The organism is Rickettsia slovaca 13-B, assembly GCF_000237845.1.
Classification (GTDB): domain Bacteria; phylum Pseudomonadota; class Alphaproteobacteria; order Rickettsiales; family Rickettsiaceae; genus Rickettsia; species Rickettsia rickettsii.
Genome location: NC_016639.1, coordinates 57672 through 288357 on the forward strand (window position 1 = coordinate 57672; position 230686 = coordinate 288357).

A 230686-nucleotide genomic window follows, 5' to 3' on the forward strand; every position below is an offset into this window, starting at 1 on the left:
TTAGATACCTTTAAGGTATTTAATTGATTATACAGCTTATAAATAGATTGTTCGGCATCAATAATTTTTTTATTAACTATTTTTAATAGTCTTTCCGAAGATTTTTCTGTTATTTGCGTTGCAGCACTTACTTGCTCCGCTAAATTTTTAAGTGATTCTTGTATTTCTACAAAAGATTTTTTAAATTGTTCTTTGATAGTAATAGATGATTCTTCAAGCTCTTTAATTTTTAAGCATAGATTTTCTAATAAATGATCTATTTTAGTTTGCATTAAAGTCAATTTTTGCTTTTGTTTTTCACTAAGATAGCTTAAAGTTTCTTGCATTTTTGCCTGTATACGTACTTTTGTAGTACGTTCAAGTTCTGAAGCTAAACCGATTTTACTCATTAAAAATATTATCCATTTGTGAACGTCCAAATGATACCATTTTGCACCGTTACGATAATCTGAAGGAAAAGCATGATGGTAATTATGCCAATTTTCACCGAGTAAGAATAATGCCATCCACCAAATATCTCCGGCAGTGCCTTTGTAATATTTTTTACTACCGGCAAAGTGGCATAAAGAATTAACGCAGAAGGTTGCTTGCTGCTGTAGGAATCTACCGAGCCCCATAAATAAAAATCCTGCATATGCCGATTGCATAGTACCACCGACTAAGTAACCGATAAATAAAGGCACGACAATATTCATAAAAGCTGCTATTTGCCAATAATATTTTAGCTGCCATTTTAATAAATTGTTTTTCCCGTGCTTAGCCCAAGTAATGCGATCAATAGACTTATAGCTACCGCTTCCGACTAGCATCCATCCTATATGAGACCACATAAAGCCTAAAAATTTATTATCAAATTTTAAAGGAGTATGCGGATCTTGGTCTTGATCCGTATATCTATGATGTTTATAATGATTCGATGCCCAAGATAAAGCTGGTCCTTGTAATGTTCCTGCAGACAGCATAATTAAGACAAACTCGGCATATTTATTTATTTTATAGGCATTATGAGACCATAACCTATGCAGACCGATCCCAACGGTAATATTATTAATATAATAACTAGCAATTATAAAAATAACTTCAGTTAGCCCTATTCCATAATCAAACGAATATTTAACTACAAGAGATATAATAAAAATAGGATAAAATATTAAAGCAAATAAAGCAGGCTTATTTAGTTTACTTAACATAAAATTTACAGTTTTTAGTTATAAAATATATAAATCGGCAACGAATAAAATCTTAATTATATTATACATCAATATTAATAGATATTAACATACTTAATGCATAAATACAAAGAAAATTTTGACAATAAAATTCTAGTTATCCTTTATTTAGACAATAACCGATAAACGAACGGTTGTAATAATTAAATTGTCTTTCCCTAAGACCTCTCTAATCCTATTTATATGAACATCTATGAGACGTTCATTAAAGGTCTCTTCACTTTCCCATAAATATTTTATTATTTCTTGACGCAAAAATACTTCATTTGGAACCTGAAAAAAAAGTTGTAAAATTTTAAACTCAGTAGGACCTAGAGGAATATTCAGTCCGTCTTTGTATACTTTTTCAGTATTTAAATCAATATTTAGATTCTTAAATTTAATAATATTATCTTGTACAACTGACTTGAAACGTCTCAATAAGCTCTTTAAAGTACCTACTATTTGCTCAGATAAGAAGGGCTTATAAAAAAATAGCACGTTATCGTCTATTTCTGTTAGTTATTTATTGTTATTAAAGGATTTTCTTGTAATTCTGCACTAATAATCATGATAACAAGCAGCTGACTAAAAAAATAAGTTAATGCTTTTTCTAGAGTTGAAGCCCTCATTATATTAAATCCTGCTCTCTCTTAATATCATTACTTAAAGAAATATTAACACTTTTTTATTTTTTTCTTCTATAATTAAAACTTCAGGTAATAGCTTATCAAACACTGAATTAATCTTCATTAATATTTAGTAAATAATTAAAAATTTTTGTAATAATTTTCTAATTTATTAGGGTCTATAGCAAACTTTTTATAAAAAGAAACAAAGAAATAATAATTTTTTAAAGATAATACTTGAATTTAATAGTTTTAGTTGCTATAAATAGCTTTATTTTAAAGTTTGTTTGTTGGAGATTCTTATATATCATGAGCTTTTATGAATCAGTTTTTATTATACGTCAAGACGTATCATTAAACGATATAGATAAAATCGTTGATGATTTTGCTAAAATTATTAAAGGTAATAATGGCACTATCATAAAAAAAGAATATTGGGGGTTAAGAACTTTAGCTTACAAAATCGGTAATAACAAAAAAGGACATTATTATTTTTTAGGTCTAGATATTACTGGTAATGTAAAAGAAGAGCTAGAAAGAAAAATGAAGCTTAACGAAAATATCATTAGATTTCTTACAATTCAAGCAGATTCAATTAGTAGTGAACCTTCACCGATATTAAAAAATCAAAGTACAGAGAATACTCCGGTAATTGACGTAACGATTAATAATTAAATTTGTAAGAATTAAGGTTAAAGAATGTTAAAAAGTAATAATGCTAGTGAAACAGCTGCTCACAAGGTAGGAGATAAAACTGCTAAAAAAGTATTTTTTAGAAGACGTAAAGGATGCCCTCTTTCTGTGCCTAATGCACCTGTTATTGATTATAAAAACCCTGAGCTTTTAATAAAATTTGTCTCTGAAGGCGGTAGAATGTTACCAAGCAGGATCACAAATGTTTGTGCAAAGAAACAAAGAAAGCTAAATAATGCTATTAAAATTGCAAGAATTTTAGCGTTATTACCTTTTGTATTTCAAGCTAAATAAAGGCATAATACATGGAAATTATATTAATAAAACCCGTAAGAAAATTAGGTAAAATTGGCGACATACTCAAAGTAGCAGACGGGTTTGGTCGTAATTATCTTTTACCGCAAAAATTAGCTATTAGAGCTACTGAGCCTAATAAAGAGCTAATAGTTAAACAAAAACACGAATTTGAAGCAAAAGATAAGCAAATAAGAGAAGAAGTAGAAAAAATTAATGCTCTTATTAAAGATCAACAATTAGTTTTTATCCGTCAAACATCAAATGACGGTAAACTTTTCGGTTCGGTTACTAATAAAGAAATAGCCGATAAATTATCTGAAAATATATCTTATAATATTTCTCATTCAAATATTATTCTTGATAAACAAATTAAATCTACCGGAATTTATACAGTTGAAATAAGACTCCATGCAGAGCTTAATGCTATAGTTACGGTTATTGTTGCAAGATCAGAATCAGAAGCACAAGATTATTTACGCGAACAAAAGACTGAAACTTCAGAAGATTTAGCTGAGTCAGCATAAATTTTTTTTATCATCTAATTGTGTAGTTTTTTGTTACCATTGCAAAAGTAGAGCATTGTTGTATGGATTGAGAAACTTGCTCGATGTCATTCCCGCGTAGGCGGGCATCCAGCATAAAGCGAGATAAATCGAGCTTTTAATTTCAAGAATTTGCTGTATTTATACTTTTTTTCTGGATTCCTGCTTTCGCAGGAATGACATAAGAGCCATGCAACAAAGTCCCGCCTACGCGGAAATGACATACTACTAAGTTTGACCACAATATCCAAACACTTTACAATACTAACATTTTTCAACCATGCTATATGAAAAATTTGAGTATAATATCAATAATCTAATAGGTAATTTTGGCTTATCTAAAATATCGATTGCAGTATCTGGTGGGAGCGATTCGGTAGCACTTCTTTATCTTGCTAATATTTGGGCAGAGAAAAATAATATAGAATTATTTGTTATATCGGTTGATCATAACTTACGGGAACAGTCGAAGCAAGAGACCCATTATATCCAAAATATCAGTAATAGTCTAAATCGCAAGCATTATAGTTTATCTTTTGACCATCAAAATAATTTTTCCAATTTACAAGAAAGAGCAAGAGAAGGACGCTATGATTTGATGACAAATCTATGTCTAGAACTCGATATATTAGTACTTTTAACTGCTCACCATGAAGATGATTACGTAGAAAATTTTTGTTTAAGATTAGAGCGTAATAGCGGTATATTTGGACTTAGTAGCAGTAATATCAATTGGTATAATAATATACACATAATTAGACCGCTATATAATATTCCAAAAAGTGAATTAGTAGAATATTTAGTCAGGCATAATATAAAATGGTTTGAAGATGAGTCAAATTCATCTGATAAATATAGACGAAATGTTATTAGGCAAAAATTAGCTAAAGGTGCAGATTATATTAGACATTTTTCCAAACCAGTTTATAGAGAGGAATTTAAAGGAGACACAGAACGCAGCACCGCAGCGTACACAAGCGTAGGTGAGGAGGCATTGTTGCGTGGACCGGTAAAACTCACTGTGTCATCCCGTGGCTTGACCACGGTAAAGACAATAAAAAGTACTAATAATTTTAGTATTTTTAACTGGATCCCGTGGTCAAGCCACGGGATGACAGAGGTAAAATTGATCCACGCAACAATGCCAAGTGAGGATGCGAGTACCGGAACGGCGTCTAAATTATCTCTAGAAGCGAAGTGTGGAAAGATGTCTAAAGCCGCAATAATCTCACAACAACTTAAAACCAACAAACTTATAGAAAACGAGTTTAAGCCTGAATTAATATCGGCGATAGCTGAAGCGGTCAAGATTTTTGAATATGGCTTTGCTTTTCTTGATTTAGTTAAATTTGATAAGTTTTCAAATGAGGTGAAAGTACAAATAATTAATTTTTTACTGATAATAATTAGTGGACAATCTAGAGCAGCTCGTTTTTATTCGGTAGAACCTATTTTGAAATTAATTACTCAAGACGTAAACTTTAAGAATACACTTCATGGCTGTATAATTAAGCGCATACAAAACGAGTTACTTATATACAGGGAATTCGGCAAAAAATTGCCTGAGAGTAAAATATTACTAGATAAATCCGTTATTTGGGATAATAGATTTTGTATCACAAAAAATCAAGAAACTCCAAATTGTTTTGTAACTCATCTATCGTTAAAAGATTATAAAATAATAAAGAAACAATTAGATTTAGAACCTTTGAAAAATCTATCCTGCAAAAACCACAATGCAGTTTTATTGACCTTACCTATCATTAAAATACTTGAAAAAGTTATAGCAATACCACATATATCATATTATGATAACGACATGTGGAACTTTGAAGTATCTTTTTCTCCAAATTTTGTATCTCGTTTCACCCATTTTTGCTAACACCGGTATTTAAGAGGTTATCTGTAAATAAATTTTAACGATAAAATTTATTTACAGACCTCTCTTATACCAATAAAAATTTTTATTAGGTTTTATATCGATGAATAATCAAGGTAGAAGTATTTTAGCTTGGGCAGCACTTTTTATTTTTGTAATATTACTTTTTAATGTGTTCCAATCTGACAGTTTACTTGGTGGAAGAAATAATATAACTTTCTCGGATTTTTTAACACGAGTTGATGAAAAGACCGTTAATTCGGTAAAAATTCAGGGTAGAGTAATTGAAGGCACTTCAAATGACGGCTCTACTTTTAATACTTATGCTCCTGATTATCCTGATTTAGTAAATCGTCTTACTAGCAATGACGTTAATATTGAAGTAGTGCCTCTTGAAACAAGAATGAATACCTTTTTAGGCTTTTTAATTTCTTGGTTTCCTATGCTTTTATTGATAGGTGTTTGGGTTTTTTTCATGCGTCAAATGCATGGAGGTGGGAAAGCCATGGGGTTTGGAAAATCTAAAGCTAGGTTGCTATCAGATAAAGGACCAAAAATTACCTTTAAAGATGTAGCAGGTATCGATGAAGCAAAAGAAGAATTAACTGAAATAGTAGATTTTTTAAGGGATCCAAGCAAGTTCCAAAAGCTTGGTGGTAAAATACCGAAAGGCTGCTTACTTATAGGTCCTCCCGGAACCGGTAAGACACTTCTTGCTAAAGCAATTGCAGGTGAGGCTAATGTTCCGTTTTTTAGCATATCCGGCTCTGATTTTGTTGAAATGTTTGTAGGTGTCGGTGCAAGTCGTGTGCGTGACATGTTTGAACAGGGTAAACGTAATGCTCCTTGTATTATCTTTATCGATGAAATTGATGCGGTAGGTCGCCATAGAGGTATCGGTATGGGTGGCGGCAATGATGAACGTGAGCAAACCTTAAACCAAATGTTAGTCGAAATGGATGGATTTGAAGCAAACGAGGGAGTTGTGATCATTGCAGCTACAAACCGTCCTGACGTTCTTGATCGTGCATTACTGCGTCCCGGTAGGTTTGATCGTCAAATTGCCGTTGCAAACCCTGATATAAACGGTCGTGAGCAAATTCTAAAAGTACATTTAAAGAAAATTAAATATAATAGTACGGTACTAGCACGAATTATTGCTCGCGGTACCCCGGGCTTTTCCGGTGCTGAACTTGCTAACTTAGTTAATGAAGCTGCTCTTATTGCTGCAAGGCTTGGTAAGAAAGAAGTAGATATGCACGACATGGAAGAGGCAAAAGATAAGGTGCTGATGGGAGTTGCACGTCGCTCCATTGCAATGTCGGAGAAAGAAAAAAGGTTGACTGCATATCATGAAGGCGGACATGCATTAGTAGGACTTTATTGTCCTGCAGCATCACCTATTCATAAGGCTACGATTATACCGCGTGGTAATGCTCTTGGGATGGTGCAAAGACTTCCTGAAACTGATGAATATTCTCAGAATCGTGAACAGATGGAATCATCTATAGCAGTTTATATGGCAGGAAGAGTAGCGGAGGAAATTATTTTCGGTAGAAATAAAGTTACCTCAGGAGCTTCGTCGGATATAAAAGGTGCAACTAATATTGCCAGAGCGATGGTTACAAAAGCAGGTTTAAGTGATTTAATAGGACCGATATTTCACGGTTCAAGTGGTGACGATATGTATGGTAGACAACCTAATAATGAAACCTCGGAAGCTACTGCAGAGTTAATTGATGCTGAAGTTAAAAGAATTATTACGCAAGGATATGAATTTGCAAAAGATATTTTAACAAAACATATAGATCAACTTCATACCTTAGCAAATGCTTTAATTGAATATGAGACATTGTCCGGTCAGCAAATTAAAAATTTACTTAGTGGTAGAGCTTTAGATTCAGAAGAGGAGAATAAATTTCCTTTTAATGATTCATCTACTATAAAAATAGATAAAGAAAAATCACCTGAGAAAACAAAAACAACTAAAGCTAAAAAAGAAAATTACGCTTCCTAAGTTTAGTAGTATAATTTATGTATAAATTTATAGATTTATTTTGTGGTATCGGTGGTTTTAGAAAAGCCTTGGAAATAAAGGGTCTTGAATGTGTTTTTTCATAGACAAAGACGTACAAGAAGCATATAAAAGAAATTTCGGTGATAAGCCATACGGTGATATTACGGAAATATCAGAAACCAAAATCCCTAAACATGATATTTTATGTGCCGGTTTTCCTTGCCAATCTTTTAGTATTTCAGGTAAGAGGCTTGGTATAGGAGATGTAGACTTTTGTATGAAATAATCAGAATAGTACAATATCACAAACCCTATATATTATTGCTTGAGAATGTTAAAAATATTCTGAATATTAATAATGGCAGCGTAATTGAAACTAAAAAATTAGATGAGATTATAAAATATATATGACTCAATAAAAGAGCAGTTTAATGGATAATGGAATATACTCGATCAACTTCAAAAATTGGCTAAGTCGTTCTACAAGTACTGCGGTACTCACGTATTAAGTATACGCTGCGTTCCTCGTCTTGTGAACTCCTGGCTCTTTTTGCAGTTGATCTTCGTATATGGATTGCTAACTATAAATATCGTCATTGTGAGTAGGCGTTGTTGCGTGGACCAGTAAATGCTCTTGATGTCATTCCCGCAGAAGCGGGAATCCAGTAAAACCTACAAAAAATTTGTTTTTTTAGGTTTATTTTGTTAGTACTAAGACTATTTTTTCTGGATTCCTGCTGCTGCGGGAATGACATCGGTATCCACGCTAGCAATACCTTGTGAGTAACTGTAAGTAGCATGGCAACCTAGAGACATTAATGTCATCCACGTAACAGGTATGAAAGATTGTGAATTAGCTAATTATTTTGTATAGTTCTAAAAACAAATTTTAAGAGAGTACTTAAAATGGCAGAGTTAAGGTTACCGCCAAATTCAGTAGTAAAAAAAGGTAGAGAGCATAAAGAACAAGAGGAAATGCTTAAACCTAGAAAGATAAAAATTTATAGGTATGACCCTGATTTTGATAAGAATCCTACTATCGATAGTTTTGAGATAGATTTAAGCAAAACCGGACCGATGGTTTTAGATGCTTTAATTAAAATCAAAAACGAAATCGATTCTACTTTAACTTTTAGGCGTTCTTGTCGGGAAGGAATTTGCGGTAGTTGTGCAATGAATATTGACGGTACAAATACTTTAGCATGCATAAAACCAATAGAAGATATATCAGGCGATATCAAAATCTATCCGCTTCCTCATATGAAAGTAGTGAAAGATTTAGTACCTGATATGTCGCATTTTTATGCACAATACGAATCTATAGAACCTTGGCTCAAAACCGATAGCCCTACCCCTTCAAACTCTGAAAGGTTACAGTCGATTAAAGACCGAGAAAAGCTTGACGGTTTATATGAGTGTATATTATGTGCTTGCTGTTCTACTTCTTGTCCTAGCTATTGGTGGAACGGTGATAAATATTTGGGTCCTGCGATTTTACTACAAGCATATAGATGGATTGCCGATTCAAGGGATGATAATACCGGTGAACGTCTTGAAGCTTTAGAAGACCCATTTAAGCTTTACCGTTGTCATACGATTATGAACTGTACTAAGACCTGCCCGAAAGGCTTAAATCCTGCTAAAGCTATCGGTAAAATAAAAAGTTTAATTGCAGAACGTCACGGTTTGTGATTCTTAATTAATTATTTTTAAAAATGATAAAATAATGAAAAAAGCAATTATTTTCTGTTGATTGTAATAATACCATGACACAAGGTGACATGAATTATTGTGTCGCTGCAGAATATAAGAAAGTTGATAAGAAACTAAATCAAATATACCAAGAAATATTAAAACATATTTCAGACAAACGAGAACAAGTTAATTTACTTAAAAAATCCCCAAATTTATGGATTAAGTACCGAGATGCTGATTGTGAATTTCGAAGTTTTGGGGTTTATGGTGGTTCCGTATATCCAATGATACTGCTTATGTGTCTTACATCTTACAGGAAAAACCGAAGAGCGTATAAAAAAGAATTTGAAGCCATGCTGAAATGTGAAGAAGGGGACTTAAGTTGTCCATTTATAATCAAGACTCAGAACCTAGGTTTTTTTGTGGACATTTCTAGTTGATTTGCTATTTTGAGGTATTTTGTAACAAAAATTAATAAGATTTTTGCGGAATAGTTAGTCATATTTCAAAAAAATCTTATAATTTGCAGCAACAAATAGCCAAAATTAAATCTTTTTAGAAATGTCCACAAAACCTAAATTAATTCATAATTTGTAATACTTTAAATAATTCTCCCATTTGTTTCGGTGATATTAGTCTTTCTACCTGTCTTTCTATTATTTGTGCCTGCTCAGACATCTTTCCAAACTCTACTTCTAGAGGTAATTTATACGTCGATCCGATACTCGCATCCTCACGTACTAAAGTGTACGCTGCGGTGCTGCGTTTCGTGTCTCCTTTAAATTCCTCTCTATAAGCGAATTTGGCAAGATGTCTATCATTAAGCTTGTCTTGCAATGTTTGTTTACGTAATAAGATTCCATTTTCTATTAAAAAATCTCGTTGCGATATTGTATCTATTACGTTTATTTTGCTGTTTTTAGCTACCGTCTTTAATGCATAAAAATCCACATGTGCCGATAAATCAGCTTCTCCAAGATTTTCAAGGATGGGGCAATATTTATGGTTTTTAACCGCTTGTAATGTTTGATTATATTGATATCTAGTTCTACCATTCGGAGCTATATCATAGCCGTAATCTATTATTAAGCCACTGCCGCTTAGTCTTTTTAGATGCTGCGCTATAAATTTTATAATTTCTATCGATTTATAAGATTCTTCAAGTACTGCCCCGTCTTTTGCTTCAATATGAGTACACAGCAGATATTCTTGTAATTGCTTATTAACGCTTATTTTATCGTATTTAATTCTTTCGTCTACCGGCTGCACTACAAATATTCTTTCATACCATAATTCCTTGACTTTAATATATTGCTTTATCGGTATAGCATCAAAGAATTCGTTAGCTATTATTATAGTAGGTTTTTTTGGTATATCTTCTACAAATGATTGATGACTAATCGGTAAATTAATATCTTGTAAATTAGCCTTTTGATAAGCAATAAAATTTTTATTAATTTCTATTAGTTCAATTGATAAGGCTTTATAAAATTCCGGTACTAATTTTGCAGTACGTAGTAAATCACGCATTAATAGACCTCGACCAGGACCAAGCTCTACTAAACTAAGACTTTTTGGGCAGCCAATTCTTTGCCACTCTCTGATACACCATAAGCCGATAATTTCACCGAATAGCTGTGAAATTTCAGGAGCCGTAACAAAGTCACCTTCATTAGCTAATGATTTTACTTGCTTATAATAGGAAGTAGGATTTAAGTTTAATACCTCCTGCATGAGGACATCGCAAGTAATATAACCGTTTTGATCAATTAATTGTCTTATTTTGGATTCGATTGACATATTAAATAACTTCCTAAAAGTAACATAGGTACAGATAAAATTTGTCCCATAGTTAAGCTATCTAAAATAAACCCGATTTGTATGTCGGGTTCTCTAAATATTTCAATAGTGATTCGGAAAAGACCGTAAAATGTGAAAAATATTCCTGAGTTTAAACCGCACTTTTTAAGAGTCTTGTGCTTAAATGTTGTATATGCTAAGATACTAAATAATACTAAACCTTCAAAAAAAGCTTCATATAATTGACTAGGATGTCTTGGCATCAAATCGCTATTCGGAAAAATCATACCAAAAGAAGAATTTGTAATACGTCCGTATAGTTCGCCGTTAATAAAATTAGCGATTCTACCTAAAAATAATCCGATAGGTACTACAGGGGCTATTATATCTGTGAGACTTAAAAAATTAATTTTATATTTTCGGCAAAACAAATAAGCAGCAATAATCCCCCCTAAAGCTCCGCCATGGAAAGACATCCCGCCTTCATAAGTTTTTAAGATATCTATTGGATTTGAAAAATATCTAGAAGGGTTATATAATAAAACAAACCCTAGTCTGCCTCCGACTATTATGCCTATAACGGCATAAGTAATGAAATCTTCTAGATTTTTTTTGGTAATTTGAGGCTTAAATTTTTCTATAATTTTATTTGCATAGAACCAGCCTAGCAAAATTCCTATTACATATGAAAGAGAATACCAAGAGATAGCAAGTGGACCTATAGAGAAAATAATTGGATTGATATTAGGAAATGTCATAGATAAATAAGTTATTTAATTCATTTAACGTCTGAGTTACGGAAAATTACGTAAGTAATTGACTAGGCAATTCAGTTTTTTATTATTTTTATGGGTTGCCGCAGCTGCTTCGTGGCTTTGCAATGACAGTATCTATATTTGCTTAGCAATACCAAATTCTTTTGAGTTAAAATTATTGATAAAAATAAAATTCTTAATAATAAAAAAGATTTATATTTATAATAATAATGATAGGTAAAATATGCAATATTTAATGGATCTATATCATACCTCAAGTACTGAGTTAGTATTATTGTTTGTTATGTTAGTATCTCTTATACCGGTGATATTTCTAATTAAAAGATTAATTTTTATTCCGGTAAAAAATTATTTAACTAGACATCATTATGATGATTATGAAAGGATAAAAAAATATCCTATATTTCGTTATTTATTACATACTTTATTAGCACTTTACTTTGTATGTTGGGGAAAGATTTTTCATCCTACTTCTTTTAAAGCACATGTATTACTGGGAATCAAAGATACTATAGTAATCTTATATACTGGTATATCTGTGACGATGTTATTATTAACGCTTATAGATGCTTTTGCAGATCTGTATCACAATAGAATCAAAGCCGTTACAAAAAATGCACCGCTTAGCTTATATTTTCAAATATTAAAAATTATTGTCATAGTTATTGCAGCAATGGTAACTATTTCATATATATTAAATATTTCGCTTAGTACATTCTTAACAAGCTTAGGTGCAGCCGCAGCTCTTTTAACATTTGTTTTCAAAGATACCGTTTTAGGATTACTTGCAAGCTTGCAACTAACTACTCAAGAAATTATTAATATTGGAGACTGGGTACGTATAGGCGCAATTGAAGGAACAGTTGAAAAAATTACTATTTCCGTAGTAACAATTAGGAATTTTGACCAATCTATTTCCACAGTTCCTACTTACAGCATTTTAAATTCTAACGTAACTAATTATAGAGGAATTAGTGAATCAGGAGCAAGAAGGGTAAAGAGAGTATTTAATATTAATATGGCAACTATTAACTTCTGTGATGCTACTATTTTAAAAGCACTAAAAAAATCTCCTTATATATCAAAGGATGTAATAGATAAAATCACTCTTGATAAAGAAGAGAAAGATTTAACCAACATTAAACTATTCAAATTATATATTCAGGAATATCTAAAAAATAATCCAGCAGTTTATACCGAAGGGTTTACTTTTCTAGTAAGACAGCTTGAACCTACGATTAATGGGTTGCCTATAGAAATATATATCTTTGTTAAAGAAGTAAATTTAGTAGGTTATGAAAATATACAGGACAATATTTCTGAACATTTCATTTCTATACTTCCTGAATTTAAATTAAAAATATTTCAGAATGTAGGAGTGGTATAATATATCCAAAGTAAAATGAAAAGTAGTAAAAATAAAAAAATAAATTAAATTTGTATCCAAGATGGAAGTTGTCTTTCAGCTTGGATATTCACTACTTTTGAAAGCAAAGAAGTATATTATACTACTTGATTATTTGCTCTAAATGCTTTAAAACTTAAAGCTTTAAAAATATTAAAATTTAAGACCTAGGAATGAATAATAATATAATTAATTTAATAGCCGCTATTATACTGTCTTTAAGTATAATTTTCGGTTGGCAGTATTTTGTTGTAAAACCTGAACAAAAAAAACAGCAACAGCAAATAGCAGTGCAGAAAGCAGAAAATTTAAAGAAACAACAGTTAAAAGCTTTAGTCGAACCTGCAACTGGTATTGTTGTGCAAGAAGAAAGTCAAGTACAGCGTATTAAAATAGAATCTGAATCACTTACCGGTTCTATTTCATTAAAAGGACTTAGATTTGATGATTTAATATTAAAGAAATATAAACAAGATTTATCTAAAAATAGTCCTGAAGTGAGATTATTTTCACCGGCTAATACAGAAAATGCATATTTTGCTGAAGTTGGTTTAGTTAGTAATTTATCTAGTGTAAAACTCCCTAACAACGATACTATATGGAATAGTGATAGTGAAATATTAAGCCCTGAAAAACCTGTGCATTTATTTTGGGTTAATGAAGACGGAGTTAAATTTTTAGTTACTATTACTGTCGATAAAAACTATTTATTTACTATAGAGCAAACCATCGTTAATAATAGTGATAAAGAACTTCCTGTGCAATCTTACGGTTTAATAAATCGTAAATATATTGCCGTAGAGAAAGCGGTGAATATATTACATCAAGGACCTATCGGGTGTATAGACGAGAATCTTAAAGAATATTCTTATGATGATATTAAAGATAAGAAAAGTGAAAAATTTGCAGCAAGTAAGGTTGACTGGATAGGAATTACCGATAAATATTGGTTATCTTCCTTGATTCCGGATAAATCAAGTAATTACAGCTCGAATTTTAATTATGCTCTTAAGCAAGGGACTGAAAGATATCAGGTAGATTTTATTTCACCGGTACAAATAATAAAGCCCGGCGAAAATTTTTCAATTAAAAGCAGAATTTTTGCTGGAGCAAAAAAAGTAGACTTGCTTGATAAATATGAAAAGCAATATGATATTAAATTATTTGATAGAGCTATTGATTTCGGCTGGTTCTATATAATTACCAAACCGGTTTTCTACGCCATGAATTTTTTCTATGGCTATGTCGGTAATTTCGGTGTTAGTATATTAATTGTTACGGTTATAATTAAGCTATTAATGTTTACTTTAGCCAATAAGTCTTATCGTTCGATGAAAAAAATGAAAAATTTACAGCCGGAAGTCGATAGGATAAAAAATTTATACAGTGATGATAAAGCACGTTTAAATCAAGAAATTATGGCTTTATATAAAAAAGAAAAAGTAAATCCGGTAGCTGGTTGTTTACCTATACTTGTTCAAATTCCGGTATTTTTCTCCATTTATAAAGTATTGTATGTAACTATTGAAATGCGGCAAGCACCGTTTTACGGCTGGATTAAAGACTTATCTGCACCTGACCCTACTACTATTTTTAATTTATTCGGCTTATTACCGTTCTCGCCGCCGTCATTTTTAATGATTGGAGCATGGCCTATTTTAATGGCTATTACTATGTTCTTACAGCAAAAAATGAGTCCTGAACCTGCGGATCCGATGCAAGCTCAAGTAATGAAATTTATGCCGCTAATTTTTTTATTTATGTTTAGTAGTTTTCCTGTGGGACTTTTAATATATTGGTCTTGGAATAATATTCTATCCATCATTCAACAATATTATATTAATAAATTTAATTAATTAATGAGAATAGATAAAAATTTACCTAATTATCTAACTATTGCTCGAATAATGGTAATTCCAGTTATTATACTGGTATTTTATATAAATAATTCATTTGCACGTACACTTGGGGCATTATTATTTGTTTTAGCTAGTATTACGGATTTTTTTGACGGTTATATTGCAAGAAAATATAATTTAGTTACAAGTTTCGGCAAGATGTTTGACCCTATAGCAGATAAGCTACTTGTAGGTTGCGTTATTATCATGCTACTAAAAAAAGATAATGTAGATGAGATACCTTGCTTATTAATTTTAGCACGAGAATTTTTAGTTAGCGGTCTTCGGGAATTTTTAGCTCTAGTAAAGGTTAGTGTGCCTGTATCGAGACTTGCTAAGGTAAAAACGTTTTTACAAATGTTTGCTTTATCGATATTGATACTAGGCTCAAAAGGTTCAGGAATTATTTATTTAGATATAGTAGGGGAAATAATTTTATGGATTGCCGCTTTTTTAACAATCATTACAGGTTATTCTTATTTTAAAGCCTGTAAGAAATATTTTTAAATAGGAGAATTTTATGATACATGTAAAATATATAATTTTAGGGTTTATTATGGTGTCTAGTTTAAATCTTTACGCTGCTAACAATGATATAATTGCCAATAAGAAAGTTGTAAAGGTAGAAGTAAGTAATGAACATTTAAAAACATTAAATGAAGCTTCTACTCTTTTAATTAGTTGTGTAGATTTTAGATTAATAGACGAAACAGATAAATTAATGAAGCAATTAGGATTAGAAGATAATTTTGATAAAGTATCACTGCCCGGTGCATCGCTTGCTCTCATTAACGACAAATATACTTATTGGGGAAAAACAATAGAAGATACTATTGAGATTTTGCAAGAATTACATAACATAAAACAAATTGTTTTTCTTGATCATAGAGAATGTGGAGCTTATAAAATACTTATAGGTCAGGAACAGCTAAATACCAAGGAAAAAGAAACGGCAGCACATGCAGCAATTTTAAACAAGGCCCGTGATATAATAAAAGAAAAATTCCCCCAATTAAAAGTTTATACTTTTTTAATGGGTCTTGATGGTGTAGTAGAGCAGATTTATGAAATACCTAGCTAAAAGCGGAGTTGTTGTATGGATAGGTTTATCCGTCATTGCGAGGACATTGCGTAGCAATTGACGAAGCAATCTCAGGAGTTTGTTATTATTTCATGAGATTGCCGCCACAGCCTACGGCTGCTCGCAATGACGATTTTTGACCCGCACAATAACGGCTAAGAAAAGTAATTTATTTTGTATCTTTGCTCTTATTATCATTAGAATCAGCAGTATTATTCTTTTGGTCATTTTCTACCGGTAGCTTAGAGATAGATAGTTTTTGTTTATATTTTTGTTGCTCTGCTAAAAAATTTTGAGCCTCTTTGGAAAGCCTGTTATATAGTTCACGTTTCTTCTTATTAATCTTGACTATTGCTACTCTATATTTTTGTATTTCCTCCCGTACTTCCGGTTTTATAGTACCGGCGTAAGCAGAAAAATCATCTATAATTTTTTGTGTTGTAATATCGTTAGTTTTTGCTGCATCTTTTTTTGAGCCGTCAGAAGTTGCACTATTGGCAAAGCAGCTTGTACTAAGTAAAATAGCTATTCCAAATATTATTTTTTTTATCATATAAACCTTAAGCCTTATTCTTGATAAGTAGACCATTTTTAAGTCTAATAGTCAATAGACTTCTTTTGGAACTCTACTTCTAGGGGTAATTTGTACGTCAATCCGGTACTCGCATCCTCACGTACTTTTTTATACGATGCGGTGCTGCGTTCCGTGTTTCCTCCAAATTCCTCCCTATAAGCGAGTTCGAAAAGAAGTCTAATATATAATAGAAATTATATGTATTTTCTATTTGTATGTTATTGTTTGGTGAGTATAAATATACTAATAGTTGGGAAAAATATACAATATTATAATAATAACGCTCAAGAGTTTTATAGCAGAACAATCAATGCAGATTTGTCTGATAACTATAAAGCATTTACTAGCTATTTACCTGAACAAGCTCATATTTTAGATGCAGGTTGCAGAGTTGGTCGTGATACAAAATATTTTTTAAGTCAAAGATATCAAGTTACTGCTTTTGACGGTTCAACCGAAATGGTTAAATGAGCTACAAAAGCAACCGGAATAGATGTACTGCACTCCACTTTTCAAGATATCGATTTTAAGGAGTCGTTTGATGGTGTTTGGGCTCAAGCAACTCTCCTTTATGTACCTTATAATGAAACAATCAATGTGTATAAAAAATTCATGCTGCATTAAAGCCGGAAGGCATTTTTTATGTTTCTTACGGATACGGTTCAGATATTATACAACGTGATGATCGCGATTTTTACAATATGCATGAAGATACAATAAAACCTTATTTTAACAGGCTTTTTGAAATAGTTAAAATATGGACGGAAAAGAGTAAGAGATTCTCTCCAAGTAAAGAGGCATTATGGTTAAATTTTATTGTTAAAAAAAGTAAAACAATATGATTAGATTAGTTTACTTATTTCTTGCTTTAATAATCAGTTTTAAAATATACGCAAAGGAATATAAAGGCTTAACATATAATCGTTATGAAAAAGATAAGCATGTGATTCATGTCTTAACTATTGATCCTAAGAATTTTGGGTTAAAACTAGTTAAAGCTCATAATCAGGTGATAAGGCAGAGAAACAGTAAACGTTATGGCATACCGCACTAATGCAGCTGCTGCTATTAATGTCGGATTCTTTGAAATCGCTGGTAGTGATGACGGCAGACCAAGTCTTACTTTAATGATAGACAGCAAGCTATTTAGCCTTAGAAAACAACTACAAAGTTTGTTAATTATAGATCAGGGCAATATTCAAATTACCAAGGCTAGTGTAAAAATTTTAGTAGCAATAGGCGATAAATCTGTTATTCCAAATCAAGTTCATTATTTTTCAAACCTAAAAGATATTACTTTTTTATTGTTACGGCAATAAGTAAGCATGGTGATAATCAAATCCCACAGAAAGGCTTTATATTGTCCTTTCCACAAGCAACAAGTTTGCCGGTAGTAAATATAAATGATTCTGTAAAGTTAATTTTGGAATTTATCGATAAAGACAGTAAGCTTATAAATTTAAGTAACACTGCTTCAATAGTAACCGGTATTCCCTTATTGGTTCAAAACGGTAAAAATGTTGTAGATAATCCAAAGCAAGATGATCCGGCTCATGCTCGTACTGCCTTAGGAGTGTGTAATGACGGTACTATAGTTATAGTTGTAGTCGAGCATATTTATAAGCAACATGTAAAAGACCTTAAGCTTGTGCAAGTAAGATCAATATTACGGCAAGAGAAAGAAATAAATGTTGATAAATTAATAATCCCTGAAGCTTTGAAAATTTTAGAAAAACACCTTGTTAATTATACTGTGATAGGATTAACTAAAACAGAACTTGCAGATTATATGTTAACTTGGATATGAATCGGCAATCAATTTAGACGGTGGCGGTTCTTCTACATTATTCATGGGCGGAAAAATTATAAATAATGTAACAGGTGATGAAGATGAAGCTTTAGGCGAACATCGCGTGCGTCCCGTATCCGATTCAATAGTATTATACCAAATAATATAAAGTAAATTTTCGCGGGAATGACATACTCAAATTTTAGCTAGAATGATATTTGAGATTTAGAGAACTCTAAGATTTTATATTTTCCTGCTCCATTGCTTTTTTACGCATTTCTAAATATTCTTCTTTAGTCATTATTTTTTTGGGAGCTACATAATCTAAAAATACTTTTCCGTTTAGATGATCGATTTCATGCTGGATAACTCTTGCTAAAAATCCTTCTGCGATACCTTGAATTTGATTGCCATTTATATCATATGCGTGATAATAAATTTTCTTGAATCTTGCTACCGGTCCTGTAGCATTTTCAACAGAAAAGCATCCCTCGTAATCTTCATGTTTATCAATACCTATCGGTTTATATGAGGGGTTAATCCAAATAGTTTTAGGCATTGTATCCTTAAGGTCAGGATGCCATTTTTTTAACTCTGCATCTTCATGTACTGCAAATATTATTATACATTTTGATATGCCTATTTGCGGTGCAGCAAGTCCTGCACAATTTTCTTCTTGATCATATTTCTTTTCTAAAATAGATATATCACGTAAATCTTCTGAAGATAACGGAAAGTTTAAAGTTTTTGCCTTTATTCTAATAGTTTTATCCTCTGAACTATTTAAGGTTTGAATGTTCAAAGTTACATATTGCGGTAATGAAATATTGTTTTCATTGTTCATATTACTTTTACAACCTGTTATAAAAATTATAGCAGTTAATAATAGAGCTGTTTTTAATTTGGACATATATTTTATTATAATAATTTATAAATAGAAAATTATAGATAGAAACTAAAATCAAGTAAATAAATTGTCATATTTCTTTTACGCATCCTATAGTTAATAATTTTATTTAATTTCTTTTGAGAAAAATCAATAGGTTTGACTTTTCTAACATATTCTAGTATAATATTTATCTTCAAAATAAATAGAAAAATTTAATTTATGAATACTCCCAAAAATGACAATTATCTCTCGGAACTAAGCAAGGTAATTTGGCCTATAGAAAGATATGAAAATAAGAAGTTTCTTCCTATGGCGTTTATGATGTTCTGTATTTTATTAAACTACTCAACGCTTCGTTCAATTAAAGACGGGTTTGTAGTAACGGATATAGGAGCAGAAGCAATAAGTTTCTTAAAAACATATATAGTACTACCTTCTGCCGTAATCGCTATGGTAATTTATGTTAAGCTCTGCGATATTTTAAAGCAAGAAAACGTGTTTTATGTTATTACTTCATTTTTCTTAGGGTATTTTGCATTATTTGCGTTTGTTCTTTACCCTTACCCTGATTTAGTTCATCCTGATCCTGAAACCATAGAATCTTGGAGTGTAGCTTATCCTAATTTCAAATGGTTTATAAGAATAGTTGGGAAATGGAGTTTTGCATCTTTTTATACTATGGCAGAGCTTTGGGGAACAATGATGCTTAGTTTATTATTTTGGCAATTTGCTAACCAAATTACTAAAACCGATGAAGCTAAACGTTTTTACTCAATGTTTGGTTTACTTGCTAATTTAGCATTGCCTGTAACATCCGTAATTATTGGATATTGCTTGCATGAAAAAACTCAAATAGTTGCAGAACATCTAAAATTTGTGCCTTTATTTGTTATAATGATAACAAGTAGCTTTTTGGTAATATTAACATATAGATGGATGAATAAAAACGTTCTAACCGATCCTAGACTTTATGATCCGGCATTAGTAAAAGAAAAGAAAGCTAAAGCTAAAATGTCATTAATAGACAGTTTTAAAATGATCTTTACTTCTAAGTATGTAGGTTATATTGCATTGTTACTTATTGCTTACGGTGTTTCAGTAAATTTAGTTGAAGGTGTTTGGAAATCCAAAGTAAAAGAATTATATCCGACGAAAGAGGCTTACACTATATATATGGGGAAGTTCCAATTTTATCAGGGTTGGGTTGCAATTGCTTTCATGCTTATAGGTAGTAATATTTTAAGAAAAGTATCATGGCTAACTGCAGCTATGATAACTCCATTAATGATGTTAATTACTGGTGCAGCGTTTTTTGCATTTATCTTTTTTGATAGTGTTATTGCTATGCATTTAACAGGTATTCTTGCTTCAGGTCCTTTAGCACTTGCTGTTATGATCGGTATGATTCAAAATGTTTTAAGTAAAGGTGTAAAATATTCTTTATTTGATGCCACTAAAAACATGGCGTATATTCCGCTTGATAAGGATTTACGAGTAAAAGGGCAAGCTGCTGTTGAAGTTATCGGAGGAAGATTTGGTAAATCAGGCGGTGCTATTATTCAATCTACATTCTTTATTTTATTTCCTGTATTTGGTTTTGTAGAGGCAACTCCTTATTTTGCTTCTATATTCTTTGTAATAGTAATATTATGGATATATGCCGTTAAAGGTTTAAATAAAGAGTATAAAGTTTTGGTAAATAAAACCGAAAAATAGAATTTGTTAAAATTTAATATTATAAAAAAACAAGCTTCTAAGAGTCTAGATTTCAGTAAATAAATTTTCATTAATAATTAAAGAGCTTTTTTGCTACAAATTATAAGATTTTTGTAGACAAAAAAGCTCTTTAATTATTAATGAAAATTTATTTACTGAAATCTAGACTCTTAAACTTGCTTTTTTTATAGTCGGAGAGTTTATAATATGACAAATACAAGATCCAAAATTAAAACTCCAAGATCGCCATATGTAAAAAAATATAATAGTTGGCGAGTAAGGATTTTGTATTCTATTATTATAGGTTACGCAACTTTTTATTTTTGTCGTCAGAATTTTAATATAGCAACTCCTGCTATAAGAGAATATTTTGGGGTTACTAAAACGCAAATTGGCTGGATATTAACTGCTTCATCTATTATGTATGGAGTTAGTAAAGCGTGTAATGGGTTTATTAGCGATAAAGTTAATGCTCGGATATTTATGGTTTTGGGTCTTTTATTTGTCGGGATCATTACTATGCTAATAGGTTTTTCAGATTCTTTATGGCTTATAGGAATTTTGTGGATAGCCAGTAACTGGTTTCAATCTATGGGCTGGCCTCCTGCAACAAAGATGCTTACTCACTGGTTCGCTTCAAAAGAACTTGGAACTAAATGGGCTATGGGTGCAACTTCTAATCAAATAGGTGGTGCCCTTGCTATGATAAGCTGCGGTTATTTAATCGATAAATTTGATTGGAGAGCTGCCTTTTTTGTTCCAGGTGTAGTTGCTTGTGTAGTATCGCTTTTTTTATATAATAGGCTTCGTAATTCTCCAAAAGAAGTAGGTTTATCTACCGTAGAGGAATATAAAGAATATCCGCTTGAAGCTATAGGAGATTATGAGAAGCTATTAACTCCACAATTACTTAAAATGGTCTTTTGTAATAAGCTAATATGGTATGTTTGTTTAGCAAACATGTTTGTTTATATAATACGTTCCGGAGTAATTTATTGGGCTCCAACATTTTTAAAAGATTTACGTAATATAAGTCTTGCAAATGCAGGCTTACAAATCGGTTTATATGAAATGATAGGTATCCCAGGGGCATTAATAGCAGGTGTTTTATCTGATAAACTATTTCAAGGTCGTCGAGGTCCTGTTGCATCCATATGTATGGTATTGCTTAGCTTATTGTTAGTCTTGTTTTGGAAACTTCCTATTCACAGTGAATTATTAAGTATAGTAATTCTTTCTTTAATAGGCTTTTTTGTTTCAGGACCTCAGCTCCTTGTAGGTATAGCAGCTGCTGATTTTAGTACCCGTCAGGCTGTCGGTACGGCTAATGGATTATCAGGGTTATTTGGTTATTTAGGAGCGGCTATTGCGGGAGTCGGCGTAGGATGGATTAGCGATAATTATGGTTGGAATGGGGTATTTATATTTTTCAGTATTTCTGCTCTTTTAGGAGGAGGATTATTTGCTTTAATATGGAATCGTTCAGCTAAAAAATACATTTAATAATTATAATAAATAGGTTACAAAATGACAATACAATATACTTTTTCAATGATTAAGCCTGATGCTATCAAAAGGAATAAAATAGGGCAAGTTAATACTTACTTAGAAAATGCCGGTTTAAAAATAGTGGCTCAGAAAATGAAATTTTTAACTAAATATGAAGCTGCATGTTTTTATGATGAGCATAGAGCAAGACCGTTTTTTAATAGCTTAGTTGAATATATTACTTCAGGAGCGGTAGTACTTCAAGTGCTTAAGGGGGAGGATGCTATAACTTTAAACCGCACCGTTATGGGTGCAACTAATCCTGCTGAAGCTGAAGCAGGCACTATTAGAAAAGATTTAGGTGAATCAATTGAGGCTAATAGTATTCATGGTTCAGATAGTGAAAATAGTGCGAAAAGAGAAATCGAATTTTTCTTTAATAAATCTGAAATTATAGAATAATTAATGCTAAAATATGACGTAATAGTTATAGGCGGTGGACATGCAGGCGTAGAAGCAGCCGCTGCTTCTGCACGTCTTGGAGTTCCTACTCTCTTAATTACGTTAAAACCGGAAAATTTAGGCGAAATGTCTTGCAATCCAGCAATCGGTGGCATTGCAAAAGGCACATTAGTTAAAGAAATCGATGCACTTGATGGGTTAATGGGTTATGTTATAGACCAAGCCGGTATACATTATAAAATGCTGAATGAGACTAGAGGACCAGCAGTTTGGGGACCTAGAGCTCAAGCTGATCGAAAGCTTTATAAAAAAGCAATGTATCAAATATTAACAAATTATCCTAATCTAGATATATTATATGGAAAAGTGGAAGATATAGAAATTAAATCTTCTAAAATTGAAGCGGTTATTTTAAATAACGGTAGCAAAATTCTTTGTCAAAAAATTATATTAACTACAGGTACTTTCCTATCAGGTCTTATTCATATTGGACAAAAAAAAATTCCTGCAGGTAGAGTAGATGAAGAGCCTTCGTATGGATTATCAAATACATTAAAACAAATAGGTTTTAAACTGGCTCGTTTAAAAACAGGTACACCGCCTCGTATTGATGGACGTACTATTGATTATAGTAAAACAATTTTACAACCCGGCGATAAAATTCCTCGTCCTTTTTCTGAATTAACAAATATTGTTAATGTTTCTCAGATAAATTGTTTTATCACAAAAACAACCTCAGAAACTCATGATATTATACGTGAGAATCTTGATAAATCCGCAATGTATTCAGGGCAAATAGAAGGAATAGGACCGCGATATTGTCCTTCTATTGAAGATAAAATAGTCAGATTTAGTACAAAATCAGAACATCGTATATTTTTAGAACCTGAAGGGTTAGATGATTATACGATTTATCCAAACGGTATTTCTACTTCTTTGCCTGAAGATGTGCAACATAAATTAATCAAAACAATACCAGGATTAGAAAATGTAAAGGTTTTACGTCCAGGTTATGCTATAGAATATGATTATGTTGATCCACGTGAAATAAGTGCTACGCTAGAGACAAAAAAAATAGCTGGATTGTATTTGGCCGGGCAAATTAACGGTACTACAGGATATGAGGAAGCCGCAGGGCAAGGTATAATAGCCGGTATAAATGCTGCTTTAGCAGTAAAAGATCAAGCACCGTTTATGTTAACAAGAGCAAACAGTTATATTGGAGTAATGATTGACGATTTAACAACATTTGGTACTATAGAACCTTATCGTATGTTTACTTCTCGCTCAGAATATAGATTATCTTTAAGAGCAGATAACTCTGATTTACGTTTAACGGAATTAGGGATGAACATTGGAGTCGTATCAGAAAAACGTAAAAAAATATTCACAAAAAAATATGAAGATATAGAAAAAATAAAATCATTATTAAATACCTTGTCTTTAACTACTAGTAAACTTGCTAAAATGGGTATACAGGTTGCACAGGATGGTACATATAAAACAGTATTAGACTTATTTAAAATACCTAATTTTAATGTTGAACAAGCTATTAAAATTTTTCCTATGCTTAAAGAAACACAAAATAATAACATTTTGCAATTACTCTATATTGAAGCAAAATATGCTTCATATTTAACTAGACAACACGCAGATATTAATTTATTTCAAAGTGAAGAGGCGCAGTTCATACCTAAAAATATTGACTATTTTAAAATACCAAGTATATCATTAGAGATACAGGAAAAACTTTCTTCCCATAAACCTACTACTATTGGTGTAGCACGTCGAATTCCAGGGATTACACCTGCAGCAATTACGGCTATTATAATTTATTTAAAAACTAAATATAGTGATGGAAGTTCCACGTGAAATAATTGAAAAGTTAGAAATTTTTCAAAAGTTAGTTAAAAAATGGAATAAATCAATCAATCTTGTATCGGATAATACTATACATAATTTTTGGCAACGTCATATATTAGACTCATTACAATTAATACAATATATTGATAATAAAGAAATACATTTGGTTGATATAGGAAGCGGTTCCGGTTTGCCTGGTATAGTATTATCTATAGCGGGGGTAGCGCAAGTAAGTTTAATAGAAGCTGATTTACGTAAATGTATATTTTTAGAAAAAGCATCAAAGATATCAAATAATAACATACAAATAATCAATCAAAGAATAGAAAAAGTAGAAATAGATTGTAGTATATTAACTTGTAGAGCTTTCTCTAACTTAAATACAATATTTAATTGCATAAAAAATATTTCAGTACGAGAAAAATTTTTGTTATTAAAAGGAAAAAATTATTTAACTGAAATAGTAGAAGCTAAAGAGAGATGGTTATTTGGTTATTTAATACATCAAAGTATTACTTGTGAAGAAGGGAAAATTCTAGAAGTTAGTAATTTAACAAAAATGATATGAAAGTAATTGCTATTGTTAATCAAAAAGGAGGGGTAGCTAAAACTACAACTACTGTGAATTTAGCTACAGCTTTTGCTGCTGTAAATAAAAAAATTTTAGTTATAGATCTTGATCCTCAAGGGAATAGTAGTACCGGTTTTGGAATTAGTCAGCAACAACGCAAAAATACTATATACCAAGTATTAACAAATTTAATAGAATTGCAAGATGCAATAATTTCTACAGATATACCAAATTTAGAAATAATTACTTCAAACACTAATCTATCTGCGGCTGAATTAGACTTAACAAAATTAAAGGACCGAGAATATATTTTAATGAAGCTATTGGCAGAAATAAAAATATTATATGATTATATAATTATTGATTGCCCTCCTTCATTAAATTTATTAACGGTAAACGCTTTAGTTGCAAGCGATGAAGTACTGATTCCAATGCAATGTGATTTTTATTCTTTAGAAGGATTAAGTCATTTGTTAAAAACAATTGAAATTGTAGAGAAAAAATTAAATCCTAAGATAAAGATTGCAGGTATATTATTTACAATGTATGATAAGCGTAATCGTTTAACTGAACAAGTAGAAGATGATGTTAGAAAATGCTTAGGAGAATTAGTATTTAAAACCGTTATTCCAAGAAATATTAAACTATCTGAAGCTCCTTCATATGGAAAACCGGCTATTATATATGATTATAAATGTTCGGGAGCAGTTGCATATATAGAACTTACAAAAGAAATCTTAGAAAGATATGGCGAAAAATAAAGGACTAGGAAGAGGATTATCTTCATTACTTGGAGAAGAAGTTATTTCTATAGAATCAGAAATAGTACAAATAATAAATATTGATAAAATAAGACCAAACGAGAATCAGCCTAGAAAAAACTTTGAATATGATAAAATAAAAGAATTAGCAGATTCTATATTGAATAATGGTTTATTACAGCCTATTATTGTTGATAATAATTTCCAAATTATAGCAGGAGAGCGACGCTGGCGTGCATGTAAATTAGCAAAAGTTTTAGAGATACCGGTAATTATAAAAAATTTAGATGCTAGAGAGAGTATGGAAATAGCATTAATTGAGAACATACAAAGAACTGATTTAACAGTGATGGAAGAAGCTCGTGGCTTTAAATATTTAATAGAAAATTTTAATTATACGGCAGAAAAATTAGCTGAAAGGCTTGGTAAAAGTCGTAGTCATATAGCTAATTTATTAAGGCTTAATAATTTGCCGCAGTCTATTCAAGATAAAGTAAATGAAAATATACTAAGTATGGGTCAAGCTCGGTGTTTAATAAATCATGAACATGCAGAAGTAATAGCCGATTATATTATAAATAATGATTTAAATGTACGTCAAACAGAAGAACTAGTAAGACAATGGTATAAAAATGAGTATACAAAATCTCCGAACAATAATAACAAAATAGGAAAGCGTTTTTTAAAGGACAACGCTACGGATAATGATCTAGAATTATTAGTAAAAGCTTTATCAGAAAAATTTGGTATAAAAATAACAATAGAAAATTATCCATTAGGCGGAAAATTAATATTTCATTATAAAGATTTGGAAGAATTAGACTTGATATTGTTTAAATTAAATTAAAATGCATATGGAAAAATTATCAATAAGCTTGAACGAAAAATTATAAGTATAACAGTATACACAATCCTCAAGCTGCTAAAATTAAAGTATATATACAGCATTTTATTTCTTAAAATAAATATCTAAACGAGAAACACAATGATAGAAATTACAATGTCTAATTTTGAATTATATGATCATAGAGCAATAAATTCATACAATACAGTAGTAAATATATATATCGGTGTAAAATAATAATATAAGGAAATAAGTAATTTATGTCATATCAATATGTTTATGAAATGGTTGGTTTAAGCAAAATTATAAATGGTAAACGAATTTTAAAAGAAACAAATTTATCATTTTTACCAAAAGCTAAAATCGGTATAATAGGTCCAAATGGAGCAGGCAAATCGACTTTATTAAAAATAATGGCAGGTATTGATAAAGAGTTTGAAGGTAAAGCAACAGCTAAAATTGGTATAAAAGTAGGATATTTACCTCAAGAACCGTATCTTGATGCTAGTAAAAATGTTTTTGATAATATCATAGAAGGTCTTCATGAAAAGAAAAAACTTATTGATGAATTTAATTATATAAGTAACAAATTTGCTGCTGAAATCGCTGATGAAGAAATGCAAAAGCTTTTTGATAAACAAGCAGAATTGCAAGAAAAAATAGACAATTGTGATGGATGGAATCTAGAACGTGAAATAGAGATCGCAATGCTTGCTTTACGTTGCCCACCAAAAGAAGCAGATATTACAAAAATTTCCGGTGGAGAAAAAAGAAGAGTGGCTTTATGTAAATTGCTTTTAGAGAAACCTGATATGTTGTTACTTGATGAACCTACAAATCATTTGGATGCAGAATCAGTTTCTTGGCTTGAGGATTATTTAAAGCATTATGAAGGTACTGTAATAGTAATTACCCATGATCGTTATTTTTTAGATAATGTTACAGAATGGATATTAGAAATAGATCGTGGAAATTGTATACCGTGGGAATCAAATTATAGTTCTTGGCTTGAGCAGAAGCAAAAAAAATTAGCTTTAGAAAGTAAAGAAGACGATGATAGAAAAAAACAATTGAATCGTGAACTTGAATGGATTCGTCAGACTCCAAAAGCTAGACAATCAAAAAATAAAGCACGTATTACAGCATATCAAGAGTTATTAAATAAACAACAAGAACAAAAAACTGATCCTACTCAAATAATTATACCTAACGGACCTCGTTTAGGTGATTTTGTTATTGAAGCAGAACATATAGCTAAAAAATTTAATAATAAAATATTATTATCAGATTTTAGTTTTAAAGTTCCACGTGGAGCTATTGTAGGAATTATTGGACCGAATGGAGCAGGTAAGTCTACTTTGTTTAATATTATTACAGGTAAAATAATGCCAGATAGTGGTTCTATTAAAATTGGTCAAACGGTAAAATTAGGTTATGTCGATCAATCACGGGATCATTTAGATGATAATAAGACTATATGGGAAGAAATTTCAGAAGGTCTAGATGAATTACAACTTGGTAATAGAATAATTAAAAGTAGAGCTTATTGTGCAGCTTTTAATTTTAGAGGCGGTGATCAACAAAAAAAAGTTGGACAACTTTCAGGTGGAGAACGTAACAGAGTACATTTGGCAAAATTACTAAAAGAAGGAGCAAATGTTATATTATTAGATGAGCCGTCTAATGATTTAGATATTGATACGTTAAGAGCACTTGAAGATGCTATTTTAGATTTTGCAGGTTGTGTATTAGTGATTAGTCATGATAGATGGTTTTTAGATAGAATAACCACTCATATTATATCATATGATAAAGAAAATAATGCTACATGGTTTGAAGGAAATTATCAAGATTATCATGAATATATGCTAAGTACTAACGGGGAAAGTATTTTAAATCCAAAATATAAACATAAGAAATTAATATAAATATGTCTTTAACGCAAATATTATTAATTTTGTTTGTAGGAATATTGGTAACAAAACCGCATGATATTTTTATAATTATTAAAGAATTAAAAAAAATAAAAGCGTATTTAATTAATATTAAGTCATCTATTGTAAAAAATATAGATGAACCGTTAGAAACAGAGCAGGTAAATTTTTATTTAAAAAAAATTATTAACCTAGAAGGTTATTATCATGGTAGTTATGATTTAACGACAATAAAAGAAAAATATTATACACTAATAATTAATAATGACTTAATAGAAAATGAATCAGTACCTGATATAACAGAGAAACACTAATCCGTGCCTCGTTCAATTGATTAAATCTAAGAATTATGCAAAAAGTAGTAAAACTTAACAATATCAAAATAGGAAATGATTTACCGTTTGTTCTAATTACAGGGCCTTGTCAGATTGAAGGAAAAGATCATGCGTTGTTTATGGCAGAAAAACTTGTTAAATTAACTAGCAAGCTTGAGATTCCATTTATTTATAAATCTTCTTTTGATAAAGCTAATAGAACTTCCGTACATGGGATTAGAGGAGTTGGTATTGAGAAAGGTTTAGAAATTTTATCAAAAGTAAAATCTGAATTCGATTGCCCTATTGTTACTGATGTTCATTCAGAGAGTCAATGTACTGAAACAGCCGAAGTAGCAGATATTTTACAAATTCCGGCATTTTTATGTAGACAAACCGACTTGCTTCAAGCTGCAGCAAAAACAGGTAAAATAGTAAAAGTAAAAAAAGGACAGTTTCTAGCTCCGTGGGATATGAAAAATGTACAAACAAAACTAGAAGCTTTTGGAGTAAAGGATATATTATTTACAGAGCGAGGAGCATGTTTTGGCTATAATAACTTGGTATCTGATATGCGTAGTCTTGCAATAATGGCAGAGTTAAATGTACCTGTAGTTTTTGATGCCACACATTCCGTTCAGCAACCGGGCGGGCTAGGAGGCAGTACCGGCGGAGAAAGAAAATATGTAGAGTTACTTGCAAAGGCAGCAACTTCTGTAGGTATTGCCGGTATGTATATGGAAGTACATCAAGACCCCGATAACGCTCCAAGCGATGGTCCATGTATGATGAAGTTGGATAATCTAGAGTCTATTCTTATCAAACTAAAAAAATATGATAAAATTACAAAAGAAAAATAACTTCAAATTTTACCTTTCAAAATATATATAAATATCCCCTATTAATTCAATTTTAAAATAGAAGTAATAATTTTTTACAATATAAAAAAATAGAACTTTCTTATCGTTAGAATTTCACAAATTCGCCTTTAAATCTTTGTTGTAAATTTGCTTATTTAGAATTTTTTTAAATAGTATTAATATTGATTTATTCAGCTTATAGATCAAAAATGTTTTTATTTGTATAAATGCAAATAATTTATAGGTATAATTATTATATGGAATCAAATAAAAGCAGTTGGCAGTACACTGCTTGGTAGTCCTAAACAGAAAAATATAAATGATTTTTTGACGGAGTAAATAATAATATAAAATTAAAACCTTATCAAGTAACCGATAATGTAGAATCTAATAAAGAACAAAAAAAATATTATAAAGAAGCATTAGAATGGCTTGATAAACTTACGGGATCGCAAGCTGAGCATATTATTATATCTATAAATGAAATAAAAGCCAATGCTCATTATTATTTAGGTATGATCTATGAAAATAGTAAATCGGAATTAGATTGGTTTAGAGCAATAAGAGAATATATTAGTACTCTGGAAATTGAGAAAGATTTTAACTTTCTCTATAACCATGATACAATTCCGTACATTTTTAGCAATATTTGTAAAAAAATAGGTGGATTATTTTAAATTTAGGGAGATTCTATAAGGACGAAAATAAAAGCGAAATAGTAATTAAATTGCTTCTTGAAGCAATAAAATATTTCAAGGTAAGTTTAAGTATAGACCCGATAGAAGAGTGTAGTTTTATTCTTAGAGAAATTTTTAACGTCCCTAAGAATAAAAAAGAAGTAGAGAAGTATCTATCTTTAAAAAAAGATCTTTATATATCTTTAGAAGAATTTTTATTTAAATTAAATTTAATACCGCTAGCTGCTTTTGAATATTTAAAGGCTGCTAAGTATAGCTAGCCCTCAGGAAGAACAAAAATTATTGTTAAAAGTTCATAAAGTTTATAGTACGGAGATGGAGGAAAATACTGCTTTTATACGCTCAATGCTTGACAAAGGTAAGATGGAAGATCTGAGTATAGTTACTAAAGAGGCTGACAGAACAAAATTTTTAAGTGATACACAGACTATAATAAATGATTTTGTTTCACTGCCGGAGCTGCAAGCCAAGGAGTGGCCAGAAGTACAACAAAATCAAAATGAGCAATTGACTAATAATCAACAAGAAGTAAACAAATGCCAATTAATACAGGACATAGGCATTGGGTAAATATGAGATAATGATACAAATAAGATAATATTTACTTATAATGATCCTTATAAGTAAATATTATCTTATGGGCAGATCGTTAAATGATCGTCCTGACTTAGTAAAACTTATTACCGAGGTTTGCTCTGATGCAGAAATAATGGATTTAAAAACTCAACAACAAGAAGAAGGAAATACTTAGGACTACGGAGTTTTGATATGCGATGATTTAATAAGACAATCTCAAGGCCTTAAAATTCTCTCTACGGAGCAATGTAAAGGACAAGGACTAAATTTAAGAAAATCTCAAGCTGAAACATTAAAACAAAGTTTAATAGCTCTCAACAAGTCCAAGAACAACATGTTTATATTAACATTAGATAGTAATGTTTCAGATAACGAAGAAGATAAAGATAATAACGTTAATAGTAATGAAGTAGAGCGTCCTCCTTATGATAATAATGACGAAGTTGAGGTAGGTGGAGCAACTATGCAACTTAATGATTAACATTAAAAGTTTGACGTTGCGATGTCATTGCTGCTGTTGCAGGAATGACATCGGCATTCTAATAACAATGCCACTCGCAATACTTGCATTTACACCGAGAAAGAATTACCGCAGCCGCATTTTGCTTTAGCTTGCGGATTACTAACGTTGAAATATGAACTGCCTAGTTCTTCTATAAAATCAAGAGTGCAATCTAGCATAAATTTTTGAGAGATAGGATCAATAATAATTGTAGCATTATCAAGTTTAGTAATGACATAATCATCTTGCTCTATATTATCTTTTGAGACTAGTTCGTAATTATACATAAGTCCTGAGCAACCGCCGCTATCAACCGAAACTCGCAGTACTAAATTCTTATCTTTTTCTAGCTTTACTAACTCGCAAACCCGTTCAAAAGCTCTATCCGTAATTGTTATCGTCACTTAAAATTACCTTGTAAAAGTCTCATAAATTATATAGTATATCTTGATATTTTTCAAGTTGGCTTTGTTGTGTGGATACCCAATCGGCATTGCGAGCAGCCGTAGGCTGCGTGGTAATCTCATGAAATAATAACAAACTCTTGAGATTGCTTCGTCAATTGCTATGCAATTTCCTCGCAATGACGAAAAAAAGTTAGAACCACAACAACGTCTTTCAAAATAAAGGATAACGATGCTTGCTTCATACGCTTCTGATCCTCTTAAAAGTAGGGGAAGATTATATAAGGAAATCCCGACCTCTTATAGAAACGAGTTTGAACGTGATCGTGATCGCATTATACATACTAATGCATTTAGGCGTTTGCAATATAAAACTCAAGTTTTTATTAATCACGAGGGAGATCATTACAGAAATAGGCTAACTCATTCTCTAGAGGTTTCGACTGTTGCACGTTCGGTCGCTAGTACTTTAAATTTATCAAATGATTTAGCTGAGACAATAGCACTTGCTCATGATCTTGGGCATACGCCTTTCGGTCATGCGGGAGAGCGGGCTTTAAATGAATGTATGAGAGAGTATAACGGCTTTTCTCATAATGCTCAATCTTTAAAGATACTAACATTACTTGAAAAAAGATATGCGGCTTATAATGGAGTAAATTTAACATGGGAAGTTTTAGAAGGAATAGTAAAACATAACGGTCCTATACTAGGCGAGATAAATGAATATATAGCAGAGTATAATAAGCAAAATGATTTAGAACTTAGTACCTATGCATCAGCAGAGGCTCAAATAGCAGCTCTTGCCGATGATATTAGCTATATTTCGCATGATTTGGAAGATAGTATCGGTGCTAAAATTATCGATTTTCATAGTCTTGCTGAACTTAAATATATTGATCAACATATTGTTGAACTCAAGTCAAAATTTAAAAATATTAGTTCCTCATGTCTGATTTATGAGGTAGTACGTAAGCTAATACATGAGTTAATTACCGATTTATTATGGCAAACAAAAGAAAATTTAAATAAAGAAAAAATTACTAACATAGATGAGATACGTAACTTAAATTATCAGATAGTGGATTTTACGGAAAAAACTAATAAAAATATTAAAGAAACTAAGAAGTTTCTTCATGAGCGAGTTTATAAAAGTAATAAAATTACGGCCATCAGCCTTAAATGTACTAAAATCGTACAAGGGCTGTTTAAGGTTTATATGGATGATATTAATTTATTGCCGGTTAATTGGAAAATGCTAATAGACTCTAATGAAACATATAGTAAAGCTAGAGTTGTTGCTGATTATATAGCAGGGATGACTGACCGTTTTGCCATTCAGGAATATAATCAGCTCTGCTCGACTTCCTACATAACTTGCTTCTAAGGGTAATTTGTGCGTCGCTCCGGTACTCGCATCCTCACGTACTAAAGTGTACGCTGCGGTGCTGCGTTCTGTGTCTCCTACAAATTCCTCCTTATTAGCAAGCGTTTGTAAGAATTCTATTCGCTGAATTTTAATAACATTTAATAATTATGAATATATTTAATCAATTGAAACAAGATATAATTGTGGCAAGCAGGCAATTATATAATAATCAAGAAATAGCAAATACTGCTACTATTGAAATACCGAAAGATAGTTTTAACGGTGATTTATCAAGTAATATTGCAATGATTATTGCAGCTAAAGAAAGTATTGCTCCTCGGGAAGTGGCTTTAAAATTTAAAGAAGTCCTTATAACATTACCTTATATTGCAAGTATAGAAATAGCAGGACCGGGCTTTATTAATTTTACTATAAAAGCTGATAGTTGGCAGGCATCAATAAAGGATATTTTACAGCATGAAGAAAAGTTTTTTGAAATTGATATAGATAAAAGCAGAAATATTAACATCGAGTATGTTTCGGCAAATCCCACCGGTCCAATGCATATAGGGCATGCTAGGGGTGCGGTATATGGTGATGTGCTAGCAAGGATTTTGCAAAAGGTAAGTTATTCCGTTACAAAAGAATATTATGTTAATGATGCAGGCTCACAAATAAATGATTTAGTTAGTACGGTATTATTACGTTATAAAGAGGCTTTAGGTGAGCAAATTACTATCCCTGCCGGGTTATATCCGGGAGAGTATTTAATTCCGCTTGGGCAAATTTTAGCGAAAGAATACGGCAATAAATTATTAACGATGAATTATGCTGAAAGGTTCAAAATAATTAAAAGTTTTGCCGTAGAAAAAATGCTTGATTTAAATAGAAAAGATTTAGCAGATTTAGGGATTAAACATGATATATTTTTCTCTGAGCAATCATTGCATGATAAAGGTGAGATAGAGGAAACAGTTAAACTACTGGAGCGTATGGGGCTAATTTATGAAGGTACGTTACCTGCCCCTAAAGGTAAAATTCACGAAGAGTGGGATAATAGAGTTCAAAAATTATTTAAATCTACTAAGTACGGTGATAGTCAAGATCGTCCTATAGAAAAAGCTGATGGAAGTTGGTCTTATTTTGCTTCTGATCTTGCATATGCTAAGGATAAAATAGAGCGGGGAGCGAATCACTTAATTTATGTACTTGGTGCCGATCATAGTGGATATGTTAAAAGAATTGAGGCAATAGTTAAAGCTTTAGGTAAGGAGCAGGTTAAAGTGGACGTTAAAATTTGTCAATTGGTCAATTTCGTTGAAAACGGTGTGCCGGTTAAAATGTCAAAACGTCTTGGGAGCTTTGCTAGTGTGCAAGACGTAAATCATGAGGTGGGGAAAGATATCATAAGATTTATGATGTTGACTAGACAAAATGATAAGCCACTTGATTTTGATTTGGTAAAAGTGAAAGAACAATCAAGAGAAAATCCTATCTTTTATGTACAATATGCACATGTGAGAACGATATCTATTTTATCAAAAGCTAGAGAATTAATGCCTGAATCTTATAATAACTTTGAATCAGGTAAGTATGATTTATCTTTATTATCCTCTGAAGAAGAAATTGAGATTATAAAGCTTTTGGCTAGCTGGACAAAAACATTAGAAGCATCTGCAAAATATTTTGAACCGCATCGCATCGCATTTTATTTAATAAATTTAGCCTCAAAATTTCATTCTATGTGGAATTTCGGTAAAGAAAATAGCGATTATAGATTTGTAATTGAGAGCAATAAAGAATTAACTCTAGCACGCCTTGCTCTTGCAAGTGCCATACAGAAAGTTATAGCTAGCGGTCTCGAAGTGATAGGTGTAGAACCAATGAACAAAATGTAGTTAGGTTTTCATCGTCATTGCAAGGAGGTATTGCTCATGTGTATACCGAGTCGTCATTGTGAGCAGCTGTAGGCTGCGTGGCAATCTCATGAAATAATACTCCTGAGAGTGCTTCGTCAAAACTTACAATTTTTCCTCGCAATGACGTTTTTCTATTATCAAATTACTAAATATGATCAATAATATTTTTATTAAAATATTTCTAGTATTTTTAGTATGTATGTCCGCTATTTATTTTGGTTATCAATATTATCAGAATAGCAAGCCGGTAATTACTATTTATCCTGATGAGCTGCCTACAAAAATAAAACCGTCTATAATAGAAAATAACCAAATAGCCGCAGTACATAGTACGATATATGAAAATCTTATTGCTAAAGATACAAATATTAAAACCGTAAAATTGCTTCCTGACCCTGAGAAACCTATGAGTATAGATTCTCGCAACCAAAGTCAAAGCGATGAATCTTTTGATGAAATATCTAACCTTATTGCATTAATAGAGCCAAATAATAACGCCAAAAATGAAACGGATTTAAATATAATAAAGCTTGAAAAAGGAAGTAAAGATAAGGTTAGTAATGCTAAAAATTGTAAAAATAATGAAAGTTATAAAGTACAACTAGGTTCGGTAAAATCTGAAGCAGAAGCAATGAAAGAAGGGGAAAGAATAAAAAAGCAATTCCCGAAAATTCTTAAAAATGTTGTTATCACAACCAAAAAAGTTAAATATGACGACGGCAAATTTTTCTATTTAATCTTAGCCGGTGATTATGGTAGTCTTAGTCAAGCTAAAGCGGTTTGTAAGAAATTAGCTTATAATAAGCAGAGTTGTGTGTTGAAGTGATATTTGTATACTCTTATGTCATTCCTGCGAAAGCAGAAATCCATCATAAAGCGAGATAAATCGAGCTTTTAATTTTAAGAATTTGCTGTGTTTATACTTTTTTTCTGGATTCCTGCTTTCGCAGGAATGACATAGAGAACCACGCAACAACGACTATAAATAAAAACTAAATAACTTATGAAAGAAGCTAAAGTAGAAAATATTGACTTTGGTCATGCATTATCAGAGCGTTATCTTGCTTATGCGTTATCAACAATTATGTCACGTTCGCTTCCTGACGTACGTGACGGACTCAAGCCTGTACATCGTAGGTTATTATATGCAATGCTACAGTTAAGGCTTGAGCCGAATTCCGGCTATAAGAAATGTGCGAGGGTGGTCGGTGACGTAATAGGTAAATACCACCCGCACGGTGATGTGGCAGTGTATGATACCTTGGTACGTCTTGCTCAGCATTTTTCGTTGCGTTATCCTTTAATTGATGGGCAGGGTAATTTCGGCTCTATCGACGGTGATAATGCAGCAGCTATGCGTTATACCGAATCACGTATGACGGACATATGTACGTTATTAATGGAGGACATCGATAAAGATACGGTAGATTTTCGCCCTACTTATGATGGTTCCGATTTAGAACCGGTAATAATGCCGGCAAGTTTTCCGAATTTACTAGCTAATGGTTCTGAAGGGATAGCAGTCGGTATGGCAACCAATATACCGCCGCATAATTTACATGAGCTTTGTGATGCTCTAATACATTTAATCAACCATCCGAAAGCTGAAATTAACGATATAATGAACTTTGTCAAAGGTCCTGATTTCCCGACCGGCGGCATAATTATTGATAAAGCTGAAGTTATTAATGCTGCATATACTACTGGACGCGGTAGTCTTAGAGTAAGAAGCAGATGGGAAAAAGAGGAGCTAAGTTACGGTACATATCAGATAGTCGTAACCGAGATACCTTATCAGGTTCAGAAATCAAAACTTATAGAACAAATAGCAATATTACTAAAGGATAAAAAAATTCCCCTTGTTAGCAATATTAGAGATGAATCAACAGACATTATAAGGTTGGTTATAGAGCCGAGAGATCGGGGATGTGATCCGCAAATAGTTATGGAATCTCTATTCAAGCTAACGAATTTAGAAAGCCGCATTCAGTTAAATATGAATGTGATCGGCAGTAATAACGTGCCGAGAGTAATGAATATTTTAGAGATTTTACAAGAGTTTTTATATCATAGACAAAATATTGTTACTCGCAGATCAACTTATCTTTTAAACAAAATCAAGCATCGTTTAGAAATTCTAAAAGGGCTTAGGATAGCTTATCTAAATCTTGATGAGATAATTAAAATTATTCGTGAAGAAGATGAGCCAAAAGCGATAATGATGGAGCGGTTTAAACTAACCGAAATACAAGTAGAAGCGATATTAAATACCCGTCTTCGCTCGCTTCGCAAGCTTGAAGAGCAGGAAATTATTAATGAGCATAGTAATTTGCAGAAGCAACAAGCTATATTAGAAGAAATTCTAAATAATCCTAAAGAACTATGGAAAATAGTTAAAAAAGAAATCAAAACAGTACAAACGAAATTTGGATTAAATACGGTAATAGGAGCAAGGCGTACAAGCTTTGAGGAAGTAACGCTTACGAATCAAGTAGTTGATATAACGGCTTTCATTACTAAAGAGCCGATTACTATTATCTGCTCAAAAATGGGGTGGGTGCGTTCGTTAAAAGGTCATAACACCGATTTATCGACTATCAAATATAAAGAAGGTGATGCAGAAAAATTTATTTTAGAAGCTTACACGACTGATAAAATATTAATAGTTAGTTCAGAAGGCAGATTTTTTACTTTGCTTGCCGATAATATTTCCAAAGGTAAAGGAACAGGGGAATCTATAAAACTACTTGTGGATATAGGTAATAACGATATTACGAATATTTTAGTCTATAAACCTGATCAGCTTTTATTACTTGCAAGTAGTGTAGGTAAGGGGTTTTTAGTTAATTCAAATGAAGTAATGGCTCAAACAAAAACAGGAAAGCAAATTATGAATGTACCGGATGGTCATGTATGTATAGCTTGTTTACCTGTAAACGGTGATAGTATTGCTTGTATCGGTGAAAGTCGTAAATTACTGGTATTTAATATAGATGAAATACCTGAAATGAAAAAAGGGCAAGGTGTAACGCTGCAAAAATTTAAGAATGCTAAGCTTCTAGATATTAAAATATTCAATAAAGAAGACGGCTTAGTTTGGAATAACAATGGAAAAGTAAAACGTGAGAAAAACATTGTTGCATTTTTAGGCAAAAGAGGTAGCACCGGTAAATTACCTCCTATGGGCTTCCCAAAAAATAATAGATTTTCATCATATTAATATAGGAGGGAAAAGATTTTCATTGTCCTCTGATGCTGGTTTTCGATGTTCTGAGTTACATATCTTTAGAGAATTATCCTGTTGCATATTAAAAAACTTCAATGCTGCCTCAAAATCCCTGTCTTTTGTATAGACTTTCTGAATATTTAAAGCATGTAATATTGTAAATATTTTTTAAGTTGGAACTAGAAACAAAAATTTAGAAGCGGTTGCATATCTTGTAACTGCTTTTAATCCATTTACAAAGAAATATCCTGAGCTTGTAAATTGAGCATGATTCATAGTGTTACTCCTGTTTTAAAATAATAAAAATCATATATCACATGATTACCATATATTGTGCTTGTGTCACAATATATGGTAATCAGAGAAAATCAATATCTAAAAATAAAAAAAGTAAAATATATAATTTTATTTAATCAAAAGGCAGTATAGCATAAATTTTTCAAGGTTTGGGCCGGTACTTGAAGTACAAAAGCTAAGCATAATTTGACAAGAATTAGAGCACTGTAAGCTAATAGAATGGTTTAAAGATTTAACAGAAGAGAAAACAAGATTATTACAACGACGGAACTATAAAGTTTATTGATAGTTCAATTAAAAAAAAATATAATAATCAAGGCATAAGATTACTCTAAGCCTTGATTATAATAGTGATGGCAATTAATTTGTAAATAATTAAAACTTAAGTTTTGTACCTATAAGACCAACAGTACCTCGTGTTGTTTTACTAGGTGCTTCAGGGTAATATACAGGTTTACCTTTAGCTTGGAAATGAGAAATTTCAGCATATGGTAATAAACCAGGCATGATCTTATATTCAGTAGCGAGGCTTACAGCATCAACGGTGTTTTTATATCTTGAAGTTTTAAGATATTCAAGACTTGTTTTTATAGGTCCTTGTCCATAAGCAACTGCTCCATTGTAATAATAGGTATCACGACCGACTTTATAATATTCCTTAGCGGTTAAGCTTTTACCTAAATTACCGTAAGAAGCACCACAAGAGAAATTACCGTAAGTAAATACAGCTCCAAGATTATATGCTTTTAAATTAGAAAGTTTATAGGTATTAAGCACTTGAATTGTAGTTCCGTCCATTTTAGCATGAATAAGACGACGAGCAGGTTTACCGTATTCTCCGGTGACAGATAGTTTTAAGTCTGCATCTTCGCTAATTTCATGTTCATAAGTTAAGCCGGCAGAAAAAGCATCCCTAATATTCTGATTAATAGTCATGGTTTCGTTATTCTCTAATTTAACCGTCTTTATTCCGGTTTTAGAAACACTAACTCCATTTCTGCCTGAGCTTGCAAGCGTTAAATTATTTATATCTCTATTACCGCCTGTATTAGCAGTATCGGGAGTATAAGAAACTCCGGCTTGGAAGCCTTTCATTTTAGGCGTGAAAAAATTCAATCTTCTAGCTCTCTCAGCTTTATCATTGATTTGATCAAAAGAATTAGAGTATGACTCAAGATAAAAGCTAGCATTAGTATCAAAATCCGATTTTAAACCATTATATCGCATATATTGACCGTCAAGTAGAGCATACCTAGACCATCCTCCGGTACCTGCAGTTACTTGACTACCGGTAATACGCAACTTAGCGCTTGCATCAGCAGGAGAGCCTAGTTCTACTTTACCGTAACTAGTTTCAATAAATATATGTGATCCATTATAACTTGTAGAGGTTTTTGCTCTTGTAGTAGGCTGAAGCACTATTTTAGCACCTGCTATTACATCATTGATAGTTTTAGCAATAATGGCCGCAAACGCTGCTTCCGTGTAAAACCCTAGCTTTTTCCTGTTATCAGTTACATTTTTATCAAATAAAATTAAATGATCCTGTTTAATATAACCGTTTTCAAATAAATAGAATCCTTCTAATTTTATTTCAGTATCAGAATTAGAAATAACAGGTGTTGGATTTTCTTCGGCAAGACCAGCTGATGCAAGGCAAATAATACTTGCAGCTAATAATAATTTTTTCACTTTAATAAAGCTCCTATAAACTTAAATAAAATTTACTATACAAAGTAAATTTTTAGTATTAATAAATATAAATCCACTATGCTATAATATAATAATACCGTTCAGAATTGACAATAAAAAACTATTTTAATTTGTAATAATTTAATTTTAAATATATAATGTTGTATTATTATCACTATCATTATTCAAGTAGTCTCAGACTTATAGTTTTAAAGAAAAATTTTGTATTGTAAATAATTATGAGTTATAATCATTAGTTTATTAATTAAATCAAGTTTTGATTATGGCTATAATGTCAGATAAGTGGATAAAAGAAGCTGTTATAAATCACAGTATGATAAGGCCCTTTGCGGAAAAGCAGGTAAGAGTGCATAATAAAGAAAAGATTATTTCTTACGGCTTATCTTCTTACGGCTATGATGCTAGAGTATCTAATGAATTTAAAATATTCACCAATATAAATTCTACTACGGTTGATCCAAAAAATTTCAGTGAATATAATTTAGTTGATAGAGAAGTAGATGTGTGTATTATCCCACCTAATAGCTTTGCCCTTGGCAGAACTATAGAATATTTTAAAATACCGCGTGATGTATTAGTTATTTGTGTCGGCAAGTCTACTTATGCAAGATGCGGTATAATAGTAAATGTGACTCCGTTAGAACCGGAGTGGGAAGGACATGTAACTTTAGAGTTTTCTAATACTACTCCATTACCTGCTAAAATATATGCAAATGAAGGAGCTTGTCAGTTTTTATTTTTAAAGAGTGATCAAATTTGTGATACTTCATATGCCGATCGCCAAGGAAAATATATGAAACAAGTAGGCGTAACTTTACCGCTAACATAACTTTTTTATGTAGAAAATTATATTAAATTTTTAATAAGGATTTTTATGAGTACAATAAACACCGATACTAATGAGACAATGCCGCATATTTCCGTTAATGCACAATATATAAAAGATTTATCTCTTGAGAACCCTTCTGCCCCGTCTTCTCTTGCGGCTTTGGATCAACGCCCTCAAATTGATTTATCTCTAGATATAAATATTACTAATTTATCGGAAGAAAATTTCTATGAAGTAGAGTTAAATATCGAGGCAATTGCAAGAAATGAGAAATATAAATTATTTCAGATAGAATTAAAATATGCTGGAGTATTTAATTTAATTAATATTGATTCTGAACAACATCCGGTTTTATTATCCGTTCATTGTCCGGCAATGATATTTCCATTTGCCAGAAAAATTATAGCTAGCTGTACTCAAGATGCAGGATTCCAGCCTTTAATGATTGATCCTATAGATTTTGGTGCCTTATATCATAAGAAAATGTCAGAGCATCAAAACTAAGAAAATCAGTTAATTATTTAATAAATAATTAACTGTAATTAAATTATAGCACAATATAAAAATTGAATTTTATGGAGAAAAATAATGAAAGTTTTGTTAATTGAAGGCGAGCCGGAAATGGCTAACTTAATTGAACTAACTTTAGCTTCAGAAGGGATAGTTTGCGATAAAGCTTCAGTTGGTGTAGAAGGTTTAAGACTTGGTAAAGTTGGTGGTTATGATCTAGTAATCTTAGACCTTATGTTACCGGATATTAATGGTTTTGAGATATTACTAAGATTGCGTGCTGCAAAAATAAAAACCCCAATCTTAATTTTATCTAGCTTAACGGATACGTATCAAAAGATTACTGGTTTCTCTTCCGGAGCCGATGATTATCTAACCAAGCCGTTTGTAAGAGAGGAATTAATTGCTAGAATTAAAGCTATAGTTAGACGTTCTAAAGGTCATGCAGCATCAGTATTTAGGTTTGATAAGGTTAGCATAAACCTAGATACTAGAAGTGTAGAAGTTGACGGCAAAAAAGTACATTTGACGAACAAAGAATATGCTATTTTAGAGCTATTAATACTCCGAAGAGGAACTATCTTAACTAAAGAAATGTTCTTAAATCACTTATATAGTAGTGTTGATGAACCAGAAATGAAAATTATTGACGTATTTATTTGTAAACTTCGTAAAAAGTTAAGTGATGCTGCCGGTGGTAGAGATTATATCGACACAGTATGGGGACGTGGTTATATGCTAAAAGAATATGATGAGTTACAACAAAAAGAAATTTTAGCACAAGGAGCATAATTAATGCCTTTATCTACTTCTTTACTTGGTAAAAAAAGTACTTATAAAGATAGTTATGATGTGACTTTATTATTTAAAATTCCACGTATAAATAATCGAAACGAACTTGGAATAAATAGTAATAATCTTCCGTTTTACGGTGTAGATGTTTGGAATACATATGAACTATCTTGTCTTAATAAGAACGGTAAGCCATGGGTTGGAGTAGGCACTTTTTATATACCGACGGATTCTGAAAATATAGTAGAATCAAAATCATTTAAATTATATCTAAATTCTTTTAATAACTTTGTTGTTGAATCAGTAAAAGAACTAGAAAGAATTATCTTGCAGGATCTAAGTAATGTTACACACGCTAAAGTAACAGGACGTATATTTCCTATAAATACAAAAGTAGAATTTGGTGTTCCAAGCGGTAAAAATATCGATGATTTAGATATAGTATGCAATAATTACGGTGCACCCGATAATAGTTTAATTGAGTATGAAGATGTTTTGGTAGAAGAAGAGATTAATTCTAATTTACTCAAATCAAATTGCCTAGTAACCGGTCAACCGGATTGGGGTACAATCGTTATAAAATATAAAGGAAAAAAGTTAAAATATGATTCTTTTCTGAAATATTTAATATCTTTTAGAAATTGTAATGAGTTTGCAGAGCAGTGTGCTGAGCGTATTTTTACAGATATTAAAAATGCTATAAGTCCTGATTTTCTTTCTATTTATATAGTATATGCTAGGCGTGGAGGAATTGATATTTGTCCCTATCGTTCTACCGATAAAAGTTATACTTTACCTAGCGATAAACGATTTATTAGGCAATAATCACTTTTCTAATCCATAAAAAAATCCGTTTGTGAGAAAAGTATTGTCAGTGTGGATTGAAAAACGCATCCGTTGTCATTCCGTGGCTTGACCACGGAATCTAGCTTAAAATACTATTAATAGTATTTTAGATTTTTTTTGGATCCCGTGGGTCAAGCCACGGGGTGACATAGTGGATTTTACCGGTCCATCCAGCAATGTTCTGACTATACAGGAATGACATAAACGAGCCACGCAATAACGCTGATCAAGGCGGGGTAACAATCAAAAATAATTCACGTAAGCAAGCTTTTCGCAGGATAGCAGTTAGTATAATTTTATGATTCTTTTGTAGGATTTTGTGGAGGCTTTAGGCTTTCTACTATTTTATTTAGGTCTATTTGACTACAGATCCCCAGTAATACGGGATCACGAGGACGAATAGAATTCATATTCCAATGGCTACGGGTTCTAATAGCATCTATAGTAATTTTAGTAGTACCTATTAATTTAATTATTTGATGGTCTTGGATGTTCGGATAATTAGACAATAACCAATATATAGCATCCGGTTTATCTTGACGTCTTGCTATAGGAGTGTATTTAGCACGTTTTTTTTTCTGATTTTTCATCAATTCATAAACAGGGCTATATGAAATTTGTAAATTAGCATTAGGATCTTTACTGCAACGCTCAATTTCCTCTAAAGTTAACTGACCGTTTGCAATTGGATTTAAACCTTTTATAGATTGTGCTACTTCACCGTCAGCCATACCTTTTATTTCAAATTCATGAATACCGCAAAAATCGGCAATTTGTTTAAAAGTTAAAGAAGTATTTTCAATTAACCATATAGCCGTGGCTTTTGGCAGAAGCGGTAATGTTTTTTGCGAATTCATGATAATTGTTTTTTGGCTTAATTTAAGAAGTTATAACAAATAGAGTTATTTAAGTCAATCTTCATTTAGAAACTTAACTATCTCCTCAACTACTTTCTTAGCATCGCCGAATAACATAAAAGTATTATCGTGATAAAATAGCGCATTTTTTATACCTGCATATCCTGATGCCATAGAACGTTTAATAAACAAAATCGTACGTGCTTTTTCGACATCGAGTACCGGCATACCGTAAATTGGACTGTTTGGATCATTTTTAGCAGCAGGATTAGTTACGTCATTTGCACCAATCACAAGCACTACGTCAGTGGTAGCGAAATCTCTATTAATTTCTTCAAGCTCAAGTACTTTCTCATAATCTATATTAGCTTCTGCAAGTAAAACATTCATATGCCCCGGCATTCTACCTGCTACCGGATGTACGGCAAAACGTACATTAATATCTGAACGTTCTAATATATCAACCATCTCTTTTATGATATGCTGAGATTGGGCTACTGCCATACCGTAACCGGGAACAATTATCACCGATGATGTATTAAGTAGTAAATGTGCCGCATCTTCAGGGCAGCTTGTTTTTGCTATTTTATCGTCGTCTATATCCTTGTTAATTCCAGTAGGTGCAGGCAAAAACGCCCCAAAAATAACCTTAATTAATGAGCGATTCATCGCTTTGCACATTATATAGCTAAGTATAGCTCCGCTACTACCGACTAATGCTCCAGTAATAATAAGTAGGCTATTGCTAAGCGTAAAGCCTATACCTGCTGCCGCAAAACCTGAATAAGAATTTAGCATTGAGACTATAACAGGCATATCTGCACCGCCTACCGGTATTATTAGTAATACTCCGATTAACAGTGATAAAAAGACTATTAGATTAAATAAAAATATATTCTCTGAACGAATAAACGATATTACTAGAATAACCAATATTATTGCCGTTAATAAGCATATATATTGCTGACCGTAGAATTTTAACGGGCTACTTTTCATTAAGCCTTGTAGTTTTAGAAAAGCTATAATCGAACCGCTAAAAGTTAAAGCACCGATAGAGACGCCTACTGATATTTCTATTAATGCATTAATCGGTAAACTTCCTGCTATTCCTATAGAAAAATTTTCAGGAGCAAGTACTGTAGCATAAGCTACAAATACCGCAGCAAGACCGACAAAAGAGTGAAATCCCGCTACTAATTGAGGCATTGCCGTCATGGAGATTTTAAGTGCGATAATTCCGCCGATTACAGCACCTAATAATATGGTTGCTATAATGGGTAATTTATGAGTAAAATCCGGTAGGAAAAAAGTAACGATGACTGCTATCGCCATCCCTAAAATACCTATGGTACTGCCTAAACGTGCTTGTTTCTGTGAGGATAAGAATTTGAGTGATAGAATAAAGCAAACAGCCGCAACTAAGTATAATAACTGGATAATTTGTAGGGACATAGGTGAATGTATGTTTATATTATTAGCTATTTAGTGTCATACCGCGGCTTGACCACGGTATCCAAAAAAAATAAAAAAACTGGATCCCGCGATATCAAGTCGCGGGATGACAAATACGCTTCAAGAACCATGCAACAAGGCTAAAAAGTAAATCCTATACCTATAGAAACTATTAAAGGATTAAGTTTAACTTTAGAGGTCATGGTTTTATTACCTACTAAATTCGGTTTATACTCAAGTTTAGGATTTAAGAAAAATTGTCTTACGTCAATATTGATTAAAGTATCGTCTTTAGCATAAAAATCTACACCTATTTGTCCTACGGCACCGTGTCCGTTTCTAATTTTAAGACCGGTAGCTTGAGTAAGCATATAAGAACCGTGATAACCTATACCTATATATGGTCTTATTCCACCGTAAGGAGCTATATGAAATTGTCCGGTAACTGTTGCAGGAATCATATAAATAGGTTTGTTTTTTCCTAGTTTAACATTATCAACGCCATAATTATGAGCAACGGCTGCAAGGGATGTATATTTAGTGCGTAAAACATTAAAGCCAAGTGATAATTCAGTAGCTAAATAATTATTAAAGAATATAGTAGTGGACGCATCACCTCCATAACCGTTTTTTGCCATTTCTCCTACTGAAACAGGTTGAGGAGAGGTAGGAGTAGGTAATCCTTTTTGCTTAGCACTTGAAACAACACCTCCTAGACGCATCTTGAAAACTAAACTGCCTTCGTTTTCGTAATACGGTGTACTATCATAGTCAGAAGCAGAGTCTACATCATCATACATGCTTTTAGCAAAACTATTAATACTTATGGTGGATACAAACAAAATTATCCCTAATTTTTTCACTATTCTTAACATATAATTATAACCTTTACTTGCTTAAAATTGATTACCGTATTATTATATAAAATTTTTGTTTATATATTTATACCATTGTCATAAAAGATAGAATTCTTTTATGCTAAAAGTCAAGACATTTAAGTAAAATTATAGAAATTATTGGAGCATATTAATGAATGATGCATTAAAAACATATTTAACCGGTATAGGTTGGTTTTTACTTAGTTTAGTAAGTAGTAGTGCCAATGATGTAATATCTAAATATCTTGGGACTCGTTTACATAGCTTTGAAGTAGCTTTTTTCCGCTTCTTTTTCAGTAGCATAGTTTTACTACCTTTTGTTGTTTATTATGGTAAAAATACTTTAAAAACAAGTCGTCCTTTTGTACATATATTAAGAGGGTTATTATTATTTTTCGGTATGACTTCTTGGACTTACGGTCTTACCATAGCTCCCGTTACTACTGCAACAGTCGTAAGTTTTTCTATTCCTTTATTTACTTTAATACTTGCCGTATTTTTTCTGAACGAAAATATTATTTGGCCAAGATGGGTAGTTACCGTAGTAGGATTTATAGGACTTGTTGTTACTCTTAAACCGCATGCCGAGGATTTTAACCCAGAAATTTTGTATTTTGTATTAGCCGCTATTTCATTTGCTATGCTTGATATTATTAATAAAAAATTCGTAATAAAAGAATCGATGATTAGCATGCTATTTTATTCGGCAATAGTAACTGCTATAGTGTCGTTACCTGTAGCATCGCAGTATTGGCTAACTCCTAGTAGTTTTGAATTAGCTTTATTGTTTGTACTCGGTAGTAGCGGAAGCTTAATATTATTCTTCCTGCTTAAAGCTTTTTCTATGGTAGATGCAACCGCTACCGCTCCTTATAGATATTTAGAGCTGGTGATTTCGGTAATAGCGGCATATTTCATATTTAACGAATTTCCTGATAAAAGCACACTTCATGGAGCAGTAATAATAATTCCTACCACCTTGTTTATAATATATTCCGAAAAAAAAGCTATGAATAGAAAACATGAATCGCAGTAAACTAGTATTTTCAAGCGGTATCGCTAACACTTTTGAATGGTATGATTATGTATTATTCGGTTATTTTGCACCCATAATAGGAACAAAATTTTTTCCAAATGATGATGCTAATACTTCTTTACTGCAAGTTTTTTTAGTATTTGCTATAGGTTATTTGGCAAGACCGTTGGGCGGCATATTTTTTGGTGTTATCGGTGATAGATTTGGACGCAAAGTAGCCTTAACTAGCGCGTTATTTTGCATGTCTGCCCCAACCGTATTAATAGGAATATTACCAACTTACTATACTATCGGTATAACAGCGACTATATTAATGATTTGTGTACGAATTCTACAAGGATTATCAATGGGGGGAGTTTTGACCGGCTCTATTTCCTTTGTTATTGAGCATACTAGCCATAAACACCAAGGCTTCACCGGTAGTATTTCAATGTCTAGTATATGCTCCGGTTTATTGCTTGGTTCTTTTGTTTCTTATATCGTTAAGAATATCCTAACAGCTTCACAATTTGATAGTTTTGGCTGGAGAATACCTTTTTTACTTGGTTTTTTTATTCTTTTTGCAGCATTTTATATTAAAAAAAATACACACGAAACACCGAATTTTAAAAATCTAAGAGAGCAGAAAAAGATTTTACAATCACCGTTAAAAAAAGTCATTACCAATTATTGGTTTGATATATTAATCTCAATTTTTATCAATGCTCCCGGTTCGATAATATTCTATCTCACTACAATTTACTTGGTATCGTTTTTAAAAATCAGCCGCAACTTTACTGAAAATGAGGTAAATAGCCTTGCTAGCGTGTGTTACGTGATTATGATAGCCGTAACTTTATTAAGCGGTTATCTATCCGATATTATAGGTCGCAGGAAAATTTTTGTAATTAATCTGATAATAATTATTGTAACAACGCCATTTTTACTTAATAATTTTGAGAATGGGGCCTTCACAAGTGTAATTATCTCACAATTGATACTTGCTATACTTGCTGCTAGCTATATCGGTCCTGAACCGGCATTACAAGCAGAATTGTATCCTACAAATATACGTAACACTGCTCTCTCTATTTCATATAACACTGCTACAAGTATTTTTGGTGGTACTACGCCTCTTGTCTTTGAATATTTAGTACACAAAACAGGGCATGTAACCTCAGCAGTTTATTATGTCATATTAAGCTGTATTTTTGCATTGATTGCCTTATCTTTTTACAAAAATAGAAGTTTAGATAAAATATGAAAAAAATTACAAAACCTGCAAACCTAGTTGAATTTAATAACAAAATTGTAGTCTTTAAACCTAAGAGTTATTACTATGGCGATGCTTGTGAACATAAAATAACTGAAAAGGGATTAGTCTTTGCCAGTATCTCTGAGGATACATCAATCATTCCAGAACTTTTAAAGAAGTAACTCGTGACGAAGCAATTTCAAGGATAGATCTAGACTTATTCGGTACATGTCATAGAGTTACTACGAGTGTAACGGCTGACCTTCTACAATAAGAAGAAAATGGTTGTTTGGCAATGAGGCTTGTTACTGCAGAAGAGATACCCAAATTACACAAGTTAGTACAAGATAATAAAATGATATTAGCATGCCAAACCAAAGAAAAAACACTAAAGATTTTAAGTGATTATTTACAGAAAGAATTTGGGATGCATGCTAATGAAACTACAGTAGCATCTTATGATGGGGTACATATAAGTGGAGCGAATGAAGAGATCGAATAAGAGCTTTTTTGTAAAGAGTAAACGAATTTCCAAAATTTTTCTTGATTTAATGACAAATATGTGGCAAAAAGGGTTTGAAATAATCTTGCTACTATAGCTCAGGGGTAGAGCACTTCATTGGTAATGAAGAGGTCGGGGGTTCGATTCCCCCTAGTAGCACCACCACACATCCTAAGCTTTGTGAGTTTTTAACCTTTCTTGAAAAACCCATATGCTGATTTTAGTCTAGTTTCTGTCAGATACTATTATAGTATTATGTTTATTTTAAAAGCTAAGTTGCAAATAATATAAAACTAATGTATGATTTACATTTAAAATACGGTAACGATTATTTTATTATATGATAGACATTCTTCTTTTTGTACATATTACTATTGCAATATTGCTAATTATAGTTATTCTGATGCAGCGTAGCGGATCGGATGGAATTAGTAGTATAAGCGGCGGTAATAATATGGGAGTAGTCAGTGCTAAAACAGTCGGTAATTTTCTTACTAAAAGCACTATAATACTTACAACATTATTTTTAATAAATGCAATAGTACTTGCTAACCTTTCCTCAAAAAAGAAATCTGATTTAGTTTCTAAGATTAATGAAATTGAAGAAAATCAAGCAGAAAATAGTTTACCTATAGCTAAATAGTTACAGCTTTATCTTAGTAATATCTCTCATACTTGTCATTGTCTACCTTTGTTGGTATTGTTGCGTGGATCGGTAAAATCCACTGTGTCACCCCGTGGCTTGACCACGGGGTGACAGATAAAAGTACTGGATTCCTGCTTTTGCGGGAATGACATAACAGGAGTCATGTAACAACACCTATGGATCAATGGCATGACATCAGAGAATTTAGTATAGTTTTCAGAACTCCCAATATATATATTATTAGAGTACAGCAATATTTTTGCACCTAAAATAATTTTAGAAATGTCTATAGAATTTAATATAAAAGAAAAAATTTATATCATTTTATGTACGTTTTTTACAGTCCTTATTATAGTAGGAAACTTAATATAGCAAAAATTTGTTTACCTTAATATTTTTAATTTTTATATTCTTGAATTATCTATAGGAGCAATTTTTTACCCGTTAACTTTTTTATTAACGGATTTAATAGCTGAGTTTTACGGTAAAGAAAGAGCCAATTTTTGTGTAAAGCTTGCTATTATTTTTAATATAATAGTAGTTTTAATAATAAGTCTCATGGATAAATTGGAAGCTACTAATATCTTTTTTAGTATCAACTTTTGCCTGTTATATAGCTCAACTTGTTGATATTAATATCTATTTATGGATCAGAAATAATTTTAGTACGGCAATTTCTTTATTTATCGATACTTTTATTGTAATTGGGATTATGAGCTTATTTAATATTTTTCCTTTTGACCAATTAGGTCATCTTGTACTTAATAGCTATTCATTAAGAAAGGATAAGCTCTTAGGAAAAGCTTATCCTTATTTAAATTTTCTATTGGTGATTTACAAATTGACTTTTAGTTTAATAAGTCCTTGATGGCTTTGATACTTTCTATGCGTATAATAATTATACTCAAGTAGAACATTGATATTTTTTCTACTCATAAGTATATTACTACCGATATTATATCCAAGCTTAGGTTGTTTTAGTGTAATAATTGTTTCTTGTAATGTTTGTCCTTTAAAAGTCGCTTTTGCATTAACTTTTGTATTTTTATTATTGAAGTGATGCTCAATATTACCATACAAACTTGGTGTTAATACTATATTGTTTGTGGTCACTATAGGCTTAAACACTATTTTACCGCCAAGGCTACTTTCAAATAATTGATTTGATTTCTTTTGAATCATGAGATTTTCTATATCTACATTATACTCTTTATAGTTGCTAGCTCTTGAATAATCATATTGAAAACTGATATTAGGAATAAAATGTAAATCGTATTTTGTACGATATTTATAATTTAATAAAGTTTGAAAACTTAAATTATTGTTTTGATATTTTCCAATTATATTATTAATATTTTTAGATCTATTCTTAATATAATTATGACCGTAAGATGTTATAGTCTGCAATGAGAAACCTTTAATTAGTTCTTTTAGACTGTAAATGCTTAAAAGATGACCGTTAACTGCTGTTTTCCCTAGTTTTTTATTATAGTTAATTTGGGATTCCAAACGGCTATAAGCTATTCCTATAACATCATGACTATTGATGAATTCAGCATCAGTCCCGATGGTTATGCCGGTTGTACGATTTTGATATTTTGGAATATTCTTCCAAATTCTTTGTTTGTTGATGCCGTATAAGCCGCTAATCCATACCCCTCTGTTTATAATAGTTTCTTCATCACCGGCCCCTATTGCAGCAACCGTTAATCTATCATTTATATTATAGTGAACAGGTTTGTGAAGAGTTGAAGTCGCCTGAACTAATATTGCTACTTTCCCACTAGTATCATCAGATACCTGTTGTCTCTGTGTCACCTCATCTTGTTCTGTAATTGCTTCAGTTTTGAATGACACATCGATAGCTTCATCTTCGCTTTCTAAAACTATATCTTTTTTTAATTCTTCGTCAGTGGTGCTATTGCTTTCTTCTAATTCTTCTTCATCAGTTGCATACCCTTTATCGTCTTCATCACTAGATCTTAATGCTAGAAGTGATTTTTTGTCATCTGATGATTTATCATTTTTGCTATCGTTAGAACTCAATAATCTCGGTGATAAAGCGGTTTTTGAATCAGATTGCTCTGACTTTTTATTGCTATCTTCAGGTTGTGTATCATCCTTTGTTGAGGATTCGTCATTTGTAGCTTCGTTTTCTTGTTTGAATAATTGTAATTTTTTCTGATCTAAACGCCCTACTTTCTTTTCATTGTTACTATTTTCTGATTGAATATCACTACCATATTTTCGTTCTAGTTCAGTAGACTCTACTAGTACTTGTTGAGCAAATAGAAACAATTCTTTATCTTTTGCTAACTCTAAAAGTTTAGAAGTATAAATATTATGTACTTCTTGCCCTATTTCAGTTCTAGGACCTATAAAATCAGGGTTAGCAGTATTAAATGCCTCTTTTACCGCTTCCTCTGGATATTTTGTCAATTGCTGTATATAAATATTATGTATTTTTTGTCCTAGTTCAGTTCTAGGACCTATAAAATCAGAGTCAGCGGAAGTAAACGCCTCCGTTAATTTTTTGCTAAGTATAATATTATCTTTAACATATTTAATAAATTCTTTATCTTTTGTTAATTCCAAAAGTTTAGAAGTATAAATATTATGTATTTTTTGTCCTATTTCAGTTCTAGGACCTATAAAGCTAGAGTGCATAGTGTCGACTGCTTCTTGGATTTGTTCAAAATACTTATTATTTTGATGAGCTTTAGATAAATTTTTTGAATGCTCAAATGCTACTGATTCCACTATAGCTTTTTTCAATAAATCGGCATCGGAGTATTTTGCTTTATATCCTGCTGATTTTTGTCCTGATAAAGTAAATTCTTTATATCTTAAAGCTATATCGGAGCTAAAGTGATAAGTTTTTGGAGTTGTTTTAAAAGTAGATGTATTTGCATTGAATTTAGTAATCCCTAAACTTGTTAGATAAGCTAATTCCAAATCTTGTGAATCAGGCAGTGGCGGTGGTGGTGGTGGCATGTTTCCGGTATGGATGTGTTTTTTAGCTTTTTCTTGCGAGCACTCTTTAAGAGCTTTTAATATTATAGGCATCTTTAATTTATTAGAAAGAATTCTTATTTGTTCATTGCTCATGTCTGTAAATGAAGGCAAAGCTAATCTTAATTGATCTAAATTATTATTACCTGTTAGTTTGAGAGTAGTAGCTTTTAAAAACTCTTTTAATAATTCGGGGTCTTTTTCCTTTACTATAGCAATAAAATCATGTTGAGGTAAATTTGCTGTAATTAATTCTTCAAATTTTATTGTGCTTAAAATAGCTGTTCTTAAATCATCAAGTTTAGCCTGTGCTTGATCAGAATTAATTGTTTTTCTTAAGTTTGTATCTTCTGTTATTAAAAAAGTAGCTTGTTGTACTAGAGTTAATATATTAGGGTTGTTAATTAACTCGTCGACTCTATTGCCAAATATATCTTGATCGAAGTTTTTTGCATTAATATAGGCAAATTCTAATTGTTCAAACGGATTTTGTTTGCCCTGTAACTCTCTAATCAATTCTGATTTATTGAATTCAAGTTTAATAGGTCTCTTTAATTCTTCAGATATTTTACATGACGATAATAAAATACGTTTTACTGCATCATCAGTGTCTTCGTTGAAAAGATTTTTAATTATCTCTTCGCTTGTTATTGTTTTCTTACCATTTACGGTTATATCTTTTATATACTGGTCTTGAGCAAGGGTGTTAAAAGCTTCTTTAGCTTTTTCTGCGATTTCAGGGGTTGAAATGCTAAATAAATTTACAAGAGTTTTCGCGTCAGCTCCTTGGTTGGCGTATGATTCTGTTAATATTTGACGTATAACATTTGTAAGATCAGCTTGTCTTTTTATAAGCTGATCTTGTAAATCATTAGCTTTTGTACCTCCTGTCTCAGTTCTATATTCTGCATATAGTTTGGCATAAGCTGTCTCTGGCGTGCTTCTGCCTGTGCTGGTTGCACTAGAAGCTGTAGGTTGAAGTGGTGCTTTTGATTGAACAGTAGTATTGTGAGTAAACTGAATATATAATGAATGTATGTGAGGATATTCTGCTTGTAATTGATTTAAATCAAAATGTTTAGAGTTGCTACTAAAGCCTTGAGAATGTAAGGGTGGTGGTATGCTTCCGTTTAGCGGTAGAGGAGGCGGATTTGGAATACCCCCATTTAGCGGTAGAGGTGGTGGATTCGGAATGCCGCTTTGTGTTTGTTCTAAATTATTTGCATTATTACCTACTGCTAACCCTAAAATTTTATTGGTTTCATTGCTGAGTATGTTACTATCAGATAATATTACTTTAATTACTGAATTTAATGTGTGGTTATTTACTTCTTTTGCTAGTTTAATCATATAGTCTTTAGTTAAACTATCTCTTATTAGCCCTTTATTTTTTAGTTCTATATTTATTTCTTTTACTATTTCTGGTGTTAAAATATAGACGCTGTTTACAATATAGGGTTGCATTCTGTTTTTTAACTCTAATTGCAGAGTTAAAAAGTTTTCTACTGAACTCTTATCTTTACTTGCTGCTAGTTTGATAAGATCTAATCGTGCCTTTTCTTTAAATTGACTATTAGATATATTTCGTGTTGCATAGTCTTGAATTCTTTCAGCAAATTTAGTTTTTTCTTCAGAAGAACTATTTTCTAATAATTCTTGTAAAATAGGTCTATTTTTAACGTCAATATTGGTATTGAAATCTAATGGTCCCTTATCATTGCTAAATAATACCCTTTGAATAGTATCATCATTAAAATCACTTAAGATAGTCGTTACTGCTTTTTGTTTATAACTACTATCTACTTGAAGAGTTAATGCTGCTATAGGATCTGTTTTAATAAGATTTTTAAATTCTTCAATATTTTCTTCTTGTTGTATTATTCTATTTATATTGTGTTGAGACTGCGTTAAATTACCCTTACTTGCTCTAGTATTAAAGTGAGTTTTAAAAGTACTTATAGGATCAAAAAAATATCGTTGTTTCTTTTCTCTACCCGTGAAAATCCGTGAAGATGTTCCTGTATTATTTATACTTTGATTTGACATATACCAATGGTCGTTTTTGCTTCCGCTCTTTTTTTGAGAGCGTCCGGTAGATGGTTTAGTAGTATCATTGTTGTTTAGAAACTGGTTTGCTTCTATTCCGGCTCTTATTTGGTTTATATAAGAAGTTGCTTTTACTGGCCCTATCTTAAATTCATTCATTAATTCGTTAGCGTTAGGGATAATATTATTATCTATATAGTACGATTTTTTACCAAGCATCATCTGAGTTGCTATTGATGCGATATAGTTTGTTGCCTCACCTTTATCAGTACCAAATTTCTGCTCTAGCTCTTTTTCTGTAGGAATATGGCTACCGGCTATATATTGTCCCTTTGCGTTTTCCATAATTTCAGTTCTTATTGAAGCAACAAAAGATTGTGCATCATCTTTATTCATGTTAAGAGCAGTCCTTACTTCTTGCATTTCAGGGATAATATCATTATCAACATAATGTTTGTATTTAATATCTCTGTTTATTGAGCTGATATATAGTTCAATTACTGCTTTTTTGTCTTTTTCTGCACGACGTACCTTTTGATCGTGTTCTACATTATTGTCTATTTTGCTAGGGTCATAACTTATTCCAAGATTTGTTTCTGCTTCTATATCTGTAGGAACTACACCTTGATTAATATATTCTTGTTTTTTTGTATCAAAATCCTGTTGTTTTACTCTTGCGATGTATAATAAAATTTCAGCTCTTGCTTGTCTTGCTTTATGTCTAGTATTATCTAAAAAACTTGATAAATCTGTTTCCTTATACTTTATTCCTAGATCATTTTGTGCTTGAGTAAAACTAGGAACTAAAGCTGCTTCTTGCCATTTTTTGATTTTTTCATTTAGAGTCAAATTTTTCCAAATCTTTTGTTGCTGTGTTGAATTGTGCTTTTCCCATGCCGGGGTTTTACTAACTAAATCTTTAAAGCTTGCCGCTCTAGCACTTGTACTTAAAAAGCTACTAGTCAACAAACATGTTGACAGGAAAAAAGTTAAAACATATTTTTTTGAGTGGGAATTTTGTAAATTCATTCAAACCTCGATTAGTTATTATTTTTTAAATACAAACGAGGCGAATTATATAATTTTTGTTAACTTATGTGAACTATTAATTACTAATTTTTGTTAACCAATAAATTTTTTAGCCAAAATGTGTTTAATATATCACAAGCTAATGTATACTCCGAATTTTAAACTTTTTGCAAAAGGAGTATGTAATAATACTTTTGAAAGAAATGTACTTCAGTTTTTGGTAAATATAAAATATGCAAATTCAATTTCACTTATATAACACTCTTAGTCGTACTAAAGAGGTTTTTAATCCTCAAGATCAAGCTAACGTAAAAATGTATGTATGTGGACCGACTGTTTATTATAATCCTCATATAGGCAATAGTAGGTCGGGAGTAGTATATGATTTACTTTATCGTATAGTTATAAAAATATTCGGTGAGAAGGCAGTAAAATATGTACGTAACATTACGGATGTTGACGATAAAATTATCGATAGAGCTGCACTACTTGGTGTTACTATTGATGAGTTGACTGATAAAGTTACGAAAGAGTTTCATAAAAATATGGCATATTTAGGTTGTATGTTACCTAGTATTGAGCCGAAAGCTACAAAGCATATTGATGTAATGATCGCAATAATAGAACGCTTAATAGCAAAAGATCATGCATATATTGCTGATAATCATGTTTATTTTGATGTTTTATCAGCGCCAAATTATACGGAATTATCTAACCGAAATTTAGAAGAAATGTTTGAGGGAGTGCATGTAGAAAATAGTAAAACCAAAAAAAATCCACAAGATTTTGTATTATGGAAACCGGCAAAGCAAAATGAATCGGCAAATATGAATTTTGAAAGCCCCTGGGGACTTGGTCGTCCTGGATGGCATATTGAATGTTCAGCCATGAGCTACAAATATTTAGGTGAGAATTTTGATATTCACGGCGGCGGAGCAGATTTAATCTTTCCGCATCATACCAATGAGATTGCTCAAAGTAGATGTGCTTTTCCAAGTTCTACCTATGCTAAATATTGGGTACATAATGGGTTTCTAACGGTTAACGGTGAGAAAATGAGTAAATCTCTTGGTAATTTTATTACTGTAAGGGATTTAATGGATAAACAAATTCAAGGAGAAGTAGTAAGGTTATTTTTATTAAGTAGTCACTATAGGCGTCCTCTTGATTATAATGATAAAGCTATAGAAGATGCTAAGAAAACTTTAGATTATTGGTATAGAGCTATAGAAAATATTAATGTGCAGAAAATAGATTTACCTCATGATTTCATGCAAAGCTTACTTGATGATATGAATACGCCGCTTGCCGTTAAAATCATTAATGACTACGCTAAAGGTGTTTTTATTTCTAAAACTGAAGAAGAAAGGCAGCTTAACGCCTCTGCTATTATTACTTGTGCTAATTTTATTGGTTTAATGAATAAGACTCCACACGAGTGGTTTAATAGCGGTGTGGATGAACTCTATATAAATGAGCTTGTAAATAAGCGTTTGGAAGCAAAAAAACAAAAAAATTGGTTATTAGCCGATCAAATTCGTAACCAGTTATTAGAGGAAAAAATAATTCTAGAAGATCGACCTGATGGTACTACTATTTGGCGAAAAGAATAAAAGCTTGTAAATTACGCAATATGCGTATATAATTTATGGGCTTGTAAGTCGTCATTGCGAGGAAATTATGTAATAATTGACGAAGCAATCTCACAGGATATTTGATGAGATTGCCACGCAGTCTACGGCTGCTCGCAATGACGATTATCCAAAACTTAAGCAAAAAATTCACACGTAAGATATATGTTAGTTCATTAGAATGGACATCTTACGGAGGTATAAACTAACAATTAGGAGAATTGAAAAATGTCAAAAATACCATCTGTTAACATTAAAGCATTATTAGATGCGGGCGTGCATTTCGGTCACAAGACCTCACGCTGGAATCCTAAAATGGCATCTTATATATATGGTGAACGTGATGATGTTCATATAATCGATTTAAGACAAAGTGTCGCTTTAATGAGCGTTGCTTTGAATGCAATATATGAAACTGTAAAAAAAGACGGTAAAATATTATTTGTAAGTACTAAAATACAGGCAAGCGATATTATAGCGGAATATGCCGAAAAATGCGGGCAGTATTATGTAAATCATAGATGGCTTGGTGGTATGCTAACTAACTGGAAAACTATTGCGGGTTCAATAGAAAAGCTAAATAAGTTAGACAAAACCTTAGAAAACGAAGAAGCACTTATGGGTTATACTAAGAAAGAGATACTCAATATGAGCCGTAAGAAAGATAAATTACTTCTATCTCTTGCCGGTATTAGAAATCTTAATTCTAAACCTGATCTTCTAGTAGTTATTGACACTAATAAAGAGCATATCGCAATTAATGAAGCGGTAAAGCTTAATGTTCCTATAGTTGCAGTAGTTGATACTAATTCTAATCCTGATAATGTAGATTATCCTATTCCGGGTAATGATGATTCTATAAGATCAATAAGACTTTATTGTAGTTTATTTGCAGATGCGGCATTACAAGGACTTGAAGAATCAATGAAAGCTTCAGGAGTTGATATGGGTGCTATGCAAGAGCATACAGATAAGGGGTTAACTTCTAAAAATGTTTCTAAATTAAAACAAGCTAAAAAATTCTCTAAAACGAAAAATATTGATGAAGAGACAAATACAGAATTTGAGCAAGCATTAAATGATGTCGATGAAAATAAAAATTCTGATAATGCATAAGTGTTGTTGCATGGATCGGATTTCCCATTGTCATCCCGCGACTTGATCGCGGGATCCAGCTTAAAATAATAATAATATTATTAGTATTTTAAATTGTTTTTATGGACCCCAGGAGCAAGCCACGGGGTGACACCGGGGTCGTTCTTCGAGCTACAACCCAAGCCAAATATAATAATTAAGGAGAAAGTAATGTATGAGTGAAATAAATATAAGTGCTGCAGCAGTTAAAGAATTAAGAGAAAAAACCGGTGCAGGTATGATGGATTGCAAAAAAGCATTAATAGAAACCAGTGGTAATTTTGAAGAAGCTATTGATTTTCTTCGTAAGAAAGGTTTAGCTGCTGCTGCAAAGAAAGCCGGACGCATTGCTTCTGAAGGTTTAACGGCTGCAAAAGTTGATGGGCTTACCGGAGTGGTCATTGAAGTAAATTCCGAAACGGATTTTGTTGCTAGAAATGAGCAGTTTCAGGATCTAGTTAAGGATATTGCAAATCTTGCAGTAATTGCAAAAACTATAGACACGCTAAAAACATTTAAAATGCAAAGCGGTAAATCAGTTGAAGAAGAAATTATAGAAAATATCGCTACAATCGGTGAAAATTTAACATTACGTCGTATGGATATATTAGAGATATCTGAAGGAGCAATCGGTTCGTACGTGCATAATGAAGTTGTATCGAATTTAGGAAAAATTTCCGTATTAGTAGGTCTTGCGTCTAACGCAAAAGATAAAGCAAAACTAGAAGCTTTAGCTAAACAAATTGCTGTTCATGTAGCAGGAAATAACCCGCAAAGTATAGATGATTCAAGCTTGGATCAAGCACTCGTAGAGCGTGAGAGAAAAGTATTTTTTGAAAAATCTAAAGAAGAAGGAAAGCCTGATAATATTATAGCAAAAATGGTAGAAGGTAGAATACGTAAATTCTTCTCGGAAGTTGTATTACTTCAGCAAAATTTCTTATTTGAACCTAAACTTACCGTTGCGGAAGTAATTAAAAATGCTGAAAAAGAACTCGGTGCAGAAATTAAAATTGCCAAATTTATTAGATACGAACTTGGTGAAGGTATAGAACACGAAGAAAAAAACTTTGCCGATGAAGTAGCTGCCATTACGCAAGGTTAATGGGCTTGTTTCATAGCTTCAATGTCATTCCCGCGTGGATACCAAATCGTCATTGCGAGCATGCGTTGTTGTGCAGATACAATTCTATCCTGTCATCCCGCGACTTGATCGCGGGATCCAGTAAAAATGTAAAAACACCTAATACTAGTTATTTTTATGAATACCGTGGTCAAACCACGGTATGACACCGAATACGTTTTTCTATCCACGCAATAATACCTTCCCGTGGTCAATTGAACTAGGTGACAGTAAAAAACTCGTGAATACTCACTCACACCTTTTCAAAGCAAACAAAGGCGAATTTAGGATAAGTGCTTATTCTAAACTCGTATTTATAATATCTCTCTAACTACAATCAACTAGCTATTAATAAATAATTTTCGGTTTTTTACTTTATAATAAAAGATTTATATTGACTTAATCATAGAAAATCTTACATTAATTGTTATTATTAGTTTAAATGAAGAGCATTTTATGTCAAGGACACAAGAGGAATATGCTGCACAAATTTATGCTGCCGAAGAGCATCGTAGGAGACAAGCTAATTATAGTGATAATGATGCCGAATTGCTTGAAGTTATTATAGTATGTGCCGGTTATGCATGTTATAAAGCAGTAGAAGGGGCAGTAAAAGTTACCGTCACAGGAAGTAAAATTATAGAAAACGCCTATAAGATAGGAAGTGGACAAATAGCAGTACTCGGTACTGATGCCGAAAGTAAAATAACTTATATAACAAAGCATCCTTCGTCTCGAGGTAATACGAGTACTCCCACTCAGTCGATGACAACTAATCGTGTAGATCCTTTAGAGCAAACTCCCCCTAATACTACTCCTACCTCTAAAAGAGAAAAGGCTAAAATATACGGAAAAAAACTGGTAGATAGTGCAAAGATTGGAGCTAAAACCCTTTCAAACGCTTATAAAGTGACAATCGGTACAATAGAAGTCGTCGGTCCAGGAAGTGATTTTTAACAGCACCGGTAAGGAAAAATTTATATTTTCTGAACCTACTAAGCTTAAAGTTGTTCAAAAAGAATTTAAAACCGAAAACGGTTATAAGTGCGGTATTGTGTTGGAAGAGACAATTGAAGCTTCCTTAACATTAAGATTAAATAACAAGCGTATAGTTAAGATTAAAGAATTTAGAAGCATGATTGTCCCTGATACTACAGAAGATACAGGAGAAACTTTTGATATTTCGCTAATTTTAAAATATTCTGATGGGGCAAACATGCCTAAAGCAGATTCTGCTTTTTTTTTAAAGATACATTACGGTAGAGACGGAAAATTAAATAAGTTATCGTTGCCAAACCCACCTATAATTTTTCATAACCAATGGTATCCGGCCTTAACCGTTTATAAAGGTGAATTATGTTCTTTGCCTATAAGTAGTGGGTATTATAGGTATTTGAATAAGAAAATACTAGAAAATAACGGAAGTATAGAAATCAGTCACGTAGATCCTGAATTTACTATAGAGCTTTTAGGAGAATAAGAGTTTTTAGTTAAATTCTATCAAAGAAACTTCGTAATTACTTTTAAATATTCATCTAGGACTTTTTGGTTGTCCTTAATAAATTTTAAAGCATTTTCGCGGTAAGCTGTAAGTTCTAGAGCATTATTAGACCTGAGTAGATATGTTAGTTTAGTTAGTAAATCTTCACCGTTTTTGATTTGGATAGCTGCTTCATTTTGCAGTACGCCTTTAGCGATATCGGTGTTTTTGCTCATATCGGGACCGAATATAATACAATTAGAGAAATATGCTGCTTCTAAAATATTATGCCCGCCTTGTTTAAAAGAACCGCCGATAAAAGAAATTGTAGCTACAGAAAAAAATAGTCCCATTTCGCCGAACCTATCAACTATATAAAGATCATCGCTTAAAACAGGTAAATCATTTTGCGACTTAGCGGTAGCGGATAAATTATGTGACTTACAATTATCGATAATTGATTTAACTCGCTCAGGATGTCTTGGAATTAAGATAATATAGCAGTCTAAAAACTGCTCTTTTAGGTTTTTGATTATAGGCAAAATCACCTCTTCATCTTCGGGGTGAGTGCTGGCAAATAGCACGACTCGCTTATTGTCTAAATGTAAGCTTAATTTTGATAACTCTTCTTGATTAACCGGAAGTTTTTCGTTGGCAAATTTAATATTGCCTAAATTCACTGCATCTGATACGCCAAGTTCATTGAATTTTTGTAAGTCACGTTCGCTTTGCACGATAATTTTACTGCAATTTTTGAGAATAAGCTGAAAAAAGCTTTTTCTTTGTAGCCAAGCTTTAAACGATTTATCGGAAATACGAGCATTAACTAGTAGTAATTTACACTGCTTTGCTCCCTCATTAATAGTACACGGCCATAATTCCGATTCTATAAAAATGCCTAAATCAGGTTGCCAATTTCTTAAAAATTTTCGAGTAAAAATAATATTATCTATCGGTAAAAATTGGTGAACTGCTATTTTAGGTAATTTGGCAGTTAATATTTTAGCGGAGCTGTTAGTCCAAGAAGTTACTAGAAAACGAACGTCAGGGTAGCGTTTACTTATATTATGTATTAATGTTAAAGCTACCATAGACTCGCCAATGCTTGCTGCATTAATCCATATCAGCCTTCGTGCATCACTTGCTTCTAAAGGTAATTTATACGTCGATCCTAACCCTTCATCCTCACGTATTAGTGTATACGCTGTGGTTCGCAGTGAAGTGTCTCCTTTAAATTCCTCTTTATTAGCGGACGTTTGCATAAAGTCTAATGAATTGTCTTGTCTGTGTTTGCCAATAGCAAAACGCTCTTGGATGCGTCTTATATCTTCTTTACCTATTAATAAACGTATAAGAATTATGATAAAATAAACAGGTAATAATATAAAGCTTAAAGCATAATATAATAACATCATTTCTTTAAACTTTCTGTTAAGCTTGCTAATTGTTTTTCAAGGCTTATATGGTTTTGTATTTTATCATTTGTGAGTTCTAAAGGCGAGCCAACTATGATTTTAATGGTACCAAACGGTAGGGGTATTATTAATTTATCCCAACTTTTTAATCTGAAACATCTAGAAGTGGAGCTGACTATAGTAATAAGTTTTGTGTTATATCTATAGGCAATTTCGGTAATACCGCTATTTACTTTATATACCGGTCCTTTAGGACCGTCCGGCGTGACTATTATATTTGCACCTTGAGATAACTTACCTATAATATTACGTAAAGCTCCAATTGGATTTTTATTAGTAGAACCTACTATCACTCTGCAACCGAATTTTCCTACTAGATCGTTTAAAATTTTTCCGTCTAAATGCGGTGATATTAAAGCATAGATATTTCTATGTCCTATAAACATAGACGGACTTAAGGCAAGCATATTATGCCAAAATGCAAAGATTACCCCTTGTTCGTTTAGGAATTTTTCCTTATTGCCGTTATCGTAAAATATAAATTTCTGCTTTGAAGTAAAGTAAACAAAACGCAAATACCAATATAGTAAAATAGTAATTATACTAAGTACGTATTTATTATTTTTTAAAAATTTTTTAAAAACTTTCCGCATTATTTTTTTGTTGGTTTAGGTGGCTTTTTAACTTTTCCGTCATTGCGAGGAAATTACGAAGTAAGTGACGAAGCAATCTCAGGATATTTGACGAGATTGTCACGCAGCCTATGGCTGTTCGCAATGACGATTTGGTATCCATGCAAAGCCTTAAGCAGGAATGACATCGATTGTTCTCTCAATTCTAATACAAGCTTTTTCTAGCTCTTCCATAGAAGTAGCATAAGAGATTCTAAAATATCCCTCTAAGCCGAAAGCGATACCAGGTACTACGGCAACTTTTGCTTCTTCAAGTAAATATTCGGCAAAATCATTACTATTTGCAATAATTGTTCCTGATTTAGTTTTATGCCCAAATATTTTATCGCATTTAACAAATAAGTAAAACGCCCCTTCCGGCTTATAGCATTCAAAATATTTTACTCTTTTCAAAATTGATAAAGCAAGATCACGCTTTTTTTGATAATTTAAAGCATTAGGCTTTATATAATCTTGAGGACCGTTTAATGCTTCAATAGCAGCCATTTGACTTATTGAACAAGGGTTTGAAGTACTTTGCGACTGAATAATAGTCATTGCTTTAATCAAAGTTTTAGAGCCTGCACCGTAGCCTATACGCCAACCCGTCATAGAATAAGCTTTAGATACTCCGTTTACGGTAAATATTCTCTTTTTTAAATCAGGTGCTATTTGGGCTAATGTATAAAATTTAAAATCATCAAAAGTAATATGCTCGTAAATATCATCGGACATTACGTTTACATGTGAATATTTTCTTAAAACTTTAGCAATATTTTCTAGTTCTTCAAAATTATAGCTTGCACCTGTTGGATTACTAGGTGAGTTAATAATAAGCCACTTAGTTTTATCCGTAATTGAACGTTCTAAAGCTTCTGCACTTAATTTAAAGTTATTTTCAATTCCGCAATTTACAAAAACAGGTGTTCCTGTGCTAAGTGCAACCATATCAGGATATGAAACCCAATAGGGTGCTGGAATAATTACCTCATCCCCTTGGTCTAAAGATGCCATAAACAAATTATATATAACTTGCTTACCGCCGGTGCTTACTATTATTTCATCAAGTTCGTAATCTATATTATTTTCACGTTTGAATTTGTCTTTTATTGCTTGCTTTAAAAGAGGCATACCCTCAACGTTAGTATATTTAGTAAAGCCGTCTTTAATCGCTTTAATCGCCGCTTCCTTAATATTGTCAGGCGTATCAAAATCAGGCTCACCGGCACCGAGTGTGATAATATCAACTCCCGCTTTTTTAAGTTCAAGAGTTTTTTTAACGACTGCAAGGGTCGGCGACGGTTTTATAGAACTTAGCCTCGTAGAAATAATTGACATAATTTGAGTCCGTATTAAATGAAAGCTATAGTAAAATCGGTAATTTCAAGAAATAAATATTAATTCTTATAATGAAATCTACAATTATATATTATAATTTGTTTAGTATTGACAGAATATAAATGTTTCTTTTGTAGATTCATATTCTTCTTCGGTTAAAAGAATAATATTCTTATGATTCTTTCTTTTAATAAGATAAGGGACATGATCGTTTTCTACGGTATTTAGTACAGAGCTTAAGTTTTTTCTAAATGAAGTGCCGCTAATTGAGTTCATGAGCTACCTACTGATGTACATATAATAACATGTACATCCTAGCTTCAATACCATTAATTCACAAGTAAAATTATTATTTTATTTAAAAATTTATCAAGATATGCTTTATTATAGTAAGTAATATTAATTTAGTAATTAAACTATGCTCGGTAAAATAAAAGACAAAATCAAACATTATTGCTTAACTATAATAAATGTACCGAATTTTATTAAGAATAAAATTTTAGAATTTAAAAATTATATAAGTGATTGTAAATATAAATTCTCTCATTTAACCGAAACTAATTATCAACTTGGACTCGATCATTTATATAGAGGTAATTTAAATGATGCATTACTTAGGTTTAAACTAGTCGATAAATTTTTTAATCCTAATGATTCTAAAGTATATTCTCAACTCGGATGGGTTTATTTTTTAAAAAATAATTACAGGCAAGCTATAGAATATTTAGAAAAATCTAATGAAAAATATAAACCTATATTTATAAATTTTTTGAAAAATTATAAGGATATTACTGAAATACCTCAAGAAATTTGTGGAAAATATCGTGATTTAACTGCACAATATTATCCTACTATTTTTAATAACGATAAAAATATCCATCTTCCGTATAGGTTTGTTAATGAAGCACTTAAGCAGATATCTGATTTACCGGATAATTACTCTATTTTGGAACTTGGAAGTAATATAGGGCTTGTAGGTTATGAAATACAAAAACGTTTTCCGGAACGTTTTACTTTAACCGGTGTAGAAGTTTCTGCTTTAATGAATAAGTTACAAGCAACATATTACCCGAACACTAAAATTTACGATCAAATATATAATATTGCTATCGATGAATTTTTAAAACAAAACTCTAATAAATTTGATATTATTTTTAGTTTTTGCGGATTATCGTTTACTAACAATTTAATAGAATATTTTAATTTAATATACTCATCTCTTAATAAACAAGGGTATTTTGCCCTTTGTTTACCGAATGCGACGAAGACACAATTTTCAGTAAAACGCAAAGAATTTATTTTTAACTTGAATGAAATAAATAATTTTTTACAAAAAAATAATTTTACTATATTAACTTCGGAAGAAATAATACTAGCGGAAAACAATAAATATAGTATTATTGTTTGTAAGAAAACAGCATAAATCAATGAGAATATTAATTATATTATCCATTATTTTATGTTCATTATCGATAAGAGCTGATCTTGAATATGTTGATAATGAAATATATAACTATAATGGTGGAAGCAATGAAAACGGTTGCGTGGAAGTTTATGATCCATATGAAAAATTTAACCGTAAAGTGTTTGTATTTAATTCTGTATTAGATTATATAATATTGCGTCCTTTAGCGATAGGTTATAAGAACATCACGAATGATTATGTAAAAGCACGCGTTAATAGTTTCGTCAGTAATGTCGATACACCGCTTACGGCGGTAAATTACGGGCTTCAGTTAAATTACGATAAAACTATGAAAAGCGTTTGGCGGTTTCTCATTAACACGACGCTTGGCATAGGCGGTTTATTTGACGTGGCAGGTAAAGTAGGTTTGCCGTCTGATCGTCAAACTTTCGGTAGTACCCTCGCACATTATGGAGTTGCCCCAGGTCCTTATTTAGTATTGCCGATAATCGGTAGTACTAACGCAAGAGATATGACGGATTCGGTAATTACTAATTATGCTCTTAATCCATTAATGTACTACACTCATAATGATTTTGACTTAGGAGTACTAGCAGTTAGTAAAATAAACGATCGATATGTTGTATTACCGTTTAGTGATTATGTGATGAAGAATTCTACCGATCCTTATGTGGCTATTAGATCAGCATTACATCGTGTTCGTGAAGCATCGGTTCAATATCCTGAAAATTTTAAATGTCCTAAACCCAAGAATTAATGAAATTAAAGAGGATTATATGCAAAAAATTATTACAGGTTTATTTTTATTAGTTATGACGTTTTACGCTTATTCTAATGAAAAAGTGCCTGCCGGTTTGAACAGTTACGTTACTAATTTAGTAAATGAAGCTTCTAGTATATTAAACGATAGTAAGTTATCTGAGCGAGTAAAAATTGCTAAAGCACGTGAGTTAATGTCTCAGAACCTAGATTTTGATTGGATGGCTAAATATACATTAGGCAGAAATGGGATAAAAACTTTATCAGGTGGGCAGGTTCAGGAATTCATCAAAGTTTACTCTAAATATGTTACTAAATCTTATACTGATTTAATAAAAGATTATAAAGGCAAACAGCCTAAAATAGTAGGAGTTCGTCCTTTAAGCTCAACCGATTTTATGGTTGCTATGAATATCATTAGTAATAAAGAGCAAGACCCTATTAAAGTAGAATATCTTGTACGTGAAATGAAAGGAAACGGAAAAGACGTTTTTAAAGTTTCTGATATAATTACGGAAGGTGTAAGTCTTATTGGAGCTCAACAAGACGAGTTTACCGATACTTTAAAAAATCAAGGCTTTAAGGCACTAATACAAAAATTAGAAAGTCGTTCTTAAGCTTATTTCACTTTCATCTTAAATCGTCATTGTGAGGAGGTATTGTTGCGTAGACACCTCGTCGTCATTGCGAGGAAATTGCGTAGCAATTGACGAAGCAATCTCAGGAGTTTGTTATTATTGCATGAGATTGCCACGCAGTCTACGACTGCTCGCAATGACGATTAGATATCCACGCAACAAAGCCCGCTCGCTAATAGCGTTAAACAACATAAATCACTCACATGAAAATCTTAGCAGGTAAGTAGTAATAAGTTACTTGCAACGCGTTTAGCTATAGCATTAAATATTAAATATATTGAGCCGAAAATTACCTATTTCAATGATTCCGAAATAAAAGTAGAAATTCAAAAATCGTTTCATAATGAAGATATAATCATAGTACAATCCACATCAAAACCCGTTAATGATCGCTTAATTGAGTTGTTTTTGCTAGTAGATGCAGCAAAAAAAGCGGGAGCACAAATCGAATAATTTTAGTAATGCCTTATTTTGGTTATGCAAGGCAAGATAATATAAATTCTCAAAATATAATTCCTGCTAAGTTAATAGCAGATTTTTTAGAGAAGCTCGGAGTAAACCATGTAATTACTATTGCTTTACACTCCGATAAAATAGAGAAATTTTTTAATATTCCTGTTTCTAATCTTGAACCTATAAATTTATATATCCCGTTTTTAAGCACTTATAGCAATTTCGTTATAGTTACACCTGATAAAGGAAGTATCAATCGAGTTCAAAAAATTAGTAATTTACTAAATATAGATTCAGCTTATATAAACAAAGAAAGGGATATAAATAATAATTGCGAGATTGATATCAATCACAAGTAGTGTAGAGGGCAAAAATTGCATATTAATTGATGATATTATAGATAGTGGAGAAACAATCGTAAAAGCAGCGAGATTTTTAAAAGAACATTCGGCTTTATCGGTTAGTGCTTTTATAACTCATGCAGTGCTTTCTGCCGGCCGGTTCTAAAAATTCGATAATAGACCTCTTGGAGAACGAAGCTAATAAAGAGGAATTTGTAGGAAACACGGAACGCAGCACCGCAGCGTACACTTTAGTACGTGAGGATGCGAGTATTGGATTGACGTACAAATTACCTTTAGAAGCAAGTTATGCAAGAGGTCTAATAGACAATATTTTTATCACGGATACTAGAAACAAGTGACTTATCTACAAAATTTCATATAATACCCGTATTGTCTATCATCGTAAAAGAGTTAATAAATATACTATGAGCTTGTGTACTGTAGAAATAAATCTATCTACAATAAAAAATAATTACCTTTTATTACAAGATATTTGCAAAACCTCATTAGTCGGTGCTGCCGTTAAAGCTAACGGTTACGGTCTTGGAGCAGTACAAATTTCTAAAGCTTTAATAGAAGAAAATTGTAGGCATTTTTTTGTGGCCTCAAGTGAAGAAGGAGTGAATTTACGCAACGCTTTAGGATTAGATGTTAATATTTTAGTTCTTAACGGCGTTTTTGAACATGATGCTTTAGAGCTGATAGAATATAATTTAACACCTGTCCTAAATAACTTAAAACAAATAGAAATTTGGCAAAAATTTAGTAATTTGAAAAACCGATTATTGCCTTGTTATTTACATTTCAATACGGGGATTAATCGTCTTGGCTTAAGCTCTGATGAGATAGAGCAGCTCATTAATGATCGTGATTTGTTAAAAGGGCTAGATTTACAATATATTATAAGCCATCTAGCTATATCCGAGGAAATAGATAATCCTTATAATCTAGAACAATTAAACAGATTTAAAGCTTATTTACAATATTTCCCAAACGTCAAAGCAAGCCTTGCTAATTCCGGCGGCATATTTTTAGGACAGGATTACCATTTTGATTTAGCAAGACCAGGGGCAGCCTTATATGGTCTTAATCCCTTAACAAAGAATCCCGTAACCTTAAAAGCTCCTATAATTCACTTACAGAATTTGACACTAGATAGCCATATCGGTTATAATATGACTTTTACAACTAAGCGTGATAGTGTCATTGCAACGTTACCGCTTGGTTATGCCGATGGGTTTAGTCGTAATTTTAGCAATCAAGGCGAAGTATTTATTAACAGTCGTAGCGTTCCTATAGTAGGGCGAGTATCGATGGATTTAATAAATATCGATGTTACCGATCTACCACCATCCGAGATTTTTCTAGGGCAGGAAGCGGAAATTATCGGAAATTATTGCACGCCCGATAAAATAGCGAGTATTATAGGTACTATCGGGTATGAGGTATTAACTAACCTTGGTAGTAGATATAAAAGAAAGTATATCGGGTAGATATCTGTGTCATACCATGGTTTGACCACGGTATCCAGAAAAAAATTAAAAAAGACTGGATCCCGCGATCAAGTCGCGGGATGACATTAGAGGTTACTGGATTCCTGCTTGCGCAGAAATGACATAGCGTACTTAAATTAAATAGAAAAAATACAAATGTTATTCAATATAGCTAATTCGGTCGGTAAACGTACTGTAAAGTTTGCACAAAGTGTAGGTAGTTTTTCTCTATTTAGCTTTGCTGCCGTTAGCAGTATCATAAGACCGCCTTTATATTTGAGTTTAATCATCAGACAATTATTATTTATCGGGTTTCACTCGCTTCCGGTTGTTGCGATGACGACTTTTTTCTCAGGGGCGGTACTTGCATTACAGAGCTATATCGGTTTTTCCCGTTTCTCAGCTGAAAGCTCTATTGCAACGGTAGTAGTATTGTCGCTGACTAGAGAGCTTGGACCTGTCTTAGCTGGACTAATGGTAGCGGGAAGAGTTGGGGCATCAATCGCCGCCGAAATAGCCACAATGAGAGTAACGGAGCAGATAGATGCTTTATATACTTTATCTACCGATCCTATTAAATATTTAGTTTTTCCAAGAGTAATAACAGCTATTATTACAATGCCTTGTCTTGTTTTAATCGGGGATATAATTGGTGTTATGGGCGGTTATTTGGTAGGGGTATATAAACTTGATTTTAATAGTGCAGCTTATTTAACCAGTACTTTTCAGTATTTAGAACCGATTGACGTAATTTCCGGTCTTGTTAAAGCAGGAGTTTTTGGGTTTATTATTTCTATAATAAGTTGCTATAGCGGCTATTATTCAGGTAAAGGGGCTAAGGGAGTTGGAAGAGCAACTACCTCGGCAGTAGTGAATTCTTCTATCCTTATCTTAATCAGTAATTATTTAATAACCGAATTATTTTTTAAAGTATAGGTATACTCGTTTAATTTGAAAAATTGGTTTTGTTGTTTTATATTTTTTGATCCTCACGTACGTTTATGTACGCTGCGGTCAAAAAATATAAAACGCCTAGCTCTTTTCCAAATTAAACGAGTATACAGTTTTTTTGTTTATTTGGAGTATGCATGAGTGTAGAAGAATTTAAAATTAAAATTCGGTCATTATATAAATCATTTGCTAATCATAAGGTGTTAGACGGAATAGATTTGGATGTAAAAAAGGGCAGTTCATTAGTGATTTTAGGTGGTTCTGGTAGTGGCAAATCAGTTCTAATTAAAAATATAGTAGGATTGATTAAACCTGATAAAGGTAAAATTTTTATTGATAATGTAGAAATCCAAGATATCTCAAGTAAACAAAAATTTGAGATTATGGATGGTATAGGTTTTTTATTCCAAGGCGGAGCATTATTTGACTCCTTAAATATACGTGATAATATTACTTTCGAGACTAAAAAATTATCTAAGAAAGAAAAAAACGACCTTGCCGGTGCAAAGCTTAATGCCGTTGGTTTATCTCCTAGAATACTCGAGCTTTACCCTGCCGAATTATCGGGAGGAATGCAAAAAAGAGTAGCACTTGCTAGGGCTATTTGTAGTACACCGTCGATTTTATTTCTTGATGAACCGACCACAGGGCTTGATCCTATCATGGCAAATGTTATCAACGAATTAATTATAAAAATCCAAGAAGAGTTAGAGGCAACTACGATTACTATAACTCATGATATGATTAGTGCCGCAAAAATAGCTAAAGAAGTAGCTATGATTTATCAAGGAAAAATTAAATGGTACGGTAGTAAAGATGAAATGCGTAATAGTGATAATCCTTATTTAAAACAATTTATAAATGGATTAACTACTGGGCCTATAGAGGTATAAAATGTTTAAGAACTTATTATGTATAATAATATTTCTAGGTATAAATCTAAATGTTTATGCTATAAATTCTAGCTCTTATACGACAGATGATATAATAAAAATAGTAATTATTCTTGGAATAGTTATTTTAATTTTTAGTCCTGCAAAATTCCGTATAATCGTTATCGGTACTATGTTAGGCTTGTCTTGTGCCTATTTCACGTATAAATACATCGTACCTATCTTTATTTCTTTACTAAATGGACCATAAAGATAAATATTGCTATTAGTGACGCCCCACATCTCAGCTATTTTCTCTTCTAATAGTATCAATTTAATATTCTACAATTAATCTAAAGCTCTAACTCCCCCGTGATAGCCATCTAATTCAAAAGAATTGGGATGTATATTTTTACATGCATCTAAACCTATTATATTAATCATATTAGTATTATTATCAATACCATTTAAAGTAGTACGAATATCTTCCAAGTATTTAGATGATTCAGGCGAATCATTACCTACAATTATTCGTACTTTTATTAAATCTTGTTCTATCAATTCATTCTGATTAAAGTCAGTAATTAATTGCTCTAACTGTTGTGAATTAATATTTCTAGCTAATGCTATTTTATTTCATTTTACGGAAAAGAAACTACAGGCAATCTCTTCATTTAAATCTTTAGTATAAATTACTAAATCATCATTTATATCAAAAATTTTATATTCTTGTGAGTTAATTTCAATTTGCATAGTTTATTTACTTTGTTGATTATTTTTGTGTAAAGCAATATTTTTATTGGGAAGAGTATAGCTAGATGCAGCTATTTTTGTCTTAGTACTTATATTTTTTTAATATCTTATCACTTGTTAAGTTTAATTTTGGTTCATTTTTTGTTTTATTACTACTAAAAATATTTATGAACAAATCTTTTATTTTTTGTACACTTTTTTGTATCCAGGATTTTTTAATATTACTATCTTGTTGGTAGGTAGAATGAGTAAGTGCTAATGTTTTATTAATTTCTGAACGTACACTTTCCAACGGATTTAAATTGTTAGATAATAAATAATCAGTTTTAGCTATTAAATTATTTACTAATTTTGGATTAGTTTTTTGAATTTCCTCTGCTACTTTAGTAAGTGGTCTTGATATTTGATTAGATTGCCATGTGTCCATAGAATTAGGATTTTGATTAGATCCTAATAAATATTGCTGAATAATATGTTTTTGTTGGATTTCATTTAAAGAGCGATTAGGTATATTTTTATTTTTAGTGAAATCAAAAGCTTTATAAAGTACAGGAGTATTACTTCCTATACTTAAATGTACTTGTCTAGCAGTGGTTGTTTTATCCTCTCTATCCGGAACAGTTACCTGTTATTGGATCAAATATAATTCCTAATGGGGCTCCCTTGTCTTCTATATCTGCAGATTTTATATTTACGTTAAAGTGGTTAGTTAATTCTTGTGTTACTTTACGAATATTACCATCGGATACCGAAATTGATACTGCAGATCTATCACGCCCTCCTACTAAATAAGCTTCTAATTGAGTATTAGGAGGAAAGTTGCTTATTACATCATGTGTTAAAGAACCAGCATCAGTAAACCTGTCAACATGGGCTAATGCAGTTTTTTTAGTTAATGGATCATGTAAAATTACAGCAACGCATTGTTGAATGTTATCAGTGCCTATCTTTTCTTTATCAGAAAAACCAACTTTATGCTGTTCCACACGAACAGCTTCATAATCAACTATACCTTGCTGTAATGAGTAAGCATATGCATACTGCGCTATTGAATTTTCTTTACGGTTTTGAGTTTTATAAGCAGCTCCTAAAGCTAATCTTGCCATTAATTCTTTAGCTTGGCTAATGTTCCTTGTGGTTGATGTGCAGTGACTAATTCTTTGTATGAATTTTCGACATTATAATATTGCTTTGCTTCAAAAGAATTCTCTATGCTATCTTGAAATTGTTGAATAGCATTATCAAACAGTCCTAGCTGTTGATAGCTACGTCCTATCATAGTATTAATATAGGAAAGTAGGAAAGAAAATTACTGTCAGTTTGACCTATAGCAATTTGTTCAGCTTGTTGTAGTTGTTTAAGAGCAACAAGATGATTATCTATATAATTTTAATCCTTCATTATACAAAAAGCTGCTTGATTATGATCAATTTGCTCCTTTGTACTTAATGGTTTTGGATTAAGATTACTAATATATTCAGGAAAACTTGAAGGCAACTCGCCTAATTTTTTAATTAGTCCGGTGATATTACCTTGAACTGGCTTCCCATTAATAAGCATAGATTTATAATAGTTTAATTAATTTATATTTTTATATACAACTCTGTTATTTAATAAAAATCAAGCATTAGCTAATACTTAGCTACAAAATAATTATCTCTTGACACTAGGGGAGTATTGCTTTATATTCTTTATCTATTGTATATACTGGATGAACTTCAAAATTGGCTACGTCGTTCTACAAGATCTGCGGTGCTCACTTATTAAGTATAAGCTCCGCTTCTCGGCGTGTGAACTCTTAGCTCTTTTTGAAGTTGATCTTCGTATATGACTCTTCATTTACTTGAAGTATATTTTATAAGTTTTAAGGTATTTAGCTTATGTCTCGTAAGTGCGAACTCACAGGTGTGGGTGTTTTATACGGCAACAATGTATCACATTCTCAGCGTAAAACTAGAAGACGTTTTGAACCTAACCTAAGATCGGTTAAGTTTACAAGTGATATAACAGCCGGGGAATATAGATTATCGGTTAATGCTAGATGTATTAGTTCAGTGGAAAAAGCCGGGGGTTTTGATGCATATATTCTAAAAGCCGATGATAATGTTTTATCAAGTAACGCTAGAGCTATTAAGAAAAAAATAATTCAGACTAAAACAGCAAAATCATTATGAAAAGCGGTATACATCCAGAATATAAAAAGTTTTTGATTAAAGTAGGAAGCGATGTTTTTGAAACAATGTCTACTCATCCTACAGGTGAAATTTTAATGGATGTTGATTTTAGAAAGCATCCGGCATGGAATAAAGATTCCAGAAATGTAGTAAATCAATCGAACAAAAGTGTTAGTGATTTTAATAAAAGATTCTCAGGTCTTTCTTTCGGTAGTAAGAAAGAAGCTAGCTAGGCTTTGTTTGTGGATAACAAATCGTCATTGCGAGGAAATTGCATAGCAATTGACGAAGCAATCCAGTAAACAATTTTGATTTATAGAATTTTTTTATTATTTTTTCTGGGTTGCCGTGCAGTCTACGACTACTCGGTATTTACGCAAGAATGACACTAACAACAAAATATAACACAGATAAATCGTCAATTCTCAATTATTGCGGGGTGGAGCAGCTTGGTAGCTCGTCAGGCTCATAACCTGAAGGTCGTTGGTTCAAATCCAGCCCCCGCTACCATATTTTTTAATGTCATGCTAGCTCACTTATAGCGTTATTGAAGTCTGCTGATGCCATTCCTAACTCAGTGTTGTTGCTTGGTATTCACGCAGGCAATGCCTTACATCCAATACGAAAGCAAATTATGACTACTCAGAAAATAGTGCCTACAAAATCAACTGATGGCAGTAAGCTTTTTCGTCATCAAGCTAAATTTGTAGCCGGTGCTATGAATATAAATCAAATCCCCAATTTTTCATTACCGGAAATTGCTTTTGTCGGTAAGTCAAATGTCGGCAAATCAAGCCTAATAAACACGATATGTAATAATAAAAATCTTGCCAAAGTTTCTAATACTCCAGGGCGTACTAGGCAAATCAATTTCTTTAACCTTGCAGATAAACTTATTATAGTTGACCTTCCCGGTTATGGTTTTGCTAATGTTCCTATATCAGTCAAAGAGCAGTGGGGAGTGTTAATTAGTTATTATTTACGAAATAGTTATAATTTAAGGTTAGTTAACTTATTGATTGATTCAAGAAGGGGTATAAAAGAAAATGATAAGAAAGTAGCTGATCTATTACTTGCAAATAAAAGAGAATTTCAAATTATTTTCACAAAATCCGATAAAGTTACGGATCATAAAAACCTTCACGATGAAGCACAGAATTTTCTTGCAACTTTAAACTACTCATGTAATGTTATGTATGTAAGCAATAGGAGTAAAGAAGGTGCAAGAGAACTTAAAGCTAGTTTGGCAAAATGCATCAAACCTCAAAAATAAAGAGGTAGATAGTATTTCTTCATTAAATAACATTGCTATAATTAAGAATATAATAAAGTGTAGTAGTGAGTTGAAGAATCAAGCAATAGTTCTAAAATTACCTGCTACTATTATTATTGACGATAAATTATTTACGGCTTTTATTGAATCTGTTAGATTGCTTGAGATATGCGGTGCTAAAATATATATAGTACATGATCATATTGATTTACGAAGTTCGTCTTTAATATCACAAATAGATGAAAATTTTAGTCAAAAAATTAGTAAAATAAGCGACTATAGTTCTCTAAATAATCCTATTATTATGGAAATTTTATCCAGTTACGTTAACAAGCTTATAGTAACAAAGTTAAGTAGTATAGGTTGTTATGCAGTTGGTATTTCAGGTAAGGATGCTAATTTACTGCAAGCAAAAAAATCAAAACTATCTTACCGAAAAATTGTAAATCATGATGTTATAAATATTGGTTTTTTAAGCGAGCCTATTATGATTAATCCAGAAATTTTATTAAATTTTGCAGATAATAATATTATACCCGTGATAGCACCGTTTGCGAGCGACGATCAGGAGAAAACGCATTTATTAAATGTTAACTTAACGTTAGCAACAATTGCTTCTGCATTAAGTGCAGAACATTTAATATTGCCATATGAGATATTACAGGTATCCGAGACGTTTCCGTATAATATAAAAATACGAGATATTAACTTGTTGAAATCAATGTTAGATGATAGTAATAATTTCATCGAAGAAGCATTAATTAAGATAGCAGTTAATGCCCTTGAAAATAATAATGGTTACGTACATTTTGTGAATAGTGAAGCACCGAATTCAATATTGTCAACTATGTTTGATATTAATATAAATTAATAGAGGTTTTTTATGGCAGGAGCATTAGCATCCGATCTTTTATTTGTAGGGTTAACTAGACCGCCGATGATATTTGGAGTAAGTATTAAGTTTGCTGCATTAAATATGATAATGACGATGATAGTATTTATTTGGAATAACGGCATTATGATTTTATTCATTGCAGCTGCTTTGCATTTAGTAGCTTATATTATATGTTTTAAAGAACCGAGATTCATAGAGCTATATTTAAATAAAATGTCAAGAACTAGCCAATGTCCTAATAAATTTTACTACGGAGCAAATTCGTATAATATTTGAGTTTTATGTCATTCCCGCGTAGGCGGGAATCCAGTAACATTTAATGTCATACCGCGCCTTGATCGCGGTATCTTAGGACACAGTCTGTGATACAAGATCCCGTGGTCGTAGCCACGGGATGACAACAAAAAATCTGGATTCCTGCCTACGCGGGAATGACATAAAAAGAGGTATAACTGACAAAATAAATCAAAATAGTTAAATCAGGTGAGGTAATGAAATTATTTAGAACTAGAGCCGCTAAAGAATTAAGGTCTAAACAAGAAAGACCCACTTCGCATTTTATTCCTTATAAATGTCATTGGGATAGTAATACTATTTTAACAAAAGATAATTCTTTATTACAAGTTATTAAAATAAATGGATTTTCTTTTGAAACTGCTGATGATGAAGATCTAGACATTAAAAAGAATATCAGAAATGCCTTACTTAAAAATATGGCTTCGGGAAATATCGTTATGTATTTCCATACTATTAGAAGACGTAAAGCAGTAATATTTGACGATACGGAATTTACTTATGATCCTACCGTAAAAGTCCCTAATGATTTTATTACTTATTTAGGTGCAGAATGGCGTAAGAAACATGCTGGGGCTAGGTCGTTTTTTAATGAATTATATGTTAGTATTTTATATAAGCCTGATACTGGCGGTGTTGCTATAGTTGAGTATTTTCTAAAGAAGCTTAGACAGAAATCTAATAAAACCGCTTGGGAAAACGACATGAAAGAGATGAAAGAAAATCTTCAAGAAATGTCAACTAGAGTGATTAATACATTCAGAAGTTACGGAGCAAGATTACTTGGAGTTCGTCAAACGCAGTCAGGTAGTTATTGTGAAATTTTAGAATTCCTTTCATCTTTAATCAATTGCGGCGATTCACCGGGGCCTATAGCATTACCGCGTGGTACTATTGACGAGTATTTACCGACTCATCGCTTATTTTTTGATTCTCGTACTATTGAAGCAAGAAGTCCGCTTGGCAAGAAATATGCTGGAATGATCAGTATACTTGAATACGGTCCTAATACTTCGGCAGGAATTTTTGACGGATTCCTGCAAATGCCTTTTGAATTTGTTATGACGCAAAGCTTTGTCTTTGTTAATAGAACAGTAGCGATCGGTAAAATGCAATTACAGCAAAATAGAATGATACAATCCGGTGATAAAGCTACTTCACAAATTGCTGAAATTAATACGGCCCTTGATATGGCCACCAGCGGTGATATCGCTTTCGGTGAGCATCATTTATCGCTTTTATGTTCCGCAAATAATATTAAAGCTTTGGAAGATATATTGTCAATGGCAGCAGTTGAGCTTTCTAATTCAGGAATTCAGCCGGTTAGAGAAAAAGTTAACATGGAACCTAGCTATTGGGGACAGTTGCCGGGAAATATGGATTATATAGTGCGTAAATCCACTATAAATACTCTTAATATGGCTAGCTTTGCCTCACAACATAATTATCCGCTCGGTAAAATTAGAGATAACCATTGGGGAGAATATGTCACAGTACTTGATACTACTTCAGGTACACCGTTTTATTTTAATTTCCATGTAAGGGATGTTGGACATACTCTCATTATCGGTCCAACCGGTGCCGGTAAAACAGTTCTTATGAATTTCTTATGTGCTGAAGCACAAAAATTCAAACCTCGTATGTTCTTTTTTGATAAAGATCGAGGAGCAGAAATATTTATACGTGCTTTAAACGGAGTTTATACAGTAATTGATCCGGGTTTAAAATGCAACTTTAACCCTTTACAGCTTGAAGATACTAGTGAGAATAGAACGTTTATTTTAGAGTGGCTTCGTGTGCTTGTAACTTCTAACGGTGAAAGTTTAACTGCACAAGATAATAAAATCTTATCTCAAGCGGTAAGCGGTAATTTTAGATTAGCAAAACAAGATAGAATGCTTAGTAATGTTATAGCATTTCTTGGTATTGATACACCAAATAGTTTGGCAAGTAGGATTGCAATGTGGGTTGGTAAAGGTTCACACGCTAAGATATTTGACAATGAAATAGATGATATTGATTTACAAAAAGCAAGAGTATTCGGTTTTGATATGACTGAATTACTTAAAGATCCTGTAAGTCTTGCACCGGTATTACTATATATTTTCCATCGTATTAATATCTCTTTAGATGGGCAGAAAACTATGATAGTACTTGATGAAGCATGGGCTTTAATCGATAATCCGGTATTTGCACCTAAGATCAAAGATTGGTTAAAAGTGTTGAGAAAATTAAATACTTTTGTTATATTTGCTACGCAGAGTGTCGAAGATGCTGCAAAAAGTAGAATTAGTGATACGTTGATTCAACAAACAGCTACGCAGATTTTTTTACCTAATTTGAAAGCTACGGATATTTATCGTAGTGCATTTATGTTAAGTCAACGAGAATATATTTTAATTAAAACTACCGACCCTACTACACGTTATTTTTTAATAAAACAAGGAATAGATGCCGTAGTGGCAAAAGTTAGCTTAGATGGTATGGATAACATAATCAGTGTTTTATCCGGTAGAGTTGAGACTGTAATATTGCTCGATCAAATTAGAGAGAAACACGGCAATGATCCGGATAAATGGTTACCTATATTTTATGCAGCAGTTAAAACATTATAAATGCCTGTCTGTCATCCCACGGCTTGACCGCGGGATCTTGTCTCACAGACTGTATTCTGAGATCCCGTGGACAAGCCACGGGATGACATTTTTACAATGTGAGGCAAGTAACTAGTTATGAAATTATTTCCTCGTAGTATACTTATAACATTAGTATTAAGCTTTGCCCTAAATTTAGGGATAGTTACTAAAACTCATGCTAAAGATACTCTTGATAGCATTGTAGATATTTTGAGTGGCTTAACTTGCGAAACCCAAGGCGTAGGCGATTTGCTGCGTACTGAATTTTCTCATACATGTATTGTTGCTCCGTTCTTTACTTTTGCGGTAATGAATCTTGTCTCTCCCGTTTTATACATGAATACGTTTTTAAAGCTTAAAATAAACGACAGTGATTTATTTAACGATAGTAACTTTGGGAATTTTCCCGGAGGTCAATGTACTCGTGAAAACAGAATTGATCCTAAAAATCCAGAATTACGCTTTGCTTTATGTAATAATGCTAAATTAATTGTATCTCGGGCAAAATCTGTTGCAGAATCGGCACTTGCTATTGCTAAAGCCGTCTTAACAGGGAGCGACCCTTGGGATGATATAAAGACAGCGTGGGCAAATAAAAAAAAGGAATATCATGTTCCATATAGTGGTAAGCCCGGTGATGACGGTTTTGCATTTGATTTAGGCTTTCCTGTAATATATTGGAAAGTTATTCAAGATAAAGATAGAATATGCGTATCGACAAAAGGATTTACAGGAGACGTTCCCGTTGGCTGTAAATATATGAAAGAGCCGTTTCCAAAATCCATGTATAATAGCTTTATGGATGTAGCAGATAAGGATTTTATTGAGGATCCAAATAAAACTCCTACCGATCCTTTAGCTTTAGTTTCCTGTAGTGCAGCGGGTGATGGATGTTATCAAAAAGCTTATAATGCTTCAAAAACTGCAGTAGTCATGACTTCTCCTCTTATAGAATGTATGAGGCAAATGATTGCTAGATTACTAATTAGTAAAGATGTTTGTAGTTTTGATAATGTAAGCCAAGTGGTTAATTTGGTTTCAAGGCAAGATAGTGCATTCTTTCAGTTTCAAGTAGGAATGTATAAAATAGTTACGGCTTTTCTAACTTTATATGTTATGTTTTTTGGCTTTAAACTATTACTTGCAGGTGAAGTGCCGCCAAAAAGTGAGTATATAAATTTTATATTGAAAATGATATTCGTAACTTATTTTTCAATAGGAATTAATATAACCCCTGGTAATGGTTCTCCGTATGACCGGTTAGACGGCATGATTCAGTGGGCGTTTCCTTTCTTACTTGACGGTATAAACGGTTTAGCAAGTTGGGTTATGAATGCTGCTCCGTCCGGTTTATGTAAATTTAACAATCTTTCTTATGACGGTACCGTTTCTTATATTGCATTATGGGATGCATTAGATTGTAGGGTAGCTCATTATTTAGGGCTTGATATATTATCTACGTTACTTGTCGAAAATGCTTATCGCAGTCATGATTTTTTAAATTTTGATTTCTTTAGTTTTAGTGCTCCACCATATATTTATTTGCTAATTCCGGCAATAATCTCCGGTAATATGATGTTGGTGTCACTCGCTCTTTCTTATCCGTTACTTGTGATTTCGGTTGCTGCCTTTATGGTTAATGCAACGATTATGTGTATGATATCTATAGTAATACTCGGTATTTTGGCTCCTCTTTTTGTACCTATGTTTTTATTCGCATATACAAGAAATTATTTTGAGAGCTGGGTTAAACTAATGATCTCGTTCTTGCTACAACCTATGGTGGTAGTTACTTTTATGATCACGATGTTTTCGGTATATGATTATGGTTTCTACGGTAAATGTCAATATAAGAGCAAGTTAATTCACAATAGTATAGAAGATAAAATTCAAGGTGGCATTACTTCTAAGAGGGATGTTTTAATATTTTACATTAATAATGATTGGGATGATACGTCACAGTATCCTGATAAAGATGCCGTAGAAAGCTGTCAAAATAGTTTAGGTTATATGTTAAATAACCCTATTACCACGGTATTTAACTTTACAAAAGATAGTGTAAGTGAAATTGTCGATAGTAAACCGGGTAATACCCCTACCGATAAATTTCTTGCTAAATTCCAGTTTTTATCAGGAGTAGTTTTAGGGCCCGGAATGTTTTTCATGTCTCCAAAAGTGCTTTTTGAGAAAATTAAAAATATTTTGCTTGCGTTAGTTATGGCATGTTTTACATTGTATTTGATGTATAATTTTAGTAGTCAGCTAGCTGAATTTGCTGCAGATATGACGGAAGGAGTAGCTCTTAATAATGTTGCTATAAAACCGCAAGCAATATTTAAGGCAGCTATGGCAGTACTTGCTACTGCGGGTGCTGCAACTAAGGGGGGCGATCAGATAGCAAGTAGAGGAGGAGTTGGTGATTTAAAAGCTGGTCAAGGTGGAGGAGCAAGTGATTTAGAGGTAGGGAAAGGCGGACTACCAAATGATAATATTGCTGCAAGCGGAGGTACGTCGGCACCTGCGGTAACAACGCCGACAGCTTCGTCTTCTGTAGCAACTTCTAGCCCAAAAACTGTAAGTAGTGAAGCAAGATCAGATGTTGTTACTCCTCCTGCTCCTACAGAAGCTGTTTCACCACCGCCTGCTAGTATTAGAACTTCTATTTCTACACCTGCACCACGTGTTGGAAAAATCATAAGAGATAATAATCAAGAAAGTAAAAAAGAGATTGATAATACTCCGCCTTCACAGGAAAAAGTTGATAATGCAGCTCCACAAGAAAAAGTTGACAGCACAAGTAAAGGTACAGGAGCAAGTGATTTAGAGGTAGGGAAAGGCGGACTACCAAATGATAATATTGCTACAAGCGGAGGTACGTCGGCACCTGCGGTAACAACGCCGACAGCTTCGTCTTCTGTAGCAACTTCTAGCCCAAAAACTGTAAGTAGTGAAGCAAGATCAGATGTTGTTACTCCTCCTGCTCCTACAGAAGCTGTTTCACCACCGCCTGCTAGTATTAGAACTTCTATTTCTACACCTGCACCACGTGTTGGAAAAATTATAAGAGATAATAATCAAGAAAGTAAAAAAGAGATTGATAATACTCCGCCTTCACAGGAAAAAGTTGATAATGCAGCTCCACAAGAAAAAGTTGACAGCACAAGTAAAGGTACAGGAGTAATTGATTATAGTTTTAACTTAAAGGAACATGATAATCCGACAGGCGTAAAACAGATACGGGAAAATGCAGAGATTCGAGATAAACGTGTAAAAGTAGAAAAAGCATGGAATGAACTAGTAGCAAGCGGAGGAGGAAGAGTAAGAGAACAAGAAGGAGGAGAAATATCAGAACGACGTGCAAATGCTGAAAAGGCATGGGATGAGTTAGTAAAAAGCGGCGTAGTAACAGAAAAAAAAGATAATAGTTCTAATGAAAACTCTTAAAACCTTAAAGATATTTATTATAGTTTGTATAGCGTCTGTAAGCTTAGCTAGCTTTGCCGGCTTTGGAGAATCATGTTCTAGTTTACCGACTACTTCAGATGGGTATTTAGAAACGGATACGGCATATGGCTATATAATTCGTAATATTGATATGAAAGATCCGAGAGGTAATTGTAACTCAGTTGCGTCTAGTATAACGTTTTGTTTTAAAAATGTAGAAGGTAGTAGTAGCCCTTGCACCATGTATACTTTAAATGAAGGTGACTCTAAAAAGATTAGTGATTTAAGTACCGATAATAATCCTGATCTTGGAGCAAATCCTGTATTAAAGAATATCGTTTTAACGGTTAAAAAATGGAATAATGATCTATGTTTAGTTATGCCTACGTCAAGGGGACCGATGCCGGTAGCATGTAAATCTTTGAGTGCTACACCGACTCCACCTTCTCCTGAGGATGAGAATTGTAATATAGGAAAAAGTTGCTATACGGGAGCAAATTATAGTCAATCGTTAATTAATTTTTCCGGTCTTGCAGTTCAGTGTTTGAGTGAAACGCTTAATAAAATATTTTTTGCTGGAAAGAGTTGTAGTGCTCAAGATCAAAATTCTAGAATAACTAATCTTGCTGCTTTTTCTACGTTTCAAGGTTATTTAAAGAGAATTATAGGTGCGGCATTAATTCTTTATACTATGTTTTTTGCCTTTAATATGGCTCTAAATACAGAATATGCAAGTACTGAAAAAATAGCTCTTTTTGTAATAAAATTCTTATTTGTTGCTTATTTTTCTATCGGTCTTGGACCTTTAGATTTTAGCGGCGGTCAGCCGACAAAAGAAAACGGTATGTTAAAATATGGATTACCTCTTTTGACAGGAGCAGCACCGGACTTTGCACAGATGATCTTTAATGCAGCAGGTTCTAGAGGATTATGTCAATTTGATAATTCAAAGTATAAGGACGGTTATAAATTTTACGGTTTATGGGACGCGATTGATTGCCGTATAGGTTATTATCTTGGCTTGGATTTACTTTATAATATAGATAAGAATGGAGTGTTAGGGAATGTGGTCGGCAATGGTCCCCGTGGTAATAATACACCTATACCTAATTTTGATCCTGAAGGCAAAAATGACAGACCGAAGGATTTAAGTAAAGCAGGAGCACTTAGATTTTTTACCGTTATGTTTGGATTCTTTATGGCCGGAAATCTTATTATACTTGCAGCAGGTTTAGTATTTTCTGTAATATTTTTATCTATACTTTTATATTTTATTACGCATTATTTAGTTTGCATGATTACTATTTACGTTATGACATATATTTCTCCTATATTCATTCCTATGGCTCTATTTACTCGTACAAAAGCTTATTTTGACGGGTGGCTAAAAGTATGTATTTCATGTGCATTGCAGCCGGCAGTAGTAGCAGGTTTTATAGCTTTATTAATAACTATGTATGATTCCGCAATATTTAAAAATTGTGAATTCCTTAGATATGATTATGAAAAAGGGGATATTAGATTTAGTACTTTTGAGTTAAGGCTTCCTGTTGGCGGGGCAGATCAATGTCAGGAAAGTTTTGGATATAAAATGTTAGAATATTATGCAGGTAAAGGTTGGGAAGAGCATTTATTGATACTTTTTCCAATAAAATCAATTGTTAGAGATGTTGTATCTATTTTAGCAGAACTTTTATGCGTATTAGTATTTTCGGTTATTTTTTATTACTTCTCTAAATCTATAGGGCGATTTGCTTCTGATTTAACTAATGGTCCTAATATGGATGCAGTAACGGCAAGTCCCACTAAAATCGTTGGTTTAGTAAAGAAAGGAGCAGCTTTCCTTAAGGATGCTGCTATGGCTTCGCAAGGTAAGCCGCTGGTAGGAGATAAGCCGGGTGTTGGAGGTAAGCGTAAAGAGGGAGAGCAGCAAGGCGGGGATTTAGCAAGCGGTTCGGGTGGAGGTAAATGATAGAATATGCAGGGTAACTTATTAAAAGTTTTAGGAGTACTTGCTATAGTAGCAACGTTAGTTTGCTTTATTTTTGCAGCACTTGGTATGATAGGAGCAGTAAAAGTCGGTGACGGCTGCTACATGAGATATGCGTCGGACGGTCAAGGAGGAGCGGATTCAATAACCGGTACTATAACCCTTAATGCTAATGCTAATTATGTAAACACTGCTAAGATGTTGTCCGACGGCACGACTCTGCTTGTTCCTGATCCTACTCGTTACGGTGAATGGCTAAATACTCAGGTGCTAGTAGAAAACAGCCAACCGGTGAATTTACAAGTGGTCGGTCAGGTTAGTTTGTGTTTAGCTTATATACCGAAAGATAATTTACAACGTACAGGGGCTGGATCTAATTTAGACGATAACGGTCAAATGATCCCGATTCCTCGTATTAACGATACAAATAATCCACCTGTCTCTCTAATAATGGATGCAAAAAATAATGAATGGCGTAATATTGCCGAATTATACGCCAATGATAGAGTTTTAGTTTCCGTATCTCCTAATTTTGCCAATACGGATGCGACAGTTAAAGATGCTTTTAAAGGTGCTGAAGTTACGCAAGATTGTTCAGAGAATAAAACTACTTATAATCCAATTTGTGGAAAATATTCTGTTTATTCAGGTGAGTATGTCAATGCTTGCGAGTTAAAAGAGAAGTATTGGAATTGTCAAGTCACATGGAGGTGCCCTAACTGGTATGAGCAACCAGGTTGCGACTGGGGAGCATTGGGCTGTATTGCGTCTTGTAATAAGATACCAGAATGTACAACGAAATGTATGGCTTGGGTTAATATAACGAGACCAGCACCAGAAAACTACCTAGATGATGAGAGTTTTACATTTTCGTGGTCTGACAACACAGGTAAATTATTTATCGACTATTCAGCCCTGCAATGTTCTTATAATGCTAATATTCCTCCAGTTGATCAATGTCCTGATAGTGTTCGCGATCGTAGTACAAAAGATAAAGATTATATTGGAGGTGTACATTGTACTTCGGGCATATGTAGCGATGGAGATTTTCAAAAGAATCGGAGATTTTGGTATACGGCGGACGGTAAAGGAGGCAAAGGACCAACTGGATTAATATATCAAATGAATGATGCGGGTTCTGTAAGTCAAGCTCTGCCTTCTAAGCTAGAATTTGCTAAATTTGTTGCAGATACAGATCAACTGCCTGACTATAAAGATAAAGACGGTAAATATTTATATAAAGTTATATATAATATACCTTTTAACAGTAATATTGCAAAAAGTTATTTACAATATAGGCTGTGGTCGCCTACCTCACAAGATAGTAGTAAGAATACGGGAGGATACGTTTTAAATATTAAACAGACTAAATGCTATAGAGAAAACGGTAATAGTTTTAACGATACTTTTGATGATCGAGGACGAGTGCAATACATCATAGTAAAGCCTTCGGAAAACCCGAATACTAGCGGTAAAACCTATTCACCTCAAGGAATTAGCGTTGATAGTGAAGGTAAATATAGCTTTAACGCAAATGAGGCGGGTTATATATGGATGAAAATTCTAAATGATCCTGGTAATAATTTAAGGGACTATAAAGATAGTGAAGGTAGCTATAAAGTACATTTCTCAACATCCTTAAAAGTAGGAAGTTTTACTATTAAAGTAATGAATCCGTTACTTCAGTTATTTAAAACTAAAGTGCAAGGGGCTGCTACTTCTATTTTTAAAAATATGGTATGTTATAAAGCTAATGATAGTTCGTCCTGTACTAACTTTTTTACCTATATTAAAGCAATTTTAATTCTGTATGTGATGACTTACGGAGCAATGTTTTTGCTTGGTTTTGCTAAGATAAACCAAAAAGAGCTAGTAATTAGAATAGCAAAAATCGGGGTAGTTAGCGGACTTATGAACGGTAATACCTTTGAATTTTTCAATAACTATCTTTTTGATGCAATTACCAATTTTTCAGACTCAATTATTGCTAATATGAGTGGATATAGTTTGTTTACTTCTACTAATACTATTTCTAATCCTTTCATGTTTTTAGATGCAGTAATGAGTAAAATATTTTTTAGTCAAACCTTTATCGCTCAATTACTTGCACTTCTTTCTCTTGGGCTTAGCGGTATTATATATTTTATAATTACTTTTATTGCGGTTGGTATAGTAATTATTACGGCGCTTAGAGCTGTTGCCGTTTATATTATGGCATTTATGGCAACTTGTATATTAATCGGTATAGCCCCTTTATTTATTAGTTTCTTATTATTTGATTTTACTAGGTATTTATTTGATAATTGGGTGAGGTTTACGATCCGCTATATGATAGAACCGGTAGTTATGATGGCAGGTATTATAGTGCTAACACAACTATTTACCATTTATCTAGATTTTGTTTTAGGTTATAGCGTGTGTTGGAAATGTGCTTTACCGATAAAAATTCCGTTTATCGGTACTATTTTACCTATTGCCTTGCTGAATGTACCTATCTTCTGTATTAATTGGTTTGCCCCTTGGGGAATGGATTATATGTCGGGTATGATGGGAGTAAATATGCAAAATATCGTAGCTCTAGTTATTATTGCTTACGGTATGTACGGTTATATCGAATTTTCAGGACGTATGGTAGTAAAATTAACTAGTGCTGTTGGGCCTTCGGCTACTGAAATTGGTGGTAAAATGTCTCATGATGCAGGACAAAAAGCATTAAGTTCAATAGGAATGGATGATAAAACAAGACAAGGTATTACCGGCAGAGCGGAAGCACGATTAAAACAACGCAATAAGACATTAGATCAGGCTGAGAAAAATAGGAAAAATACGCCAAAAGAAGGGGGCGAGAAGACAAATGAAGAACCACCTAAACCTGAAACACCGAAATAGAGGGTGAATCGAAAATCGTCATTGCGAGGAAATTATGAAATAATTGACAAAGCAATCTCAGGAGTTATTTCATGAGATTGCCGCGCAGCCATACAACTGCTCGCAATGACGGGTTTACTATTTAATACTATGGACAAGCCACGGTATGACGTGTTGGATAACAATTTAAAATTATGAAAATTCTTAAGAGTTTAGTTTTATTAGTTTTGTTTATGGCGATGCCAGCTAAAGCCGATGATGCTTTTTCATGGATGTCAACCAGTTTTGGCGGGTTAAAAAGCTTATTCGGTTGTTTAGAAGTGCCTGAATTTACAAGTTTTCAAGAGGGTAATATAGGAATTAGTTTATCTACAGCCGGAATTTGGCAATCAACAGGTAATACTGTTCAGAAAGGTAAATTGTTAAAAATAAATTGGTCTACTTCAGGTATTACTCCTGAACCTAGAAAATATCTAGTATTATATAGAATTGATCCAAGGTTTAGTATGCCGCAAGTTTTCATTAAAACTTATAATTATTCTAAATTACAATTTGAAGCTTTAGGATTTCCTCGTTTTGTTACGGACAATAACAGTGAAACACCGGGGACTATACCGCCTGATAAAGACCTTGATGCACTTTCATTTACTAAAATGTCTGATTTTGTTAAATATTTTAACTATTCTAACGGTAATTCGAGAATTGAAGTTAAGGCCGGCGATGTAGTAAATATTAGTTTAGTTGGTAAAGATAATTTTTTTAGCCCTAATACTCTAAAACTTCCTAATACCGTAGATAATATTTTAACACAGGAACTTGATAGCTCGATATTCGCTGCTTCTGCACTTTATACTCAAAGTAACCTTGGAGATTTTGATAATAGAATAATTTACTCTTCTGCAGAGCAGGTGTGTAATATGATAGATGAGGAAAGAAAAAGTGTATGTAGCGGCACGGGTACTGCTACAAAGTATAAAAATACCGATAATGGAGTAATAGTCGGTAAGCCTATGATAACGGGAGCGGTACAGTATTTCATGGGCTTAATTAAGGCTTGTCCTGCTAATGCCGGTATAAATACTAGCCCTGCTTGCTATTACGATCAAGGTAGAGGGATGATAATTAAAGTAGGCGGGCAGGTTATTAAGGGACGAGATCAGAGTTTTGTAAATTCAGGCAGTACTCAAAGTAGCTTTATATATTATCAAGCCACTAGCGGTGGTACTATGGATTTTACTAGCGATTGGCAAGTTAGTAACATGTTTAGTAATTCAGTTTTAATGAGTGATTGGAGCCGAAATTTTTCAAATTATGCTAGTTTTGTAGATTATATAAATAAGAATGATTGGTCAGCTAATTTTTTATATTTTGGTTGTTATTCGATGATTGTTGAAATAGGTAATGGGGCAAATTCAATTAATCCTGATGATCAACAAAATATAAAGTTAGAATATTTAATAACGTCTGATGGTACATTACCTGATCCATCTGTTCGTGGTACGCCGGTAGATTATAACTTTGCGACTGATGCCCCGCAAGATGGATATTTATGGTTAAGGGTGGTAAATCCTAATAGTAATATACAAGGGGTAGTTAGTGTAAATTATGCTAATTATACCGGTACAACTTGGTTTTCTGATATAATATATAACGGTGCTATTAAACCTATTACCGATCAGTTTAGAACTTTTAGTCAAAACTTTTATATTAAGTTAGTTAAAAATTCTGCAGTGCAGAATTTAGCTAAAACTGCATTAACCCTTTATGTTACTATATTTGGGCTAATGTTCGTTACAGGAGCATTAAAATTAACTGCCGTAGAAGTAATAACACGTATATGCAAAATAGCTATAGTAGCTTTTTTAATTAGAGAAGAAAGTTGGAGCTTCTTTAATACATACTTCTTTAGTGCATTTACTGACGGTATTGATTTCTTTGTAACTAACGTAGTAGGTGCTACAAGCTCTAGATCTAATATTTTTGGTTTTATTGATCCTATATTTGATAAATATACTAACGGTAGGATTTGGGGATTACTATTTATTGAATTATTACAAATACATAATGGTTTAGCATTTATCGCTATTATAACCATTTATTCACTTATTACTTATTTTAGAGCTATTTTAGAAGTTATAATAGGTTATGTTATTGCATTCATAGGAGTAACTGTTATGATTTCATTGGCACCGTTTTTTATAATATTAATGTTATTTGAAAAAACTAAAAGTTTATTTGATAATTGGATATCGACATTGCTTAGCTATGTAGTGCAGCCGACAATATTATTGATTTTCTTTTTATTGATAGATCAGGTTTTATCTGAGCAGCTTTTAAAAGTGGTAGTTAGAGCCTGTTGGGATACTCTTATACCAATAAAAATAGGGCTTGATTTAACAAATCTTGGTATTCCGATTCATTTCTCTTTTACATTACCGTTCTTACCCGGAATACCTTTCTATGTACCGGATGTTCCAGAAATTAGTAGCTCGAATATTCTAACGAACAATGCTAATACTTTCTTAGTATTATTTACTACGGCTTTATTATTTTATTCATATTGCTTGATGTCATATAGTTTAGTAACTTTTGTAAATATAGTAGTTGGAATGCTTACAAATGTTACACCGGCACGAATATCAGGAAATTATCAAGAACGTTCTGATCCTGTGGGAGCCGTTATGCAGGATATAGATTCAGTAACAAAACCGATTAAAAAGGCTGCAATGGCTCCGGCTAGAGTTTTCAAAGACAAGATAATTGATCAAAATTATAAAGCTAGAAAACCGGAAGTAGGTGGTGAATTTACAAATAAATTTCTTGCTGAGCGTAATGATGTGAAGAAAGAGGAAGGAGAGAAGAAAGAGGAAGGAGAGAAGAAAGAGGAAGGAGAGAAGAAAGAATAATTGTAAATATTTTCACCGTCATTGCGAGGAAATTGCATAGCAATTGACAAAGCAATCTCAGGAATTTAGTACTGCTTCATGAGATTGTCACGCTCCCTATGGTTGCTCGCAATGACATTGAAATTAAGACATATGGAAATAACACATAATAAATGAACAAAAATATTTTTATTACATTATTAATATCGCTATTGCTGCTTTCCGGTTGTACCGGCGATACTTGTATTGACCCTGATGATTTCGGTTTTATCAAATTCAATGTCTCTGCTAGATATGATCCGGAAGAAATTACTTCAAGACAGGAAGGTAATCAGGTAGCACCATGGCGTGATAGTGCTTATAAAGTAAACGGCTATCCTTTAACCATTATGGTAAGACCGTGGAGTTATATACTTGGCGATAAAAATACTTCAGGTCAGTTATCTGCATGGTGTCCATGGTATGGTCAAAAAAATAACACAACTACTTTGGCTGCTTTTTGCGTTAAGCTACAACCGTGTACTTTTTGGGATAATACTAGACTTGATATGTGTACTCCTAATCCCGCAAATCAAAATGATGCAATGATTAGTAATGCTCCATGTATAATGACAAACGGTGTCGGGCTTTATTTTCTTATTGCCGCTAAAAATACCGATCCTAATATTTCACCGGACTCACAGAGTAAACCGCAAGGTATAACTCAGCATTTAGGAGAGGAGCTTACTTCGGGCTATGCATTTTATAGTACTAGTAGTACAGGACAATTCTTGGAAGCCGGCGGTATAAATTATCAATATAAAGGTGAAGATAAGTCAAAATATGCTCAATCTCCTCTTTATTTTAAGATTATAGATAAATTTTATAATGATAATAGCGGGCAATATAGATTAGTAATAAAGTCCGGAGTTACTGATACTAGACCCGATCCGCTACAATTTTTAACGGATTTAATAAAAGGAGTATTATTTGGTAAGGATGGGATTATAAAGAAAACTTATCAACAAATAATTGATACGTCGGGTTATAGGATGAGTGTCTCGGCTATTTTAACTCTATACATAATGTTTACAGGCTTTTCCTTTTTAATAGGTAATATAAACCTTACTCATGTCGAACTTATAGTTAGAATATTAAAAGTTAGTATAGTCTCAATATTATTAAGTACTGATAAAGCTTGGACATTTTTTCATGATTATTTATTCGTATTTTTTATTGATGGGGTTCAGCAAATACTGCAAATAATTAATGAAGCTTCGGCTACCGGTCCCGGTTCTCAAAGCTTGCTTGGGTTACTTATTTCTCCTCAAACTTTATCTAAATTATTTTCTTTACTATTTGTTGATTGGCTTGGTTTTATATATATCATTCTATATTTAATAGCCTTATATTTTATTTTCTTTCTTATATTTAAAGCCACTATTATCTATCTAACCGCTCTTATAACTATCGGTATGATTATAATTATGGGACCGATATTTATTTGTTTCATGTTGTTTAATATAACTCGTTCGTTATTTGAGAATTGGTTAAGACAATTAATATCATATGCATTACAGCCTATAATTTTATTTACCGGTATCGCTTTTATTTCAATGATCATCAGAACCGAAATATATTCAACGCTTGGTTTTGCAGTATGTAAACATGATTTTCCTAATTTAGGTCCGATAAATGAAATATTCGGTAGCTTCCTTGAGGATATAGATCCAAGCCTGGGTCATTCAATATTTTATTGGTGGTTCCCAGTACCGATGAAAGGCGGTATAAATAATTTCCACAAAGCAAATATATTAGTTCCTAAAGATCATATAATAGTAGATGATTCTTGTAAGAATGACCCTGATAAATGTAAGCATTGTGCTGCGTATGAGTGTATAGATGAACGCTATATTGAATTACCGTTTTTAGATTTAGTTAAAGATGCAAAAAGAATTAGTAATTTTATAAATGGGAAATTTGTCCAACTTGACGGGATATTACTAATTTTTGTGTCTATTTATTTGCTAAGTAAATTTAACGATACTGCTATATCGACGGCACAATTTATTGCCGGTACTTCAGGTAATTTAACAGAAATACAAAAAGTTAATCAGCAATCTTATGAATCTGCAGCGAAACAAATGAATAGACCGCTAAATTATGTGGCTAAGACGGTAAGTGCACCTGTAACTAGCCGTGTAAGTGCAGGGAAAGAGCAAGTTCGTATGTTTTTTGCCGAGAAATTTGAAAATATGATGATGGGAAGGCTTGAAAAGCAAGCTCTCGGTTCTTCAGCAAATAAAACCGTACAAAATGAGGTTAAGAGAAAATACGGTATAGATTCTAAAGATGTAAAAATGAATGCTATTACGGATTATGAAAACGGTATTGCAGGATTATTAAAGAATTTACCTAAGGGGAATGAATTAAAAGCAAAAGAACTATCGCAAATGAAGTTTACTCAGCTTCGAGATAAAATTGCTGCAAATAAATATGGAGTGAAAGATTACGCTGCTTTAAGTAAAGAACAAAAAGCTGAGCTTGATAAGTCATTAAAAGATGCTAACTTACGTGAACTCGCTAGCGATGCAAACTTTACTAGAGATTATCAAGATGCTTATAAAAATGCTCACCAAGAAATGTCCGGGCGAGGTGTTGGTCTGTTCGGTAAGAATATAGGAGTGCTTAGAAGTTGGCAAGAGATAGAGCATCGTGTTGATACAAAACGTAAATTAAAAGAAGAAAAGCGTGTAGGTATAGGCGAAAAAATATATGCAGGTTATACAGGAATAAAAAGAGGAGCTTTAACTGCAATAGTCGGTAAAGATTTACGTGATGCTTATGAGGGTAATCTAACCAGTGCCGAATGGCATGATTTTGAATATAACGATCCAAGGCTTAGAACTTATAGCGAAAAATTAAAAGATGATGAAAAAGCACGAGAACATGAAGAGCTCCAAATGCATATTAATAAGGAGGCGCTAGCTGCTCAAGCAGATATATTATCACCGGAATATCTAGCAATACTAGAAAAAGCAGGTAGACATAGTGATGTGGAATATTATCAAGAATTAGCTCAAAGAAAGCTTATTCATGAGGTGCATGGTAGGTTATTTGAGGAAGGTGAACCGGTAATGATGGGCGACAGATTTATGCGTGAGAAAGCTACTGATTCTCAGATGCGCGATATGATAGATAACGCTCATAGAAAACATGCAGAATTTATAGATGGAGATCGATATATTCGTCGCCAAGAGCATTATGATATTATGCACGAGAAAGCCCAGGAAAATTTAGAGCAAACTTATAAAGAGCTTAAAGATCATTTCAAAAGAGATGATATCAAGATCGAAGAAATGCCGGCATTAATAGCACAAAAAGTTAACGATACCGCCGAGGGAGCTGAAATAGACCAAAAGATTACAGAAGAGCTTAATAACTTTAATGCTGATGTTAAAAATTATGAATATAGTACTGAAGTATTAAATAAAATAGAGGATAGAAAGCAAGCCATTACCGATGAAGTCAATGCTCAGATCGATAAGATTAATAAATATAGAGAAAATGCCAAAATGCAAACCTATGTAAAGCCTATAGTAAACGAGGGTAGAAAGCTAAGAAAATTAGAAGATCATTTAAGAAATATGAAGTAGAATAACTAATAATTGTTTTTTTTAACAATTACAGTATATAGAATATGTAAAAACAAACATATTGATGAACGATCAAACTAAAAATGGTTCTGAAGAACTCAAGTATTTATCATCAGATAAAAGCTTAAAACCGCAAAAAGTTGGGAAGAACTATTTACAGAACTAAGCTCAAATCCTACTAATGATTTTTTTCTGAAGGAAGAGAAGATTCTCCACCGCAAGAACGAAATTGGAAATTATTTAAATGATTGATATATAGCTCTTATGTAATTCCTGCGAAAGCAGGAATCCAGAAAAATAACTTCAATATTGATACAGAAGTTACATATTTGATAAAATAAGCATATAAAAAACAAGTTTTTTTATGCTTTACTGGATTCTCGTTTCTGCGAGAATGACATTATAAGGGTATTTTCCGAACTACGCAACAATGCCTACACGGAATTCGAATATACACTGTTGCGTTAATAGCATTTAAGAAATGCCCGCTAAAAACAATAATTAGTTTTCCCTTTATTAATTAACTTATATACTATCTAATTAAGTTAGTGATTAATTTATTAATGGGTTTATGAAGAAGCAACATATAATAAACGAGACTTTTTTAGATGCCATTCTAGCTAAGAAATTAGGTACTACTTATACTCCTCCAAAAGAAATCAATGATCCTGACTGTGATGAAGCAGCAAAGCATTTCATCGATCTATTACTTAGAGCCGACGGCTTTAAGCCTGTTAAAACTGCAGTAGTTCATCCGATCGATACAGAATCATTACTTGGTGCAGTTAGAGCGGCACAATTTAATGTAATAAAACCGGGATTGGTCTACAACATAAAATTGAATCAGTAGCAAAAGTTAATAATGTCGATCTTGAGGATTATCAAGTAATTAATGTTGAGCATAGCCACGAAGCAGCAAAAAAAGCCGTAGAGCTTGCGAAGAAAAGGGAAGTTGCGGCTATTATGCCAAAGGGGGGCGCTTCATACTGATAAGCTTATGTCTGTGGTAGTTTATAAGGAGAATGGACTCTACGTACTGAACGTCGTATAAGCCATGCTTTCTTAATGGCAGTTGCTACCTTTCCAAAACCGTTCATTATTACCGATGCTGCTATTAATATTCGTCCTACTCTAGAAGATAAGCGTGATATAGTGCAGAATGCTATTGATTTAATGCATATGATCAGAGAAGACAAGCAGGTTAGAGTTGCGGTATTATCGGTAGTTGAGACGGTAACTTCTGCAATCCCTACAACCCTTGATGCTGCTGCTTTATCGCAAATGGTAGATAGAGGGCAAATTACGAATGCTATAGTTGACGGACCGCTTGCGTTTGATAATGCTATTTCTTTATTTGCTGCAGAAGCAAAATGCATTAGCTCTTCAGTTTCAGGAAATGCTGATATATTAGTAGTACCTGATCTTGAATCAGGCAATATGCTTGCAAAGCAGCTAAAATATTTGGGTCAAGCGGTTATGGCGGGTATCGTTCTTGGAGCCCGTGTGCCTATTATTTTAACAAGTAGAGCCGATCCTATGGATATGCGTATTATTTCCTGTGTACTTGCTTCATTTATTTATAATCACACTAAGGCGAAGCTACATATCCAAGCAGGTAAATAATGAAAAATGTTATTTTAATAGCTAATGCCGGCTCATCTAGTTTGAAAATTTCTATTTTTGAAATTCAGAATGAAAAAGTTAAGGATAAAATTTATAATATTTTTTTAGAAAAAATGATAATAAAATATTATTTCATATAAATAAAACACAGGCATCTGCTACCGACATTAAAGATGATGCTATTGAAATGATTATTGATCTTTTTGAAGATTGGTGGAAAAAACAAAAAAATCTCAAGTTAATTGCAACCGGTCGCCGTATTGTCCATGGCGAGAAAATTTTTAATAAACCGGTTATTGTTAATGAAAAAGTTAGTGAAGATTTAAGAGCATTAATACCTCTAAGCCCCTTGCATCAACCTTATAATTTGCAGGTACTGGCTTTATTTCTTCAAAAATATAAAGAAATCTCACATATAGCTTGTTTTGATACGTCGTTTCATTTTACCAATCCTCCTATTACAAAAGCTTTCGGTTTACCGAAAAAATATTATGATAAAGGGATAATTCGTTACGGTTTTCATGGGTTATCATATAAATATGTTAGCAGCCATTTTAACGAAATGACAAAGGACGATTTACCTACCAAGACTATTATAGCTCATTTAGGACGTAGTAGTAGTCTATGTGCTATTAAAAACGGTCTTAGTTTAACAAGTTCCATGGGCTTTAGCGTACTTGACGGTGTTATGATGGGTACAAGGACAGGTAACCTTGATCCTGGAGTAGTGTTATATCTTATCGATCATGAGCAAATGACTACGAAAGCAGTAACCGAGTTACTATATAAGAAATCAGGATTACTCGGTATGTCCAGTGAAAGCTCCGATATGCGTACTTTGCTTGCCAGTAACTCACCTGATGCTCAATTTGCTATAGTTATTTGTGTATCGCATTGTACTTGAAATAGGTAAGCTAACTGCTGCACTTGAGGGAGTTGATTGTCTAATTTTTACTGCCGGTGTTGGACAGAATTCCGCTGTAATACGAGAAATGATTACTGAAAAACTTTTTATGGCTAGGCATTAAAATAGATGATACAAAAAACCAAAAAAATGAGCATCTAATAAGCGCTGAAAGCAGTAAGGTTAAAGTTTTCGCTGTGCCGACAAACGAAGAGCTAATCATCGCTGAGGAAGTGATGAAGTTTTTATAACACAAATTGGTTAATTTTTAATTACTTATACCTCTATTTTTCTTTATTAACTTTTTTTGAAATATATGCAACTATAGATATATTTTTAACTTAAATTTTGGGGGAAGTTATGCCAGAAGATTTTTTGATAAAAAGAAAGCAGAAAAACAAATAAAGGATATTAAAAATAATAAGATAAATCCATATAATGATGCAATGAAGAAAGATTCTAGAAAAGTGGGTTGATGCAGAGGCAAGTTATAGCTAAAAACGCAGCAGCAGGTTATAAGACAGCATTAAAAATAGAGCAGCAAGCAAAAGAAGAAGCAGGTATTAGTTTAGATAAAGATGCTATGAGACGCTTAGAGAAAATAACAAGTCCATTAATATAGAAGCTGCTAAGAAAGCAGAATTTCAAAAATTTCAAAGTGATCAAGCTCATAAAACGCATCAACAAAAAGCTGAAGCATTTAGGAGTGGTACAACAGCTGCTGCTAAAAAACAAAGAAAAGAAGATTATAGGACAGGTGGGTGGGATAAATAATTAAATTATAATTTTATTGCGTTAATTGGTACTGTCTACTATTTTAAACGTATGTCTATACTTCATGCCACAATCTTAACCGTTTTTCCTGAAATGTTTCCTGGAACTCTAGGACATTCTTTAGCAGGACAAGCACTAAATAAAAATATTTGGTCATATGACGTTATTAATATTCGAGATTTCGGTTTAACTAAGCATAAAAATATTGATGATGAGGCTTATGGCGGTGGTAACGGGCTTATAATGCGTCCTGATGTTCTAGGCAGTAGCATAGATCATGCTCTTGCTTTAAATCCTAATGCTGAAATGTACTATCCTTCACCTCGCGGTAGAGTCTTTACCCAAAGCTTTGCTAAAGAGATGTTAAAAAATAAAAACCTCATATTCTTATGTGGACGTTACGAAGGGATTGACGAACGTGTAATTGAAGAGTATAATGTTAAAGAAATTAGTGTAGGCGACTACATTTTATCCGGCGGAGAAATACCTACCCTCACCATTCTCGATTGCTTAATTAGACTACTGCCAGGTGTTTTAATGAACCAAAATACCTTATCTTCTGAGTCTTTTGAAGAAGACGGGGAATTTAAGGGCGGGCTTGAATGCAGCCTATATACAAGACCTGAAATTTGGCGTGATCGAGCTGTACCGAGTGTTTTGTTATCCGGTAACCACAGGCTAATTAATGAATGGAAAAAAGAGCAATCACATATGATTACTAAATTACGCCGTCCGGAGTTACTTAAAGATTTATAGAGTTAAGGAGTTAAAAAATGAATATTATTGACCGCTTTGAACAGGAAAATATTTCAAAGCGTACTGCAAATAAAAAAATTCCTGATTTTGAAGCCGGCGATACAGTTAAAGTAACTGTTAAAATTATTGATAGATCGATTGAGAAAGACGGTAAGGAAAAATTAACGGAAAGATTTCAAGCTTATGAAGGTGTAGTTATCGCAAAAAGAAATCGCGGTATTACTTCATCTTTCTTAGTACGTAAAATTAGCCACGGTGAAGGAGTCGAAAGACGCTTTATGACTTACTCGCCGATAGTACACTCTATTGATGTAGTAAAATACGGAGTAGTTCGTCGTGCTAAACTTTATTATTTAAGAAATAGAAGCGGTAAGTCGGCTAGAATTAAAGAGAGACATATCCCTATTGCTAAAACTAAGGCAGCAAAAGCTTAAATATATTTGTATCTCTTATGTCATTACTGCGAAAGAGTGCATTGCTACGTGAATACTAAATACGTCATTGCAAGCAGCCGTAGGCTGCATGGCAATCTCATGAAATAATAACAAACTCCTGAGATTGCTTCGTCAATTACTTCGTAATTTCCTCGCGATGACGTATGCCTCAAATCCCTAAAGTATCTCTATAAAGCTCAAGCATAGCGTCCTGCTCGGCAAGTTTATCTTTATCCAATTTCTTTAGTTTCAATATAGATTTCATAGCTTTAACATCAAATCCATGTGAAGAAGCATCTTGGAAGATATCTTTTACTTCTTGAGATAAATCAGCTTTTTCTTGTTCTAATCTTTCTATTTTGCTTATATATTGCTCTAATTGTTCTTTTACTACTACTTCTGACATAAAAAATCATTTAACCTTTTTGAATTTACTATATAATACAAATATAATCCTTATTCAACAAAATATATAATAATGCAAATTTATCCTTTAAGACTTTTACCTAATAAAATCGATTTTGATTTTATGAATTTTAAAAAAGTTAGTTACACTTTCTCAATTATTTTATCACTCATTAGCTTTATTTGGATCGGTATATATAAATTTAATTTCGGTATTGATTTTGCCGGCGGTATAGTTATTGAAGTAAGGCTTGATCAAGTTCCTGATTTGCCAAAAATGCGTGGGGTTCTAGGCAAGCTTGGAATAGGTGAGGTGGTCTTACAGAATTTCGGTAGTGAGCGTGATTTATCGATTAGATTCGGTAGTAGTAGTGAAGAAAATCTCATGAAAAATATTGAGTTAATTAAAGGATCTTTGCAAAGTAATTTTCCGTATAAGTTTGAATATCGTAAGGTAGATTTTGTCGGTCCGCAAGTCGGTAGGCAGCTAATAGAAGCGGGGGCTATGGCGATGCTATTCTCTTTCTTAGCGATTATGGTTTATATTTGGGTGCGTTTTGAGTGGTATTTTGGTCTTGGTATACTTATCGCCTTAGTGCATGACGTAATACTCGCTCTTGGGTTTATGAGTATGACAAAGCTTGATTTTAACTTAAGTACTATTGCTGCAGTGTTAACTATTATAGGTTATTCCGTTAATGATTCGGTAGTAATATATGATAGGATTAGAGAAAATTTACGTAAATATCATAAAAAAAATATCACGGAAATTATAAATTTAAGTATTAATGAGACTTTATCAAGAACTATTTTAACTGTCATTACCACGCTACTTGCCAATTTAACCCTTATTCTTTTTGGCGGTGAGGCAATCCGTAGTTTTAGCGTACTTGTATTTTTTGGGATAATAGCCGGTACTTATTCCTCAATTTTTATCTCTGCTCCGATACTTACAATGTTTGTTAATAGGAAGTTTAATAAAAAAGTAATAGAAAGGTAAAGAATCGTCATTGCGAGCAGGCATTGTTGTTTGGGCCGGCTTTATTGTCATTGCGAGTGGCCGTGACAATCTCAGGATTTTGGCACGAGGTTGCTTCGTCAAAATTTTCAATTTTTCCTCGCAATGACGTTTTTAAGCCATAACGAGGATAGTTTATGCTAAAAGAAGAAGACAAAATTTTTACTAACCTGCATGGGCAGCAAAGCCATGATTTGAAATCTAGCAAGAAGCGAGGCGATTGGGAGAATACTAAAGCTTTGCTTGATAAAGGTAGAGATTTCATCGTTGAAGAGGTTAAGAAATCAGGGCTTAGAGGGCGAGGAGGTGCCGGATTTTCTACCGGTATGAAATGGTCATTTATGCCTAAAAATTTAGAGAAGTCTTGCTATTTAGTAGTAAATGCCGACGAGTCTGAGCCTGGCACTTGTAAGGATCGTGATATATTAAGGTTTGAGCCGCACAAATTAATAGAAGGTTGCTTGCTTGCAAGCTTTGCTATAGGAGCGAATAATTGTTATATCTATATTAGAGGTGAGTTTTATAATGAAGCCTCTAATATTCAGCGTGCCTTAGATGAAGCCTATAAAGAAGGGTTAATAGGAAAGAATTCTTGCGGTTCGGGCTTTGATTGTAATATTTATTTACATCGTGGGGCGGGTGCTTATATTTGTGGCGAAGAAACGGCATTGCTTGAAAGCTTAGAGGGCAAAAAAGGTATGCCTCGTTTAAAGCCGCCTTTTCCTGCCGGCTTTGGGTTATATGGCTGTCCGACTACTATAAATAATGTTGAGTCTATCGCAGTAGTGCCAACCATTTTAAGACGAGGAGCTAGCTGGTTTGCTGGTATAGGTAAACCTAACAATACGGGAACTAAGATTTTCTGCATATCAGGGCATGTTAACAAGCCTTGTAATGTTGAGGAAGCAATGGGCATTTCGTTAAAAGAATTGATTGAGAAATATGCGGGTGGTGTTCGTGGTGGATGGGATAATCTTAAAGCCATAATCCCGGGCGGTTCTTCCGTGCCTTTACTTCCTAAGTCATTATGTGAAGTGGATATGGATTTTGATAGTTTAAGAACAGCAGGTTCTGGACTTGGTACAGGCGGTATTATAGTTATGGATCAATCTACCGATATTATTTATGCAATAGCAAGGCTTAGTAAATTTTACATGCATGAATCTTGCGGGCAATGTACTCCTTGCCGTGAGGGTACGGGCTGGATGTGGCGAGTTATGATGCGACTAGTTAAAGGTAATGTCAAAAAATCTGAGATAGACGAACTCCTTAACGTTACGAAAGAAATAGAGGGGCATACTATCTGTGCTTTAGGTGATGCGGCAGCTTGGCCGATTCAAGGGCTGATACGCCATTTTAGAAGCGAGATTGAGGCAAGGATAAAGAGTGATAGTGTGGTTTGACTTTTTATCGTCATTGCGAGGAGATATTGCCTGCGTGGATACTAAGCCGTCATTGCGAGCGACTGAAAGGAGAAAGGAGCGTGGTAATCTCATGAAATAATAACACACTCCTGAGATTGCTTCGTCAATTACTTTGTAATTTCCTCGCAATGACGATTCCAATTTATAAATAATTAAGAGATTATGCAAACAGATAATACAAAATCAAACACTAATAAAACAGCTAAGCAAGAGTGGGGGTCTTTTGCTTTTGTAATATGTATCGCTTTACTTATTAGAATACTTATTATGGAGCCGTTTACCGTTCCGACCGGGTCTATGAAAGCAACCATACTTGAGAATGATTATATATTGTCTACGAAATATAGTTATGGTTATAGTAATTATTCTTTATCTTTTTTTGATTTTATTCCTCTTTTTAAAGGGCGCATATTTGCTCGTGAACCGGATCGTGGCGATATTGTAGTTTTTCGTCCGCCTAACGATATGAGTGTTAGATATATAAAGCGTTTAATAGGGCTACCCGGTGATAAAATTCAATTGATTGATGACGTAATATATATTAACGACAAAAAAATAGAACGCACGGAAGTTGGAACTTATATAAGCGAAGAGGGAATAAAATATTTAAAGTTTAAAGAAACACTGCCAAACGGTAGAACATATTTTTCTTATAAGCTTGCTCCTATTTATGGCGTTATATATAATGATAGATACGGTAATACGGATGTTTTTTATGTACCTGAAGGGAAATATTTCTTTTTAGGGGATAATAGAGATCAGTCAAATGATAGTAGAGTAAATCTTGGATTTGTACCGTTTGAAAATTTTATTGCTAAAGCACAATTTATTTGGTTCTCAACAAAAATAACTTGGTGGGATAATGATATAGGAGTTATTAATCTAATACTAAAGTTAAAGCCATGGATTGAATCTGTTAGGTTAAATCGAATTTTCAGAAATCTTTATAACACGGATGCGTAATGGAATCATTTGAGAAGTTAGAAAAGCTACTTAGCTATAGTTTCAAAAATAAAGAGCTTTTAATAGAGGCGTTGAGTCACCCGTCTTTAAGGCAACATCACGAGTACAAGGATGATAAAGATTATGAACGATTAGAATTTCTAGGTGATGCCGTATTAAATTTAGTAATCACAGAAATTTTATTTAGAAATTTTGCAAATTATAATGAGGGGAATTTAGCTAAAATTAGATCATATTTGGTTTGCAAAGAAACAATATGCATGGTTGGAGCTAAACTTACTTTAAAAAATTATATAATTATGACTCATGGCGAAGAAGTAGCAGGCGGGCGTGATAATCTTAATAATATAGAAAATGCCACGGAAGCTTTAATTGCAGCTATATATCTTGATAGCAATATTGAAACAACCCATGATATTATCGAGAAGTTATGGGCAGAATTTATAAAAGTTCAGAATTTAACGGATTATGACCCAAAAACTGCTTTACAAGAATGGGCTCAAGCTAGTGATCATCACCTACCTATATATCGTCTGATAAAAAGAGAAGGAGCCTCCCATTCATCGACTTTTACGGTTCTTGTAAAAGTAAAAGATTATGAACAAACAGGCACTGGTCACGCAATAAAAGAAGCAGAGAAAAACGCAGCACGCAGCTTATTGCATAGACTTAAAAATGACTAATAGACATCTTGCCAAATTCGCTTATAGAGAGGAATTTAAAGGAGACACGGAAGCACTTGCCGCCGCAGTACGCGAGGATGCGAGTACTGGATCGACGTCTAAATTACCTCTAGAAGTGAAGTTTGGGAAGATGTCTAATCAGAAAACGGTATCGGTTTGTATAATCGGGCGACCTAATAGCGGAAAATCAACTTTATTAAACAGAATAATCGGTGAGAAGCTTTCAATCGTTACCCCAAAAGTTCAAACTACTAGGTCAATTATTACCGGTATTATTACCTTAAAAGATACACAGGTAATTTTATACGATACGCCCGGTATATTTGAGCCGAAAGGGAGCTTAGAGAAAGCAATGGTAAGATGTGCGTGGTCTAGTTTGCATAGTGCGGATTTAGTTCTGTTAATTATTGATAGTCTAAAGTCGTTTGATGATATAACGCATAATATTGTAGATAAGCTTCGCTCACTTAATATTGTTCCGATATTTTTATTGAACAAAATAGACATCGAATCAAAATATCTAAATGACATTAAAGCTTTTTTAACAGAAAATCATCCTGATAGCTTGCTTTTTCCTATATCTGCTTTATCAGGCAAAAATATTGATGGATTACTTGAATATATAACAAGTAAGGCCAAAATTTCTCCTTGGCTTTATGCGGAAGACGACATAACGGATTTACCTATGCGTTTTATTGCAGCAGAAATTACAAGAGAGCAGTTATTTTTAAATTTGCAGAAAGAACTCCCTTATAAATTAACCGTACAAACCGAAAAATGGGAAGATCTTAAAGACAAATCCGTAAAGATTAATCAAGTTATAGTAGTTTCAAGAGAGAGCTATAAAACTATAATACTCGGTAAAAACGGCTCTAAAATCAAAGAAATAGGAGCAAAATCCCGAATGCAAATGGAGAGGTTTTTTGGATTTCCTGTTCATTTATTTTTATTCGTTAAGGTGCGTGAGCTGTGGGAGAATAATCAAGAATTTTATCAGTATATGAAGATATAAAGCTGTCACCCTGTGGCTTGACAGGCTTTGTTGGATCGTTTTCGATGTCATTCCCCCGAAAGCGGGAATGACATAAAAGCCATATAATAATGCCAATAAAAATAACATTAAATAATCATGATAATACTTGGGATTGATCCGGCACTTGGGAGTCTTGGATGGGCAGTAGTGGCAAAGGAGACCACACAGTTGAAATATTTAGCTAGTGGTATTATTAGAACAAATAGTAAGGATGCAATTCATCATAGACTTGCTTTTATTAATAGTACATTAGAAAAAGTAATATTAGAATATCAACCAAATATGGCAGCGATTGAAGAAACATTTGTTAATACTAATAGCGTGACTTCTTTAAAGCTTGGATATGCTAGAGGGGCGATAATGTCGCTGATCGGTAGATATAATTTGGACATGCGAGAGTTTAAGCCAAATACGGTAAAAAAAACCGTAACAGGATATGGGCATGCAGAGAAAGACCAAATGTTGCATATGATAAAGCTTTTGCTGTCTGGCACTGCCTTAATTACCAATTCTGATGAAGCTGACGCCGTAGCGATTGCCTATACCTGCTTAGTTACAAAAAATTATTAAAATGAATCCAATAATAATATTAGTTGCCCCGCAAATGGGTGCGAATATCGGTGCTACTGCAAGAGCAATGAAGAATTTTGGCTTAAATGAGCTTAGAATCGTGGCTCCAAGAGACGGCTGGCCTAATGAGCAAGCACGTAGTAATGCAGTCGGAGCGGTTAATATTATAGATCATGCAAAAATTTTTGATAGCCTAGAGGATAGCATTAAAGACCTCGAATATTTATATGCTACTACTTGCATTAAAAGGGCTATGAATAAAGATTATGTATTTTCACAAAATTTACCTTTAGATTATCCAAATTCTGAAAAAGTCGGGATAATGTTCGGACGGGAAAATAATGGGCTTAGCAACGAAGAAATCGCATTTGCTAATAAGATTATCACTATTAATACAACCGAATTTAGCTCATTAAACATTGCTCAAGCGGTTATTATTATATGCTATGAGTTGTTGCGTAATTCTACGCCCAGAGAGGATGTACATAACATTCAAAAATTAGCTACTAAAGAAGAAATAGAGCATTTTTTAGTAAATTTATTCGGCAAACTCGATAAAGCCGGATTCTTCAAGGCTCCCGACAAAAAAACTGCTATGCAACAAAATATCACTAATATATTTACACGTATAAATAGTCTCTCTTCCCCTGAAGTCCAAACTCTGCAAGGTATTATTAAATCTTTAAATCAATGATATTTAGTAATTTCTTAAGTTCAGGAACATAATTTCTTATTCGGTTATATATTTCATCAGCAAGCTTTTTATCGTAAGTATAAGATATCATATTACTACGATCAGTAAGCATATAAATCCATAAACTCTCATCATTTATAATACCGGAACAAAAGCCTCCTTTATCACTTCTTTAGGATAGTGAAGAAATGTGCCTTTTTGAGAAAAATATTCTTTTAAAAACTTCCAAGCGAGTTCAAAAGTAAATTCAAATCTTTGTATAGTGGCATCAATATAAGCCCTATCTTCTGTTGTCGGTTTTAAATAAATATCTTCAAGCGTCATAAAAGCTTTACGAAATTTTTCAAGTTTAAGGTTTATTTTTGACATATATAATTTTTTTTCTTTTAATATATTTTTATAAAGCTCAGAGCTTATTTTAGTACTTTCAAACCTTACACAATCTATTTTTAAAAGCGTGTCGGCATTCTCTATAATAGAAATAACTGCTAGCCATTCTTGATCTTGGAATATTAGGGCAGATAATTGCAATATCAATATCAGAACGCTCATCGTTATCCCCTCTAGCACGAGAAGCCAAAAAGCCATATTTCGTTGACAAACGGTAAAGATTTTAGCTTATTAATGAATATATATGATTGTATATCTTTATCCATATAATTACCAGCTTTTGATTAAAGATTTAATAATTTCAGCTACTCTTTCTGCTTCATTTAAGGGTTTGTAGCTATATTCTTCTAGAGCAATAGCCGACTTATCAAAAATTCTTGCTATCTTCTGTTCTACTAACTGCTTTATAAAAATCTTATGCTTTGAAGAATTAAAGTTTGGTGGGCAGAATATATAAAGAGGCTTGCCGCTTGAAGCTGCTTCACTGCACATTGAGATTGAGTCGGCCGTAGAGATTATATATTTTGCTTTGGAGAGCATAGCTATATAAGGATTATAGCCTGCTTCTTCGTTCGGGTAATAAATAATTGTGGAGGACGGCATATTATTTTTAATAATTGATTTTACAGTGTGTGGTGTACGTCTACTAAAACTAATGAAAAAAGGTATTTTTTGATTAGTATATATTTTATTTAATAATGAAGCAAATAAAACTGCTTCATCTTCATGGAAATTAAATTTTTTATTATTCCCACCGATTATCACTGCAATAAACTGTTTAAGATTAGGATAATGTTTTTGGAGTTCCAAGTTCGCTGCGGCGAACTGTTCAGTTACGTTGTTGATAGCTCCGTTGATGGGGATGATGTTTTTAAAGTCGTCATTGCGAGGAAATACGAAGTATTGACGAAGCAATCTAGTAAAAAAGCCCTGAGATTGCTTCAGCCACTTTGTGGCTTCGCAATGACGTTGGTCATGATAAGGCAGAATAACGGCATCAAATGCATTGTAAGGAAGATTAGGCTGCATTATTTGTATTAACTTGATATCTTTAAATTTCTTTTTTAAATAAAATGCTAGTACTGCCGTTCTTCTTCCAGCGGTAATTATCATATCAGGCGGGGACTTATCCAAAAGATACTGCAATAGCTCACTTTTTATATGAATAGGATAATATTTTAGTAAAAAGTTCGGTAGCTTAGCTAAGCAATTATATTCAAGCTTAATTGTTGTATATTCTTCCATTAATTTTTCAGCAAGTGCAATAGCCTGATGGGTGTTGCCTGTTCTATCATCCTCCAATACGTGTATTTTCATTGTAAATACTTCTCTAAAGGTAATGTTAATAAGTTTGTTAGAGGTAGTGATTTATCGCAAGCCTCGGCTATTTGTGGTGTGATCGGAATTTGAGCGATTAGTGGTATATTATATTTTTGTGATAAATGTCCGCCACTATTATTTTTAAGCATATAGCTCATATTCTCAATTATTCCCAAAATAGGTAAATTTAGTTTTTGATATAAATCTATAGAACGTATTACGTCTATTTCTGATATTTTTTGTGGTGTAGTTACGATTATTACGCCGTCTAAATGATAATTTTCTAGTATACTTAAATGAATATCACCTGTTCCCGGCGGCATATCGATAATTAAATAATCTAAATTATCCCATTTTGTTACCGATAATAATTGATAAATAGTCTTACTCGCCATAGGACCACGCCAAATAATTGCCGAGTGGTCTTTAACGAAGAAGCCTATAGATATAATTTCGATGCTTTGAGCAAGTACCGGTATTATTCGTCCATCTTTCGTTTGCGGTACTTCGTTAATGCCGAATATATGCGGAATTGACGGACCGTAAATATCTGCATCTACTATCCCGACTCGGTAATTTGCTAGACTTAACTGCTGAGCGATAAGAGCCGATATTGTAGATTTTCCGACTCCGCCTTTACCTGACGCTACTAAGATAATTTTTTTTACATTTTCTACAAAATGTTTTGGTTTTTGAACTTTTTTCTCCATCGGTTTACTTTCGGTAAAAACAATTGTTATTTTATTTACTTCCGAAATCTCGTTAAGTTTATTAATTGCCTTAAGTCTAATTTCTTCGGCTTCTAACTTGTTTTTACCTGATATATCTATTGAGAAACCGATATTATTACCTTTAATTATAATATCCGATATAATTTCATTTAAAAAAGTACCGTCTTTAAAGGTAATATGCTGAATTTTATCTATAATTTGTCGTTGGTGTAAATTCGCCATAATTAAATTTCCTTTTTAAAGCTGTTTAAGCTCGTAACTTGACGTTATATACTATAATATATATAATTATCTCATCTTTAAAAATAATATAAAACAATAAAGCAAATGCTTAATAAAAAACATATCTCAATTTTAAAAAAATCCCCATGGAAAGATTTTGATTCTGATAAAGAAGATAACATATTCACAAGACCGCGTAAAAATCAATTTAATTTTGATCAATTTCAATTCCCGTTTAATTTCAATGCTAAAACAATAATTTTAGCTGTTGTTGCAGTGGTTGCTTTATGGCTCGCTTCGGGTATTTATGAAATAAAAGAAGGCGAAGAAGCAGCGGTAATAAGATTTGGGCGTTTTGTGCGTAAGGGCTACCCCGGGCTTAATTATCATTTACCGGCACCTTTTGAAAAGATAATAGTTGAGAAAGTTAAACAATCACGTCGGATTGAGATTGGTTATCGCACAAATAGCTCTCTGCGTAGCGGTGGCGATAATACTAAAAATATTGCCGGTGAAAGTATAATGCTCACCGGTGATGAAAATATCATTGCTTTAAATTGTGACGTAATGTGGCATATTAATAATCTTGAAGATTTTATTTTTAACGTACAAAGACCTGCAGAAACAGTAAAAGCAACAGTCGAGAGTGCCGTTAGGGAAGTCATAGGCAATACTCCTATTTCTTGGGTATTATCCGATCAAAAGCAGGAGATTACTTATAAAATAGAGAAATTAGCACAGAAGATATTGGATAGTTATAATGCCGGCGTTATGATTGAGAAAGTACAATTATTAAAAGCCGAGCCGCCTGCCGAAGTAATAGACGCTTATAGAGACGTGCAAACTTCAAAAGCAGATAAAGAAAAAGAAATAAATCAAGCTCAAGCCTATAATAATAAGATTTTGCCGGAAGCTAGAGGAGCGGCTGCAAAGATTATACAAGAAGCAGAAGGTTATAGAGCAGAAGTTATATCGAAAGCAGAAGGTGATAGCCAAAGATTTAATGCTATTTATAAACAATATGCTACAGGTAGGCAAGTAACTAGAGATAGATTATATTTAGAAGTAGTCGAAGAGATATTAGGCGGTTCAAATAAAACGATTATTAATAATGCACTACTGCCGCACATGGCTATTAAACCATAGGGGTGCTATATGTCATTCCCGCTTTTGCGGGAATGACATCAAGCGTGTTTTTCACGCTATACACAAATGACATCTAAACAACAAGGAATATTAAATGCAACAAAAGATTTATTATATAATTTTTACAATTGTTTTTGGGTTGATACTGATTTCTAGCTCCTTATTTTCAGTTGACCAACGCCAATCTGCAGTAGTATTCCAGTTTGGTGAGGCAGTTAGAACTATAGAAAATCCAGGACTGAATATTAAAATCCCGTTTATTCAAAATGTTGAATTTTTTGATAAGCGTCTTTTAGATGTTGAGGTTGAGGCAAAAGAATTAACGGCTGCTGACGGTAAACGAGTTATTGTTGATGCCTACGCCAAATTCCAAATTAATAATCCTGTAATGTTTTATAAAACGGTACATGATTATCAAGGTGTGAAAATTAGGCTGACTCGTAATCTTGAATCGTCAATGCGTAAGGTGATAGGTAAAATCTCGCTAAGTAGCCTTTTAAGTCAGGAACGTAGTAATGTAATGTTAAATATCTTAAATCAAGTGGACGGTGAAGCTAAAAGCTTCGGTATTGATGTTGTAGATGTTAGAATTTTAAGAGCAGACTTACCAAAAGAAAATAGTGCGGCTATTTATCGTCGTATGCAAACGGCACGTGAAAAAGAAGCAACCCAAATTAGAGCGGAAGGACAAGAAGAAAGCGTGCGTATTCGTTCAAAAGCAGATAAAGAAAGTAAAATAATACTTGCTAAAGCTTATCGAGATGCACAAATTATTAAAGGTGACGGCGATGAGAAAGCGGCAAAAATATATAATTCTGCTTATTCAGTTGATCCGGAATTTTATAAATTTTATAGATCACTTTTAGTATATAAAAATTCTTTAAAGAAAGAGAATACTAATTTTGTAATTTCACCGGATGCTGAAGTTTTAAAATATCTAAATCTCACTAAGTAGTATACTAGTCTATCTACTTTTTATTTACTTGGAGTATATGGTTAATCTGAAAATAGTTATTGTTATAATAGTTTTAATATCAAGTAACGTTGTTCTAGCAAAAGAAAATAGTAAGTCTTTAAAAGTAGCAGCTCAAGAAGAGAATGAATTTACGGAAATAAATTCTGCTCCTTTAAAAGTAAGTGAAGCCGCTCGTTATAGCTTTGCCGATATAGTTGAACCGTTAATTCCTGCAGTCGTTAATATTTCAACAATAGAATATGTTAATAGTAAATCGGAAAACGCCGAGAAAGATCCTCTGCAAGAAAAAGTTAATGATTTTTTAGAAAAGCTTAATATACCGCTGAATTTGGAAGAGGTTGATCAAACTCCGAAAAGTGTCCCGCTTGGTTCAGGATTTATTATTGAACCTAACGGCTTAATAGTGACAAACTATCATGTAATTGCAAATGTTGATAAAATTAATATAAAACTTGCAGATAATACCGAATTATCGGCTAAATTAATAGGTAACGATACTAAAACCGATTTAGCTCTCTTAAAAATAGATAGCGAGGAACCTCTACCTTTTGTTGAGTTTGGAGATTCAAATGATGCAAGAGTAGGAGATTGGGTTATTGCGATCGGTAATCCGTTCGGTAATCTAGGCGGTACGGTGACAAGTGGTATTATTTCTTCTAAAGGGCGGGATATCGATATAGATACGGACAATATAGTCGATAATTTTATTCAAACGGATGCTGCAATTAATAACGGTAATTCCGGTGGTCCTATGTTTAATTTGGATCAGAAAGTAATCGGCGTAAATACGGCAATTTTTTCACCGCTCGGTACTAATATAGGTATCGGTTTTGCAATACCGTCAAATACTGCAAAGCCTATAATCGCACGTCTTAAGAAAGATGGAAAAGTAAGTAGAGGACGCCTTGGAGTAACAATACAAGATTTAACCGAGGAAATTTCTGAAGGGCTAGGACTTAAAAATACTAGAGGGGTGTTAGTAGCTAAAGTACAAGAAGACGGTCCAGGTGATAAAGCGGGAATTAAAACAGGTGATATAATAATAGAGTTTGCAGATATACCGGTTAAAAATACTAAAAAATTACGTGTAATTATTGCAGATGCTCCTATTGATCAGGAAGTAAAAGTAAAAATACTTCGCGATAAAAAGGAGCTTGAGTTACCTATTAAAATTACTGCGGATAATGAAGAGGTTACCAAAGCTTCTACAGAAGAGACCAATAAGAAAGAAATAACAAATAAAGAAGAAAATAATTTATCTATTACTAAAAATAATATTACTTATAAGTAAGCTAGAAGAATTATATGAAAATGCTAAAAAATCAGATAAGCAAAATATTTTGCTCTTGATTGAAAGGGGGAGTAGTAATATGTTCGTACCATTGCAGGTTATGTAGTTTTCTATGTTATTTCCACGAAGGCGGGAATCCGAAAAATAATCTTAACATTGATACAAAAATTACATATTTAATAAAAGAAAGCTATAAAAATAAGTTTTTTATAGCTTTTGCTGGATTCCCGCCTTCGCGGGAATGACATAGAATGTAAAAATAATACCTAAATAATTTATGAATGAAAAAATAGCAATTTTAAGTGCATATAGTTTTGTTAATATAGAAGAACCGGCGAATTTGATACCGAAACTTTTGCTTATCGGTAAAAGAAAATATGTTAGAGGTACTATTTTATTAGCTAATGAAGGCTTTAACGGTTCTTTTTCAGGTTCATATGAAAATGTAAATCTTGTACTTGAAGAATTGATAAAGCTGACCAGTCCCAAAGATGTTAACGTTAAAATAAATTATAGTGATGTTCATCCTTTTCAGAAATTGAAAGTCAGACTGAAGAAAGAGATCGTAGCAATGAACGTTGATGATTTAAATGTTGATTTGTTTAAAGGCGAATATATAGAGCCGAAAGATTGGGATGAATTTATCACAAAACAAGATGTTATAGTAATAGATACTCGAAATGATTATGAAGTAGAGGTTGGTACATTTAAATCAGCAATTAATCCTAATACCAAAACATTTAAACAATTTCCTGCTTGGGTTCAGCAGAATCAAGAATTGCTCAAAGGTAAGAAAATTGCTATGGTTTGTACAGGTGGTATCAGGTGTGAAAAATCCACCAGCTTACTTAAAAGCATAGGTTATGATGAGGTATATCATTTAAAGGGTGGAATACTGCAATATCTAGAAGATACACAAAACAAGAACAATTTATGGCAAGGTGAATGTTTTGTCTTCGATGATAGGAGAGCAGTGACAGATGATTTATCGCCTGTAGAAAGACATTGGTTGCAGAGATAGATGTCGTTGACCGATTGAAACGTGTAGTATGTCATTCCCGCGAAAACGGGAATCCAGAAAAAAAGAGAGCTTTTAATTTTAAAAATTCAGTATATTTGTATTTTTTAATTACTGGATTCCTGCTTCCGCGGGAATGACATAACCCTTTGTTTATTTATTAGAAATATATGACTAAAACCAAACAAGAAATTTATAATAAGCGTCCAACTTCACCGCATTTAACTATATATAAGCCGCAAATAAGTTCTACATTATCAATTTTGTATCGTATGACCGGCGTAGCTTTGTTTTTTGCGGTGTCAATCTTGGTGTGGTGGTTGATTCTTAGTAAATATGACAATAATTATTTACAGCTTGCTGAATGCTGTATTATAAAAATATGCTTAGTAGCTGTTAGCTACGCTTGGTTTTATCATTTATGTAACGGCATTCGGCATTTATTTTGGGATATCGGTTACGGTTTTTCTATAAAATTGGTTAATATCACCGGTTGGTGTGTAGTGGTAGGACCTGTATTATTAACGGTATTGTTATGGGTGTAGTAATTAAAAATGTCATTGCGAGGAGATGCGTAGCATCGGCGTGGCAATCTCAGAAATAATAACAAATGCCTGAGATTGTTTCGTCAATTGCTATGCAATTTCCTCGCAATGACGAAAAGCTAAAACAAATAATAGAGAAAATTAATGGTATATGATTTTAAAGCAGAAATTGTAAAAGCAAAAAATAGCGGTTCTGCTAAAAGCGGTTCTCATCATTGGTTATTGCAAAGAGTAACAGGGATTATATTAGCTTTATGTTCTGTGTGGCTAATATATTTTACGTTAACCAACAAAAATAATGATATAAATATTATTATGTTGTGGGAACTTAAAAAGCCTTTTAATGTAGTAGCTTTGTTAATTACGGTGGTTATTTCGTTGTATCATGCGATGCTTGGTATGCGTGTAGTAATTGAAGATTATATAAGTTATCACAAATTACGTAATACATTGATTATAATAGTGCAATTATTTTGCATTGTTACTATTGTAGCTTTTGTAGTAGCGTTGTTTTATAAAGGATAAAAATTGTCATACCGCGGCTTGACCGCGGTATCCAGAAAACAATATTGTGTATTGAATTACTGGACCCCGTGGTCAAACCATGGGGTGACAGAGGTAGACAATTCACGTATCAAAATAGTAAAAAATTAATTTAATGACCAAAGCGTATAATATCATTCATCATAAATTTGACGTAGTAGTTGTAGGTGCAGGCGGAGCAGGTCTTCGTTCTGCATTCGGTATGGCTAAAGAAGGGCTAAATACCGCTTGTATAACTAAGCTGTTCCCAACCCGTAGTCATACTGTGGCTGCTCAGGGCGGAATTAGTGCGGCTCTTGGGAATATGGGCGAAGATGATTGGCGTTGGCATATGTATGATACGGTAAAAGGTTCTGATTGGTTAGGCGATCAGGATGCCATTGAGTATATGTGCAAAAATGCTCCCGATGCGATTTTAGAGCTAGAGCATTACGGCGTACCTTTCTCAAGAACTGAAGAGGGAAAAATTTATCAGCGTCCTTTTGGAGGAATGACAACAGAGTACGGCAAAGGAAAAGCAGCTCAGCGTACATGTGCTGCGGCAGATCGTACAGGGCATGCCATACTGCATACTTTATATCAACAGTCACTAAAACATAAAGTACAGTTTTTCGTTGAGTATTTTGCTATTGATTTATTGATGGAAGATGGTGAATGTAGAGGCGTAGTTGCGTGGAATTTAGATGACGGTAGTCTGCATTGTTTTAGAGCGCATAATGTAGTGCTTGCAACGGGCGGATACGGGCGTGCTTATTTTTCGGCGACGTCTGCTCATACTTGTACTGGTGATGGGGGTGGCATGGCGATTAGAGCCGGTCTTCCACTGCAAGATATGGAATTTGTACAGTTCCATCCGACAGGTATATATTCGGCCGGCTGTCTTATTACCGAGGGGGCAAGAGGCGAAGGGGGGTATCTCGTTAATGCAAACGGTGAGCGTTTTATGGAGCGTTATGCTCCTGCTGCAAAGGATTTAGCTTCAAGAGATGTAGTTTCAAGAGCAATGACTATAGAAATCAGAGAGGGGCGAGGAGTCGGCGAGCATAAAGATCATGTATTTTTACATTTAAATCATTTATCGCCTGAGATTTTACATAGTCGTTTGCCCGGTATCTCTGAGACGGCTAAAATTTTTGCCGGTGTTGACGTGACTAAAGAGCCGATACCGGTACTTCCTACGGTACATTATAATATGGGCGGGATACCGACGAATTATCACGGTCAAGTCATAATCAAAGACGGTAAAAATCATAATAGCGTAGTAAAAGGGCTTATGGCAATCGGTGAAGCGGCTTGCGTATCGGTACACGGTGCTAACCGATTAGGATCAAATTCTTTGCTTGATTTAGTAGTATTTGGTAGAAGTTCTGCATTAAAAGCAGCCGAGCTTATTAAGCCTGCGAGTCCCCACAAGTCTATAAAAGAAGAAAGTCTTGAAAAAATTATAAATAGATTTGATAAAGTCCGTCACGCTAACGGTAATATTTTAGTTGCAGAGTTAAGGCTTAAAATGCAAAGAACTATGCAAAGCCATGCTTCGGTATTTAGAACTCAAGAGGTACTAGATGAAGGGGCAGGAATGATTAGCGAAATAAGAAGCGGCTATAAAGATATAAAAATTAACGATAAATCTTTAATTTGGAATAGCGATTTGGTGGAAGCCTTAGAGCTAGATAATCTACTTGATCAAGCTTTAGTAACGGTATATTCGGCAGTTGCAAGAAAAGAAAGCAGAGGAGCTCATGCACGTGAAGATTATCCTGATCGTAATGATGAGGATTGGATGAAGCATACTCTTAGCTCTATCGATGAAGCAGGTAAAGTAGTTCTTGATTATAAACCTGTGACTTTAACTACTTTAACCGATGAAGTAACAACAGTCCCGCCGGTGAAGAGAGTGTACTGATTAATGTTCTTATGTCATTCATGCGAAAGCAGGAATCTAGAAACCTTTAATGTTATCCCGCGATTTAATCGCGGGATCCAAAAATGCTTATTTTTTAGATATCGCGGTCAAGCCGCGGTATGACAAGAAAAAAATATATATAAAATATGTTTGAGTATTTAATAAAATTCTATCCAAAAATCTTTTTTATTGTAGAGGGAACTTTGGTAACTTTAAAATATAGCGTTATTGCCGTTATATTCGGTTTAGTAATAGGGATGCTGCTCGCTATTTGTAAGGTAAATAAAAAGCGTGCTTTAAGGCTTTTTGCAAATTTCTATACTTCTATTTTCAGAGGAACGCCTTTATTAATTCAATTAAGTATTATTTATTTTGCTTCACCTTATATCATAGGCATTAAATTTAGTGTGTTTATGGCGGGAGCTATTGCTTTTTCTCTTAATTCGGGAGCATATGTTTCCGAAGTAATCAGGGCAGGGATTAATGCAGTTGATAAAGGGCAGTTTGAAGCGGCTGAAGCTCTTGCTATTCCAAAGTTTTTAATAACGAAAGATATAATTCTGCCGCAAGCAGTTAAAAATATTTTTCCGTCATTAGTAAATGAGCTTGTAAATTTGATTAAAGAATCAGCCATTATTTCTATGCTTGGAGAAATGGATTTAATGCGTAGAGCACAAATTGTATCAATTGAAACATATAATTATTTTTTTCCAATGCTTATTGCTGCGTGCTGTTACTATATTTTAGTGATGTTAATCAGCTTTATAGCAAAAATAATTGAGAAAAAAATGATTGTTAATTAAAACATACTTGCTTTTATGGAAAAAGTAATTATAATTTAAGTTTAGTGTAATTTACAAATTCTTATAATTTGTATTTAGAAATGATTGAAAATAAAGGGTGGAAGTATTTTTCACCCTTTAATTATCGTATATATAAGTTTTTTTGGAGTATTTTTTTTAATGCCGACATATAATCAATTAGTACGTTTTGGGAGAAAGTCAAAAACTCGTAAGACCAAATCTCCTGCCTTAGAATCTAATCCTTTTAAAAGCGGTGTTTGCCTAGTTGTAAAAACCGTTACCCCTAAAAAGCCTAACTCTGCACTTCGTAAGATTGCAACGGTGCGTTTAAGTAATAAAAGAACCGTAAATGCATATATTCCTGGTGAAAAGCATAGTGTAAAGGAACATGATAGGGTGTTAGTAAGAGGCGGTCAGGTTCCTGATCTTCCGGGGGTGAAATATCATATCGTACTCGGTGCTTATGATATTGCCGGAGTTAAAGGACGTAAGCAAGGTCGGTCACGTTACGGTGCTCCTCGTAAACAAGTTGCAGTTACAAAAAAATAAATTATTAGTTAGAGAGAAAAAATAAAATGTCACGTCGTCATGCCGCAGAGAAGCGAGTAATTTTACCTGATATGAAATATAACAGTATTTTACTGTCAAGATTTATCAATAATATTATGAAAGAAGGGAAGAAAGCCCTTGCAGAGAAAATTGTTTATTCAGCCTTTAATAAAATTGAAAAGAAGCATAGAGTTGATCCGTATCAAACCTTTAATAATGCTATGCATAACGTGAAGCCGCATTTAGAAGTAACTTCGGTTAGGGTTGGAGGAGCTAATTATCAAGTTCCGACGCATGTTGATGAAAGAAGAGGATATGCCCTTGCTAGCCGTTGGATTATTAATGCTGCGTCAAAACGTTCTGAAAAAATGATGATTGATAAACTTGCCGAAGAGCTGTTTGAAGCTTCTAATAATAGAGGTGTTGCCATTAAGAAGAAAGAAGATACTCATAAAATGGCCGAAGCTAATAAAGCTTTCTCTCATTTTAGCCCTAAAAAAATGAAATAAGGTAGGGTATAATGAGTAAAATAAATAAACTTGAGTATATTCGTAATATCGGTATATGTGCTCACATTGATGCCGGTAAAACCACAACTACCGAACGTATTTTATATTATACCGGTAAATCGCATAAAATAGGTGAAGTTCATGAGGGCGGTGCTACCATGGATTGGATGGAACAAGAACAAGAACGCGGTATAACCATTACCTCAGCTGCTACTACTTGTAGATGGCAAGATAAAATAATTAATATTATCGATACTCCTGGACACGTTGACTTTACTATCGAAGTAGAGCGTTCGCTTCGTGTTCTTGACGGTGCGGTTGCAGTATTTGACGGTGTAGCAGGTGTTGAACCGCAGTCAGAAACGGTTTGGAGGCAAGCAGATAAATATAATGTTCCTAGAATGTGTTTTGTCAATAAAATGGACAGAATGGGAGCAGATTTTTATAGATGCGTGGAAATGCTCAAAGATCGTTTAGGAGCAAAACCGCTTGTTATTCAGTTGCCTGTAGGGATTGAAGAAAATTTTAAAGGTATCATTGATCTTATTAAAATGAAAGCAGTGATTTGGAAAGATGAAGCACTTGGAGCTGAGTATTTTGAAGAAGATATACCTGCCGATATGAAAGATAAAGCTGAAGAATATCGTGCTAAATTACTTGATATGGTTGTTGAGTTAGATGATCATGTTATGGAAAAATATTTATCAGGTGAAGAAGTAACAGCAGAAGAGATTAAAAGATTAATCAGAAAAGGTACTATTTCAGCAGCATTTTATCCGGTTTTATGCGGTAGTGCTTTTAAAAATAAAGGGGTACAGCCTTTACTTGATGCCGTAGTAGATTTCCTACCTTCGCCTATTGATATAGGTATAGTAAAAGGTATGGAAGTAAGTACCGGTGAAGAAAAAGATTTCCCTGTTTCGGTAACTGAGCCTTTTGCAGCTTTAGCATTTAAAATTATGAATGACCCATTTGTCGGTTCATTAACTTTTATTAGAATATATTCAGGTAAAATTACTTCAGGAACAACTGTTATTAATACCGTAAAGAATAAAAGAGAAAAAATCGGTAGAATGCTATTAATGCATGCTAATAATCGTGAAGACGTAAAAGAAGCATCAGCAGGTGATATAGTAGCTTTAGCAGGTCTTAAAGATACTACCACAGGTGATACGTTATCTGATATTGATCAGCAAGTAATCTTAGAAAGAATGGAATTTCCAGAGCCGGTAATTGAGCTTGCGGTAGAACCTAAATCAACAGCCGATCAAGAAAAAATGGGCCTCGCACTTTCTCGTTTAGCAGCTGAAGATCCATCATTTAGAGTGTCAACTGATTATGAAACAGGACAAACAGTGATAAAAGGAATGGGAGAGCTCCATTTAGAAATTATCATTGATCGTATGAGAAGAGAGTTTAAGGTCGAAGCAAGTATTGGAGCTCCTCAAGTAGCATATCGTGAAACTATAACAAAAGTTTGTGAAATTGATTATACCCATAAGAAACAATCCGGCGGTGCAGGACAATTTGCTCGTGTAAAAATTATTTTTGAGCCTCTAAAAGAGGTAAAAGATCTAAAAGATGAAGATAAAAATAAAATTTTTGTCTTTGAAAGTAAAATCATCGGCGGTGCCGTGCCTAAAGAATATATACCAGGTGTTGAAAAAGGATTAAATAATATTAGAGAAACCGGTGTTATTGCCGGTTATCCTATGATTGATTTTAAAGCAACTTTAGTTGACGGTGCGTTTCATGATGTAGATTCTAGTGTACTTGCGTTTGAAATTGCTGCAAAGGCAGCATTTAGAGAAGGGATGCCGAAAGGTAATCCTAAATTACTTGAGCCGATTATGCAAGTTGAAGTTATCACTCCTGATGAATATATGGGTGATATTATAGGCGATTTAAATAGTCGTAGAGGACAAATTCAAAGCATGGATCCAAGAGGGAATGCTCAAGTAGTGACTGCGAATGTTCCTTTAGCGGAAATGTTTGGTTATGTTAATACGCTTAGGTCTTTATCTCAAGGTAGAGCTCAGTTTAGTATGATATTCTCTCATTATGATCAAGTGCCGAGTCAAGTAGCTGATATTATTAAAGCTAAAAAATAATTTAGGGGTGAGGTGTCACGTCTTACAGAAATAAATGTTGTTTTGCCGTGGCAGCTTATAAATTAACAGTACTGTTTATTATAGTAATTTTTTAATAATAACAAATATTTTTAATAACTTTTATTGATTTTTTATTAAAAATATGATAGGAGTGTAGCTCAATTGGTAGAGCGCCGGTCTCCAAAACCGGAGGTTGCGGGTTCGATACCTGTCGCTCCTGCCATTATAGGCTTAGAGCTTTTTTGCTATAAAATATAGAATTTTTACAAAATTTGCTTATAGAGAGAAATTTGAAAGAGGTACTTCACCTCGAATCGCAGCGTACATACTAGTATGTGAGAATTCCAGTGCTGGATTATCGTCTCAATTGCCTCTAGAAGTAGCATTTTGTAAGAAGTCTAATAAATTACCTAACAAAAATATGTTTAAAGAATATAAAATTTATAAGTTTTTTGAACAAGTTAAACAAGAAACTTATAAGGTAGTTTGGCCAACTAGAAAAGAGCTTGTTGCTTCAACATTAGTAGTGGTAGTAGCAGTTTTTATTTTTAGCCTAATTTGTTTGGTACTTGATTATAGTATACATAACATAATGCAGCTTTTGCTTAATATCGGCAAATAGTATAAGGAATAAATTGTGACAGCACAGAGTATAGATAATATATTGCCTTCTTCTGAAAAAAATGTAAAGCAGTGGTATGTAGTACATACGGCATCAGGAGCAGAGAAACGCATTAAAGAAGATATGCTTAGAAAAATCGCTAAACAGAACATGACGGATTTTTTTGAAGATATATTAATACCTGTTTTTGGAGTTTCTGAAGTTAAACGCGGTAAAAATGTCAAGGTAGAAAAAAAACTAATGCCGAGTTATATCTTGATAAAGATGAATATGACTGATAAATCTTGGCATTTAGTAAAAAATATATCTGGAATAACCGGCTTTTTAGGAAGCAAAACCACGCCAAAAGCTCTTACAGAAAGTGAAATACAAAATATTTTTAATAATTTGGAAGCAGAAGCTAAAGAAGCAAAGAATTCTAAATTGTATGAAGTTGGTGAAATAGTGACTGTTACAGACGGTCCTTTTGAAACTTTCATGGGTACAGTAGAAGAAATAGATCAAGAAAAAAATAGGTTAAAAGTTTCAGTTGCAATATTTGGTAAAGCAACTCCAATAGAACTAAATTTTAATCAAGTAAAGAAAAATGATTAAAAGTTGGACTAAATACGGTTTATAAATTACTTAAGCTGTATTGTACGAATGTTCAGGATGTCATTGTTGCGGGATAATGCGTCGTCATTGCAAGCAGCCGTAGGCTGTGTGGCAATCTAGGAGAAATAATAAAAAACTTCTGATTTACAGAATTTTTTTCTTCCTTGTTTTGTCAAAACTTACAGCTTTTCCTTGCAATGATGGGAAACAAGATCCATGCAATTGTTACAAAGTAATATTAATTTAAGAGGAAAATAAGGATATTTATAAATGTCTCAGAAAGCAATAAAAGGTTATATTAACTTGATAATTCCAGCTGCTGGAGCCACTCCTGCACCTCCTATAGGACCGGCCCTAGGACAAAGAAAAGTTAATATTGCAGCATTTTGTAAAGATTTTAATGATGCTACGCAAGGTATGGAAAAAGGAATACCTCTGCCAACCGTAATTACCGTTTATGAAGATAGTAGTTTTTCTTTTAAAATAAAAACTCCTCCTGCTTCTTACTTTTTAAAGAAATATGCTAAAATTACTAAAGGTTCTAGTGCTACTAAAAAAGAAGCCGTAGTAGGTAAAGTTACTATGGATGATTGTCGTGAAATTGCAAAGTTAAAAATGCCTGATTTAAATACAAAAAATATTGAAGCAGCAACAAAAATTATTTGTGGTAGTGCTGCATCTATGGGACTTGAAGTAGTAGGGAATTAATTATTATGTCAAATAAGAAAGATGTTGCTGTAAAAATTAGCGGCGGTAAAAAAATAAGAGAAGCTAGAGAAAAAGTAAAATCAGATACTTTATATAATTTAACAAATGCAGTTGAACGATTAAAATCAGCATCATATGTTAAATTTGATCCAACCTTAGAAATAGTTATGAAGCTTGGAATTGATTCTAGGCATTCCGATCAAATGGTACGTGGTGTAGTTAATTTACCTGCCGGTACAGGCAAAACCGTAAGAGTTGCCGTTATTTGTAAAGAAGAAAGAGAAGAAGAAGCTAAAAGTGCCGGAGCAGATTTAGTAGGTTCAACAAATATTATTGATGAAATTAAAGCAGGGAAAATTAATTTTGATGTATGTATAGCTACTCCCGATATGATGGCAGCTATAGGTTCAGTTGCAAGAATTTTAGGACCAAAAGGTTTAATGCCTAACCCTAAACTTGGTACCGTAACTTTAGATATTAAAAATGCTATTAAAAATGCTAAAAGCGGTCAGGTAGAATATAGAGCAGAGAAAGCAGGTATAATTCATGCAGGGCTTGGAAAATTATCTTTTTCAGACCAAGATTTATTAAAAAATTTAAATGCGTTTATTGAGGCAGTAATTAAAGCAAAACCTGCCGGATTAAAAGGAAGTTATTTAAAAGCAATGTATTTATCTTCTACTATGGGAGCATCGGTACAAATAGATTTAACTAGTATAGCATAATTTTTATAGCCGTTTAACGGTAGTATAGTAATAATAAAAAATTTTTGTTATTTTAAGCATTTGTATCAGTTTAAATATATTAAACTGTATTATAAAAGGAGAATTAAAAGGTGTTAAGATCAGAAAAACCGGTAGCAGTAGAGGATATTGTAAATATTTATAAAGAATCGCCCTCTATAATTATTACTCATTATCACGGGTTAACCGTTAGTCAAGTGAGTTCGCTTAGAGAATCACTTAAATCTAAAGAAGCAGGTTTTAAAGTAGTTAAAAATACTTTAGCAAAAATAGCTGCAAATCAAACAGGGCTTAATAGTATTGCTAATTTATTTGCGGGTCCTACTGCTATTGTTTATTCTAAAGAACCGGTTGAGATGGCAAAATTAGTAGTTAATTTTGCTAGGGCTAATGATAATCTTAAGATTATCGGTGGAATAGTAGATAATCACGTATTAGATGAACAGTCAATAAAAGAACTTTCTAAGCTACCTACACTTAATGAGCTTAGGGGTAAAATTGTTGGGTTATTACAAGCACCGGCTACTAAGGTTGTAGGTGTTTTACAAGCCCCATCTTCGAGTATGGCGAGAGTAATACAAGCACATGCTAGTAAAAATTAACTTAAAGGTTACTGCATCAGGTATTTTAATTGATAATTAAAGAGCTGTTATAGTGAAAATTAATAAGATTTTTTATAGGATATTATTCTTATTTTAAAAAAGTCTTATAATTTGAAGCACAAAAGAATTTAATTAACTTTAAAATGCCTGATGTAGTAATCTCTCAATATAAAAAAGTAAAAAGGAAAAAATTATGGCAGATTTAGCTAAAATTGAAGAACAATTATCATCATTAACGTTAATGCAAGCAGCTGAGCTTGTGAAAATGCTAGAAGAAAAATGGGGTGTATCTGCAGCAGCTCCTGTAGCTGTAGCAGCTGCCGGTGCTGCAGCTCCTGCAGCTGAAGCAGTAGCTGAAAAAACTGAGTTTGAAGTAGTTTTAACAGCTGCCGGTGATAAGAAAGTTGAAGTAATTAAAGTTGTGAAAGATATCACAGGTCTTGGTTTAATTGAAGCTAAGAAATTAGTTGATGAAGCTCCAAAGCCGATTAAAAGCAATGTGAAAAAAGCAGAAGCAGACGAAATCAAAGGTAAGTTAGAAGCTGCTGGAGCAAAAGTTGAATTAAAATAATTATTTCTGCACTAGGTTCTGTAAAGAAAAGTTGAATTATTCGTATTTTAGATAGTTTTAAGTAAAAATTAATAAGATTCTTGTTGAAACAGTTGTTTTTATTCCAAGCAAAATCTTATAATTTTCAATCAAAAACAACTAAGTATAGATTAATTTTTTTACAGGACCTAATGTTTTTGCATTACAGATGAAATATTTTATAGCTTTAAATTAACTTCTTAAAATCCAAAAAGCCTTATTAGTAATTAAATTTGAATAAGGCTTTTTGGATTTTAAGAAGTTAATTTAAAGCTAATTTAAGTTATTTTTTTGCAATAGGATAAAGCTATTACATTAAAAATCTTATTGATTAAAATAATTTTGTTAATGTACCATACGTCTAGAAGTTTAAATTATTGAAATTTTCTAGGTTCTGTGAACATTTATAATTGATTTTTAGTGAAAATTAATGAGATTTTTGAAGGAATAGCTACCTATTTTAAAAAAAATATTATAATTTGTTGCAACAAACAAATAACCAAAATCAAATCTTTTTGGAAATGTTCATAGAGCCTACACAAGATCTAAATAAGAAACTTACTAGGTTTCTTTAATTTAAGTTTTATGTGAAAAATTTTAAAACAGTATATTTTATTTTACTGCAAATTATAAGTATTTTATTGAAATAGGTATCTATTCCAATAAAAACTTTATTGTTTAAAATATAAATAATTTAAATTTTATATACAGAACCTAGGTTCTGAACACTTTTGATTAATGATTATTAATTAGGAGATATTTTTAAGCGAACATTAATAAGATTTTTGAGAGGATAGTTTTATTACTATTTCAAAAAAATCTTATGATTTACAGCTAAAAAGAGCCATAATTATGGTTATTCTATTAAAAGTGCATAGGACCTAATCACTGTAATACGGGCAGTAATTTTATCAGTCAGGAGATTATATGGTTTCATTAAGGGATAATATAGAAGCACAACCCTTGTCACATAATAGAAGAATAAGAAAAAATTTCGGTCACATAAATTTAGTAGCAGATATACCGAATTTGATTGAAATTCAAAAAAATTCATATGAGAAAAACTTTCTACAGTTAAATATTAAAGATTCTGAAAGAAAAAACAAAGGTTTACAATCTATATTAAACTCGATTTTTCCTATTTCAGATTCCTCCAATATTGCTAATATAGAATTTGTAAAATATGAATTTGATACTCCAAAATATGATGTAGAAGAGTGCAGTCAAAGAAGTTTAAGTTATGCTGCTCCTCTTAAAGTTACTTTAAGATTAAGTATTTGGGATATAGATGAGGATACCGGTACTAGAGAAATTAAAGGGATTAAAGAGCAAGAAGTATATATGGGTGATATCCCATTAATGACTAAAAACGGTACTTTTATTATCAACGGTACGGAAAGAGTAGTTGTATCACAAATGCATCGCTCACCTGGTGTATTCTTTTATCATGATGAAGGAAAAGTCCACTCTTCCGGCAAGCTTTTATATTCTGCTCGTGTTATTCCATATAGAGGGTCTTGGCTTGATTTAGAATTCGACGCTAAGGATGTTATTTATTTCAGGATTGATAGAAAAAGAAAGCTTTATACTACTACTTTGCTTAGAGCTATAGGTATGAGTACTGAAGAAATTATAAAATTTTATTATAATTCAGTAACTTATAAGCTTGTTAAAAATAAAGGTTGGGCGGTTAAATTTATACCTCAGCATATTACTGCTCATCGTTTAACAAGTGATTTAGTAGATGCAGATACCGGAAATATTCTACTGAAAGCAGGACAAAAAATTACTCCGCGTTTGGCTAAAAAATATTTTGGGGAAGGGCTTAATAATATTTTAGTAGCTCATGAAACTTTAATCGGCAAATATCTATCCGAAGATTTAAGAGATCCTGCAAGCGATGAAGTATTAGCAAAAATCGGTGAAATGATTACTGCTGATATGCTAAATGTTATTAATGATCTTAAAATTAAAAATGTTAACGTATTAGTAATCAATCCTCAATCCGGTCCATATATAAGGAACACCTTATTTGCTGATAAAAATCAGGATCGTGAGGCAGCATTATGTGATATTTTCAGAGTTCTAAGACCAGGCGAACCTGCTAATATCGAAGCGGCTGAAAGCCTGTTTTATAATTTATTCTTTGATACGGAAAGATATGATCTTTCAGAAGTCGGGCGAATAAAAATGAATTCTAGGTTAGAGCTGAATATTTCTGAAGAAGTTACGGTTTTAACAATTGATGATATTAAAAATATCGTAAGAGTTTTAGTAGAGCTTAAAGACGGTAAAGGTATCATAGACGATATTGATCATTTAGGTAATAGAAGGGTTAGATCGGTAGGTGAATTGATAGAAAATCAATTTAGAATAGGTTTAGTCCGAATGGAAAAATCTGTAATTGAAAGGATGTCGGCAGGTGATGTTGATACCGTAATGCCTCATGATTTAGTAAATTCTAAAATTTTAGTTTCAGTAGTAAAAGAATTTTTTAGTACCTCCCAATTATCCCAATTTATGGATCAAACAAATCCATTATCGGAAATAACTCATAAAAGAAGGCTGTCGGCACTCGGTCCCGGAGGTCTTAGTCGAGATCGAGCAGGTTTTGAGGTGCGTGACGTACATCCGACTCATTACGGTCGTATTTGTCCTATTGAAACACCTGAAGGTCAGAATATCGGGTTAATTAACTCTATGGCTACTTATGCTAGAATAAATAAACATGGTTTTATAGAGAGTCCGTATAGAAGAGTTAAAGATGGATGTGTAACCGATGAAGTGGTATATCTTTCTGCTATTGAAGAAGGTAAATACAAAATCGGACAAGCAAATTCTAAAATTAATAAAGACGGAAAGCTGCAAGGAGAGTTTATTAATTGCCGTGTTGAAGGCGGTAATTTTGTAATGGTAGAACCGTATGAGGTAGACTTCATTGATGTGACTCCTATGCAGGTAGTATCGGTTGCGGCTTCTCTTATACCTTTCTTAGAAAACGATGATGCTAACCGTGCTTTGATGGGTTCAAACATGCAAAGACAAGCCGTTCCTTTAATTAAAACGGATGCACCTTTTGTAGGTACCGGAGTTGAAGGGGTAGTAGCTAAAGATTCCGGAGCGTCAGTGCTTGCATTACATGACGGTATTGTTGAGCAGGTAGATTCAAATAGAATCGTGATTAGAACTCTAGAACAAAAAGTTGACGGTTCTCCTTCGGTTGATATTTATAACTTACTAAAATTCCAAAAATCCAATCATAATACTTGTATAAATCAAAAGCCTTTAGTTAAGGTCGGTCATTACGTTAAGAAAAACGATATTATAGCTGACGGTCCTAGTACGGATAACGGTGAAATTGCTTTAGGTCGAAACGTGCTTGTGGCTTTCTTACCTTGGAACGGTTATAATTTTGAAGATTCCATTTTAATATCCGAACGTATAGTAAAAGAGGATGTATTTACATCTATTCATATTGAAGAGTTTGAAGTAATAGCTAGAGATACACGTCTTGGTCCTGAAGAAATTACCCGTGATATACCGAATGTAAGTGAAGAAGCGTTGCGTCATCTTGATGAGGTCGGAATAATTTATATAGGTGCAGAAGTAAAAGCCGGTGATATTTTAGTTGGAAAAGTAACACCAAAAAGTGAATCGCCTATTACTCCTGAAGAGAAGCTACTACGTGCTATTTTCGGGGAAAAAGCTTTTGACGTAAAAGATTCATCGCTGCATGTACCTTCCGGAGTGAGCGGAACTGTAGTAGAAGTAAGGGTATTTTCTCGTAGAGGTGTAGAAAAAGACCAGCGAGCTATTGCTATTGAAAAACAACAAATTGAAAAATTCGCAAAAGACAGAGACGATGAATTAGAAATTATTGAGCATTTTGTGTTTAGTTGGCTTGAAAAGCTTTTAGTAGGGCAGGTGATTATTAACGGTCCTAAGCAAGTAAAAGTAGGACAAACTATTACTACTGAAATGCTAAAAGGCTTATCTAAAGGGCAATTTTGGCAGATTATCGTGGAAGATGCAAATGTAATGAATGAAATAGAGCAGATAAAGACTCATTATGATGAGAAAAAAGAGGCTCTTGATAAAAGATTTGCTACTAAGGTAGAGAAATTGCAAAGTGGTGATGATTTACCTCAGGGAGCTTTAAAAGTAGTAAAAGTATTTATTGCAACTAAGCATAAATTACAACCCGGGGATAAAATGGCAGGAAGACACGGAAATAAAGGTGTTATTTCACGTATCGTACCTGAAGAAGATATGCCCTTTTTAGAAGATGGAACTGTGGTAGATATCGTTCTTAACCCTCTAGGTCTTCCGTCCCGTATGAATATAGGACAGATTTTAGAAACGCATCTTGGGTGGGCATCAATAAATTTAGCAAAAAAAATATCTACCTTAGTAAAGGAATATAAAAATAAACATATAGGTATTGAGCAGATTAAGAAATTCTTAATTGAACTGTATGGAGAAAATATTAATTCTATACTTGAAAGACCGGAAGAAGAGATTATCTCTTTTTGTAAGAAAGTAAGTAAAGGCGTACATTTTGCAACTCCTGTATTTGACGGAGCAAAAGTTCAGGACGTTAAAGATATGCTAAAGCTTGCCGGTCAAGACCCTTCAGGACAAGTGAAATTAATTGACGGTAGAACCGGTGAATATTTTGACCGTCTAGTAACCGTCGGACAGAAATATTTGCTGAAATTGCATCATTTAGTCGATAATAAAATTCACTCCCGTTCTATAGGACCTTATAGCTTAGTAACGCAGCAACCGCTTGGAGGTAAGTCTCATTTCGGCGGACAGCGTTTCGGAGAAATGGAATGCTGGGCATTACAAGCTTACGGTGCAGCTTATACGTTACAGGAAATGTTAACGGTTAAGTCGGATGACGTAAACGGTAGGATCAAAACTTATGATTCTATAGTACGTGGTGAAAATAATTTTGAATCAGGCATTCCTGAATCATTTAATGTTATGATAAAAGAATTTAGATCTTTATGTCTTAACGTAAAGCTTGAAGTAACTTCAAGTTAAGAAAGACAGATCATTTAAACAGATAAAAAACAAGTTTTTTATCTGTTTTACTAGATTCCCGCTTTTGCGGGAATGACATATAGGGTGCAATAAGAACTCTGGGTAGACGAAGGTCAATTTCAAAAAGAGCTAGGAGTTCACAAGGCGAGGAGCGGAGCGTATACTTAATACGTGAGCACCGCAGAACTTGTAGAACGACAACGCCAATTTTTGAAATTCACTGAGTATATACGAGTAATTTTTAAGGAAAAGTATTTATGAGCGTAGTAAATTTTTACGGACAATTAAGTAATACTCAACAATTTGATCAGATAAGGATTAATATATAGCAAGTCCCGATCAGGTACGTTCGTGGTCTTTCGGTGAAGTAACAAAACCTGAAACAATTAACTATCGAACTTTTAAGCCTGAGAAAGATGGTTTATTTTGTGCAAGAATTTTTGGTCCGGTAAAAGATTATGAATGTCTCTGCGGTAAATATAAGCGGATGAAAAACCGTGGCATTACGTGTGAGAAATGCGGCGTTGAAGTTACGGTTTCTAGAGTAAGACGTGAAAGAATGGGGCATATTGAACTTGCAGCTCCCGTTGCCCATATTTGGTTTTTAAAGTCGCTACCTTCAAGAATTAGTACACTTCTTGATATGACAATGCGAGATGTAGAAAAGATTCTTTATTTTGAAAATTATGTAGTAGTTGACCCAGGGCTATCGATTTTACAAAAAGGCGAACTCTTAACAGAGGAAGAATTACAGAAAGCAAAAGATAAGTACGGTGAAGATGCATTTACTGCCTCTATAGGTGCAGAAGTAATACAACAAATGCTTAAAGAGCTTGATTTTTCAAAGTTAAAGCAAGAGTTATACGAGGAATTACAAACCACTTCTTCAGAAGTCAAAAAGAAAAAATTAGTAAAGCGTTTAAAATTAGTAGAGAATTTTTTAGAGTCGGAAAACAAGCCGGAATGGATGATTATGGATGTTTTACCGGTTATTCCTCCTGAAATTAGACCGCTTGTTATGCTTGACGGCGGAAGATTTGCTACTTCAGACTTAAATGAACTTTATAGAAGAGTAATTAATAGAAATAATCGTTTAAAGAAATTAATAGAGTCAAAAGCTCCTGATATAATAGTCAGAAACGAAAAAAGAATGTTACAAGAAGCGGTGGATGCGTTATTTGATAACGGTCGTCGCGGTAGAGCAGCGAAAAATGCTAATAAGCGTCCATTTAAGTCATTAAGTGATATGCTTAAAGGTAAGCAGGGGCGTTTCCGTCAGAACTTGCTAGGTAAGAGGGTTGATTACTCAGGACGTTCGGTTATCGTGGTAGGACCTGAGCTTAAACTTCACCAGTGCGGTTTACCTAAAAAAATGGCTCTGGAGTTATTTAAGCCGTTTATTTATTCTAAGCTTGAGTTGTACGGCATCGCTACAACTATTAAAGCCGCTAAAAGAATGGTGGAAGCTGAAAAATCCGAAGTGTGGGACGTGCTTGAAGAGGTAATTAGAGAGCATCCGGTTTTACTGAATAGGGCTCCGACGTTACATAGGCTTGGTATTCAAGCATTTGAACCGCTATTAATTGAAGGTAAAGCGATCCAGCTTCATCCGCTTGTGTGTGCTGCGTTCAATGCGGATTTTGATGGTGATCAGATGGCAGTACATATCCCGTTATCGATTGAAGCACAGCTTGAAGCTAGGGTATTTATGATGTCTACAAATAATATCTTAAGCCCCGCAAACGGTCGTCCTATCATTGTACCGGATAAAGATATAGTGCTTGGTTTATATTATCTAACCCTTGCATTTGATAATGAAGTAGGCGCAGGGATGATGTTCTCAGATTTAGCTGAGATGGAACATGCTTTATATAATAAATTTATAACTATTCATACAAAGATAAAATATCGCAGAAATCAGTTAAATGCCGAAGGTAAAATGGTCCCTGTTATCATTGATACTACTTACGGTAGGTTAATGGTCGGTGAGTTATTGCCTTCTAACCCTAATATAGAATTCAAGTTTATTAATAAACAACTAACTAAAAAAGACATATCATTAGTTATAGATTTAGTTTATCGTCACTGCGGTCAAAAAGCTACGGTAATTTTTGCCGATCAGCTAATGAAACTAGGTTTTAAATATGCTTGTTCTTCAGGTATTTCTTTTGGAATGGACGATATGGTAGTACCGGAATCTAAGAGTACTCATATCAACGAAACTCAGCTTGAAATAAAAGAATTTGAACAACAATATTCAAACGGTTTAATTACTTACGGAGAGAAATATAATAAAGTAGTCGATGCTTGGTCAAGATGTACCGATAGAGTAGCAAACGACATGATGCAAGAGATTGCTACGCCGCCGGTTAATGATGCTCCAAATCATCAGAAAATAAATGCTATATATATGATGGCTATTTCCGGAGCAAGAGGTTCTTTCCAGCAAATTAAGCAGCTAGGCGGTATGCGAGGTTTAATGACCAAATCAAACGGTCAAATTATACAAACTCCTATTATCTCTAACTTTAAGGAAGGATTAACTGAATTTGAGTGTTTTAATTCTGCTAACGGAATGCGTAAAGGGCAAATAGATACGGCTTTAAAAACGGCAAGCTCAGGTTACTTAACAAGAAAATTAGTAGATGTTGCACAAGATTGTATTATTACTGAAAAAGATTGTGGAACTGATAAAGGAATTGAAGTTAAGAGTGTTATTGAAGGTGGAGAAGTTATAGTACCTTTAGCTGAAAAGATTTTAGGTCGTACTGCTGCTATTGATATATTTCATCCGGTAACTAATGATCTAATTCTCAATAAAGGCGAGCTTATTAATGAAGCAAAGTTAGAGCAGATTGAGTCGGCAGGACTCGACAGAATTATGATAAAATCTGTATTAACCTGTGAAAGTACTACCGGTATATGTAGCATATGTTACGGTAGGGATCTTGCTACCGGTACATTAGTATCGGAGGGTGAAGCAATCGGGGTTATTGCTGCTCAATCTATCGGTGAACCGGGTACGCAGCTTACAATGAGAACTTTCCATATCGGAGGAGCAGCAACAAAAGGTGCTGAGGTTTCTTCCGTAGACGCTTCCTATGACGCAAAAGTGAAAATTATAAGTCGTAACGTTGTGATTAATTCTGAAGAACGCAAAATTGTTATGAGCCGAAATTGTGAATTATTATTGCTTGATAATAACGGTAATGAAAAGGCTCGTCATAAAATTCCATACGGTGCTAGATTACTTGTTGATGACGGTGATATGGTGATTAAAACTCAAAAACTAGCAGAATGGGATCCTTATACTATACCGATTATCACGGAGAAGTCAGGTAAAGTTTTATTCAAAGATATGGTTGAGGGTATTTCTATTCGTGACGTAACTGACGAAGCTACCGGAATACCGAGTAAAGTTATTATTGAATCAAAGCAATATTCACGCGGTGCAGAATTACGTCCGCGTATACAGCTTTTAGATGCTAAAGGTGAAGTTATCACCTTATCAAACGGTTTAGAAGCTAGATATTACTTGCCGGTTGGAGCAGTTTTAAGCGTAGAAGACGGAGTACAAATATCGGTAGGTGATATCATTGCACGTATACCGAAAGAATCAACCACTACTAAAGATATTACCGGTGGTTTACCAAGAGTTGCCGAGCTTGTAGAAGCAAGACGCCCTAAAGATCATGCAGTTATTGCCGAAATTGACGGTAGAGTAGAATTCGGTAAAGACTATAAATCTAAAAGACGTATTATTATACATCCGATTGATGAAACAATGTCTATTGAGTATATGGTACCAAAAGGCAAGCATGTTGTAGTTAACGAAGGTGACTTTGTTAAAAAAGGTGATTTATTGATTGACGGTAATCTGGTACTTCAAGATATTTTAAAAGTAATGGGCGTAGAGGTTCTTGCAAATTATATTGTTAATGAGGTTCAAGCCGTTTATCGTCTACAAGGTGTAAAGATTGATGATAAGCACATAGAAGTTATTATCCGTCAGATGTTACAAAAAGTAGAGGTTACGGATTCAGGCGGAACTACGTTATTAGCAGGTGAAAAAATAGATAGACATGAATTTGATGAGATAAATGAAAAAGCTATGAAAAATGGTTTAAAACCTGCTGAAGCACAATTAATATTACAAGGTATTACTAAAGCTTCTCTGCAAACTAGATCGTTTATCTCCGCGGCATCATTCCAAGAGACTACTAGAGTTTTAACTGAAGCAGCTATTGCTGGTAAAGTAGATAAGTTGCGAGGACTAAAAGAAAACGTGATAGTTGGACGATTAGTACCTGCTGGAACCGGTTACTTTATGGATAAAATGCGTAAAGCAGCCGTAAAGCTTGATGAAGAGAATGTATAAATATACTAAGATAGAACTTGAAAAATTGGCTGTGTCATCTTTGTAAGTCGTAGGATGCTGAACGTTTAATATACGCTCCGCTCCTCGATTTACAGACCCTTTGCTCTTTTCCAAGTTGATCTTCGTATGTATCGGATAGTTTATAAAAAACCCGTCATTGCGAGCCAACATTTATGCTGGCGTGGCAATCTCATGAAATAATAACAAACTCCCCTGAGCTGGCTTCGTCAATTACTTTGTAATGTCCTTGCAATGACGAGGTGGTATCCACGCAACAATGCCTTCCTAGCTAGAAGCGGGAATCCAGAAAAATAACCTTACTACGCATTATTGACAAAAAAAAGCCTATAAAAAAACAAGTTTTTTATAGGCTTTTTCTTAGAAATGACGCTTTAATAACAAGCAATCGGTGCTGTTAAATGCTCGTAGGTTTGACCTAAATAAGATACTGGTTGTTCAAAGATATACGTATTATTGTTATCATAATTACCGTATAATTGTAATTTTGCTAAAGAATCGTCATATTGGAAGTTTTCAAGTGTTTCTTGATTTTTAGATATCTGAATTTCTGCTAAACAATGTTCAACATAAGTTTTCAGTACTTCTTGACGAATTGCATCATGTAAAGCTTTTAACATGAGTAAGTTTACTAATGGGTTAATACTATTATTTGCATTAGTAGTAATCGTAGTTTCTTCGTGTTTTTGATCAATAGACATCTTTCCAAACTTCACTTCTAGAGGTAATTTAGACGTCGATCCGGTACTCGCATCCTCACGTATGTCTATATACGCTGCGGTGCTGCGTTCCGTATCTCTTTTAACTTCCTCTCTATAAGCTGGTTTAGAAAGATGTCTAACAGGCAATTCAGCAATTAAAGACTCTTCATTGCTTACTTCTACCTTCTCTGTTTCAAGATTTGCTGATGCAGCATTGACTTTTTCTTCAAAATTTATCTCTGGGAAAAGTGCTGTCACATCCGTTATTTCAAGTTTTCCTCCTTTTTTACCTACTTCATAAGCTTTAGCAATAATGTGTTTATAAATAACGTCAATTAATGCTCGTTTTGTTTGTATTTCATCAGAATAGTTAATTCCTCCTTCATTCCAAAACTTTACTATTCTAGACAAAGCAGGAATATATTTACTGGCCTTTGCTAAAAATTTTTGTATAAATGTAGGTTCAATAATAGGGGTTAATGTAGGATTTTCTTCATATTGTCTAAATACATACTCGACAATTTTAGGTATATTTTGATCTGGTTCTACTTCGTCAGGTAAGCCGTGTAGTATTTTTTTGGCTGTTGCTTGACCTATCTTCTTATGCAAAATATTAACCCCGATCCATGTCCATGACGGATTAGCCGTAAAACAAAGCTTTGTTATATAAAATGCTAGCGATATAGGTAGAGATAATAACTTTAAATAGTTAAGGCAATTATATCGTATTGGATGAGGAGTGAGACTATAAATCTTACCCATATCTTGGTTTAACTCACATGATGCTTTAATCATTGTATACTTCTGCTTAATTAAATGAGAAGTGATGTCATATACTGGCATATTATTACTTAAATTTAACTAATCCGTCAGTAAGATATAAAAAACGTTAACATTTGTCAAATGCTATTTAATGAGATTTTGTTTTAAATCAATTATAATACTTGCAAAGTTTTATCAAGATAAATAGAATGATCCAAAGTCAAAAATAATATAAGGAATAAATATGCTTAACGTAAATTTTGTGAATGAAGACTCATCTACTAATCAAGGTCTAGTAGTTTTTATTGATGAACAGTTAAAGCTTGATAGTAATTTAATAGGACTTGATCAACAACATCATGGATTAATTTCTAAAACTATTCAGAATAAACTGCAATTTACCGGTAAATATGGACAGATCAAGGTTATTCCGTCCGTCATTAAATCAGGCGAGGTTAGATATTTGATAATAGCAGGTCTTGGGAATGAAGAAAAATTAACTGAAGCAAAAATTGAAGAGTTAGGCGGCAAAATCTTACAGCATGCAACCGGTTGTAAAATTTCTACTATTGGCTTAAAACTTACAAATAGAATTAGCAGGTTTACATCTCAAACATTTGCATCTTTAGTTGCTAGCGGTGCGTTTCTTGCTTCTTACAGATTTGATAAATATAGAACTACCTTAAAAGAAGCAGAGAAGTTCGCAGTAGAGTCAATTGAAATTTTTACTGATAATAGCACTGAAACGGCAAAATTATTTGAAATCAAAAAATTAATTGCTGAAGCAGTATTTTTTACAAGAGATATAAGTAATGAACCGTCAAATATTAAAACTCCTCAAGTTTATGCCGAAAGAATAGTTGATAGAGTTGAACCGCTAGGGGTAGATGTTGATGTTATCGGTGAACGTGAGATGAAAAACCTTGGTATGGGAGCATTACTTGGTGTGGGGCAAGGTTCACAAAACGAGTCAAAGTTAGTGGTGATGGAATATAAAGGTGGCAGTAAAGATGCTCCGACTATTGCTTTGGTCGGTAAAGGAGTGATTTTTGATACAGGCGGTATTTCATTAAAACCGTCAAGTGATATGCACTTAATGCGATACGATATGGGAGGTTCTGCAGCAGTTGTGGGTACCATCATTGCGGTTGCTGGTCAAAAATTACCTATAAATATAGTCGGTGTTGTAGGGCTTGTCGAAAATATGCCGTCCGGTAATGCACAGCGTCCAGGGGATGTAGTAACTACCATGTCAGGGCAAACTGCCGAAGTTTTAAATACCGATGCAGAAGGGCGGTTAGTACTTGCTGATGCTGTTTGGTATGCACAAGAAAAATTTAAGCCTAAATGCGTGATTGACGTTGCAACTCTAACAGGAGCAATAACCATAGCACTTGGTAATACATATGCTGGTTGTTTTTCCAATAATGATGAGTTAGCTGATAAGTTAATAAAAGTAGGGGAAGAAGTTAATGAAAAACTTTGGAGAATGCCGCTGCATGATGAGTATGATGCAATGATTAACTCCGACATAGCCGATATGGCAAATATCGGGAACGTACCGAGAGCTGCCGGAAGCTGCATAGCTGCACATTTCATTAAACGTTTCATTAAAGATGGAGTAGATTGGGCTCATTTAGATATAGCAGGCGTTGCAAATAGTAATAAAGCTTCAGCACTCGGTCCTAAGGGGGCAGTAGGATACGGCGTGAGATTACTAGAGAAATTTATCAAAGAATATACTTAAATGCTATTCTTGCGTTGCATTGCCTGCATGGATACCGAGTCGTCATTGCGAGCAGCCTTAGGCTGCGTGGCAATCTCGTCAAATATCCTGAGATTGCTTCGTCAATTACTTACGTCATTTTCTTGCAATGACGGAAAAAACTATCCACATGTGTAATACTGAGCTAAGAATGACATTAAACTTCGTCTATTTACTATTCGTTTATTCTGAATATAATTATGAACACAATAAATAAACCTTATATATTTGTTATAGGTAATGAGAAAGGCGGAGCAGGTAAAACTACCTGTTCTATGCATCTAATAATCGCTCTGCTTTATCAAAATTATTCGGTAGTAAGTATAGATACCGATTCACGTCAAAGTTCGTTAACGAATTATTTAAAAAATCGAGATTTATATAATAAACACAATCCTGATAAACCTGTATTAGTACCGAAACATTTTCATATATCGGAAAGCAAAGTAGAAGAGCAAGCAAAGAGTTTTGAGCCGATACTCAAAAATAATCAGGATGTCGATTATATAGTGATTGATACCCCAGGCAGTCATACTCCTTTATCAAGGGTTGTTCATTCTTACGCCGATACAATTATTACACCGATTAATGATAGCTTTCTAGATTTAGACGTAATAGCAAAAGTCGATAGCAAGGATGAAATTATTAGCCCATCAATATATAGTCAAATGATTTGGGAGCAGAAAATGGAACGTGCTAGTCGTGATAGAATTAGTATAGATTGGGTAATACTTCGTAATCGTTTAAGTAATCTTGATGCATTAAATAAAAGACGCGTAGGAAATGTATTAGCTAAACTTGCTAAAAGAATTAACTTTAAACTCGCAGCAGGATTTAGTGAACGTGTAATATATAGGGAGTTATTTTTACAAGGTCTAACATTACTTGATCTAAAAACTGCAAAATATGATAGAGCATTTAATAGCTCACACGTGCTTGCACGTCAAGAATTACGAAATTTTTTAGACTTTCTAGGTATTAAGGCTGCGTTCAAAGGTTAATTTCTATTAAAGTTTTTCTTGTATAAAAATATATATATAATGTAAATTAATATGTTTTAACTTTATAAGAGAAGAGAAACAAATGTCAAATATTGCTGAAAATATTTCAAAACTACCGGAAGAACAAGAAAAAGTTAATAAGCTTGTTGATCAATATAAAAATTTAACTCCGGAAGAACAAAAAATTGTTGATAGAAAACTTAAGTCACATTTTACAAAAGAAGAGCTAGAACAAGATGAGCTTAAATCAAGAATGAATAGGATACGTAGTAATTTGTCTAAGCAAGACCAAGAAAAACTCCAAGCAGGTAATAATTCTATAGGTGAAATAGCAAAAGATGTATTATCGTTAGTTAAAGGAATAATAAATCTAGTCGAAAATGTTGCAGAGATAATTAAAAATCCTAAGAAAGCAATATATGAATGGATTAAAGGTGAGTTAAATCAAGTAAAACCTCAACAACAAAATTATCAGCAACGCCCATCAAAGCCAAAAGCTGCTGCAATATCAAGATAAAACTTTGGTAAGATAAATTTTTAGTTTTTATTTGCGAAAATTTGTGATTTTATGTATATAATGGGGAAATCGTATAATAAAAAAATAAAAATGCATAAATACAGAACTCATAATTGTAACGAATTACAAATATCCGATGTAGAAACAGAAGTTAAGCTATCCGGTTGGGTACATAGAAGAAGAGATCACGGGAATCTAGTTTTTATAGATTTACGTGATCATTACGGTATAACTCAAATCGTGTTTACCGATCAAAACCCTCAGCTTATGGAGGATGCAAGTCGTTTGCGTTATGAGTCGGTAATTACGGTAAGGGGTACAGTTGTAGCAAGATCAGAGGACACGATTAATAATACGCTTTCGACAGGTCATGTTGAAGTGCTAGCTGTGGAATTTAGTGTTGAGTCAGCTGCGGACACTCTACCTTTTGTTATTAATACTGAAAAAGAAGCTCCCGAAGAGTCTAGGCTTAAACATCGCTTTTTAGATCTTAGACGTGAGAAATTACATAATAATATAATACTCCGCTCACAAATTATTTCTCATATTCGTCATTTGATGACGGCAAGCGGTTTTACCGAATTTCAAACTCCGATTTTAACAGCAAGCTCACCTGAGGGGGCTAGGGATTTTTTAGTACCTAGTAGAATGCATCCGGGTAAGTTCTATGCATTACCGCAAGCACCTCAGCAATTCAAGCAGTTATTGATGGTATCAGGCTTTGATCGTTATTTCCAAATTGCTCCTTGTTTTCGGGATGAAGATGCAAGAGCCGATAGATCACCCGGCGAGTTTTATCAGCTAGATGTAGAAATGTCGTTTGTTACACAGGAAGACGTATTTAGTACTATTGAGCCTGTGATGTATGATTTATTCACTAAATTCACGGATAAGAAAGTATCAGAGACTCCTTTCGTTTGTATTCCATATAATGAATCTATGCTAAAATACGGCTCTGATAAGCCTGATTTGCGTAACCCTATTATAATTGCCGATGTAACTGAGATATTTAGAGATTCCGATTTTACAATCTTTAGAGAGAATATTAAAAAAGGTAGCATAGTGCGTGCAATTCCTGCACCTAAGGCAGCTGCACTGCCTCGTAGTTTCTTCGATAAAATGATAGAGTTTGCGATATCAGAAGGAGCAGGTGGACTTGGCTATATTCAGTTTAGTGAAACCGGTGAAGCAAAGGGACCGGTAGTAAAATTCTTAAGCCCGCAGCAATTAGAGAGTCTAAAAGCTACAGCTAGTATTAGTAACGGTGATGCTGTATTTTTCGCTAGCGATAAGAAAGAGAAAGCTGCTAAACTTGCTGGTAAGGTTAGAATAAGACTTGGTGAAGAGCTTGATTTACTTGAAAAAGATTGTTTTAAATTCTGCTGGATTACCGATTTTCCATTCTATGAGTTAAATGAAGAAACAGGAAAAATTGATTTTAGCCATAATCCGTTTTCTATGCCGCAGGGCGGAATAGATGCTTTAGAGCAAGCTAAAACCACTGAAGAGTTATTAGAACTTACCGCATACCAATATGATATTGTTTGTAACGGTATTGAACTGTCCAGCGGTGCTATTAGAAACCATAAGCCGGAAATTATGTATAAAGCATTTTCCATAGCAGGTTATAGTGAAGAGGAAGTTGATAAGAGATTTGGAGGGATGATTAGAGCATTTAAGTTTGGAGCTCCACCACATGGTGGAATAGCCCCCGGTATTGACCGAATCGTTATGCTGCTTGCGGAAGCAACAAATATAAGGGAAATAATTGCGTTTCCTTTAAACCAGCAGGCTGAAGATTTACTAATGAACGCCCCAAGCTATGTAGAGGATAAAGCTCTAAAAGAGCTAAGCATTATGCTCTCACCGTCTGCTAGAAAAAATGCAGAAAAAGAATAAGAATTTATAGTTGTTGTATGTTATTATGTCATACCGCAACTTCGCCTATAGTATGTCATTTCTAGCTAAAAGCGGAAATCCAGTACTTTTCGCTGTCATACCGTGGCTTGACCACGGTATCGAGAAAAAAATTTAAAAAAGACTAGATCCTGCGATCAAGTCGCAGGATGAGATTAATAGTTACTGGCTTTCCGCTTTTAGCTAGAAATGACATTAGGACTATGCAACGACTCTGTGACTGCTCGCAATGACGTTTAAGGCAGATACTCAACAATGCTTATCTTTGTTGATGTCTTTCCTTCCTAGCTTGTAATTGAGAGAATGCGATTTCTTTTACCGTTTCTACTCTTTTTGTTTGGAGTCTTTCTTGCTTCTTCTGTTGTAGTACATTACCAATTTTTATACTTTCTGCTATAAGTTTTTCTGTATTATGAATTTTATTTAAATTCTCAGGAGAAATTTGTTTCATAAAATAATTTGAGATACTAGGTAAACCTATCTTTTCACAAAAAATTCCTACCTTGTAATATATAGTATCTTTAGAATTTAACTTGAAAGATTTAGCATTTAATAAGTTGGTCGTGTTTTCGATGTTATCCTGATATTTTAAATGTTTCTTTATACCCTTAATATCTTGCTCGGTAAGATAATTTTCTTTTTTTAGCACTTTCATTATATTGTCGTAGAATTTTGCTACTGCTTTATCGGTTACGTTTTTAGTTGTTGCCTGCTTTGTAAAATCAACAATTAGTGATGCCAATTTTTCGCCTGTAGATTTGTCTTGTATACGCATTGATTTTGCAGGATCAGAAATTTGTACTTCTACTTTATCTGTCTTAACCTCAACTTCTTTTTCTTTCCATTTTCCGTCCAAATCTTTGCTCCATTGTTGTTCCTTGATTGTTTCTTTTTTCAAGCCTATAGAAATTTTAATTTGGTAATTATTTTCATACGCCCACTCTTTAGCATCTTTACCTTCAATTGTAATGTTATTATCTATTGCATAGAGTACCGGGTCTTTTACAGGTGAATTAGCGAAAGCCTCTAACCAACCACCATTTTTAAATTCAGGTGAAACATTACTGAATTTTGTTACTATCTCAGCTCCTTTGGCCACTTCTTGCATATTAACAAGATTTTCTTTTATACTGCTTTTATAGTGTTTTCTCAAATCATCAAAATTTTGAATATTAGTGGATAACATAATATTTTTTGGATCAAACCCAGCTTTTTTTAATGCATCAATTTTTTGATCAACTATTGCTTCCATCTGTTTCTCATCAAATTGACTTATCATTTGATTTAATGATTCGCTATATTTATCGATACTAAATGAGAAATTACCTGCTTTAATAGCAGCACTGTAGCCAACACCAGGATGTGTAAACATTTCAGCTGTTGATTGAATCATACTGCTAAAATTCTTATGAAATGCTAAAAAAGAGCGACCATGATCAATTTTGGTTATTGTTTTACCATCCTGTACCATTAAATTACCAGCATGATAATCTACTTCCCCCAGCATATGACAAGCAGCTATGGCTTTTTCAAATCCTTCCAACTTTTTTAAATTTTGATCATTATCTCTGACTCTAGTTTCACCTGATAAACCGGAAAATTCTGTTAGTGTTACAGCATTATCAAAAAATTTAGAACGTACATAAAGTGAATCAGGGTGTTGTTCATCCGCTGTTACCAGCCCTTCTTTTGGTGCGCGATCATGTAATAAAAATTGATACATGGTAGAGCCTATTAATTCTTGTACTCCGTCTCTTCGGTCAGCCATAGCCTGTCTTTGTGCATGATTACCTTGTATTTTTTTGCATGCAGCATGAGTTTTATAAAAATGTTTTAAAATAAAAGTATTACCGGCGTTATCTTTAGCAACATAACCGGCCGAGACGCCTGCTGCCTTTTTTCCTTTCTCCTCAAACTCAGCTTGCTGTGCCACCCTCTTATCACGTAGCATAGCATCAATTACTTTTTTAGGGTCATTAGGATTTCTTATTTCTTCAAGTTTTCTGTAATCTGCGTTATATCGGCTATCATCTAATCCAACCTGTCGTTCAATTGCCTCTATCATAACTAAGTGCTCTAAAAGAGGTGTATCGATTATTTCCCTTAATTTCTTGTTTTTATCTCCTGGAAACGAGTTTTTTATTATTGTTGTAACTTTAGCTAAATCCTTAGTGTTTAAATCGGCTAGGGCCATATAGCTAATATATAGGCTTTCAGCAGTAGGAGATTGGTCATTAGAAAGGTCAATAACAGATTCGGCAATGCCTTTGCAGGTTCTAGATATTTTGGCATTCAATTCTGTATCGTTAGTTTTCAGGGCTTTAAAAAGTTGCTCTTGTAATAATAATTCTTGTTGAGTTTTCTCTTTAGACATAAAAATAACCTGCTTAATATTAACTAATAGTGAAAAAGTGTTGTTGCGTGGGTCAAAATCCTCATCATTGTGAGGAAACCACGCAGCAATTGACGAAGCAATCCAGTAAACATTTTGATTTACAGAATTTTTTTATTATTTTTTCTGGATTGCCGAGTTCGCTGCGACCGTTTGCAATAATGATTCGGTATCCACACAACAATGCCACGTGGGAATGACATTGAATAAGTTTTTGAAGCCGTGCAACAAAGCCTCCGCTTTTGCGGGGATATGACATCCAGGTCTTTTTAAAAACTATTCAGTACTATAGATTTGATCGTGATATAACAATGAAAAAACGAAGCAATGAAATAAAATCATGACTTTGCAAGAATGATACCAATTAATCTCTTCTATTGCCTAAAAATCTCATTAAATATAGGAAAAGATTTATAAAATCTAAATATAAAGTAAAGGCTGCCATAATAGAAAGCTTTTGTCCTACTTCATCGTTTCCTGCCATGTAATACATAGACTTAATCTTTTGAGTATCCCAAGCAATTAATCCCATAAATATTACTATTCCAATAAGAGAAGTAGCAAAAGAAAGAGCCGAGCTTTTTAGAAACAAGTTGACTAATGAAGCAATGATAAGACCTATAAGACCCATTGCAAAAAATGAACCCATAGATGTTAAATCTCTATTTGTACTATAACCGTATAAACTCATTGCTCCAAAAACGGAAGAGCAAATAAAGAAAGTACGAGCTATTGATGCACCGGTATAAATAAGAGCTAAATATGCAAGCGACATACCGGTTAAACCGGCATAAACCCAAAATAATATTTGTGCCGTTGGCAGGTTCATTTGTCCGAAGCCCATAAAGAAATATAAAGCAATACCGAGCGGAGCAAACATTATAATAGTACCGAAACCTGTTTGAAACATTAAATTATAAATAGGCTCAACTGATATAGTCGTTATGGCTGCTACACCGGTTAGTAAAAGTGCTAAAGCCATATAATTATATACTTTAAGCATGTATTTTCTTAAGCCTTCATCAAAAGTTTTATTTTTTGAGGCGGCAGTTAAAGTTTTTGTATAATCGATCATAAGTAACCTTAGGATTATGTTATTTACATAATAAAATATAGCCTCTTAAAGGTATTTTTTCAAGCTATATTAATTATATTTTATAAATATCTTGCATTGAATATAAAGCAGAAGGTTTATCTTGTAGCCAAATAGCGGCTTTAATTGCACCAATAGAAAAAGAATTTTTATTCAGAGCTTCGTGTTTTAAGGTGATTATTTCATCGTCACCTAGGAAAGATATTTCATGTATACCGTGAACATTTCCACCACGAAGCGAGGAAATACCTATTTCTTTTTCGCTTCTTAGTCTATTACCACGATTAAATGTTATATTTAATCCTTTTTTGCTGGCAATTGTTTCAGCAAGCATAACAGCAGTTCCTGAGGGTGAATCTTTTTTATTACGGTGATGCGTTTCTAGAATTTCAACATCGTAATCATCTAGTATTTTTGTTACTTCTTTAGCTAGATAGCTAAGCAAATTAGCTCCTATACTCATATTTGCAGAATATAAAACAGGTAAAGTTTGAGCTGCTTTTTCTAAAAGCTTAAAATGTTGAGGTTGGAGACCTGTGGTTCCGATTACTAATTTTGTATTATGTTTTAATGCATAATTAATTAATTTTTCTAATATTTCAGGGGTAGAAAAATCGATGATCACATCAGAATTTTTACAAAAATTATCTAAATCATCTAAATTATTAGTACTATTAAATTTTGCTGCAATTTTGCAATCTTTAAATTTATCTATTCTCTCTAGAATGGTTTCTCCCATTTTACCGGTAGAACCACTAAGACCGATATTTAACATATTGGCAATGTATACTCCTAATAAATGAACAGTAAGTAGACGAAGTTTAATTTGGACAAGAGCAAGGCGTCTAAAGTCCTTGGATCGCAGTGTATACTTAATATAGTTTGAACCGCAGATCTTATTATACGACGCCAATTTTTCAAATTAAACTAGGTTCTGTGAATATTTCTAATTGATTGGCTATTTTGAGGTGTTTTTTAGCGAAAATTAATAAGATTTTTGCTGGAATAGTTACTTATATTTCAAAAAATCTTATAATTTGCAGCAAAAAATAACCAAAATTAAATCTTTGTATACGATTTATGAAAATATAATAGAGGCTTTAAATCATTTTTAATAGCGGTATTTATTACTTCACCGATAAATATAACATGATCACCGGCATCGTAAGAATCATATTTATTACACTCTATATGATAAGTTGCACCGTTTATTAAAGGGCACTCAGTTTTATTACCAAGCTCATAATCAATTTTTGTAAATTTATTAGATTGTGATTTAGCAAAATGTTTTGAGATATCAATTTGATTCTCTGCTAAAATACTAATTGCAAACTTATCACTTTTTTGAAAACTGTTGATACTAAAAGAGTTTTTATTAAGGCAAAATAATATTAACGGCGGTTTTAAAGATACGGAAGTAAGAGAACTAGCAGTAAAGCCAAAAAGTTCGTTATTGCAATTTGTTGTTATAATAGTCACTCCCTGAGGGAATCGGCTCATAGCATCTTTAAATTGACTTTCTGTTACTGTCCCAGCCATTTTTTCATAATTTTGTTAATGGTTCCGTCTTTTTTTAATGAATCGATTGCCTCATTAATTTCATTAATTAGTCCTGAGTTTTTAGACATGCCTATAGCAAAATCGGATGAAAATTCTTCTAAAGTACTGCTTTCTAAATTTGAATTATTTTCTTTTAATTTTTTGCCTTGAAATTCCTCAGAAATAATAGCATCTATGACTCTGGCGTTTAATTCTTCAACCAACATTAAATGATTTGCTAAAGAATGAACTTTAATATTTATCGTCTGTGATAGATCGTGTGCTTTTTTTTCTAAAACACTACCGAGCTGTACCCCTACTATTTTATTTTCTAGATCTTTGCTATTTTGTATATTATCACCTGTTCTATATATTATGGCAAATCTTGCAGTAGCATAATTATCGGAAAAGCTGATATATTCAGCACGCTCCGGTGTTACGGAAAGCTCCGCCACCGCAACATCAATATTTTCACTAACCAAAGCTGCAAGTAAACCGTTAAAGTCGAAGTTTTTTATGATAACTTTTTTATTTAGACGTTCGCTTATTGCTTTGATAATATCAATATCAATCCCAACAATCTCTCCGTCTTGGATAAATTCATAAGGAGGATTATCTGCGGCAGTACCGACTATTAAAGTTTTTTCCGTTTCTTTTTTTTCACAAGAAACTAGTAAGCAAGATAGTAAAAATATTTTCAGAAATTTCATAAAAATAATGTTTTAAGTTTGAGTATGTTCTGTGTCATCCTACGAGGCATTGCCCTTGTTGTACGGATATCAAATCGTCATTGCGAGGAAAATTACGTAGTAATTGACGAAGCAATCTCAGGATATTTGGCGAGATTGCCATGTAGCCTACGGCTGCTCGCAATGACGATGAAACCAAGCCATGCAACAAAGTCTATGGCTGCTCGCAATGACAGAAAAATCTATCCACTCGGGCAATATCTTCAAAGGAATAGCATCAAGAACTCAATTTCTCCTTTAAAAGCTGATTCACAAGCGTCGGATTAGCCTTACCGCCGGTTTTTTTCATTACCTGTCCTACAAAGAAACCGAATAATTTATCCTTACCACTTCTATAACCCTCTACTGATTCAGGATTTTCAGCTATTACCTCGTCAATTACCGTGTTTAGCACGTTATTATCCGAAACTTGTACAAGTCCTTTTTCTTCTACTATTTTATCAGGTGCTTTACCGGTTTCAAACATAATTTCAAAAACGGTTTTTGCAATTTTACCGGAAATAGTATCATTTTCTATTAATTTTACCAGTTTTGCAAAGTTACTAGGGGTAATTTTGCATTCATTTATTCCTATCGATGCTTTATTTAATTGGCCAAATAATTCACTAGTTAGCCAATTAGTAAGCATTTTAGGGTTACATTCATTTGCTGCTTTCTCAAAATACTCAGCAACCGATTCATCGGCTACTATTACTTCGGCATCATATTTACTTAAGCTAAATTCCTTCGTATATTTTTCAATCTTTTGATCAGGTAGCTCAGGTAAATTTGTTTTTAGCTCATTTATTAACTCATCAGAAATAACAAGCGGTAATAAATCGGGATCAGGAAAATATCTATAATCAAGTGCTTCTTCTTTTAAACGCATAGTTCTTGTTTCGCCGCTATCGGCATTAAATAGGCGTGTTTCTTGAATTATTTCTTCACCGCTTTCAAGCAAGTCAACTTGTCTTTTAGCTTCAAATTCTATTGCTTTAATGATGTTACGAATTGAATTAATATTTTTAATTTCGCATCTTGTGCCGAGTGGTTCGCCGCTACGTCTTACTGAAATATTAGCATCGCAACGCATCGAGCCTTTTTCCATATCACCGTCACAGCTGCCAATATAACGTAACAAATTTCTTAGCTTTTTTACAAATTCAGCTGCTTCTTCCGGTGATGATATATCAGGTTCGGTCACAATTTCCATAAGTCCAATACCGGCACGATTCAAATCGATAAAGCTGTAATGTGGTGCTTGATCATGCATAGATTTACCCGCATCTTGCTCTAAATGCAAACGGTTAATACGAATAGTTTTAAGATCGCCGGTACTAGTCGGTATTTCCATAGTGCCGTTTTGTACTATAGGATAGTAAAATTGCGAAATTTGGTAACCTTGCGGCAGATCGGCATAAAAATAATTTTTACGGTCAAATACCGAATATTTATTTATTTTAGCTTTAAGCCCAAGCCCTGTTTTAATTGCTTGGTGTACACAATGCTTATTTAATACCGGTAACATCCCGGGCATTGCTGCATCGACATAGGAAACCTGCGAATTTGGATTTGCTGCAAAAATAGTACTACTTCCTGAAAAAAGCTTAGATTTTGAGGAAATTTGAGCATGGATTTCAAGCCCTATTACATATTCCCATTTCCCCGTATTACCTTCAATATATGCCATAATTAAAAACCCTTTGGTTCAAATTTAATATGTTTTACACCTGACTCAATTGTCGATGCTACTTTCAAAACATTATATTCGTCTAATTGTTTACCTATAATCTGTATCCCAAGAGGTAAACCGCGTGCCGATAATCCAGCAGGAACCGATGCACAAGGTAAACCGGCTAAACTTGCAGGAATAGTAAATAAATCGTTTAAATACATAATAGTCGGATCATTTTGTTTTTCACCAATCTTAAAAGCTGCAGTCGGGGCAGCCGGTAATAGAATGGCATCAACTTTTGCAAAAGCATTATTAAAATCGTTTGCAACTAAACGACGTACTTTTTGAGCTTTTAGATAATATGCATCCATACCACTAGATGATAGCACATATGTTCCAATCATAATACGACGTTTTACTTCCTCCCCAAATCCAGTTGATCTAGTCATTTCATACATTTCGTCAAGCGTCATATTTTCACGTTCTACTCGAAGACCGTATCTAACGCCGTCATATCTAGATAAATTTGAAGAAGCTTCAGCCGGTGCTATTACGTAATAAACAGCAACACCGTATTTAGCATACGGCAAAGTAATATCAACTATTTCAGCACCGGCGTTTTTAAGTAGTTCTATGGTATCCTGCCACATTTTCATAATATCAGGTTCAATAATACTGCCCTCACCAAGGCTAAGAGGTACGCCTATCTTCATATTTTTCATAGAACTTCCGATAGCGGATTGTAGCTCTGGAACTTCTGCTTTAATCGAAGTAGAATCTTTTTCGTCAAACCCCATCATCGCTTCAAGCATAATGCTACTGTCTAAAACGCTTCTAGTAAATATTCCTGCTTGATCAAGGGAGCTAGCAAACGATATCATTCCGTATCTTGAGCAACGACCATATGTCGGTTTAAAACCGACTAAACCCGTAAAGCTTGCAGGTTGACGTACCGAGCCGCCCGTATCGCTACCAAGAGCAGCAGATGCCATAAATCCGCTAACTGCTGCAGCTGAACCGCCTGAAGAACCGCCTGGAACTAAATCAGCATTATCATCATTTGCTTTCCAAGGGCTAATTACATTTCCAAAACAACTAGTGATATTTGCTGAACCCATAGCAAACTCATCCATATTGGTTTTGCCGAGCATCACACCGCCCTTATCAAAAATATTTTGTGTAACACTTGATTCATAATTAGGTATAAAATTTTTCAGTATATTAGAACATGCCGTAGTTCTAATTCCTTTCGTGCAGAAAAGATCTTTAGCGGCAAACGGGATACCCTCAAGGGTTCTTGCGTTATTTTGAGCATAATTTTGATCGGCTGCTTCAGCCTGTTTTAAAGCTAAGTCAAAAGTTTCGGTAACATAAGCATTTAGGTTTCTATGCTTCTCTATTTGTTTAATATGTGCACCTATTAATTCCGTACTTGTAAAATCTTTATTTTTTAGACCTTTTATACTGTCTGCTACTGTTAGTTTGTTTAGTTCCGTCATAATTATTCAACAACCTTTGGAGTGATAAAATATTTTACTTCTTTAGCCAGCTGAGCACTATTTCCACTTACATTATCAAATAACTCACTTGATAAATCAGAACTTGTAACGGCGTCCTCTCGCATTCTAGCATTCATATTACAAACCGAAGTTAAAGGCTCTATATCTTTGCAATCTATTTCATTTAAAATATCGATCATATCCATAATAGTACTAAGCTGAGTAAAAAATTTTTCTACAGTATCTTCTTCAAATTTTAATCTAGCTAATTTTGCTATTTTCTGTGCTTCTTCTTTTGTTATCATAGTTTTATTATTTTGAGTGGTATAGTCTGATGTTATTCCTGTGAAGGCTTGCCTGTTTGTAACGGTATTTCTGTCGTCCTGCGACTTGTGAGCTAGATCCTGGATACAGCCTGTGATACAAGGTTCTATAGCCGATTTTATTGCATGACTCATTTATTTTATTAAGGCAAAAAAGCTAATTAGTTATTTTTTCTAAAATTATCTTATTATCAAAACCACTATTAACTTTCTTTTTTTGTTTTTTAATTTTTAATATATCTTTTAGTTTATAGCCATTAATATTACAGATTGTTTCAAGTATTTCTAATATATCGGCAACTTTTCCATATACTCATCTTGTAAAATTTCCTCTACTTCTTCTAGTAGTTTATTTTTTAATAATTCTTTATACTCATATGATTCAGCAATATGAGTAACTGGTATCCTGCCTGATTTTAAGATAATTTCTGGAATTAAATCTCTAACTAATTTTGTCATTTTATTTTGTCAGTATAGATTCAATGTATGTCATTCTCGCGTAGCATTGTTGCATGGATCGATTTTTCTGGATTGCCACGTCGCTTTTCTCCTCGCAAGGTATTGTTGCGTGGATCAATTCCACTGCTGTCATTCCGCGACTTGATTGCGGGATCCAGTTAAAAATAAAATTATTAGTATTTTTTATTGTTTTTATAGACCCTGTGGTCAAGCCACGGGGTGACACATTGGATTTTACCGGTCCACGCAACAATGGCCTCCTCGCAATGATGATTTAGTATCCACGCAACAAATCTAAAGCAGGAATGACATAGAAAATCAAACAGTCATTATTTCTTGTTCTTTTTGTTTTATTACCGAGTCAACTTTACTACTATAATCATCGGTTAGCTTTTGTACTTGTTCAGATAAGCTATGATGCTCATCTTTTGCGATAACGTTATCCTTTTCTAGCTTTTTAAGTGCTTCATTGCCGTCTCTTCTAATATTACGTAATGAAATTTTAGTATCTTCACCGTATTTATGAGCAAGTTTTACCAGTTCTGTACGTCTTTCTTCAGTTAAAGCCGGTATCGGCAGTCTGATTAATTGACCGTCCGTTGCAGGAGTTAAGCCAAGATTTGCTATCGTAATTCCTTTCTCTACCGATGATACCATAGATTTATCCCAAACCTGCACGTTAATTGTTCGTGCATCAGGGGTGGATAGAGAAGCAACTTGTGAAAGCGGCATTTTACTCCCGTAAGCTTCCACGGTTACGCTATCAAGTAAATTCACTGAAGCTCTACCGGTACGTAGCCCTTTTAGCTCATGATCTAAAACTTTTAGAGCTTTCTCCATCTTTTCTTGTAAGTTTTTCTTTAAATGCTCTTTATCCATCTTTATTTATCCATATATTATTAGTACACGAATTGAGACATTGTTATATGTATTAGGAAATGCCCCCGATGTAATTCCCGCGTAGATTGGTTTTTCCGTCATTGCAAGGAAAAACTATAAGTTTTGACGAAGCAATCTAGTAAAAAATTCTGATCTACAGAATTTTTTATTATTTTTTCTAGATTGCCACGCAGCCTACGGCTGCTCGCAATGACGATTTAGTCTCTACGCAACAACACCTATGCGGAAATGACATAAAAATCATACAACAATTCACACTACAATATATTATTCCTCAATTGTCGTATATTCCCCTTTATCTTGTATTACTCTAGCAAAATTTCCCTGTTCTTTTATCGAAAATACCCTTATAGGTAATTTATTTTCTCTTGCAACTGCAATAGCTGCCGTATCCATGACTTGCAGGTTATTAGTTATAACATCTTTATAGCTAATAGTGAAATATTTTTTAGCATCCGGATTTTTTTTAGGGTCGGAATCATATACACCGTCAACCTGAGTTGCTTTTAATAAAATATCGCAATTCATTTCGATTGCGCGAAGTACTGCGGCACTATCGGTTGTACAAAACGGGTTACCCGTACCGCCGGCAAAAATTACTACACGCTTTTTTTCCATATGTCTTTTAGCTTTGCGGCGAATATAAGGTTCGCACACGCTCATCATAGGAATAGCCGATAGAACTCTTGTATAGATATTGAGGCTTTCCATAACGTTTTGTAAAGTTAAAGCATTAATCACCGTTGCAAGCATACCTATATAATCCGCTGAAGCTCGGTCCATACCGACAAGTGCTGCATTAATCCCGCGGTAAATATTTCCACCGCCGACTACAATAGCGACTTCTACTCCTAAATCGCTAACTTCTTTAATATCGATGGCAATCTTTTTTATTACGTCATATTCATGCCCAAATTGCTTATCTCCCATTAAAGCTTCCCCTGACACTTTAAGTAAAACTTTTTTATACTTTAGAGCGTTTATATCTGATATCATTTTCTGCTTCAAGTTGTTTTTAATATCTGCTTAATTTTTTTAATCATTATACCTCTTTGTAGGTCGGTAATCGATGATTTATTGAGTGCATGCACTAATAACATATTATTATTTATATCAAGTGTTACTGTACCTGGAGTTAGAGTAATCGAATTACCATAAATTATTTCGCCTATTTCTTCTAGTCCTTCTGCGTCAACCCATTCAAAAACTGGCTCTATTCCTATCTTTCTTTGCCAAATTATTTTAATAACCGCGAAAGCCGATTTCCATATTTCTAATAATAACCAAGGAAAATATAATATAAATTTAATTTTAGTGAGCATTAACATTTTCGGTTAATTTGATATTTGAAGTAAAAGGTATTAGTAGCATTATAAATACAAATAACAGCCCTATCATATTAAATATATTATTTATTGCAATTACAAAAGCATCATGATTTAATTTGTTTGCTAATAACAAATATGATGCTTTTTCGGGATTTAAAACTTTTCCGCTTAATAATTCAGTATAAGAATCTAGTTGTTCTAATGCCATTATAGAAGTAGACGAGATATTTTCCGATAAATATTGCATAAAGGTTTTAGTATCATTAGTAAGTATAGTACTGATTATTGCAAGCCCTACCGCTCCTCCTAAATTACGAGTAAGATTATAAAGCCCGCTAGCGTTACCTACTCTTTCTTTCGGCATATTGCCAAGAGCTATATTATTAGTCGGTATAAAACAAAACATTAATGAAAGCCCTCTAACAAATTGAGGAAGCACAAATGCAGCAAATTGAGAATCAGGCGTTAGAAAACTATTCAAATGACATCCAAGAGCAAACCCTCCAAGCCCTATAATAAGCATCAGGCGTAAATCTACCCCTAACCCTAACATTCTACCGGCGAGTGGTGCAGATAAAAATTGTGCTCCGCCCGTCACCATCATAGTAGCCCCGATTTGTAATGTATCATATCCGGCAATAGTAAAGAGAAATAGCGGTAATATATATACTGCCCCGTATAATCCGATACCCATAACGAACGAATAAAGGCAACCAAAAGTAAAGTCTTTATAAAGAAATGTTTTTAAGTCTAAAATTGGATTAATAAAGGTTAGTTCTCTAATGATTAATAAAATAAAACCTAAAACTACTGTAATACTTAAGAATAATATTAAATTATCCTCAAGCCAACCTTTTTTGTTTCCTTCTTCTAACACATACTGTAATAAGCCAAGCGTTAAAGCCATTAATAATATACCGAGAAAATCAAAATTTTTCAGTAATTTATAATTTGGTTTATCAAAATCCCCATATAAAAAAACTACCGTGCATACGAAAATACCGGGTATGACGTTTAATAAAAACATAAAATGCCATGATAAAATCTCCGTAATATATCCACCGAGTGTAGGTCCTAAAGTAGGGGCAACAGTTACGACAAGTCCAATTAAGATAGTAACGATAGGACGTTGCGATGCAGGAAAAAGTATAAAAACGGTACTAAAGACCGTCGGTATCATAGCACCGCCAAAAAAGCCTTGTAATGCTCTAAAGATAATCATGGATTCAATATTAGTTGCAAGCGAACATAATACGCTCATAACCGTAAACCCTAAAGCTGCAATAAAATAAGAAATTCTAGTAGTAAGTAACCTTGCTAAAAAGCCGGTAATAGGAATAATGATAACTTCAGCTATTAAGTACGATGTTTGAACCCAAGAAAGTTCATCGCTTGAAGCGGCAAGACCGGCAGCTATTACGGATAATGAGCTAGCGACAATTTGAATATCAAGTACCGACATAAACATGCCGACAACCATACCAAAAAAAGCAAATAATTGCTTTTTAGAAAGAGCAGGCGGTTGTAAATTATCATTTGACATAATTAAATTATACAGTTTAAATTAAATAAAGTTAATAAGTGACATATATGTTTAAAATAAAAAATCATCGTACAACTTTTAATTTTTAATTAAACTATTTATTAGGATATAAGTAGACAAGACATAATATATGGTAATCATTTTATTTATATTTAGCAAATAATAAATATGTGATTGATTTAATAAAAATATTTACTATAATGTTAATTAACTATAATTGATTTATCAATATGCAAAACCCAGCACAAAAAGTTATATCTTTTTCAGAGCATAAATCTGATATAGAACGCATAAAGAAATCAATAGAAGAGGGGTGGGCGATAGTAAAGCTAGTACCTAATAACGACCGTTTTATCGGACTTTTAGAAAAGATTTCGCATGCTGAAGATGAAACAATCTATATTCCTCCAAGAAAAAAGATAATAGTTAATTAACACAAATAGCGAATTATTACATAATCTGCTATTCGGCTTAAGAAGTTGAATATAAAAGGTGACAATTGGCTTGCACTTTTTATATAAAGCTAAGTATATATTATTTTTTAGCAACAACTTATAATTCTTTACACAATATAATGGAATTACATAAAAAAGGTAGTTTTGTTTTACCCCATGCTTAAAAAGACCTTATTGTCATTTCCGTGTAGCATTGGTGTTGTTGCATGGATTAATTCCACCCTGTCATCCTAGCTCATTTGTAGCGAGATCCAGTTTAAAATACTCAGGTGACCTTGCGGTTAATAAAGTGCATTACCGCAGTTGCTGCAATCTGGCCTATATTTATTGGCTCAGGGAATCACGAATGGCGTCATATTCTCTTGTTACCGTCCTGCTCTAAACGACTGTAAGCACTTAGCAATATCCCGTTATTAGAATTTAAAGTTGGAGTAACGCTCCCCGCTATTTTATTCTCTATCTTCTGCCCTAAACCAGATAGTGCGTTGTTATTTACAGCATTTACTGCAAGTTCCGTTACTTTCTCTATCGCTATCATCTTTGCCAGCTGTACTCCCGATGCTTTCGCTAGCTCTATGATGGTCTTAAAAAAGTTTCCCACTTCAATCTTTCAAGCATTTTGATAGTTCAATACTCATAGGTCTTATTGGTAAAGGTTTATTTTCTGCTATAGCTTGCTGACGTTCTTTCGTGATTGCTTCCCAGCATCTGTAATCTTCATCTTGTCTTTTCATTAAATCAAATTGGGCAAGGTAGGTATTTTTAGCTTTTCTTGAGCCTTTGTCACTTCTCCATCTTTAGCGTGTAAAAATTCTCTTAAATGCGGGACATCTTCTGGAAATAGTCTTGGATTACACATTTGTATATAAGTTACTATCAATAACCAACCTAAATTACGTCTATCCTCTTTAGAATATTTAGGATAATGTATATATTTTTCATCATCCATAAAAACATAATCGAAATATTCTTCTAATATTTCTCCAGTATCATATAATTCGCCTAAATGAAAATGATATTGTTGATAATGTTTTAACATTACTTCTAAAAATTCACCTAAATTTTCTAAGGTTATATCTTCTACTGCTTTAAATTCTACAGAATCAAAGAAATATAAATCTATATATTCTTGAAGTGTTTTTCTGATATATGCATCTTCTTCATTTATTTTTGCATACCATAATTTATCTGTCATTGTTTATTTCATTTTGTTATTCTAATAATTTATACCGCTTCGAGGTTTCATTAAAGTTTTTATTACCTTATTTGCATATTTTTGTTGTGATTAGGTTATTTTTTAAAACAGCATCTCTCTCTATTTCTTGATATGTCCTTACATGAGCTACATTACCACTTGTATTATCAAATATTACAAACTGGTCATTTTTTATATCAACAGCAATAAGTTTTTCAGTATCATTACTTATTTTATAAGCATTTTTTAAAACCGCTTTAGGTTCTTTAGATGCTGGACTTTTTGACCACTTGAATTGAGAGTGATAATAAATGATTAGTATTTTAAGTTATTTTTTTGGATATCGTGGTCAAGCCACGGTATGACACGAATGCGTTTTTCTACACATTATTAGTATATCAGGTTCTACCACGCCTATCACAAATAGGGCTATAGTTTTATTTAGAAGATGGTGCCAATGTGGGGATTTGAACCCCAGACCTACGCATTACGAATGCGCCGCTCTACCAGCTGAGCTACATCGGCTGAAATATGATTATATTATGCTGAGATACGGATTCCTACGAGACATGTTTCGTCATTGCGAGCGACGACTGACAAGGAGCGTGGCAATCCAATAAAAAATTTTAAAATGCTAAAAGACTAGCATCCTTAATTGGACCCCGTGGTCAAGCCACGGGGTGACAATGAGACATCTTTATAAATGCGTCGAAAATCTTAAATGGAAATGCTGCGTATCGTCATATTTCTTCTTCTTAACCGGGAAACCCCAATCCATTCTGATTGGTGCAAAACGTGTTACCCAAATAAAGCCGAAACCAATGGAAGCTCTAAGAGATTTATCGTTATAAAAACCGTTTGGAGTTTGATATTGTTTCTTATTTAGGCCTACTCCCCAAACGCTTCCTAAATCCATAAAGACTGTACCGGTTAAATTAAATTCCTCAGGTATAGGTGTTGGGAAATTAAGCTCTGTTGAGAATGTGTAATATCGCTCACCACCAAGTCCTTCGTTAGTGACCTTTTCACGAGGTCCTACACCACCGCTTGCAAAGCCTCTTAAACTATAATCACCTAAATTAAAGCGATCGGAAATTCTAATAATTTTTCCTCCAAGGCCTGCAATATCGCCTCCGGAAGCAGATAATTTTAAAGTAAGCTTGTTATGTATGAAAGATTTATAATATTTACCGTCAACTTCATGCTTTATATATTTGTTATCACCTCCAACGCCGGCAAATTCTTGTGTGCCGCTTACTAAATAACCGTTCTTTGGAACAATTTTATTATCGGTTTGATCATAAGTAATAGTATGTCCTATAGCAGAAGTAATGAATCTTCCCATTTGCTCCTTTAAGAATATTGAGCTTGATGGAGTTGGAGCACTTAAAATATCACGTTTGATTAAATAATCTATTTCGTGACCTAAATCCTCTTTAATTTCATAACCAAGAGAAGTTTTGACTCCTATAGAGTGTAACTTATAGCTTTGATCAGTTGTATTTAATACACTAGCACCGCGTCCGGTATAATTTCTAAATGTGTTTACGCCAAGTGATAAATCACGATCTAAAAAGTGCGGTGCGGTAATACCACCGTAATAGCTTGTAGTGTTTTTACTTACTTGCACACCGGCATTAAGCAGTTTCCCGGTACCGACTAAATTACGCTCTAAGAAAGAGAAACGTCCGAATAAACCGCCGGCAGTATTATATCCTAAATCAAAACCTATAGAGGAAGTAGATTTTTCATCAACTTCAACGTTAACATCATATTTATCTTTAGCTTTAGTCGGAGCTAAGCTAATTGCTACTTTCTCAAAATAATCTAAATTTCTAAGATTACGCTCACCTTTTTCAATATATGAACGATTAATTATATCACCTTCTTCTATTTTAAATTCTCTTCTTATAACAGGGTCTTCGGTTTTAAGGTTATTAATAATATTAATTTTATTAATATAAACCTTATCGGCTTTTTCAATAATAAATTTAATATCTGCAGTATGATTAGCATTTTTCATTATATCCGGATAAACATTTACCGCAGGGTAACCGTTCGCTGTAAAATATTCTCCGATTTTTTCAGCTATATCATCAACCTTTTTCATATTGAAAACCTTGCCTTGCTTAATATTAACAATTTTATTAAGCGGTGTTATATCTATATTAGTTAATTTATTGTCTATTGTAATATTACCGAAGCTATATTTTTCTCCCTCTTCAATGGAATAGGTAAGGGTGAAATATTCTTTAGTATTATTGAGTTCTGCCGATGCCGAAATTACTCTAAAATCTGCAAAACCTACAGATTGATAAAACTCTCTCAGTAATTCTTTATCATACTCCATTCTATCAGGATCGTAAGTATCGTTACTTTCTAAAAAACGAAACCAACGAGATTCTTTAGTTAAAACAATAGATTTAAGTTCTGAATCACTATAATTTTCATTACCGCTAAAATAAATATAGTTAATACCGGTTTTTGGTCCTTCTGCTATATCAAAAATAACCTTAACTCTGTTGTTTTCTAAATTTTCGATTTTAGGTGTTACCGTAGTAGCAAAACGTCCGCTACGTTTATAAATTTCTAATATTTTCTTTACATCTAATTCAATTTTAGCTTGGCTAAGAGATTCACCCGACATTGTGTAAATTTCTTTAGCGAGCATATTAGTTTTGATTTTAGAATTACCGCTAAATACTACACTACTTATAAAAGGCGTTTCAGTAACGTTAACTATTAAATTACCATCATTTGTTATATGCATATTTATATTTCTAAAAAGTGAGGTGGCATATAAACGTTTTATTACCTCATCTTCTTTAGAATTATTATAGGTTTCTCCTACCTTAAGCTTTAAATAGCTCTCAATAGTAGAACGCTCAACCCTATGATTACCTTCGATAGTTATTTTACGAATTACAGAGTCAGCTAATGAAATATGATAATAAAAAATCGTTAATAATAAAATTGTTAACTTACTAATTGATCTGATTGTCACCTAAAACCTTCTTTAAGATTTAATTTAAATTTCTGTGTTTAAACCCAATGTCATCCCGTGGCTTGACCACGGTAAAAATAATAAATTAGATACCGCGTTCAAGTCGCGGTATGACAAAGAACTGGATTTCCGCTTTTAGCTAAGAATAATACAAAGTTCTCCTAACTAATGCATTCAAACATAATTAATGTACTCCACTATAGTAGATAATATAAACGAGAGCAAGCAAATCTATAATTTAGGAAAACAAATTTTGTATATCGTTGGAAACAGCAATTATAATAAGAAAAATTATGATTATTGCTCCTAATTGTAACAAAATATTTTTAGTCTTAGGATGCGGTAATTTACCTGTAATTGCTTCATATAATATAAATACTAAATGTCCGCCGTCAAGCACCGGTATAGGTAGTAAGTTAAGTAACCCTAAATTAACGGAAAGCATTGCTATAAATAACAGATACATTTGGGTTCCACCAGCTATAGATTTGCCTGACTCTTTAGCAATAGCTATCGGCCCTCCTATCTCATCGAATGAACGTTTTCCTACAATCATTTGCGATATTGCGTTTAGAGTTAAAGCAGACATATCTATAGTAGTATTAATAGCTTCCCATAATCCTCCTAAAATTCCTATTTTAGTATGAATAGGTTCATTTTTAGCTATAATACCGATGCGAAGAGTTTTCTTAACTTGCTTTTCTTCGGGAGGTGATATAATTATTTCTTGAGGCATTATATTAACGAGAAATTCCTCACTTTTTCTTTCTATAGTTAAAGTAGAAGAGCTAAAACCGTTAATTAATATCTCTCTTTGCACGTCCCCGAAATCTTTAACAGATTTATCGTTAACCTTAACAATTTTATCTCCTGCTCTTAAGTCTGCTCTCTCTGCCGGTGATGAAGCTACTACATTACCTATTATAGGAGGAATCTCTGTTTTTCCAAAGTAACAATAAAAACCTGCAAATATTATTATGGCAAGTAAATAATTAATTAACGGACCTGCTGCAACGATTAAAAAACGTTCTAAACAAGATTTAGCATCAAAAGCTACTTTTTCGTTAACTTCTTTAGTCTTATCCATAAGGCTGCGATCATAGCCGTAAATCTTGACATAACCGCCAAGCGGTATAAGGCAAATCTTCCACCTAACTCCTTTTTTATCGGTAATGCCTATTAGTGCTTTACCGAAACCTATCGAGAACTCCTCGACTTTTACATTAAAATATCTAGCAATACAATAATGCCCAAATTCATGGATAAATACCAAGATACTAATTGTTATAATAAATCCTATTATAGAGAGCATAAAAATTTTATAAGTTTACTAATAAATTATTTTAAGGTATACATTGTAAGGTTATAGATATCATTTCGTCGTTGTGAGTGGACGTTGCTCCTTGGTTTCCGATGTCATTCCCGCTTTCACGGGAATGACATCACGCTATATCACCTTACGCATTGACGAAAATTAAATTTTAAATTTCTTTTCTCTATGAGTTCAAATAAAATTAATAAAAAGTCGATTGCACGTATTGCAGCAGTGCAAGCTATTTATCAAAACATATTGCAAAATAACGACGATATGGATGATATCATGCAAAATGTACTTTCTTTTTATCAAAATAATAATTCTATAACAGATTTACCTGAGAATTTAAAAATATCATTAAGTATAAGTCATTTTAAAATGCTGGTAAAGTCAGTATTTGAAAATATTCATAAACTAGACGAAATTATCGACAATCATTTAACAAATGATAAAGATCCTGCACATATGCCGATCTTACTCCGAGCTTTATTGCGTGTTAGTATATGTGAGCTATTGTTTTGTCCTACTACGCCTGCTAAAGTAGTAATCAACGAATATACGGACATAGCAAATGATATGTTAAATGAGCATGAAATTGGTTTTGTTAATTCTGTATTAGATAAAATAGCAAAAGAGCATACTCGTTTAATTTGAAAAATTGGCTATAAGTACTGTGGTACTCAAGTATTATTAACGGCTTTCGTGCCTCGTCTTGTGGATTCCTTGCTCTTTTCCAGATTAAACTTCGTCTACTTATTCTTCATTTATTTATAAGTATAAAAGATTTTATGACAAATAATTTAAGCGGTTATAGAAATAAATTCGTTAGAGTTAAGACTTCTAAAAAACGCACCGTCTCTTCTAGTAATTGGCTTAGACGCCAATTAAACGATCCGTATGTTGCAAAAGCACGTATAGACGGCTTTAGGTCGAGAGCTGCATATAAACTACTTGAAATTCATGAAAAATTTAAACTTTTTACTCCTAACATGAAAATTGTTGATCTAGGAGCAGCTCCTGGGGGATGGAGTCAAGTAGCTTCCAAGCTGATTAAAGCTTCGGATAATAACCTAAATAATAAAATAATCTCTATCGATGTGTTAGAAATTGAACATGTTGCTGGAGTTGAATTTGTTCAAAAGGACTTTTTTGAAGCAGATACGGAAGAATTAATTATTCAGGCTTTAGACGGTAGAGCTGATATAGTAATGAGTGATATGGCATCAAATACCATAGGTCATAAAGCTACAGACCATATAAGAACCTTACTTTTATGTGAGCAAGCTTTTGAATTTGCTTTAAAAGTACTAAAACCCTCCGGTCATTTTATTGCTAAAATTTTTCGTGGCGGTGCAGAAAATGAATTATTACATAAAGTAAAGCGTGAATTTAAAACAGTGAAACATTTTAAACCTTCATCCAGCCGCAGTGAATCTACGGAAATCTATTTAGTTGCTCTAAATAAGAAATAATGAATATGAAAGGCGAAAGGTGATTTCTGCCTATAAATTTATTTTTTTATTTAACATATTAGAGGATATAGATGATAATTACTTATATCTCCTGTTGTTTGGACTTCCTGAGCATATTCTTGATTGCAGCTTTGAAAATTATTATACATCCCAACTAAATTAGCTCCGGTTTCAGTTTCAACTATTTGATTATATAAATTATTTTTTAAATTTAGAGTATTTTTAGCATATTTTGGTGTTGCTGCTTCCCAATCATCTATGGTTAAAGTAATATTCTGTTTCAAATCAGAAAAATTAACAAGTCCATGTTTACTGATTCCGGCTATGATTTCTTCAAAGCCTTCGACTATTCCATTAATTCCTAGATATTTTGTAACTTTTTGTTTGGCAAAATTATATAAATATGATGCCCATTCTTCTGATTGTGATAGTGTTGTTTTTTTACCAGGAAGTACCATTGTTGTTTGTCCAAAATGCTTATTAGTAATATTAATAAGATTATGTTTTGCATTATATATCTTAGAATGGGTAGCTAGCTCTTTTATTGGAGTTGTTACTTTTCCGGTAAATAAATTTTTTTCTATGCCTCTTTCAATTATCGGTTTTGAGCCAGGGCTGTCAAAAGTTGTAGATTTATTAAAATGTAGGTTGCGAGAATGTATTTCTACTAAGGTTAAATCTGCAATTATTGCTCCAAGTGAATGACCGCTAGTATTAAAACTATATTCTGTGGCTTTACTTAAGCCGCCTAATTTGTTAATTATTTCATTAACAAAATCCTGAATTGGAGTTAGTTTAGTAGGTAAGTAGTGCAGCGCGATAAGCAAGTCGTCTAATAAATCATATATATTGAATTTTGTGCCGGCACTAGCAATATGAACTTCTTTAGTTTCTTTATTTATAAATGCGACGGCTTTATAAGCATATTTAGCAGTGTTGATATTATCACATGAAGCAGTCAGTATTTCCCAGCCGCTATCTGTTAATTGTTCATTGACCTTTGATGCTTTTAGCTTATAAATATTTAAATCATCTGTTTTATATGCGAGGTCTAAACCTATATAAGCAAGCTTTTTAGTGCTAATATGTTTAGAATTTTTGTACGTAGGAATATCTACCTCTTTTTGATCAATTTTACCATAAAATATGGTTTTTTCTAAAAAATGTCAAGTCAAATATTAATCTATTAGTAAATAAAGGATTGATATTTGATTACTTTTGTTATATAGTGCATTTACAATCATGAAATATGGTGATTTAAATTAGGAGATAGACTATGTTGAAATTATTAATACAAAACTTATTCGGAAGTAATAAACCGATTACTTACTTATCTTTAATAGAAAAAGCAAAAGCAGATTATAGTTTTTATACAAAATTAGCATCAGGAAGCTTTTTTGTAGGAGTAAGTAGTTTGTTTTCATTTAGTAGTTGGTTAAGCAAAATACCTTTAATAACAGGGGGTGTTTTTGGTACTAGTTATGGGGTAAAAGGCATTATGGAGAGTAATGAACAAATAAAGCTTTTTACTCAAGCTCATGAAGCAACTAAAGTTGAAGAGTATTTGGCTACTTCGGGGTTAGGAAGTTTTGTATACGGTACTGCTATAGATAAAAACGGTATAGATAAATTTACCGGTAAATATATTGAAGGAACAAACGCTAAGATAATATCTAATGCAATAACTCGCGTACCAACCTTAAGTTTAACGGGAGACGGCGTTGGTTACAAACATAATGGTGGCTATGAAATAGTAGAATCAACAGATCGTGCGTTATATCAGGCAATACCTGGCGTGAAAGGACAATATACAAATAAATTAGTTCTAGATACTAGTATTCTTCCTTTACATGCTTGTATTATTCAGCAGCTAATACAAAATGGCTATTCAAGTGACGATATTGAAAAAGCTTTAAGTTTAGGAACTGTTGCAAAGAGAGAAAGTTACAAAAATAACCAATTAGCAGAATACAAGCCAAATTTGACAAGTAAGTTATGGCATGGTACAGAAAAAGCTATGCAAAATAAAGTAGTAGAACTTTCAAAAGAAATACAGAAATATGCTGAAATAAATGAAGCTTATGAAGAATTATTTAATTATCATACTTCCAGTACTAGTGAAGAACAAGAAGAGCAGTTTTATAGCCTTGATTATAATAATTTTAATGGTGATCAAACTCAAATCTTAGGAGATGAGGGAGATGAAGGATATATATCTGATATTGCCTAGTAACTAAATACAAAACTTTCTAAAGAGTAAGGTTATAGATCTATAACCTTACTCTTTTTTATTTAATAACCTCTTTAGCTCTCCTTTCGAAAGCTATAATCATTTTTTCGGTTGCTTTGGTAAAATAAGTGCCGATTAATTTATCCAGTATTACGGATTTCATTTTAAAATCAATAAAGAATTTTAATGCAGTTCCTGCCGTGCATGGAACAAATTGCCAAGTACTTTTTAAATATTCAAAAGGTCCTGAAATAGCTACCGTATTAATCAAATATATTCCATCATCTGTTATTTCGCTTGTAACTCGTGAGTTATATTTTTCTGAAAAGCCTTTTAACTGAATTACTAATTCAGCAATAACCTCTTGATTATTTTCTGAAATAATTCTAGAAGCAGAACACCAAGGCAAGAATTTATGATAAGATTTTACATCCCAGACCAAATCAAACAATTCTTGCGGTTTATAGGGTAAAATTTTAGTGTGTTGAAGGCAAGGCATTAGAAATCTGTGACTTTACCTTTATGCTGCCAGTCCCCGTATCTTGTCGGTTCTAGACCTTTAACACCGCCAATTTCTTTTTCTTTTGGTAAATTTTCTTTTTCTGATATATTATTAGATATCTTTACAAACTTCGCTTCTAGAGGTAATTTAGACGTCGATCCGGTACTCACATCCTCACGTATGTCCATATACGCTGTAGTGCTGCGTTCCGTGTCTCCTGTACATTCCTCTCTATAAGCTGGTTTGGAAAGATGTCTATTATCTTTTTTATCGTCCATAGTACTAAATATATGAAATATAACCGTATTTATATTAATAGTCGTTTAGCTGAAAATAGCAAGATAGAATTAGCAAGTGATCATCATGTTCATTATGTCAAAACGGTGCTACGTCTTAAAGTAAATGATGGCTTACGTCTCTTTAACGGTACGGATGGAGAATTTCTAGCACAAATTAACGATATAGGTAAAAATAACCTATCGGTTAGACTTAAAGAACAGTTAAAAAAGCCTTATACAGAATCTACGTTAACTCTTGCTGTTGCTATAATAAAGCAAGATAAATTAATGTTTGCAATAAATATGGCTACGCAACTCGGTATAACTAAAATTATTCCGTTAATTACTAGGTGGTGTCAATTTAGATCGGTAAATATCGAACGTTTAACGAAATGTGTTATTGAGGCAACAGAGCAATCAGAACGTCTTACTCCCCCGATAATTGAAAAAGCTATCACAATACAAGATTACCTAAAAAAGAATAATAATTTGATGTTATATGCTAATGAACATGAAAAAGAAGAAAATTCTATATTACGAATTTCATCATCACTTAGTAATAGTGATATAACTATTATTGTAGGACCGGAGGGAGGCTTTACTAATGATGAGCTGGAACTTCTTGCCTCATATAAGAATACAAAATCTATAAGTTTAGGAAGTAATATATTACGTGCTGAAACAGCAGCAATAACTGCTATAGCACAAGTGAGGTTGTTAGGTAGTCATTGCGAGGAAATTGCATAGCAATTGACGAAGCAATCTCAGGAGTTTGTTATGATTTCATGAGATTGCCACGCAGCCTACGGCTGCTCGCAATGACGAAAAGGTAGAGTTACTTCGCCTTTTCTATTCCGGGTTTACAAAATAGCTTACCTAAACAAAGGAAAGAATATACACCACAAAAGCCTATAATTATATAAAGTATTGTAACAATAATTGGAAATGAGCCAAATAAAAGTGTGACTAAATTAAAATTAAATAATCCGACTAAGCCCCAATTTATAGCACCTATAGAAGATAATAAATGTACAGTAGTAATAAGTGGATTATTAGAAGTATTTATTAACATATTTAATCTCCTTTTAGTTAAACGTAAAAGACCTTGTTGTGTGGCTCATACCTCTGTCATCCCACAACTTGATAGCGGGGTCCAGTTAAAATACTAAAATTACACTAGTATTATGAGTTACATTTTTGGATCCCGTGGCGAGGCCTCGGGATGACACTACATGCGTTTTCCGAGCCATGCAACAAAACTAACGTAAAATAATCATTCCTCATTTTGAGCTATATGTCTACTAAATTTTATAATTCTATAATTTATTAATCCTTCTTAAAAGTGTGATATATTACAGGTATAACAAAAATTGTAAATATAGTACCGATGCTTAATCCTCCAACTATTACAAAGCCTATAGAATTACGAGCAGCAGCACTGGCCCCGTCTGCAAAAACTAGAGGTAAAGCTCCGACTACGGTAGCAAGAGTAGTCATAAGAATTGGACGCAAGCGAAGTTTTGAGGATTCTATTATAGCTTCTTGAACCTTTACTCCTTTTGCTCTTAGCTGATTAGCAAATTCTACTATCATAATAGAATTCTTAGTAATTAATCCAATTAAAGTAATAAGTCCGATATTACTATACATATTAAGGCTATTACCGGCAAGCCAGAGAGCAAGTACACCACCGGTTATTGAGAAAGGTACGGCGAGTAATATTAATAAAGGGTCAGTAAAGCTTTCAAATTGAGCTGCAAGCACTAAATAGATAAATATAAGAGCAAACACAAATGTTATAAGCATATTACTGTCTGCCTCTCTCATTTGTTTAATTTCTCCGATATATTCAATTATAGTATTACTAGGATCAAGTAACTTAGCGGCTATTTTATTGATTTCATTAATTGCATCATCAATTTTCCTGTTAGGAGCAAGATCGGAAGAAATAGTAACGGATTTTGAATTATTATAATGACTATATGATTTTACTGATATTTTTTCCGTAATATTGGCTATCGATTCAAGCGGTAACATATTATTATTTTTTGCTCTGATTAAAATTTTACTAAAATCGCTAATATCTTTTCGATCTTTTTGATTAAATTGTAATATAACGTCATATAAATCATTACTCATTCTAAAATGCCCGATTTGTTGACCTGCAAGTAAATATTGTACCGTTTTGCCTATATTTGCCAAATCCATTCCGTATAAATAAGCCTTATCACGGTTGACTTCTATACTTATAGTCGGCATTGCCGATTGTAAATTTCTATTGACGTTTAAGAAAATAGGATTTGTTTTCATTATATCAATAAATTGTTGTGATATTTTATCTAGATCATCATATTCAAGGTTCGTTTGAATAGTAAACTCGATAGGGCTACTTGCATTCCCGCTAACCATTGAACGTGGATCCATAGCGTAAATCGACATGCCCGGTATTTCAGAAAACTGCTTATTTAACATATTCTTAATAGTTTCTTGGGAACAAGAACGCTCACCCCAATTTTTTAGAGGAATGAATCCAAAAACGTTATCGCTACCGCCTGCACCTATTACCATCAGATAACCTAATATATCTTTATAATTAGCAAGGATTTTTTCGGCTTCTTTCACTACTTTAGTAGAAGATTCTAAATTAGAACCTTCAGGACCTTTAAGAGAAACTTGTAAGAATCCATCATCTTCTTGGGGTACGAAAATTTTTTGAGTAAATTTAAAACTAATAATCAGCACTATAAATGATGATGCAATAATGATGACAAATTTCTTTTGATTGTCAAAAGTTAGCTTTAGATAGTAAATATATTTATTTTGAATAAATTGTAGAATGTCGTTAAACTTTACTAAGAATTTCGGTAAGTCCGTATTATGTTTTGTAACCATACGACTTGACATCATAGGAGTTAAAGTTAAAGCAACAAATCCTGAGAACAAAACACAAAATGCTAAAGTCCAAGCAAATTCAATAAATAATTTCCCGATAAAACCCTCTATAAAACCCACGGGTAAAAATACGGCAGCAAGCGTAATAGTCATAGCAATGATTGCAAAGCCGATTTCTTTAGAAGCAAGCATAGCCGCTTCCATGGGTTTATGCCCCATTTCATTATATCTAAAAATGTTTTCAAGCATAACTATCGCATCATCGACCACTAAACCTATAGCAAGTATCATAGCAAGGAGCGTAAATATATTAATAGAAAATCCAAAAGCATACATTACGCTAAAAGTACCGATCAACGATACCGGAATCGTTACAAACGGAATTAAGGTAATTTTAGCAGAAGCAAGAAATAAATAAGTGACTAAAACTACTAATATTAAAGCTTCAAAAATTGTTTGAAATACTGCATAAATTGATGCTTTTACAGGTGTTGCTGCATCATATGCGATACCCATGCTTATTCCTTTGGGCATGGATTCTTTAATTCTTTCTAGTGCTTTAGTTACTTCATGTGATAAATCTATGACGTTAGCTTTTGATTCTTTTATAAGACCAAGGGCAATAGAGCTTTTGCCGTTATATCTAAAAATTATGTCCTCATCGGGAGAAGTTAAAGATATTTTTGCTATATCTCGTAATTTTATGATAACTCCGTTTTGTACTTTTAGAATAATATTACCGAATTCTTCCGGTGTAGATAAAGAACCTGCAAGAGTTACTATAAAATTATTGCTTTTTGTTTTAATCGTACCTGCGGGATAATCTTTGTTTTGCTCTTTTATTGCGGATTCAATCTCCAATAAAGAAATTTTATGTTGATATAATTTTTTAGAATCGGGTTCTATTCTCATTATATATTCCCGACCGCCGTAAATTTGTGACTGTCCTACGCTTTCAAGTTTATCTAACGGTGTTTGTAGATTATCTTCGACGATCTTTGTTAATTCTAAATCGCTATATTGATCACTTTCAATGCTTATGAAGAGGCTTGGGAAACTATCGGCATCAAGTTTTGTAACTGACGGGGCTTTCATATCTTGCGGGAACATATAAGTGATATCCGATATTTTGGCGCGGACATCGTTTAGTGCTACTTCAATATCGGTAGATAATAGAAACGATAAAGTAATACTACTTTCGCCGGTAGAACTTTGAGAAGTTATATAATCTAAATTTTTAACCGTCTTTAAAGCTTTTTCTATACGTGTCGTTATTTCTTGCTCCATATATAAGGCATCGGCACCTGCATAATGAGCTTCGACATTTATAATAGGAACTGAAATATCCGGAGTACCTCTAATTTGTAGTTTGGTAAAAAAAATTGCTCCAAGAGCTACGATAACCAAATTCAAAACTGTAGCAAAGACAGGGCGTTTAATACAAATTTTAGACAATAACATTGGATTAAAAATTTTATTCTAAATTAATGTGCATAGTGAATTATTACATAATCTGCTATTCGGTTAGAAATATTCTATATAAAAGGTGAAAGACGGTTTCCACTTTTTATGTAAATTAAGTATATATTGTTTTTTATTAAAAAACTTATAATTTTTTATAGAGTAGAAAATTAGTTTTTGTAATTTACTACTGACAATAAATTAGGGTTTTAACGATAAATTTTCACTTTAATTACTTGATTAAGATAGTTTTAACAGTATAACTGATGTAAAATGGCTACATTTTTCTATAAATTAATATAATAACGTATATATTTTAAATTTTGTAAATAACTGGCATTTGCAGTATGTGGGTAGTTTGTTATAATTAACTCACATAAAAAATATATTGATGTATATTATTGCCAGTTGTATATATTGTTTTATAAAAAAACATCAATACATATTAACCTATCAAAGGAGAATTGATTTTATTATGAGTACACATAACACAAAAGAACCAAAAAAAATGAATAAAACCGAATTTATAGCATTTATGACCGACCATGGTCATAATCATAAACATGCTTCACATAAAACATTAACAAAAGCTGAAGCCGAGAAAGCACTTAATTTAGTTCTTGATAGTGTGATTAGTGCTATAAAGAGCCACCATAATATTAATATAACAGGTTTCGGTTCATTTGAAATACATCATAGAAAAGCACGTGAGGGTCGTAACCCAAAAACCGGAGCAAAAATGAAAATAGATGCTTACAATCAACCTACTTTTAGAGCCGGAAGAAAAATGAAAGAAGCTTGTAATTAAAAGAAGTAACGTATTTACAGTACTAATAATTTCCGAACCCCGTTACACGTTTGCGGGGTGACACTAGAAAAACCAGCTCATGCAATAATGCTCTGCAAAAGCCGGAATGATATAGAATACTTCTTAAGTACAATTCATAATGATATTACAACCATTGATAATTGAACGCCTAGAGTTTAACTTAAAACATAATAAGCTATACAATAGTTGGCTTATCGAAGCCGAAAATATAGAGCAAGCTTTAAAAGATTTAGAAGAGTTTATATATATTAAGCTTTTTAAGAATAGCATTCCTCTTGACAACAATCCTGATTATCATTTCATCGCTAGGGAAACTTCAGCTACATCTAATGCTAAAAATATTTCTATTGAACAAATAAGAAAATTACAAGACTTCTTAAGTAAAACTTCTGCAATTTCAGGTTATAAAGTTGCAATAATTTATTCGGCAGAGCTTATGAATTTGAATGCAGCGAATTCATGCTTAAAAATTCTTGAAGATGCACCAAAGAATAGTTACATTTTTTTAATTACTTCAAGAGCTGCAAGTATTATTTCTACAATTAGATCAAGATGTTTTAAAATTAATGTTAGATCATCTATCCATCATACTAAAAACGAATTATATTCCGAGTTTATTCAGTCGATAGCAGATAACAAAACGTTAGATTTTATTCATCGCTTTACTACTAAAGACCGAGAATTATGGCTAGATTTTATTGATAATTTATTATTATTAATGAATAGAATCCTTAAAAAATCTGCCAACGTTAATATTGAACTTCTAGATTTGGAAAATAAGATTTTTAATAAACTATCAAATAGACACCCTTCATATTTACTGCAAAAATTTACCGACATAAAAAAGTTAATATATAATACCATTGATTATGATTTGGACTTAAAAACAAGTTATATATTAGTGGTGAATGAGTTTTCTAGTAATTAACACGATATCACTACGTTCCTTTCTATGTTATCCATAAAACAACAAAATATATTGAGATACTCTTTTTTTTTTTTAAATAGTTAATAGATATTCAAGATAGAAAGCGGCTTCCCTCTAGAATATAAATTTAATTTATGTTTTATTTTGACTATTGTTCATTTACTCGTAGTATATATTAGGTTTTAGGAACTTTATAAATTAAATTATTTGCATGTTTAAAACTTTAACACAAAATTTAACGAAGATTTTTGATAAGTTAGTTAGCTCAGGCATTTTGACGGAAGCCCAAATAGATGCTGCTATGCGGGATATAAGAGTGGCTCTTTTAGAGTCAGATGTTGCATTACCGGTGATAAAAGATTTTATAGCGGAAGTTAAACAGAAAGCTTTAGGGCAGGAGGTTATTAAGTCTGTTTCACCTGGACAGATGATAATTAAAATTATCCATGAAGAGATGATCAATCTCTTAGCTTCAAGTAAAAGTGAGACAAAGCTAAATTTAAATTCAAAGCCGCCCGTAAATTTCCTAATGGTAGGGCTGCAAGGGAGTGGTAAAACTACGGCGAGTAGTAAGCTTGCTTTACGGCTTAGAAATCAAAATAAGAAAGTTTTACTTGTTTCTTTGGATACTTACAGACCGGCCGCACAAGAGCAACTCGCTATACTTGCAAACTCAGTACAGATTAATTCATTACCTATTGTGCAAGGTGAGAAACCCCTCGATATTGTTAAAAGAGCTATTGCCGAGGCTAAAATTTCTGCTTATGATGTCGTAATTTATGATACGGCAGGTCGTACACAAATTGATAAAGCGATGATGGAGGAAGCGCTTGCAATAAAAAAGATAGTGGAGCCTACAGAAACTTTGTTAGTAATCGACAGTATGACAGGGCAGGATGCAGTAGTTACGGCAAGTAGTTTTAATGAAAAGTTAGCAATTTCAGGATTAATTTTATCTAGAATTGACGGCGATTCCAAGGGTGGTGCAGCACTCAGTGTAAAATATATTACTAAAAAGCCGATTAAATTTTTAAGTAGCGGTGAAAACCTAATTGATTTAGAAGAATTCGATGCTGAACGTTTAGCTTCTCGAATACTGGATATGGGTGATATTATCTCTTTTGTTGAAAAAGCAGCTAGTATTGTTGATAGAGAAGAAGCCGAAAAAACGGCAGCTAAATTAAAAAAGGGTAAGTTTGATTTAAATGATTATCTTCAGCAAATGAGAAGTATAAAAAAAATGGGAGGTTTTGGAAGTATACTTAGTATGTTACCGGGTAGCGGTAAAATTATGGATCAAATAGATCAATCAAAATTAAATAGTAAAATAATTGAACATCAAGAAGCAATTATTTTATCTATGACGCCAAAAGAACGTAAAAATCCCGATATAATTAATGCTTCTCGTAGGAAACGTATAGCTGTTGGAGCAGGAACTACGGTACAAAAGGTAAATATTTTGCTAAAGCAATATAAACAAATAAGCGAGATAATGAAAAAAGCCAGTAAAATGAATCCTAAAAATCTATTACGTAGCGGAATTGGAAAATTGTTTTCTTGAATTTATATTATATCTACATTATGTCATTCCTGCGAAGCGGAAATCCAGTCAAGCATATAAAAACAAGTGTTTGTATGGTTATTTTATCAAGTATGTAACTTCTGTAGCAATATTGAAGTTATTTTTCTGGATGCCCGCCTACGCGGGAATGACATCGAGTAGGTTTTCCGATCCATGCAACAATGCCGACTTGATTGCGGGATCCAGTTAAAAATACTAAAATTATATGGATCCTGTGGTCAAGCCACGGGGTGACCTTTTCCTTAAGTTGACACCCATGTGTCTTCGCAGGAATGACATCGACGGTTTTTTTAAACTATCCAGTAGTATAATAAGTAACACATATTGACCTAGTATTAAATTTAATTAATTTTTAATTTCAAAGCATTTGCAAAAAATGTATAAATATTGATCAAATAATTGGCACTATCTTTTAAATCACTCCCACTACCATGCCCACTATCTACACTTCCTAGAAAGTAAGTTTTAGTATTTGGGTTTTTCTCAAGCACATACTCAAAAATTCTTCCATGTCATGGGTGTACACGCTGCTCTAATACTGAATCTGTAATTAACACAGCTTGGTATTTTTGCGTTAAAGATAAATTCTCTAGCGGTGCATATTTTTTGATATGTACTAAATCTTCTACTTTGGATCACCATATTCTGTACCCCATGAATGTCCTGCTCCGAATTCTTTATATCGTATCAAGTATCGGCACTTCACATGCTATAGCTCCAAATAAATCAGGACGCTGTGTCATTGCAACACTTACTAGCAATCCGCCGTTACTTCCTCCTTTAATTCCTAAATACTCAGGACTAGTAATATTTTGCTTTATTAAATCCTCTGCTACTGCAATAAAATCATTCAAGCCGGTTTGACGTTTTATTCCTTGAGTCGCCTTATGCCACTCAGGACCAAACTCTCCGCCACCTCTAATATTAGCAAGAACACTAACCCCGCCATGTTTAACCCATACTTCATTTTCCATGTGAGAGAAATATGGAGAGTTGATTACTTGAAAACCGCTGTATGCTTCAAGTAATGTTGGATTCTTACAATCTTTGTACCTTTTTTATAGACAATAAAATATGGTATTTTAACTCCATCCGAGCTTGTAGCTTCCTTTTGATCTACAACATAATTTTTGCTATCAAACGGATATAAAGGCTTTCTAATAACTTTTAATTCATGAGTTTTATCCCATAAATAGATAGTGGGAGGAACTATAGAATTTTCTATAGTAATTAATGCATCTTCTTCCTCATCATCAGACAACATACCAAAAATTGTATTTTCATAAGACAGTAAAGTTACCGGTTTTGTCCATTCATGATTTTCTAATGTAAATGTTACTACTTTTGAAAATAACATTCTCATAGCTAGTTAAAAATACCGTATCTTTAGTCATTCCTACAAAATACAATACTTCCCTCTCTGTTGGGGTAAATAATATTTTTAAGCTAGCTTTATCGCTATCTTCTTTTAGAAGATCAGCGTAGTGTATGGCAACAAGTGAACCTGCTCTATATTACTATCTTTAAATTGCCAATCGGAACGCAGTAGCCAAAATACATATTCTTTAAAAGAACCTTCAGGTATTGCATCTGATGGCATATTTATTTTTTGTAATTTTAAGCTCTCATCTTTAGTATCTAAAATATAATTATCGTAATTATAAAAAGCCTTATTTGCAGATATAAATATTAAAGATGAAGAAATATTATCGGTAAAAGCTTACTGGCTGATACACGTATATAATTCTTTGGTATTTCAAATAGTTTTTTGGCTTTCTCTATAGGTTCTCCTCGCTTCCATATGTAGAGCAATCTAGGATATAAAGAGTCAGTCACTTCCTCTTGATGCAAAACTGGATAAATATAATAGTATCTTGATCAACCCAAGTAGGGACAGTAAATTTACCTTCTAGTAATTTTCCGCTACTTGTTTTTGGCTCAAAACCATTTTTTACAAAATCTTTTTCTCTAAATCCCATGCTCTAAAAAACATCTCATCCTTACCGCCAAATGACATGGTAATTAAGAAACGATTAGGATTTTGAAAACAATCACTCCCACCTCGATGCATTACTTTTTTACCGAGTTTTTTGGATAATTTATCAAAATCGATTAGAACTTCCCAATTTGGTTTATCTTTCGAGTAATTCTCAACCAATGTCCTACGCCATAACCCTTGCGGGTTTTTATAATCCATCCAAAAATTATACACGTAACCTTTACGTATAGCACCAAAAGGAGTTTTTCTTTGATCATAGCAAACAGATTCTAGTTCTTTCTTAACTACCTTATAAGTAGGCATAGATTGGCAAGCCTTGGCTGTTTTATCAGTACGCTCTTTTGCCCATTTTAGAGCTTCAGTTTCTTCTAGAAATTTAGTGTCTTTTGGGTTATATATTTGTTCATTATTACTTCCCATAGCTTGAACACAAAAAATTATAAAATAGTGGGTAATTTTTTTCATTATTTTAATAATATCTATTAAATTAAAAGCTTTATTTAAAGTTTTCTTTGAATTAGAATAGTGTTTTATCATACACCTTGAATAACATCAAAGAAAATGCTAGGTTTTGTGGACATTGCTAATTGATTTGCTATTTTGAGGTCTTTTTTAGCGAAAATTAATAAGATTTTTGTAGAAATAGTTATTCATATTTCAAAAAAATCTTATAATTTGTAGCAAAAAATAACCAAAATTAAATCTTTTTAGCAATGTCCACAAAACCTAAGTTAGCACTAGCAAAAATACAAAATATGAGAGTTATGGCTAATGATTTAAGTATTTATATTCATTGGCCTTTTTGTTTGTCCAAATGTCCGTATTGTGATTTTAATTCTCATGTAGCAAGTACTATAGATCATAATCAGTGGCTTAAATCTTATGAAACTGAAATTGAATATTTTAAGGATATTATTCAAAATAAATATATAAAATCTATTTTTTTTGGGGGCGGTACTCCCTCTTTAATGAATCCTGTAATAGTTGAAGGAATAATAAATAAAATCAGTAATCTAGCAATTATTGATAATCAAACCGAGATAACTCTAGAAACTAATCCCACATCATTTGAAACTGAAAAATTTAAAGCATTCAAAGCCGCCGGAATTAATCGTGTTTCAATAGGAGTGCAATCCTTAAAAGAGGACGATTTAAAAAAATTAGGTAGAACTCATGATTGTATGCAGGCCATTAAAACAATTGAGGCGGCAAATACGATTTTTCTACGAGTGTCATTTGATTTAATATATGCACGTAGCGGTCAGACATTAAAAGACTGGCAAGAAGAATTAAAACAAGCTATGCAGCTCGCTACCTCACATATTTCTCTTTATCAATTGACTATCGAAAAAGGTACGCCGTGTTATAAATTATTTAAGGAGGGTAATCTGATTTTGCCGCATTCAGATGCGGCAGCTGAAATGTATGAATGGACGAATCATTATCTAGAATCTAAAAAGTATTTTAGATATGAAATATCCAATTATGCTATGATAGGGTATGAATGTTTGCATAATTTAACTTATTGGAATTATAATAGCTATTTAGGTATAGGCCCCGGAGCTCATAGTAGAATCATTGAATCCTCAAGTTCGGTATCGGCAATTATGATGTGGCATAAACCTGAAAAATGGTTAGATGCGGTTAAAACAAAAAATGTTGGTATTCAAACTAATACTAAGTTAACACATCAAGAGATTATTGAAGAAATGCTAATGATGGGTTTACGCCTTAGCAAAGGTATAAATATTTCTACATTAGAGCAGAAATTAAACACGAAATTAGAGAATATTTTAGATATGAATAATCTTAAGCATTATCAAGCGTTAGACTTAATTAGATTAGATGAAAATATCTATCTTACCGACAAAGGTTTAATGCTGTATAGCTACATAGTACCTAGATTGATTATATGAAAATTATTCAAGTAATTTTAAAGTTTATAATTATTTTTATTATTGCTTCTATTCATGTTATGGAATGTAAACTTGAGTTTAAAAAAGATATATGTGAATGGTGTTGAGTATGATCAAAAAGTCGAAAATCCAATTACACCGATAGCAAATGCTATTAAAGCAGATAATATTGATGAAGTAAAAAAATATTAGATGAGGGATATGGAGTAAATCAACCATACTTGGGCTGGACTCCTTTAGATTATGCTATATCGAATAATAATATAAAAATTGCCGATTTTTTATTAAAGTGTGGTGTACCTATGAATTTAATCCATATAAATATAGGATTTATGAAGCCGGAAATTGCCGAACTTTTAATTAATCAGGGAATGAGTCCTAATTTAAGATATGAAGACGGTATTACCGGAATGATGCTAGCCGCAGAAAGAAATAATCTTGATTTAATAAAACTTTTGCTTAAGTTAGGTGTTAATCCTAATGTTCAAAATTCTAAAACCGGAATGACTTCCCTTATTATGCATCATCATATCTTAATGTTGAACCTACTCGTATTTTATTAGAATATGGAGCGGATCAAAAAATTAAAGATTGCAAAGGGAAAAGAGCTTGAGATTGGATAGCGGTGGATGCTAATAGAACTTTACATGCTTCTGACGTAGAATACTATACTGCTTTATTTGTTGCTCCATTTAAAACTAAACTGAAAATTATAGAAGAAAGAAATAGCATAAAGACTCAAAACAAAGAAAAGCAATAAAAAAGCTTCTCAATTCTCACCGTTAAATTTTTGTAGCGTTTCTATTTATACTTCACAAGTTAGGATAAAAACCTATCTTAATTTTCTGCCTTATGTTCTGTCTCTGTCATTGCAAGAAAATTGCATAGCAATTGACGAAGTAAGGAAGAGAAAAAATTCTGATTTACAGAATTTTTTTATTATTTTTTGGGGAGTGCCATGCAGTCTACGAATGCGATGTTGTTAGCCCGATTAAGATATCTTGGTAGCTCAATTGATTTAATATATCTTTAAGGCTAATATATACTATAGGTAGATTCTCATGTCCTTTATGTACAATCCCCAAAATTAAGTAGTCAACTATAGGAGATAAGTTATCACTCTTCTTGGTCATTTGGACGGTATGCAGCATCTACATGCCAATCTCAATCATTATACGGCGATTGAGAGCTATGTTCATTATGCGAATTACGTCTTGGTGCTACTGCTCTAATAATATTCTTATCTTCTTTATATAATACAGGCAAACTACCAATTATCCCTATTACTCCATACATATGACAAATTAATTCTTCTATTCCGCTAATCCGTACCTCACCGTCATAGGGAGTCATTATATTATAATTTTTTTGATCGATATTTTTTATATGTATAATTTCTGCATTATTATTTACGGCATCTTTAATTTCTTTTGTATAATTTACATATTTTGTATCTACTAAATATAAATCTTTGTTTTCTTTCAACCAGCTAGTTAATCTAACGATTTTATTGTTTAAATTTTCTAATGTTGCTATACAAGTTTTTTCATCTAAAATTTTCCTCCAAACATCATAGCACGCATTATTATAGTCAATATTAGTATCTTCAAGGATGAAATAATCCCCTTCTTCAAAAATATTCTAAAATACCTATAGTATTAATATGAGTATTTTCTATTCAAAGTATAGGATGTACTATTTCAGATATTTTTTCTTTTGGGAATATTGCCTCTACTTTATTAGAATCACCTTGTAAAAATTCTATTCTATTATCTTCTTTTTGATAACTATATTTTAATTTTGCTTTTCCTTGGATTCCCGCTTTCGCGGGAATGACATAAAACGCATTTTTCAATTCAGACAACAATGCTTATAGTTGCTCGCAATGACAATGTCTGGTCTTAGTTAGCAATATCATTAAGATAAATATACTTCCTTATCTAAAGTATTTTCGCTGTTATCTATAATCATAGTAATTGTTGCATCGCCGGTAATATTGATAGTAGTACGTAGCATATCAAGTATTCGGTCAATACCAGCAATAATTGCTACTCCCTCTATAGGTAAGTGAACCGAAGAAAGAACCATAGGAAGCATTATCAAAGAGGCACCGGGAATACCGGCACCACCGATAGATCCAAGTGTTGAGGTGAGAATAATGACTAAATAGTCGTGAGGAGCAAGCGTTACTCCCATCATCTGAGCAAAAAATATGGTGGTAAGAGATAAATTTATAGCAAAGCCGTCCATATTAATTGACGCACCTATCGGAAGTACGAACGAAGTACTAGACTCTGAAATGCCAAGCTTTGCACGACAAACTTGCATAGTAGTTGCAAGAGTTGCCTTACTGCTTGAAGTAGAAAAAGCAAGTATCTGATACTCAAAACTTTTCTTATAAAAAGGTATAGGTGAAACACGACAGAATACACATATAAGTAAGCCAAAAACTAAATATTGGAATGTCATCGCCACAACTACCGCTACAACAAGTTTTGATAAACTAATCATTACCTCAACTCCCTGCATGCCTACAATCCAGCCTGTTAAAGCAAAAGCACCGTAAGGGGATAATTGAATAACAAACGATATCATTTTTAATATTAATTTTGACATTACATGAATTAAATCAGTAATAGGTTCACCGATAGATTTCATTTTGTTTAAGGTAATTCCAACAAAAATAGCAAAAAATACAACTTGTAAGACATCACCGTTTGCAAAAGCCCCAACAGCATTATCAGGGACGATATTTACAAAAAAATCAATTATATTAAATGAAGTTCTGTTTGTCGTTCCTGAAGAGGTGAAATCTATATGTACGCCTACTCCTGGCTTTAATACTAAGGCAACAGTGAGTCCAAAAACCGTGGCAAAAAAAGTAGTACCTAAAAAAGCGGCTACCGCTTTCATGCCTACTCTACCAAGGGCAGAATTATCATTCATACTAGTGATACCGGAAACCAAACTGAAGAAAATTAAAGGGGTAATGATCATTTTTATCAAACGTAAGAAAATGTCACCGATAGGTTTAATATAATTAACATATTGTGGTAAGTATATACCAAATATAATACCTAAGATTAACCCTAAGGTAACTTTTTGCCATAATTTCATAATTTACTTACTTAATTTTTAAATTTACTCAACTATAAGTTTACTTATTATTTTGGTTCATCCATTCTAAGTACTTTTGAAAGCCATAGTCAATATTTATTTTTATTATTTGTGGTAATTCATAATTATGAATTTCAAGGAGTTTATTTTCAATTTCATTATAATTAGAAGATTTTGTTTTAATTACAAGTCTATATTCAGTTTCTAAAGTTACTCTACCATTCCATCTAAAGTAACTTTTGACATCGTCAATTTGAATGCAGGCAGTAAGATTTAATTCTAACAAAACAGATGCTATTTTCTCGGCAATTTGCAAATCATTAGTAGTAGTTAAAATTAAACAGCAATCTTGCATGCCTAAACCTCAACAAAACAATTCGGTGTTTCATATAGTTTGAGGCTAGTTACGAAGAAGTTTTGACTTACGAAAAGTTTAGGAAAAATTTCATTCTTTAAATGCGTCGCTATATTTTCTGCAGTCGGGTTATTTTGCATGTAATATATTTTTTGACCGGTACAATTTTCTATTTGCTGCCCCATTTCCTTATCGTCTTGATGTAGGATTAAGCTATGATCAAAATTTTCATCAATCCATTTTTTAGCTAAATCCTTAATTAAACCAAAATCGATTACCATACCAAGTTTATCGGTTTTGTTTGCGGCTATAGCGATCTCAAGAACATAGCGATGACCGTGCAGGAATTGACATTTATTTTGATGTTCTATAATTCTATGTCCTGCATCGAACTCAATACGACGAGTACATTTTATCATTATTATATACTTCCTTTCTTTGAATGATTTTACTTTTTTTTCAAAGAGTAAAAACGGGACCACGTCATTGTGAGGAAAATTACGAAGTAATTGACGAAGCAATCTCAGGAGTTTGTTATGATTTCATGAGATTGCCACGCAGCCTACGGCTGCTCGCAATGACAATTTTTTACAAATTTAACAATAACTTTTCAGGATTCTCAATAAGCTGCTTAATTTTTACCAAGAACGATACTCCTTCTTTCCCGTCAATTATACGATGATCGTAAGATAAAGCTATATACATCATCGGACGTATTTCAATTTTACCGTCTATAACTACAGCTCTTTCCTCGGTTTTATGTAAGCCTAGAATACCTGATTGAGGAGGATTAATAATCGGTGTAGATAATAATGAGCCATATACGCCTCCGTTAGAAATCGAGAATGTCCCACCTGACAAATCAGCCATAGAAAGCTTACCCTCACGAGCTTGTTTAGCCAAAATTCCTATAGTTTTCTCCACTTCGGCAAATCCCATTTTATCGGCATCCCTAACAACCGGTACAACAAGCCCTTGCTCTGTTCCGACAGCTACACCTATATCATAGTAATTTTTATATACTAAATCATCGCCATCTATTTCAGCATTTACCGACGGAATAAGCTTTAAAGCTTCAATTGTTGCTTTAACAAAGAAAGACATAAACCCAAGTTTCACAGCGTGCTTTTTCTCAAACTCTTCTTTATATTGATTACGCAAAGTAATTACTTTTGACATATCGATTTCATTAAAAGTAGTCAAAATAGCTGCTGTATTTTGTGAATCTTTTAAACGCTGTGCAATAGTTTTACGCAAGCGTGACATACGAACACGCTGCACTCTTTCTTCATTAGATTTACTTATTGCAGGAGCAGAAGTAGTCGTAGTGTTTATTGTTGCAAGCACGTCACCTTTGGTAATTCTACCGTCTCTACCTGTTCCTTTTATATTATTGGGGTCAAGCTTATTTTCGGTAACTAATTTTTGTACAGAAGGAGCAAGAGTATTATTAGCTACGGCAGGTTTTTCTGAAGTAGGTTGTGTTACTGCTTGAGCTTTAGCAGATTCATTATTAGTACCGGCAGTATTTGCAGATGCTCCTTCATTTATTTCGCCTATTTCTTCGCCAACTGCTACATTTGCACCGTCAGTTTTCGATATTTTACCTATAGTACCATTGCAAGGAGCATTAACTTCTAAAGTCACTTTTTCGGTTTCGATTTCTAACAGTAATTCATCGGTTTTAACCGAATCGCCTTCTTTCTTATACCATTTGGCAATAGTTGCTTCCGTTATGGACTCCCCAAGCGACGGTACTATAATTTTAACTCTCATAATTTATTTTACTCCTATATTTGTATAGCATCGCCCTGTATAGTTTTATCGTCATTGCGAGAAGACGCTATAAGCGTCGACGAAGCAATCTCAGGCAAATTCCTGAGATTGCCACGCTCCTTTTAGTCGCTTGCAATGATGATTATTAGGCAATACCCTAAGAATCATATTCCCAATGCTGTCCTTAATAGCTTCTCTTGCTGTTTATTATGTGCTTGCAGCGAGCCTACTGCTGGAGAGGCTGATTCCTCTCTACCTACATATTTAAATTCATTTTTAATTCCTGCTTCTTTTAAAGCATCGTTTAAGTGAGAAACTATATAACACCAAGTTCCCATATTCTTTGGTTCTTCCTGACACCAAATAAATTCCTGCGTCCTATTATATTTTTTTAATAGCGATGCTACAAGTTTTTTTTCAAAAGGGTGTAATTGCTCAAGCCTAATAATCGCTATATTACTGTTATTGCCACGCATTTCAAATAGATTGTAATATACCTTACCGCTGCATAAAATTACTTTAGTAATATTGTTTGTATCTACTTTAGTTACTTCATCTAAAACTGGTAAGAAAGTAGTATTTTCACCTAGCTCGTCAAGTTTAGATACGGCATATTTATGACGTAATAATGATTTCGGCGACATTACGATTAACGGTTTACGGGTATCATCAAGTATTTGGCGACGTAGCAGATGGAAAATCGAAGCAGGGGTAGTAGGGTATGTAACATACATATTATTCTCAGCCGCCAGTTGTAAGAACCTCTCAAGTCTTGCCGAACTATGCTCCGGTCCTTGTCCCTCAAATGCATGAGGTAACAAAACCACAAGCCCGCTCATACGAAGCCATTTAGTTTCGCTGCTTGAAATAAACTGGTCAAAAATAATCTGAGCTCCATTAGCAAAATCACCGAATTGTGCTTCCCATAAAACTAAATTTTTTGGGTTTGCGAGTGAATAACCATACTCAAAACCAAGCACCGCATATTCAGATAAATTACTATCGGCTACCTCGTATTTTGCTTGTTCTTTAGATAAATTATTTAGAGGTATATAGGTAGTACCATCAATTTGGTTGTGCAATACTGAATGACGATGCGAGAAAGTACCGCGTCCCGAATCTTGTCCGGTTAGCCTTATATTTGTGCCTGAAGCAAGCAAGCTTGCAAAAGCTAGCTGCTCTGCCGTCGCCCAATCAATAGGTTGATCAGCTGTTAGAGTGGCTTTTCGAGCTTCAAATAGTTTTACAAGTTTTGGATTAACGGCAAAATCTTTCGGTATTTCGCATAGTTTAGTGCCTAAATCGTGTAATGTTTTTTTACTGATACCCGTTATTGTAGCTTGTGTACGAGTACGAGAAATACCTTGCCATAATCCGCCTAAGAAATGTGCTTCTTGCTTATAACTTTTTGCCTGCTCATATTCCTTATCTAGTTTTGCTTTAAATTCTTCTTTTAACTTAGCAAAATAATTATTGTCGATTACACCGCTTTTTACTAACTCATTTGCGTAAATATTTCCAGGGGTCAGTTTGTTTTTAATAATGTTATACATCTTGCCTTGAGTATACATCGGCTCATCGCCCTCATTATGCCCATATTTACGGTAACAAATAATTTCTACTACAACATCCTTACCAAATTTCTGCCTGTATTCTACCGCAATATTGGTGGCTTTTAACACTGCTTCTATATCGTCACCGTTAACGTGTAAAATCGGGGCAGCTATGATTTTAGCAAACTCCGTAGAATATCTACTAGCTCTAGTATCTGCAGCATTAGCCGTAAAACCTAACTGATTATTAATGACGAAATGCAATATCCCGCCGATATCATAAGCAGCTAAAGGTGACATTGATAGACTCTCGGCAACCACGCCCTGACCGCAAAAAGCAGCATCGCCATGCACTAAAATAGCTTTGACTTTGCTGCGTTTAGTATCTCCAAGAATATCTTGCTTTGCTCTTACTTTTCCTGCAACTATAGGATTTATCGCTTCTAAATGTGAAGGGTTATCGGCTAGCGACAAGTGTATTTTCTTATCCTCTAGAGTTCTATCGGACGAATAGCCTAAATGGTATTTTACATCGCCTGAAACATTTAGCTCATCAGGAAATACGCTGCCGCTTATGAAGTCCGCAATAACGGCTTTATATGGCTTACCTACTACTTTAGTTAGAGTGTTTAATCTCCCTCGATGTGCCATACCGATAACGATTTCTGAGACGCCCTGATGCATGGATAAATCTATAGCTTTACTCATAGCAACTATAGAAGCATCACCACCCTCAATGGAAAAACGCTTAGCTCCGGGAAATTTTGTATGTAAATACTGCTCAAACCCTTCTACTTCTACTAAATCATTTAAGATAGTTTTTTTGTCTTCAGAAGAAAACGTAACTTCGCTTTCTAGCTTATTATATAACCAGTTTTTTCCTGCTACATTTTCTATTTGCTCAAACTCTACACCTATAGAACCTGTATAAACTTTATCGAACTTGGTCACTAATTCAGATAATTTACAGTTCCAAGTACCGACAAATTCATCCGTAATATTGATATTTTCTTCTAGCTGACCGCTATCAAGACCAAAAGTTTCTATATTAAGCTTTAAATCATTTTTTGTTTTACGTAGCTCAAGACCAAGCGGATCAAGATTCGCTAAATAGTGAGCATGCTTGCGATAAGCATTGATCATTTCCTTAGCTTTTAAACTATTTAAGTCTTCAGAAGATAAATTATTATTTAACGATTCTTTTTTTATTTCATCAGGGATAATTATTTTTGCCGTACTTTTATTGAGTAAAGTATTATTATCCTTAATGCCGGCAAAAAATTCTTGCCAAGTTTGATCAACCGAGGCAGGGTTGGCTAGATATTGCTTATATAGCTCTTCAACAAAAACAGCATTCCCGCCAAATAAATAACCTGTTTTTTTAAAGTCTTCTTCCATATTATTGTTTGTATTGTTTAGTTGTTGTCATAAGCCGTCATTGCAAGCGACTGCAAGGAGCGTGGCAATTTCAGCAATTCTTCCGAGATTGCTTCGTCAATTACTGCGTAATTTGCAATAACGATTTTATTACTATAAATACTTCCCTTCTAAATATCTTATATACACCTCAGGGCTGATTTTTTCCTCACCGCTAGCACTTTTTAATAAATCGGCTGAATTTTTTAACGAACCGAGATTTCTAAAATTCTTATTTAGATAATTATTTAGATTACTAAAATCACCCTTTAATATATCATCTTTTATATTTGAATGCATCTCTTTTACTTTTTTCATCACCATTGATGCGATAATTGCACCGTTTGTATAGGCGGGAAAGTAACCGAAATTTCCGTGTGACCAATGAATATCTTGAAGACAGCCGTTACTAAAACTTACCGGTTTAACGCCTAAATATTCCTGCATCTTACTATCCCAACAGCTTGGTAATTCATCGAGATTCAAGTCGCCATTGATAAGCATTTCCTCTATCTCAAAACGTAATATTACGTGCATCGGATAAGTTACTTCATCTGCATCTACTCTTATAAAATCAGGCGTCACTCTTGTAATTTTTCTATATAAACTTGCTGCTGAATATTCTTCGCTTTTAACAGCAAATTCGTCTCTAAGTAATTTAGCTAAAAATTCGGTAAATTCTCTTGATCTACCTACTTGCATTTCCATAAATAAAGATTGGCTTTCATGGAATGCCATACCTTTAGCAAGCCCAACCGGCTGCCCTTTATACATTTCCGGTAGATTCTGCTCATATAAAGCATGTCCTGTTTCGTGAATAATTCCCATTAAACCGCTTATGAAATTATCTTTATCATACCTAGTAGTTAAACGTATATCGTTTGGAGTTCCACCGCAAAAAGGATGAGTCGATTCGTCTAATCGTCCTTTTGTTAGATCAAACTGCATAATTCCCATAATGCGTTTTCCGATACGCTTTTGCATTTCAGGAGCTAGTTTGCTGTGTTTTACTAGTTCTTTCTCGGTTTTCTGTTTTTCTAAAACTTTATTTATGAGCTGCGGGAGTTCTTTTTTAAGTACTGAAAAAACTTGTTTGATCTCGCTACTTTTTCTGCTTGGATCAAACATATCTATTAATGAGTCGTATAATCCGCAATTAAAAGCATCTGCTCGTACTTTAGCAACTTCTTTCGTATAATCTAAGACTTGTTGTAAGTGTGATTTGAATAAATTATAGTCGTTATGTTTTCTTGCTTCTCGCCAAACAAGTGCGGCTTTAGTAGTAGCTGCTACCAATTTCTTTTGTAGCTGCTCGTCAATACAATTTGCATCTGTTACTTTTCTCTCAATCTCTCTAATATTACCATTCTGCCATTCATCAAGGTTCTTTGATTCTTCTTTTGCCTTGCTAAGTAGCTCCTTTAGAATAGGAGATTTGAGCATAGAATGAACTAGCGACGTTAAAGTTACTATTTCGTTTGTCCTACTCTCACCTGAACCCATAGGCATATTTACGTCAACATCCCAGTATAATATGCTCAAGATATTATTAAAATGTGAGATGGTTGCAAATTCGTTTTCTAATTTTGTGTAGTTGTTGTTCATATGTTCCCTATTATGTCATTCCCGCTTTCGCAGGAATGACATAAAAACCGTATCGCTAGTGCCTATTACAAATGCAACAACTCCTTTGCTGCTTTTAAACTTGCTTTGGTGATTGTTTTACCTGAAATCATGCGGGCGAGTTCCTCCTGTCTTTCAGCTAAATTTAAAGCTTTTACCGTTACTTTCGTTTCTTTCTCTAGCTGTGTTTTCTCGATTTTTATATGCAAATCCGCTTTACCTGCTACTTGCGGCTGGTGCGTAATAACTATTACTTGAGTAACGCTACTAAGTTTTTTTAATCGCTCACCTACTTTATCTGCGACCTCTCCGCCAATCCCGACATCTATTTCATCAAATATAATAGATGGTTTTACCATTTTATCAAACAAAGAAGTTTTTAAAGCTAACATGAATCTTGATAATTCACCGCCGGAAGCGATTTTATTAATTGCTGCAGCTGCCGTTCCCGGGTTAGTAGACGCTTTAAACACAATATCGTCATTACCGTCGGCTGTTGGTTCTTTAGCATTTATCTCAATCTCAAAAATTGCTTTCGCCATTTTAAGCTGCTTTAGCTCCTGATGCAACGATTCTTCTAGATGTTTTGCAACAATAAGACGCTTTGCAGATAAATTACTCGCTAGTTCATAATATTTTTTCTGCAGTAGTACTTCTTGAGCTTTCAACTCATTACTATTTGCTATTTTGTTTTTTAATATACTGAGCTGCTCTAAAGATTTATCTAAAAATACACCTAACGCATCAGCAGGAACATTATATTTACGGCTAATAGCTTTTATTAAAAATAATCTTTCTTCTGTTTCTTCAAGATTATATTCCTCATAATTGAAACTATCTAACAGATTTGATAATTCTTGGCGTGCTTCTTCTAGATTATTATAGGCTTCCTCTAAACTTGTAACGATAGCTTCAAAACGCTCATTGTTGCCTTGCCTTGCTAATAATTTCTCTGCTCTATTAATCGATGTATTTATTTCAGGGTTATTAATCTGTTCTAGAATATCTTTTATTAGCTGTAAATCCTTATCTTTATTTTGCAAATCTTTTCGTAGATTTGCTAATTTTTCTTCTTCACCTGTTTGAATGTTCAGTTTAGTTAATTCTTCCGTTGCAAAGCTCAAATAATCAATTTCTTGTTCTATAGAATTTTGCTTAAGTGTTATTTCGGCCATTTCTTTCCGAGTATTTTGCCAAGCCTGATAGCATTTGGAAAGCTCCGCTCGAAAGTCCAAAAGATTTCCATAACTATCTAAAATATCACGCTGTGTATTTGCTTCTAGAAGAGAAATATTATTATTTTGTCCATGAAGCTCGAATAAATAAGTAGCTAATTGCTGCATAAGAGCTTTAGTAACCACTTGATTATTAATGAAAAAATTTTTTCGTCCTTCGGCTTTTTGCAGACACTTTACAAACAATAACTCTTCAGGTTCAATAAAATTTTGAACCAGAAAATTTTTTATTTCTTCATTTAAAGAGAATATTATATTAACAACAGCGTAATCTTTTCCACGCTTTATTATATTATTTGAAGTTTTATAACCTAAGCAAAATAAAATAGCATCAAGTAAAATAGATTTACCGGCTCCCGTTTCACCGGTAATAACACATAAACCTTTATTAAACTCAATTTCCAGCTCGTCTATCAGAATGAAGTTTTTAACTGAGAGACTGTAGAACATATGCCGCTTAGTTTTGGTGGTTCTGAACTAGCCTGTACGCATAACTATACCATTGACTATCAGGATAGTTGTAACCTAGCACTGAGGCATATTTTTTTGCTTCATCCGGAAGTCCAAGCATCATATAACTCTCGGCTAAACGGTAAAGAGCTTCTACCGAGTGAGAAGTAGTTTGATAATTATCAATTACCTCTTCAAATCTATTTATAGCTGCCATCGGATTCTTTTTCTTTAAGTAAAAGCGACCTACCATCATCTCTTTACCTGCTAAATGATCGTTTACTAGGTCAATTTTTAAAGATGAATCAATAGCATATTTAGTATTTGGGAATTTTGCTATTACGTCTTCAAAACTATCTTTAGCTAGGAAAGTTCTAGATTGATCATGATTTACGTCTGAAATTAACATATAATATGATAATGCTTTAAGGTAATATGCATAAGCAATGTCAACATTTGCAGGGTGCAACTTAATGAACATATCAAGCACATCAACCGCTTCTTCATATTGAGCGGCGAGAAATAAAGAATAAGCCTGCATCAATTCGGCTTGCGGCGTCATTTCATTACCTGGATGCTGGTACAATACTCTTCCGAATTCTTCTGCAGCGTTCTTATATTTTTTCTTTTCCAATAAGGTAATACCTTCATTATAAAGGGTAGCGATAGGGACTACTATGTCATCACTGTTTTTTTTGTTTTTGCACCCGCCTAAAACTAACCCTATAACTAAAAGGGTACTCAATAATTTTGTTAATTTCATAAGAACTTAAATTCAGTTAATAACTAAATATACATATAGGCTTACAGAATTTCAAGGATTCAATTTAAAATCTCACAAACTTATAAATTAGACCTATTCAGAAACTCGTTTATAGGGAGGAATTTGAGGGAAACACAGAATGCAGAATCGCAGCGTACTTGTACGTAAGGATTCGAGTACCGGATCGACGTACAAATTACCCCTAGAAGAATAGGTCTATATTCTTGGACTTATTTCTCTACCCAATGTCCTTTATCATTTTTATGGTATTTTTTTTGCTACGGCCGACCATGCTACTTTATGTGCAACTGTCTCTCTAGAGTCATTTCCACGTCTTTTATCGGCATCCTTATATGGTTCAAATACCATGATTAAAAGCTTCGCGATAAATATCCTTAGCATGGCTCGGAAGATGATTTTTAACTGAATCAGGTAAATCGTTATTATTCTTATAAGGCATAAAAACCTCCGGTAATATTATGCAAATAATATTTTATAATATTGGAGGTTTCATTGCTATAGGAAAGGTAAATAAAATTTACGACCACAGACTTTTCATTTTATTAAAAAAGCTGCCGTCATTTTCTTTTTCATTTATGGATTCTTTTTTGAATTCTTCTAGTAATTCACGTTGTCTTTTAGATAAATTTTTCGGTACTTCGACATGAATATGCGTAAGCATATCACCCCTAATAGTTGATCTCATTTTAGACATACCTTTGCTGCGTAGCCTTAATTGATCACCGTTTTGTGTGCCTGCAGGAATTGTTAAGTTTACTTTTCCGCCTTCAATTATCGGTACTTCTATCTCTCCTCCAAGAGCAGCATTCACAAAACTAATAGGTAGTTTACAATGTAGATTTGCTCCGTCTACTTTATAAATATCATGTGGTTTTATTGTTATATCAACGTATAAATCACCGCTATTACCGCCTCTAATACCTGCTTCCCCTTCTCCGGTATGTCTTATTCTAGTACCGTTTTCAACACCGGCAGGAATGTTGACCGATAAATTTCGTTGTTTATGGTAACGTCCCATGCCATGACATTTCTTGCAAGGATTTTTTATAATGTGTCCGTTACCTTGGCATTTATGACAAGCTTGTTCGATCGTAAAGAATCCTTGCTGCATTCTAGTCGCTCCAACACCGCTGCAAGCATCGCAAGTAGTTACGGTTTCACCTTTTTCAGAACCGCTACCGTGACAAGTATCGCATTTTACTGCGCTAGAAAAGCTAATATTTTTTTCTATACCGTGAAATGCTTCCTCTAGGTTAATTGTCAGATTATATTTTAAATCTGAGCCTCTAACTTTAGCTGAAGTTGGGCGTGATGATCTTCTGCTGCCTCCCATAAAGTCGCTAAAGAAGTCACCGAATATGTCGTTAATATCAGGGTGAAAACCGCCATGATTTCCTCCTCCCCCTCGTGATTGTTGATTTTGAAAAGCATCGTGTCCCAAACGGTCATAAGCAGCTCTTTTTTGCTCATCTTTTAGAACATCATAAGCGGCATTGATTTCTTTAAATTTCTTTTCAGCATCTTTAGCATCAGTAGTATCAGGGTGATATTGCTTGGCTAGCTTGAGGTAGGCTTTTTTAAGGTCAGCTTGGCTAGCTGTTTTACTAACCCCTAGTATTTGGTAATAATTTTGTGACATAATTTAATTTATAAAATGAGATTGTAACGTCATTACGAGGAAAATTACATAGTAATTTGACAAAGCAATCTCAGGATATTTAACGAGATTGCCACGTCGCTTCGCTCCTTGCAATGACGAAATTACTTCTACTTCTTCTCTACATCTTGAAAGTCGGCATCTACTATTTTTTCATCATTAGCGGCACTTTCTGCAGCAGGTTGGCTCTCGTTTTGTGCTTTATACATCGCTTCACCGATTTTCATGCTAGCTGCAGTTAAACTTTCGGTCTTTTCTTTAATCAAAGCAGTATCTTCCGACTCAAGCACGGCTTTTAAAGCGGCTAGTGCTTCTTCAACAGCTCCTTTATCGTCTGATGATAATTTATCGCCATATTCTGTAAGAGTTTTTTCAGTAGAATAAACTAAACTATCGGCAGCATTTTTTGCTTCAATAAGTTCCTTACGCTTTTTGTCTTCATCAGCATTTTGTTCGGCATCTTTAACCATTTGTTCAATTTCCGCATCGCTAAGACCACCGGAAGCTTGAATAGTTACTTTCTGCTCTTTACCGCTTGCTTTATCTTTAGCTGAAACATGCACTATTCCGTTAGCATCAATGTCAAACGTTACTTCTATTTGTGGCAAACCTCTTGGTGCAAGAGGTATACCTTCGAGATTAAACTGACCAAGTAATTTATTATCTTTTGCCATTTCACGTTCACCTTGGAATACTCTAATAGTTACGGCATGCTGGTTATCATCAGCAGTTGAGAATATCTGACTTTTCTTAGTAGGTATAGTAGTATTACGATCAATTAATCTTGTAAATACGCCGCCAAGAGTTTCAATGCCAAGGGATAGAGGTGTAACGTCTAATAATAATATATCCGTTACTTCTTTATTAAGTACTCCGCCTTGAATAGCAGCACCGAGAGCTACAACCTCATCGGGATTTACGCCTTTATGCGGCTCACGTCCGAAGAATTTTTTTACGGCTTCTTGTACTTTCGGCATTCTAGTCATACCGCCTACTAATACTACTTCTTGAATATCAGAAGCTTTAAAACCTGCATCCTGTAATGCTTTACGGCAAGGCTCAATTGTTTTTTCAATTAAATCATCTACTAATTTTTCTAGTTCAGCTCTAGTAAATTTAATATTTAAGTGTTTTGGACCGCTACTATCAGCCGTAATATAAGGTAAATTAATATCGGTAGTTACTGCAGAAGATAGCTCTTTCTTAGCTTTTTCCGCGGCTTCTTTCAAACGTTGAAGTGCTAAAGGATCTTTACTTAAATCTATACCATTTTCTTTTTTGAATACATCTATTAAATGGTTTAATATTCTTGTATCGAAATCTTCACCGCCAAGGAATGTATCGCCGTTTGTTGATTTCACTTCAAAAACACCGTCAGCGATCTCAAGAATTGAAACATCGAATGTTCCGCCGCCAAGATCGTATACTGCAATAGTTTTACTTGCCGATTTCTCGAAACCGTAAGCAAGAGCTGCAGCAGTCGGCTCGTTGATTATTCTAAGGACCTCAAGACCTGCTATTTTACCGGCGTCTTTCGTTGCTTGACGCTGTGCATCATTAAAATAAGCAGGTACGGTAATTACTGCTTGTGTTACTTTGTCTCCTAAATAATTCTCAGCAGTTTCTTTCATTTTTTGTAAAATGAATGCACTAATTTGACTTGGTGAATATTTATTATTATCCGCTTCGACCCATGCATCCCCGTTATCGGCTTTAACTATATTATACGGTACAATACCTTGGTCTTTCCTAACCATAGGATCGATAAAATTTCTACCGATTAATCGCTTTACCGCATATATAGTATTGCGAGGGTTAGTTACTGCTTGCCTCTTAGCAGATTGCCCGACTAATTTTTCGCCATTTGCAAAAGCTATTATTGACGGCGTAGTTCTTTCACCTTCTGCATTTTCTATTACCTTTGGTTCTTTACCTTCCATGACCGCAACACAAGAGTTGGTAGTCCCAAGGTCGATACCTATTACTTTTCCCATAAGATTCCTCGTTTTCTTTTTTTTATTTTATTATGACTTTTGATTTGATATAGTGCGGCTTAAATGATTTTACAAGAGGTGACAATGAAAAAACTACCGATTTTACTAAAACTTTTATTTATTATTAATTTAGTTTTCCTAAATAATATAGTTTTAGCATCTAGCGAAACAAGTACTATTATATTTGAAAAAGCAAAGAAAGCAATCGTAACGATCGATACTAGAATTGCCGTATCGGCATATGACGATACAAGTAGTTGGACTGGAACGGGATTTATCAACGATAAGAACAACGGTTATATAATTACTAATACTCATGTTGTCGGCGGTGCGTCTATCGGAACTTATTTTGTTACTTTTTATAACGGTGAGCAGGCAGAAGCAAAACTTATCTATTACGATATTTGGCAAGATTATGCCGTTTTAAAAGTAGAGAGTAAAGATATACCGGCATCAGCAACGCAAATATCTTTTGCAAGCGAATTTCCAAAATTAAATCAAAAGGTTTTTGTAGTCGGTAACACAGAAGCAAAAGGTTTTTCTTTCCATACCGGTTATTTGTCTGATCTTTATAATATTGAAGGTTTAATGCCGCAATGTACTTATGTTATTAATTTAAATACTACAGGAGGTGCTAGCGGTTCACCGGTATTAAACGATAAGATTGAGGCTATAGGAGTATTATATGGTGGCGGTAAAACTCATTCTCTAGCGCTGCACGGTGATTATGTAGCTCGCACTTTAGAAAGTTTAAAGAATAATAAACAACCAGGCAGAAAACATATAGGAATAATAAGCGAGTTATATTCTTTAAATAAAGCAGTGAGACATCACAATTTCCCTAAAGAAGAAATGGATAAATATATAAAGAAATTTCCTGATAGTAGAAATAGAGTGATAAGCATTAAGGCAGTTCTAGCCGGATCACCTGCCGCAAAATCTTTAAAAGCCGGTGATATTATTTGGGCAGTTAATGATCAGGAACTCGGCGGCAATCTAGCATTATTTGATAGAGAAATGGATAATTTCAAAGGAATAGCTATTAAACTTACTATATTTCGTGACGGAAAAAAGCTAGAACAAGCAGTAGATTTATATGATGTGAACAATAATAAAATCGCTAAAATGATAAATTTCGGCGGTGCAGTATTTTTTGAAGCCGATGATTATTTTAGTAATAAATCAGGTATTCCTCTTAAAGCTCTAAGTATAGCTTCCGTTCAATCCGGTAGTAGCTTTAGCTCTATACCAACGTTTTTTACTAAAGATTATAAAAATGTTTATAGATTGCAAATTTTTGAGATGAAAGATTTAGCTTTAAGTAATCTTGATGATTTGGTGAAATTCTTGCCTGCTATTACTAAAGAGAAGTTTATAACGGTTAGATTTAGAAATTATCAACCTTATTATGCTAATTTCGGTTATAATGAACTTATCTCGTCGCATGATGATATGATTGCTGATGTAACTCTAGATTCTATAGATACTAAGCCTTATATATTAAAGTATAATACTATTTCTCATGATTGGGATATGGAAAATATAAAACTTCAGTAACTAATGACATTGTGATAAATTAACAATTCTTAATCAATGAAGTAATATATAATTCAACTTGGTTTGTTGCGTTATTATTCTTAAATTTATAATCTTATATTTTAGGAGAATTGCAAATTAGCTCAGAGTAGTTCGCCAACTAGGTCATTTTTGAGTGGATTGATAAATATTCTTTATGTTATTCCTGCAAAAGTGAGACAGCATTGTTGCGTGGATACATACTAAAACCGTCATTGCGAGCAGCCGTAGGCTGCGTGACAATCTCATGAAATAATAACAAACTCTCCTGAGATTTTGCTGCGTCAATTGCTATGCAATTTCCTCGCAATGACAGAAAAAACGCCCCTTACTCACCACCTAAGAAACATAGCTAATTAACAATTTCTCCTAAAATAATTAATAAATTTAGGAGAATTAATGACTAAAGAACAAATACCTACAGTAGATAAAACAAAAAACATTTTTTTTTAAGTTTTTTACAAAAAATAGTAATAACTCTAATACTCAGGATTCACTAACATCACCACGTTCAGATGATTATATAGAGAGGGATGTTTCTAAAAAAGAAGCTTCTTAAGAAAATTCAAAGCATTAATAGACAAGAATGATGAAGCTGCACTACATTTCTATTTGATAAAAATAATAAGTATATCTTACATGATGCGGTTGAGGATAAAGAACAAACATTAGTTGAAAAAATATTAGAATTAGCTAAATACGTAACAGAGATAACCTATAACGATTCAACAGTGTTACATTCAGCAGTTACAGGAATTGCTAACAAAGAGATTATCAAAACTTTATTAGCAAAAAATCCTTATTTAGTAATGATCAAAGATGCTTCAGGTCTTACTCCATCATATTATAATACTAGTAAAGAAATATTAGAAATATTGCAAAATTGTGAACGAGATATTATAGACCGGCTTAATATAGAACCATGGCATGGTTGGGCAGAAGATAAAATATTTAGAGATGATATGTCTATAATCGGAAAAAATAAGCATACAATAATGGAGCTTGTATAAAAATTTTGTAAATTATCGGACAAGCATCTTCCTTGTAAATTTAACATAGAGTATTAGATTTGCAAGGAAGATATAGAGAGTTCTTTAATAAAAAACGGTAAGTATGTAAAACTTACCGATTAAATTTAAAGCTTAAAAGATTATAATTCGGTGATAGGGATATAATTGATATTTCCATCTTCTCCTATCAATGGGTAATACTCTGTTTTAGGGTTATAAGCATCATAACTAATTGATGTTTGTAATGATAGTTTTTGTGCTAATATTATCAATTTGTCTTCATATAACTCAAAAGATTTTTTTAAATCCTCTTTTGTAATCTTTACAGTTTTAGCTTCATCTGTATTTACTTTGAGCGTTTCAATATTTTCTGTTAAGCTATATTTTGTTAAAGTTACTTTTTTTAGTAGGGGAAAATATGCTCTTATTTTTACCAATGCTGTGTGTATGTGTATTGGAATACTTAGAACAAGTTTATTTAATAACATCTAATACCTTAAAAGTTTTGAGGTGGCAGTATACAAGCCTCACTTATTAATGTCAACATAAATTAACATATTATTATAAATATAAATATTAATAAATGCTCATTATTATAATTTTCTTTCACAAAATCGAAATAAACTGTTATTAATATAAAAAACCAATCTTAATCTAATATATGCGTTCTTTATTTGTAATAATTATATTCTTTCTAATGAGCAGTTGTAATTTAAAACCGGTATATAGTGAAAAATACAGTAGAAATAATGATTTAGAAGCTATTGAAGTTGAACCAATTCGAACAATTGAAGGGGCTGAGTTTTATCATCGTTTAACTAGTATTTTACCTCAGAAAGCACAAGCAAAATACCTGCTTAAAGTAAAGCTTATCGCAACAACTATGCCTGCTACTATTGAAAAAAACTCCAATGTTTTAAGGGAATATATTAATCAATTAGTTAGATATAAATTAATTGATATAGAAAGCCAAAAGGTTTTAATTGAAGAGCAGTTTTACCAAAACAAGTCATATAATGCTATTTTTACACCATATGCGACAAATGTTGAAAGAGATAAAACAGGAATAGACTTGGCATATCAAGCAGCAGAAGAAATTCGTAGCGGATTAATTTTATATTTTACACGGAAATAGTTAAGCTATGAAATTTTATTTTTCACAAATAGGTAGATTATTTGAACTAATAACATCCGGAAAGATTAGAGCTCTTTTACTATATGGTCCTGATAAAGGTTATATAGAAAAAATTTGTAAGCATTTAGTAAAAAGCTTAAATATGCTACAAACTTCTATAGAATACGCAGATCTTAATATTTCATCTTTAGAAATATTACTTAATTCGTCTAATTTTTTTGGTCAAAAAGAATTAATTAAAATTAGATCGGTTGGGAATTCAATCGATCAGAATTTAAAAACAATTCTAAACAGTGATTATATAAATTTTCCTGTATTTATAGGTGAAGAAATGACTTCTAGTGGGAGCATTAGAAAGTTTTTTGAAACGGAAGAATATTTAGCAGCAGTTGCTTGTTATCATGATGATGAAGCAAAAATTGAACGAATTATTTTAGGTAAAGTAGAAAAAACTAATAAAGTTATAAGTAAAGAAGCTATCACTTATTTAAAAGCTCATTTAAAAGGTGATCATGATTTAATTTGTAGCGAAATAAATAAATTAATATATTTTGTTCATGACGCACGCGAAATTACTTTAAACGACGTTCTAGAAGTTATAAGTAGCGAAATTACGGCAAACGGCAGTGATTTAGCAATGTATTTTTCAAAAAAAGATTATAGTAATTTTCTGCAAGAGCTTGATATATTAAAAAAACAAAATATCAATGAAGTTTTAATTATTAGAGCATTAATAAGGCATTATTTAAATTTATATATAGTTTTGTCGAAAGTAAAAAACGGTGAGCGTTTGGAACTCGCAATAAAATCATTATCACCACCGATTTTCTATCAGTATATTAATGATTTTACGAAGATAGCAAACGGTCTTAGCCTCACTGAATGTCTAAAGACTTTAAAAGTGCTACAACAGGCAGAAGTGGATTATAAGTTAAATCCTGCTAGTTTCGATTTATTCCAAAGTATACTCCAAAGTAAATGAAGAGTAGACGAAGTTTAATTTGGAAAAGAGTAAGGAGACTATAAGGCGAGGAGCGGAGCGTATACTTAATACGTGAGCACCGTAGCTCTTATAAGATGACGTAGCCAATTTTTCAAATTAAACGAGTATACATTATGCCTAGACCTGATTTTTCTGACCCTGACAAACAAATTCACGAGATAATTAGAGTTAATCATGCCGGAGAATATGGTGCAAAAAGAATTTATCAAGGACAGCTAAAATATATTAAATCTCAAAATGATCGTATATTGATTAAAGAAATGCTTGACCACGAAGAAGTGCATTTAAATTATTTTGAAAAAAAATTACTGGAAAAAGAAGTGAGACCCACGTTTTTATTATTTTTTTGGCATCATTACGGATTTTTACTTGGTGCTTTATCTTCCTTGATGGGAATAAAAACGGCGATGCTTATTACCGAGAGTGTAGAAGAAGTAATAGAAAAACATTATGAACAGCAAATAAATTATTTAGAAAATAAAAATGTTGAGCCAGAATTATTAAATAATATTATTAAATTTCGACTTGATGAAATTGAACATAAAAATATTGCTATAATGAATGATAGTACTGAGGCAATATTTGCAGAAATAACTAGTAAAATAGTGAAGATAATTTGTCGTATCTCTATAATTTTAAGTAAGAAAATTTAGAGTTAACAACTTAATTAGTTAAAAAATCTAGAAATATTTTACTTCTAAGATATTAAGAAGATAATAAAAAAACATTAGTAATATTATTAGAAATGGTGATGAAAAGAAAAACTTTTTTAAATTTGTTCTTTATTTTTTGCATTTGTATTTTTTAGAATTAATAAATAAAGGGGCCAGGGGTTAAGATCCGTTGCTGTAAGACAACAACCTCCATTATACTTCATGATTTTACTCACTTGTAATAATAGACTCCTGGCATAACTTAATATTAAGTTTTGACAGATTGGTCTTGCAACAATGGAGTTTAAACATTATTAGCGGTCTATATATTAGTTGAATAATATAAAGAGTCAAGAGATTTTAGTTGTCATTGATAATAAATAATGTAATTCTGAGTTGGGGGGTATATTTTCTATATAATCTCCTTCTAGCATTTGCTTTTACATCAATAATAATTTATATTTATTTTCACTCATGCGAATAGCAGATTACTTTTGTAGTTTGTTATTGGTGATAATTAGGAAATATAAAATAACAATATGTAACAATATGAGTCAAAAGATAATTTTAAATAATTCATATTCTATTACTAAATCGCACTTATTCCATATAGTAGACCCAAGCCCTTGGCCCGTCCTAACATCTTTTGCTTTACTTCTTTTGGTTATAGGCGGCGTCTCGTTCATGCATGGCTACAAATTTAATATATATATTTTATCTGCAGGGATTATTTCAGTAGGTTACTGTTTATATTCTTGGTGGAGAGATATAGTGAAAGAAGGAATAGTCGAACATCAGCATACTAGTCCTGTTAGAAAAGGTTTGCAAATAGGTATGGCGTTATTTATCTTAACGGAAATAGTATTTTTTGGTGTATTTTTTGCTTCTTTTTTTAAATCAAGTCTATCACCCGTAGGTCTTTTAGACGGTGTATGGGTTGTAAAGCAGGGCATTTGGCCTCCACCTACAATTAAAACTTTTGAGCCGTTTGATATTCCTTTTATCAATACTTTAATACTACTCTTATCAGGCACGACCGTTACTTGGGCTCACTACGCCTTAGAAGAAAAAAATCAAAAAGATTGTGTAACTGCACTTGCTCTTACCATATTGCTTGGAATATTTTTTACAACTATGCAGGCATATGAATATTACCATGCGGCGTTTAAATTTACAGATGGTATATATGCTTCTAATTTTTATTTAGCCACGGGTTTTCATGGAGCTCATGTAATTATAGGTACTATATTTCTAATAATTTGCTACTTTAGAGCAAAAAGAGGAGATTTTACTACAGAAGGTAATGGACATTTAGGGTTTGAATGTGCTGCATGGTACTGGCATTTTGTAGATGTGGTTTGGTTATTTTTATTTACGTTTGTTTATATATTTGGAAGTTAAATTATACTATATGTGATTATAATGTTACTTAAAATAAGTGTTTTTAAAATATTTTTGCATATTAATTAAAATTGCATATATTTAGGAGTTGATTTATATATAAATAAATTATACATTATTTTTTAAATGCTAATTATTTTATTGAGGTAAAACATATGAACTTTCCTATTCGTAAATTAAACGAAGAATTAATCGATTATAATCTATCATTACGCATATTATTTACTATTCTAAGCGTGGCTATTATTATGGTAGCTTTTGATAGCTTAGGTAGTAGTGGCGATCCTGTAGGTGAGGCATTATGTAAGTTAATTAAAGTATTCAGAGGCAATACTGCAAAAGGTATAGCTGTTGTCGGTATAATTGTTCTGGGAATTCAAACATTAAGAGGAAAATTGCAGTGGGAAGTAGCTTTAGTGGTAGTTACTGCAATCATTATATTATTTAAAGCTCCAGATATTGTTAATATGGTATCAAGTGATACTAATAGCTCAACTTGTGGTGTTTCCTAATACACAAAAAAATTATTATATCTTTAGTAATACCCATAAGCTTCGGCTTATGGGTATTTTTATTTTTAAGTGATGTTGTTGCATAGCCCCTATGTCATTCCTGCAAAGGTAGGGACAAGACAACCTTAATATAGGTTACATATTTAATAAAAATAAACATATAAAAACAAGTTTTTATATGTTTTACTGGATTCCACCTACGTGGGAATGACATCAATTGCCTTTATACTCAGGTCAACAGCAACATTCGTACAATACTCAATAGTGTTTTAATTGTTTTGATGGATCACGTGGTTAAACCACGGGATGACAGTAGATTTTGTCGGTCTATGCAACAACATCCTCACTTAAATAAAAGTCCTAATCTATTACCTATAACAATATCAATATATTTTGCTGTAATAGGGATCCCTTCAATATTCATTTCTAGATATATTGCTTGTTTTGCAGGGATTTTTGTTTGTAGTTTTGTAATTGATACATATTCATCTAAAGCTTGATTATTAGTATCCATTACTCTTACTTTGATTATAGGATCGGAAATTAAATAATCAGACTCATTAGATAATTTATAAAATATCTTCATACCGCCTATATGACGAGATTTGCCTAAATTAATTTCTTCTATCTTTAATTGATCATATTTATCTAAGAATTTAAAGCTATCTATTAGTAATATCACTAAACAAAAAATTATAAAGCTAGTCCATAATATTGGAAATATATTATATTTTTTCTTAGGAGGAATATACGGTAAAATAACCGGCACATTAGCATTGTAATGATTTTTAATAGGAGTTTTAATAGTTCCCGTGTTTACTTTATCTTTAAAGTCATTTAATGTACTAGTATTATAGTCTAATTTCTGATACCACAAATGGCTACATTTGGAACATTTTACTCGTCGTCCGTTAATACCTATTTGATTGCTTGTAACAATAAATCTTGTTTGGCAATTTGGGCAAGTAATATGCATAGTTAATTATAATTATTATGTTTGACTTCATGATAATCTCATTTATTATTTTTGGCAATAAAACAGTTAAAAGATATGTCCTCTCTTATTAAAGAAATTGAAGAAGCTTGGCAAATTAAGGACAAACTTCTTCAAGATTCTTCAAAGCTTATAACATTAAAGCAAACTCTTAATGATAGTATAGAAAGCTTAAATCAAGGTACGATTCGTGTGTGTGAAAAGCAAGAAAATAGTTGGCACGTTAATGAATGGGTAAAGAAAGCTATATTGCTATATTTTATCACTACGGAATCACAACTTTATAATAACAATTATAATAGTTGGTATGACAAAGTTGCTCCTAAATTTTCTGCAGATACTGATAAAAATACATTCAAAGAAGCAGCTATACGCAAAGTGCCCGGAGCTGTTGTTAGAACCGGTACTTATATAGCTAAAAATGTTGTAATTATGCCTTCTTTCATTAATATAGGTGCTTATATAGATGAGGGAACAATGATTGATACATGGGCTACTATCGGCTCATGTGCTCAAATCGGCAAGAATTGTCATATTTCAGGTGGCACGGGAATAGGTGGGGTGCTTGAGCCGTTGCAAGCAAAGCCTGTTATCATTGAAGATAATTGTTTTATCGGTGCAAGATCGGAAATAGCAGAAGGTGTAATAGTAGAGGAAGGAGCAGTAATTAGTATGGGGGTGTTTATCGGTAGCTCTACAAAAATAGTATACAGAGATACAGGTGAAATTATTTACGGCAGAATTCCGGCTTATTCCGTTGTAGTTCCAGGAGTATTACCTGCTAAGGAAGCCGGTAAGCCTGGACTTTATTGCGTAGTTATCGTAAAACAAGTCGATAAAACTACTAGAGCTAAAGTAAGCATAAATGATTTACTGAGATAGATAGATCAAGGTGAGCGTTCATGGGTTTTTCACTGTCACCCCGTGGCCTGACCACGGGGTCCAGAAAAAATAACTTCAATATTGTTACCTACACTACATGTTTAACAAAATAAACATATAAAAATAAATTTTTATATGTTTTACTGGATTCCGTGAATAAATCACGGGATGACAGAGAGGAATAATAAGCCGCTTAATACCAGTGAAAGGTCACAGATCAATAATATCGCCGATTATACCATTAAGATATCCCTCTCTTTGTTGTTGTTCTGAAATATCTGTTTGTTGAATTGCGTTATTATTTGGGTTTCCTAAGAATATTGTATGCCATAAGCATTGCATCTCGTTGTTTTTGAGGATCACGTACAACACCAGCTGCTTTAAAATATGATTCTGCAGCATCTGTTTCCTGTTGTTTTTGAAAGCAAAGTTCGTTTCCTTGGGCCATATATAAATCATATTTTATAGGCTTTTCAGCCTTATTTATAAGACTGTCATAACATTTTAATATAGAGTCTAATTTATTATTCTTTCTATAAAATATGATAGCTGGGTCTTCACGTCCTAAGTTAAATAGCATATCGTCGATTTTATTGTACATTTCTTTAAGTTCTTCATTACATGTTAGAGCTGCATTATAATTAGCTAAAGCTTCATTATAATCTTCTGCTTCGCTCAATATATCGCCTATTTTAGAGTAGCAGCTAGCTATAGTTTGAGTTACTTCTGCTTTGTCCGAGTACTTATTTACACTCTATGGCTTCTTTATAATATTGCACTGGTTGATCGTGTTTAGGTTCTATATTTTTTATAGAAGATAGATAGTGATTTTGTATGAATCATATTTCAATTAAGGAACTATAGCAATCATTGGATTGAGACCATGTTATAGATAACATTTCTTCAAATAATGATAATTCTTTAATTTGTAGGTTTAATACATATCGGTAAGCTTGAATAACCGGTTTATTGTCTGTGAATTTCTCAATAGAGTCTAAAATTTGCAATATTACCCCTATAAGGTTATTAGCTTGTTTGTTTAATATGATAGCTTGAAATTCTGATAATTGTGCTAATCCCTCAAAACAAGAAAGAGTTTTTTCTATAGCCGGTATTGTATTGGAGAACTTGGTAAATATGGTTTAATATAACCCTTATAGTTAAAAAATTTTGAGTAGTTAAGAGGTGTATATACATTAAAGTCTTCAAAAATTGATTGGATAGTATTAATTATACATTCTACATTTATCTGTATTTGTGTATGTAAATTTTCTATCAGACGTTCTTGTTCCTTTAACAATGAACTTAGCTGCTTTATCTCTAAATTTTGTACTCCTTTTTTCTCTTCTAGGTGTTTTAGTTCTAGAGAGAGGTTTATTCCCCCATTTTGAGAAGTAGGTTTATAGAAAAATTTTATATCAGAGAATTCTAATATATCCTTGTTAATAGCAATGCTATTTTGTACATTGGTATAATGTTTTCATGATTATTTTCATTATGTTATTACGCATATAACAGTTCCTTTTAATTTTTTGTGTTCTTCTGTAGGAAAAATAGTTTTAAAGTCGTCTATAATCCTGTTAAAGATACTAGGGGATTTTACGGTCTCTTCTTTTGCTACTATGATAAATTTTAATTTATCGGTCATTTGAACTAGCTTTTGAATGAAAAATACATTGATTAACTCTTGCACTGTATCGGGTACTCCGTTAGAGCATTCCCAAAATACTTTTTCTGCAATTTCAAATTTTTTGGGATCATATATAGCCGGTTCATATTTATGCTGAATTTCCGGCGTTGTTTCAAAATCAAATAATTTATCAAATGTAAATTCTTCACCGTTAATCTTAAGGTTGTTCTCAAGAGCATTTAAAAATGTGTTTTTTCCGCTATAAGGTAACCCTATTACTACTCTGTAGCTTCTGGTGTTTTTCCTGCTGGTATTAGTGAATAATTCACTTCAGTCAATGCATTGAGAATATTTGCTTTTAAAGCATCAGGAGCAGTTTCTTCTTCTGTGAAAGGTTTAATCTCAATTTCTGTGGGAATTTTAAATTTCATATATAACCGCTAATCTATTCTTTAATATAAATTTTTATACTGTCGCTTTCGCCGCTATCGCTGATAGCTCTAATAATAAATTCACCGGCTTTTGCTTTCCATATTACTGCTTCGTTTGGTTTCGCGGTTGCTATTAATTCATTTTCCACAAACCAAAAAATGTTGTTGGTTTTATTATCGCTAATCGCACTAAAAGTAATGTTATCACTATTTTTAATTGAATGTACGGAATTTTTTAACGGGTATATAATTTTAGGTTTTTGATGATGCCAATTTATCAACCTATTGCAATGGTTTGTAGGTATCGGTTTCGGTAATATATGTATTCCTGCTTTTTGATAAACCGCAAGCATATCTGTTGGCCATAAATTTACTGTTTTATATTCTGTTTGTCCTTTAATAAAGTTACAAGCAGGCATACCGGTTTTTAAATCTATCAACATTTTTCTATAAATACCGGATTGTTTTATCGGTGATTTGCCTTGAATGAATAAGGTTTCTGCTTTAACCGGACACATATCGTTATCGATATCTCCCGTATCTGCACAAACTTTTACTTTAGTAATATTTAGTGCATTAATTTTTGAAAGGATTAAATCCTCATCTTTATTTGGTCTAGCTATGGATTCGATAATATTAAAGAATAAAGGGGCTGCAGCAATATTACCCGTAAATGTTCCGTGAGTTTGCCCTTTGAAATCCCCAACCCAAACAGCAAGTACGTATTTCCCGAATATGCCGACGCTAAGTGCATCTCTAAATGAGCTGGAAGTACCTGTTTTCCAATAAATCGGTAAGTTATGCCTTGTATTATTATAGGTAATAGGACGAGTCGTATCTTTTATAATATCAAGTGTTAAATAGCTTGCCTCGGGGGATAGTAGTACGGTGTCTGTGTCATCCTTGTCCTCTCCTGTGTCATTCCCGCGAAAGCGGGAATCCAGTAAATCATATGAAATTTTTGTTCCAACATTTAGGTAATTTTTTATGGATTCCTGCTTTCGCAGGAATGACATAGTAGAATCCAATACTTTTCTAAGCGGTTTATAAGTACCGAAATTAGCAAGCATAGCATAAAGAGTAGTTAACTCTTCAAGAGTAATTTCTGCTGTGCCGAGCACTATAGATAAACCGTAATTTTCAGGTTTTCGTAAGCCGCTAATTTTTGCTTGTTGTAAGAACTCATAAAAATTCGGGTTTTTTAACTGAGACGCTAGAAATATTACAGGTACGTTACGGCTCTTTATTAATGATTCTCTAGCACTTAAACCGCCTGCAAACCTACTATCAAAATTTTCCGGTTTATAATAATCATAGTAAGTAGGTGTATCCTTTAGTAAAGTTAACGGATGTATTAGTGATTGATCAAAACTAAGTGCATAGACAAACGGTTTTAAAGCTGAGCCTGGAGATCTATGGCTTTTAGTGCCGTTAATCTGTCCACAAATATCGTTATTAAAAAACTCTCCGGAGCCAATACTTGCAAGCACTTCCATAGTAGTAAAATCAATAAGAATTACGGAGGCATTATTAATGCCATATTTTTTCCGATCATTAATATATAGCCGAACTTGTTGTTCTATAGCAGCTTGCAGATTTTTATCTATAGTAGTGCGTATAATAGGGCTATCATTATTTGCTAGTATGTCTAAAGTAAAATGCGGTGCAATAAAAGGAAGTTTTTTATTTTGATTAAATTTAACCGGCAAACTAATTAACTTATTATAAATAATATCTTGTGGGTGAATCGTGAGCCACTCGGTAAATAGATATTTACGTGCTTTAAAAATATTAATATCATTCCCTCCTCTTTTAAGCGGATTTTGTGGGATTACTGCAAGGCTTAGAATATCGATCAAATTTAAATCTTTTAGGTCACGATTGAAGTAAATATAACTGCCGGCTGCTATCCCTTCAATATTACTACCGTAAGGCACTAGATTTAGATAAGCTTCTAGGATTTCATCTTTTGAATAATGTAGCTCTACATGAATAGCTTTAATGATTTGATGGATTTTACCAAGAATAGTAGAAGAGTTTATTCCATATCTTAAACGTGCTACTTGCATTGTTATAGTAGAGCCGCCTATTTTACGATTATTCTGTAAATAAGTAGAATAAAAAGCTTTGGCTAAAGAAACGGGGTTAACGCCAAAATGCGCATAAAAATGCTTGTCTTCATATAATAGTACTGTTTCTATAAAATTTGCCGGTATTTCACGTATAGGAGTGAATATCCTATATTTATCGTCTTTAGAAAGCGAAATACGCATTAACTCGCCGTTTCGGTCAAATACTCTTTGTGAGAAACTTACGTCTTTAAGTAAAGGTGCAGGAGGAATAGCAAAATATAATATTATAATGCCGCTGATTGTAATAAAAAGTAATTTGGTTTTGAGAGACAAAGTAATATACCTTATAGTTTAATGTCACCGTGTAGGTAAGAAAGCGCGGTTGCGTGGAACGATTTTTGCGTCATTGCGAGGAAAAACTGCAAGTTTCGACTAAGCAATATTGGAACAATTCCTGAGATTGCCACGCTCACTAACGTTCGCTCGCAATGACGACTTGGGTATTCATGCGGGAATGACATCATGTTATATAACAATCATTATAAAGCATTTTAAAAATAATGAAAATTTTAATAATATAGCTTGCATGTATAGAAGTAATATCGTATAATGTGCTACGAGATTTTAATAAATTAACTAAACGTTAACAAAAATAACATTTCCTATAAATACTAAAATATCATATAAAATCCACGTTACTATCCTATTTTATAACTCATCAATATAAATTTTTGACATAATATTTTTTATGTATCATTATCTTTAATAACAAAAAAGTATTAATATTTTAAGTAATAAGATTTATTAAAGAGAAATTAGATATTATGGAAAAAATATTAAATCTATAAATTCTAAACTTACAAAATTATTCTTACTTAACTGTGCTAATGCTGCAATCCTTACCGCTGTGACCGGGGAAGCAAGAGCAGATATAGAAATCTATGATATATTGAACCATACTGCTGACTACCAAATATTAACTCCTGCTCAAAAGCTTAATGTTATAAAAGGAATTCAGGACCGTACAGATTTTGGTGACCTTGTTGACGATCTTATGCCGGGGGAAAGAAGATTATTCAATAACGCAATAATAGAAGTCACTAGACTTCAAGCAGTTGCTCCTGTACTTAACGGTGCTAGAGAAAGAAGAGAAGCACGTGCAGCCGGTGTTGAAGTTGTTGATTTAACAGGTAATACAGCAGTAGAAACAGGACGTAACGAGCAAGAGATGGCTCTAGAAAATAGACTTCAAGTATTGGAAATCCTTGCTAAAGCTGAAGGGGCAAATGCTGTCAGTATTAACGATAAAATTAAAAAGGCTATACATTTTATAACATAGAAAATTTAAATACACCTTTGGAGCAGTTAAAATATATAGCTATGACAGGCGGTGTAGATGCTAATGACGATTTAAAAGTTGTAAATAATCTGTAAGAAACATCGATATTAATGCTAAATACTCTGAATCAGGAAACAGCCCTTTTAAATAAGTTTAAAAGCGTAGCTACTCCGGAAGCAAAACATAAATTATTAGATCAATTTAAAAACTATGTTAATCAAAACTTAGTTGAGCTTGAGTCAAACAATCTAGTATTCCCATAAGACAATCCGTAATGAAGTTAGCTGATCCTGCAATAGTAGTTAATTATTGAGAGCAGATGGCTAAATTAAAAGAAGCATATATTGATAACGGTAAAATTAAGATAGTGAATGAAAACGATAAGGTAGTTGATGAGCAAGGTCTAAAAAGTTACAACAAGATTTTAAAAGATGCCGGTTTAATAACTAAAGATTTGGATGGTAAGAAAATGCAGGCATTGATAAATAATTTCGATGCTTTAAACAATGAGTGATCTGGCACTTGTCCTAAAAAAGACTGTAGGTGAAATAAGAATAGATAATGAGGGTCTAGTAGGTCTTGTAATATAGCACCTCAAGCAATGGCAGGAGTAGTACCGCCTCCTCCGCCTCTACCGGGTGGAGTAGCAGCTCCTCCTCCGGCAGGTGTAGGTATAAGACTTGCAATAGCTAGGGATATAGCAAATCTAGATGCCATAGGTGATGATGAACTAAAATTAGCAGGTTATAAATCTAAAGGCAAAAGAAGATGCTGCATTAAGAGGAAGAATAGCTGCACCGGCACCGGTTGTAGGCAGAGCAGTCGCAGAAGTTCTTGTAGCTCCGAATACTTTAGACAGAATATTTCATAATGAGATGTATTTAGCTAAAAATAATGGAAATCCCGGAAAGCTAGAAGTAAGAACATTAGATTAGGTGCAGAAACAGATTTAGGGATTACTATCAAAACACTTTTAACTTTAGAAGAAAGGAAAAGTTCACTTGAGTCTTTAACATTATTTTCAGAAGCAAAGCCTGATAAAGCACAATTAATGATAAAAGCTGAGAATATTTGGAATAGACTAAAAGATGATGATGTAATAAAGCAAATTTCAAGGCAAGCTTTAACTTTAAATAATAAAATAGCCAACAAGGAATTTTTTAAAGAGCTATTTAATGAAGAAGAACATAATGCAATAGACCGTTAAACTATACTTTTGATAAATTACCGCTGGACTTACAAAATCATATTACGGCAAGAAGTACTGAAATAAAAATAAAAGATGAACTACAAGATAAGAAAACAATTATATCAAGAATAGATTATATTGCTAAAAATGAAAATGTTTTAGGAGCAAATTCTTTAAATAATGAAATAGAGATAAAATTTTCCGATGTACTAGATCTAGCTCCTAATAAAGGAGAAGTACGCGATAATATAGCCCTTACTCCTAAAGCAAACGAAGTAAATACTCAAATAAATAATTGGATTAATAACAATATTGTTAATTTAACAGTGGAAAGTAATATAGATAGAGGCTAACATTTTTACAAAATAAAGCTGTACCGGCAACATTATCAAGAATTTATGAAACGGCAGTTGATACTAACGCTAGATTACTAAGAAAAGTTTTAGCCGATAATGCAGCTGGTTTATCTAAAGCTTCTAAAACCATTACAGAGAAAAATATAACAGACGCCGTACAAAATAATTTTAATGCAAAAATGAAAGCTTTAATACCTAATACTAAAGATTTCTTAAAAGAGGAAAATTTCTTAATATAATTAAGTGATGAGAAAATAGAAGCGGTATTAAAAGGAGTAAAGCTGCTAATACCCCTGTTATTGCACCAGTAATAGTGGTAGCAGGTGGACTGCCACTACCTACGAGGATAGGATATAATGGGCTTGGTATGGACGGTTTAGTCAGAAAGAGGAACAGTCTAAAGCCTATCGTAAATCTTTTTCCTAAAAAAAATGCTGTGGTTGCAGTGGCAGTAGCTTATAATTGCTACTACTTCTAAAATAGGGGAAAAAATACGAAACCGTTGTTCAAACTATAGCAGCTTCAGTTGACACGGATTTAAAAAGAGAGTTAGCAATAAAGACTCAAGGAAAGGAAAAACTAAAAGCATTAATTGTAGAAGAAGTTTTTGAGAAATATACAACTAAAAATGCAGATGCACTTGATGGTAATATAAATCAATTAGCTCAAGCTATAAAAGAAGGAACCAATATTGAGTTCATAGGTCCTAAAAGAGAAGTAGCAAGTGGTATAGATCAGGAAACAAGAAATCTATGTGTTAGAATGAATCAAGATGCAGGATTAATGCAGCAACTTAAAGCGAATAATTCTAGGTTAGCAGCAATTATAGAAGCGGTAGCTGTAAATGAAGCAGAAGTTGCTACAAGACATCCTGAGTCAGCAGCAGCACAAGCAGTAGCAAATGGAGACGTAAGCTATGGTGGAGTAGTTGTAGTAGCTCCTGCTGTTGCTTTTGTGGTTCCTGTTGCACCGTTGGTTTTACCGGCAGATCCTGAAGAGGATGCAGAAGAGGTAATAGCTGTTCCTGCAGTTGCAGCTCCATTAGCACCGGCACCGGTAGTTATTAATATGGAAGATGTAGGGGTAGTTCCGCCTCCGGTGGAAGAAGCTCCACATACTGGTGCAGAAATTATGATTGTTCAACGTATAGAGAGGATTGTTCCTGTAGAGGGCAATATTGAAGGCTTTGATGATAAAGATGATGATTTTAACATTGAAGAAGATTATGAAAATGATGATTATAATATAATACAGGAGCGAACAAAAGTAGAAGTATCTAGTAGTACAAATAAATCAGAATCTAAGGATTCTGAAGTTAGCCTTGAAAACTCGAAGCAAGAGGAAGTTAGACAAGAAGAGGAGGCAAAAGTAGTTGCTTCTATAAAGGAAGCCGCAGAAGCAAGCATTGCTGAAGCTGTAAGAGTTGAAGCTGCTGAAGTTGTAGAAATGCAAAATGCAGTAAAACAAGACGAAGAAATGATTGGAGCAATATATAATCCGATTCATGATATCACTCAAATGAGCTGTAATATTATATCGCATAGAATGTTCTCTAGTGCTGTGGTTGCTGCGGGTGATGAAGATGAAAAAGTGTTAGATAAAAGCCTTTGGATTGCAGGTACTTACGGTACTAATACGCAAAAAGGTTTTGCCGGTTATAAAGGTCATGTTGTGGGTGGTACTATAGGTTTTGATATTGGTTCTGATAACTACAAAGATTTAGTCGGTATTGCTTATACTAAATTGGATTCAAAGTTTAAATCTAACGGTAGCAGGTCAAATACTAATATCGATAGCCATATCGTAACTTTATACGGACAAAAAGAATTACCGAAAAACTTTATGATACAAGCTATGTTTGCTTACAATCATAATATAGTAAAGAGTAAATCAACCGTTTAGGTACTATTGCAACCGGTAAATATAAGGATAATAATTATAACTTTGAAACTTTATTAAGTTATAATCATCTTATGAATGGTGATATTACGCTTACTCCAAATCTTGGTATAAGATACGGCCACTCTAAAGACGATACATATCAAAAAAGTGATGTTGTAGGTATTCAGCATTTGAGTATTGCTTCTAAAAGTAGCATTTATAAAGCGGTATTTTAGGCGGTAAGGTAGTTCTTTAGCACCGCAGAAAATAGCTGAAGGTTTCAGTGTTATGCCTGCACTTCAAGCATCTGTAGAACATTACTTAATGATAATAGTAAAAAACTTAATGCTAAAGTAAAATGGAAAGATAGAGAAGTTAATGAAACTATCGCATTACCGAAGCAACCTAAAGTCGCTTATAATATCGGTGCTAGCGTTTTAACTGAAAAAGATAATGTAAGCGTATTACTTGAATATCACTGTTATTTACAAAAGAAATATCAAAGCTATCAAGGCTTTGTGAAGTTGAAAGTGAAGTTATAACAGCCAAAATCGTCATTGCAAGAAAAAACTGTAAGTTTTGACGAAGCAATCCAGTAAAAAATGCTAATTTATAGCATTTTTTTTTATTTTTTGTGGATTACCACGCAGCCTACGGCTGCTCGCAATGACGATTATGAACCCACGCTAGCAATGCACTCCCAAGAGTCGTAAATAATACTTATTACTCGTCTCTTACTACTAACACTGATATATCTGAATGACGGACGATTTTAGAAGCATTAGGTCCAAGCATATAATCTTTTAATTGTAGTCTGACTGCAGAGATTATGATTAAATCGGCTTTAATTTCATTAGAGTGCTTAATTATTTCATCATAAACGGCACCGCTACCTATATAATAATCTGTTTCAATTTCATCGGGAATATATTGTTTGATAAGCTCTTTAATTTGAGCTTTATACTTTTCTTTTTTCTCTGTTCTCCAATGTTTAGGTAAATAATCTTCAAACATTTTCGTACCGAATTCAGGAATTACATACATAAAATGTAATTTTGCTTGAAAGTTCGTCGCAAGCATTAAAGCCTTAGAAAGAATACCTTTTATAGATTTTTTATCATTTAAATCTATAGGTATCAGTATATTTTTAAATATAGTATTTTCAGACATAAGATATTGTTAGTTTTTGTTTCTTACTGAATCATGTTTTGGTAGAACAAAATTTTTAGTATCGGCGAAATAGTTAATGTCCAGGTTATTTAATAAGTAATTAGAAAGTTTAAAATTTGCTACGTTTCTATGAAAAGCTCCGATAAATTTATCTAAAATATCACGATTTGCCTCATCTCTAGTTACTAGAATTGCCGATACTTTTACTGTAGTTTGATTATCGGTAATCCCTGGATATAAGCCCTTATGAAGTATGGCTTTATGAAAAGCTCTATTTTGTTTTATTAATTCCGTTATTTTATCATTGTCAATAGAAATGAAATCAATTTCACACTTATTAGCTATTAAATTTACTAAGGGGTTAGAATGTCCAACCATCATTATTATAGCATCTATTTCCTTATTACAGAATTGATCACTAGAATCTTCATAATTAATGTGTAGCTCTTCAGGTTCCTTAGCAAATTTATATAAAGAACGTACGACATCATAAGTAATATGACTACTGGAAAATGCTGGACCGTTAGTTATTTTTTTTCCGTCAATATCAGCAAAACCTTTTATTTTATCCTCATCTTTTACAATAACCGTAAAAAACTCATCATGTAGATTAAGCACCTGACGTAAATTTTGCATTTTTTCTTGATCGTGATAATAACCTATGCCCTCATATGCTTCTACTGCAATATTAGCTTGCACTAGGGCTAAATCAATTTTGCCTTGTTGTAATAATTTTAAATTTTCTATACTACCGTTTGTTGCAACAACTTCGCATTTAATATGTTCATTATTTTTATCGTCATTTGTAATAGTCTTGCATAAATCAAGTCCAATAGCATAATATCCTTTTAAAATAGAGCCGGTACCGATTTTAATGACTTTTGGAGCAGCATAAATATTACTGCAAATAAGAAATATGCTAATAATAGTCGCTAGTTTAAAATTGTTCATAAAGCTAATTTGAATTATTTGTGGTATTTTGGTCTTCTTTATGTTCACCAAGTTTTAGTTCTAATAAATTAATAGCACCGATATTTATTCCTTTGTCTGAAAACTCAATATCAAACTTAGCTTTTTCTATATTTTTGTAAGCCGAATTTGAATCATTTTGCTCTGTATTTAATTGCACGTCGGAAGCTTTATTAATGGCTTTAGCAATAATTGTTTTAATTATTTTCTTAGAAAAAATAATATTATTCGGTAATAATTTATCAACTATGGAATTATAATTTTCTAGCTCAAAATATAGTTTTCCTTTCGGTAATTTATTGGCAAAGAGTTGTAAATCACCGTTTAAATTAATTTTAGAATCATTATCACAAGTAAAAATAAATCTTTCTATATTAAAATTTTGTAAAATAGCTGAATCTTCTCCGTCTTCAGCAAATTTTAAAGAAGCAGCAATATCTAAATTAGCATTTTTAAAATTCAAAATATCTTTTTCTGAATAATAATTCATGTTTAAAAATAAGGATATATTTTCCTCACTTGCTAAATTCTGTTTTCTTATAAGAAATGCTAAATCATTAATTTTAAAGATTTCTTGATTATCTTTAAATATCAATAATGCTTTATTATTTAACTGAATTGATTTTAATATTTCTTTTAAATTATCATCTTTTGATATTTTATATAAAGGTTTATTAAATTTTCCTATACCCTTTATGTCATCATCGCTGCGTACATCATAGGTAAATGTTTTGTCGCCGTAATTATCGACTTCTCTAATAAAAGGACCGAAATTAAGAGCGGCTCTTTTAGTACTAAAAGCTATATTTAGGACAATATTTTCGCATGTAAATTCTTTAGAATTTACATGATCAATTAATTTTACTTTAGGATCCGTTACGGTAATTTTCCAATTAAAAGGATAGCCTGAAAACTTAACTACATTATAAGATATTTTAAGATTATCGGATTCAGAATTCTTCATTAAACTTACAACGTTATTTTTTATAGTATATGCAGTTGCAAACCATATTATAGTAAAGGCTAAAAACACAAAAAGAAGTATTTTACGTATCACTTTTTTAATCCATTATAATTTTATATTACGAGTAGCAGCAGGAAGGCGTACTTTTATGCCGTCTAATTCTTCGGTTAAAATAATTTGACATCCCAATCTAGAAGTATCGGTAAGACCAAAGGCTAAGTCAAGCATATCTTCCTCTGCTTCCGTAGGTTTTTTTAATTTGTTGTAAAATTCTTCTTCTAAAATAACGTGACAAGTAGCACAAGCAAGCGATCCTTCACAAGCTCCCTCAAGGTCTAGGTCGTTACTATGGGCAATTTCTAAAATAGAAAGCCCTATCGGTGCTTCTACTGTTTTTTCTTCTCCATCATTTATAATAAATGTTACTTTTATTTTTCCTGACATTCTTCTTATTTTTCCTTATCTAAATTAGTTCGATTATATATAATATTTTATATATAACTGAGGCTATTTAATTTGATTGATATTTTTGCCTTTTAGCAAATCATTAATTATTATATTAAACTTTGTATCCATAGATTTTTTTATTTTGGATTTAAACTCTTTAATAGAATTATTAATTAAGATCCAATCTCTAGCGTGTACGGCTTCTTTTATATTATCTAATAAAGAATTAATTATAGATATCTCACTTTCCGATAATAAAGTTGTTAATTCCGCTATAGCACGTTCTATGCTAAAGATTAAAGCCTCTGCTTCAATTACTGCTTCTTGTAATAATCTTGTAGTATAATCTATTTTAGCATTTTTATACGCGTTTTCTAACATAATATCAATCTCGGTTTTATCAATACTGTGATTTGGCTTTACTTCTATAGCATGTGATGTATTGCTGATTTTCTCATAAGCAGAAACGGATAATATACCGTCTGCGTCAATAGAAAAAGTAACTTCGGCTCTAATATATCCTGCTTTCATAGGAGGAAGTCCCTTTAACTCAAATCGGGCTAAACTGCGGCAATCGGCAGCCATTTCACGTTCACCTTGTAATATATGAAATTGTATACCGGTTTGATTATCGACATAAGTCGTAAATTCTTTTACGACCGAAATAGGAATCGGAGTATTATGCATGATGATTTTTTCAACTATACCGCCATATAATTCCATACCCAGCGATAAAGGTGCTACATCAATCAATAATGAATTTGTATGGGGTGCTATTAAATTTTCTGCTTGTAATGCAGCCCCCCATACAACTGCTTTATCAGGATCGATATCTGATAGAATATCTATTTTAAATGCTTTATATAACTCGTCTTTTATTAAAGGAATGCGGGTTGCACCCCCTACTAAAATAACTCCGTCTATATTTGGATTTCCTGCTTGTTCTAAACACTCTTGAGCTATATTGATAGTACGTTCTACTAATGGTAAAATTAATTGCTCTAATGTTTGCTTATTAATTGATACATTATCATTATTAAAACTATCTTTATATGTTAAAGTTTCTTTTGCTTTTTTTGCAAGTTGTAAAGTATCTATAGAATTAGGTAAATCAAATTTATTGCAAAGATATTGTGTAATTACTACATCTATATCGTTGCCACCAAGCATATTATCGCCGTTTGTTGCTATAACTTGAAAAATACCTTCTTGTATATTAAGAATAGATACGTCAAAAGTACCGCCGCCTAGGTCATATACTAAATAACAGCCTTTTTGATTTTTGTTTAAGCCGTAAGCATAGGCAGCTGCAGTAGGTTCGGCAATTAGCCTTAATACTTCAAAACCTGCTATTTTAGCCGCAAGCATTACTTCGCCTCTTGCTGCATCGTTAAAATGTGCAGGTACTGTTATTACTGCTTTAGTTAGATTAGTCTTTAATTGTTCTTCTGCTTGATTTTTTAGGTAAATAAAAATTTCTGCTGCAATTTCAGGGACTCTCAGTTGTTTATTTGCAAAATTTAGCTTAAGCTCACTACTATTTACATCTAGATAATCTTTAACTAACGAAAAAAGTGCCGGAGTATTTAGAATTTCTTTTAATGTTTTACCGAATAGTCTTTTAATAGAACGCAGTCCTTTATTATTACCTATAGTAAAATTGTTACTTGTAAAATCTATAGTAGTTGGGATTAATTCTTTATCATCTATAGATTTAATAACTTTAACTTTTCTATTAGCTGCAATAGCTATTAATGAGTTAGTAGTGCCAAAATCGATACCGACTGCTATTTGCCGTTCTTGCTTAAAATCAGCTTGCTCCGGTTCCCTAATTTCTATTATTTGCATGATTTTATTTTTTCTTGCAGTTTATGCAGCAATGTCCCAATATATTTAAGCTTGCTAGTTTTTATAGTTGCGTCTGATAGATTTTGTTCTTCAAAAGCTTGTTTTAAAGAATCAATTTCAAGCTTTTTCATTAATTCATATTTGTCTTTTATTTTTTCTAAATCACTAAATAAGATAGTATTTTCGATTATTTCCATTTCATCCCAGAATATGCTTAATTCTAGAGGCGAAAGTAAACTACGTGTTTTTTCGTCATTCAAATTTATATTTTGCAAAAGCAGCATATATTCAGCACGCTTTAAGGCATCTTTAAGAGTAGAGTAAGCGTTATTTAATTCAGCCGCAGTAATTAGATTTTGTTCCTTTTCCTGCAAAGTTTTTGCTTTATCGGGATGATATTTTACCTGCATAGCAAAATATTGCTTTTCTAATATCTTTAAATTAATATTATACTCTTGCGGAAGTCCTAATAATTGAAAATAATTTTGCACTTTTCCTTTTTTGTAATTCTAAACTGCTCTATCATATATCAAAAATTAAAAAAATACAATTATGGAAGTAGATCTATTACATTTTGAAAAAAAATATCATAACTGTATTGTAGCAGGTATAGATGAAGCAGGTAGAGGACCGCTTGCAGGTCCGGTAGTAGCAAGTGCCGTTATAGTAGATAACGCCAATATTATAACGGGCATTAAAGATTCTAAAAAGCTTTCCAAAAAGAAAAGAGAATTACTATATGAACAAATCACTAGTAATTATGTTTGGGCAACTGCTATTATTTCTCATACCGAAATTGATGATATTAATATATTAGAGGCAACTAAAAAAGCTTGTTCTATTGCTGTAGCAAATCTTAGCCTTGAGCCAGAAATAGTGTTAGTTGACGGTAATATGCAGTTTAAGGATGAAAGATTTGTCAGTATAATTAACGGTGATAATTTATCATTATCGATTGCTGCGGCTTCTATTGTTGCAAAAGTTACTAGGGATCGTTTGATGCTAGACTTAAGTGCTGAATTTCCCCAATATTTATGGCACAAAAATTCCGGCTACGGTACCAAAGAACATATCGAAGCTATTAATATACATGGCTTATCACCGTATCATCGTAGGAGTTTTAGGTGTTGTTAATGGTATTGCCCGTGTGGACACTGAATAGTCATTGCGAGCAGCCATAGGCTGCGTGGCAATCTCATGAAATAATAACAAACTCCTGAGATTGTCAAAACTTACAGTTTTGCCTCGCAATGACGATGACGATTTTGGTATCCACAACGCACACCATTAACTCAACTCGAGTGCCGCCTCTTCTAGAGTTTTTAGCTGATCACGAAGTTTTACGGCTTGTTCAAATTCAAGATTACTTGCGGCTTTAAGCATTTCTTTCTTTAATTTATCAATATGGGTTTTTAGCTTAGCAGGATTATCAAATAAAGTATGAGCTTGTTTTTTATCAAGCTTACTATCGATTTTCTCAAATGCTGCTAAAGCGTGAATAGCACAGTTGATGGTTTTTGGAATTATGCCGTGTTTTTCATTATATTCTTGCTGAATTTGCCTTCTACGCAACGTTTCACTAACGGCTTTATCGATAGATTTAGTCATTTTATCGGCATAAAGTATAACTCTACCCGCGCTATTTCTTGCAGCTCTTCCTATTGTTTGTATTAACGATACTTCCGACCGCAAAAACCCCTCTTTGTCTGCATCAAGTATAGCAACTAAGCCGCATTCAGGGATGTCAAGCCCCTCCCTTAATAGATTAATACCGACTAAAACATCAATAGTACCTTGTCTTAAATCTCGTAAAATCTCTATACGTTCTAGAGTATGAACGTTAGAATGTAAATAAGAAGTTTTATATTTTAGCTCCTGCAAATAGGCGGTTAAATCTTCTGCCATTTTTTTAGTTAAGGTGGTGACTAGAACACGAAAACCTTGAGCGATAGTGGTTTGAATTTCGCTAATTAAATCCTCAACTTGGTTAGTAGCGGGTTTGATAATACATTCAGGATCAAGCAGCCCAGTAGGTCTGATAATCAATTCTACAACCGTGCCGCCGGTTTCTTCTAACTCGAACGGTCCTGGAGTTGCAGATACAAACACAGTTTGTGGTCTAAATTTGTCCCATTCTTCAAATTTTAAAGGTCTGTTATCAAGTGCAGAGGGTAGACGAAACCCATGCTCTACCAAAACTTTTTTCCTTGCTCGATCGCCGTTATACATCGCTCTAATTTGCGGTACGGATACATGGCTTTCATCAACAAATAATAATGCATCTTCTGGTAGGTATTCGAATAATGTAGGAGGCGGCTCACCGGCATTACGTCCTGTGAAAAAGCGAGAGTAGTTTTCAACGCCTTTACAGCTGCCGGTTTCCGTTAACATTTCAAGATCATATTGAGTACGTTGATTTAGCCTTTGAGTTTCAAGTGGTTTGTCTTGTGACTTTAAAAACTCTAAGCGTTTTTGTAATTCTTCTTCAATACCTGATATGGCATTATTGACCGTTTCTTGAGGCATCACAAAATGTGAATTACCAAAAACCAGAGCTTTATCGAGCTTAGCAAGTTTTTCACCTGTTAGGGGATCAAATTCATGGATATATTCGAGTTCATTACCGAAAAACGATAAACGCCAAGCTTTATCGCTGTAATGTGAGGGGAAAATATCGATGTTGTCGCCTTTAACTCTAAAACAGCCACGCTCAAATCCGATATCGTTACGCTCATATTGTAGATTTATCAAATCGTTTAGTAGCTGATCACGAGGGTAGCTTTGACCAGGCTCTAGATTAACCATCATTTGGTAATATAAATCGGGAGAGCCAAGGCCGTAAATACAGGAAACGGAAGAAACTACTATAACGTCACGACGCTCTAATAGCGATCTTGTAGCAGCATGACGCATTAAATCAATTTGTTCGTTAATTGATGAGTCTTTTTCTATAAAAGTATCGGTGCGTGCTATATAAGCTTCGGGCTGGTAATAATCATAATATGAGACAAAGTATTCAACGGCATTCTTTGGAAAAAGCGATTTCATCTCTGAATAGATTTGGGCAGCTAAAGTTTTATTATGAGCCATAATAAGAGTAGGACGATTAGTTCTCTCTATAATATTTGCCATAGTAAAGGTTTTGCCTGATCCCGTAATACCAAGCAACATTTGTGAGCGTTTTTTGCTACTTAACCCTGCTATAATTTCATCTATTGCTTTTGGTTGATCGCCTGCCGGTTTATATTCTGAGATAATAGAAAAATTATTCATGCATTTTTACTTGCTTTAAAAACTATAGTTTAAGATAATATATTAAAATCTAACAAAAAAATATAACATTATGAATAAAGCTATATTACACACAATTATTGTTTATACTCTCGCTAGTTGTCCTTATTGTATAAAAGCTAAAGCATTGCTTGATGAGAAAAATGTTGCTTATGAGGAAATTGAAGTAAGTAATTTTACTCAGGAAGAGAAAGAAAAATTTATTAAGAAATCCGGTGGAAAAAAGACCGTCCCGCAGATATTTATAGATAATATGCATGTTGGTGGTTGTGATGCTCTGTTTGATCTTGAAAAAGAGGGAAGGTTAGATAAGCTGTTAGAAAATCAGCCAAAGACGACTTCACCTGCTGCCGGAGCGTAATTAATAAAAACGTCATTGCAAGGAAATTACGAAGTAATTGACGAAGCAATCTAAGGAGTTTGTTATTATTTTATGAGATTGCCACGCTCCCTACGGTCGCTCGCAATGACGATTTAGTATCCACGCGAGCAATGCCCGCTTGCAATGATGCTGAAAACTACCAAAACTTTAAAATGTTCAAAAACAAAACTCGCAAAAATTCATTCTCTCTACTTCTGCCGTATTTATGGTCGAAGGATTTTGATATACGCCTGCGTATTGTTACCTCTCTTATTTGTCTAGTCATAGCTAAAGTAATAAATATTTTCGTTCCTATTGTTTATAAATATATAATAAATGGGCTAAATAAAAACTTTGCTCTTTCGGTTATGATCGGGATTATTGTTGCATATGGCGGAACAAAAATACTTGTTCAACAGTGAATTACGAAATATCATTTTTTCAAAAGTAGGGCATCAAGCAACTCGCTTAGTTGCTCTAAATGTCTTTAAGTACATGCTTTAAGTATGCGTTTTCACATTACTAGAAAAACAGGGGGCTTAAGTAGGTCAATAGAGCGTGGTACTAAAGGTATTGAAGTGGTACTGCGGTATTCGTTATTTAATATTTTTCCGACAAGCGTAGAAATTATATTAGTAAGCGGGATGTTATGGTATGTTTACAGTATTTGGTTTGCCGTAACTATTTTAATAACAATGATAGTTTATGTTGGTTATACTTGCCTAATCAGTATTTGGCGTATTTCTTTTGCAAGGGAAATAAACCAAAGCGATAACACCGCCAATAATAGAGCAATCGATAGTTTACTGAATTTTGAGACCGTTAAATATTTCGGTAATGAAGAATATGAGGCGATAAAGTTTAATGAGGTTTTACAAACTTATGAAAAATCAGCTACTAAAACTACTAACAGCATATCGATTTTAAATATCGGGCAGGATGTTATAATATCCTTAGGGCTTGTTAGCCTTATGATACTTTCAGCAAATGCTATTAACCAAAATAAAATGACCGTCGGCGATTTAATAATGGTTAATACTTATCTATTTCAGCTATCAATTCTACTTTCAATATTTGGCTTTGCTTATAGAGAAATTAAAAACGCTCTAGTTAGTATGGAAGATATGTTTAAGCTGCTTGATATATGATATACCTGTAGAAGTAGAGGATGCTTTGAACGCTAAGGAGCTAATTATCTTAAAAGGTGCGGTTAGTTTCGATAATGTTAGCTTTGCTTATAATCAGGAACGTCCGATTTTACATAATATAAGTTTTACGATCAAGAGCGGTAAAACTTTAGCAGTAGTCGGTAGTAGCGGGGCAGGGAAATCGACGATATCACGCTTGCTTTTTAGGTTTTACAATATTAATAGCGGCAATATTACTATTGATGGTCAGGATATAAGAGAAGTCATGCAACAATCGCTGTGTAAATCTATTGGAATTGTCCCGCAAGATACGTTACTGTTTAACGATACGCGATATATTACAACATCGCATACGGTAATAATGCAGCAAGCTACGATGAAGTTATAGCAGCCTCAAAAAATGCTCATATTCATGAGTTTATTAGCACGTTACCCGAAGGGTATGAGACGCAGGTAGGCGAGAGAGGCTTAAAGCTTTCGGGCGGTGAGAAACAGCGTATTGCAATTGCAAGAACCATCTTAAAAAATCCAGCAATATATGTTTTTGATGAGGCAACAAGTTCGTTTGATACTAAAGCCGAAAAGCTAATTCAAGCACGCCTTAAAGAGATCTCGGCTCACCATACTACCCTTATCATTGCCCATAGACTCTCAACTATTATCGATGCAGATGAGATTATCGTTTTAGATAACGGTTATATAGTTGAGCGGGGCAACCATAAAACCTTGCTACAGCACAAAGGCTATTATGCCGAACTTTGGTATAAACAGCAAGAAGAGGAACATTCTTAAAATTTATCATTATATCAACTACAAGCTTTGTTAAGTGGTGTGGTAAAACCAGCTCGATGTCATTCCCGCGGAGGTTTTGTTGCGTGGATATCAAGTCGTCATTGCGAGCGAACGTTAGTGAGCGTGGCAATCTCAGGAATTCTTCTCAAGATTGCTGCGTCAAATTACTATGTAATTTTCCTCGCAATGACAAAAAAACTGATCCACGCAGGAATGACATGGATAGCTAATTGATATTTCAAAAAATTGGCTAAAATCTCTTGCAAGAATAGCGGTGACGTTATTCCGGGGTTTCAAAGCCTCTATCCTAAGCGGTATTATCAGCCGTATAAATGGTATAATCCTCGACTTCATGGTCGGGGGATAGGTAGCTATGTACAAGGTTTAAAGTGTAAGCTTTAAACCTAAAAGCTATTATAACTGTTCTGTGACGGTTCTTTGAACGTCCCAACCACCCGAAGTTAAAATCTTCGGTGGTTAAAACTTGAGCAATTTAAGTGTAATCACGGGAGCAACTACATGTTCAACAAAAATAATAAATTATTATCTAAAATATTACCGTTCTCTAAGAAAAATAAAGATTTAGAAAAACTAAGATCTAAGTTTAAACAAAGGTTAGCAGAACAGGTAACGGTAGATGAGATAACAAGAATAGAGCAGCGTTCATTATATTTAGAAAGTATAAAATAATTCTAATATATAATAAAGTTTGTTAACTTTTACGATTATGTTATTGCATAGAAACGGTTGATGTCGTCATTGTAAGCGACTAAAGGCCTTGTTGTATGGTTCGTTTATGTCATTTCCACGCAAGCGGGAATCCAGTAAAAAATGATAAAACAAAGAAAATTACATAAAAATTTAGTATATAATTTGCTTAAAAAACTAGATTCCTGCTTTCGCAGGAATGACATCGGCATCCGCGCAACAATGTCCCGCAGCAATGACATCGGTAACTTAGAAACAATGCCACGATTATAAATACAAGCAATCCTTGAAAGAAATTTATTATGTCTCTATTATTAAATATAATTCATTAAATTTAAGGCTAAGTAATCGTGACTGATAAATCTTCTTCTAATTTAGTACCGGTAAATATCGAAGATGAGATGAAAGTATCTTATCTTGATTATGCTATGAGCGTTATAGTAAGTAGAGCTATACCGGACGTGCGGGACGGCTTAAAGCCGGTACATCGCCGAATTATCTATTCCATGCATGAAGCCGGTAATCATGCTAGTAAACCTTATAGAAAATCCGCTAGAATAGTCGGTGACGTGATGGGTAAATACCATCCGCACGGCGATAGTGCTATTTACGACGCGTTAGTACGTATGGCACAAGATTTTTCCTTGCGTTTACCGCTTGTAGACGGGCAGGGTAATTTCGGTTCGATGGATGGTGATGCGGCGGCAGCAATGAGATATACCGAATCTCGAATGGCCAAAGTTTCGTATAAGCTCGTAGAGGATATCGATAAAGAGACTGTCAGCTTTAACCCTAATTACGATGGTTCTGAAGAAGAGCCTTCCGTACTTCCTGCAATGTTTCCCAATTTATTGGTGAACGGTAGCGGAGGCATTGCGGTCGGTATGGCAACTAATATCCCGCCTCATAATCTTGGTGAGGTTATCGATGCGTGCTGTTTATATATAGATAATAACGATATAGAAATATTAGATTTACTTGAAGTTGTTAAAGGACCGGATTTTCCTACAGGTTCAATGATTTTAGGCATTAGCGGTATTAGATCGGCATATCTTACCGGTAGAGGTAGTATCATTATGCGAGGTCGAGCCGAGATTGAGAATATCGGTAATAGCCGTCAAGCAATTATTATTACCGAAATACCGTATATGGTAAATAAGGCAAGGCTCGTTGAGAAAATCGCTGAAATGGTTAAGGAAAAGCGTATAGAAGGTATAAGTGATTTACGTGATGAATCGAATAAAAACGGTGTAAGGATTTTGATTGAGTTAAAGAAAGACGTAGTTGCTGAAGTAGTCTTAAATCAAATATACGCATGTACGCAGCTACAAACTAGCTTCGGTGTTATTATGCTTGCTCTTAAAGACGGGCTACCGAAAGTGATGAATTTGAAAGAAGTAATTGCAGCTTTCGTTAGTTTTAGGGAAGTAGTAATTACTAACCGTACTATATATTTACTCAATAAAGCAAGAGATAGAGCTCATATTTTACTAGGACTAACTATTGCCGTTAGTAATATCGATGAAATAATACGTATTATTAAAGCTTCAAATGACCCGAATGCAGCTAAACAAGAATTAATGGCTCGTCAGTGGGAAGCATTAAATATCCTACCTCTTGTAAAGTTGGTTGATGATAAAGCAATGTTAAACGAGCAGGGTAAATGTAACTTTACCGAAGTGCAAGCTAAGGCAATCTTAGAAATGAGATTGCAACGCCTGACCGCTATGGAGAAAAACAAGCTTGAAGAGGATTTAAAGAACCTCATTACGGAAATCACCGAATATCTTAATATACTTGGCTCTCGTACAAGGTTACTTGAAATTTTAAAGGAAGAGCTCATTAAAGTTAAAGAAGAATTTGCGACTCCTCGTCTTACTTCAATTGAATTCGGCGAATTTGATCAAGATATAGAAGATTTAATTCAGCGTGAAGAAATGGTTGTAACCGTAACGTTTGGCGGGTATATCAAGCGTGTACCTCTAAGTAGCTATCGTGCGCAAAAACGTGGCGGTAAAGGAAGATCAGGGCTTTCAATGCGTGATGAAGATATTACCACGCAAGTTTTTGTCGGTAGTACCCATACTCCTATGTTGTTCTTCTCAAATATCGGTCAGGTTTATAGTTTAAAACTGTATAAACTGCCTTTAAGTAATCCGCAGGGTAAGGGTAGACCGATGGTTAATATATTACCGCTGAAAGCAAATGAGCATATTACGAATATTATGCCGCTACCTGAAAATCAGGATGAGAGGGATAATTTGAACATTATGTTCGCAACTGCCAAAGGTAATATCAGAAGAAGTGATTTATTAGATTTCAAAAAGCTTCAGTCGAACGGTAAAATTGCTATTAGGCTTGATGAGGACGATAAATTAATAGACGTAAAACCATGTAAAGAAGACGAGCATATTTTACTTGCTACCAAAGCCGGTAAAGCTTTAAGATTCCCTGTTGAATCGCTGCGTGTTATTAAGAGCCGTACTTCTGATGGGGTACGAGGTATGAAGCTTGCCAAAGAGGATTCCGTAATTTCTATGACTGTGCTTAAAGGTATTAGTAGTACAAAAGAGGATAGAGATGCTTATTTATCCGTGCCGTGGGAGCAGAGATTAGAGATTGCTAAAGGTGAGGCGTTTAATCCTGAAGAACTTGGCGTAAGCTTAACTGCCCCGGCTATTGTAGAAATGGCAAATTCCGAAGAATTCATTTTAACCGTAACTGAGAACGGTTTTGGTAAGAGAAGCTCAGCTTATGGCTATAGAATTACTGACCGTGGCGGTAGCGGTATAATCAATATGGATATTAACGACAAAACTGGTTTAGTCGTCGGTGTTATGCCGGTTAAAATGGATGATGAGTTAATGCTGATTACCAATAGCGGTAAGTTAATTCGCTGTAAACTTGAGTCAGTACGTATTACGGGACGTAACACTAGCGGCGTAATCCTATTTAAGCTAGATGATGGTGAAAAAGTCGTGTCTGTCTCTTTAATTGCTGAAACTGCTGAAAGTGAAGAAGATAGTGAGTTAGAGGAAGAGGGATTAGAGCAATCTGAAGAGGTGTAAGGGCTGAGGCGTTGTTATTCCCGCATAGCTCTTAAAAAGCTCTCGATGTCATTCTTGCGAAAGCATTTTGCATAGATACCTAAGTCGTCATTGCGAGGAGGTATTGTTGCGTGGACCGGTAAAACCCACTGTGTCACCCCGTGGTCAAGCCACGGGATGACAGAGGTGAAATTGCTTCACGCAACAATGCCTTGCGAGCAGCCATAGGCTACGTGGCAATCTCATGAAATAATAAAACTCCTGAGATTGCGGGACGTTAATTTATTAATTGATCTGCTTTTAGTTAACAATACCCCCCCCAAAAGAACTTCTAGAAAATGGCTATTATCATAGCTATCATATTGTTAAACCCACTAATGAGTTTAGAAGTACAAAGGTTATTGTATTCAATAAGTCTATCTATTTCTATAATTGGATTATTTCTGCCTTTAATTATTTTTGGTTTACTTTTTAAATCTGTTGTAATGCTAGCCAAAGATGCAACACGTATAGTTTTCTTAATATTATTACTAGTATGTGGGTCTAATGTTTGTTCTACCTTCATAAGTCATTATGTAGGTATATACATATATCAATTCGCTTTATCAATGATCTCTCCTATAGAAAATGATAGTTTAAAGCCTTTATGGTTGCTTAATTTTCCTAATATTATTTCTAATGATAAAATCGTATTTAGTAGTATTATCTTAGGCTTTATTTCCTCAAAATTGTGTGCTGAAGTTGCAATTGGATTGGCTTGTAAGCTAGAAGCATTTGTTGCAAAAATATTGCGATTGTTGATCTATATAATGCCCTTATTTATAATGGGCTTTATCGTAAAACTACAGTTTGATGAAGTATTAGATATAATTATTAAAGATTATATGTTCATTTTTGTGACGATCGTATTTGCTCAGTTTGGTTATATCTTTCTTGCTTATTTTATTTTAAGTAACTGTCGAGTTAAGGAATGTATAGCTAGTCTTAGTAATATGATGCCAGCGTCTATAAGTGGATTTAGTGCAATGTCTAGTGTTATAAGTATGCCACTTAGTATAATAGGAGCGGAAAATAATACAAATAATAAAGCACTCGCTCGTACCGTTGACCAATAACAGTCAATATTCATCTTGTTGGCGATTGTTTTGCCATATCGATTTTGGCTTATGCTATACTAAAAAGTTATGGATTAGCTGAACCTACTTTATTTAATTATTTTACTTTTTATTTTGTATTGGCAAAATTTTCAGTAGCAGCTATACCAGGTGGTAGAATTATTGTAATGCTCCCTATACTTGAACAATATCTAGGTTTTAATACTAATATGATGTCTCTGATTACAGCTCTTTATATCTTATTTGATCCTGTGATCACTTGTGCTAATGTTTTAGGAAATGGTGCTTTTGTTAAACTGATAGATAATATATATAGTGTAACTCAGAAAGCTTAATTTAAGCAAATTTGCACAGAGCAAGTCATGTTCCACCGTGAGCATTAATAAATATTTTAGCAATAGGACGAGGTTTCTCAAAATACTCTAGGTTCTTGCGTGCAGAAAATTAAATTATTTGTATTTTTAGATATTTTTGAGCAAAAATTAATAAGAACGCAAGAGCCTAATATCTCTTTTGCTTTTAAAGTAATTGTTGAATTATCTATATTTGATAAATTAGATATGTGTGTTCCTTGAATTATTATTTTTTACGAAGAATTAGTGAATTTTTTAATCAAATCTCAAATATTATATAATTGATTTAAAAGAGAAAAAGCATATAATCTTTGTGTGGAAAGTGATATATTGGTAATAAATTATGATGTGGTTATTAATTGCGATTGGTTTAACCGTTGCGGTTCTTATTATAGGGGTAGTATCGATGGCTATCGAAGGAAAGTTTGATAAGAAATTTAGTTCAAAGTTAATGACTTTAAGGGTTTTTTTTCAGGCAGTTGCTATATTTTTATTGATTATAATGTATTTTTATAAAGTTAATTTATAAATGTCTGAAAATAACTCAAAAGCTACTTAATCGATTTCTCTAATTTCTTCACGTAATTCTTCCCATTTGTCTAAAATTTCTTCTAATGTAACTTCTTCGACTTTTTTCTCTCCATCTTCAAAGTCCTTTAAATCTCTAATCAGTTTCTCTAGCTTTAATAATGAAATTTTTTTTTCATTATACTGATCGCTACAATGTTCTTCGAGTTGTTCGGCAATTTCTTCAATATCACCCCAATGCATTATTATTCCTCCTTAATTTTATGCAAGCCTTATTTATTAACATGTTATCTGATATTTGCTATTATTTTTTACTAAATATTATTAATTCGACAAATTATTGCAAATAGGTGAGTTTATTATGCAACTATTGCCGGAATTAGGCAGGTTTGCTTTCTTTACATTTTGGTGATTTTATAGTATATTAAAATTACATATTAAGATTTAATTATGTCAATATTACCGATAGTAACGGCACCTGATGAAAGATTAAAGCAGAAATCTCAGCCGGTTTTAGAGTTTACCGATCAAACACGAAAATTTATGGATGATATGCTTAAAACTATGTACCATGAAGACGGTGCAGGGCTTGCAGCAGTACAAGTAGGGGTATTGAAACGTATTTTAGTAATTGATATACAAGATCATGATTCGGTAGCAAGACCAAAAGATTTTTATCCGCTTTTTATAGTGAATCCTGAAATAATAGAAAAAGCAGAAGAGCTAGTTACGGCTAACGAAGGTTGTATCTCATTACCGGAGCAACGTATTGAGGTGGCAAGACCGGAATCTATAAAGATTAGGTATTTAGACTATCATGGTAAATCGCAAGAGCTTAAAGCAAATGATTGGCTTGCAAGAGTTATCCAGCATGAGTATGATCATTTAGAAGGTAAGCTTATGATTGATTATTTAAGTAATTTAAAACGAGATGTAGTACTTCGTAAGCTTAAGAAACTCAAAAATAATATAGTGTGAAAGTAATCTTTATGGGAACGCCTGAATTCGCTGTTCCCGCTCTTAAAAAACTTATAACTCATCACGAAGTTAAAGCTGTTTTTACACAGCAACCTAAAGCTAAGGGCAGAGGACTTAACTTAGCTAAATCTCCAATACATCAATTAGCATTTGAGCATCAAATTCCTGTTTATACTCCTTCTACTCTTCGTAATGATGAAATAATAAATCTAATTAATAAAGTTAATGCTGATATTATAGTTGTTATTGCCTATGGTTTTATTGTGCCGAAAGCTATATTAGAAGCTAAGAAATACGGCTGTCTTAATATCCATCCATCCGATTTGCCTCGTCACAGAGGAGCGGCTCCTCTGCAGCGTACTATTATAGAGGGTGACCGGAAAAGTAGTGTATGTATTATGCGTATGGATACAGGGCTTGATACAGGTGATATATTGATGAAAGAAGATTTTGATTTAGAAGAAAGAATAACATTGGAAGAACTGCATAACAAATGTGCAAATCTCGGAGCGGAGTTATTAATTAAAACACTTGCAAATATCGATAATATAGTACCAATAACACAGCCAAGTGACGGCGTTACGTGTGCTCATAAATTAACTAAAGAAGAAGGAAAAATTAATTGGCATGAATCCGCATATAAAATAGATTGTAAAATAAGGGGCATGAATCCTTGGCCCGGAGCATATTTTAGTTATAATGATAAAATAATTAAAATCCTTGAAGCAGAATATTTAAATGCGGATCATCACTTTACTTCCGGTACCGTTATTAGCGATAAGCTGGAAATAGCTTGTGGAAGCGGTATATTACGAGTGAAAAAACTTCAGCAAGAGAGTAAAAAAGCTTTGAATATAGAAGAATTTTTACGTGGTACAAATATTTTAAAAGATACAGTATTAAAATAAGAGTATTATTATGGGTAAAGATAAAAAAGAAGTTAGGTTTAATGATAATTGAGACGTTAAGGAGTTTACCTCAAAGTTTGAAAAGAATAGTGATATTTATTCTTTAAAAAGGAAAGTAATTAATATAGTAGATGATGAAGTAGAGGATCAAACTAAGCTACTTACGGAAACTCAATTTCTTGTGAAAAAAACTCCACATGGTAAAACATCTCAATATGAAATTAGCGGCTTTATTAACAAAGCCGGCGAACATATAAACGATCCAAAGCAAATAAAAGAAATTTCAAAATTATACGCTCATGCCGTATTTGCTGATTTACAGAAAAATATTTTAGGTAAATTTGATAAGAACAGTAATTTAAGTATAACTAAAGATTTTGCAATTGATGAAAATCCAGTCTTTAGAAAAGACGGTAAATTATTATGGGTTAAAACTCAAAGCGGTTTGATAAACAGAGAAGGAGAAATGACAGCAGTAAATCATATTTTACAAAAAGGCAGATTTTTGTTTGAAGATTTAGGCGGTAAGGTAGATACACAATTAGGGACCACAAATCTAAACAAAAAGCCGACAAAGCCTACTTTAAAAAGAGGTTAAAATAACTTTAAGCCCTCTCATAAGAAATAAAATTAAAATTATTTGAAATTAGTGTTTGACAAGCTTTAAAAATATAGATATAAAATCATCACACAAAGTTTGAAACGTAAAACTTTGTAGCTGTTTAAAAAGTTGATAAAGCTAAAAACTAAATACACCGCGATAATAAAAATTTATATCGTGAGTAGATGCTGAAAATAAGAAAAATAATTGTGAAATTAATTCTGTATGCATTGTGTAATCTCAAGTTAAAAGCATAAGTAAATATAATAAGAGCATTTGGTGGATGCCTTGGCACTAGAAGGCGATGAAGGACGTAATACGCTGCGATAAGCTTCGGGGAGTTGCGAATAAACTTTGATCCGAAGATTTCCGAATAGGGAAACCTACCTAATTTATTAGGTATTGTATAGTGAATACATAGCTATATGAGGCAAACCCAGCGAACTGAAATATCTAAGTAGCTGGAGGAAAGGACATCAACCGAGACTCCGTTAGTAGTGACGAGCGAACGCGGACCAGGCCAGTGGCTTCAAAAAAATAACTAAAACAACATGGAAAGGTTGACCATAGAGGGTGATAGTCCCGTATAGGTAAAAAGTTTGAAGTCCTTGAGTAAGGCGGGACACGTGAAATCCTGTTTGAACATAGGGGGACCACCCTCTAAGCCTAAGTACTCTCTAGTGACCGATAGTGAACAAGTACCGTGAGGGAAAGGTGAAAAGTACCCCGACAAGGGGAGTGAAATAGTATCTGAAACCAAATGCTTACAAGCAGTCGGAGCAAGCGTATTTATATGTCTTGTGACGGCGTACCTTTTGTATAATGGGTCAGCGACTTAGTTTATCTAGCAAGCTTAAGCCGTTAGGTGTAGGCGTAGCGAAAGCGAGTCTGAATAGGGCGTTTAGTTAGATGAATTAGACCCGAAACCGGGTGATCTAGCCATGGCCAGGTTGAAAGCGGAGTAAAATCCACTGAAGGACCGAACCCACTACTGTTGAAAAAGTAGGGGATGAGCTGTGGTTAGGGGTGAAAGGCCAATCAAACTCGGATATAGCTGGTTCTCCGCGAAATCTATTTAGGTAGAGCGTTATAGCGATTACCATCGAAGGTAGAGCACTGAATGAGCTAGGGGGTCCCACAGACTTACCAAACTCAATCAAACTCCGAATGTCGATGAGTACAGCATAGCAGACAGACTATGGGTGCTAAGGTCCATAGTCGAGAGGGAAAAAGCCCAGACCGCCATCTAAGGTCCCTAAATCATGACTAAGTGTTAAAGGATGTGAGAAGACCAAAACAACTAGGATGTTGGCTTAGAAGCAGCCATCATTTAAAGAAAGCGTAATAGCTCACTAGTCTAAATAAGTTTTCTTGCGCCAACAATGTAACGGGGCTCAAGTCATGTACCGAAGATGCGGGTTTATGCATTTGGCATAAATGGTAGCGGAGCGTTCCGTAAGCCTGCGAAGGTGAACCGTGAGGTTTGCTGGAGGTATCGGAAGTGAGAATGCTGACATAAGTAGCGATAAAGAATGTGAGAAACATTCTCGCCGAAAGTCCAAGGGTTCTTGCGTAAAGTTAATCTGCGCAAGGTTAGTCGGCCCCTAAGATGAGGCTGAAAGGCGTAATCGATGGGAATCAGGTTAATATTCCTGAAC

The 230686-nt window shown here is 33.2% G+C and carries 217 protein-coding genes, 4 tRNA genes, 1 rRNA gene and 14 pseudogenes (2 of these 236 only partly in view); 150 read left to right on the plus strand and 86 right to left on the minus strand.

Going from position 1 to position 230686, the window contains the following annotated elements:
• Together RSL_RS00330 and RSL_RS00335 are read right to left on the minus strand one after the other, a co-directional pair.
• Positions 1 to 1190: the 5' portion of an acyl-CoA desaturase gene (locus tag RSL_RS00330; protein ID WP_014273121.1), read on the minus strand. Its footprint begins 4 nt before the window's first position; the window shows 1190 of its 1194 coding nt (coding positions 1-1190); the start codon lies at positions 1188 to 1190; its stop codon lies off the left edge, out of view.
• Positions 1191 to 1337: 147 nt separating this feature from the next.
• Positions 1338 to 1649, minus strand: a complete 312-nt coding sequence (locus tag RSL_RS00335; protein ID WP_004996869.1) for a winged helix-turn-helix domain-containing protein — start codon at positions 1647 to 1649, stop codon at positions 1338 to 1340.
• 497 nt (positions 1650 to 2146) lie between these two features.
• On the opposite strand from RSL_RS00335, the gene rpsF reads away from it, so the two are divergent.
• The 8 genes and pseudogenes from rpsF (at position 2147) to RSL_RS00380 (ending at position 9400) form a co-directional block, all read left to right on the plus strand.
• Positions 2147 to 2512 carry a 30S ribosomal protein S6 gene (rpsF, locus tag RSL_RS00340; RefSeq protein WP_014273123.1) on the plus strand — a complete coding sequence of 122 codons (366 nt, stop codon included), beginning with the start codon at positions 2147 to 2149 and terminating at the stop codon, positions 2510 to 2512.
• Between the two features lie 24 nt (positions 2513 to 2536).
• Positions 2537 to 2824 (plus strand): 30S ribosomal protein S18, encoded by a 288-nt coding sequence (rpsR, locus tag RSL_RS00345; RefSeq protein ID WP_004996865.1) that lies wholly within the window; start codon positions 2537 to 2539, stop codon positions 2822 to 2824.
• Between the two features lie 11 nt (positions 2825 to 2835).
• Complete coding sequence (gene rplI, locus RSL_RS00350; RefSeq protein ID WP_004996862.1) at positions 2836 to 3351, plus strand: 50S ribosomal protein L9; 516 nt, start codon at positions 2836 to 2838, stop codon at positions 3349 to 3351.
• A gap of 298 nt (positions 3352 to 3649) precedes the next feature.
• The gene (gene tilS / locus RSL_RS00355) at positions 3650 to 5251 is read left to right on the plus strand and encodes a tRNA lysidine(34) synthetase TilS (protein WP_014273124.1); all 1602 of its coding nucleotides are present in this window, start codon (positions 3650 to 3652) and stop codon (positions 5249 to 5251) included.
• A 100-nt stretch (positions 5252 to 5351) separates the two neighbouring features.
• On the plus strand, positions 5352 to 7265 hold the full coding sequence (gene ftsH, locus RSL_RS00360; RefSeq protein ID WP_012719337.1) for an ATP-dependent zinc metalloprotease FtsH: 1914 nt from the start codon (positions 5352 to 5354) through the stop codon (positions 7263 to 7265).
• Between the two features lie 17 nt (positions 7266 to 7282).
• Positions 7283 to 7676: pseudogene (locus tag RSL_RS09665) on the plus strand (DNA cytosine methyltransferase).
• A gap of 495 nt (positions 7677 to 8171) precedes the next feature.
• Positions 8172 to 8957, plus strand: coding sequence for a succinate dehydrogenase iron-sulfur subunit (locus RSL_RS00375; protein WP_014273125.1), 786 nt, complete (start codon positions 8172 to 8174; stop codon positions 8955 to 8957).
• Between the two features lie 74 nt (positions 8958 to 9031).
• On the plus strand, positions 9032 to 9400 hold the full coding sequence (locus RSL_RS00380) for a lysozyme inhibitor LprI family protein (protein WP_014419686.1): 369 nt from the start codon (positions 9032 to 9034) through the stop codon (positions 9398 to 9400).
• 139 nt (positions 9401 to 9539) lie between these two features.
• On the opposite strand, the gene RSL_RS00385 is transcribed toward RSL_RS00380, so the two are convergent.
• Positions 9540 to 10760: a class I SAM-dependent methyltransferase gene (locus RSL_RS00385; RefSeq protein ID WP_010976756.1), complete on the minus strand. Its 1221-nt coding sequence runs from the start codon at positions 10758 to 10760 to the stop codon at positions 9540 to 9542.
• Positions 10739 to 11518 carry a prolipoprotein diacylglyceryl transferase gene (gene lgt / locus RSL_RS00390; protein ID WP_014273126.1) on the minus strand — a complete coding sequence of 260 codons (780 nt, stop codon included), beginning with the start codon at positions 11516 to 11518 and terminating at the stop codon, positions 10739 to 10741. Before lgt ends, RSL_RS00385 begins: the two co-directional genes overlap by 22 nt.
• A 241-nt stretch (positions 11519 to 11759) precedes the next feature.
• On the opposite strand from lgt, the gene RSL_RS00400 reads away from it, so the two are divergent.
• From RSL_RS00400 to RSL_RS00415, 4 genes are all read left to right on the plus strand, one after another.
• A complete protein-coding gene (locus RSL_RS00400; RefSeq protein WP_014273128.1) occupies positions 11760 to 12923 on the plus strand; it encodes a mechanosensitive ion channel family protein in 1164 nt (387 codons plus the stop codon).
• A gap of 191 nt (positions 12924 to 13114) precedes the next feature.
• On the plus strand, positions 13115 to 14797 hold the full coding sequence (yidC, locus tag RSL_RS00405; RefSeq protein WP_014273129.1) for a membrane protein insertase YidC: 1683 nt from the start codon (positions 13115 to 13117) through the stop codon (positions 14795 to 14797).
• 3 nt (positions 14798 to 14800) lie between these two features.
• Positions 14801 to 15346 carry a CDP-diacylglycerol--glycerol-3-phosphate 3-phosphatidyltransferase gene (gene pgsA, locus RSL_RS00410; protein ID WP_014273130.1) on the plus strand — a complete coding sequence of 182 codons (546 nt, stop codon included), beginning with the start codon at positions 14801 to 14803 and terminating at the stop codon, positions 15344 to 15346.
• 13 nt (positions 15347 to 15359) lie between these two features.
• Positions 15360 to 15920, plus strand: coding sequence for a carbonic anhydrase (locus tag RSL_RS00415; protein WP_004996838.1), 561 nt, complete (start codon positions 15360 to 15362; stop codon positions 15918 to 15920).
• A gap of 169 nt (positions 15921 to 16089) precedes the next feature.
• On the opposite strand, the gene RSL_RS00420 is transcribed toward RSL_RS00415, so the two are convergent.
• Both RSL_RS00420 and RSL_RS07225 read right to left on the minus strand, forming a co-directional pair.
• Positions 16090 to 16473 (minus strand): hypothetical protein, encoded by a 384-nt coding sequence (locus RSL_RS00420; protein ID WP_014273131.1) that lies wholly within the window; start codon positions 16471 to 16473, stop codon positions 16090 to 16092.
• A gap of 50 nt (positions 16474 to 16523) precedes the next feature.
• A pseudogene (locus RSL_RS07225) lies at positions 16524 to 16673 on the minus strand (palindromic element RPE1 domain-containing protein); the annotation flags it as partial.
• Positions 16674 to 16692: 19 nt separating this feature from the next.
• Here RSL_RS07225 and RSL_RS00425 point away from each other — a divergent pair.
• From RSL_RS00425 to RSL_RS10350, 6 genes are all read left to right on the plus strand, one after another.
• Positions 16693 to 16965, plus strand: coding sequence for a class I SAM-dependent methyltransferase (locus tag RSL_RS00425; protein WP_041472067.1), 273 nt, complete (start codon positions 16693 to 16695; stop codon positions 16963 to 16965).
• A 230-nt stretch (positions 16966 to 17195) separates the two neighbouring features.
• Positions 17196 to 17336, plus strand: coding sequence for a hypothetical protein (locus RSL_RS00430; protein ID WP_016769756.1), 141 nt, complete (start codon positions 17196 to 17198; stop codon positions 17334 to 17336).
• On the plus strand, positions 17333 to 17548 hold the full coding sequence (locus RSL_RS00435; RefSeq protein ID WP_041472068.1) for a hypothetical protein: 216 nt from the start codon (positions 17333 to 17335) through the stop codon (positions 17546 to 17548). Before RSL_RS00430 ends, RSL_RS00435 begins: the two co-directional genes overlap by 4 nt.
• A complete protein-coding gene (locus tag RSL_RS00440) occupies positions 17532 to 17813 on the plus strand; it encodes a hypothetical protein (protein ID WP_041472069.1) in 282 nt (93 codons plus the stop codon). Before RSL_RS00435 ends, RSL_RS00440 begins: the two co-directional genes overlap by 17 nt.
• A gap of 41 nt (positions 17814 to 17854) precedes the next feature.
• Positions 17855 to 18301 (plus strand): phosphodiester glycosidase family protein, encoded by a 447-nt coding sequence (locus tag RSL_RS00445; protein WP_267878482.1) that lies wholly within the window; start codon positions 17855 to 17857, stop codon positions 18299 to 18301.
• A gap of 43 nt (positions 18302 to 18344) precedes the next feature.
• Entirely contained in the window at positions 18345 to 18452 is a 108-nt protein-coding gene (locus RSL_RS10350; RefSeq protein ID WP_014419687.1) for a hypothetical protein, read from the plus strand.
• Positions 18453 to 18518: 66 nt separating this feature from the next.
• On the opposite strand, the gene RSL_RS00450 is transcribed toward RSL_RS10350, so the two are convergent.
• Positions 18519 to 19193 (minus strand): peptide deformylase, encoded by a 675-nt coding sequence (locus tag RSL_RS00450; protein ID WP_014273132.1) that lies wholly within the window; start codon positions 19191 to 19193, stop codon positions 18519 to 18521.
• A gap of 198 nt (positions 19194 to 19391) precedes the next feature.
• On the opposite strand from RSL_RS00450, the gene tlc1 reads away from it, so the two are divergent.
• The 13 genes and pseudogenes from tlc1 to RSL_RS09670 all read left to right on the plus strand — a co-directional run bounded on the left by tlc1 (position 19392) and on the right by RSL_RS09670 (position 31740).
• A complete protein-coding gene (gene tlc1, locus RSL_RS00455) occupies positions 19392 to 20888 on the plus strand; it encodes an ATP/ADP exchange transporter Tlc1 (RefSeq protein WP_014273134.1) in 1497 nt (498 codons plus the stop codon).
• A 207-nt stretch (positions 20889 to 21095) separates the two neighbouring features.
• Positions 21096 to 22391 (plus strand): MFS transporter, encoded by a 1296-nt coding sequence (locus RSL_RS00460; protein WP_010976766.1) that lies wholly within the window; start codon positions 21096 to 21098, stop codon positions 22389 to 22391.
• 24 nt (positions 22392 to 22415) lie between these two features.
• Positions 22416 to 22838 carry a nucleoside-diphosphate kinase gene (gene ndk, locus RSL_RS00465; RefSeq protein WP_010976767.1) on the plus strand — a complete coding sequence of 141 codons (423 nt, stop codon included), beginning with the start codon at positions 22416 to 22418 and terminating at the stop codon, positions 22836 to 22838.
• Between the two features lie 3 nt (positions 22839 to 22841).
• Positions 22842 to 24710, plus strand: coding sequence for a tRNA uridine-5-carboxymethylaminomethyl(34) synthesis enzyme MnmG (mnmG, locus tag RSL_RS00470; protein ID WP_014273135.1), 1869 nt, complete (start codon positions 22842 to 22844; stop codon positions 24708 to 24710).
• Entirely contained in the window at positions 24694 to 25269 is a 576-nt protein-coding gene (gene rsmG, locus RSL_RS00475; RefSeq protein ID WP_004996817.1) for a 16S rRNA (guanine(527)-N(7))-methyltransferase RsmG, read from the plus strand. The genes mnmG and rsmG overlap by 17 nt, the downstream gene beginning before the upstream one ends.
• Positions 25266 to 26033: a ParA family protein gene (locus RSL_RS00480; RefSeq protein WP_010976770.1), complete on the plus strand. Its 768-nt coding sequence runs from the start codon at positions 25266 to 25268 to the stop codon at positions 26031 to 26033. The genes rsmG and RSL_RS00480 overlap by 4 nt, the downstream gene beginning before the upstream one ends.
• Positions 26020 to 26880 carry a ParB/RepB/Spo0J family partition protein gene (locus RSL_RS00485; RefSeq protein WP_014273136.1) on the plus strand — a complete coding sequence of 287 codons (861 nt, stop codon included), beginning with the start codon at positions 26020 to 26022 and terminating at the stop codon, positions 26878 to 26880. The genes RSL_RS00480 and RSL_RS00485 overlap by 14 nt, the downstream gene beginning before the upstream one ends.
• A gap of 257 nt (positions 26881 to 27137) precedes the next feature.
• Positions 27138 to 28805 carry an energy-dependent translational throttle protein EttA gene (gene ettA / locus RSL_RS00490; RefSeq protein WP_004996814.1) on the plus strand — a complete coding sequence of 556 codons (1668 nt, stop codon included), beginning with the start codon at positions 27138 to 27140 and terminating at the stop codon, positions 28803 to 28805.
• Positions 28806 to 28807: 2 nt separating this feature from the next.
• On the plus strand, positions 28808 to 29125 hold the full coding sequence (locus tag RSL_RS00495) for a DUF2672 domain-containing protein (RefSeq protein WP_004996813.1): 318 nt from the start codon (positions 28808 to 28810) through the stop codon (positions 29123 to 29125).
• A 35-nt stretch (positions 29126 to 29160) separates the two neighbouring features.
• Complete coding sequence (gene kdsA / locus RSL_RS00500) at positions 29161 to 29985, plus strand: 3-deoxy-8-phosphooctulonate synthase (RefSeq protein ID WP_012719358.1); 825 nt, start codon at positions 29161 to 29163, stop codon at positions 29983 to 29985.
• Between the two features lie 727 nt (positions 29986 to 30712).
• Positions 30713 to 31253, plus strand: a pseudogene (locus RSL_RS10575) (hypothetical protein).
• A gap of 67 nt (positions 31254 to 31320) precedes the next feature.
• Positions 31321 to 31434, plus strand: a complete 114-nt coding sequence (locus RSL_RS10770; RefSeq protein ID WP_016769836.1) for a hypothetical protein — start codon at positions 31321 to 31323, stop codon at positions 31432 to 31434.
• A gap of 159 nt (positions 31435 to 31593) precedes the next feature.
• The gene (locus RSL_RS09670) at positions 31594 to 31740 is read left to right on the plus strand and encodes a hypothetical protein (RefSeq protein ID WP_233417488.1); all 147 of its coding nucleotides are present in this window, start codon (positions 31594 to 31596) and stop codon (positions 31738 to 31740) included.
• Between the two features lie 89 nt (positions 31741 to 31829).
• On the opposite strand, the gene RSL_RS00520 is transcribed toward RSL_RS09670, so the two are convergent.
• The gene (locus RSL_RS00520) at positions 31830 to 32165 is read right to left on the minus strand and encodes an iron-sulfur cluster assembly accessory protein (RefSeq protein ID WP_014273137.1); all 336 of its coding nucleotides are present in this window, start codon (positions 32163 to 32165) and stop codon (positions 31830 to 31832) included.
• A 232-nt stretch (positions 32166 to 32397) separates the two neighbouring features.
• On the opposite strand from RSL_RS00520, the gene RSL_RS00525 reads away from it, so the two are divergent.
• The gene (locus RSL_RS00525; protein ID WP_014273139.1) at positions 32398 to 33552 is read left to right on the plus strand and encodes a deoxyguanosinetriphosphate triphosphohydrolase; all 1155 of its coding nucleotides are present in this window, start codon (positions 32398 to 32400) and stop codon (positions 33550 to 33552) included.
• On the opposite strand, the pseudogene RSL_RS10775 reads toward RSL_RS00525, so the two are convergent.
• A pseudogene (locus tag RSL_RS10775) lies at positions 33466 to 33672 on the minus strand (palindromic element RPE1 domain-containing protein); the annotation flags it as partial. The gene RSL_RS00525 and the pseudogene RSL_RS10775 sit on opposite strands and share 87 nt — an antisense overlap.
• Positions 33673 to 33701: 29 nt before the next feature.
• Between RSL_RS10775 and argS the strand changes: the two are divergent.
• The 3 genes from argS (at position 33702) to parC (ending at position 38673) form a co-directional block, all read left to right on the plus strand.
• Complete coding sequence (gene argS, locus RSL_RS00530; protein ID WP_014273140.1) at positions 33702 to 35432, plus strand: arginine--tRNA ligase; 1731 nt, start codon at positions 33702 to 33704, stop codon at positions 35430 to 35432.
• Between the two features lie 172 nt (positions 35433 to 35604).
• Positions 35605 to 36279, plus strand: coding sequence for an SPOR domain-containing protein (locus RSL_RS00535; protein WP_010976780.1), 675 nt, complete (start codon positions 35605 to 35607; stop codon positions 36277 to 36279).
• 177 nt (positions 36280 to 36456) lie between these two features.
• The gene (gene parC / locus RSL_RS00540) at positions 36457 to 38673 is read left to right on the plus strand and encodes a DNA topoisomerase IV subunit A (RefSeq protein ID WP_014273142.1); all 2217 of its coding nucleotides are present in this window, start codon (positions 36457 to 36459) and stop codon (positions 38671 to 38673) included.
• 678 nt (positions 38674 to 39351) lie between these two features.
• Here parC and RSL_RS00545 read toward each other — a convergent pair.
• Positions 39352 to 40668, minus strand: coding sequence for a porin (locus tag RSL_RS00545; protein ID WP_014273143.1), 1317 nt, complete (start codon positions 40666 to 40668; stop codon positions 39352 to 39354).
• Between the two features lie 283 nt (positions 40669 to 40951).
• Here RSL_RS00545 and dcd point away from each other — a divergent pair, with 283 nt between their 5' ends.
• The 4 genes from dcd to queF all read left to right on the plus strand — a co-directional run bounded on the left by dcd (position 40952) and on the right by queF (position 43645).
• On the plus strand, positions 40952 to 41518 hold the full coding sequence (gene dcd, locus RSL_RS00550; protein WP_004996797.1) for a dCTP deaminase: 567 nt from the start codon (positions 40952 to 40954) through the stop codon (positions 41516 to 41518).
• 45 nt (positions 41519 to 41563) lie between these two features.
• On the plus strand, positions 41564 to 42022 hold the full coding sequence (gene secB / locus RSL_RS00555; protein ID WP_004996787.1) for a protein-export chaperone SecB: 459 nt from the start codon (positions 41564 to 41566) through the stop codon (positions 42020 to 42022).
• Between the two features lie 84 nt (positions 42023 to 42106).
• Complete coding sequence (ctrA, locus tag RSL_RS00560; RefSeq protein ID WP_014273145.1) at positions 42107 to 42820, plus strand: response regulator transcription factor CtrA; 714 nt, start codon at positions 42107 to 42109, stop codon at positions 42818 to 42820.
• Between the two features lie 3 nt (positions 42821 to 42823).
• Positions 42824 to 43645 carry an NADPH-dependent 7-cyano-7-deazaguanine reductase QueF gene (gene queF, locus RSL_RS00565; RefSeq protein ID WP_004996784.1) on the plus strand — a complete coding sequence of 274 codons (822 nt, stop codon included), beginning with the start codon at positions 42824 to 42826 and terminating at the stop codon, positions 43643 to 43645.
• A 317-nt stretch (positions 43646 to 43962) separates the two neighbouring features.
• Here queF and RSL_RS00570 read toward each other — a convergent pair whose 3' ends face one another.
• From RSL_RS00570 to RSL_RS00580, 3 genes are all read right to left on the minus strand, one after another.
• The gene (locus RSL_RS00570; protein ID WP_014273146.1) at positions 43963 to 44523 is read right to left on the minus strand and encodes a DUF1013 domain-containing protein; all 561 of its coding nucleotides are present in this window, start codon (positions 44521 to 44523) and stop codon (positions 43963 to 43965) included.
• A gap of 54 nt (positions 44524 to 44577) precedes the next feature.
• Positions 44578 to 45975, minus strand: a complete 1398-nt coding sequence (locus RSL_RS00575) for an NAD(P)(+) transhydrogenase (Re/Si-specific) subunit beta (RefSeq protein WP_014273147.1) — start codon at positions 45973 to 45975, stop codon at positions 44578 to 44580.
• Between the two features lie 140 nt (positions 45976 to 46115).
• Complete coding sequence (locus RSL_RS00580; protein ID WP_014273148.1) at positions 46116 to 46850, minus strand: OmpW family outer membrane protein; 735 nt, start codon at positions 46848 to 46850, stop codon at positions 46116 to 46118.
• 154 nt (positions 46851 to 47004) lie between these two features.
• On the opposite strand from RSL_RS00580, the gene RSL_RS00585 reads away from it, so the two are divergent.
• The 6 genes from RSL_RS00585 to secG all read left to right on the plus strand — a co-directional run bounded on the left by RSL_RS00585 (position 47005) and on the right by secG (position 50268).
• A complete protein-coding gene (locus RSL_RS00585; protein ID WP_004996775.1) occupies positions 47005 to 47889 on the plus strand; it encodes a DMT family transporter in 885 nt (294 codons plus the stop codon).
• Positions 47876 to 49132 (plus strand): MFS transporter, encoded by a 1257-nt coding sequence (locus RSL_RS00590; RefSeq protein ID WP_014273149.1) that lies wholly within the window; start codon positions 47876 to 47878, stop codon positions 49130 to 49132. The genes RSL_RS00585 and RSL_RS00590 overlap by 14 nt, the downstream gene beginning before the upstream one ends.
• Entirely contained in the window at positions 49129 to 49305 is a 177-nt protein-coding gene (locus RSL_RS09205; protein WP_014419691.1) for a hypothetical protein, read from the plus strand. The genes RSL_RS00590 and RSL_RS09205 overlap by 4 nt, the downstream gene beginning before the upstream one ends.
• A gap of 107 nt (positions 49306 to 49412) precedes the next feature.
• Entirely contained in the window at positions 49413 to 49625 is a 213-nt protein-coding gene (locus RSL_RS00595) for a hypothetical protein (protein ID WP_014273150.1), read from the plus strand.
• A gap of 87 nt (positions 49626 to 49712) precedes the next feature.
• Positions 49713 to 49787 (plus strand) — tRNA-Thr (locus RSL_RS00600).
• A 178-nt stretch (positions 49788 to 49965) separates the two neighbouring features.
• Complete coding sequence (gene secG / locus RSL_RS00605) at positions 49966 to 50268, plus strand: preprotein translocase subunit SecG (protein ID WP_004996773.1); 303 nt, start codon at positions 49966 to 49968, stop codon at positions 50266 to 50268.
• A gap of 35 nt (positions 50269 to 50303) precedes the next feature.
• Here secG and RSL_RS10355 read toward each other — a convergent pair whose 3' ends face one another.
• Positions 50304 to 50435 (minus strand): hypothetical protein, encoded by a 132-nt coding sequence (locus RSL_RS10355; protein ID WP_014273152.1) that lies wholly within the window; start codon positions 50433 to 50435, stop codon positions 50304 to 50306.
• 118 nt (positions 50436 to 50553) lie between these two features.
• Between RSL_RS10355 and RSL_RS07250 the strand changes: the two are divergent.
• Positions 50554 to 51139, plus strand: a pseudogene (locus tag RSL_RS07250) (VUT family protein).
• Here the strand turns inward: RSL_RS07250 and RSL_RS00610 are convergent.
• On the minus strand, positions 51106 to 56358 hold the full coding sequence (locus RSL_RS00610; RefSeq protein ID WP_193384667.1) for a surface cell antigen Sca2: 5253 nt from the start codon (positions 56356 to 56358) through the stop codon (positions 51106 to 51108). The pseudogene RSL_RS07250 and the gene RSL_RS00610 sit on opposite strands and share 34 nt — an antisense overlap.
• A 233-nt stretch (positions 56359 to 56591) precedes the next feature.
• Here RSL_RS00610 and cysS point away from each other — a divergent pair, with 233 nt between their 5' ends.
• The 5 genes from cysS (at position 56592) to RSL_RS08460 (ending at position 61726) form a co-directional block, all read left to right on the plus strand.
• On the plus strand, positions 56592 to 57971 hold the full coding sequence (gene cysS / locus RSL_RS00615; RefSeq protein WP_014273155.1) for a cysteine--tRNA ligase: 1380 nt from the start codon (positions 56592 to 56594) through the stop codon (positions 57969 to 57971).
• Positions 57972 to 58217: 246 nt separating this feature from the next.
• Positions 58218 to 59105, plus strand: coding sequence for a 30S ribosomal protein S2 (gene rpsB, locus RSL_RS00620; RefSeq protein ID WP_014273156.1), 888 nt, complete (start codon positions 58218 to 58220; stop codon positions 59103 to 59105).
• A 193-nt stretch (positions 59106 to 59298) separates the two neighbouring features.
• Complete coding sequence (gene tsf, locus RSL_RS00625) at positions 59299 to 60228, plus strand: translation elongation factor Ts (protein WP_014273157.1); 930 nt, start codon at positions 59299 to 59301, stop codon at positions 60226 to 60228.
• Between the two features lie 474 nt (positions 60229 to 60702).
• Positions 60703 to 61203 (plus strand): hypothetical protein, encoded by a 501-nt coding sequence (locus RSL_RS00630; protein ID WP_014419692.1) that lies wholly within the window; start codon positions 60703 to 60705, stop codon positions 61201 to 61203.
• Positions 61193 to 61726 (plus strand): Sca4 family protein, encoded by a 534-nt coding sequence (locus RSL_RS08460; RefSeq protein ID WP_014419693.1) that lies wholly within the window; start codon positions 61193 to 61195, stop codon positions 61724 to 61726. The genes RSL_RS00630 and RSL_RS08460 overlap by 11 nt, the downstream gene beginning before the upstream one ends.
• 20 nt (positions 61727 to 61746) lie before the next feature.
• Here RSL_RS08460 and waaA read toward each other — a convergent pair whose 3' ends face one another.
• From waaA to RSL_RS00655, 4 genes are all read right to left on the minus strand, one after another.
• Positions 61747 to 63141 carry a lipid IV(A) 3-deoxy-D-manno-octulosonic acid transferase gene (waaA, locus tag RSL_RS00640; protein ID WP_014273158.1) on the minus strand — a complete coding sequence of 465 codons (1395 nt, stop codon included), beginning with the start codon at positions 63139 to 63141 and terminating at the stop codon, positions 61747 to 61749.
• A complete protein-coding gene (locus RSL_RS00645; protein ID WP_012736612.1) occupies positions 63138 to 63794 on the minus strand; it encodes a lysophospholipid acyltransferase family protein in 657 nt (218 codons plus the stop codon). Before RSL_RS00645 ends, waaA begins: the two co-directional genes overlap by 4 nt.
• A gap of 150 nt (positions 63795 to 63944) precedes the next feature.
• Complete coding sequence (locus RSL_RS00650; protein WP_014273159.1) at positions 63945 to 65150, minus strand: pyridoxal phosphate-dependent aminotransferase; 1206 nt, start codon at positions 65148 to 65150, stop codon at positions 63945 to 63947.
• 102 nt (positions 65151 to 65252) lie between these two features.
• Positions 65253 to 65426 (minus strand): type II toxin-antitoxin system Phd/YefM family antitoxin, encoded by a 174-nt coding sequence (locus RSL_RS00655; RefSeq protein WP_014273160.1) that lies wholly within the window; start codon positions 65424 to 65426, stop codon positions 65253 to 65255.
• 142 nt (positions 65427 to 65568) lie between these two features.
• Between RSL_RS00655 and RSL_RS00660 the strand changes: the two genes are divergently transcribed.
• The 11 genes from RSL_RS00660 to RSL_RS00700 all read left to right on the plus strand — a co-directional run bounded on the left by RSL_RS00660 (position 65569) and on the right by RSL_RS00700 (position 72357).
• Positions 65569 to 66573 (plus strand): methyltransferase domain-containing protein, encoded by a 1005-nt coding sequence (locus tag RSL_RS00660; RefSeq protein WP_014273161.1) that lies wholly within the window; start codon positions 65569 to 65571, stop codon positions 66571 to 66573.
• Positions 66574 to 66577: 4 nt separating this feature from the next.
• On the plus strand, positions 66578 to 67333 hold the full coding sequence (locus tag RSL_RS00665; protein WP_014273162.1) for an MlaA family lipoprotein: 756 nt from the start codon (positions 66578 to 66580) through the stop codon (positions 67331 to 67333).
• A gap of 19 nt (positions 67334 to 67352) precedes the next feature.
• Positions 67353 to 67952, plus strand: coding sequence for an MlaC/ttg2D family ABC transporter substrate-binding protein (locus RSL_RS00670; protein ID WP_004996745.1), 600 nt, complete (start codon positions 67353 to 67355; stop codon positions 67950 to 67952).
• Between the two features lie 297 nt (positions 67953 to 68249).
• Positions 68250 to 68426, plus strand: a complete 177-nt coding sequence (locus RSL_RS10360; protein WP_267878489.1) for a ribose-phosphate pyrophosphokinase-like domain-containing protein — start codon at positions 68250 to 68252, stop codon at positions 68424 to 68426.
• An 8-nt stretch (positions 68427 to 68434) separates the two neighbouring features.
• Positions 68435 to 68785, plus strand: coding sequence for a ribose-phosphate pyrophosphokinase-like domain-containing protein (locus tag RSL_RS00675; RefSeq protein WP_014419694.1), 351 nt, complete (start codon positions 68435 to 68437; stop codon positions 68783 to 68785).
• Positions 68766 to 68933 (plus strand): phosphoribosyltransferase family protein, encoded by a 168-nt coding sequence (locus tag RSL_RS00680; protein WP_014419695.1) that lies wholly within the window; start codon positions 68766 to 68768, stop codon positions 68931 to 68933. The genes RSL_RS00675 and RSL_RS00680 overlap by 20 nt, the downstream gene beginning before the upstream one ends.
• A complete protein-coding gene (locus tag RSL_RS07060) occupies positions 68905 to 69129 on the plus strand; it encodes a palindromic element RPE1 domain-containing protein (protein ID WP_014419696.1) in 225 nt (74 codons plus the stop codon). The genes RSL_RS00680 and RSL_RS07060 overlap by 29 nt, the downstream gene beginning before the upstream one ends.
• 66 nt (positions 69130 to 69195) lie before the next feature.
• The gene (locus tag RSL_RS00685; RefSeq protein WP_010976808.1) at positions 69196 to 70263 is read left to right on the plus strand and encodes an alanine racemase; all 1068 of its coding nucleotides are present in this window, start codon (positions 69196 to 69198) and stop codon (positions 70261 to 70263) included.
• A 156-nt stretch (positions 70264 to 70419) separates the two neighbouring features.
• Positions 70420 to 71199 (plus strand): MlaE family ABC transporter permease, encoded by a 780-nt coding sequence (locus RSL_RS00690; protein WP_004996740.1) that lies wholly within the window; start codon positions 70420 to 70422, stop codon positions 71197 to 71199.
• 152 nt (positions 71200 to 71351) lie between these two features.
• Positions 71352 to 72107, plus strand: a complete 756-nt coding sequence (locus RSL_RS00695; protein WP_012736620.1) for an ABC transporter ATP-binding protein — start codon at positions 71352 to 71354, stop codon at positions 72105 to 72107.
• 1 nt (position 72108) lies between these two features.
• On the plus strand, positions 72109 to 72357 hold the full coding sequence (locus tag RSL_RS00700; RefSeq protein ID WP_004996738.1) for a DUF5510 family protein: 249 nt from the start codon (positions 72109 to 72111) through the stop codon (positions 72355 to 72357).
• Between the two features lie 77 nt (positions 72358 to 72434).
• Here the strand turns inward: RSL_RS00700 and RSL_RS00705 are convergent, their stop codons facing one another.
• From RSL_RS00705 to RSL_RS09215, 5 genes are all read right to left on the minus strand, one after another.
• Positions 72435 to 72647: a hypothetical protein gene (locus RSL_RS00705; protein ID WP_014273163.1), complete on the minus strand. Its 213-nt coding sequence runs from the start codon at positions 72645 to 72647 to the stop codon at positions 72435 to 72437.
• A gap of 274 nt (positions 72648 to 72921) precedes the next feature.
• Positions 72922 to 73266, minus strand: coding sequence for a hypothetical protein (locus RSL_RS00710; protein ID WP_014273165.1), 345 nt, complete (start codon positions 73264 to 73266; stop codon positions 72922 to 72924).
• Positions 73267 to 73447: 181 nt separating this feature from the next.
• Positions 73448 to 73945 carry a hypothetical protein gene (locus tag RSL_RS00715; protein ID WP_014273166.1) on the minus strand — a complete coding sequence of 166 codons (498 nt, stop codon included), beginning with the start codon at positions 73943 to 73945 and terminating at the stop codon, positions 73448 to 73450.
• Positions 73945 to 74118 (minus strand): hypothetical protein, encoded by a 174-nt coding sequence (locus RSL_RS09210; protein ID WP_016769858.1) that lies wholly within the window; start codon positions 74116 to 74118, stop codon positions 73945 to 73947. The genes RSL_RS00715 and RSL_RS09210 overlap by 1 nt, the downstream gene beginning before the upstream one ends.
• Before the next feature lie 110 nt (positions 74119 to 74228).
• Entirely contained in the window at positions 74229 to 74399 is a 171-nt protein-coding gene (locus tag RSL_RS09215; RefSeq protein ID WP_014410348.1) for a hypothetical protein, read from the minus strand.
• A 320-nt stretch (positions 74400 to 74719) separates the two neighbouring features.
• On the opposite strand from RSL_RS09215, the gene rpmB reads away from it, so the two are divergent.
• The 17 genes and pseudogenes from rpmB to rplS all read left to right on the plus strand — a co-directional run bounded on the left by rpmB (position 74720) and on the right by rplS (position 99424).
• Entirely contained in the window at positions 74720 to 75013 is a 294-nt protein-coding gene (gene rpmB, locus RSL_RS00720) for a 50S ribosomal protein L28 (RefSeq protein ID WP_004996729.1), read from the plus strand.
• A complete protein-coding gene (rpmE, locus tag RSL_RS00725; protein WP_014273167.1) occupies positions 75010 to 75246 on the plus strand; it encodes a 50S ribosomal protein L31 in 237 nt (78 codons plus the stop codon). Before rpmB ends, rpmE begins: the two co-directional genes overlap by 4 nt.
• A gap of 200 nt (positions 75247 to 75446) precedes the next feature.
• Positions 75447 to 75523: transfer RNA gene (locus RSL_RS00730), tRNA-Met, on the plus strand.
• 124 nt (positions 75524 to 75647) lie between these two features.
• Positions 75648 to 76286, plus strand: coding sequence for a ribosome biogenesis GTP-binding protein YihA/YsxC (gene yihA, locus RSL_RS00735; protein WP_004996718.1), 639 nt, complete (start codon positions 75648 to 75650; stop codon positions 76284 to 76286).
• Positions 76234 to 77157 (plus strand): amino acid kinase family protein, encoded by a 924-nt coding sequence (locus RSL_RS00740; RefSeq protein WP_014419697.1) that lies wholly within the window; start codon positions 76234 to 76236, stop codon positions 77155 to 77157. Before yihA ends, RSL_RS00740 begins: the two co-directional genes overlap by 53 nt.
• Positions 77158 to 77169: 12 nt before the next feature.
• Positions 77170 to 77457, plus strand: coding sequence for a type IV secretion system protein VirB3 (locus RSL_RS00745; RefSeq protein WP_010976817.1), 288 nt, complete (start codon positions 77170 to 77172; stop codon positions 77455 to 77457).
• Between the two features lie 215 nt (positions 77458 to 77672).
• Entirely contained in the window at positions 77673 to 80090 is a 2418-nt protein-coding gene (locus tag RSL_RS00750; RefSeq protein ID WP_014273169.1) for a VirB4 family type IV secretion/conjugal transfer ATPase, read from the plus strand.
• 117 nt (positions 80091 to 80207) lie between these two features.
• Entirely contained in the window at positions 80208 to 83555 is a 3348-nt protein-coding gene (locus tag RSL_RS00755; RefSeq protein ID WP_014273170.1) for a TrbL/VirB6 family protein, read from the plus strand.
• Positions 83542 to 85527, plus strand: coding sequence for a TrbL/VirB6 family protein (locus tag RSL_RS00760; RefSeq protein WP_014273171.1), 1986 nt, complete (start codon positions 83542 to 83544; stop codon positions 85525 to 85527). The genes RSL_RS00755 and RSL_RS00760 overlap by 14 nt, the downstream gene beginning before the upstream one ends.
• Positions 85528 to 85533: 6 nt before the next feature.
• Positions 85534 to 88434 carry a TrbL/VirB6 family protein gene (locus RSL_RS00765; RefSeq protein WP_014273172.1) on the plus strand — a complete coding sequence of 967 codons (2901 nt, stop codon included), beginning with the start codon at positions 85534 to 85536 and terminating at the stop codon, positions 88432 to 88434.
• A gap of 173 nt (positions 88435 to 88607) precedes the next feature.
• The gene (locus RSL_RS00770; RefSeq protein WP_014273173.1) at positions 88608 to 91319 is read left to right on the plus strand and encodes a TrbL/VirB6 family protein; all 2712 of its coding nucleotides are present in this window, start codon (positions 88608 to 88610) and stop codon (positions 91317 to 91319) included.
• A 152-nt stretch (positions 91320 to 91471) separates the two neighbouring features.
• A complete protein-coding gene (locus RSL_RS00775) occupies positions 91472 to 94933 on the plus strand; it encodes a type IV secretion system protein (RefSeq protein ID WP_014273174.1) in 3462 nt (1153 codons plus the stop codon).
• A gap of 571 nt (positions 94934 to 95504) precedes the next feature.
• A pseudogene (locus RSL_RS00780) lies at positions 95505 to 96556 on the plus strand (phosphate acetyltransferase).
• Positions 96556 to 97711 (plus strand): annotated as a pseudogene (locus tag RSL_RS00785) (acetate/propionate family kinase). The pseudogenes RSL_RS00780 and RSL_RS00785 overlap by 1 nt, the downstream one beginning before the upstream one ends.
• A gap of 224 nt (positions 97712 to 97935) precedes the next feature.
• Positions 97936 to 98082 (plus strand): hypothetical protein, encoded by a 147-nt coding sequence (locus RSL_RS09220; protein ID WP_014273175.1) that lies wholly within the window; start codon positions 97936 to 97938, stop codon positions 98080 to 98082.
• Between the two features lie 203 nt (positions 98083 to 98285).
• Positions 98286 to 98990 carry a tRNA (guanosine(37)-N1)-methyltransferase TrmD gene (trmD, locus tag RSL_RS00795; protein WP_004996686.1) on the plus strand — a complete coding sequence of 235 codons (705 nt, stop codon included), beginning with the start codon at positions 98286 to 98288 and terminating at the stop codon, positions 98988 to 98990.
• 17 nt (positions 98991 to 99007) lie between these two features.
• Positions 99008 to 99424, plus strand: coding sequence for a 50S ribosomal protein L19 (gene rplS / locus RSL_RS00800; protein ID WP_014273176.1), 417 nt, complete (start codon positions 99008 to 99010; stop codon positions 99422 to 99424).
• Between the two features lie 169 nt (positions 99425 to 99593).
• Here rplS and RSL_RS00805 read toward each other — a convergent pair whose 3' ends face one another.
• A complete protein-coding gene (locus RSL_RS00805) occupies positions 99594 to 99830 on the minus strand; it encodes a DUF2312 domain-containing protein (RefSeq protein ID WP_004996682.1) in 237 nt (78 codons plus the stop codon).
• A gap of 72 nt (positions 99831 to 99902) precedes the next feature.
• On the opposite strand from RSL_RS00805, the gene secF reads away from it, so the two are divergent.
• The 7 genes from secF (at position 99903) to RSL_RS00840 (ending at position 106214) form a co-directional block, all read left to right on the plus strand.
• Positions 99903 to 100829 carry a protein translocase subunit SecF gene (gene secF / locus RSL_RS00810; RefSeq protein ID WP_014273177.1) on the plus strand — a complete coding sequence of 309 codons (927 nt, stop codon included), beginning with the start codon at positions 99903 to 99905 and terminating at the stop codon, positions 100827 to 100829.
• Between the two features lie 155 nt (positions 100830 to 100984).
• Positions 100985 to 102250 (plus strand): NADH-quinone oxidoreductase subunit NuoF, encoded by a 1266-nt coding sequence (gene nuoF, locus RSL_RS00815; RefSeq protein ID WP_010976831.1) that lies wholly within the window; start codon positions 100985 to 100987, stop codon positions 102248 to 102250.
• Positions 102251 to 102433: 183 nt separating this feature from the next.
• Positions 102434 to 103234, plus strand: coding sequence for a signal peptidase I (gene lepB, locus RSL_RS00820; protein ID WP_014273178.1), 801 nt, complete (start codon positions 102434 to 102436; stop codon positions 103232 to 103234).
• Entirely contained in the window at positions 103234 to 103917 is a 684-nt protein-coding gene (gene rnc, locus RSL_RS00825; RefSeq protein ID WP_004996667.1) for a ribonuclease III, read from the plus strand. The genes lepB and rnc overlap by 1 nt, the downstream gene beginning before the upstream one ends.
• Positions 103910 to 104929 (plus strand): GTPase Era, encoded by a 1020-nt coding sequence (gene era / locus RSL_RS00830; RefSeq protein ID WP_014273179.1) that lies wholly within the window; start codon positions 103910 to 103912, stop codon positions 104927 to 104929. Before rnc ends, era begins: the two co-directional genes overlap by 8 nt.
• A gap of 117 nt (positions 104930 to 105046) precedes the next feature.
• Positions 105047 to 105520: a crossover junction endodeoxyribonuclease RuvC gene (gene ruvC / locus RSL_RS00835; RefSeq protein WP_014273180.1), complete on the plus strand. Its 474-nt coding sequence runs from the start codon at positions 105047 to 105049 to the stop codon at positions 105518 to 105520.
• A 1-nt stretch (position 105521) separates the two neighbouring features.
• Positions 105522 to 106214, plus strand: coding sequence for an RNA methyltransferase (locus tag RSL_RS00840; protein ID WP_014273181.1), 693 nt, complete (start codon positions 105522 to 105524; stop codon positions 106212 to 106214).
• On the opposite strand, the pseudogene RSL_RS09685 reads toward RSL_RS00840, so the two are convergent.
• From RSL_RS09685 to RSL_RS00860, 3 genes and pseudogenes are all read right to left on the minus strand, one after another.
• Positions 106195 to 106802 (minus strand): annotated as a pseudogene (locus tag RSL_RS09685) (nucleotidyltransferase substrate binding protein). The gene RSL_RS00840 and the pseudogene RSL_RS09685 sit on opposite strands and share 20 nt — an antisense overlap.
• A gap of 72 nt (positions 106803 to 106874) precedes the next feature.
• Positions 106875 to 107921, minus strand: coding sequence for a mitochondrial fission ELM1 family protein (locus RSL_RS00855; RefSeq protein WP_014273182.1), 1047 nt, complete (start codon positions 107919 to 107921; stop codon positions 106875 to 106877).
• Positions 107918 to 108877: an Mrp/NBP35 family ATP-binding protein gene (locus tag RSL_RS00860; RefSeq protein WP_014273183.1), complete on the minus strand. Its 960-nt coding sequence runs from the start codon at positions 108875 to 108877 to the stop codon at positions 107918 to 107920. The genes RSL_RS00855 and RSL_RS00860 overlap by 4 nt, the downstream gene beginning before the upstream one ends.
• 105 nt (positions 108878 to 108982) lie before the next feature.
• Between RSL_RS00860 and hflK the strand changes: the two genes are divergently transcribed.
• The 20 genes and pseudogenes from hflK (at position 108983) to rpoC (ending at position 133559) form a co-directional block, all read left to right on the plus strand.
• The gene (gene hflK / locus RSL_RS00865; RefSeq protein ID WP_004996655.1) at positions 108983 to 110023 is read left to right on the plus strand and encodes an FtsH protease activity modulator HflK; all 1041 of its coding nucleotides are present in this window, start codon (positions 108983 to 108985) and stop codon (positions 110021 to 110023) included.
• Between the two features lie 94 nt (positions 110024 to 110117).
• Positions 110118 to 110978: a protease modulator HflC gene (gene hflC / locus RSL_RS00870; RefSeq protein ID WP_004996654.1), complete on the plus strand. Its 861-nt coding sequence runs from the start codon at positions 110118 to 110120 to the stop codon at positions 110976 to 110978.
• Between the two features lie 37 nt (positions 110979 to 111015).
• Positions 111016 to 112396 (plus strand): annotated as a pseudogene (locus RSL_RS00875) (S1C family serine protease).
• Positions 112397 to 112567: 171 nt separating this feature from the next.
• A complete protein-coding gene (trhO, locus tag RSL_RS00880; RefSeq protein ID WP_014273185.1) occupies positions 112568 to 113311 on the plus strand; it encodes an oxygen-dependent tRNA uridine(34) hydroxylase TrhO in 744 nt (247 codons plus the stop codon).
• A gap of 167 nt (positions 113312 to 113478) precedes the next feature.
• A complete protein-coding gene (gene sdhC / locus RSL_RS00885; protein ID WP_014273186.1) occupies positions 113479 to 113853 on the plus strand; it encodes a succinate dehydrogenase, cytochrome b556 subunit in 375 nt (124 codons plus the stop codon).
• 144 nt (positions 113854 to 113997) lie between these two features.
• Positions 113998 to 114378: a succinate dehydrogenase, hydrophobic membrane anchor protein gene (gene sdhD, locus RSL_RS00890; protein WP_010976844.1), complete on the plus strand. Its 381-nt coding sequence runs from the start codon at positions 113998 to 114000 to the stop codon at positions 114376 to 114378.
• 133 nt (positions 114379 to 114511) lie between these two features.
• Positions 114512 to 116302 carry a succinate dehydrogenase flavoprotein subunit gene (gene sdhA / locus RSL_RS00895; RefSeq protein ID WP_014273187.1) on the plus strand — a complete coding sequence of 597 codons (1791 nt, stop codon included), beginning with the start codon at positions 114512 to 114514 and terminating at the stop codon, positions 116300 to 116302.
• A 146-nt stretch (positions 116303 to 116448) separates the two neighbouring features.
• Positions 116449 to 117105, plus strand: a complete 657-nt coding sequence (locus RSL_RS00900; RefSeq protein ID WP_014273188.1) for an amino acid ABC transporter permease — start codon at positions 116449 to 116451, stop codon at positions 117103 to 117105.
• Between the two features lie 159 nt (positions 117106 to 117264).
• Positions 117265 to 117654, plus strand: a complete 390-nt coding sequence (rpsL, locus tag RSL_RS00905) for a 30S ribosomal protein S12 (RefSeq protein ID WP_004996647.1) — start codon at positions 117265 to 117267, stop codon at positions 117652 to 117654.
• Between the two features lie 26 nt (positions 117655 to 117680).
• Positions 117681 to 118163 carry a 30S ribosomal protein S7 gene (gene rpsG, locus RSL_RS00910; RefSeq protein WP_004996646.1) on the plus strand — a complete coding sequence of 161 codons (483 nt, stop codon included), beginning with the start codon at positions 117681 to 117683 and terminating at the stop codon, positions 118161 to 118163.
• A gap of 11 nt (positions 118164 to 118174) precedes the next feature.
• Positions 118175 to 120274: an elongation factor G gene (gene fusA / locus RSL_RS00915; RefSeq protein WP_014273189.1), complete on the plus strand. Its 2100-nt coding sequence runs from the start codon at positions 118175 to 118177 to the stop codon at positions 120272 to 120274.
• 147 nt (positions 120275 to 120421) lie between these two features.
• Positions 120422 to 120497 (plus strand) — tRNA-Trp (locus RSL_RS00920).
• A gap of 198 nt (positions 120498 to 120695) precedes the next feature.
• Complete coding sequence (gene secE / locus RSL_RS07280; RefSeq protein ID WP_004996644.1) at positions 120696 to 120896, plus strand: preprotein translocase subunit SecE; 201 nt, start codon at positions 120696 to 120698, stop codon at positions 120894 to 120896.
• Positions 120897 to 120911: 15 nt separating this feature from the next.
• On the plus strand, positions 120912 to 121490 hold the full coding sequence (nusG, locus tag RSL_RS00930; protein WP_014273190.1) for a transcription termination/antitermination protein NusG: 579 nt from the start codon (positions 120912 to 120914) through the stop codon (positions 121488 to 121490).
• Positions 121491 to 121760: 270 nt separating this feature from the next.
• On the plus strand, positions 121761 to 122198 hold the full coding sequence (rplK, locus tag RSL_RS00935; protein WP_004996639.1) for a 50S ribosomal protein L11: 438 nt from the start codon (positions 121761 to 121763) through the stop codon (positions 122196 to 122198).
• Positions 122199 to 122203: 5 nt separating this feature from the next.
• Positions 122204 to 122923, plus strand: a complete 720-nt coding sequence (gene rplA / locus RSL_RS00940; protein ID WP_010976849.1) for a 50S ribosomal protein L1 — start codon at positions 122204 to 122206, stop codon at positions 122921 to 122923.
• A 110-nt stretch (positions 122924 to 123033) separates the two neighbouring features.
• Entirely contained in the window at positions 123034 to 123543 is a 510-nt protein-coding gene (gene rplJ, locus RSL_RS00945) for a 50S ribosomal protein L10 (RefSeq protein ID WP_014273191.1), read from the plus strand.
• A 193-nt stretch (positions 123544 to 123736) separates the two neighbouring features.
• Complete coding sequence (rplL, locus tag RSL_RS00950) at positions 123737 to 124114, plus strand: 50S ribosomal protein L7/L12 (protein ID WP_014273192.1); 378 nt, start codon at positions 123737 to 123739, stop codon at positions 124112 to 124114.
• A 945-nt stretch (positions 124115 to 125059) separates the two neighbouring features.
• On the plus strand, positions 125060 to 129181 hold the full coding sequence (rpoB, locus tag RSL_RS00955; RefSeq protein WP_014273193.1) for a DNA-directed RNA polymerase subunit beta: 4122 nt from the start codon (positions 125060 to 125062) through the stop codon (positions 129179 to 129181).
• A gap of 257 nt (positions 129182 to 129438) precedes the next feature.
• Positions 129439 to 133559 (plus strand): annotated as a pseudogene (rpoC, locus tag RSL_RS00960) (DNA-directed RNA polymerase subunit beta').
• Positions 133560 to 133951: 392 nt separating this feature from the next.
• Here rpoC and RSL_RS00965 read toward each other — a convergent pair.
• Positions 133952 to 135121 carry a palindromic element RPE1 domain-containing protein gene (locus RSL_RS00965; protein WP_014419700.1) on the minus strand — a complete coding sequence of 390 codons (1170 nt, stop codon included), beginning with the start codon at positions 135119 to 135121 and terminating at the stop codon, positions 133952 to 133954.
• Positions 135122 to 135284: 163 nt separating this feature from the next.
• Here RSL_RS00965 and RSL_RS00970 point away from each other — a divergent pair, with 163 nt between their 5' ends.
• The 4 genes from RSL_RS00970 (at position 135285) to aspS (ending at position 140222) form a co-directional block, all read left to right on the plus strand.
• Positions 135285 to 136787 carry a leucyl aminopeptidase gene (locus RSL_RS00970; RefSeq protein WP_014273196.1) on the plus strand — a complete coding sequence of 501 codons (1503 nt, stop codon included), beginning with the start codon at positions 135285 to 135287 and terminating at the stop codon, positions 136785 to 136787.
• A 218-nt stretch (positions 136788 to 137005) separates the two neighbouring features.
• Positions 137006 to 137806, plus strand: a complete 801-nt coding sequence (locus tag RSL_RS00975) for a division plane positioning ATPase MipZ (protein WP_014273197.1) — start codon at positions 137006 to 137008, stop codon at positions 137804 to 137806.
• Positions 137807 to 137888: 82 nt separating this feature from the next.
• Positions 137889 to 138323 (plus strand): DUF3106 domain-containing protein, encoded by a 435-nt coding sequence (locus tag RSL_RS00980; RefSeq protein WP_004996619.1) that lies wholly within the window; start codon positions 137889 to 137891, stop codon positions 138321 to 138323.
• Between the two features lie 90 nt (positions 138324 to 138413).
• On the plus strand, positions 138414 to 140222 hold the full coding sequence (gene aspS, locus RSL_RS00985; RefSeq protein ID WP_014419701.1) for an aspartate--tRNA ligase: 1809 nt from the start codon (positions 138414 to 138416) through the stop codon (positions 140220 to 140222).
• Between the two features lie 277 nt (positions 140223 to 140499).
• Here aspS and risK1 read toward each other — a convergent pair whose 3' ends face one another.
• The 13 genes from risK1 to RSL_RS01050 all read right to left on the minus strand — a co-directional run bounded on the left by risK1 (position 140500) and on the right by RSL_RS01050 (position 153719).
• Positions 140500 to 142614 carry a T4SS effector phosphatidylinositol 3-Kinase RisK1 gene (gene risK1 / locus RSL_RS00990; protein WP_014273199.1) on the minus strand — a complete coding sequence of 705 codons (2115 nt, stop codon included), beginning with the start codon at positions 142612 to 142614 and terminating at the stop codon, positions 140500 to 140502.
• Between the two features lie 382 nt (positions 142615 to 142996).
• Positions 142997 to 143707 carry a Bax inhibitor-1/YccA family protein gene (locus tag RSL_RS00995; RefSeq protein ID WP_014273200.1) on the minus strand — a complete coding sequence of 237 codons (711 nt, stop codon included), beginning with the start codon at positions 143705 to 143707 and terminating at the stop codon, positions 142997 to 142999.
• A 73-nt stretch (positions 143708 to 143780) separates the two neighbouring features.
• Positions 143781 to 144500, minus strand: coding sequence for a 4-hydroxy-tetrahydrodipicolinate reductase (gene dapB / locus RSL_RS01000; protein ID WP_012150406.1), 720 nt, complete (start codon positions 144498 to 144500; stop codon positions 143781 to 143783).
• Positions 144501 to 144784: 284 nt separating this feature from the next.
• Entirely contained in the window at positions 144785 to 145264 is a 480-nt protein-coding gene (locus RSL_RS01005) for a flavin reductase family protein (RefSeq protein ID WP_014273201.1), read from the minus strand.
• Positions 145249 to 145974, minus strand: a complete 726-nt coding sequence (locus RSL_RS01010; protein WP_014273202.1) for an ABC transporter substrate-binding protein — start codon at positions 145972 to 145974, stop codon at positions 145249 to 145251. Before RSL_RS01010 ends, RSL_RS01005 begins: the two co-directional genes overlap by 16 nt.
• 256 nt (positions 145975 to 146230) lie before the next feature.
• Positions 146231 to 147682, minus strand: coding sequence for an Asp-tRNA(Asn)/Glu-tRNA(Gln) amidotransferase subunit GatB (gene gatB / locus RSL_RS01015; protein ID WP_014273203.1), 1452 nt, complete (start codon positions 147680 to 147682; stop codon positions 146231 to 146233).
• Positions 147683 to 147684: 2 nt separating this feature from the next.
• Positions 147685 to 149166, minus strand: coding sequence for an Asp-tRNA(Asn)/Glu-tRNA(Gln) amidotransferase subunit GatA (gene gatA / locus RSL_RS01020; protein WP_014273204.1), 1482 nt, complete (start codon positions 149164 to 149166; stop codon positions 147685 to 147687).
• Between the two features lie 2 nt (positions 149167 to 149168).
• On the minus strand, positions 149169 to 149471 hold the full coding sequence (gene gatC, locus RSL_RS01025; RefSeq protein ID WP_014410388.1) for an Asp-tRNA(Asn)/Glu-tRNA(Gln) amidotransferase subunit GatC: 303 nt from the start codon (positions 149469 to 149471) through the stop codon (positions 149169 to 149171).
• 303 nt (positions 149472 to 149774) lie between these two features.
• A complete protein-coding gene (locus tag RSL_RS09225) occupies positions 149775 to 149948 on the minus strand; it encodes a nucleoside triphosphate pyrophosphohydrolase family protein (protein WP_010976865.1) in 174 nt (57 codons plus the stop codon).
• 318 nt (positions 149949 to 150266) lie between these two features.
• Positions 150267 to 150827, minus strand: coding sequence for a ribosome recycling factor (frr, locus tag RSL_RS01035; protein ID WP_012736453.1), 561 nt, complete (start codon positions 150825 to 150827; stop codon positions 150267 to 150269).
• Between the two features lie 288 nt (positions 150828 to 151115).
• A complete protein-coding gene (pyrH, locus tag RSL_RS01040; RefSeq protein ID WP_014419703.1) occupies positions 151116 to 151844 on the minus strand; it encodes a UMP kinase in 729 nt (242 codons plus the stop codon).
• A gap of 8 nt (positions 151845 to 151852) precedes the next feature.
• Complete coding sequence (locus tag RSL_RS01045) at positions 151853 to 152176, minus strand: monovalent cation/H+ antiporter subunit E (RefSeq protein WP_004996606.1); 324 nt, start codon at positions 152174 to 152176, stop codon at positions 151853 to 151855.
• Positions 152160 to 153719 carry a DHA2 family efflux MFS transporter permease subunit gene (locus RSL_RS01050; protein WP_014273208.1) on the minus strand — a complete coding sequence of 520 codons (1560 nt, stop codon included), beginning with the start codon at positions 153717 to 153719 and terminating at the stop codon, positions 152160 to 152162. Before RSL_RS01050 ends, RSL_RS01045 begins: the two co-directional genes overlap by 17 nt.
• A 230-nt stretch (positions 153720 to 153949) precedes the next feature.
• Here RSL_RS01050 and RSL_RS01055 point away from each other — a divergent pair, with 230 nt between their 5' ends.
• Positions 153950 to 154153, plus strand: coding sequence for a DUF2674 domain-containing protein (locus tag RSL_RS01055; protein ID WP_004996604.1), 204 nt, complete (start codon positions 153950 to 153952; stop codon positions 154151 to 154153).
• A 373-nt stretch (positions 154154 to 154526) separates the two neighbouring features.
• Here RSL_RS01055 and RSL_RS01060 read toward each other — a convergent pair whose 3' ends face one another.
• The 5 genes and pseudogenes from RSL_RS01060 to rseP all read right to left on the minus strand — a co-directional run bounded on the left by RSL_RS01060 (position 154527) and on the right by rseP (position 159685).
• The gene (locus RSL_RS01060; RefSeq protein ID WP_014273210.1) at positions 154527 to 154712 is read right to left on the minus strand and encodes a hypothetical protein; all 186 of its coding nucleotides are present in this window, start codon (positions 154710 to 154712) and stop codon (positions 154527 to 154529) included.
• A 64-nt stretch (positions 154713 to 154776) separates the two neighbouring features.
• Positions 154777 to 155369, minus strand: a pseudogene (locus RSL_RS01065) (hypothetical protein).
• A 449-nt stretch (positions 155370 to 155818) separates the two neighbouring features.
• A tRNA-Thr gene (locus RSL_RS01070) sits at positions 155819 to 155894 on the minus strand.
• A gap of 172 nt (positions 155895 to 156066) precedes the next feature.
• Complete coding sequence (gene bamA / locus RSL_RS01075) at positions 156067 to 158373, minus strand: outer membrane protein assembly factor BamA (RefSeq protein ID WP_014273211.1); 2307 nt, start codon at positions 158371 to 158373, stop codon at positions 156067 to 156069.
• A gap of 238 nt (positions 158374 to 158611) precedes the next feature.
• Positions 158612 to 159685 (minus strand): RIP metalloprotease RseP, encoded by a 1074-nt coding sequence (rseP, locus tag RSL_RS01080; RefSeq protein ID WP_014273212.1) that lies wholly within the window; start codon positions 159683 to 159685, stop codon positions 158612 to 158614.
• A 186-nt stretch (positions 159686 to 159871) separates the two neighbouring features.
• On the opposite strand from rseP, the gene nusB reads away from it, so the two are divergent.
• Together nusB and RSL_RS01090 are read left to right on the plus strand one after the other, a co-directional pair.
• Positions 159872 to 160342: a transcription antitermination factor NusB gene (gene nusB / locus RSL_RS01085; RefSeq protein ID WP_012736449.1), complete on the plus strand. Its 471-nt coding sequence runs from the start codon at positions 159872 to 159874 to the stop codon at positions 160340 to 160342.
• Between the two features lie 134 nt (positions 160343 to 160476).
• Positions 160477 to 161160 carry an RlmE family RNA methyltransferase gene (locus RSL_RS01090; protein WP_004996598.1) on the plus strand — a complete coding sequence of 228 codons (684 nt, stop codon included), beginning with the start codon at positions 160477 to 160479 and terminating at the stop codon, positions 161158 to 161160.
• A 50-nt stretch (positions 161161 to 161210) separates the two neighbouring features.
• On the opposite strand, the gene RSL_RS01095 is transcribed toward RSL_RS01090, so the two are convergent.
• A complete protein-coding gene (locus RSL_RS01095; RefSeq protein ID WP_041472071.1) occupies positions 161211 to 162272 on the minus strand; it encodes a secreted effector lipase Rlip in 1062 nt (353 codons plus the stop codon).
• A 164-nt stretch (positions 162273 to 162436) separates the two neighbouring features.
• On the opposite strand from RSL_RS01095, the gene RSL_RS01100 reads away from it, so the two are divergent.
• The gene (locus tag RSL_RS01100; RefSeq protein WP_014273213.1) at positions 162437 to 163390 is read left to right on the plus strand and encodes an effector protein SrfB; all 954 of its coding nucleotides are present in this window, start codon (positions 162437 to 162439) and stop codon (positions 163388 to 163390) included.
• A gap of 58 nt (positions 163391 to 163448) precedes the next feature.
• On the opposite strand, the gene RSL_RS01105 is transcribed toward RSL_RS01100, so the two are convergent.
• Together RSL_RS01105 and RSL_RS01110 are read right to left on the minus strand one after the other, a co-directional pair.
• Positions 163449 to 163889, minus strand: a complete 441-nt coding sequence (locus RSL_RS01105; protein WP_014419705.1) for a type II toxin-antitoxin system RatA family toxin — start codon at positions 163887 to 163889, stop codon at positions 163449 to 163451.
• Positions 163889 to 164170 carry a DUF1674 domain-containing protein gene (locus RSL_RS01110; RefSeq protein ID WP_004996593.1) on the minus strand — a complete coding sequence of 94 codons (282 nt, stop codon included), beginning with the start codon at positions 164168 to 164170 and terminating at the stop codon, positions 163889 to 163891. Before RSL_RS01110 ends, RSL_RS01105 begins: the two co-directional genes overlap by 1 nt.
• A gap of 12 nt (positions 164171 to 164182) precedes the next feature.
• Here RSL_RS01110 and RSL_RS01115 point away from each other — a divergent pair, with 12 nt between their 5' ends.
• A complete protein-coding gene (locus RSL_RS01115) occupies positions 164183 to 164917 on the plus strand; it encodes a 16S rRNA (uracil(1498)-N(3))-methyltransferase (RefSeq protein WP_014273215.1) in 735 nt (244 codons plus the stop codon).
• Positions 164918 to 165005: 88 nt separating this feature from the next.
• On the opposite strand, the gene RSL_RS01120 is transcribed toward RSL_RS01115, so the two are convergent.
• Entirely contained in the window at positions 165006 to 165242 is a 237-nt protein-coding gene (locus RSL_RS01120) for a DUF378 domain-containing protein (protein WP_012150427.1), read from the minus strand.
• Between the two features lie 254 nt (positions 165243 to 165496).
• Positions 165497 to 168523 (minus strand): efflux RND transporter permease subunit, encoded by a 3027-nt coding sequence (locus RSL_RS01125; protein WP_014419706.1) that lies wholly within the window; start codon positions 168521 to 168523, stop codon positions 165497 to 165499.
• 475 nt (positions 168524 to 168998) lie between these two features.
• On the opposite strand from RSL_RS01125, the gene RSL_RS01130 reads away from it, so the two are divergent.
• From RSL_RS01130 to ffh, 3 genes are all read left to right on the plus strand, one after another.
• Positions 168999 to 169331: an HU family DNA-binding protein gene (locus RSL_RS01130; protein ID WP_004996579.1), complete on the plus strand. Its 333-nt coding sequence runs from the start codon at positions 168999 to 169001 to the stop codon at positions 169329 to 169331.
• 139 nt (positions 169332 to 169470) lie between these two features.
• Entirely contained in the window at positions 169471 to 170280 is an 810-nt protein-coding gene (locus tag RSL_RS01135) for a DNA polymerase III delta subunit-related protein (RefSeq protein ID WP_010976879.1), read from the plus strand.
• Between the two features lie 211 nt (positions 170281 to 170491).
• Positions 170492 to 171841: a signal recognition particle protein gene (gene ffh / locus RSL_RS01140; protein ID WP_004996573.1), complete on the plus strand. Its 1350-nt coding sequence runs from the start codon at positions 170492 to 170494 to the stop codon at positions 171839 to 171841.
• 698 nt (positions 171842 to 172539) lie between these two features.
• Here ffh and RSL_RS10800 read toward each other — a convergent pair.
• From RSL_RS10800 to RSL_RS10815, 4 genes are all read right to left on the minus strand, one after another.
• Positions 172540 to 172836, minus strand: coding sequence for a prolyl oligopeptidase family serine peptidase (locus RSL_RS10800; protein WP_014419708.1), 297 nt, complete (start codon positions 172834 to 172836; stop codon positions 172540 to 172542).
• A gap of 23 nt (positions 172837 to 172859) precedes the next feature.
• Complete coding sequence (locus RSL_RS10805) at positions 172860 to 173219, minus strand: S9 family peptidase (RefSeq protein WP_324602838.1); 360 nt, start codon at positions 173217 to 173219, stop codon at positions 172860 to 172862.
• A 111-nt stretch (positions 173220 to 173330) separates the two neighbouring features.
• Complete coding sequence (locus RSL_RS10810; protein ID WP_014419709.1) at positions 173331 to 173462, minus strand: hypothetical protein; 132 nt, start codon at positions 173460 to 173462, stop codon at positions 173331 to 173333.
• A 351-nt stretch (positions 173463 to 173813) separates the two neighbouring features.
• A complete protein-coding gene (locus RSL_RS10815; RefSeq protein WP_014419711.1) occupies positions 173814 to 174398 on the minus strand; it encodes a prolyl oligopeptidase family protein in 585 nt (194 codons plus the stop codon).
• Positions 174399 to 174574: 176 nt separating this feature from the next.
• Between RSL_RS10815 and hemW the strand changes: the two genes are divergently transcribed.
• Both hemW and RSL_RS01175 read left to right on the plus strand, forming a co-directional pair.
• Positions 174575 to 175777 (plus strand): radical SAM family heme chaperone HemW, encoded by a 1203-nt coding sequence (hemW, locus tag RSL_RS01170; RefSeq protein ID WP_014419712.1) that lies wholly within the window; start codon positions 174575 to 174577, stop codon positions 175775 to 175777.
• Between the two features lie 221 nt (positions 175778 to 175998).
• A complete protein-coding gene (locus RSL_RS01175; RefSeq protein ID WP_014419713.1) occupies positions 175999 to 176340 on the plus strand; it encodes an ankyrin repeat domain-containing protein in 342 nt (113 codons plus the stop codon).
• A 601-nt stretch (positions 176341 to 176941) separates the two neighbouring features.
• Here the strand turns inward: RSL_RS01175 and RSL_RS10820 are convergent.
• The 10 genes from RSL_RS10820 to RSL_RS01230 all read right to left on the minus strand — a co-directional run bounded on the left by RSL_RS10820 (position 176942) and on the right by RSL_RS01230 (position 188065).
• Complete coding sequence (locus tag RSL_RS10820; protein WP_014419715.1) at positions 176942 to 177262, minus strand: hypothetical protein; 321 nt, start codon at positions 177260 to 177262, stop codon at positions 176942 to 176944.
• A 193-nt stretch (positions 177263 to 177455) separates the two neighbouring features.
• Positions 177456 to 177641: a hypothetical protein gene (locus RSL_RS01190; protein WP_014013930.1), complete on the minus strand. Its 186-nt coding sequence runs from the start codon at positions 177639 to 177641 to the stop codon at positions 177456 to 177458.
• Positions 177642 to 177694: 53 nt separating this feature from the next.
• The gene (locus RSL_RS01195) at positions 177695 to 178894 is read right to left on the minus strand and encodes a dicarboxylate/amino acid:cation symporter (RefSeq protein ID WP_012719442.1); all 1200 of its coding nucleotides are present in this window, start codon (positions 178892 to 178894) and stop codon (positions 177695 to 177697) included.
• 40 nt (positions 178895 to 178934) lie between these two features.
• Positions 178935 to 179249, minus strand: coding sequence for a divalent-cation tolerance protein CutA (cutA, locus tag RSL_RS01200; protein WP_014273218.1), 315 nt, complete (start codon positions 179247 to 179249; stop codon positions 178935 to 178937).
• Between the two features lie 2 nt (positions 179250 to 179251).
• The gene (locus RSL_RS01205) at positions 179252 to 179668 is read right to left on the minus strand and encodes a 6-pyruvoyl trahydropterin synthase family protein (RefSeq protein ID WP_004996555.1); all 417 of its coding nucleotides are present in this window, start codon (positions 179666 to 179668) and stop codon (positions 179252 to 179254) included.
• A 169-nt stretch (positions 179669 to 179837) separates the two neighbouring features.
• Positions 179838 to 181025, minus strand: a complete 1188-nt coding sequence (gene odhB / locus RSL_RS01210; RefSeq protein ID WP_014273219.1) for a 2-oxoglutarate dehydrogenase complex dihydrolipoyllysine-residue succinyltransferase — start codon at positions 181023 to 181025, stop codon at positions 179838 to 179840.
• 164 nt (positions 181026 to 181189) lie between these two features.
• Positions 181190 to 183976, minus strand: coding sequence for a 2-oxoglutarate dehydrogenase E1 component (locus RSL_RS01215; protein ID WP_014273220.1), 2787 nt, complete (start codon positions 183974 to 183976; stop codon positions 181190 to 181192).
• Between the two features lie 132 nt (positions 183977 to 184108).
• Positions 184109 to 185599 carry a carboxypeptidase M32 gene (locus RSL_RS01220; protein ID WP_014419716.1) on the minus strand — a complete coding sequence of 497 codons (1491 nt, stop codon included), beginning with the start codon at positions 185597 to 185599 and terminating at the stop codon, positions 184109 to 184111.
• A gap of 65 nt (positions 185600 to 185664) precedes the next feature.
• A complete protein-coding gene (gene recN / locus RSL_RS01225) occupies positions 185665 to 187302 on the minus strand; it encodes a DNA repair protein RecN (RefSeq protein WP_014273222.1) in 1638 nt (545 codons plus the stop codon).
• 7 nt (positions 187303 to 187309) lie between these two features.
• A complete protein-coding gene (locus RSL_RS01230) occupies positions 187310 to 188065 on the minus strand; it encodes an outer membrane protein assembly factor BamD (RefSeq protein ID WP_004996548.1) in 756 nt (251 codons plus the stop codon).
• 89 nt (positions 188066 to 188154) lie between these two features.
• Between RSL_RS01230 and RSL_RS10825 the strand changes: the two are divergent.
• A pseudogene (locus RSL_RS10825) lies at positions 188155 to 188279 on the plus strand (palindromic element RPE1 domain-containing protein); the annotation flags it as partial.
• Between the two features lie 47 nt (positions 188280 to 188326).
• Here RSL_RS10825 and RSL_RS07340 read toward each other — a convergent pair.
• The 4 genes from RSL_RS07340 to dnaK form a co-directional block, all read right to left on the minus strand.
• The gene (locus tag RSL_RS07340; RefSeq protein WP_014419717.1) at positions 188327 to 188434 is read right to left on the minus strand and encodes a hypothetical protein; all 108 of its coding nucleotides are present in this window, start codon (positions 188432 to 188434) and stop codon (positions 188327 to 188329) included.
• On the minus strand, positions 188424 to 188525 hold the full coding sequence (locus tag RSL_RS10830) for a ChaB family protein (RefSeq protein ID WP_014410415.1): 102 nt from the start codon (positions 188523 to 188525) through the stop codon (positions 188424 to 188426). Before RSL_RS10830 ends, RSL_RS07340 begins: the two co-directional genes overlap by 11 nt.
• A 78-nt stretch (positions 188526 to 188603) precedes the next feature.
• Positions 188604 to 189725 (minus strand): molecular chaperone DnaJ, encoded by a 1122-nt coding sequence (dnaJ, locus tag RSL_RS01240; protein WP_014273224.1) that lies wholly within the window; start codon positions 189723 to 189725, stop codon positions 188604 to 188606.
• Positions 189726 to 189853: 128 nt separating this feature from the next.
• Positions 189854 to 191737, minus strand: coding sequence for a molecular chaperone DnaK (dnaK, locus tag RSL_RS01245; protein ID WP_014273225.1), 1884 nt, complete (start codon positions 191735 to 191737; stop codon positions 189854 to 189856).
• A gap of 63 nt (positions 191738 to 191800) precedes the next feature.
• Here dnaK and RSL_RS01250 point away from each other — a divergent pair, with 63 nt between their 5' ends.
• Positions 191801 to 193294 (plus strand): S1C family serine protease, encoded by a 1494-nt coding sequence (locus RSL_RS01250; RefSeq protein WP_014419718.1) that lies wholly within the window; start codon positions 191801 to 191803, stop codon positions 193292 to 193294.
• A 749-nt stretch (positions 193295 to 194043) separates the two neighbouring features.
• Positions 194044 to 194322 (plus strand): hypothetical protein, encoded by a 279-nt coding sequence (locus RSL_RS01255; protein WP_014273228.1) that lies wholly within the window; start codon positions 194044 to 194046, stop codon positions 194320 to 194322.
• Between the two features lie 140 nt (positions 194323 to 194462).
• Here the strand turns inward: RSL_RS01255 and RSL_RS01260 are convergent, their stop codons facing one another.
• Complete coding sequence (locus RSL_RS01260) at positions 194463 to 194810, minus strand: hypothetical protein (protein WP_014419719.1); 348 nt, start codon at positions 194808 to 194810, stop codon at positions 194463 to 194465.
• Positions 194811 to 194983: 173 nt separating this feature from the next.
• Here RSL_RS01260 and RSL_RS01265 point away from each other — a divergent pair, with 173 nt between their 5' ends.
• From RSL_RS01265 to RSL_RS01285, 5 genes are all read left to right on the plus strand, one after another.
• A complete protein-coding gene (locus RSL_RS01265) occupies positions 194984 to 195457 on the plus strand; it encodes a hypothetical protein (protein ID WP_014419720.1) in 474 nt (157 codons plus the stop codon).
• Positions 195458 to 195464: 7 nt separating this feature from the next.
• On the plus strand, positions 195465 to 196439 hold the full coding sequence (gene holA, locus RSL_RS01270; RefSeq protein WP_012736533.1) for a DNA polymerase III subunit delta: 975 nt from the start codon (positions 195465 to 195467) through the stop codon (positions 196437 to 196439).
• A 134-nt stretch (positions 196440 to 196573) separates the two neighbouring features.
• Complete coding sequence (locus RSL_RS01275; protein ID WP_004996528.1) at positions 196574 to 197113, plus strand: demethoxyubiquinone hydroxylase family protein; 540 nt, start codon at positions 196574 to 196576, stop codon at positions 197111 to 197113.
• Between the two features lie 549 nt (positions 197114 to 197662).
• Positions 197663 to 198514, plus strand: coding sequence for a cytochrome c oxidase subunit 3 (locus tag RSL_RS01280; protein WP_004996526.1), 852 nt, complete (start codon positions 197663 to 197665; stop codon positions 198512 to 198514).
• A 155-nt stretch (positions 198515 to 198669) separates the two neighbouring features.
• Positions 198670 to 199026 carry a TrbC/VirB2 family type IV secretion system protein gene (locus tag RSL_RS01285; protein ID WP_014273232.1) on the plus strand — a complete coding sequence of 119 codons (357 nt, stop codon included), beginning with the start codon at positions 198670 to 198672 and terminating at the stop codon, positions 199024 to 199026.
• 343 nt (positions 199027 to 199369) lie between these two features.
• On the opposite strand, the gene RSL_RS01290 is transcribed toward RSL_RS01285, so the two are convergent.
• Positions 199370 to 200002, minus strand: coding sequence for an MJ0042-type zinc finger domain-containing protein (locus tag RSL_RS01290; RefSeq protein WP_010976905.1), 633 nt, complete (start codon positions 200000 to 200002; stop codon positions 199370 to 199372).
• 75 nt (positions 200003 to 200077) lie between these two features.
• Between RSL_RS01290 and dapD the strand changes: the two genes are divergently transcribed.
• Positions 200078 to 200902, plus strand: coding sequence for a 2,3,4,5-tetrahydropyridine-2,6-dicarboxylate N-succinyltransferase (dapD, locus tag RSL_RS01295; protein WP_014419721.1), 825 nt, complete (start codon positions 200078 to 200080; stop codon positions 200900 to 200902).
• Positions 200903 to 201200: 298 nt separating this feature from the next.
• Here dapD and RSL_RS01300 read toward each other — a convergent pair whose 3' ends face one another.
• The 5 genes and pseudogenes from RSL_RS01300 to pbpC form a co-directional block, all read right to left on the minus strand.
• Entirely contained in the window at positions 201201 to 201581 is a 381-nt protein-coding gene (locus RSL_RS01300) for a hypothetical protein (protein ID WP_014419722.1), read from the minus strand.
• 160 nt (positions 201582 to 201741) lie between these two features.
• Entirely contained in the window at positions 201742 to 201909 is a 168-nt protein-coding gene (locus tag RSL_RS09715; RefSeq protein ID WP_196792426.1) for a hypothetical protein, read from the minus strand.
• A gap of 421 nt (positions 201910 to 202330) precedes the next feature.
• Positions 202331 to 202595 (minus strand): annotated as a pseudogene (locus RSL_RS10585) (hypothetical protein).
• A gap of 215 nt (positions 202596 to 202810) precedes the next feature.
• On the minus strand, positions 202811 to 202963 hold the full coding sequence (locus RSL_RS09235) for a hypothetical protein (protein WP_014419724.1): 153 nt from the start codon (positions 202961 to 202963) through the stop codon (positions 202811 to 202813).
• A gap of 14 nt (positions 202964 to 202977) precedes the next feature.
• The gene (pbpC, locus tag RSL_RS01310) at positions 202978 to 205368 is read right to left on the minus strand and encodes a penicillin-binding protein 1C (RefSeq protein WP_014273234.1); all 2391 of its coding nucleotides are present in this window, start codon (positions 205366 to 205368) and stop codon (positions 202978 to 202980) included.
• A gap of 574 nt (positions 205369 to 205942) precedes the next feature.
• Here pbpC and RSL_RS01315 point away from each other — a divergent pair.
• From RSL_RS01315 to RSL_RS10385, 7 genes are all read left to right on the plus strand, one after another.
• Entirely contained in the window at positions 205943 to 206374 is a 432-nt protein-coding gene (locus RSL_RS01315) for a hypothetical protein (RefSeq protein ID WP_014419725.1), read from the plus strand.
• Positions 206375 to 206484: 110 nt separating this feature from the next.
• A complete protein-coding gene (locus tag RSL_RS01320) occupies positions 206485 to 206637 on the plus strand; it encodes a hypothetical protein (RefSeq protein WP_014419726.1) in 153 nt (50 codons plus the stop codon).
• A gap of 56 nt (positions 206638 to 206693) precedes the next feature.
• Positions 206694 to 206888 carry a hypothetical protein gene (locus tag RSL_RS01325; protein WP_016926024.1) on the plus strand — a complete coding sequence of 65 codons (195 nt, stop codon included), beginning with the start codon at positions 206694 to 206696 and terminating at the stop codon, positions 206886 to 206888.
• 87 nt (positions 206889 to 206975) lie between these two features.
• Positions 206976 to 207245: a hypothetical protein gene (locus tag RSL_RS01330; protein WP_014410427.1), complete on the plus strand. Its 270-nt coding sequence runs from the start codon at positions 206976 to 206978 to the stop codon at positions 207243 to 207245.
• A gap of 180 nt (positions 207246 to 207425) precedes the next feature.
• Complete coding sequence (locus tag RSL_RS09475) at positions 207426 to 207581, plus strand: hypothetical protein (RefSeq protein ID WP_004996505.1); 156 nt, start codon at positions 207426 to 207428, stop codon at positions 207579 to 207581.
• 1100 nt (positions 207582 to 208681) lie between these two features.
• Entirely contained in the window at positions 208682 to 209821 is a 1140-nt protein-coding gene (locus tag RSL_RS10380) for an autotransporter outer membrane beta-barrel domain-containing protein (RefSeq protein ID WP_014419728.1), read from the plus strand.
• A gap of 5 nt (positions 209822 to 209826) precedes the next feature.
• Positions 209827 to 210036, plus strand: a complete 210-nt coding sequence (locus tag RSL_RS10385; protein WP_267878490.1) for an autotransporter domain-containing protein — start codon at positions 209827 to 209829, stop codon at positions 210034 to 210036.
• Positions 210037 to 210523: 487 nt separating this feature from the next.
• Here RSL_RS10385 and RSL_RS01350 read toward each other — a convergent pair whose 3' ends face one another.
• From RSL_RS01350 to hscB, 6 genes are all read right to left on the minus strand, one after another.
• The gene (locus RSL_RS01350; RefSeq protein ID WP_012736528.1) at positions 210524 to 210970 is read right to left on the minus strand and encodes a universal stress protein; all 447 of its coding nucleotides are present in this window, start codon (positions 210968 to 210970) and stop codon (positions 210524 to 210526) included.
• Between the two features lie 9 nt (positions 210971 to 210979).
• A complete protein-coding gene (locus tag RSL_RS01355; RefSeq protein WP_014273237.1) occupies positions 210980 to 211921 on the minus strand; it encodes a TAXI family TRAP transporter solute-binding subunit in 942 nt (313 codons plus the stop codon).
• Between the two features lie 4 nt (positions 211922 to 211925).
• The gene (locus tag RSL_RS01360; protein WP_014273238.1) at positions 211926 to 212996 is read right to left on the minus strand and encodes an RP198 family tick cell line-upregulated protein; all 1071 of its coding nucleotides are present in this window, start codon (positions 212994 to 212996) and stop codon (positions 211926 to 211928) included.
• 12 nt (positions 212997 to 213008) lie between these two features.
• Positions 213009 to 213347, minus strand: coding sequence for a ferredoxin family 2Fe-2S iron-sulfur cluster binding protein (locus tag RSL_RS01365; protein ID WP_004996492.1), 339 nt, complete (start codon positions 213345 to 213347; stop codon positions 213009 to 213011).
• A 63-nt stretch (positions 213348 to 213410) separates the two neighbouring features.
• Positions 213411 to 215198: a Fe-S protein assembly chaperone HscA gene (hscA, locus tag RSL_RS01370; RefSeq protein ID WP_014273239.1), complete on the minus strand. Its 1788-nt coding sequence runs from the start codon at positions 215196 to 215198 to the stop codon at positions 213411 to 213413.
• On the minus strand, positions 215189 to 215689 hold the full coding sequence (gene hscB, locus RSL_RS01375; RefSeq protein ID WP_004996487.1) for a Fe-S protein assembly co-chaperone HscB: 501 nt from the start codon (positions 215687 to 215689) through the stop codon (positions 215189 to 215191). The genes hscA and hscB overlap by 10 nt, the downstream gene beginning before the upstream one ends.
• Before the next feature lie 61 nt (positions 215690 to 215750).
• Here hscB and RSL_RS01380 point away from each other — a divergent pair, with 61 nt between their 5' ends.
• Positions 215751 to 216332 (plus strand): ribonuclease HII, encoded by a 582-nt coding sequence (locus RSL_RS01380; protein ID WP_010976924.1) that lies wholly within the window; start codon positions 215751 to 215753, stop codon positions 216330 to 216332.
• A 153-nt stretch (positions 216333 to 216485) separates the two neighbouring features.
• On the opposite strand, the gene uvrB is transcribed toward RSL_RS01380, so the two are convergent.
• Entirely contained in the window at positions 216486 to 218471 is a 1986-nt protein-coding gene (uvrB, locus tag RSL_RS01385) for an excinuclease ABC subunit UvrB (protein WP_014273240.1), read from the minus strand.
• 70 nt (positions 218472 to 218541) lie between these two features.
• Between uvrB and grxC the strand changes: the two genes are divergently transcribed.
• From grxC to gyrA, 5 genes and pseudogenes are all read left to right on the plus strand, one after another.
• Positions 218542 to 218850: a glutaredoxin 3 gene (gene grxC / locus RSL_RS01390; RefSeq protein WP_010976927.1), complete on the plus strand. Its 309-nt coding sequence runs from the start codon at positions 218542 to 218544 to the stop codon at positions 218848 to 218850.
• Between the two features lie 173 nt (positions 218851 to 219023).
• Positions 219024 to 220790, plus strand: a pseudogene (locus RSL_RS10390) (ABCB family ABC transporter ATP-binding protein/permease).
• 246 nt (positions 220791 to 221036) lie between these two features.
• The gene (locus tag RSL_RS09740) at positions 221037 to 221192 is read left to right on the plus strand and encodes a hypothetical protein (RefSeq protein ID WP_196792427.1); all 156 of its coding nucleotides are present in this window, start codon (positions 221037 to 221039) and stop codon (positions 221190 to 221192) included.
• Positions 221193 to 221309: 117 nt separating this feature from the next.
• Complete coding sequence (locus tag RSL_RS09240; protein ID WP_004996471.1) at positions 221310 to 221480, plus strand: hypothetical protein; 171 nt, start codon at positions 221310 to 221312, stop codon at positions 221478 to 221480.
• A 368-nt stretch (positions 221481 to 221848) separates the two neighbouring features.
• Positions 221849 to 224566 carry a DNA topoisomerase (ATP-hydrolyzing) subunit A gene (gyrA, locus tag RSL_RS01400; protein ID WP_014273242.1) on the plus strand — a complete coding sequence of 906 codons (2718 nt, stop codon included), beginning with the start codon at positions 221849 to 221851 and terminating at the stop codon, positions 224564 to 224566.
• Positions 224567 to 224876: 310 nt separating this feature from the next.
• Here gyrA and RSL_RS10590 read toward each other — a convergent pair whose 3' ends face one another.
• Positions 224877 to 225068 carry a hypothetical protein gene (locus tag RSL_RS10590; RefSeq protein ID WP_407635703.1) on the minus strand — a complete coding sequence of 64 codons (192 nt, stop codon included), beginning with the start codon at positions 225066 to 225068 and terminating at the stop codon, positions 224877 to 224879.
• On the opposite strand from RSL_RS10590, the gene RSL_RS10395 reads away from it, so the two are divergent.
• From RSL_RS10395 to RSL_RS01430, 4 genes are all read left to right on the plus strand, one after another.
• Positions 224977 to 225660: a cation:dicarboxylate symporter family transporter gene (locus RSL_RS10395; RefSeq protein WP_407635704.1), complete on the plus strand. Its 684-nt coding sequence runs from the start codon at positions 224977 to 224979 to the stop codon at positions 225658 to 225660. The genes RSL_RS10590 and RSL_RS10395 overlap by 92 nt on opposite strands.
• Positions 225661 to 225704: 44 nt before the next feature.
• Entirely contained in the window at positions 225705 to 225995 is a 291-nt protein-coding gene (locus tag RSL_RS10400; RefSeq protein ID WP_010976935.1) for a cation:dicarboxylate symporter family transporter, read from the plus strand.
• 99 nt (positions 225996 to 226094) lie between these two features.
• Positions 226095 to 226235 (plus strand): hypothetical protein, encoded by a 141-nt coding sequence (locus tag RSL_RS01425; RefSeq protein WP_014273244.1) that lies wholly within the window; start codon positions 226095 to 226097, stop codon positions 226233 to 226235.
• Positions 226236 to 226356: 121 nt separating this feature from the next.
• Positions 226357 to 226542, plus strand: coding sequence for a twin transmembrane helix small protein (locus RSL_RS01430; RefSeq protein WP_010976936.1), 186 nt, complete (start codon positions 226357 to 226359; stop codon positions 226540 to 226542).
• A gap of 26 nt (positions 226543 to 226568) precedes the next feature.
• Here the strand turns inward: RSL_RS01430 and RSL_RS01435 are convergent, their stop codons facing one another.
• Positions 226569 to 226784 carry a Fe-S cluster assembly protein IscX gene (locus RSL_RS01435; protein WP_010976937.1) on the minus strand — a complete coding sequence of 72 codons (216 nt, stop codon included), beginning with the start codon at positions 226782 to 226784 and terminating at the stop codon, positions 226569 to 226571.
• 207 nt (positions 226785 to 226991) lie between these two features.
• Between RSL_RS01435 and def the strand changes: the two genes are divergently transcribed.
• From def to RSL_RS01455, 4 genes are all read left to right on the plus strand, one after another.
• Positions 226992 to 227519, plus strand: a complete 528-nt coding sequence (gene def / locus RSL_RS01440; RefSeq protein ID WP_012150494.1) for a peptide deformylase — start codon at positions 226992 to 226994, stop codon at positions 227517 to 227519.
• Positions 227516 to 228427, plus strand: coding sequence for a methionyl-tRNA formyltransferase (fmt, locus tag RSL_RS01445; protein WP_014419733.1), 912 nt, complete (start codon positions 227516 to 227518; stop codon positions 228425 to 228427). Before def ends, fmt begins: the two co-directional genes overlap by 4 nt.
• A gap of 181 nt (positions 228428 to 228608) precedes the next feature.
• A complete protein-coding gene (locus tag RSL_RS01450; protein WP_014273247.1) occupies positions 228609 to 229025 on the plus strand; it encodes a hypothetical protein in 417 nt (138 codons plus the stop codon).
• A 258-nt stretch (positions 229026 to 229283) separates the two neighbouring features.
• Positions 229284 to 230686: ribosomal RNA gene (locus RSL_RS01455) — 23S ribosomal RNA — on the plus strand (it continues 1358 nt past the right edge of the window).

Excerpts from the sequence above, each read along its gene's own strand:
- rpsF (WP_014273123.1), top strand. The coding sequence starts at position 2,147 with ATGAGCTTTTATGAATCAGTTTTTATTATACGTCAAGACGTATCATTA.
- rpsR (WP_004996865.1), top strand. The coding sequence starts at position 2,537 with ATGTTAAAAAGTAATAATGCTAGTGAAACAGCTGCTCACAAGGTAGGA.
- rplI (WP_004996862.1), top strand. The coding sequence starts at position 2,836 with ATGGAAATTATATTAATAAAACCCGTAAGAAAATTAGGTAAAATTGGC.
- tilS (WP_014273124.1), top strand. The coding sequence starts at position 3,650 with ATGCTATATGAAAAATTTGAGTATAATATCAATAATCTAATAGGTAAT.
- ftsH (WP_012719337.1), top strand. The coding sequence starts at position 5,352 with ATGAATAATCAAGGTAGAAGTATTTTAGCTTGGGCAGCACTTTTTATT.
- RSL_RS00375 (WP_014273125.1), top strand. The coding sequence starts at position 8,172 with ATGGCAGAGTTAAGGTTACCGCCAAATTCAGTAGTAAAAAAAGGTAGA.
- RSL_RS00380 (WP_014419686.1), top strand. The coding sequence starts at position 9,032 with ATGACACAAGGTGACATGAATTATTGTGTCGCTGCAGAATATAAGAAA.
- RSL_RS00385 (WP_010976756.1), bottom strand. The coding sequence starts at position 10,760 with ATGTCAATCGAATCCAAAATAAGACAATTAATTGATCAAAACGGTTAT.
- lgt (WP_014273126.1), bottom strand. The coding sequence starts at position 11,518 with ATGACATTTCCTAATATCAATCCAATTATTTTCTCTATAGGTCCACTT.
- RSL_RS00400 (WP_014273128.1), top strand. The coding sequence starts at position 11,760 with ATGCAATATTTAATGGATCTATATCATACCTCAAGTACTGAGTTAGTA.
- yidC (WP_014273129.1), top strand. The coding sequence starts at position 13,115 with ATGAATAATAATATAATTAATTTAATAGCCGCTATTATACTGTCTTTA.
- pgsA (WP_014273130.1), top strand. The coding sequence starts at position 14,801 with ATGAGAATAGATAAAAATTTACCTAATTATCTAACTATTGCTCGAATA.
- RSL_RS00415 (WP_004996838.1), top strand. The coding sequence starts at position 15,360 with ATGATACATGTAAAATATATAATTTTAGGGTTTATTATGGTGTCTAGT.
- RSL_RS00420 (WP_014273131.1), bottom strand. The coding sequence starts at position 16,473 with ATGATAAAAAAAATAATATTTGGAATAGCTATTTTACTTAGTACAAGC.
- RSL_RS00425 (WP_041472067.1), top strand. The coding sequence starts at position 16,693 with ATGTATTTTCTATTTGTATGTTATTGTTTGGTGAGTATAAATATACTA.
- RSL_RS00430 (WP_016769756.1), top strand. The coding sequence starts at position 17,196 with ATGCATGAAGATACAATAAAACCTTATTTTAACAGGCTTTTTGAAATA.
- RSL_RS00435 (WP_041472068.1), top strand. The coding sequence starts at position 17,333 with ATGATTAGATTAGTTTACTTATTTCTTGCTTTAATAATCAGTTTTAAA.
- RSL_RS00440 (WP_041472069.1), top strand. The coding sequence starts at position 17,532 with ATGGCATACCGCACTAATGCAGCTGCTGCTATTAATGTCGGATTCTTT.
- RSL_RS10350 (WP_014419687.1), top strand. The coding sequence starts at position 18,345 with ATGGGCGGAAAAATTATAAATAATGTAACAGGTGATGAAGATGAAGCT.
- RSL_RS00450 (WP_014273132.1), bottom strand. The coding sequence starts at position 19,193 with ATGTCCAAATTAAAAACAGCTCTATTATTAACTGCTATAATTTTTATA.
- tlc1 (WP_014273134.1), top strand. The coding sequence starts at position 19,392 with ATGAATACTCCCAAAAATGACAATTATCTCTCGGAACTAAGCAAGGTA.
- RSL_RS00460 (WP_010976766.1), top strand. The coding sequence starts at position 21,096 with ATGACAAATACAAGATCCAAAATTAAAACTCCAAGATCGCCATATGTA.
- ndk (WP_010976767.1), top strand. The coding sequence starts at position 22,416 with ATGACAATACAATATACTTTTTCAATGATTAAGCCTGATGCTATCAAA.
- mnmG (WP_014273135.1), top strand. The coding sequence starts at position 22,842 with ATGCTAAAATATGACGTAATAGTTATAGGCGGTGGACATGCAGGCGTA.
- rsmG (WP_004996817.1), top strand. The coding sequence starts at position 24,694 with ATGGAAGTTCCACGTGAAATAATTGAAAAGTTAGAAATTTTTCAAAAG.
- RSL_RS00480 (WP_010976770.1), top strand. The coding sequence starts at position 25,266 with ATGAAAGTAATTGCTATTGTTAATCAAAAAGGAGGGGTAGCTAAAACT.
- RSL_RS00485 (WP_014273136.1), top strand. The coding sequence starts at position 26,020 with ATGGCGAAAAATAAAGGACTAGGAAGAGGATTATCTTCATTACTTGGA.
- ettA (WP_004996814.1), top strand. The coding sequence starts at position 27,138 with ATGTCATATCAATATGTTTATGAAATGGTTGGTTTAAGCAAAATTATA.
- RSL_RS00495 (WP_004996813.1), top strand. The coding sequence starts at position 28,808 with ATGTCTTTAACGCAAATATTATTAATTTTGTTTGTAGGAATATTGGTA.
- kdsA (WP_012719358.1), top strand. The coding sequence starts at position 29,161 with ATGCAAAAAGTAGTAAAACTTAACAATATCAAAATAGGAAATGATTTA.
- RSL_RS10770 (WP_016769836.1), top strand. The coding sequence starts at position 31,321 with ATGGGCAGATCGTTAAATGATCGTCCTGACTTAGTAAAACTTATTACC.
- RSL_RS09670 (WP_233417488.1), top strand. The coding sequence starts at position 31,594 with ATGTTTATATTAACATTAGATAGTAATGTTTCAGATAACGAAGAAGAT.
- RSL_RS00525 (WP_014273139.1), top strand. The coding sequence starts at position 32,398 with ATGCTTGCTTCATACGCTTCTGATCCTCTTAAAAGTAGGGGAAGATTA.
- argS (WP_014273140.1), top strand. The coding sequence starts at position 33,702 with ATGAATATATTTAATCAATTGAAACAAGATATAATTGTGGCAAGCAGG.
- RSL_RS00535 (WP_010976780.1), top strand. The coding sequence starts at position 35,605 with ATGATCAATAATATTTTTATTAAAATATTTCTAGTATTTTTAGTATGT.
- parC (WP_014273142.1), top strand. The coding sequence starts at position 36,457 with ATGAAAGAAGCTAAAGTAGAAAATATTGACTTTGGTCATGCATTATCA.
- dcd (WP_004996797.1), top strand. The coding sequence starts at position 40,952 with ATGGCTATAATGTCAGATAAGTGGATAAAAGAAGCTGTTATAAATCAC.
- secB (WP_004996787.1), top strand. The coding sequence starts at position 41,564 with ATGAGTACAATAAACACCGATACTAATGAGACAATGCCGCATATTTCC.
- ctrA (WP_014273145.1), top strand. The coding sequence starts at position 42,107 with ATGAAAGTTTTGTTAATTGAAGGCGAGCCGGAAATGGCTAACTTAATT.
- queF (WP_004996784.1), top strand. The coding sequence starts at position 42,824 with ATGCCTTTATCTACTTCTTTACTTGGTAAAAAAAGTACTTATAAAGAT.
- RSL_RS00570 (WP_014273146.1), bottom strand. The coding sequence starts at position 44,523 with ATGAATTCGCAAAAAACATTACCGCTTCTGCCAAAAGCCACGGCTATA.
- RSL_RS00575 (WP_014273147.1), bottom strand. The coding sequence starts at position 45,975 with ATGTCCCTACAAATTATCCAGTTATTATACTTAGTTGCGGCTGTTTGC.
- RSL_RS00580 (WP_014273148.1), bottom strand. The coding sequence starts at position 46,850 with ATGTTAAGAATAGTGAAAAAATTAGGGATAATTTTGTTTGTATCCACC.
- RSL_RS00585 (WP_004996775.1), top strand. The coding sequence starts at position 47,005 with ATGAATGATGCATTAAAAACATATTTAACCGGTATAGGTTGGTTTTTA.
- RSL_RS00590 (WP_014273149.1), top strand. The coding sequence starts at position 47,876 with ATGAATCGCAGTAAACTAGTATTTTCAAGCGGTATCGCTAACACTTTT.
- RSL_RS09205 (WP_014419691.1), top strand. The coding sequence starts at position 49,129 with ATGAAAAAAATTACAAAACCTGCAAACCTAGTTGAATTTAATAACAAA.
- secG (WP_004996773.1), top strand. The coding sequence starts at position 49,966 with ATGATAGACATTCTTCTTTTTGTACATATTACTATTGCAATATTGCTA.
- RSL_RS10355 (WP_014273152.1), bottom strand. The coding sequence starts at position 50,435 with ATGACTCCTGTTATGTCATTCCCGCAAAAGCAGGAATCCAGTACTTTT.
- RSL_RS00610 (WP_193384667.1), bottom strand. The coding sequence starts at position 56,358 with ATGAATTTACAAAATTCCCACTCAAAAAAATATGTTTTAACTTTTTTC.
- cysS (WP_014273155.1), top strand. The coding sequence starts at position 56,592 with ATGCAAATTCAATTTCACTTATATAACACTCTTAGTCGTACTAAAGAG.
- rpsB (WP_014273156.1), top strand. The coding sequence starts at position 58,218 with ATGTCAAAAATACCATCTGTTAACATTAAAGCATTATTAGATGCGGGC.
- tsf (WP_014273157.1), top strand. The coding sequence starts at position 59,299 with ATGAGTGAAATAAATATAAGTGCTGCAGCAGTTAAAGAATTAAGAGAA.
- RSL_RS00630 (WP_014419692.1), top strand. The coding sequence starts at position 60,703 with ATGTCAAGGACACAAGAGGAATATGCTGCACAAATTTATGCTGCCGAA.
- waaA (WP_014273158.1), bottom strand. The coding sequence starts at position 63,141 with ATGATGTTATTATATTATGCTTTAAGCTTTATATTATTACCTGTTTAT.
- RSL_RS00645 (WP_012736612.1), bottom strand. The coding sequence starts at position 63,794 with ATGCGGAAAGTTTTTAAAAAATTTTTAAAAAATAATAAATACGTACTT.
- RSL_RS00650 (WP_014273159.1), bottom strand. The coding sequence starts at position 65,150 with ATGTCAATTATTTCTACGAGGCTAAGTTCTATAAAACCGTCGCCGACC.
- RSL_RS00655 (WP_014273160.1), bottom strand. The coding sequence starts at position 65,426 with ATGAACTCAATTAGCGGCACTTCATTTAGAAAAAACTTAAGCTCTGTA.
- RSL_RS00660 (WP_014273161.1), top strand. The coding sequence starts at position 65,569 with ATGCTCGGTAAAATAAAAGACAAAATCAAACATTATTGCTTAACTATA.
- RSL_RS00665 (WP_014273162.1), top strand. The coding sequence starts at position 66,578 with ATGAGAATATTAATTATATTATCCATTATTTTATGTTCATTATCGATA.
- RSL_RS00670 (WP_004996745.1), top strand. The coding sequence starts at position 67,353 with ATGCAAAAAATTATTACAGGTTTATTTTTATTAGTTATGACGTTTTAC.
- RSL_RS00675 (WP_014419694.1), top strand. The coding sequence starts at position 68,435 with ATGCCTTATTTTGGTTATGCAAGGCAAGATAATATAAATTCTCAAAAT.
- RSL_RS07060 (WP_014419696.1), top strand. The coding sequence starts at position 68,905 with ATGCAGTGCTTTCTGCCGGCCGGTTCTAAAAATTCGATAATAGACCTC.
- RSL_RS00685 (WP_010976808.1), top strand. The coding sequence starts at position 69,196 with ATGAGCTTGTGTACTGTAGAAATAAATCTATCTACAATAAAAAATAAT.
- RSL_RS00690 (WP_004996740.1), top strand. The coding sequence starts at position 70,420 with ATGTTATTCAATATAGCTAATTCGGTCGGTAAACGTACTGTAAAGTTT.
- RSL_RS00695 (WP_012736620.1), top strand. The coding sequence starts at position 71,352 with ATGAGTGTAGAAGAATTTAAAATTAAAATTCGGTCATTATATAAATCA.
- RSL_RS00700 (WP_004996738.1), top strand. The coding sequence starts at position 72,109 with ATGTTTAAGAACTTATTATGTATAATAATATTTCTAGGTATAAATCTA.
- RSL_RS00710 (WP_014273165.1), bottom strand. The coding sequence starts at position 73,266 with ATGGACACATGGCAATCTAATCAAATATCAAGACCACTTACTAAAGTA.
- RSL_RS00715 (WP_014273166.1), bottom strand. The coding sequence starts at position 73,945 with ATGGCAAGATTAGCTTTAGGAGCTGCTTATAAAACTCAAAACCGTAAA.
- RSL_RS09210 (WP_016769858.1), bottom strand. The coding sequence starts at position 74,118 with ATGATAGGACGTAGCTATCAACAGCTAGGACTGTTTGATAATGCTATT.
- RSL_RS09215 (WP_014410348.1), bottom strand. The coding sequence starts at position 74,399 with ATGCTTATTAATGGGAAGCCAGTTCAAGGTAATATCACCGGACTAATT.
- rpmB (WP_004996729.1), top strand. The coding sequence starts at position 74,720 with ATGTCTCGTAAGTGCGAACTCACAGGTGTGGGTGTTTTATACGGCAAC.
- rpmE (WP_014273167.1), top strand. The coding sequence starts at position 75,010 with ATGAAAAGCGGTATACATCCAGAATATAAAAAGTTTTTGATTAAAGTA.
- yihA (WP_004996718.1), top strand. The coding sequence starts at position 75,648 with ATGACTACTCAGAAAATAGTGCCTACAAAATCAACTGATGGCAGTAAG.
- RSL_RS00745 (WP_010976817.1), top strand. The coding sequence starts at position 77,170 with ATGGCAGGAGCATTAGCATCCGATCTTTTATTTGTAGGGTTAACTAGA.
- RSL_RS00750 (WP_014273169.1), top strand. The coding sequence starts at position 77,673 with ATGAAATTATTTAGAACTAGAGCCGCTAAAGAATTAAGGTCTAAACAA.
- RSL_RS00755 (WP_014273170.1), top strand. The coding sequence starts at position 80,208 with ATGAAATTATTTCCTCGTAGTATACTTATAACATTAGTATTAAGCTTT.
- RSL_RS00760 (WP_014273171.1), top strand. The coding sequence starts at position 83,542 with ATGAAAACTCTTAAAACCTTAAAGATATTTATTATAGTTTGTATAGCG.
- RSL_RS00765 (WP_014273172.1), top strand. The coding sequence starts at position 85,534 with ATGCAGGGTAACTTATTAAAAGTTTTAGGAGTACTTGCTATAGTAGCA.
- RSL_RS00770 (WP_014273173.1), top strand. The coding sequence starts at position 88,608 with ATGAAAATTCTTAAGAGTTTAGTTTTATTAGTTTTGTTTATGGCGATG.
- RSL_RS00775 (WP_014273174.1), top strand. The coding sequence starts at position 91,472 with ATGAACAAAAATATTTTTATTACATTATTAATATCGCTATTGCTGCTT.
- RSL_RS09220 (WP_014273175.1), top strand. The coding sequence starts at position 97,936 with ATGCAGAGGCAAGTTATAGCTAAAAACGCAGCAGCAGGTTATAAGACA.
- trmD (WP_004996686.1), top strand. The coding sequence starts at position 98,286 with ATGTCTATACTTCATGCCACAATCTTAACCGTTTTTCCTGAAATGTTT.
- rplS (WP_014273176.1), top strand. The coding sequence starts at position 99,008 with ATGAATATTATTGACCGCTTTGAACAGGAAAATATTTCAAAGCGTACT.
- RSL_RS00805 (WP_004996682.1), bottom strand. The coding sequence starts at position 99,830 with ATGTCAGAAGTAGTAGTAAAAGAACAATTAGAGCAATATATAAGCAAA.
- secF (WP_014273177.1), top strand. The coding sequence starts at position 99,903 with ATGCAAATTTATCCTTTAAGACTTTTACCTAATAAAATCGATTTTGAT.
- nuoF (WP_010976831.1), top strand. The coding sequence starts at position 100,985 with ATGCTAAAAGAAGAAGACAAAATTTTTACTAACCTGCATGGGCAGCAA.
- lepB (WP_014273178.1), top strand. The coding sequence starts at position 102,434 with ATGCAAACAGATAATACAAAATCAAACACTAATAAAACAGCTAAGCAA.
- rnc (WP_004996667.1), top strand. The coding sequence starts at position 103,234 with ATGGAATCATTTGAGAAGTTAGAAAAGCTACTTAGCTATAGTTTCAAA.
- era (WP_014273179.1), top strand. The coding sequence starts at position 103,910 with ATGACTAATAGACATCTTGCCAAATTCGCTTATAGAGAGGAATTTAAA.
- ruvC (WP_014273180.1), top strand. The coding sequence starts at position 105,047 with ATGATAATACTTGGGATTGATCCGGCACTTGGGAGTCTTGGATGGGCA.
- RSL_RS00840 (WP_014273181.1), top strand. The coding sequence starts at position 105,522 with ATGAATCCAATAATAATATTAGTTGCCCCGCAAATGGGTGCGAATATC.
- RSL_RS00855 (WP_014273182.1), bottom strand. The coding sequence starts at position 107,921 with ATGAAAATACACGTATTGGAGGATGATAGAACAGGCAACACCCATCAG.
- RSL_RS00860 (WP_014273183.1), bottom strand. The coding sequence starts at position 108,877 with ATGGCGAATTTACACCAACGACAAATTATAGATAAAATTCAGCATATT.
- hflK (WP_004996655.1), top strand. The coding sequence starts at position 108,983 with ATGCTTAATAAAAAACATATCTCAATTTTAAAAAAATCCCCATGGAAA.
- hflC (WP_004996654.1), top strand. The coding sequence starts at position 110,118 with ATGCAACAAAAGATTTATTATATAATTTTTACAATTGTTTTTGGGTTG.
- trhO (WP_014273185.1), top strand. The coding sequence starts at position 112,568 with ATGAATGAAAAAATAGCAATTTTAAGTGCATATAGTTTTGTTAATATA.
- sdhC (WP_014273186.1), top strand. The coding sequence starts at position 113,479 with ATGACTAAAACCAAACAAGAAATTTATAATAAGCGTCCAACTTCACCG.
- sdhD (WP_010976844.1), top strand. The coding sequence starts at position 113,998 with ATGGTATATGATTTTAAAGCAGAAATTGTAAAAGCAAAAAATAGCGGT.
- sdhA (WP_014273187.1), top strand. The coding sequence starts at position 114,512 with ATGACCAAAGCGTATAATATCATTCATCATAAATTTGACGTAGTAGTT.
- RSL_RS00900 (WP_014273188.1), top strand. The coding sequence starts at position 116,449 with ATGTTTGAGTATTTAATAAAATTCTATCCAAAAATCTTTTTTATTGTA.
- rpsL (WP_004996647.1), top strand. The coding sequence starts at position 117,265 with ATGCCGACATATAATCAATTAGTACGTTTTGGGAGAAAGTCAAAAACT.
- rpsG (WP_004996646.1), top strand. The coding sequence starts at position 117,681 with ATGTCACGTCGTCATGCCGCAGAGAAGCGAGTAATTTTACCTGATATG.
- fusA (WP_014273189.1), top strand. The coding sequence starts at position 118,175 with ATGAGTAAAATAAATAAACTTGAGTATATTCGTAATATCGGTATATGT.
- secE (WP_004996644.1), top strand. The coding sequence starts at position 120,696 with ATGTTTAAAGAATATAAAATTTATAAGTTTTTTGAACAAGTTAAACAA.
- rplK (WP_004996639.1), top strand. The coding sequence starts at position 121,761 with ATGTCTCAGAAAGCAATAAAAGGTTATATTAACTTGATAATTCCAGCT.
- rplA (WP_010976849.1), top strand. The coding sequence starts at position 122,204 with ATGTCAAATAAGAAAGATGTTGCTGTAAAAATTAGCGGCGGTAAAAAA.
- rplL (WP_014273192.1), top strand. The coding sequence starts at position 123,737 with ATGGCAGATTTAGCTAAAATTGAAGAACAATTATCATCATTAACGTTA.
- rpoB (WP_014273193.1), top strand. The coding sequence starts at position 125,060 with ATGGTTTCATTAAGGGATAATATAGAAGCACAACCCTTGTCACATAAT.
- RSL_RS00965 (WP_014419700.1), bottom strand. The coding sequence starts at position 135,121 with ATGCCAGTATATGACATCACTTCTCATTTAATTAAGCAGAAGTATACA.
- RSL_RS00970 (WP_014273196.1), top strand. The coding sequence starts at position 135,285 with ATGCTTAACGTAAATTTTGTGAATGAAGACTCATCTACTAATCAAGGT.
- RSL_RS00975 (WP_014273197.1), top strand. The coding sequence starts at position 137,006 with ATGAACACAATAAATAAACCTTATATATTTGTTATAGGTAATGAGAAA.
- RSL_RS00980 (WP_004996619.1), top strand. The coding sequence starts at position 137,889 with ATGTCAAATATTGCTGAAAATATTTCAAAACTACCGGAAGAACAAGAA.
- aspS (WP_014419701.1), top strand. The coding sequence starts at position 138,414 with ATGCATAAATACAGAACTCATAATTGTAACGAATTACAAATATCCGAT.
- risK1 (WP_014273199.1), bottom strand. The coding sequence starts at position 142,614 with ATGTCTAAAGAGAAAACTCAACAAGAATTATTATTACAAGAGCAACTT.
- RSL_RS00995 (WP_014273200.1), bottom strand. The coding sequence starts at position 143,707 with ATGATCGATTATACAAAAACTTTAACTGCCGCCTCAAAAAATAAAACT.
- dapB (WP_012150406.1), bottom strand. The coding sequence starts at position 144,500 with ATGTTAAATATCGGTCTTAGTGGTTCTACCGGTAAAATGGGAGAAACC.
- RSL_RS01005 (WP_014273201.1), bottom strand. The coding sequence starts at position 145,264 with ATGGCTGGGACAGTAACAGAAAGTCAATTTAAAGATGCTATGAGCCGA.
- RSL_RS01010 (WP_014273202.1), bottom strand. The coding sequence starts at position 145,974 with ATGAAATTTCTGAAAATATTTTTACTATCTTGCTTACTAGTTTCTTGT.
- gatB (WP_014273203.1), bottom strand. The coding sequence starts at position 147,682 with ATGGCATATATTGAAGGTAATACGGGGAAATGGGAATATGTAATAGGG.
- gatA (WP_014273204.1), bottom strand. The coding sequence starts at position 149,166 with ATGACGGAACTAAACAAACTAACAGTAGCAGACAGTATAAAAGGTCTA.
- gatC (WP_014410388.1), bottom strand. The coding sequence starts at position 149,471 with ATGATAACAAAAGAAGAAGCACAGAAAATAGCAAAATTAGCTAGATTA.
- RSL_RS09225 (WP_010976865.1), bottom strand. The coding sequence starts at position 149,948 with ATGACAAAATTAGTTAGAGATTTAATTCCAGAAATTATCTTAAAATCA.
- frr (WP_012736453.1), bottom strand. The coding sequence starts at position 150,827 with ATGGATAAAGAGCATTTAAAGAAAAACTTACAAGAAAAGATGGAGAAA.
- pyrH (WP_014419703.1), bottom strand. The coding sequence starts at position 151,844 with ATGATATCAGATATAAACGCTCTAAAGTATAAAAAAGTTTTACTTAAA.
- RSL_RS01045 (WP_004996606.1), bottom strand. The coding sequence starts at position 152,176 with ATGTTAATGCTCACTAAAATTAAATTTATATTATATTTTCCTTGGTTA.
- RSL_RS01050 (WP_014273208.1), bottom strand. The coding sequence starts at position 153,719 with ATGTCAAATGATAATTTACAACCGCCTGCTCTTTCTAAAAAGCAATTA.
- RSL_RS01055 (WP_004996604.1), top strand. The coding sequence starts at position 153,950 with ATGCAAAACCCAGCACAAAAAGTTATATCTTTTTCAGAGCATAAATCT.
- RSL_RS01060 (WP_014273210.1), bottom strand. The coding sequence starts at position 154,712 with ATGATAGCGATAGAGAAAGTAACGGAACTTGCAGTAAATGCTGTAAAT.
- rseP (WP_014273212.1), bottom strand. The coding sequence starts at position 159,685 with ATGCTCTCTATAATAGGATTTATTATAACAATTAGTATCTTGGTATTT.
- nusB (WP_012736449.1), top strand. The coding sequence starts at position 159,872 with ATGAGTTCAAATAAAATTAATAAAAAGTCGATTGCACGTATTGCAGCA.
- RSL_RS01090 (WP_004996598.1), top strand. The coding sequence starts at position 160,477 with ATGACAAATAATTTAAGCGGTTATAGAAATAAATTCGTTAGAGTTAAG.
- RSL_RS01100 (WP_014273213.1), top strand. The coding sequence starts at position 162,437 with ATGTTGAAATTATTAATACAAAACTTATTCGGAAGTAATAAACCGATT.
- RSL_RS01105 (WP_014419705.1), bottom strand. The coding sequence starts at position 163,889 with ATGCCTTGCCTTCAACACACTAAAATTTTACCCTATAAACCGCAAGAA.
- RSL_RS01110 (WP_004996593.1), bottom strand. The coding sequence starts at position 164,170 with ATGGACGATAAAAAAGATAATAGACATCTTTCCAAACCAGCTTATAGA.
- RSL_RS01115 (WP_014273215.1), top strand. The coding sequence starts at position 164,183 with ATGAAATATAACCGTATTTATATTAATAGTCGTTTAGCTGAAAATAGC.
- RSL_RS01120 (WP_012150427.1), bottom strand. The coding sequence starts at position 165,242 with ATGTTAATAAATACTTCTAATAATCCACTTATTACTACTGTACATTTA.
- RSL_RS01125 (WP_014419706.1), bottom strand. The coding sequence starts at position 168,523 with ATGTTATTGTCTAAAATTTGTATTAAACGCCCTGTCTTTGCTACAGTT.
- RSL_RS01130 (WP_004996579.1), top strand. The coding sequence starts at position 168,999 with ATGAGTACACATAACACAAAAGAACCAAAAAAAATGAATAAAACCGAA.
- RSL_RS01135 (WP_010976879.1), top strand. The coding sequence starts at position 169,471 with ATGATATTACAACCATTGATAATTGAACGCCTAGAGTTTAACTTAAAA.
- ffh (WP_004996573.1), top strand. The coding sequence starts at position 170,492 with ATGTTTAAAACTTTAACACAAAATTTAACGAAGATTTTTGATAAGTTA.
- RSL_RS10800 (WP_014419708.1), bottom strand. The coding sequence starts at position 172,836 with ATGGAAAATGAAGTATGGGTTAAACATGGCGGGGTTAGTGTTCTTGCT.
- RSL_RS10805 (WP_324602838.1), bottom strand. The coding sequence starts at position 173,219 with ATGTTATTTTCAAAAGTAGTAACATTTACATTAGAAAATCATGAATGG.
- RSL_RS10810 (WP_014419709.1), bottom strand. The coding sequence starts at position 173,462 with ATGCCATCAGATGCAATACCTGAAGGTTCTTTTAAAGAATATGTATTT.
- RSL_RS10815 (WP_014419711.1), bottom strand. The coding sequence starts at position 174,398 with ATGATAAAACACTATTCTAATTCAAAGAAAACTTTAAATAAAGCTTTT.
- hemW (WP_014419712.1), top strand. The coding sequence starts at position 174,575 with ATGTCCACAAAACCTAAGTTAGCACTAGCAAAAATACAAAATATGAGA.
- RSL_RS01195 (WP_012719442.1), bottom strand. The coding sequence starts at position 178,894 with ATGAAATTATGGCAAAAAGTTACCTTAGGGTTAATCTTAGGTATTATA.
- cutA (WP_014273218.1), bottom strand. The coding sequence starts at position 179,249 with ATGCAAGATTGCTGTTTAATTTTAACTACTACTAATGATTTGCAAATT.
- RSL_RS01205 (WP_004996555.1), bottom strand. The coding sequence starts at position 179,668 with ATGATAAAATGTACTCGTCGTATTGAGTTCGATGCAGGACATAGAATT.
- odhB (WP_014273219.1), bottom strand. The coding sequence starts at position 181,025 with ATGAGAGTTAAAATTATAGTACCGTCGCTTGGGGAGTCCATAACGGAA.
- RSL_RS01215 (WP_014273220.1), bottom strand. The coding sequence starts at position 183,976 with ATGGAAGAAGACTTTAAAAAAACAGGTTATTTATTTGGCGGGAATGCT.
- RSL_RS01220 (WP_014419716.1), bottom strand. The coding sequence starts at position 185,599 with ATGAACAACAACTACACAAAATTAGAAAACGAATTTGCAACCATCTCA.
- recN (WP_014273222.1), bottom strand. The coding sequence starts at position 187,302 with ATGTTCTACAGTCTCTCAGTTAAAAACTTCATTCTGATAGACGAGCTG.
- RSL_RS01230 (WP_004996548.1), bottom strand. The coding sequence starts at position 188,065 with ATGAAATTAACAAAATTATTGAGTACCCTTTTAGTTATAGGGTTAGTT.
- RSL_RS07340 (WP_014419717.1), bottom strand. The coding sequence starts at position 188,434 with ATGGTATTTGAACCATATAAGGATGCCGATAAAAGACGTGGAAATGAC.
- RSL_RS10830 (WP_014410415.1), bottom strand. The coding sequence starts at position 188,525 with ATGCCTTATAAGAATAATAACGATTTACCTGATTCAGTTAAAAATCAT.
- dnaJ (WP_014273224.1), bottom strand. The coding sequence starts at position 189,725 with ATGTCACAAAATTATTACCAAATACTAGGGGTTAGTAAAACAGCTAGC.
- dnaK (WP_014273225.1), bottom strand. The coding sequence starts at position 191,737 with ATGGGAAAAGTAATAGGTATCGACCTTGGGACTACCAACTCTTGTGTT.
- RSL_RS01250 (WP_014419718.1), top strand. The coding sequence starts at position 191,801 with ATGATTTTACAAGAGGTGACAATGAAAAAACTACCGATTTTACTAAAA.
- RSL_RS01260 (WP_014419719.1), bottom strand. The coding sequence starts at position 194,810 with ATGTTATTAAATAAACTTGTTCTAAGTATTCCAATACACATACACACA.
- RSL_RS01265 (WP_014419720.1), top strand. The coding sequence starts at position 194,984 with ATGCGTTCTTTATTTGTAATAATTATATTCTTTCTAATGAGCAGTTGT.
- holA (WP_012736533.1), top strand. The coding sequence starts at position 195,465 with ATGAAATTTTATTTTTCACAAATAGGTAGATTATTTGAACTAATAACA.
- RSL_RS01275 (WP_004996528.1), top strand. The coding sequence starts at position 196,574 with ATGCCTAGACCTGATTTTTCTGACCCTGACAAACAAATTCACGAGATA.
- RSL_RS01280 (WP_004996526.1), top strand. The coding sequence starts at position 197,663 with ATGAGTCAAAAGATAATTTTAAATAATTCATATTCTATTACTAAATCG.
- RSL_RS01285 (WP_014273232.1), top strand. The coding sequence starts at position 198,670 with ATGAACTTTCCTATTCGTAAATTAAACGAAGAATTAATCGATTATAAT.
- RSL_RS01290 (WP_010976905.1), bottom strand. The coding sequence starts at position 200,002 with ATGCATATTACTTGCCCAAATTGCCAAACAAGATTTATTGTTACAAGC.
- dapD (WP_014419721.1), top strand. The coding sequence starts at position 200,078 with ATGTCCTCTCTTATTAAAGAAATTGAAGAAGCTTGGCAAATTAAGGAC.
- RSL_RS09235 (WP_014419724.1), bottom strand. The coding sequence starts at position 202,963 with ATGAAATTTAAAATTCCCACAGAAATTGAGATTAAACCTTTCACAGAA.
- RSL_RS01320 (WP_014419726.1), top strand. The coding sequence starts at position 206,485 with ATGCTAAATACTCTGAATCAGGAAACAGCCCTTTTAAATAAGTTTAAA.
- RSL_RS01325 (WP_016926024.1), top strand. The coding sequence starts at position 206,694 with ATGGCTAAATTAAAAGAAGCATATATTGATAACGGTAAAATTAAGATA.
- RSL_RS01330 (WP_014410427.1), top strand. The coding sequence starts at position 206,976 with ATGGCAGGAGTAGTACCGCCTCCTCCGCCTCTACCGGGTGGAGTAGCA.
- RSL_RS09475 (WP_004996505.1), top strand. The coding sequence starts at position 207,426 with ATGATAAAAGCTGAGAATATTTGGAATAGACTAAAAGATGATGATGTA.
- RSL_RS10380 (WP_014419728.1), top strand. The coding sequence starts at position 208,682 with ATGAATCAAGATGCAGGATTAATGCAGCAACTTAAAGCGAATAATTCT.
- RSL_RS01350 (WP_012736528.1), bottom strand. The coding sequence starts at position 210,970 with ATGTCTGAAAATACTATATTTAAAAATATACTGATACCTATAGATTTA.
- RSL_RS01355 (WP_014273237.1), bottom strand. The coding sequence starts at position 211,921 with ATGAACAATTTTAAACTAGCGACTATTATTAGCATATTTCTTATTTGC.
- RSL_RS01365 (WP_004996492.1), bottom strand. The coding sequence starts at position 213,347 with ATGTCAGGAAAAATAAAAGTAACATTTATTATAAATGATGGAGAAGAA.
- hscA (WP_014273239.1), bottom strand. The coding sequence starts at position 215,198 with ATGCAAATAATAGAAATTAGGGAACCGGAGCAAGCTGATTTTAAGCAA.
- RSL_RS01380 (WP_010976924.1), top strand. The coding sequence starts at position 215,751 with ATGGAAGTAGATCTATTACATTTTGAAAAAAAATATCATAACTGTATT.
- uvrB (WP_014273240.1), bottom strand. The coding sequence starts at position 218,471 with ATGAATAATTTTTCTATTATCTCAGAATATAAACCGGCAGGCGATCAA.
- grxC (WP_010976927.1), top strand. The coding sequence starts at position 218,542 with ATGAATAAAGCTATATTACACACAATTATTGTTTATACTCTCGCTAGT.
- RSL_RS09240 (WP_004996471.1), top strand. The coding sequence starts at position 221,310 with ATGTTCAACAAAAATAATAAATTATTATCTAAAATATTACCGTTCTCT.
- RSL_RS01430 (WP_010976936.1), top strand. The coding sequence starts at position 226,357 with ATGATGTGGTTATTAATTGCGATTGGTTTAACCGTTGCGGTTCTTATT.
- RSL_RS01435 (WP_010976937.1), bottom strand. The coding sequence starts at position 226,784 with ATGCATTGGGGTGATATTGAAGAAATTGCCGAACAACTCGAAGAACAT.
- def (WP_012150494.1), top strand. The coding sequence starts at position 226,992 with ATGTCAATATTACCGATAGTAACGGCACCTGATGAAAGATTAAAGCAG.